The organism is Terasakiispira papahanaumokuakeensis (assembly GCF_001709345.1).
Classification (GTDB): Bacteria; Pseudomonadota; Gammaproteobacteria; order Pseudomonadales; family Halomonadaceae; genus Terasakiispira; species Terasakiispira papahanaumokuakeensis.
Genome location: NZ_MDTQ01000001.1, coordinates 1,567,955 through 1,798,640 on the forward strand (window position 1 = coordinate 1,567,955; position 230,686 = coordinate 1,798,640).

Annotated in this window: 198 protein-coding genes, 8 tRNA genes, 2 pseudogenes and 1 riboswitch (2 of these 209 cut by a window edge); of the genes and pseudogenes, 107 read left to right on the forward strand and 101 right to left on the reverse strand. The window is 49.1% G+C overall.

What is annotated here, in order from left to right; all coding sequences use genetic code 11:
- From leuB to BFW38_RS06900, 12 genes and pseudogenes are all read left to right on the forward strand, one after another.
- On the forward strand, positions 1-900 hold the 3' portion of the coding sequence (gene leuB / locus BFW38_RS06845; RefSeq protein WP_068997723.1) for a 3-isopropylmalate dehydrogenase. 186 nt of this gene lie to the left of the window's left edge; only the last 900 of its 1,086 coding nucleotides appear in the window; its start codon lies beyond the left edge, outside the window; it ends in the stop codon at positions 898-900.
- A gap of 271 nt (positions 901-1,171) precedes the next feature.
- On the forward strand, positions 1,172-2,278 hold the full coding sequence (gene asd / locus BFW38_RS06850) for an aspartate-semialdehyde dehydrogenase (protein ID WP_068997724.1): 1,107 nt from the start codon (positions 1,172-1,174) through the stop codon (positions 2,276-2,278).
- Positions 2,279-2,646: 368 nt separating this feature from the next.
- A complete protein-coding gene (locus BFW38_RS06855; protein ID WP_084004502.1) occupies positions 2,647-5,859 on the forward strand; it encodes a FimV/HubP family polar landmark protein in 3,213 nt (1,070 codons plus the stop codon).
- On the forward strand, positions 5,856-6,782 hold the full coding sequence (gene truA / locus BFW38_RS06860; protein ID WP_068997726.1) for a tRNA pseudouridine(38-40) synthase TruA: 927 nt from the start codon (positions 5,856-5,858) through the stop codon (positions 6,780-6,782). The genes BFW38_RS06855 and truA overlap by 4 nt, the downstream gene beginning before the upstream one ends.
- Position 6,783: 1 nt before the next feature.
- Positions 6,784-7,458, forward strand: coding sequence for a phosphoribosylanthranilate isomerase (locus BFW38_RS06865; RefSeq protein WP_245686091.1), 675 nt, complete (start codon positions 6,784-6,786; stop codon positions 7,456-7,458).
- A gap of 224 nt (positions 7,459-7,682) precedes the next feature.
- Positions 7,683-8,537 (forward strand): annotated as a pseudogene (gene accD, locus BFW38_RS06870) (acetyl-CoA carboxylase, carboxyltransferase subunit beta); the annotation flags it as partial.
- 14 nt (positions 8,538-8,551) lie between these two features.
- Positions 8,552-9,850, forward strand: coding sequence for a bifunctional tetrahydrofolate synthase/dihydrofolate synthase (gene folC / locus BFW38_RS06875; protein ID WP_068997727.1), 1,299 nt, complete (start codon positions 8,552-8,554; stop codon positions 9,848-9,850).
- Positions 9,847-10,374 (forward strand): SPOR domain-containing protein, encoded by a 528-nt coding sequence (locus BFW38_RS06880; RefSeq protein ID WP_068997728.1) that lies wholly within the window; start codon positions 9,847-9,849, stop codon positions 10,372-10,374. The genes folC and BFW38_RS06880 overlap by 4 nt, the downstream gene beginning before the upstream one ends.
- Positions 10,375-10,472: 98 nt before the next feature.
- On the forward strand, positions 10,473-10,964 hold the full coding sequence (locus tag BFW38_RS06885) for a CvpA family protein (protein ID WP_175400947.1): 492 nt from the start codon (positions 10,473-10,475) through the stop codon (positions 10,962-10,964).
- A 38-nt stretch (positions 10,965-11,002) separates the two neighbouring features.
- A complete protein-coding gene (gene purF, locus BFW38_RS06890; protein ID WP_068997730.1) occupies positions 11,003-12,514 on the forward strand; it encodes an amidophosphoribosyltransferase in 1,512 nt (503 codons plus the stop codon).
- 147 nt (positions 12,515-12,661) lie between these two features.
- Positions 12,662-13,882, forward strand: a complete 1,221-nt coding sequence (locus tag BFW38_RS06895) for an O-succinylhomoserine sulfhydrylase (RefSeq protein WP_068997731.1) — start codon at positions 12,662-12,664, stop codon at positions 13,880-13,882.
- A 74-nt stretch (positions 13,883-13,956) separates the two neighbouring features.
- Entirely contained in the window at positions 13,957-14,820 is an 864-nt protein-coding gene (locus BFW38_RS06900; RefSeq protein ID WP_068997732.1) for a 23S rRNA (adenine(2030)-N(6))-methyltransferase RlmJ, read from the forward strand.
- A gap of 103 nt (positions 14,821-14,923) precedes the next feature.
- Here BFW38_RS06900 and BFW38_RS06905 read toward each other — a convergent pair whose 3' ends face one another.
- The 7 genes from BFW38_RS06905 to BFW38_RS06935 form a co-directional block, all read right to left on the reverse strand.
- Entirely contained in the window at positions 14,924-15,697 is a 774-nt protein-coding gene (locus BFW38_RS06905) for an SIMPL domain-containing protein (RefSeq protein ID WP_068997733.1), read from the reverse strand.
- Positions 15,698-15,889: 192 nt separating this feature from the next.
- Positions 15,890-17,302 (reverse strand): MATE family efflux transporter, encoded by a 1,413-nt coding sequence (locus BFW38_RS06910; protein WP_068997734.1) that lies wholly within the window; start codon positions 17,300-17,302, stop codon positions 15,890-15,892.
- Between the two features lie 125 nt (positions 17,303-17,427).
- Positions 17,428-18,651, reverse strand: a complete 1,224-nt coding sequence (locus tag BFW38_RS06915) for a metal-dependent hydrolase family protein (RefSeq protein ID WP_068997735.1) — start codon at positions 18,649-18,651, stop codon at positions 17,428-17,430.
- A 21-nt stretch (positions 18,652-18,672) separates the two neighbouring features.
- Positions 18,673-19,980: a TRAP transporter large permease gene (locus BFW38_RS06920; protein ID WP_068997736.1), complete on the reverse strand. Its 1,308-nt coding sequence runs from the start codon at positions 19,978-19,980 to the stop codon at positions 18,673-18,675.
- Positions 19,981-20,085: 105 nt separating this feature from the next.
- Positions 20,086-20,601, reverse strand: a complete 516-nt coding sequence (locus tag BFW38_RS06925; protein WP_245686092.1) for a TRAP transporter small permease — start codon at positions 20,599-20,601, stop codon at positions 20,086-20,088.
- Between the two features lie 33 nt (positions 20,602-20,634).
- Positions 20,635-21,234: a TetR/AcrR family transcriptional regulator gene (locus tag BFW38_RS06930; protein ID WP_068997738.1), complete on the reverse strand. Its 600-nt coding sequence runs from the start codon at positions 21,232-21,234 to the stop codon at positions 20,635-20,637.
- A gap of 159 nt (positions 21,235-21,393) precedes the next feature.
- Positions 21,394-22,545: a C4-dicarboxylate TRAP transporter substrate-binding protein gene (locus BFW38_RS06935; RefSeq protein WP_245686093.1), complete on the reverse strand. Its 1,152-nt coding sequence runs from the start codon at positions 22,543-22,545 to the stop codon at positions 21,394-21,396.
- 354 nt (positions 22,546-22,899) lie between these two features.
- On the opposite strand from BFW38_RS06935, the gene BFW38_RS06940 reads away from it, so the two are divergent.
- Positions 22,900-23,547 (forward strand): elongation factor P hydroxylase, encoded by a 648-nt coding sequence (locus BFW38_RS06940; RefSeq protein ID WP_068997740.1) that lies wholly within the window; start codon positions 22,900-22,902, stop codon positions 23,545-23,547.
- Here the strand turns inward: BFW38_RS06940 and BFW38_RS06945 are convergent.
- From BFW38_RS06945 to BFW38_RS06955, 3 genes are all read right to left on the reverse strand, one after another.
- On the reverse strand, positions 23,514-23,918 hold the full coding sequence (locus tag BFW38_RS06945; RefSeq protein WP_245686094.1) for a YbaN family protein: 405 nt from the start codon (positions 23,916-23,918) through the stop codon (positions 23,514-23,516). The genes BFW38_RS06940 and BFW38_RS06945 overlap by 34 nt on opposite strands.
- Positions 23,919-24,071: 153 nt before the next feature.
- Positions 24,072-25,655, reverse strand: a complete 1,584-nt coding sequence (locus BFW38_RS06950; RefSeq protein WP_069000279.1) for a Na+/H+ antiporter NhaC family protein — start codon at positions 25,653-25,655, stop codon at positions 24,072-24,074.
- A 329-nt stretch (positions 25,656-25,984) separates the two neighbouring features.
- The gene (locus BFW38_RS06955; protein ID WP_281180448.1) at positions 25,985-26,332 is read right to left on the reverse strand and encodes a GGDEF domain-containing protein; all 348 of its coding nucleotides are present in this window, start codon (positions 26,330-26,332) and stop codon (positions 25,985-25,987) included.
- A 256-nt stretch (positions 26,333-26,588) separates the two neighbouring features.
- Between BFW38_RS06955 and BFW38_RS06960 the strand changes: the two genes are divergently transcribed.
- Positions 26,589-28,106, forward strand: a complete 1,518-nt coding sequence (locus BFW38_RS06960; protein WP_068997743.1) for a fumarate hydratase — start codon at positions 26,589-26,591, stop codon at positions 28,104-28,106.
- Positions 28,107-28,222: 116 nt separating this feature from the next.
- On the opposite strand, the gene BFW38_RS06965 is transcribed toward BFW38_RS06960, so the two are convergent.
- The 5 genes and pseudogenes from BFW38_RS06965 to hlyD all read right to left on the reverse strand — a co-directional run bounded on the left by BFW38_RS06965 (position 28,223) and on the right by hlyD (position 33,180).
- Complete coding sequence (locus BFW38_RS06965) at positions 28,223-29,338, reverse strand: ABC transporter permease (protein ID WP_068997744.1); 1,116 nt, start codon at positions 29,336-29,338, stop codon at positions 28,223-28,225.
- A 17-nt stretch (positions 29,339-29,355) separates the two neighbouring features.
- A complete protein-coding gene (locus tag BFW38_RS06970; RefSeq protein ID WP_068997745.1) occupies positions 29,356-30,483 on the reverse strand; it encodes an ABC transporter permease in 1,128 nt (375 codons plus the stop codon).
- Complete coding sequence (locus BFW38_RS06975; protein ID WP_245686095.1) at positions 30,483-31,658, reverse strand: ABC transporter ATP-binding protein; 1,176 nt, start codon at positions 31,656-31,658, stop codon at positions 30,483-30,485. Before BFW38_RS06975 ends, BFW38_RS06970 begins: the two co-directional genes overlap by 1 nt.
- 66 nt (positions 31,659-31,724) lie before the next feature.
- Positions 31,725-32,201 (reverse strand): annotated as a pseudogene (locus BFW38_RS18440) (ABC transporter ATP-binding protein); the annotation flags it as partial.
- Positions 32,188-33,180, reverse strand: a complete 993-nt coding sequence (gene hlyD, locus BFW38_RS06980) for a secretion protein HlyD (RefSeq protein WP_068997747.1) — start codon at positions 33,178-33,180, stop codon at positions 32,188-32,190. The gene hlyD and the pseudogene BFW38_RS18440, both read right to left, overlap by 14 nt.
- Before the next feature lie 273 nt (positions 33,181-33,453).
- Here hlyD and BFW38_RS06985 point away from each other — a divergent pair, with 273 nt between their 5' ends.
- On the forward strand, positions 33,454-33,726 hold the full coding sequence (locus BFW38_RS06985) for an Rdx family protein (RefSeq protein ID WP_068997748.1): 273 nt from the start codon (positions 33,454-33,456) through the stop codon (positions 33,724-33,726).
- A gap of 697 nt (positions 33,727-34,423) precedes the next feature.
- Here the strand turns inward: BFW38_RS06985 and BFW38_RS06995 are convergent.
- From BFW38_RS06995 to BFW38_RS07010, 4 genes are all read right to left on the reverse strand, one after another.
- Positions 34,424-34,756 carry an AzlD domain-containing protein gene (locus tag BFW38_RS06995; RefSeq protein WP_068997750.1) on the reverse strand — a complete coding sequence of 111 codons (333 nt, stop codon included), beginning with the start codon at positions 34,754-34,756 and terminating at the stop codon, positions 34,424-34,426.
- A complete protein-coding gene (locus tag BFW38_RS07000; RefSeq protein ID WP_218186377.1) occupies positions 34,753-35,514 on the reverse strand; it encodes an AzlC family ABC transporter permease in 762 nt (253 codons plus the stop codon). Before BFW38_RS07000 ends, BFW38_RS06995 begins: the two co-directional genes overlap by 4 nt.
- Positions 35,515-35,695: 181 nt before the next feature.
- Positions 35,696-36,613: a helix-turn-helix transcriptional regulator gene (locus tag BFW38_RS07005; RefSeq protein ID WP_245686096.1), complete on the reverse strand. Its 918-nt coding sequence runs from the start codon at positions 36,611-36,613 to the stop codon at positions 35,696-35,698.
- 251 nt (positions 36,614-36,864) lie between these two features.
- A complete protein-coding gene (locus BFW38_RS07010) occupies positions 36,865-37,179 on the reverse strand; it encodes an SCP2 sterol-binding domain-containing protein (RefSeq protein WP_068997751.1) in 315 nt (104 codons plus the stop codon).
- A 160-nt stretch (positions 37,180-37,339) separates the two neighbouring features.
- On the opposite strand from BFW38_RS07010, the gene sohB reads away from it, so the two are divergent.
- On the forward strand, positions 37,340-38,416 hold the full coding sequence (gene sohB, locus BFW38_RS07015; RefSeq protein WP_084004506.1) for a protease SohB: 1,077 nt from the start codon (positions 37,340-37,342) through the stop codon (positions 38,414-38,416).
- Between the two features lie 62 nt (positions 38,417-38,478).
- On the opposite strand, the gene BFW38_RS07020 is transcribed toward sohB, so the two are convergent.
- The gene (locus tag BFW38_RS07020) at positions 38,479-38,802 is read right to left on the reverse strand and encodes an ArsR/SmtB family transcription factor (protein ID WP_084004507.1); all 324 of its coding nucleotides are present in this window, start codon (positions 38,800-38,802) and stop codon (positions 38,479-38,481) included.
- Between the two features lie 362 nt (positions 38,803-39,164).
- Between BFW38_RS07020 and BFW38_RS07025 the strand changes: the two genes are divergently transcribed.
- From BFW38_RS07025 to BFW38_RS07035, 3 genes are all read left to right on the forward strand, one after another.
- On the forward strand, positions 39,165-39,857 hold the full coding sequence (locus BFW38_RS07025; RefSeq protein ID WP_068997752.1) for a 7-cyano-7-deazaguanine/7-aminomethyl-7-deazaguanine transporter: 693 nt from the start codon (positions 39,165-39,167) through the stop codon (positions 39,855-39,857).
- Between the two features lie 201 nt (positions 39,858-40,058).
- Positions 40,059-40,841 carry an alpha/beta fold hydrolase gene (locus BFW38_RS07030; RefSeq protein ID WP_084004508.1) on the forward strand — a complete coding sequence of 261 codons (783 nt, stop codon included), beginning with the start codon at positions 40,059-40,061 and terminating at the stop codon, positions 40,839-40,841.
- 169 nt (positions 40,842-41,010) lie between these two features.
- Complete coding sequence (locus BFW38_RS07035; protein WP_068997753.1) at positions 41,011-41,922, forward strand: eIF2B alpha/beta/delta subunit family protein; 912 nt, start codon at positions 41,011-41,013, stop codon at positions 41,920-41,922.
- Here BFW38_RS07035 and BFW38_RS07040 read toward each other — a convergent pair.
- The 4 genes from BFW38_RS07040 to BFW38_RS07055 all read right to left on the reverse strand — a co-directional run bounded on the left by BFW38_RS07040 (position 41,906) and on the right by BFW38_RS07055 (position 45,380).
- Complete coding sequence (locus BFW38_RS07040) at positions 41,906-42,553, reverse strand: alpha-ketoglutarate-dependent dioxygenase AlkB family protein (protein ID WP_069000285.1); 648 nt, start codon at positions 42,551-42,553, stop codon at positions 41,906-41,908. The two genes, BFW38_RS07035 and BFW38_RS07040, sit on opposite strands and share 17 nt — an antisense overlap.
- Before the next feature lie 134 nt (positions 42,554-42,687).
- On the reverse strand, positions 42,688-43,092 hold the full coding sequence (locus tag BFW38_RS07045; protein ID WP_218186378.1) for a phosphatase PAP2 family protein: 405 nt from the start codon (positions 43,090-43,092) through the stop codon (positions 42,688-42,690).
- 115 nt (positions 43,093-43,207) lie between these two features.
- Positions 43,208-44,416, reverse strand: coding sequence for a glycosyltransferase family 4 protein (locus BFW38_RS07050; RefSeq protein ID WP_068997755.1), 1,209 nt, complete (start codon positions 44,414-44,416; stop codon positions 43,208-43,210).
- A 226-nt stretch (positions 44,417-44,642) separates the two neighbouring features.
- Positions 44,643-45,380 carry a M23 family metallopeptidase gene (locus tag BFW38_RS07055; RefSeq protein ID WP_068997756.1) on the reverse strand — a complete coding sequence of 246 codons (738 nt, stop codon included), beginning with the start codon at positions 45,378-45,380 and terminating at the stop codon, positions 44,643-44,645.
- A gap of 324 nt (positions 45,381-45,704) precedes the next feature.
- Between BFW38_RS07055 and BFW38_RS07060 the strand changes: the two genes are divergently transcribed.
- The 3 genes from BFW38_RS07060 (at position 45,705) to BFW38_RS07065 (ending at position 47,338) form a co-directional block, all read left to right on the forward strand.
- Positions 45,705-46,187, forward strand: coding sequence for an FKBP-type peptidyl-prolyl cis-trans isomerase (locus BFW38_RS07060; RefSeq protein WP_068997757.1), 483 nt, complete (start codon positions 45,705-45,707; stop codon positions 46,185-46,187).
- A gap of 106 nt (positions 46,188-46,293) precedes the next feature.
- Positions 46,294-46,407 carry a cytochrome c oxidase subunit CcoM gene (gene ccoM / locus BFW38_RS18445; RefSeq protein ID WP_425427892.1) on the forward strand — a complete coding sequence of 38 codons (114 nt, stop codon included), beginning with the start codon at positions 46,294-46,296 and terminating at the stop codon, positions 46,405-46,407.
- 457 nt (positions 46,408-46,864) lie between these two features.
- Positions 46,865-47,338: a hypothetical protein gene (locus BFW38_RS07065; protein WP_068997758.1), complete on the forward strand. Its 474-nt coding sequence runs from the start codon at positions 46,865-46,867 to the stop codon at positions 47,336-47,338.
- Between the two features lie 156 nt (positions 47,339-47,494).
- Here BFW38_RS07065 and argF read toward each other — a convergent pair whose 3' ends face one another.
- Positions 47,495-48,406: an ornithine carbamoyltransferase gene (argF, locus tag BFW38_RS07070; protein ID WP_068997759.1), complete on the reverse strand. Its 912-nt coding sequence runs from the start codon at positions 48,404-48,406 to the stop codon at positions 47,495-47,497.
- Between the two features lie 266 nt (positions 48,407-48,672).
- On the opposite strand from argF, the gene grxD reads away from it, so the two are divergent.
- Complete coding sequence (gene grxD, locus BFW38_RS07075; protein ID WP_068997760.1) at positions 48,673-49,005, forward strand: Grx4 family monothiol glutaredoxin; 333 nt, start codon at positions 48,673-48,675, stop codon at positions 49,003-49,005.
- Positions 49,006-49,104: 99 nt separating this feature from the next.
- Here the strand turns inward: grxD and rnt are convergent, their stop codons facing one another.
- Positions 49,105-49,767 (reverse strand): ribonuclease T, encoded by a 663-nt coding sequence (gene rnt, locus BFW38_RS07080; RefSeq protein ID WP_068997761.1) that lies wholly within the window; start codon positions 49,765-49,767, stop codon positions 49,105-49,107.
- Between the two features lie 286 nt (positions 49,768-50,053).
- Between rnt and BFW38_RS07085 the strand changes: the two genes are divergently transcribed.
- The 3 genes from BFW38_RS07085 to BFW38_RS07095 all read left to right on the forward strand — a co-directional run bounded on the left by BFW38_RS07085 (position 50,054) and on the right by BFW38_RS07095 (position 52,783).
- Entirely contained in the window at positions 50,054-50,947 is an 894-nt protein-coding gene (locus BFW38_RS07085; RefSeq protein ID WP_084004511.1) for a MotY family protein, read from the forward strand.
- Positions 50,948-51,092: 145 nt separating this feature from the next.
- Complete coding sequence (locus BFW38_RS07090; RefSeq protein WP_068997762.1) at positions 51,093-52,313, forward strand: argininosuccinate synthase; 1,221 nt, start codon at positions 51,093-51,095, stop codon at positions 52,311-52,313.
- Positions 52,314-52,486: 173 nt separating this feature from the next.
- Entirely contained in the window at positions 52,487-52,783 is a 297-nt protein-coding gene (locus BFW38_RS07095; RefSeq protein ID WP_068997763.1) for an HlyU family transcriptional regulator, read from the forward strand.
- 73 nt (positions 52,784-52,856) lie between these two features.
- Here BFW38_RS07095 and gloA read toward each other — a convergent pair whose 3' ends face one another.
- Positions 52,857-53,240, reverse strand: a complete 384-nt coding sequence (gene gloA, locus BFW38_RS07100) for a lactoylglutathione lyase (RefSeq protein WP_068997764.1) — start codon at positions 53,238-53,240, stop codon at positions 52,857-52,859.
- A gap of 143 nt (positions 53,241-53,383) precedes the next feature.
- Here gloA and BFW38_RS07105 point away from each other — a divergent pair, with 143 nt between their 5' ends.
- Positions 53,384-54,247 (forward strand): DMT family transporter, encoded by an 864-nt coding sequence (locus tag BFW38_RS07105; RefSeq protein ID WP_068997765.1) that lies wholly within the window; start codon positions 53,384-53,386, stop codon positions 54,245-54,247.
- Between the two features lie 69 nt (positions 54,248-54,316).
- Here BFW38_RS07105 and nth read toward each other — a convergent pair whose 3' ends face one another.
- The 8 genes from nth to metG form a co-directional block, all read right to left on the reverse strand.
- A complete protein-coding gene (nth, locus tag BFW38_RS07110) occupies positions 54,317-54,952 on the reverse strand; it encodes an endonuclease III (protein WP_068997766.1) in 636 nt (211 codons plus the stop codon).
- 78 nt (positions 54,953-55,030) lie between these two features.
- Complete coding sequence (locus BFW38_RS07115) at positions 55,031-55,735, reverse strand: electron transport complex subunit E (protein ID WP_068997767.1); 705 nt, start codon at positions 55,733-55,735, stop codon at positions 55,031-55,033.
- Positions 55,732-56,379 (reverse strand): electron transport complex subunit RsxG, encoded by a 648-nt coding sequence (gene rsxG, locus BFW38_RS07120; protein ID WP_068997768.1) that lies wholly within the window; start codon positions 56,377-56,379, stop codon positions 55,732-55,734. Before rsxG ends, BFW38_RS07115 begins: the two co-directional genes overlap by 4 nt.
- A complete protein-coding gene (locus BFW38_RS07125; protein WP_068997769.1) occupies positions 56,376-57,395 on the reverse strand; it encodes an RnfABCDGE type electron transport complex subunit D in 1,020 nt (339 codons plus the stop codon). The genes rsxG and BFW38_RS07125 overlap by 4 nt, the downstream gene beginning before the upstream one ends.
- Before the next feature lie 2 nt (positions 57,396-57,397).
- Entirely contained in the window at positions 57,398-59,482 is a 2,085-nt protein-coding gene (gene rsxC / locus BFW38_RS07130) for an electron transport complex subunit RsxC (RefSeq protein WP_068997770.1), read from the reverse strand.
- Entirely contained in the window at positions 59,472-60,089 is a 618-nt protein-coding gene (gene rsxB, locus BFW38_RS07135; protein WP_068997771.1) for an electron transport complex subunit RsxB, read from the reverse strand. Before rsxB ends, rsxC begins: the two co-directional genes overlap by 11 nt.
- A 118-nt stretch (positions 60,090-60,207) precedes the next feature.
- Positions 60,208-60,789 carry an electron transport complex subunit RsxA gene (gene rsxA / locus BFW38_RS07140; protein ID WP_068997772.1) on the reverse strand — a complete coding sequence of 194 codons (582 nt, stop codon included), beginning with the start codon at positions 60,787-60,789 and terminating at the stop codon, positions 60,208-60,210.
- A gap of 211 nt (positions 60,790-61,000) precedes the next feature.
- Positions 61,001-63,040: a methionine--tRNA ligase gene (gene metG, locus BFW38_RS07145; protein WP_068997773.1), complete on the reverse strand. Its 2,040-nt coding sequence runs from the start codon at positions 63,038-63,040 to the stop codon at positions 61,001-61,003.
- A gap of 269 nt (positions 63,041-63,309) precedes the next feature.
- Between metG and BFW38_RS07150 the strand changes: the two genes are divergently transcribed.
- Positions 63,310-64,671, forward strand: a complete 1,362-nt coding sequence (locus BFW38_RS07150; RefSeq protein WP_068997774.1) for a DUF2252 domain-containing protein — start codon at positions 63,310-63,312, stop codon at positions 64,669-64,671.
- Positions 64,672-64,739: 68 nt separating this feature from the next.
- Here the strand turns inward: BFW38_RS07150 and BFW38_RS07155 are convergent, their stop codons facing one another.
- Entirely contained in the window at positions 64,740-66,992 is a 2,253-nt protein-coding gene (locus BFW38_RS07155) for a glycosyltransferase (protein ID WP_068997775.1), read from the reverse strand.
- Between the two features lie 310 nt (positions 66,993-67,302).
- Between BFW38_RS07155 and BFW38_RS07160 the strand changes: the two genes are divergently transcribed.
- From BFW38_RS07160 to dcd, 7 genes are all read left to right on the forward strand, one after another.
- Positions 67,303-67,986, forward strand: coding sequence for a thermostable hemolysin (locus BFW38_RS07160; protein WP_068997776.1), 684 nt, complete (start codon positions 67,303-67,305; stop codon positions 67,984-67,986).
- Positions 67,983-69,635: an AMP-binding protein gene (locus tag BFW38_RS07165; protein ID WP_068997777.1), complete on the forward strand. Its 1,653-nt coding sequence runs from the start codon at positions 67,983-67,985 to the stop codon at positions 69,633-69,635. Before BFW38_RS07160 ends, BFW38_RS07165 begins: the two co-directional genes overlap by 4 nt.
- Positions 69,619-70,290, forward strand: a complete 672-nt coding sequence (locus tag BFW38_RS07170; RefSeq protein WP_245686097.1) for an iron-containing redox enzyme family protein — start codon at positions 69,619-69,621, stop codon at positions 70,288-70,290. The genes BFW38_RS07165 and BFW38_RS07170 overlap by 17 nt, the downstream gene beginning before the upstream one ends.
- Before the next feature lie 28 nt (positions 70,291-70,318).
- Positions 70,319-71,113, forward strand: a complete 795-nt coding sequence (locus BFW38_RS07175) for an SDR family oxidoreductase (RefSeq protein WP_245686098.1) — start codon at positions 70,319-70,321, stop codon at positions 71,111-71,113.
- A gap of 87 nt (positions 71,114-71,200) precedes the next feature.
- Positions 71,201-71,893, forward strand: coding sequence for a tetratricopeptide repeat protein (locus BFW38_RS07180; RefSeq protein ID WP_218186379.1), 693 nt, complete (start codon positions 71,201-71,203; stop codon positions 71,891-71,893).
- 231 nt (positions 71,894-72,124) lie between these two features.
- A complete protein-coding gene (gene apbC, locus BFW38_RS07185; RefSeq protein ID WP_175401017.1) occupies positions 72,125-72,934 on the forward strand; it encodes an iron-sulfur cluster carrier protein ApbC in 810 nt (269 codons plus the stop codon).
- Positions 72,935-73,092: 158 nt separating this feature from the next.
- Entirely contained in the window at positions 73,093-73,662 is a 570-nt protein-coding gene (gene dcd / locus BFW38_RS07190; protein ID WP_068997780.1) for a dCTP deaminase, read from the forward strand.
- Between the two features lie 88 nt (positions 73,663-73,750).
- Here the strand turns inward: dcd and BFW38_RS07195 are convergent, their stop codons facing one another.
- A complete protein-coding gene (locus BFW38_RS07195) occupies positions 73,751-75,319 on the reverse strand; it encodes a methyl-accepting chemotaxis protein (RefSeq protein ID WP_068997781.1) in 1,569 nt (522 codons plus the stop codon).
- A 227-nt stretch (positions 75,320-75,546) separates the two neighbouring features.
- Here BFW38_RS07195 and BFW38_RS07200 point away from each other — a divergent pair, with 227 nt between their 5' ends.
- Positions 75,547-76,875 carry an SLC13 family permease gene (locus BFW38_RS07200; protein ID WP_068997782.1) on the forward strand — a complete coding sequence of 443 codons (1,329 nt, stop codon included), beginning with the start codon at positions 75,547-75,549 and terminating at the stop codon, positions 76,873-76,875.
- A 50-nt stretch (positions 76,876-76,925) separates the two neighbouring features.
- Here BFW38_RS07200 and BFW38_RS07205 read toward each other — a convergent pair whose 3' ends face one another.
- Entirely contained in the window at positions 76,926-77,822 is an 897-nt protein-coding gene (locus BFW38_RS07205) for a ribose-phosphate diphosphokinase (RefSeq protein ID WP_068997783.1), read from the reverse strand.
- Between the two features lie 209 nt (positions 77,823-78,031).
- On the opposite strand from BFW38_RS07205, the gene purU reads away from it, so the two are divergent.
- Complete coding sequence (gene purU, locus BFW38_RS07210; RefSeq protein ID WP_068997784.1) at positions 78,032-78,886, forward strand: formyltetrahydrofolate deformylase; 855 nt, start codon at positions 78,032-78,034, stop codon at positions 78,884-78,886.
- A 350-nt stretch (positions 78,887-79,236) separates the two neighbouring features.
- A complete protein-coding gene (locus tag BFW38_RS07215; RefSeq protein ID WP_068997785.1) occupies positions 79,237-80,589 on the forward strand; it encodes an alanine/glycine:cation symporter family protein in 1,353 nt (450 codons plus the stop codon).
- A gap of 152 nt (positions 80,590-80,741) precedes the next feature.
- Here BFW38_RS07215 and BFW38_RS07220 read toward each other — a convergent pair whose 3' ends face one another.
- Positions 80,742-81,443: an HAD-IA family hydrolase gene (locus BFW38_RS07220; RefSeq protein WP_245686099.1), complete on the reverse strand. Its 702-nt coding sequence runs from the start codon at positions 81,441-81,443 to the stop codon at positions 80,742-80,744.
- A gap of 250 nt (positions 81,444-81,693) precedes the next feature.
- Positions 81,694-82,446, reverse strand: a complete 753-nt coding sequence (ubiG, locus tag BFW38_RS07225) for a bifunctional 2-polyprenyl-6-hydroxyphenol methylase/3-demethylubiquinol 3-O-methyltransferase UbiG (RefSeq protein WP_068997787.1) — start codon at positions 82,444-82,446, stop codon at positions 81,694-81,696.
- A 236-nt stretch (positions 82,447-82,682) separates the two neighbouring features.
- Between ubiG and BFW38_RS07230 the strand changes: the two genes are divergently transcribed.
- The 3 genes from BFW38_RS07230 (at position 82,683) to BFW38_RS07240 (ending at position 82,985) form a co-directional block, all read left to right on the forward strand.
- Positions 82,683-82,759 (forward strand) — tRNA-Val (locus tag BFW38_RS07230).
- A 33-nt stretch (positions 82,760-82,792) separates the two neighbouring features.
- Positions 82,793-82,869, forward strand: a tRNA-Val gene (locus BFW38_RS07235).
- 39 nt (positions 82,870-82,908) lie between these two features.
- Positions 82,909-82,985: transfer RNA gene (locus BFW38_RS07240), tRNA-Val, on the forward strand.
- Between the two features lie 201 nt (positions 82,986-83,186).
- On the opposite strand, the gene BFW38_RS07245 is transcribed toward BFW38_RS07240, so the two are convergent.
- Positions 83,187-83,450, reverse strand: a complete 264-nt coding sequence (locus tag BFW38_RS07245) for a GrxA family glutaredoxin (protein WP_068997788.1) — start codon at positions 83,448-83,450, stop codon at positions 83,187-83,189.
- Between the two features lie 639 nt (positions 83,451-84,089).
- Complete coding sequence (gene alr, locus BFW38_RS07250) at positions 84,090-85,172, reverse strand: alanine racemase (protein WP_068997789.1); 1,083 nt, start codon at positions 85,170-85,172, stop codon at positions 84,090-84,092.
- A 148-nt stretch (positions 85,173-85,320) separates the two neighbouring features.
- On the opposite strand from alr, the gene BFW38_RS07255 reads away from it, so the two are divergent.
- Both BFW38_RS07255 and smrA read left to right on the forward strand, forming a co-directional pair.
- Positions 85,321-86,097: a glycerophosphodiester phosphodiesterase family protein gene (locus tag BFW38_RS07255; protein ID WP_068997790.1), complete on the forward strand. Its 777-nt coding sequence runs from the start codon at positions 85,321-85,323 to the stop codon at positions 86,095-86,097.
- 35 nt (positions 86,098-86,132) lie between these two features.
- Positions 86,133-86,741, forward strand: coding sequence for a DNA endonuclease SmrA (gene smrA / locus BFW38_RS07260; RefSeq protein ID WP_068997791.1), 609 nt, complete (start codon positions 86,133-86,135; stop codon positions 86,739-86,741).
- Between the two features lie 48 nt (positions 86,742-86,789).
- Here the strand turns inward: smrA and BFW38_RS07265 are convergent, their stop codons facing one another.
- Positions 86,790-87,584: an inositol monophosphatase family protein gene (locus BFW38_RS07265; RefSeq protein WP_245686100.1), complete on the reverse strand. Its 795-nt coding sequence runs from the start codon at positions 87,582-87,584 to the stop codon at positions 86,790-86,792.
- 389 nt (positions 87,585-87,973) lie between these two features.
- Between BFW38_RS07265 and BFW38_RS07270 the strand changes: the two genes are divergently transcribed.
- The 3 genes from BFW38_RS07270 (at position 87,974) to BFW38_RS07280 (ending at position 90,313) form a co-directional block, all read left to right on the forward strand.
- Positions 87,974-88,345: a hypothetical protein gene (locus tag BFW38_RS07270; RefSeq protein ID WP_068997793.1), complete on the forward strand. Its 372-nt coding sequence runs from the start codon at positions 87,974-87,976 to the stop codon at positions 88,343-88,345.
- Between the two features lie 216 nt (positions 88,346-88,561).
- Positions 88,562-89,755 (forward strand): HD-GYP domain-containing protein, encoded by a 1,194-nt coding sequence (locus tag BFW38_RS07275; protein WP_068997794.1) that lies wholly within the window; start codon positions 88,562-88,564, stop codon positions 89,753-89,755.
- A gap of 18 nt (positions 89,756-89,773) precedes the next feature.
- Entirely contained in the window at positions 89,774-90,313 is a 540-nt protein-coding gene (locus BFW38_RS07280) for a cytochrome c (RefSeq protein ID WP_175400948.1), read from the forward strand.
- Positions 90,314-90,369: 56 nt separating this feature from the next.
- Here BFW38_RS07280 and can read toward each other — a convergent pair whose 3' ends face one another.
- Positions 90,370-91,029 carry a carbonate dehydratase gene (gene can, locus BFW38_RS07285; RefSeq protein ID WP_068997796.1) on the reverse strand — a complete coding sequence of 220 codons (660 nt, stop codon included), beginning with the start codon at positions 91,027-91,029 and terminating at the stop codon, positions 90,370-90,372.
- Between the two features lie 182 nt (positions 91,030-91,211).
- Between can and gorA the strand changes: the two genes are divergently transcribed.
- From gorA to BFW38_RS07305, 4 genes are all read left to right on the forward strand, one after another.
- Positions 91,212-92,573: a glutathione-disulfide reductase gene (gene gorA, locus BFW38_RS07290; RefSeq protein WP_068997797.1), complete on the forward strand. Its 1,362-nt coding sequence runs from the start codon at positions 91,212-91,214 to the stop codon at positions 92,571-92,573.
- A gap of 308 nt (positions 92,574-92,881) precedes the next feature.
- Positions 92,882-93,367: a diaminobutyrate acetyltransferase gene (ectA, locus tag BFW38_RS07295; protein ID WP_245686101.1), complete on the forward strand. Its 486-nt coding sequence runs from the start codon at positions 92,882-92,884 to the stop codon at positions 93,365-93,367.
- Between the two features lie 94 nt (positions 93,368-93,461).
- Positions 93,462-94,760: a diaminobutyrate--2-oxoglutarate transaminase gene (gene ectB, locus BFW38_RS07300; RefSeq protein ID WP_068997799.1), complete on the forward strand. Its 1,299-nt coding sequence runs from the start codon at positions 93,462-93,464 to the stop codon at positions 94,758-94,760.
- A gap of 148 nt (positions 94,761-94,908) precedes the next feature.
- On the forward strand, positions 94,909-95,313 hold the full coding sequence (locus BFW38_RS07305) for an ectoine synthase (protein ID WP_068997800.1): 405 nt from the start codon (positions 94,909-94,911) through the stop codon (positions 95,311-95,313).
- A 110-nt stretch (positions 95,314-95,423) separates the two neighbouring features.
- On the opposite strand, the gene BFW38_RS07310 is transcribed toward BFW38_RS07305, so the two are convergent.
- Positions 95,424-95,981 (reverse strand): DUF3833 domain-containing protein, encoded by a 558-nt coding sequence (locus BFW38_RS07310; protein WP_245686102.1) that lies wholly within the window; start codon positions 95,979-95,981, stop codon positions 95,424-95,426.
- 353 nt (positions 95,982-96,334) lie between these two features.
- On the opposite strand from BFW38_RS07310, the gene BFW38_RS07315 reads away from it, so the two are divergent.
- The 9 genes from BFW38_RS07315 to yidD all read left to right on the forward strand — a co-directional run bounded on the left by BFW38_RS07315 (position 96,335) and on the right by yidD (position 104,260).
- Positions 96,335-97,261 (forward strand): ATP-dependent zinc protease family protein, encoded by a 927-nt coding sequence (locus BFW38_RS07315; protein WP_068997802.1) that lies wholly within the window; start codon positions 96,335-96,337, stop codon positions 97,259-97,261.
- A gap of 14 nt (positions 97,262-97,275) precedes the next feature.
- Positions 97,276-98,826, forward strand: coding sequence for an inactive transglutaminase family protein (locus BFW38_RS07320; RefSeq protein WP_068997803.1), 1,551 nt, complete (start codon positions 97,276-97,278; stop codon positions 98,824-98,826).
- Positions 98,826-99,830 carry an alpha-L-glutamate ligase-like protein gene (locus tag BFW38_RS07325; RefSeq protein WP_068997804.1) on the forward strand — a complete coding sequence of 335 codons (1,005 nt, stop codon included), beginning with the start codon at positions 98,826-98,828 and terminating at the stop codon, positions 99,828-99,830. The genes BFW38_RS07320 and BFW38_RS07325 overlap by 1 nt, the downstream gene beginning before the upstream one ends.
- 51 nt (positions 99,831-99,881) lie before the next feature.
- A complete protein-coding gene (locus BFW38_RS07330; protein ID WP_068997805.1) occupies positions 99,882-100,361 on the forward strand; it encodes a transcriptional repressor in 480 nt (159 codons plus the stop codon).
- Between the two features lie 302 nt (positions 100,362-100,663).
- On the forward strand, positions 100,664-101,656 hold the full coding sequence (locus tag BFW38_RS07335) for a metal ABC transporter solute-binding protein, Zn/Mn family (RefSeq protein WP_084004514.1): 993 nt from the start codon (positions 100,664-100,666) through the stop codon (positions 101,654-101,656).
- Positions 101,657-101,751: 95 nt separating this feature from the next.
- Positions 101,752-102,489: a metal ABC transporter ATP-binding protein gene (locus BFW38_RS07340; protein ID WP_068997806.1), complete on the forward strand. Its 738-nt coding sequence runs from the start codon at positions 101,752-101,754 to the stop codon at positions 102,487-102,489.
- Positions 102,489-103,394, forward strand: coding sequence for a metal ABC transporter permease (locus BFW38_RS07345; RefSeq protein ID WP_068997807.1), 906 nt, complete (start codon positions 102,489-102,491; stop codon positions 103,392-103,394). Before BFW38_RS07340 ends, BFW38_RS07345 begins: the two co-directional genes overlap by 1 nt.
- Positions 103,395-103,478: 84 nt before the next feature.
- Positions 103,479-103,928 (forward strand): phosphoribosyl-AMP cyclohydrolase, encoded by a 450-nt coding sequence (gene hisI, locus BFW38_RS07350; RefSeq protein WP_068997808.1) that lies wholly within the window; start codon positions 103,479-103,481, stop codon positions 103,926-103,928.
- A 71-nt stretch (positions 103,929-103,999) separates the two neighbouring features.
- The gene (yidD, locus tag BFW38_RS17670) at positions 104,000-104,260 is read left to right on the forward strand and encodes a membrane protein insertion efficiency factor YidD (protein WP_425427893.1); all 261 of its coding nucleotides are present in this window, start codon (positions 104,000-104,002) and stop codon (positions 104,258-104,260) included.
- 63 nt (positions 104,261-104,323) lie between these two features.
- Here the strand turns inward: yidD and BFW38_RS07360 are convergent, their stop codons facing one another.
- A complete protein-coding gene (locus BFW38_RS07360; protein WP_068997810.1) occupies positions 104,324-104,737 on the reverse strand; it encodes a SufE family protein in 414 nt (137 codons plus the stop codon).
- Positions 104,738-104,811: 74 nt separating this feature from the next.
- Positions 104,812-106,002 carry a tyrosine-type recombinase/integrase gene (locus BFW38_RS07365; protein WP_068997811.1) on the reverse strand — a complete coding sequence of 397 codons (1,191 nt, stop codon included), beginning with the start codon at positions 106,000-106,002 and terminating at the stop codon, positions 104,812-104,814.
- A 275-nt stretch (positions 106,003-106,277) separates the two neighbouring features.
- On the opposite strand from BFW38_RS07365, the gene BFW38_RS07370 reads away from it, so the two are divergent.
- A complete protein-coding gene (locus BFW38_RS07370) occupies positions 106,278-107,282 on the forward strand; it encodes a DNA-binding protein (protein WP_068997812.1) in 1,005 nt (334 codons plus the stop codon).
- 33 nt (positions 107,283-107,315) lie between these two features.
- Here BFW38_RS07370 and BFW38_RS07375 read toward each other — a convergent pair whose 3' ends face one another.
- The 4 genes from BFW38_RS07375 to nfuA form a co-directional block, all read right to left on the reverse strand.
- Positions 107,316-107,747, reverse strand: coding sequence for a universal stress protein (locus BFW38_RS07375; RefSeq protein ID WP_068997813.1), 432 nt, complete (start codon positions 107,745-107,747; stop codon positions 107,316-107,318).
- Between the two features lie 64 nt (positions 107,748-107,811).
- On the reverse strand, positions 107,812-110,394 hold the full coding sequence (locus BFW38_RS07380) for a TRAP transporter permease (protein WP_068997814.1): 2,583 nt from the start codon (positions 110,392-110,394) through the stop codon (positions 107,812-107,814).
- 146 nt (positions 110,395-110,540) lie between these two features.
- Complete coding sequence (locus BFW38_RS07385; protein ID WP_218186475.1) at positions 110,541-111,521, reverse strand: TAXI family TRAP transporter solute-binding subunit; 981 nt, start codon at positions 111,519-111,521, stop codon at positions 110,541-110,543.
- A gap of 315 nt (positions 111,522-111,836) precedes the next feature.
- The gene (gene nfuA / locus BFW38_RS07390; RefSeq protein WP_069000290.1) at positions 111,837-112,427 is read right to left on the reverse strand and encodes a Fe-S biogenesis protein NfuA; all 591 of its coding nucleotides are present in this window, start codon (positions 112,425-112,427) and stop codon (positions 111,837-111,839) included.
- A 224-nt stretch (positions 112,428-112,651) separates the two neighbouring features.
- On the opposite strand from nfuA, the gene metH reads away from it, so the two are divergent.
- From metH to BFW38_RS07410, 4 genes are all read left to right on the forward strand, one after another.
- Positions 112,652-116,341 (forward strand): methionine synthase, encoded by a 3,690-nt coding sequence (gene metH / locus BFW38_RS07395; protein WP_068997816.1) that lies wholly within the window; start codon positions 112,652-112,654, stop codon positions 116,339-116,341.
- Positions 116,342-116,388: 47 nt separating this feature from the next.
- Entirely contained in the window at positions 116,389-117,726 is a 1,338-nt protein-coding gene (locus tag BFW38_RS07400) for an MATE family efflux transporter (RefSeq protein WP_245686104.1), read from the forward strand.
- Positions 117,727-117,837: 111 nt separating this feature from the next.
- Complete coding sequence (locus BFW38_RS07405) at positions 117,838-119,496, forward strand: nitrite/sulfite reductase (RefSeq protein ID WP_068997817.1); 1,659 nt, start codon at positions 117,838-117,840, stop codon at positions 119,494-119,496.
- Positions 119,477-119,968, forward strand: coding sequence for a DUF934 domain-containing protein (locus BFW38_RS07410; RefSeq protein WP_068997818.1), 492 nt, complete (start codon positions 119,477-119,479; stop codon positions 119,966-119,968). The genes BFW38_RS07405 and BFW38_RS07410 overlap by 20 nt, the downstream gene beginning before the upstream one ends.
- Before the next feature lie 206 nt (positions 119,969-120,174).
- Here the strand turns inward: BFW38_RS07410 and BFW38_RS07415 are convergent, their stop codons facing one another.
- Positions 120,175-120,984 carry a flagellar motor protein MotB gene (locus BFW38_RS07415; RefSeq protein WP_084004517.1) on the reverse strand — a complete coding sequence of 270 codons (810 nt, stop codon included), beginning with the start codon at positions 120,982-120,984 and terminating at the stop codon, positions 120,175-120,177.
- A 16-nt stretch (positions 120,985-121,000) separates the two neighbouring features.
- Positions 121,001-121,777, reverse strand: coding sequence for a motility protein A (locus BFW38_RS07420; protein WP_068997820.1), 777 nt, complete (start codon positions 121,775-121,777; stop codon positions 121,001-121,003).
- Between the two features lie 283 nt (positions 121,778-122,060).
- Here BFW38_RS07420 and BFW38_RS07425 point away from each other — a divergent pair, with 283 nt between their 5' ends.
- Positions 122,061-122,507, forward strand: coding sequence for a c-type cytochrome (locus BFW38_RS07425; protein ID WP_068997821.1), 447 nt, complete (start codon positions 122,061-122,063; stop codon positions 122,505-122,507).
- Positions 122,508-122,664: 157 nt separating this feature from the next.
- Here BFW38_RS07425 and BFW38_RS07430 read toward each other — a convergent pair whose 3' ends face one another.
- Positions 122,665-123,351, reverse strand: coding sequence for a cytochrome b/b6 domain-containing protein (locus BFW38_RS07430; RefSeq protein WP_068997822.1), 687 nt, complete (start codon positions 123,349-123,351; stop codon positions 122,665-122,667).
- A 182-nt stretch (positions 123,352-123,533) separates the two neighbouring features.
- Between BFW38_RS07430 and pdxH the strand changes: the two genes are divergently transcribed.
- On the forward strand, positions 123,534-124,181 hold the full coding sequence (gene pdxH, locus BFW38_RS07435) for a pyridoxamine 5'-phosphate oxidase (RefSeq protein ID WP_068997823.1): 648 nt from the start codon (positions 123,534-123,536) through the stop codon (positions 124,179-124,181).
- 111 nt (positions 124,182-124,292) lie between these two features.
- On the opposite strand, the gene BFW38_RS18015 is transcribed toward pdxH, so the two are convergent.
- The 4 genes from BFW38_RS18015 to BFW38_RS07455 form a co-directional block, all read right to left on the reverse strand.
- The gene (locus BFW38_RS18015) at positions 124,293-125,162 is read right to left on the reverse strand and encodes a glycine betaine ABC transporter substrate-binding protein (protein WP_068997824.1); all 870 of its coding nucleotides are present in this window, start codon (positions 125,160-125,162) and stop codon (positions 124,293-124,295) included.
- A 117-nt stretch (positions 125,163-125,279) separates the two neighbouring features.
- Entirely contained in the window at positions 125,280-126,152 is an 873-nt protein-coding gene (locus tag BFW38_RS18020; protein WP_068997825.1) for an ABC transporter permease, read from the reverse strand.
- Positions 126,149-127,390 carry a quaternary amine ABC transporter ATP-binding protein gene (locus BFW38_RS07450; RefSeq protein ID WP_084004518.1) on the reverse strand — a complete coding sequence of 414 codons (1,242 nt, stop codon included), beginning with the start codon at positions 127,388-127,390 and terminating at the stop codon, positions 126,149-126,151. The genes BFW38_RS18020 and BFW38_RS07450 overlap by 4 nt, the downstream gene beginning before the upstream one ends.
- Positions 127,391-127,666: 276 nt before the next feature.
- Entirely contained in the window at positions 127,667-130,393 is a 2,727-nt protein-coding gene (locus BFW38_RS07455; RefSeq protein WP_068997826.1) for a bifunctional acetate--CoA ligase family protein/GNAT family N-acetyltransferase, read from the reverse strand.
- Between the two features lie 193 nt (positions 130,394-130,586).
- On the opposite strand from BFW38_RS07455, the gene BFW38_RS07460 reads away from it, so the two are divergent.
- The 11 genes from BFW38_RS07460 (at position 130,587) to BFW38_RS07510 (ending at position 140,502) form a co-directional block, all read left to right on the forward strand.
- Positions 130,587-131,510 carry a histone deacetylase family protein gene (locus tag BFW38_RS07460; RefSeq protein ID WP_068997827.1) on the forward strand — a complete coding sequence of 308 codons (924 nt, stop codon included), beginning with the start codon at positions 130,587-130,589 and terminating at the stop codon, positions 131,508-131,510.
- A 67-nt stretch (positions 131,511-131,577) separates the two neighbouring features.
- Complete coding sequence (locus BFW38_RS07465; protein ID WP_068997828.1) at positions 131,578-132,219, forward strand: TetR/AcrR family transcriptional regulator; 642 nt, start codon at positions 131,578-131,580, stop codon at positions 132,217-132,219.
- A 12-nt stretch (positions 132,220-132,231) separates the two neighbouring features.
- Positions 132,232-133,296 (forward strand): ABC transporter substrate-binding protein, encoded by a 1,065-nt coding sequence (locus BFW38_RS07470; protein ID WP_068997829.1) that lies wholly within the window; start codon positions 132,232-132,234, stop codon positions 133,294-133,296.
- Positions 133,297-133,306: 10 nt separating this feature from the next.
- On the forward strand, positions 133,307-135,214 hold the full coding sequence (locus BFW38_RS07475) for a sensor histidine kinase (protein ID WP_175400949.1): 1,908 nt from the start codon (positions 133,307-133,309) through the stop codon (positions 135,212-135,214).
- A gap of 112 nt (positions 135,215-135,326) precedes the next feature.
- The gene (gene uvrY / locus BFW38_RS07480) at positions 135,327-135,977 is read left to right on the forward strand and encodes a UvrY/SirA/GacA family response regulator transcription factor (protein ID WP_068997831.1); all 651 of its coding nucleotides are present in this window, start codon (positions 135,327-135,329) and stop codon (positions 135,975-135,977) included.
- A gap of 92 nt (positions 135,978-136,069) precedes the next feature.
- Positions 136,070-137,902, forward strand: a complete 1,833-nt coding sequence (uvrC, locus tag BFW38_RS07485; protein ID WP_084004520.1) for an excinuclease ABC subunit UvrC — start codon at positions 136,070-136,072, stop codon at positions 137,900-137,902.
- An 85-nt stretch (positions 137,903-137,987) separates the two neighbouring features.
- Positions 137,988-138,557 (forward strand): CDP-diacylglycerol--glycerol-3-phosphate 3-phosphatidyltransferase, encoded by a 570-nt coding sequence (gene pgsA / locus BFW38_RS07490; protein ID WP_068997832.1) that lies wholly within the window; start codon positions 137,988-137,990, stop codon positions 138,555-138,557.
- 69 nt (positions 138,558-138,626) lie between these two features.
- A tRNA-Gly gene (locus BFW38_RS07495) sits at positions 138,627-138,702 on the forward strand.
- A gap of 9 nt (positions 138,703-138,711) precedes the next feature.
- Positions 138,712-138,785 (forward strand) — tRNA-Cys (locus BFW38_RS07500).
- Positions 138,786-138,817: 32 nt separating this feature from the next.
- Positions 138,818-138,905, forward strand: a tRNA-Leu gene (locus tag BFW38_RS07505).
- A 295-nt stretch (positions 138,906-139,200) separates the two neighbouring features.
- The gene (locus BFW38_RS07510; protein WP_068997833.1) at positions 139,201-140,502 is read left to right on the forward strand and encodes an MFS transporter; all 1,302 of its coding nucleotides are present in this window, start codon (positions 139,201-139,203) and stop codon (positions 140,500-140,502) included.
- Positions 140,503-140,570: 68 nt separating this feature from the next.
- Here the strand turns inward: BFW38_RS07510 and rraA are convergent, their stop codons facing one another.
- Positions 140,571-141,062, reverse strand: a complete 492-nt coding sequence (gene rraA, locus BFW38_RS07515) for a ribonuclease E activity regulator RraA (protein WP_068997834.1) — start codon at positions 141,060-141,062, stop codon at positions 140,571-140,573.
- A gap of 176 nt (positions 141,063-141,238) precedes the next feature.
- Positions 141,239-143,614: a phosphoenolpyruvate synthase gene (gene ppsA, locus BFW38_RS07520; protein WP_068997835.1), complete on the reverse strand. Its 2,376-nt coding sequence runs from the start codon at positions 143,612-143,614 to the stop codon at positions 141,239-141,241.
- A gap of 137 nt (positions 143,615-143,751) precedes the next feature.
- Here ppsA and ppsR point away from each other — a divergent pair, with 137 nt between their 5' ends.
- Positions 143,752-144,582, forward strand: coding sequence for a posphoenolpyruvate synthetase regulatory kinase/phosphorylase PpsR (gene ppsR, locus BFW38_RS07525; RefSeq protein WP_068997836.1), 831 nt, complete (start codon positions 143,752-143,754; stop codon positions 144,580-144,582).
- A gap of 182 nt (positions 144,583-144,764) precedes the next feature.
- Positions 144,765-145,340, forward strand: coding sequence for a metallophosphoesterase family protein (locus tag BFW38_RS07530; protein WP_068997837.1), 576 nt, complete (start codon positions 144,765-144,767; stop codon positions 145,338-145,340).
- A gap of 107 nt (positions 145,341-145,447) precedes the next feature.
- Here BFW38_RS07530 and uvrB read toward each other — a convergent pair whose 3' ends face one another.
- The 3 genes from uvrB to galU all read right to left on the reverse strand — a co-directional run bounded on the left by uvrB (position 145,448) and on the right by galU (position 149,734).
- Entirely contained in the window at positions 145,448-147,466 is a 2,019-nt protein-coding gene (gene uvrB / locus BFW38_RS07535; protein WP_068997838.1) for an excinuclease ABC subunit UvrB, read from the reverse strand.
- Between the two features lie 79 nt (positions 147,467-147,545).
- Entirely contained in the window at positions 147,546-148,850 is a 1,305-nt protein-coding gene (locus BFW38_RS07540) for a UDP-glucose dehydrogenase family protein (protein WP_068997839.1), read from the reverse strand.
- The gene (gene galU, locus BFW38_RS07545; protein WP_068997840.1) at positions 148,847-149,734 is read right to left on the reverse strand and encodes a UTP--glucose-1-phosphate uridylyltransferase GalU; all 888 of its coding nucleotides are present in this window, start codon (positions 149,732-149,734) and stop codon (positions 148,847-148,849) included. The genes BFW38_RS07540 and galU overlap by 4 nt, the downstream gene beginning before the upstream one ends.
- 439 nt (positions 149,735-150,173) lie before the next feature.
- Here galU and BFW38_RS07550 point away from each other — a divergent pair, with 439 nt between their 5' ends.
- Positions 150,174-151,118: a chemotaxis protein CheV gene (locus BFW38_RS07550; protein ID WP_068997841.1), complete on the forward strand. Its 945-nt coding sequence runs from the start codon at positions 150,174-150,176 to the stop codon at positions 151,116-151,118.
- 48 nt (positions 151,119-151,166) lie between these two features.
- Here the strand turns inward: BFW38_RS07550 and BFW38_RS07555 are convergent, their stop codons facing one another.
- The 15 genes from BFW38_RS07555 to BFW38_RS07625 all read right to left on the reverse strand — a co-directional run bounded on the left by BFW38_RS07555 (position 151,167) and on the right by BFW38_RS07625 (position 163,810).
- A complete protein-coding gene (locus BFW38_RS07555) occupies positions 151,167-151,928 on the reverse strand; it encodes a YciK family oxidoreductase (RefSeq protein WP_068997842.1) in 762 nt (253 codons plus the stop codon).
- 15 nt (positions 151,929-151,943) lie between these two features.
- Positions 151,944-152,789, reverse strand: coding sequence for a tol-pal system protein YbgF (ybgF, locus tag BFW38_RS07560; RefSeq protein ID WP_068997843.1), 846 nt, complete (start codon positions 152,787-152,789; stop codon positions 151,944-151,946).
- Positions 152,790-152,832: 43 nt separating this feature from the next.
- On the reverse strand, positions 152,833-153,393 hold the full coding sequence (pal, locus tag BFW38_RS07565; protein ID WP_342668848.1) for a peptidoglycan-associated lipoprotein Pal: 561 nt from the start codon (positions 153,391-153,393) through the stop codon (positions 152,833-152,835).
- Between the two features lie 90 nt (positions 153,394-153,483).
- On the reverse strand, positions 153,484-154,815 hold the full coding sequence (gene tolB, locus BFW38_RS07570; RefSeq protein ID WP_245686105.1) for a Tol-Pal system beta propeller repeat protein TolB: 1,332 nt from the start codon (positions 154,813-154,815) through the stop codon (positions 153,484-153,486).
- Positions 154,812-155,774 carry a TonB family protein gene (locus BFW38_RS07575; RefSeq protein ID WP_068997845.1) on the reverse strand — a complete coding sequence of 321 codons (963 nt, stop codon included), beginning with the start codon at positions 155,772-155,774 and terminating at the stop codon, positions 154,812-154,814. Before BFW38_RS07575 ends, tolB begins: the two co-directional genes overlap by 4 nt.
- Before the next feature lie 7 nt (positions 155,775-155,781).
- Positions 155,782-156,228 (reverse strand): protein TolR, encoded by a 447-nt coding sequence (tolR, locus tag BFW38_RS07580; RefSeq protein WP_068997846.1) that lies wholly within the window; start codon positions 156,226-156,228, stop codon positions 155,782-155,784.
- Complete coding sequence (gene tolQ, locus BFW38_RS07585) at positions 156,225-156,908, reverse strand: protein TolQ (RefSeq protein ID WP_068997847.1); 684 nt, start codon at positions 156,906-156,908, stop codon at positions 156,225-156,227. The genes tolR and tolQ overlap by 4 nt, the downstream gene beginning before the upstream one ends.
- A gap of 172 nt (positions 156,909-157,080) precedes the next feature.
- Complete coding sequence (gene ybgC, locus BFW38_RS07590; protein ID WP_068997848.1) at positions 157,081-157,485, reverse strand: tol-pal system-associated acyl-CoA thioesterase; 405 nt, start codon at positions 157,483-157,485, stop codon at positions 157,081-157,083.
- Between the two features lie 20 nt (positions 157,486-157,505).
- Positions 157,506-158,519, reverse strand: a complete 1,014-nt coding sequence (gene ruvB, locus BFW38_RS07595) for a Holliday junction branch migration DNA helicase RuvB (RefSeq protein WP_068997849.1) — start codon at positions 158,517-158,519, stop codon at positions 157,506-157,508.
- A 170-nt stretch (positions 158,520-158,689) separates the two neighbouring features.
- Positions 158,690-159,307, reverse strand: coding sequence for a Holliday junction branch migration protein RuvA (ruvA, locus tag BFW38_RS07600; RefSeq protein WP_068997850.1), 618 nt, complete (start codon positions 159,305-159,307; stop codon positions 158,690-158,692).
- A 143-nt stretch (positions 159,308-159,450) separates the two neighbouring features.
- Positions 159,451-160,110, reverse strand: a complete 660-nt coding sequence (locus BFW38_RS07605; protein WP_218186380.1) for a trimeric intracellular cation channel family protein — start codon at positions 160,108-160,110, stop codon at positions 159,451-159,453.
- A 2-nt stretch (positions 160,111-160,112) separates the two neighbouring features.
- Entirely contained in the window at positions 160,113-160,658 is a 546-nt protein-coding gene (ruvC, locus tag BFW38_RS07610; protein WP_068997852.1) for a crossover junction endodeoxyribonuclease RuvC, read from the reverse strand.
- Between the two features lie 162 nt (positions 160,659-160,820).
- Positions 160,821-161,570 (reverse strand): YebC/PmpR family DNA-binding transcriptional regulator, encoded by a 750-nt coding sequence (locus BFW38_RS07615; protein WP_068997853.1) that lies wholly within the window; start codon positions 161,568-161,570, stop codon positions 160,821-160,823.
- A 67-nt stretch (positions 161,571-161,637) separates the two neighbouring features.
- Positions 161,638-163,410, reverse strand: a complete 1,773-nt coding sequence (gene aspS / locus BFW38_RS07620) for an aspartate--tRNA ligase (protein WP_068997854.1) — start codon at positions 163,408-163,410, stop codon at positions 161,638-161,640.
- 157 nt (positions 163,411-163,567) lie between these two features.
- Complete coding sequence (locus BFW38_RS07625) at positions 163,568-163,810, reverse strand: FmdB family zinc ribbon protein (RefSeq protein WP_068997855.1); 243 nt, start codon at positions 163,808-163,810, stop codon at positions 163,568-163,570.
- Positions 163,811-163,995: 185 nt separating this feature from the next.
- Here BFW38_RS07625 and BFW38_RS07630 point away from each other — a divergent pair, with 185 nt between their 5' ends.
- On the forward strand, positions 163,996-164,982 hold the full coding sequence (locus BFW38_RS07630) for a hydrolase (RefSeq protein WP_068997856.1): 987 nt from the start codon (positions 163,996-163,998) through the stop codon (positions 164,980-164,982).
- 87 nt (positions 164,983-165,069) lie between these two features.
- On the forward strand, positions 165,070-165,483 hold the full coding sequence (locus BFW38_RS07635) for an HIT domain-containing protein (RefSeq protein ID WP_069000294.1): 414 nt from the start codon (positions 165,070-165,072) through the stop codon (positions 165,481-165,483).
- A gap of 101 nt (positions 165,484-165,584) precedes the next feature.
- Here BFW38_RS07635 and rlmD read toward each other — a convergent pair whose 3' ends face one another.
- Complete coding sequence (rlmD, locus tag BFW38_RS07640) at positions 165,585-166,988, reverse strand: 23S rRNA (uracil(1939)-C(5))-methyltransferase RlmD (RefSeq protein ID WP_175400951.1); 1,404 nt, start codon at positions 166,986-166,988, stop codon at positions 165,585-165,587.
- Between the two features lie 276 nt (positions 166,989-167,264).
- A complete protein-coding gene (locus BFW38_RS17945; RefSeq protein ID WP_175400952.1) occupies positions 167,265-169,178 on the reverse strand; it encodes a methyl-accepting chemotaxis protein in 1,914 nt (637 codons plus the stop codon).
- A gap of 235 nt (positions 169,179-169,413) precedes the next feature.
- Between BFW38_RS17945 and BFW38_RS07650 the strand changes: the two genes are divergently transcribed.
- Entirely contained in the window at positions 169,414-170,943 is a 1,530-nt protein-coding gene (locus BFW38_RS07650; RefSeq protein ID WP_068997858.1) for a bifunctional GNAT family N-acetyltransferase/carbon-nitrogen hydrolase family protein, read from the forward strand.
- A gap of 322 nt (positions 170,944-171,265) precedes the next feature.
- On the forward strand, positions 171,266-172,519 hold the full coding sequence (locus tag BFW38_RS07655) for a dicarboxylate/amino acid:cation symporter (RefSeq protein ID WP_068997859.1): 1,254 nt from the start codon (positions 171,266-171,268) through the stop codon (positions 172,517-172,519).
- A gap of 148 nt (positions 172,520-172,667) precedes the next feature.
- Here the strand turns inward: BFW38_RS07655 and BFW38_RS07660 are convergent, their stop codons facing one another.
- From BFW38_RS07660 to BFW38_RS07670, 3 genes are all read right to left on the reverse strand, one after another.
- Positions 172,668-174,908, reverse strand: coding sequence for a DUF3141 domain-containing protein (locus BFW38_RS07660; RefSeq protein ID WP_084004523.1), 2,241 nt, complete (start codon positions 174,906-174,908; stop codon positions 172,668-172,670).
- A 281-nt stretch (positions 174,909-175,189) separates the two neighbouring features.
- Positions 175,190-176,983 (reverse strand): sodium-extruding oxaloacetate decarboxylase subunit alpha, encoded by a 1,794-nt coding sequence (gene oadA / locus BFW38_RS07665; RefSeq protein ID WP_068997860.1) that lies wholly within the window; start codon positions 176,981-176,983, stop codon positions 175,190-175,192.
- Positions 176,984-177,082: 99 nt separating this feature from the next.
- Positions 177,083-178,498, reverse strand: coding sequence for an acetyl-CoA carboxylase biotin carboxylase subunit (locus BFW38_RS07670; protein ID WP_069000297.1), 1,416 nt, complete (start codon positions 178,496-178,498; stop codon positions 177,083-177,085).
- A gap of 216 nt (positions 178,499-178,714) precedes the next feature.
- Here BFW38_RS07670 and BFW38_RS07675 point away from each other — a divergent pair, with 216 nt between their 5' ends.
- Positions 178,715-179,677, forward strand: coding sequence for a LysR family transcriptional regulator (locus BFW38_RS07675; protein ID WP_068997861.1), 963 nt, complete (start codon positions 178,715-178,717; stop codon positions 179,675-179,677).
- A gap of 110 nt (positions 179,678-179,787) precedes the next feature.
- Here the strand turns inward: BFW38_RS07675 and BFW38_RS07680 are convergent, their stop codons facing one another.
- The 3 genes from BFW38_RS07680 to BFW38_RS07690 all read right to left on the reverse strand — a co-directional run bounded on the left by BFW38_RS07680 (position 179,788) and on the right by BFW38_RS07690 (position 182,143).
- On the reverse strand, positions 179,788-180,747 hold the full coding sequence (locus BFW38_RS07680) for a LysR substrate-binding domain-containing protein (protein ID WP_068997862.1): 960 nt from the start codon (positions 180,745-180,747) through the stop codon (positions 179,788-179,790).
- 268 nt (positions 180,748-181,015) lie between these two features.
- Positions 181,016-181,759: an LrgB family protein gene (locus tag BFW38_RS07685; RefSeq protein WP_068997863.1), complete on the reverse strand. Its 744-nt coding sequence runs from the start codon at positions 181,757-181,759 to the stop codon at positions 181,016-181,018.
- Positions 181,760-181,762: 3 nt separating this feature from the next.
- The gene (locus BFW38_RS07690) at positions 181,763-182,143 is read right to left on the reverse strand and encodes a CidA/LrgA family protein (protein WP_068997864.1); all 381 of its coding nucleotides are present in this window, start codon (positions 182,141-182,143) and stop codon (positions 181,763-181,765) included.
- Positions 182,144-182,423: 280 nt separating this feature from the next.
- Here BFW38_RS07690 and BFW38_RS07695 point away from each other — a divergent pair, with 280 nt between their 5' ends.
- The gene (locus BFW38_RS07695; protein ID WP_068997865.1) at positions 182,424-184,148 is read left to right on the forward strand and encodes a proline--tRNA ligase; all 1,725 of its coding nucleotides are present in this window, start codon (positions 182,424-182,426) and stop codon (positions 184,146-184,148) included.
- A 143-nt stretch (positions 184,149-184,291) separates the two neighbouring features.
- Positions 184,292-186,808 (forward strand): EAL domain-containing protein, encoded by a 2,517-nt coding sequence (locus BFW38_RS07700; protein ID WP_068997866.1) that lies wholly within the window; start codon positions 184,292-184,294, stop codon positions 186,806-186,808.
- A 165-nt stretch (positions 186,809-186,973) separates the two neighbouring features.
- Here the strand turns inward: BFW38_RS07700 and BFW38_RS07705 are convergent, their stop codons facing one another.
- Positions 186,974-187,759, reverse strand: coding sequence for an RNA methyltransferase (locus tag BFW38_RS07705; protein ID WP_218186381.1), 786 nt, complete (start codon positions 187,757-187,759; stop codon positions 186,974-186,976).
- A 330-nt stretch (positions 187,760-188,089) separates the two neighbouring features.
- On the opposite strand from BFW38_RS07705, the gene hmuQ reads away from it, so the two are divergent.
- Entirely contained in the window at positions 188,090-188,392 is a 303-nt protein-coding gene (gene hmuQ / locus BFW38_RS07710) for a heme-degrading protein HmuQ (protein WP_068997867.1), read from the forward strand.
- Between the two features lie 259 nt (positions 188,393-188,651).
- On the opposite strand, the gene BFW38_RS07715 is transcribed toward hmuQ, so the two are convergent.
- A complete protein-coding gene (locus BFW38_RS07715; protein ID WP_068997868.1) occupies positions 188,652-189,284 on the reverse strand; it encodes a DUF7822 domain-containing protein in 633 nt (210 codons plus the stop codon).
- Positions 189,285-189,615: 331 nt separating this feature from the next.
- Between BFW38_RS07715 and BFW38_RS07720 the strand changes: the two genes are divergently transcribed.
- Positions 189,616-190,188 (forward strand): DJ-1/PfpI family protein, encoded by a 573-nt coding sequence (locus BFW38_RS07720; protein ID WP_068997869.1) that lies wholly within the window; start codon positions 189,616-189,618, stop codon positions 190,186-190,188.
- 195 nt (positions 190,189-190,383) lie between these two features.
- Complete coding sequence (locus tag BFW38_RS07725) at positions 190,384-190,935, forward strand: histidine phosphatase family protein (protein WP_068997870.1); 552 nt, start codon at positions 190,384-190,386, stop codon at positions 190,933-190,935.
- A gap of 108 nt (positions 190,936-191,043) precedes the next feature.
- On the opposite strand, the gene BFW38_RS07730 is transcribed toward BFW38_RS07725, so the two are convergent.
- Complete coding sequence (locus tag BFW38_RS07730) at positions 191,044-191,826, reverse strand: AraC family transcriptional regulator (RefSeq protein ID WP_068997871.1); 783 nt, start codon at positions 191,824-191,826, stop codon at positions 191,044-191,046.
- 75 nt (positions 191,827-191,901) lie between these two features.
- On the opposite strand from BFW38_RS07730, the gene BFW38_RS07735 reads away from it, so the two are divergent.
- The 3 genes from BFW38_RS07735 (at position 191,902) to BFW38_RS07745 (ending at position 194,855) form a co-directional block, all read left to right on the forward strand.
- Positions 191,902-192,924 (forward strand): bile acid:sodium symporter family protein, encoded by a 1,023-nt coding sequence (locus BFW38_RS07735; RefSeq protein WP_218186382.1) that lies wholly within the window; start codon positions 191,902-191,904, stop codon positions 192,922-192,924.
- A 128-nt stretch (positions 192,925-193,052) separates the two neighbouring features.
- A complete protein-coding gene (locus BFW38_RS17675; protein WP_139116574.1) occupies positions 193,053-193,733 on the forward strand; it encodes a YbjQ family protein in 681 nt (226 codons plus the stop codon).
- Positions 193,734-193,979: 246 nt separating this feature from the next.
- Entirely contained in the window at positions 193,980-194,855 is an 876-nt protein-coding gene (locus tag BFW38_RS07745) for a hypothetical protein (protein WP_068997872.1), read from the forward strand.
- Between the two features lie 140 nt (positions 194,856-194,995).
- On the opposite strand, the gene BFW38_RS07750 is transcribed toward BFW38_RS07745, so the two are convergent.
- The 3 genes from BFW38_RS07750 to BFW38_RS07760 form a co-directional block, all read right to left on the reverse strand.
- A tRNA-Ser gene (locus BFW38_RS07750) sits at positions 194,996-195,086 on the reverse strand.
- Between the two features lie 137 nt (positions 195,087-195,223).
- The gene (locus tag BFW38_RS07755; RefSeq protein WP_068997873.1) at positions 195,224-196,468 is read right to left on the reverse strand and encodes an HDOD domain-containing protein; all 1,245 of its coding nucleotides are present in this window, start codon (positions 196,466-196,468) and stop codon (positions 195,224-195,226) included.
- Between the two features lie 46 nt (positions 196,469-196,514).
- Positions 196,515-198,125, reverse strand: a complete 1,611-nt coding sequence (locus BFW38_RS07760) for a ribonuclease J (RefSeq protein ID WP_068997874.1) — start codon at positions 198,123-198,125, stop codon at positions 196,515-196,517.
- A 329-nt stretch (positions 198,126-198,454) separates the two neighbouring features.
- Between BFW38_RS07760 and BFW38_RS07765 the strand changes: the two genes are divergently transcribed.
- The 9 genes from BFW38_RS07765 (at position 198,455) to pepQ (ending at position 208,720) form a co-directional block, all read left to right on the forward strand.
- Positions 198,455-198,531, forward strand: a tRNA-Pro gene (locus BFW38_RS07765).
- 264 nt (positions 198,532-198,795) lie between these two features.
- Positions 198,796-199,746, forward strand: coding sequence for a class I SAM-dependent methyltransferase (locus BFW38_RS07775; RefSeq protein WP_084004526.1), 951 nt, complete (start codon positions 198,796-198,798; stop codon positions 199,744-199,746).
- 649 nt (positions 199,747-200,395) lie between these two features.
- Positions 200,396-201,952 carry an ABC transporter substrate-binding protein gene (locus BFW38_RS07780; protein ID WP_068997876.1) on the forward strand — a complete coding sequence of 519 codons (1,557 nt, stop codon included), beginning with the start codon at positions 200,396-200,398 and terminating at the stop codon, positions 201,950-201,952.
- Positions 201,953-202,054: 102 nt separating this feature from the next.
- Positions 202,055-203,101, forward strand: a complete 1,047-nt coding sequence (locus BFW38_RS07785; protein ID WP_068997877.1) for an ABC transporter permease — start codon at positions 202,055-202,057, stop codon at positions 203,099-203,101.
- Entirely contained in the window at positions 203,101-204,051 is a 951-nt protein-coding gene (locus tag BFW38_RS07790) for an ABC transporter permease (RefSeq protein WP_068997878.1), read from the forward strand. Before BFW38_RS07785 ends, BFW38_RS07790 begins: the two co-directional genes overlap by 1 nt.
- A 50-nt stretch (positions 204,052-204,101) precedes the next feature.
- Positions 204,102-205,088: an ABC transporter ATP-binding protein gene (locus BFW38_RS07795; protein ID WP_068997879.1), complete on the forward strand. Its 987-nt coding sequence runs from the start codon at positions 204,102-204,104 to the stop codon at positions 205,086-205,088.
- Between the two features lie 37 nt (positions 205,089-205,125).
- Complete coding sequence (locus tag BFW38_RS07800; protein WP_069000302.1) at positions 205,126-206,148, forward strand: ABC transporter ATP-binding protein; 1,023 nt, start codon at positions 205,126-205,128, stop codon at positions 206,146-206,148.
- A gap of 156 nt (positions 206,149-206,304) precedes the next feature.
- On the forward strand, positions 206,305-207,327 hold the full coding sequence (locus BFW38_RS07805; RefSeq protein ID WP_068997880.1) for a LysR family transcriptional regulator: 1,023 nt from the start codon (positions 206,305-206,307) through the stop codon (positions 207,325-207,327).
- Positions 207,328-207,355: 28 nt separating this feature from the next.
- A complete protein-coding gene (gene pepQ, locus BFW38_RS07810; RefSeq protein ID WP_245686106.1) occupies positions 207,356-208,720 on the forward strand; it encodes a Xaa-Pro dipeptidase in 1,365 nt (454 codons plus the stop codon).
- Between the two features lie 69 nt (positions 208,721-208,789).
- On the opposite strand, the gene BFW38_RS07815 is transcribed toward pepQ, so the two are convergent.
- Positions 208,790-209,740, reverse strand: coding sequence for an alpha/beta hydrolase (locus BFW38_RS07815; RefSeq protein ID WP_068997881.1), 951 nt, complete (start codon positions 209,738-209,740; stop codon positions 208,790-208,792).
- A gap of 301 nt (positions 209,741-210,041) precedes the next feature.
- Here BFW38_RS07815 and nhaD point away from each other — a divergent pair, with 301 nt between their 5' ends.
- The 4 genes from nhaD to BFW38_RS07835 all read left to right on the forward strand — a co-directional run bounded on the left by nhaD (position 210,042) and on the right by BFW38_RS07835 (position 218,122).
- Positions 210,042-211,322 carry a sodium:proton antiporter NhaD gene (gene nhaD / locus BFW38_RS07820; protein ID WP_068997882.1) on the forward strand — a complete coding sequence of 427 codons (1,281 nt, stop codon included), beginning with the start codon at positions 210,042-210,044 and terminating at the stop codon, positions 211,320-211,322.
- 196 nt (positions 211,323-211,518) lie between these two features.
- Positions 211,519-213,420 (forward strand): methyl-accepting chemotaxis protein, encoded by a 1,902-nt coding sequence (locus BFW38_RS07825; protein ID WP_068997883.1) that lies wholly within the window; start codon positions 211,519-211,521, stop codon positions 213,418-213,420.
- A gap of 570 nt (positions 213,421-213,990) precedes the next feature.
- Positions 213,991-215,886: a methyl-accepting chemotaxis protein gene (locus BFW38_RS07830; RefSeq protein ID WP_068997884.1), complete on the forward strand. Its 1,896-nt coding sequence runs from the start codon at positions 213,991-213,993 to the stop codon at positions 215,884-215,886.
- A 340-nt stretch (positions 215,887-216,226) separates the two neighbouring features.
- Entirely contained in the window at positions 216,227-218,122 is a 1,896-nt protein-coding gene (locus tag BFW38_RS07835) for a methyl-accepting chemotaxis protein (RefSeq protein WP_068997885.1), read from the forward strand.
- A 181-nt stretch (positions 218,123-218,303) separates the two neighbouring features.
- Here BFW38_RS07835 and BFW38_RS07840 read toward each other — a convergent pair whose 3' ends face one another.
- Positions 218,304-219,716 (reverse strand): aminotransferase-like domain-containing protein, encoded by a 1,413-nt coding sequence (locus BFW38_RS07840; RefSeq protein ID WP_068997886.1) that lies wholly within the window; start codon positions 219,714-219,716, stop codon positions 218,304-218,306.
- Between the two features lie 267 nt (positions 219,717-219,983).
- Here BFW38_RS07840 and BFW38_RS18315 point away from each other — a divergent pair, with 267 nt between their 5' ends.
- Complete coding sequence (locus BFW38_RS18315) at positions 219,984-220,220, forward strand: DUF1127 domain-containing protein (RefSeq protein ID WP_068997887.1); 237 nt, start codon at positions 219,984-219,986, stop codon at positions 220,218-220,220.
- A 141-nt stretch (positions 220,221-220,361) separates the two neighbouring features.
- Here BFW38_RS18315 and BFW38_RS07850 read toward each other — a convergent pair whose 3' ends face one another.
- The 7 genes from BFW38_RS07850 to BFW38_RS07880 form a co-directional block, all read right to left on the reverse strand.
- A complete protein-coding gene (locus BFW38_RS07850; RefSeq protein ID WP_068997888.1) occupies positions 220,362-221,078 on the reverse strand; it encodes an energy-coupling factor ABC transporter permease in 717 nt (238 codons plus the stop codon).
- A 38-nt stretch (positions 221,079-221,116) separates the two neighbouring features.
- A riboswitch (cobalamin riboswitch) is annotated at positions 221,117-221,296 on the reverse strand.
- 322 nt (positions 221,297-221,618) lie between these two features.
- Positions 221,619-224,060, reverse strand: coding sequence for a molybdopterin guanine dinucleotide-containing S/N-oxide reductase (locus BFW38_RS07855; RefSeq protein ID WP_068997889.1), 2,442 nt, complete (start codon positions 224,058-224,060; stop codon positions 221,619-221,621).
- Positions 224,061-224,071: 11 nt separating this feature from the next.
- Positions 224,072-225,199, reverse strand: a complete 1,128-nt coding sequence (locus BFW38_RS07860; RefSeq protein WP_068997890.1) for a NapC/NirT family cytochrome c — start codon at positions 225,197-225,199, stop codon at positions 224,072-224,074.
- Positions 225,200-225,402: 203 nt separating this feature from the next.
- Positions 225,403-226,815: an efflux transporter outer membrane subunit gene (locus BFW38_RS07865; protein ID WP_218186384.1), complete on the reverse strand. Its 1,413-nt coding sequence runs from the start codon at positions 226,813-226,815 to the stop codon at positions 225,403-225,405.
- 80 nt (positions 226,816-226,895) lie between these two features.
- On the reverse strand, positions 226,896-228,842 hold the full coding sequence (locus BFW38_RS07870; RefSeq protein ID WP_068997891.1) for a MacB family efflux pump subunit: 1,947 nt from the start codon (positions 228,840-228,842) through the stop codon (positions 226,896-226,898).
- Between the two features lie 3 nt (positions 228,843-228,845).
- Complete coding sequence (locus BFW38_RS07875; protein WP_084004527.1) at positions 228,846-230,012, reverse strand: efflux RND transporter periplasmic adaptor subunit; 1,167 nt, start codon at positions 230,010-230,012, stop codon at positions 228,846-228,848.
- Positions 230,013-230,444: 432 nt separating this feature from the next.
- Positions 230,445-230,686 carry the end of a PhzF family phenazine biosynthesis protein gene (locus tag BFW38_RS07880; RefSeq protein WP_245686107.1) on the reverse strand. The gene runs 682 nt beyond the window's last position, so only the last 242 of its 924 coding nucleotides appear in the window; the start codon falls outside the window, past its right edge; the stop codon is at positions 230,445-230,447.

Sequence of the window (230,686 nt, forward strand, 5' to 3'; positions counted from 1 at the left end):
GCTCGAGCCGCTGATGCGATTCTTTTGGGCGCCGTTGGTGGACCTCAATGGGACAAATTACCTGATCTATCTAAGCGTCCTGAAAAAGGCTTGCTGGGGTTACGCTCGAATTTAAAACTATTTGGCAATCTCCGTCCGGCTATGCTTTATCCTCAATTGGCCAGTGCATCGACGCTCAAACCTGAAGTTGTTTCAGGGCTGGATATCATGATTGTGCGTGAGCTGACTGGCGGTATTTATTTCGGCCAGCCTAGAGGTATTCGTACTCTGGAGAATGGTGAAAGAGAAGGATTCAATACATACGTTTATACTGAGAGTGAAATTCGACGGATTGCTAAAGTGGCCTTTGAAATGGCGCGCAAACGTGACAAACGTGTGTGCTCAGTGGATAAAGCCAATGTGCTTGAAGTGACCATTTTATGGCGTGAAATCATGGAAGAGGTCGCCAAAGACTACCCGGACGTTGAATTAACTCATATGTATGTTGATAACGCTGCGATGCAGTTGGTACGAGCGCCGAAGCAGTTTGATGTCATGGTCACAGGTAATATGTTCGGTGACATCTTATCTGATGCTGCGGCTATGCTGACCGGCTCAATTGGCATGTTGCCGTCAGCATCACTGGATGAGCAGGGTAAAGGGATGTATGAACCTTGCCATGGCTCTGCTCCAGATATTGCAGGGCTGGGTATGGCGAATCCTTTAGCGACGATTTTGTCTGCTGCCATGATGCTTCGTTATTCTCTTGACCAAGGCGACACCGCTAAGCGCATTGAGCAGGCTGTCAGCGAAGTCTTGGATGAAGGGTTACGGACCGCTGATATCATGTCTGAGGGAATGACCAAAGTCTCGACTTCCCAGATGGGGGATGCGGTCGTCCAAGCGTTGCTTAAGGCCTAGAGCTTCTGTGCGTTGTTGTTGATACGGTTCACATTTGCCGAGATCTGAGCACTGCTGTCGGGGCTCGCTGTGAGCCCTGGCAATAGTTATATTCCTGATTGGAATCGATTTTATGCTTTAAGGTATGTAGAGTTATTGGAAATGCCCGGTTGAGCTTAATGCCCAGCTTGATGATTGATTTGGATCGCTTAACTATTGATGATCAATTTCGTGGTTATTGACTGCGGCTGTATACAATACTAATGCCTTAGAGCAGGGAGTTTTCATTACTATGAGTAAGATGACGGTTGGCCTAGTCGGTTGGCGAGGTATGGTGGGTTCTGTTCTGATGCAACGCATGCAGGAAGAGCAGGATTTTGATCGCTTTGAAGCGGTTTACTTTACAACCTCTCAAGCGGGGCAGGCAGGCCCTGACGGTCAGCCTCTTCAGAGTGCTCATGATATTGAGACACTCAAGAAGCTGGATGCAGTGATCACCTGTCAAGGCGGTGATTATACTCAAGATGTTTATCCCAAACTGCGTCAAGCCGGTTGGCAAGGCTATTGGATTGATGCTGCGTCTACATTACGCATGGAAGATGACAGCATTATTGTGCTTGATCCAGTGAACCGAGCGGTGATCGATAAAGGCTTAAGCAGTGGTGTCAAAACCTTTGTTGGCGGAAACTGTACGGTCAGCTTGATGCTAATGGGGTTAGGTGGCTTGTTTGAGCATAAAATGGTTGAGTGGCTCAGCTCCATGACCTATCAAGCCGCTTCGGGCTCAGGCGCTAAACACATGCGCGAGCTGTTGAATCAAATGGGCGATTTACGCGACTCAGTTGCCAATGAGTTGGCTGATCCGGCCAGTGCTATTCTGGACATTGATCGTCAGGTTGCCGCGCGCATGCGCAGCGCAGAATTTCCAACGGACCAGTTCGGCGTACCTTTGGCAGGCAGTTTGATTCCGTATATTGATAAGCAGCTGGATAATCGCCAGAGCAAAGAAGAATGGAAAGGGTTTGTCGAAACTAACAAGATCTTGGGGCGAGGCGCCAATCCCATTCCGGTTGATGGTTTATGTGTACGCATCGGTTCCATGCGTTGCCATAGTCAAGCCTTCACCATTAAGTTGCGCGAAGATGTGCCTCTGGATGAAATCGAAGGTGCAATTGCCGCTCATAATCAGTGGGTAAGCGTGGTGCCGAATGAGCGTGAAGCTTCCATGACGGAGCTCAGCCCGACAGCGGTAACGGGAACAATGAATGTACCTGTGGGGCGACTGCGCAAAATGAATATGGGGCCTCAGTATCTGTCAGCATTTTCGGTCGGTGATCAGTTGTTGTGGGGAGCTGCCGAACCGTTACGTAGAATGTTGAACGTTTTATTAGAGCGCTAATGAGACCTGGTGTGACAATAAAACCCCAGTCAATTCAATTGGCTGGGGTTTTTTATATCGGCAAGATGGGCTACCGGAAATCATTCGTGCCGCATGGAAGGATTATGGTGCACTAGTCTTACCTTCGGACGTTAAAATAATTGTCTTGAGGCATCAATAACTCCTTGATCAATGACAATTTTTCAAGAACCTGTTAAAACCCTCTTGGATGGGCGTTGACTGCCGATGATAAGTATTAGAATAAACACACGATAGACAGTGGCGTGAAATCATACTGAGTGTTGTAGCCAGGATGGGCCCATAAACATCATATGAGGCTGACAGCCAAGTATAAGCGTGTAGGCGGATACTAAAAGCAGGGGCATAAGATGCGAAGGAATTCCCGGTTTCCAGGTAAGCTGAAAATGGTGGCGCTGTTGGCGGGGTGTAGTTTGACACCGCTGGCACAAGCAGTTGCGGCAACACCGCCTTCTTTGTTTTCTTCTGAAGGCGCGGCCTTCACTGTGGTTGATTCTCCCTGGAAAAGTCAGCAAAGCCTCTGGCTGGCTGCTAATGGCGTGCCTGCTACGACTCAATTCACAACGGTTAAGCAAGTGCGAGTGGGTGAAACGGATACGCTTTGGAGCTTGGCGCGTGACCAGCGTCCCCAAGGGGTGACCATCAAACAGGCGATGTTAGGTATTTTGGAAGCCAATCCTAGCGCTTTTACCCACCACAATATCAATGCTTTGGGTGCTGGCAACTCAATCAAGATTCCTAATGCTGCTTTTATGCAGCAGTACACAGCCGCTGAAGCGTCGCAGGAAGTCAGTCGCCAAAACCAAGTTTGGCCACAAGTCCGTCGAACGCCCCCACGCAAAACTGCCGCAGAATTAGCTCAGAGTCGTGCGGCGCCAGCGCAACCGGCTGTCGCAGAACAGCCCGTTGCGACGCCCCAAAAGCCGCCACTGGCTAAAACTGAGGCCGCCGCTGAAACGCCAGCTAAAAGCTCATCATCTGTTTCTGCGGAGCCTTCATCAGGCGCTCAGCCTGCTGCCGATAGTCGGCTGAATGTTTTACAGTCGGAAGTGGCCTCTTTGCGCCAGGAACGTGATCAGTTGCAGCGTCAGTTGAAAAGCCTACAAGATCAGCTGAAAACTGCTCAACAGTTGATGACAATCAAAGATCAACAGCTCAGTGAGTTAAAAGATCGACAGAACTCTTTGTCATCTCAAGTTCGAGCAAGGCCTGAGACGCCTGGGGCAGAACCGGCCCCTTCTAATGATAATGCGTCAACATCGGAGACACCTCACGCAACGAACGATCCGACCACTGCATTACTGGATAGCATCAAGCAGCAACCTATGCTTTACGGTGGTGGGGGAGCCGCTATTCTTGGTTTACTGGCTTTAGTGATGGGAATGCGACGTGCCCGCAAGCAACCATCGAGTCAGAAGAGCGTGCGTCAAGAGGTCTCAAGGTCTAAAGCCAAGACTGAAGAAGCCTCAGAGCAGGCTGCTAAGAGCCCGTTTCAAGACTTGCCCGCACTAGATGATTTGGATATGAGCAATGATGACTTTGAAGCATTGCTCATGAAAGAAACGGTTTCTTTATCCGAAGACTCCCCGGTAAACCCAGGCGCTGTTCCACCCCCTTTAGGCGAGAGCTCAAAAGATCAACGTGAATCTATCCAAAAAGATGTCGATGCTTTGGTTGCGGATGGTCGCTTGGAGCAAGCTGCAGGTTTATTACAGCGTCATTTGAGTGATCAGCCGGATGATGATAAGGGTCGACTTAGATTGATGGCACTATTGGTGCAGTTAATCGATCGTGACACCTTTGATCACCACTATCATGCCCTGATGGCGCGAATCCCGACGCCAGAGGCACGCTATGAAGCGGATCTTTTGGCGGCAGAGTTCAATAGTGATCTTGGGGGTCAAAGTGATCTTGGTGAGAAGGCCATAGCGCCTAGTGAAACAGAAACACCCTCTCAAGATGAACCGGCCGCGATAGTCGAGCCAGTGGCCTCCATCAATGAGGAGCCCTTCTCGCATGAAAGCAGTGGCTCAAGTGAGGATCTTTCGTTAAATGAGCGTCGCCCATTAACTGAAAGTCACCCATTAGATGAGGAGATCTCCTCGGATGAGGCTGGTTCTCATGTGGAAGGGGAGTATGAGTTACCGGCTCCCACAGCGCTTTCGGATACGATACCGGCACCAGATGATGTCGCATCGATAGATGATTCCGATGACATGGATGAGTTAGATGAGCTTGATTTGAGCGAATTCGACGAAGATCTTTTGTCTGAAGAGGATTCGTCTATGTTAGCCGAGTCTCCGACTATGGCTGATGATGATCTGAGCATTAGCCCTGAACATGATCCTGCTGTGTCAATGGACGATAAGGTATTAGGTGATGAGGCTGACCAGCCTTCGGCGAATATGATGGCGTCGGAAGACAACCAGGCCTATGGACAAGCTCCAGAGGCTGGTGAAGTGGCCTCTTGGCTTGATATGGATACCGATGTTGCACCAGACACCGAATCGTCACCGGCGGTAGTTTTGAATGACCCGCTGGCACACACTCTTGACGCTGACACCGAAACGGCTCCGGATCATGAATCCGCGGAAGAGGCAGCGAGCAGTGCACTGTCAGATGATTTGGCTGAGCTCGATGCTTTAGAAGAACGCGACTTGGGCCTTGATGATCCGTTAGCTGCCGATGAGTTAAATGAGCAAGAAGAGGCCTCTGATCTAGAGCCTCTAGAAACGAATACCGATACTGATGAGTTTATGGCGGCATTGGACGGTCTTTCTCTAGATGAGTCCTTGACTGAAGAGGTCCAGGATGAAGACGCGCCCTTGATGGATGACGCGCTCTCTGAAGATGATCTAGACGATCTGGAAGCGCTTTTCGGACTTAACGACGAGACCGACTCTGGCGGTGCAGCGAATCCCCCTGAGTCGGCAACGTCTCTCTCAAGTGAGGCGACGAATGACGAACCGGTCCAAGAGGATGGCTTATCTGAAGTGGGGGAGGCTATCGATGACCTCAGTGAGCTAGGCGAGCTAGATCTTGATATGGCTGATGTTGAAGAGAACGAGTGGCCTGAGAATGAACGGTCGGGTACATCGACGATGGATGATGCCCAAAAAGAACTGGATGATTTATCTCTAGACGATGCTGATTTTGATGATTTGGCTGATCTTGATTTGCCTGAGTTATCTGGGAGCGCGCAGGCTGAGCCCTCAACTGAAACCGAAGCCTCTTCTCAAGCAATAGAGCCTCTGGCCTCTGAAGGCGATCAATCTTTAGCTGAGGCTCGTGATGATGACTCTGGTGTCGAAGCACGTCAGATGCATTCCTGGGAAGATGAGTTGGCTGAGTTAGAAGGGCTTGAAGACTTGGATTATGATGCTGAGTTTCCTGTCGATGATATTGAAAGTAATATGGCCACTCAGTTGGACTTGGCGAATGCCTATGTCGAAATGGGCGATGCTGCTGGTGCACGAGAGATTCTGAACCATGTATTATCAGGTGGGAATGAAACCCAGCGCAAAGCGGCGCAAGCATTATTGGAACGTTTAAACGCAAAATGATGGTTTATCAAGATCCCTTCGCCCTGCTTGAGGAGCATCATGCCCAAGCAGGGCGTATTATTCTGGGCGTAGAATATAACGGTGCGGTATTTCATGGTTGGCAACGCCAAGAAGCCGGTGTTCCCAGTATCCAGGAGCATCTCGAGCAGGCTTTAAGCCATATTGCACGTGAAGGTATTACGGTGACTTGCTCAGGCCGAACGGATACGGGGGTCCATGCAACGGGGCAAGTGGTGCACTTTGACACGACGGCTGCTCGTCCTGCCAAGGCATGGGTGATGGGCGCTAATACCCATTTGCCGCAAGACATTCGGGTGCGCTGGGCCATGCCGGCACAAAGTGAAGACTTTCATGCACGTTACACGGCTGTGGCCCGTCGCTATCGGTATATTATCTATAATCACCGGATTGCTCCAGCGCTACTGCACGATCAAATGACTCATTGTCGTGAGCCATTGGATGTCGACCGTATGCATCAAGCGGCTCAATGCTTGGTGGGAGAGCACGACTTTTCTGCTTTTCGGGCATCCGGTTGCCAATCCAGTACACCTTGGCGAGAAATCCATTTTGTTCGGGTGGTGCGACAGGGGCTTATGGTCGTCATTGATATCCAAGGCAATGCTTTCTTACACCATATGGTGCGCAATATTGCGGGGAGCTTGATTGCTGTTGGCAATGGCAATCAAACTGAAGCTTGGTTTTCACAGGTGCTGGCATCACGCGATCGTACACAAGCTGGGGTGACCGCCCCAGCCAATGGTTTGCATTTTGTTGCAGCTTTGTATCCAACGCGTTTTGAATTACCTTTACCGCCTCTAGGGCCGCATTATCTTGCTTTAAACGAGGCGTTAGATGCCCCCTATCCCCAATTAGATCCTGGATGGCGGCGTCATACGCTTTCTCCTCAAATGGAGGAAGGATAAAATGAGCCATTTCAATATGATAAGGCCTCGGATTAAAATATGCGGGTTGACTTGCATTGAAGATGCATTAGCGGCTGTCGAGGTCGGTGCCGATGCCATTGGGCTGGTTTTTTATGAACCGAGTTCCCGCTCAGTCTCGCCAGATGAAGCACGCGAGATGATTCAAGCATTACCGCCTTTTGTGACGACAGTCGGCCTATTTGTGAATCCAGAGGCTACAGAAGTCGAGGCATGCTTGAATCAAGTGCCGTTAGATCTATTGCAGTTTCATGGCAATGAATCGAACTCGTTTTGCGAGCAGTTTCAGCGTCCATGGATTAAGGCGGTCCGGATGAAAGATGATGTCCGACTTGATCAACTGAATGATCTGTGGCCCGGCGCGCGCGGTTTTCTGTTGGATGCCTATCGTCCGGGGGTTCCTGGGGGGACTGGGGATACGTTTGATTGGACTCGAATACCTCATCAGCGAGATTACCCTTTGATTTTGGCCGGTGGCTTGACCCCCGATAATGTGGGTGCGGCAGTCTCCCAGACAAATCCTTTTGCGGTGGATGTGTCCGGAGGCGTTGAGTCGTCTCCCGGTCGTAAGTCAACTGTAACGATGCGTGCCTTTATTAAAGCGGTTTACAAGGCCAGTCGTTGTAACGACTGGTCAGGTTATGGCTCGGACAGCTAGAATAAGGCTTTGATTTTGCCGGAACCCGGTTCGGCATACCGAATGAAGTGGCTAGAGGTTGTGGTTTTACCTTTAGTTGATGCCAATTGCTAGGTTGACATCATTGGTCGCGTACAAACAGATCTTGAACCAATGCATTAGGTGCTTGTCGTTTGTACCCACTTAACTCATACACAGTGGTGGCTGTTTTTAGCCCCATGATTTAGACGGATTATACTGACACCATGAGCTGGCTGAATAAGATTGTTCCTTCTATCATTCGCTCCGAGCAGAAAGACCGCAAATCCAGTGTCCCTGAAGGACTCTGGAAGAAATGTCCAAAATGCGAGTCGGTGCTGTATCGTCCTGAGCTGGATAGAAATCATAGTGTCTGCCCGAAATGTGAGCACCACATGCGCATTTCTGCGCGTAAGCGTTTGGGCATTTTCCTTGATGAAGACCATCGTGAAGAGATCGCGGCTGATCTTGAACCTGTTGACAAACTGAAATTTCGTGACTCAAAAAAATATCGTGATCGTTTAGCCTCTGCTCAGAAGCTAACCGGCGAGAAGGATGCGTTAGTGGCCATGAAAGGCCAGGTAGATGGCTTATCGTTAGTCGCTTGTGCATTTGAATTTAACTTCATGGGCGGCTCAATGGGGTCGGTCGTGGGGGAGAAGTTTGTACAAGCCGCAGAGCTGGCTCTTCGTGATCGAGTGCCTTTTATCTGTTTTTCTGCTTCAGGTGGCGCTCGCATGCAAGAAGCACTCTTTTCTCTGATGCAAATGGCGAAAACTTCTGCGGCGCTAGAGCGGTTAAAACGTGCAGGTGTGCCTTTTGTCTCTGTCATTACGGATCCCGTCTATGGGGGAGTCTCGGCCTCTCTTGCGATGCTCGGTGATATCAATGTGTCTGAGCCTTCAGCGCGTTGCGGTTTTGCTGGGCCTTTGGTTATTGAGCAGACCGTCCGTGAAAAGCTCCCTGAAGGTTTTCAGCGGGCTGAGTTTTTACTTGAGCATGGGGCGATTGATATGATCATCCACCGCCATGAACTGCGTGAACGACTTGGCAGTATTTTACGTAAAATGACCCATCAGCCGGCTGCTTAAGCATCATGTCTGAACCTGGCCTTAATACGCCGCTGAATGAGTGGCTTCATCTACTAGAGCAACGCCACCCAAATGCTATTGATTTAGGGTTGGAGCGTTTGGCCCAAGTCGCTGAGCGCTTGAATCTACCTAAGCCTAGCGCTCGTCTTGTCACAGTTGCAGGCACAAATGGTAAAGGCTCAACTGTGGCGATGATTAGCGCTATGGCGCAAGCTGCAGGGATTAAAGTGGGGTGCTACACCTCGCCTCACTTTATTCGTTATAACGAGCGCGTTACCTTGCAGGGTGAAGTGGTTTCTGATGAAGCATTGGTTCGTGCTTTTTCGGCCATTGAAGCCGCGCGTGGTGATATCTCCCTGACTTACTTTGAATTTGGCACTCTCGCTGCCTTTATGATTTTAGAGGCAGCGGATCTAGATCTTTGGGTGCTTGAGGTCGGTCTTGGAGGGCGGCTCGATGCGGTCAACTTATTCGATCCCGATGTTGCGGTGCTGACCACCGTGGCCATGGACCATGAAGCCTATTTGGGGCATTCGTTAGAGGCTATTGGTCGAGAAAAAGCCGGGATTTTTCGTACCGGTCGGCCTGCGGTGTTAGGCAGTCGCGATTTGCCTGCCTCAGTAGTCACTCATGCGGACGGAGTAGGGGCTGAGATTTACCGCCTAGGAAACGCTCATGATTATCACATGGACGATCAGGTTTGGCACTGGCGGGGGTTGAGTCATGGCGGTGACGCGGTGACATTAAGGCATCTGCCTGTTCCCCATCTGCACCACGATAACGCTTCAACTGCGATTCAAGCTTTATTGTTAACGGGTTTACCTGTTTCTCCTGAAGCCATTGCCTCAGGGCTTGAGCAAGTCGCTATCACTGGTCGAATGCAACGTATTGGACGTTGGTGCTTGGATGTTGCCCATAATCCTCATGCGGCTCATCACTTGTTGAATGTCGTCAAGCGCTCGGATCAGCAACATGGTCAGCGGAAACGGGGGCTCGTGATCGGCATGATGGCAGATAAGGATATTGAGCATACGGTCGCGTTTTTATCCGAGGTGGCCCTTTTTGCTTGGGCAATTCCGCTACCGCTGGAACGCGCGATAGATCCTCAGAGTCTATCTGATATCATGTCATCCTATTTACCAGTTCGTCAGTTGACTAATCCGCTTGACGCAGCAGAGGCATTCGGTGCTGCGGCTCAAGCGCTAACCGACGGGGAAATTGATGAGGTCTTGGTGTGCGGCTCTTTCTTTACTGTCGCCGCAGCACTGACATGGCTTGATCAACATCCTGAGGCTTGTCTATGAAGTATGGGTTGCGTGAACGCTTGATTGGGGCTTTGGTGCTCATTTTCTGTGCCATTGTTTTCATGCCTATGGTATTTCAAGGGCCTGCACCCAAGCCGCCTATTTCAGAGAAAGTTGACGCGCCTCCCCAACCGGCCCCCGTCGAGGTCGAAGTTCCTGATACGGTGGAGCCCAAGCTTGATCCCGTCCCCAAACCGGAACCCAGTCGCGCTGAACGTTTGGAACTGGCCGCGCAAGGGGGGGCTGAACTTTGGACGATTCAAGTGGCCAGTTTTAGTCAGCCAAATAATGCAAGACAACTCATGAAGCGCCTGCAGGCCGCCGGTCTACACCCTTATTGGCGTCAGAGCAATGACATGGCAGTGGTGTTTGCCGGCCCCTATTTAGATCAAGATGTGGCACGTCGTGATCAAGATAAATTATTGCAAGATCAAGGACTCAAAACCTTGCTCAGCCAATATGTGAATGAGCGAGATGCTGCTGCTGAGGGGTCTTTGCCGCCGAAAGGTCAACGACAGCCTTAATGGTATCGTTTGATTTAAAATGATGTCGCTTGATTGGGTAGCCCCATAGGTTATATAGCCCTATACCAATATCCCTATACCAGATGAGGAGCGTGTTTGTGGATTTTAATGGACTCGATATTGCCATCTTGGTACTGCTGGGACTGTCACTATTGATGGGGGTCTTAAAAGGTTTTATTTATGAAGCGATGTCTTTACTCACCTGGGGGATTGCGCTGATTGCGGCGCGAGCGCTCGGCCCTCAGGTCGCGCCTATATTTGAAGGCCTGTTAGCCGGGGCCGATGTACGCATGGCGGCCGCTTATGTGGTGATTGTGTTGGTGGTTTGGTTAGCGGGAAAAGTTATTACCCGGGCGTGCTCGACTCTGATAGAGAAGGTGGGGCTGGGCAGTTTAGATAAATTATTAGGTGGCTTATTTGGTGGTTTGAGAGGTGTCTTGGTCGTGGTTTTGCTGGTTGCAGTAGCTAGCTTGACTGACTTGCGCCTGCAAGCTCAATGGCAGAATTCAACGCTGATGCCCTGGTTTGAAGGTATGAGAGACTGGGGTGCTGAGCAGTTGGAGCAATATCGGAGCCGTCCGCAATCGTGACGGCTATTTTTCTCTTGCAGCATCAAGGTGAAGACTGAATGTGCGGAATCGTGGGGGTTCTGGCCCGTGGACAGGTGAATCAAGTCCTGTTCGACTCTTTGACTGTATTGCAACACCGTGGACAGGACGCCGCGGGAATCATGACCTGCCATGAAGGTCGCTTTTTCCTGCGCAAGAGTAATGGATTAGTTCGGGATGTTTTTCGTACTCGCCATATGAAACGGTTGGTCGGTACGATGGGCATTGGCCATGTGCGCTATCCCACTGCGGGCTCTGCCAGTGAAGCGGAATCTCAGCCTTTTTATGTGAACTCGCCTTATGGTATTGCATTAGCCCATAACGGTAATTTAACCAATGCCGATCAACTCGCTGAAGATTTGTTCAAGACCGACTTACGGCATATTAATACCAACTCAGATTCTGAAGTATTGCTGAATATCTTTGCTCATGAGTTAGGTAAGCAAGGGCTATCGCTGACACCTGAAGACGTATTCGATGCCGTTCGTCGCGTTCATCGACGCTGCCGTGGCGGCTATGCCGCTGTTGCGATGATCAGTGGCCATGGGTTAGTCGCTTTTCGTGACCCCAATGGTATCCGGCCTGTGGTTTTTGGCCGTAAAGCTGATGGACAGGGTGGGTATGACTGGATGGTCGCCTCTGAGAGCGTAGCTCTCGATGTGGCTGAATATGAGCGCGTAAGGGACTTAGCGCCCGGTGAAGCGCTCATCATTACACCTGATGGTGAGTTGTTTACCAGCCAATGTGCCGACAATGCTCGGTTGACACCTTGTATCTTTGAGCATGTCTATCTGGCCCGCCCAGATTCGATCATGGATAACATCAATATTTATCATGCTCGGATGAGAATGGGGCAAAAGCTTGCTGAGCGTATTGCTGCATTAAAGTCTGAGCATGATATTGATGTGGTCATGCCAATCCCGGATACCAGCCGCACCTCGGCGCTGGAGTTAGCTCAGCACTTAGGCGTCACTTATCGCGAAGGGTTCATGAAAAACCGCTATATTGGGCGGACATTTATCATGCCGGGCCAAACTCAACGGAAGAAGTCAGTTCGCCAGAAACTTAATGCTATTGAACTTGAGTTCCGCGATAAAGTCGTTTTGTTGGTCGATGACTCAATTGTTCGCGGTACCACCTGTAAACAGATTATTCAAATGGCGCGAGATGCCGGTGCTAAGAAGGTGTATTTTGCTTCAGCGGCTCCAGCGGTGCGTTACCCTAATGTCTATGGCATCGATATGCCAGCGGCTTCAGAGTTAATTGCGCATGATCGAACTGATGAGCAGGTGGCAGAACTGATTGGTGCTGACTGGCTGGTTTATCAAGATCTGGGAGACTTGATACAGGCTTGTCAGGAAGTTAATCCTGAGATTGATGCCTTTGATTGTTCTGTTTTTAATGGTGAATATGTCACGGGTGATATTGATGCCGCTTACTTGGCTGCACTAGAAGCTTCGCGTAACGATGCGGCCAAGTTAGATGATAGCCCCGACGATAACGAAGCTATTGATATGCATAATGATGATTAAAGTTGCCCGTTTGGGGTATGCTTTTAATTAGACTTTATTGATAAAGAATGGATGCGTGCATCCCGAAGTTGCCGGGCCTAGTCATTGTGCAATGACTTGGCCCGGTTGTGTTTGTCTTGCCCGTATCGCTCAGAATGGACACTTGCTATGACTGATTTAGATCCTTTGGCTCAGGCTGCATCTTCTAATGAACATGCTGCTTTTGATACTCGAGCGATTCGCACTGGCCATCGAAGAACGGCCGAGCGTGAACACGGAGAGCCTATTTTTACAACGTCCAGCTTTGTTTTTGAAAGTGCTGCTCATGCCGCTGAGTGCTTCCAGAATGAAAATGGCGAATTTAATATTTATGCGCGTTTTACAAACCCGACAGTGCGTAATTTTGAAGAACGTTTAGCGGCGTTGGAAGACGGTGAGCGCGCTGTGGGGACGAGCTCAGGCATGGCGGCCATCCTCAGTACTTTTCTTGCTTTTTTAGAAGCTGGCGATGAAATCGTTTGTTCTCAGAGTGTTTTTGGTTCAACGGTCGGCTTGCTCAATCGTTATATGAGTAAGTTTGGCGTCAAGACAACCTTTGTCGATCTGCATGATTTAGAGGCATGGGAAAATGCGTGTAATGAAAAAACACGTATTCTCTTCATGGAAACACCCTCCAATCCTATGTGTGATGTGGGCGATATTCCTGCCATCGCTGAGATTGCCCATCGTCATAATGCCCGACTGGTCGTCGATAATTGCTTTTGCACGCCAGCGCTCCAACAGCCACTTAAACTAGGGGCTGATATTGTTGTTCATTCCGCAACGAAGTACTTGGATGGTCAAGGACGTGCCCTAGGAGGGGCGGTTGTTGGTAATGAAGACGATATTAAGCAAGTCTTCGGTGTCGTACGTACCGCAGGGCCTTGTATGAGTCCATTTAATGCCTGGATCTTCCTCAAAGGATTGGAGACTCTAAGATTACGTATGGAGGCTCATTGTGCTAATGCAATGGCGTTGGCGCAATGGTTGAAAGCCCATCCGGCTGTTGAGCGTGTGCATTACTCAGGTTTACCTGAGCACCCTCAGCACCAATTGGCGAGCCAACAAATGCGCCGCTTTGGCGGCATGCTTTCCTTTGAAGTTAAAGGTGGGCGAGAAGGGGCTTGGGCTGTTATTGATCATACCCAGATGATTTCAATCACGGCAAATTTGGGTGATGCCAAAACAATGATTACCCATCCCGCCACGACGACGCACGCCCGTGTCGCACCAGAAGCTCGTGCAGCGGCGGGCATCACCGATGGATTGTTGCGGGTTGCCGTAGGTCTAGAAGACTTTGATGATATCAAAGCTGATTTAGCCCGAGGGCTAGAAACTTTGGCATCATAATCAATACCCTTTGTTTGTCCTGGGGGCTTTTGAGCCCTCTGTTGTTTTTTTTGATATCACTAGGATGTAACTTAATGCTCAGCTATCGTCATGGCTTTCATGCAGGTAATCATGCTGATGTGCTTAAGCACATGTTGCTTATTCGCCTGTTACGCTGCATGACTGCTAAGCCCAAACCGATGGTGTATTTAGATACACATGCCGGTGGTGGGCGTTATGACCTTCAACATGCCTGGGCTGATAAAACAGGTGAAGCTAAAGCGGGCGTGCGACGGTTATTGGAAGAAGCCAAATCTCTACCTTCTCTTTCGCCCATGCTGGATGATTATTACCAGCACTTAATGGCCGATTCCTCGGGGCCAAGAGGGCTTCGCTACTATCCCGGCTCGCCTATGATCGCCAGTCAGCTGCTGCGTGAAGAGGATCGACTTCTGCTGTGTGAGTTGCATAGTGATGAAGTGCAGCGCTTGCGACAAGGCGTCAGTCAGTGGGGTCATGCGAATACAGCAGTCCATTGTCGAGACGCCTGGGAAGCGATGAAGGCATTACTGCCGACTCAACCTAGACGAGCGCTGGTTATGATTGATCCCGCTTATGAAGTGAAGCAGGATTATCAATCAGCGGTCAAGTCGCTGCTGTTGGCTACTGAGCGTTTTGCCGAGGGCGTCTATGCATTATGGTATCCCATGTTGCCTGCGGGGTTACACCGACAGATGCTGCGTCAGCTAGAACGTTTGGATGTTAAAGGTGGGCTATTAGATGTTCGCTTACAGGTGCGTGGAGAAAGTGAAGGCATGCATGGCAGTGGCGTCTTTTTAATTAACCCTCCTTGGCAATTTGAGGCTGGTTTAAAAGAAGCGCTTCAACAGGTCAGTGATTTACTGGCTGAGGATAGTGCTGCCGAAGGGCGTATCCGCTGGGTTAAACCAAGACCTTAAGCGGCTAAAATACTGAGCTATCAATAACAAGGCCGATATGACACGCCAGTGCGCTATATCGGCCTTTGTCTTTTTAACGTATTTGTAAATTTACAGCGCAGCTTTAATCAAGCTCGAAGACCACTTCGATTTGAGCGTTAAGGGTTTGCTGGCCGGGATTCAGCTCTGGGGCTGCTGCACGAGCGCTATCGGCTTTCATCATCATGACGCTTTCATTTCTTGGCGCCCCCATATGAGGTGTGCTGATTTCCTGAATGCTCAGGACATCACCAATGCGCTCATTCAAAGTAGAAGCCATTAATTCTGCACGTTGTTTTGCATCTAATAACGCGGCAGTAATGACCTCATCGCGCTGAGACTTGATATCACTGGCTTGGTAGCTAGGTTGATTGAGTCGCTCTGGATTTGCTGCGACCAGTGTTTTTAGCAATTCCCCTGCGTTGGCTAAAGGTACATGCTCTAATCGAATTGTTCGCTCGGCACGCATACCGATTCTTTCACTTTTACCCTCTTCCCAGTGAATTTCAGGGCGTACCATCACTGAGCCTGCAACGAGTCGAGCTTGCTTGGGAAGGTCACGCTGCAGCTGGCGTTGAAGAGGTGAAAACTTATCTTCCAGTGCCTCAAGCGCTTCATCTGCTGTATCGGCGACTTCACCAAATGTTGCTGATAGTGAGGCTTCATCGGGGGATACCTCGAGCTGTGCTTGCCCCGTGACTCGAACTTCACGAGGTTGACTCCCTGCCTGTGCTTGAGATGTCGTTGCCAGTGCACTGGCCGCAAGTGCTGTTGTCGCAATCAACACCATTAAGCGGCGTGAAAGGTGGGTGTGAAGGCCACGTTTGCTAAGCGTCGAACTGGACTGAAAATATTGCATTACAATCTCCTTATCGGCTTCTTTCAATCTCGTCCTCACGGTACGATTGCACCGCTCATCAAGATCAGTATGAGTATTCTTGATCATTAAAGTTCAGTATCCAACTGTCGCTTATAGCTGATCGCAACATTTGTCATCAGGCCGCTCAAGTGGACGCCAGATAAGTGAGCGCCACACAAGTGAATGAATGATTTAGGCACCGATATCTTCTTGTAACGCCACCTTCTGTGACATCTCCCGGGTTGTCCATCGTAAACGAAATAGCAACGCGATGGCGGCGCAGGTGAGGCCTGCAATTAGGCCGTACCAGTAACCTTGTACCCCTTGAGGAGCAATGCCCAGCCCTCCGGTTGCCAGTATGTGACCAACGCCTAAGCCAATAATCCAATAACAGGGAACTGTCAGCAGCATCACTACGCGCGTGTCTTTGTAACCTCTTAACGCTCCGGCGGCGCTCACCTGGAGAGCGTCGGAGAGTTGATAAATTACCGCGAGATACAAGAGGCTAGAGGCCAGAGTCTGGACTTCTGTATTCAAGGTGTATAACTGGACAACATAAGGTGCGCCGATGCCTATAATCAAAGCGGACAAAGTCGCCACTAACAGGGACAGTTGTACACCATGCCAAGCCACGGCCTGTGCTTCTCGAGGCTGTTTTGCCCCCAGGGGTTGGCCTACTAAAACGGTCAACGCCATGCTTAAACTCAAGGGCAGCATAAACAGAATAGTGGTGAAATTGAGCGCAATTTGGTGTCCGGCAACGACTCGATCTCCCAGGCCTCCGACAAAAAGTGCAATCGTGGTAAATAGCGAGGCCTCAACAAAGATCGCGGCGCCGATGGGCAGGCCTATCCAGGCCAGCTCACCGATTTCATGTAAACGCGGTGTTTGCCAGCGCTGAAAAATACCAAAGGCGTTAAAGCTTTTGGCTCGATGCACATACATGGCTGCCAGTAAAGCCATGCTCCAGAAGCTGAGCGAGGTGGCAAAACCACATCCTTGAGCGCCGAGCTGGGGAAAGCCGAATTGGCCATAAATCAAAACGTAGTTGGCCGGGATATTTACGAGAAGTCCAAACAAACTGATCAGCAAGACTGGACGAGTACGGTTGAGCCCCTCACATAAACAACGAAGAATTTGAAAAAAGGCCAGTGCGGGTAATCCCGGAATTAAGGCCCATAGATAGCTTTGAGCACGCTCAGAGACCAGTTGGCTCACCCCCATCATTTTAAAAACGGGCATCGCATTGGCCATCAAGAATCCACCTAGGATGACCATGACCAATCCTAACCAGCTGGCCTGCTGAACAACGCTTGCCAACGCGTGGTAACGCTTCCCTCCAACATGGTGAGCTACGCTAGGGGTGGTGGCCAACAGAGTGCCGGCAATCAGCAGCATTAATGGTGCAAAGATACTAGTACCGACTGAGACTGCAGCTAGGTCCGTGGCGCTGAGACGACCCGCCATGATGGTGTCTACCACGCCCATTCCGGTTTGTGCTAACTGCGCACCGAGTAACGGCAGTGCTAACCCGAGTAAACGTTGGCTATGTTGGCGAAAATTGCCAACCAGTGCCGGTGGGGTTTGAGAAGACAGCGATGACATATCCATGGCTCATTTGCAGTCAAAAGAGCCGTATTGTACGCGTTTACGTTGTGATCTACAGCCGCTTCTCATTAAATAAAAAGCCGTAGCGAGTGACTACGGCTTTTCTGCATCATACGGATGAATTAAAGCAGATTCTTGTATAGGCGACCGCCTTTCATGATCACCTTAAGTTCATTTTGTGGATCGGTCAGTACATCGATATTGTCCAGTGGGTTGTGATCATAAGCGACTAAATCAGCACGCGCACCGATCATGATTTCACCAAAATCGCCTGTGTATCCATAGGCGTCGGCTGCATTACAGGTGGCGGCTCGGATCAAATCCGCATGACTAATCACTGACTTTCGAATCGTAAATTCGCCGAGTTGATGGACTTGCATACGCCCCAAAAGGTCCGAACCGTAGAGCATCTTAACGCCTGCTTGATAAGCCATTTTAAGTGCTGCATGGCCCGCTTCCAGCACATCATAAACTTTTTGCTGCAGGTGTGGTGCCATGCCGGCTTCCACGCCTTCTCGGGCTAATGACTCATAGGTGACGAGGGTGGGCGTGAGGTAGGTGCCATATTCCACCATCAGTCGGCAGCTTTCTTCATCTAGCAAATTGCCATGCTCAATTGACGTGATCCCGCGGGGGACTAAACGATTGATGGCACGTGCGGTATAAGCGTGAGCCATGGTATGAATATTGGCCGCCGTTGCTTCTTCAACAATGGCATCTAACTCTTCGATTGAGAACTGGGTGCTATCAACACGATCTGTGGGTGATGACACGCCCCCCGATGCCATGATTTTAATCTGAGTCGCGCCCTTACGAATTTCATCCCGGGCTGCACGCCGGACTTCACTGACACCGTCACATACTCGACCTAAACCCGCGCAGCAAAAACAGCCTTCAAAGTTTTGCTGACCTTGAGCGCGCATATCGCCATGTCCACCTGTTTGTGACAAGGCGCGTCCACAATACATGATACGCGGGCCAATAATACTGTCTTCGTCAACGGCTTGAGCTAAACCATAGTCAGCACCTCCGGCATCACGCACCGTGGTGAAGCCGCGCATCAGCATGTCGGTAAGTAGCTCATTGGACTTGGCGCCAACGTAAAAAGGCGACAGGGTTTCTAATAAAGCAAAATTAGGGGTGATCGCCGTGACATGGACATGGGAATCGACGAGCCCAGGCATGAGATAAGCCCCTCGCATATCCAGTGTTTGGACATCTTGAGGGAGTTCGCAATCGCCAATGCGTTGGATTCTGCCATCCTGAATCAATAGGCTCTCAGCATCCATTAATTTGCCCTGACGGACATCGATTAACTTGGCATTCACTAAGTGTATTGACTTCATGTGTAATCCTTTATTTTGTTCTTAAAGCATGCTCTGGGGGAGATATAGCGATAGTTCGGGTATCAATATGATTAAAAGTAATGCAATCAGGTCCATTAAAATGAACCAGGCAACACCTTTAAAAACCTGTTGTAGGGTTACGCTGTTTCCTAACGCCCCTTTGATCACGTAGACATTGAGCCCTATTGGTGGTGTTACTAGACCCACTTCCAGCAATTTAACGACAATAATGCCAAACCAGATGAGGTTAAGGTCTGCCCCTTCAATGAGTGGCAGAATCAACGGTAAGGTCAGCAACAGGAGTCCGATAGAGTCAATAAACATACCCAGCACCAGATAAATCACTGTTGTGGCTAGAAGAATCCACCAGGTATCAGTGCTGACGCTCAAGATCATATTGGAGAAAGCAGAGGGAACGCCGCTGAGCGCAAGGAATCGCGTGAAAAAGAGCGAACCAATCAAGATAATAAAGATACTGCAGGTGCTGATAGCCGTACTGATGACGGCCGATTTTACGGCCTCTTGTGTTAATGTTTTACGCGTAAAAGCAATCAGGGCAGCAATGGATGTGCCGATAGCGCCCGCTTCTGTTGGCGAGAATATGCCCAGGAAAATACCGCCAAGTACAGAGCCGATCAGAAGGGGGAGTGGCCAAATGTGTCGAAAGGCATCCCATTTTTCTTGCCAGCTGGAAGTGACTGCTGTTGGGCCGGCCAAGCTAGGTTTTAACTTGACTCTGATGATGATCATCGCAATATAGAGTAAAGCTGAAGCAATGCCCGGTAAGAAACCTGCCATAAAGAGTTGGCCGACGGACACTTGTGCATAGACACCATATAGCACCAGTAATACGCTGGGCGGAATCAATGAGCCTAACGTTCCCGAGGCAGCCACAGTGCCTGTCGCTAGCCCCCGGTCATAGCCATGCTTGAACATTTCGGGGACGGCAATACGTGACATGGCGGCAGATGTGGCCACACTAGAGCCAGAAGCCGCTGCAAAGAAGGCTGAAGCGACAACGCTCGACACCGCTAGGCCACCGGGCAATCGTGCCAAATATAGCCGCATGGCTTTGAAGAGCCCTTGTGTCATATGCGTCGTTGTACATAAATACCCCATAAACAGAAACATTGGCGCTGCGGTTAGCTCCCAGGTTCCGGCAAAATCAAAAGGTGTCGCCGAAATCATGCCCCAGGCGATATGCATGTTAGTTAACTGGCTGATTCCTATAATGGAAACTAAGCCTAAGGCAACGCCAATCGGGACTCGTATAGCGATCAGTACTAATGCACATACAATCCCCGTTATACCTATCTCAAGGTGCGTCATAGAGGTGTCCTACATAGCCGAATGATTTTGAGTCATTCTATTTATGTTGTTGTGATTTAAGGTGTGGCTCATGGTGATGGTGAATTAGTGCTATAAGAGAAGGCACTAAAGCGCAGACCTTAAACGAATGGCTTTCATTGCATTGGCCAAAATAGCGAGGTCCATGGCAAAAAAACCGACAGGGAGTGCCCAACGGCTAGGCCATAAATAAAATGTAAAGTTGGCCATGGCGGTTTCTTGGCTTTGAGTCGCTTTAATGGCATCCAATAAACTTTGATAGCCCAGCATCGAAAAATATATAACACCGAGTAAGCAGGATGTTAGATATAAAGCTAAGCGTATATTGGGTGGAAAATGATTGACTAATACATCGACGCTAATATGTTCTTGCTTCAATTCAACAAAAGCCAAAGGGAGAAAAACGATACACACCATGTAATAAAATGAGACGACTTCAAGCGTGCCATGCAGTGCAATATTGAAGAAAAAACGCAATACAACATCTATGGTGATGTGCGTGATCATCAATATTAAGAATAAACCTGAGAAGCCCAGTGCTATTTGGCTAAAAAAAGCACTTACATGCTCTAGTTTTGTTATTGTCTTTGAGGGGGGCATCATCTTGTCCTCGTAATGTGAAAAGGGTCTGTTGAGTCAAGCGAAACCGGCATCAATCAACATTTTTTTCCAGAGCAATAGCATATTTCGATAAAGCTCCGGATCATCTCTCCATATACTTTGAGCTGCGATGCCGCGCATCATGCACAAGGTGATGTGTAATGCAGTGCGTTTATCATCTGCGAGCGCGGCTGAGCTTGATATGAGCTGCTCCCATATAGATTCGAGCGACTCATTAAAGCTTTTAGCTAAAGGAATAAGCGCCTCTCGCATATGAGGATCTGTGCGCGCGGCTGTCAGGTACTCGAGCGTGACCATAAAAAGATCACCTTGGAAATGCTCCAAGAGTGTCTGTAATAAAGCATCAAGATCAAGCGTTCCGGTTTTAACGGCTTGAGCCATATTACGGACACTTTCAATTTCTCCTAAGAGTAAGTCTTCAAGTGCCGCTTGCATCAGTATTTCTTTGGAGGGGTAGTGATGCATTAACGCTCCGCGTGAAATGCCCGCTTGGCGTGCAACATCATTGGTTGATGTTGCTTTAATACCCTTGGATAAAATACATTCACGCATTGCCTTCATTATTCTGGCTTGCGTATTGCGTGAGCGCTCCTCCTGAGTCTGACGTTGTAGCATGATGTTATTCCTTATGACATGTGCGCATCCTTGCGCAAATTTCACTCGCTTTAAATTATGATGTCTATTTAAATTGAAGTGAATATTCCATCTCAATATGCCGTCAAAATCATCTGTAGATTAAATAGCCCCTTTGTTATAGGTTGGAGCATATTGGGCTTAATTTAATCCGTAATCTTGAGGCAGCTTGTTGTAGATTTGTTTCATGGCGAGTTCGGCCAGGGCTTCTTCATCGGTTCGATCAACATCTTTAAGCAGATGCTGCCATTTTTCATATGTCATCATGAAGGCATTAACGGTTTGATCTGCATTGTCTAGACCATATTTGTCATGGGCTTTGACCGAAATCATATTGATCGCTTTGTTACGGAAGTCTTCCACTGAAGCCATTAAATCTGCCGATGGTTGATAAACGTGAGTACCTTTGGCTTCAGCTTCTTTGAGCGCATCATGAGCACGCTTCATATACTGAACTTCCATTCTGGTCATGGCTTTGGCAGCAGCTTCTTTGAAGACCTCTCGCTGCTGATTAGTCAGCCCTTGCCAGAAATCGATGTTGAATCCCCACTCTGGGCCTGACCAGTACATACCGGTAGGTAGCAAGGTGGTATAAGGTGCAACTTCCCACAGAGAGCGATCGATCAAATCATTAGTGGCATTCGTTGCACAATCTAAAGAACCGCGGTCCAGCCCACTATACATTTCACTGGATGGGACATTGACGGGGACACCACCTGCACTTTCAACCCAGGCGGAAACCGTAGATCCTGCGGTACGAATTCTTTTGCCCTTGAACTCTTCTAAGTTTCTCACCGGTTCACGGCAAAACATCATGTAGGGGGGGGTAGTGTAAGCGCCGAGGTAGACAATTCCATTGTCTTTCCATTCTTTCAATTGCGTCGGGTTGTTCATACTGAAGTCGGCAACGGCTAAAGCCGCCACTAACGGATCATCGTAATTGAAGCCAAGTTCTTGGAGAGCATTAGCGACAGGAAGGTCTGAGGGGGTATACACGGCAGCATGATGTGCGACTTGGACCACGTTATCCCGAATACCTTGAAGAGAGGCTCTGGGGGCGAGTAGCACCGTACCTGTATAGACTTGAGGATCCAAATCCCCATTTGAAAGTTTTCTGACAGTATCAGCCCACTCAACATAACCGTATTGAGATAGTGGATGCTGCTGATCATAGAAGGAGTTTGCGATAAACGAAGTCTCTGCATGCGCTGTAACGGACAATGCAGGCATGAGGAGAAGGGCTGCGCCCGTCACTAACTTATTTGTTTTATAGGTCATGCTTGTTGTCGCCATGAGGCCCTTTCGGGCTGATTCTTATTGTCAAATCCATCCGGTTGGGTTTGGTGCAATCGTTCATTCCTGATGACACTTTTGCAGTTTAGTGCCTTTTATCAAAAAAACAAGCAAGATTGTTTGTTTTTTTACTCCGGTAAAAAGCAATGAAATGGTGCAAAAAAGTATCGAAATGGTGTGATTTTTCAGTTGACGGGATTTGACAGGTGAGCTGCATAACGCAGTAAGCGGGGTGTGATTTGACATGAGTCGACAATTCCTTTGTCTCGCTATCATATAATGCTGGCTTCTCGTTCCTTGAAGCATCATCTAACACGATATTGACAACTTTATGAAAGCGTTTGAGGTTACCGTATGAGTCAGTCTTTGTCAGTAGATCGAGTGATTTCGACTGCCCCTGCTGACTACACTGTTTTAATCGATGTATTTGGCGCCCTGTTTGCCAAGACAGAAAATACATTATTGGTGGCAGGTAGTGATGAGCCGTTTTATCAGGCCGCTCGCTCATCTGATGATTGTCATCAGGTCATTTTTGCCCATGGCTTCTTCAATAGCGCTTTGCATGAAGTTGCTCATTGGTGCATTGCAGGGCTAAAACGGCGTCAAAAGGATGATTACGGCTACTGGTATGCCCCCGATGGTCGAAACACTGAACAGCAGCGTCAGTTCGAACGGGTAGAAATACGGCCGCAAGCACTAGAGCAGTGTTTTACTTGGGCTTGTGGTCGGTCTTTTATGGTCAGCGCTGATAACTTAAGTGGTGAACCAGGGAGTACGGCGAGCTTCGAGCGGGCAGTGCATGAACTGACATTGCGGATGCTGGATGATGTCACTTTGATGCCTCCAAGGGGGCGCCAATTCTTTGATGCCTTATGTGAGCAATATCACCGGCCTTTGGCCGCTTGGCATGATCAAATTAAGCAAACGATTCGAACCCGGCTTCAGTTCTTGCAACAGGCTTTTCCTGATTATTCAGTTTCAGAAGAAATCGAAGAGCTTTGAGACGTCAGGCGTGGAGCACTCGGGCGTGTCCATATAAACGTCAGTACACAGCACATTGTGATCACAATCATACCTCGCAGCCACCAAGGCATGGGACGAAAAAACAGCGGATAACTCATCATAATCACGATCATCGCTGTTGCCAGCCGTTTGGCTCTTGGGCGAATCACTCCATGATCTTCCCAGGAGGTGAGATGAGGCCCCAAGTATTTTTGCTCTCGAAGCCAATGATGTAAGCGAGGTGAGCTCTTTGAAAAGCAAAAAGCGGCTAAAATCAAAAAAGGCGTAGTGGGCAAAAGGGGTAACACCACGCCCAATATGCCTAATCCCACACAGCCCCATCCGGTAATCAATAGTAACCAACGTAACATATTTACTCCCATGATCAGCCGGACAGCAGTGCTGCCAAAAAGACCTCAAAAATGACTGTCTAAATAGCCCTTATTGGGATTATTCAGGAGCAGCAAAAGCGCGATCTGACTATCTTAGCGGGTGATACGTCAGAGTCTAGTGTGATTGTGGGTCTAATCTGTTGAGTGGTGGGCGTTACCTTTCTGATGAGATCGTCTTATGAGTAATGCAATTGTGCTGATCAGTAGACCAACGCAAATCAATAGCCCGATGATGGCATTGGATGTCATCGCAAAACCTACATAGCCTAATGCAGCCGTCGAGGCCCCAATGAGTGCATAAGGTAATTGGGTATTGACATGATCAATATGGTGGCAACCTGCCCCTGTTGAAGACAAGATAGTCGTATCCGAGATCGGCGAACAATGATCACCAAAAACAGCCCCCGCAAGAACTGCACCGAACATTGGTAATAGCATTGAAGGATCACTCGCTAATGCCATATCTCCTGCAATGGGTAGCATGATACCAAAGGTCCCCCAGCTGGTGCCTGTGGCAAAAGCCATGGCGCCGGCTAAAACAAAAAGTATTAAAGGGAGCCAGTTGAATGCCTCGTTTTGACTGACCCAATCAGCTAGGTAGAGCCCAGTCTGAAGATCTTCAATAAGTGCTGTCAGCATCCAGGCCAATACTAAAATACGGACTGCAGGCATCATGCTCAGCATGCCTTGATACATTGCAAGCACAACGGCTTTATAGCCTCCGTCAAAAGCGGGCTGAGTTGTGCGGTGATGTAAGTTTTTAATGATAATCCATAAAGCAGCCAGTACCCCCGCAATACCGCCGAACATCAGTGAGCGCCCAGGATCAGTGTTCTCCATTGCACCCATGATGCTGAAAGGAGTGTCTCCCAGAGCTTGAGCACCTGTCCAGATAAGAAAGATAACGGTGGCCGCGACCATCGAAAGAATAGGGATCAATAAATCGCGGGCATGACCGCTACTTCTTTGTATATCACCTTCGGGTCTGGGGTTTGATGGTGAGGCTTTCTGTATCTCGTCTTGATAGCGGTTCATTGCCCCTAGATTGATATCCCACGCGGCTGCGGCGATCACCAAAATTAAAGCAGAGATAGCATAATAGTTGAGCGGAATGAGCCATAGAAATGCTTCCATCGGGCCCATCTGTAAGGCTGGGGTCGAGGCAATAATTCCGGCCAATAAACTGATAATATAAGCGCCCCAGCTTGAAATCGGTGTTAATACACACACCGGTGCTGCGGTTGAATCGATGAGGTAAGCCAGCTTGGGACGACTGACCCCGGTTCGGTCTGCGATAGGTCGTGAAATACTGCCAACGGCCAGACTATTGAAGTAATCATCGATAAACACAGCTAAACCCAGCATGACGGTGAGTAGCTGTGATTGTCGACGATTTCGTATTCGTTTTTCCGCCCAATATCCAAAAGCAGCAACGCCACCTGATAGGGTTGCTAAAGAGACCACCATGCCCAGAAGCAGCAAAAAGATTAAAATATTCAGCTTGCCCCAGTTGAAATGCCAATGCTCTGGAGTGGTCTCCAAAAAGACATCCAAAAAGCGATCCAGCAAGTAAGATAAGGCCGAAAGCGGGGCAAAGTCTGTGAGTTGTAATGCTCCGACAAGTAGACCGATGCCAAGAGAGAGCAAAACTTGGCGGGTCACAATGGCTAAGCCAATGGCTAGAATCGGCACTAATAGTGCCTGAGTTGCAGTCATCGTGTCTTGGAGTGGCATGAGAACTTTGGCAAACCTGTAAATTAAGTTTACTGCTCAAGGCCAATAGGCTAACTATTCTAGGTTAGCTGGAGGCACTAAGAGTCGTTATTAGGGGCTGACATGACAATAAAACGGCATGGGCTGAATGTCTCACCGCGATAATATAACGTCAGATAGACCTCATATGGGTCCTTGCGCCCAACGGGCGAGATGGGCCTTAATCAGTGACGCCACCCTATCGAGTGACACGACTAAGACCTCAATTTGGCGTGGATTTTTTCAGAAAGTCGATGTTTTGGAAAGTCTTTTCTAGCCTGGCCGGATTTAGCTTAAGTCAACGGCCACATACAAACCTGATTACGACCACTGTGCTTAGCCTGATAGAGAGCCTCGTCGGCCCTTTTAAAGGTTACTTCCAGTGGCTCATTGGCCTGATAGCTTGTTAAGCCGGCGGAGAACGTCATGCGAAGATCTTGATCGAGCGCTGGACAAGGATGAGCTTCGAAAGCGATACGCAACCGTTCCAGCTTTTCATATGCGTGAGTCAGCGCTTCTTGTTCTAAGGTTTTTTGTTCTAAAAACTTGTAGGGGAATAAGATGACAAATTCTTTAGCACCGTAACGCTCGATCATATCGTCTGATGCCCAACAAGCTCTTTTTGCGCCATTTTTATCGATTTTGACACTTTATCCAAAACCTATAGAGCCATTTAGGCCATTTGGACGAATTTTAGCATTGTTGTATTTATGAACGCCTCTTTTGGAACGTCTGCTCAGAGAAAGCCAAGTCCATAGGTTATCCCCGCACTCAATCTCTCCATGATGGTATACTAGAACCACCTGACAGCTCATAACCATTGACCCACTGGATGACACTCTTGTGAGCCAGTGGTTTTGAACAATTAAAATGACTTGATGAAAGAGGAGTCGCCAGATGACGGTGATTCGACAAGAAGACCTGATCCAAAGTGTTGCTGATGCGCTTCAATTCATTTCTTATTATCACCCTAAAGACTTCATCAGTGCTTTAAATGAGGCCTACGAGAAAGAAGCTTCTCCTGCGGCTAAAGATGCCATGGCACAGATACTGATTAACTCTCGTATGTGCGCGCAGGGACATCGTCCGATTTGTCAGGATACTGGCATTGTGACCGTTTTTGTCGAAGTGGGTATGAACGTCCGTTGGGATGATGCGACCATGGGCGTTGAAGACATGGTGAATGAAGGGGTGCGCCGAGCTTACACTCATCCCGATAACGTGTTACGTGCTTCTGTTCTTACTGATCCTGATGGTAAGCGTCAAAATACGAAAGACAATACGCCTGCGGTTATCCACTTTAAGTTGGTACCAGGCGACAAAGTCGATGTTCACGTTGCAGCGAAAGGCGGGGGATCTGAAGCAAAATCTAAATTTGCGATGTTGAACCCTTCTGATGATGTGGTGACTTGGGTGCTTGAGCAAATCCCCAAAATGGGGGCTGGATGGTGTCCCCCCGGGATGCTAGGTATTGGGATTGGAGGAACAGCAGAGAAAGCCATGCAGCTGGCAAAAGAATCTCTCCTTGATCCTATTGATATCCACGATCTGCAGCAACGTGGTGCTGAAAGTCGGGCTGAAGAACTTCGCCTTGAGTTATTTGACAAAGTCAATCAACTCGGTGTTGGAGCCCAGGGGCTGGGTGGTTTAACAACGGTGCTGGATGTCAAAGTGAAGGATTATCCGACGCACGCGGCTAATAAACCGATCGCCATTATTCCAAATTGTGCGGCAACGCGTCACACACACTTTGTCCTTGATGGAACAGGTCCTGCTCAGTTAGAAGCCCCAAAACTTGAAGACTGGCCAGAGATCACTCAAGAAGTGGGGGATAGCGTTAAACGGGTGAACCTGAATAACGTTACCGAAGAAGAAACGCATAGTTGGCAACCCGGTGACGTATTACTGTTATCTGGCAAAATGCTTACTGGGCGTGATGCCGCTCATAAACGCATTGTCGATATGCTGAATAAAGGCGAAGAGCTGCCGGTAGATCTTAAAGGGCGTTTTATTTATTACGTTGGCCCAGTGGATCCTGTTCGCGATGAAGTTGTTGGACCTGCGGGCCCGACCACGTCAACACGTATGGATAAATTTACTCGGCAGGTACTTGAGCAGACAGGCCTGAGGGGCATGATCGGTAAAGCTGAGCGAGGTCCAGTAGCGATTGAAGCGATCCGTGATAATGGAGCTGTTTATTTAATGGCCGTTGGCGGTGCAGCTTATCTCGTTTCTCAAGCTATTCGTGACGCTAAAGTTGTTGCGTTTGATGACTTAGGTATGGAAGCCATCTACGAGTTTGACGTTGAAGATATGCCAGTCACTGTCGCAGTTGATAGTAAGGGCGAGTCTGTTCACCAGACAGGTCCAGCTAAGTGGAAAGAGATTATTGCCAAGGATTACACGCCGGCCTAGAACGGTAGAAGATAAGCAACATCAGTTAAAAGCCACGCTAATGCGTGGCTTTTTCATATCGCACATTAGCCATTTACGGCGGTTGATGGCTAACATAAGTTTATACCGTTATCTTTTTAAGTGTCACGCAATGAAATGAAGAAGCACCTACTAAACATTATGTAGGCCAGGATTGTCGTTATGCATGCAATTAAAGCCATTGCGATTAACTGCGGCATAATGGTATCGATACCTGCACCCTTTAAATAGATGATTTTAGTGATTTCAGTAAAGTGTCGAACAGGGTTAATCCAGGTGAGGGTTTGCAGCCAGTTCGGCATATTGTCAATTGGTGCTACATAGCCTGATAGCAGTATCGCAGGCATCATAAAAACAAAAACACCAATAAATGCTTGCTGTTGAGTATTACACAACGCTGAAATTAGCAAACCAAAGCCAATTAATGAGATGCCATAAAGTGTCATGCTCCCATAAAAGAGGAGCAAGGAGCCTGCAAAAGGAATTTGATAGCCCCAAAGTGCTGCGAGCAATACAATCGTCGCTTGCCCTGTTGCAATAATAATGGCGGGGACGGCTTTGCCTAGAAAAATCTCAAAAGTGGATAGAGGGGAGACCAGCAGTTGCTCTAAAGTCCCTTGCTCTCTTTCTCTCGCAACTGATAACGCAGTCACAATAAGGACGCCAATCGTCGTGATTAATGCAATCAATGATGGCACCACAAACCATTGATAGTTTAGGTTAGGGTTATACCAGTGTCGCGTAATGAGCTGACTTTTGGGTGGGTGCTTTTGCTCTGATAGCGCAAATTTTTGTATCAACTTCTCGATGTTTTGTGCTGCAATCTGTGCACTGTTAGAGTTTCTCCCATCTAATAAAAGCTGAACATGTGCGGTATCACCCTTAGCTAAATGTCGAGAAAATGATGGCTCAAAGCGAACAATAACCAGAGCAGACTGGCGGTCAAGCGCTTCTATCATTGAGGGCTCATCATGTAATAATATTACTTTGTTGAAAGTGCTTGCTTGAGCAATACGCTGTGTCAACTCAATACTGGCATGGCCATTATCTTGATTCAAGATCGCAACCGTTGCCCTTGTCACATCCAGTGTTGCAGCAAAAGGGAAAACCAACACTTGAATGATGACCGGAACAATTAAAATAATCCGAGTCTGACGCTCGCGAAGCAAGGATTGGAGCTCTTTGATGATTAGAGTCAAAAGACGATGAATCATAATGAAAAGCTCCCAGCTTATGCTAATTGACGCGATGTTTTAAAAGCGGTTAAGCCAATAAAAATAAAAGCCGTAATTAACAAATAAAGGCTATTGATCAAAATGATAGGGGTAAGATTTCCAGCTAAAAAAAGCGTTTTCAAAATACTGACAAAATAACGTGCAGGTACCAATTGGCTGACCCATTGCACCAGGTGAGGCATACTACCAATCTCGAATACGAAGCCCGATAACATGACCGCAGGTAAGAAAGCCGCATTGAGTGCCATCATAGCCGCATTAAATTGATTACGGGTGATCGTTGAAATTAATAGCCCCATCCCCATAGAGCTGGTTAAAAATAGCAGGCTTACGACGATCAGAAGCAGAAAGCTTCCTCTTAGTGGTACGCCCATAATGCCAGTACTCAATGCGACGCATAGCAGCATGGCAAACATACCCAGAACATAGTACGGCAACAGCTTGGACAGTAATAACTCCGTTCGAGTCACACGTGTGGCCAAAATGGCTTCCATCGTGCCTCTTTCCCATTCTCGAGCGATGACAAGTGAGGTTAAAATCGCACCAATCACAGTCATAATGATGCTGATCGCTCCTGGGATAATAAAGTACTGGCTGATCGCAGCAGGGTTATACCAAACTCGCATTTCTACTTCGATAGGGCGAGCCTCTTTGACTCCCAAACGATATTGTTTTTGAGTGAGCCAAACTTCCCATGCGCCTTGCACATATTGCTGTAAGAATTGAGCAGTATTCGGTTCACTACCATCAGTGATCACCTGTAATGGGGCGATTTCGTCTCGATTTAATCGATCCGAAAAATCAGTTGGAATAATCACTAATCCTCGAATCTGGTTCGCTTCTAGCTGCTGAACTAAAGGGGCTCGGTGGTCAGCAACAATAGGCTCAATATAAGGAGAGTCATCAAAAGCCTGGATCAACGCATGTGTATCAGCATTGTGTGATTCAGCCACAATGCCAAGACGAATCACCCCTGAATCGAGGTTGATGCCATAACCAAAAATAAAAAGTAATAATAATGGAATCACAACCGCAATCATGGCGCTGCTGGGGTCACGCAGAATCTGATAAGACTCTTTTCGACACATGGCAATAAGGCGTCGCCAAGCAATAGGGGATTGCATTATGAATGCACCTCATCATATTTCGCGATGAGGCGGATAAAAGCTTCTTCCATGGTTAAATTTGATTCAGATGCTTTGGTGACTTGCTGTTTCAATTGATCCGGTGTATCTAAAGCAATTAATTTGCCGTGATAAACTAAGCCTATCCGATCACAAAACTCTGCTTCATCCATGAAGTGCGTAGTCACCATCACCGTGACCCCTTTTTCAACCATACCATTAATGTGGACCCAAAACTCACGCCGGGTCAGAGGGTCAACACCTGACGTCGGCTCATCCAAGAATAAAATCTCAGGCTGATGCATGAGCGCACATGCCAATGCAAGGCGTTGTTTAAAGCCAAGAGGTAGCGATTCAGGCGTTTGGGCAAGAAGAGGTTCGAGTTGAAAGGCATGGATCATTTCTTCAATTCGCTGCCGTCGCTCTTTTCCTTTCAGACCATATGTGCCAGAAAAAAAGCGTAAGTTCTGAAGAACGCTCAAATGGCCATAAAGGGAGAATTTTTGCGCCATGTAACCTAATCGACGACGCACTTTACCTGAACGAGCTTTCAGGTTGATGCCCAACACATTGGCTTGACCTGACGAGACGGGGAGAAGGCCACACATCATCCTAAATGTCGTCGATTTCCCCGCACCATTAGGGCCAAGAAGCCCAAAAATTTCACCACGTTTTACTTTAAAATTGACGTGATCCGTTGCGGTAAAATCACCAAAAGTGCGCGTAAGTTCGATGGCTTCAATCGCTGGGGTTGACTCATGATTTGAACGTTGCGGTAAAATTTCCGCCAACGCCGAATGACGAACACTCGCACCACCTAAGCGATCAATAAAAGCATCCTCAAAACGAGGCTCGACTGATTTTTCATTGCCATTTAGAGATAGTGCTTTGCTTAAATTTTCAATATCACTTGCATCATGCAAAATCGCTCGAACTTGACGTCCTTGTAGAACAGCATCCGATACGCTTGGGTGCTGTAATATTTGTGTTAAGTAATGGCGCGGGTGGGCCCCTCCAGGCAGTAGCCAGCAGCGCCCTTCCATGTGAGCAGTCATCATGTCTGGCACGCCTTGATAAAGCACTTCACCCTCATTCATCAGAACCAGTTGATCACATTGCTCAGCTTCATCAAGGTAAGACGTACTCCACAAGATCAGCATACCGTCATTGGCCAATTCATGGACCATACGCCATAGCTCTCGGCGTGAGATAGGATCAACACCAACGCCAGGCTCATCCAACAAAAGAACTTTAGGGCTTCCTACCAATGTGCAGGCTAATCCCAACTTTTGCTTCATTCCACCCGATAGCTTTCCTGCGGGACGGTGTGTGAAGGCATGCAAATCAGTAAAGGTCAATAATTGGTGGTAGGTCTCTGGCCATAGAGAGGGCTCAACACCTCTCAAATCGGCGTAGAGATTGAGGTTTTCTCGAACAGTAAGGTCTTCATATAGGCCAAACTTTTGTGGCATATAGCCTAATTGAGCATGCAGTTGATCTAGTGATTGATCGGGGACCAACCCCGCAACTTCTAACGTACCTGACGTGGGGGAAAGTAGGCCGGCCATCATCCGTAGCAAAGTGGTTTTGCCAGCACCATCTGGCCCGACCAGCCCGGTTACTTTTCCAGCCTCTATGGTCAGTGACATTGGAGCCACAGCGGGCTTATCCTGCCCCTCAAAGGACTTGGATACGGCTGTCAGCTCAATTCGATTCATGATGGTCTTTAAAACGAAGCGTGACCGGCATACCCTGTCTAAGCAATGTGGCTTCTTCGTCTAAGATGATGCGTAATCGATAAACTAAGCTGGTTCGAAGTTCCTCTGTTTGCACAGTTTTCGGGGTGAATTCAGCCGTAGGTGATACAAAGCCGATGTGACCTTGGTAAGTCTTATTCGGTGCACTATCACTCGAAATCAACATACGACGCCCTGGACGTGCTTCGCCTAATTGAGGCTCATCAATATAAGCCTTGATCCACATGGGTTTGGCAAGTGCAAGTGTTAGGACTGTGGCGCCTTGGTTCAACATCGCCCCTGGCTCTCTTGCACGGACTAAAATAGTGCCATCTGTAGGTGCGAACAAATGCGTATCTTCAGCATCCAATTGGGCCGCAGCCAGTGCCGATTGGGCTTGGCTTACCTGTGCCCGCCCTTGAGCAATTTGCTCTGGTCGATTGCCTTTTAAATATTGATCAAGCTGCTGTTGGGCTGAGGCTAGATCTGCTCTCGCTTGATCTCTCCGATCTTGTGCCGCATCGACCGCATCTTGAGCAATCGCATTCTGTTGGCGTAAACGGATTAAGCGGTCATAGTTGCGTTTAGCGTATAGGAAAGCCGATTCAGCCTGAGACATGCGCTCCCGAGCCTGAGCAATCACCTGTTCTCGATAACCCGCTTCTAAAAGGTCTAAGCTGGCTTGGGCGGCTTGGAGATTAGCTTGCGCTTGTTGAATACGCACTTGGTAAGGCGCATCGTCTAATTCACCTAATTGCATTCCTTTGGCCACTTGATCGCCTTCATCGACATTGAGTTTGGCTAGCCTACCACCAACTCGAAAGGCTAAATCGACTGTGCGAATGTCCACATTGCCATAAAGGGTTAGAGGCTTAGTTTCCTCAGTGTTGAGCTGTAAGTAGCCATAAAAAGCAGTAGCAATGATAATCATCAATACCAGTACACTGATGGTCCGTCTCATGGTTATCCCTGGCCTTATCTCAGACAGCTACTGTTTTAGATAATACTGATATTGCACTATAACGAATTTAAGTTTGAATTTGAATTTAAGGGTGTTAAAAGTCATCGAACATCGCTTGAATCGTGCAGCAGTAAACGATTTTTTGTGGATTTTTGTGTGAGTGGCTTGGGGGGCAATATCTGAAATGGGTCGCTTGAAAAAAGTATCATCGCGGTAATGTTAAGTGAAAAGAAGCACGCCACGTCTAAGCTTTCAATTAAAACGGAGACCCCAATGACATCTGTCAAAATTCGCTATTGTCCAAAATGCAGGTGGTTGTTACGTGCAGGTTGGACTGCCCAAGAGCTGCTAACCACTTTTGAGGATGAATTGACTGAGGTTTCAATCGGTCCAGGGGAGGGGGGACAGTTTGATATTTGGCTGGATGAAGAGTTAATTTGGTGTCGTCGAGACGAAGGCGGATTTCCAGAACTCAAAATACTCAAGCAGCGCTTGAGAGACAAGCTCGACCCAGAGCGAGATTTAGGTCATAGCGATCGAAAATAATATAACTTTTTATTCTACCGAATGGGGTTGAGGTTAGGAGCAAGCTCAGGCTTACTGACTAAGCAGCCAAATCAACATATTGATATACCTGCATTAAAACTTCCAATGCTTACGAACAAAGCGCCAAAGGCGAACTTGAGGTTGATTGATGGTTGAGCGCTATGGGGAGTAAGCAAGGAAGTCGTTATGATTTCAATCTAACCTTAAGTGACGCTCCCATGACACTGCAGACAGTCTGGACAAACATTCATCTTGAGAACCTTAACCGAGGTTCTCGAGTGATTGTTTGTCCGCGTGTATGGGATTGAAACTTCCCTGGCCGCGGATCTTGCCGCGGCCTTGCTCCTGAATTGACTTCACTGCCCGACAAGATCCCGGTCTCTTTTGGAGACTCGATCATGTCAATTTTAAACATATCAATTTTAAAGTGGATCAAAGTTTTTTGTCGAGCAGGCGATAACACCACAACACATCATTTCGACTATCAGACACTGGCTCATTTAGATAACCATTTGCTACGCGATATTGGGCTTTATATCGAGCATGGTGAAGTTCGTCCTCTAACCGGGCAGCCTAGCCATGGCATTGAGCGAGTTGCACATGAGTACTGTTGTTATTGTGGGAGACCCATGACATAGGCTATCCCGGCCACGATCTTGCGATGGTGGCCGGGATACGTATGAGTAACATCATGGGATTAAAGTGTTTGAGATGACAAAGTCAATGCCCACTTAAAACCGATAAAACAAATGAAGCCTAGTGTCGTCGTTAAAAGGATGCGTTTTGTCAGCATAATTAAGATCACGGTGCAAAGACCTGCCCATAAGTAAGGGTTTTGTACACTGAGGTTCACTCCATGAGTGTGTACAAAAATAATCGGGCCAATGACAGCCGCTAATAAGGCTGGAGCCGCGTAACTTAATAGACGCTGCATATAAGGGCTTAAGTTGACGGGCAATTTAGGTTCTAAAAAAAGATAGCGACTTAAAAAAACCAAAACTGCCATCAGAATGATGGTAAGTACATTCATTGATTAGACTCCCGCCAGCGATCAAGGGCATAACCTAGCACCATGCCTGATATGGTCGCGATCATAAGCCCCAATTTCATTTCATTGGCCGCACAATAGACGGCAATGATCATAGAAAGTAAAACACAAAACCCAGTTCCCCAGGTTTGAATATTGGGAAATAAAATCGCAATAAAGATCGCGGCAACGGTGAAGTCTAGCCCCCAATGAGCCAGGTCGGGTAGCCAGTGACCAGCCACAATCCCGATGGCTGTTGATATATTCCACACCAAATAGAAGCTTAATCCGGCCCCTAACATATACCAACGGTCAGCCTGTGTTCCTGCGCGGCTGTCTTGAGCCTTGGTGCAATGAACAAAAAACTCATCTGTCAGTAAAAAGCCCAACCCATATCGCCACGGCCAAGGGAGTGGAGCAATTCGTTCACGCAATGCCATGCTATAAAGTAAGTGACGCGAGGTAATCAGTGCCGTTGTCATGAGTATACTGATAAGACCTAAACCGCTGGCCATCATGCCAATCACGACGAGCTGGGCCGTGCCAGCAAAGACAATCAATGACAGCAACTGTGTATTAAAAGCCCCGAGTCCAGAAGCCACGCCATAAGCACCGACCATAACGCCCCAAGGAACGACAGCAACCGATAATGGCATCATGTCGATCGCCGCGCGTCTCACTGTATCCTTATAATTTTCTTCGTCTTTGATTTCTTGTCCCTCGATCAAAGGGGCTTTACTCACCGATGAATTTTGATTCATAGCAGTACCCAATGCATCTTAATAATGAGCTGGAGCGGTGCACTATACGTTATCGCTTCACACGGATCTTGTATGGTTTTGCTTTAATGCAGAGCGGTGTGGGGCTTATAGGGTTAGATATGAGGAAAGCCTCTACATTAAGAGGCTTTTATTCGCATGATACTTTATTGGTTATAGAGCCCTATTGGTTATAGAGCCCTTTTCTGAATTGCCCAGGGGTTACACCGAACACGCGTTTAAAGTAGCGGTGCATATGACTTTGGTCGTGGAAACCTGCCGCAAGTGCTGCATCCAAGAGTGGAACGCCTTGACGGAGGTACTGTTTAGCCAAGCGTAGTCGTTGTTGAATCTGATAGGCGTGGGGCGGGAGCCCAACATAGTGGCTAAATTGTTTGACTAAGTGCCATGCACTCATTTCTGCCATTTCAGAGAGCGCTTCCAGTGAAATACTTTGTTGAGAGTAATCGGTGAGAAATGCGCGGATACGTTCAACCTTTTGCTTAGCTTCTGGGGCCTCTTTAGGCGATGGAAGGGGTTGTGCGTGACGCTGAATGAGTAAGAGCAGGGCATTATATAATAGCGTCTCTTTCAACAAGCGATTATCGCTACGATACAACTGTATAAAAGTATGGCGTAAAACGCCGGCTAATTCGGGGTCATACACAACAGGATCGGGAAAATAGATTGATCCATGCCAAGCATATCCGGCTTGGCCTAAGACCTGTTGGAGCTGTTCAAGCGTGGGATAACACGCATCATAAGACCAATGACTGGCGGTTGCGGAATGGCCATCATGGACTTGGTCATGATTAACAAGAATGATGCTGTCGCTTGGTGCGATATACTTATCGTGGCCTCGTAGAAAGCGTTGAGCCCCTTCATGAATAACGCCAATCGTGTAGCCTTCATGTGTGTGTCGAGAGAAATGTTGGCGGAAATAAGTGGCTTTAAGGCACTCAAGCCCACCCAGTTCATGAAGGGTACGGTATTCTGCTTTGTCGGTTGGCGTTTTCATATGGCGAGTATAAAACAAAGGCCACCAGTTTGTTTTGTACAAAATTGTGCAGATCGTTGCTCGATAGCGGGTAGGGTACGGCATCCCCTGTCAGCAATTTTGCTATCCATACCAAAAAGAGCGATGGGTGAATTTGCCCCACTAATGAAGACCCCCCTTTGAGCATTATTCTGGGTCAGCATGATGCCACCCGTATCGATACCTCAAGATGATTCTAAAATCACTCTGTAAAATACAAAGACCGTAGCAAACTCAGCTAAAACAGGGGGTTGCTACGGTCATATGTTCGCTCAATATGAAGCGGAATTAGCTCAGAGGAAATACTAGGGCGCCCATCAAACAGGGAAGAGAGCCGAGAGCTTCGTTGCCAACATCATATCGCCTTCAGCACGCAGCTTACCGGCCATAAAAGCTTGCATGCCATCTGTTTCACCTGACATCACATCTTTCAGCGTTTGTGAAGACATGATCAAAGTGACAGAAGGGTCATCATGTTCGCCTTGTTCGATAGTACAGGTTCCATCTGATACCTGAATGTAGTAATGATCTCCATCTTCGATATCAAACTGAAAGACTTCATTCATACCAGCCGCAGCATCGGAGTTGAATTTATTTTTCATCTGCTCAATGACTGCATTCACATCTGCCATGGTTAGACCCTCTATAAAAATGCTGTTCGGATATTCTCTGAATGGTGGTCCGAGTGGAGTCACGTTAATTCAAACAATCGTTTTAATCAAGTGATCATTTAGGCGTGTCAGTGTTGATATAAGAGGTTGGTAGATGTGCCTAAGTCTAAGGACTGGCATAATGTTTCAAAGCGTTGATGAGTCAATCGCGTATATCACCAATGAAAGGGAGGCCCATGTGGAGCACTTTTTGACCGAGTATCTAAGCTTCGTGCTTAAAACAGTCACAATATTAGCGGCATTGATTGTTATGCTGGCAGTTTTAGCTAGTCTGAAGCGTCAGCAGAAGCCGCACGATGAGCATTTATCCATTGAACACCTTAATGGACAACTTGATGAGCATAAAGAACAGCTCACAGAGCAGTGGCTTGAGGGAGCGGAGCTCAAGCAATGGCGCAAGCAACGTAAGCAAGACAAAAAAGCACAGCAGAAAGAAAGAAGTGAGCGCCCCCGAATATTTGTCTTGGATTTTGACGGTGATTTAGCTGCTTCAGACGCTGACCGTTTTGGTCGAGAAATCAACGTATTACAAACAGTGTTAAGAAGTAATGACGAAGTTGTGGTGAGGCTCGAAAGCGCAGGGGGGTACGTTCACGCATACGGCTATGCTGCAGCACAGATGTTACGTTTAAGGGAGTCTATTGCCGCGCTGACCGTTTGTGTCGATAAAGTAGCGGCCTCTGGTGGCTATATGATGGCTTGCACAGGACACCGTATTCTTGCTGCGCCTTTTGCCGTCATCGGCTCTATTGGGGTGGTGGCTGAACTGCCAAACTTCAATAAATTACTTAAGAAGCATGATATTGATTATGAAGTCCTCACTGCGGGTGAATATAAAAGGACATTGACACTTTTTGGTGAGAATACAGACCAAGGCCGACAAAAATTTCTTTCTGAACTCGAACAGACTCATGGGCTATTTAAGCAATTTGTAATAGAAAATCGACCCGCAGTCGATATCGAGCAAGTAGCCAAAGGGGAAGTCTGGTATGGTCGAAAAGCAGTTGAACAACAATTGGTTGATGAACTCTCAACCAGTGATGCTTACCTATTAAAGCGGTCTTCAGAGGCCGAAATATATGAGGTCAGTTTAGAGCAGCGTCAGTCCTTGGTCGATCGTGTCTCTCAGCGCGTTACAACACAACTTGAACGTCGCGTACTTCATTGGCTACCGCGCTTGCGGCGCCCTATGAGTTAACCTTATAAAGCTCTATGGCGGCTGAACTTGGCCGCCACATGGCACCAATAGATGACTCAAGATTAGGAATAGAGACGATGCAAAGTCGAAATCAAGTGCATCGCCTTTTCACCATGCAAGGAATAGTAGATTGTTTGGGACTCTCGTCGCGTTTGAACAAGACGGTCTCGGCGCAACACAGCAAGATGTTGAGAAAGCGCCGACTGGCTTAAATCAAGCCGCTCGTTCAATTCTGACACGGACATTTCTTGCCCGATGAGATGACAAAGAATCATCAACCTATTTTCATTGGCAATAGCCTTAAGCAATGAAGTCACCGCCTTTGACTTTTCCCGCAGCTGGGCCACATTAATAGAAGGAATACGATGTTGGCTATCTTTAGACATAGGGCGCTAATCTGAAAATGGATGAAAACGAGCTGGGTTGAATATTTCAGGTGAAACGAAACGAGAAAGATTATACGAGGTTAAAGTGAATTAAAAAACTACTCCGCTATATAAATTTCACCCTTACATTTTAGTAAGTATTTAAATTAAGGCGAGAGTTACTTTATCTTCATTTTATCTAATTTAGTACGAATTGATAATAAGGCAAGATTTAACAAGGAAGCACATTGATTGTCTAATCTCTCGAAATCGCTTAGCTCTTGATATTGTTGACAATCGAGACTTGAAGTTTTCATCTCCAGGGCTGAAAATATACGACTTTCAGGGTTCCCTCACCCCTGCCACTAAAAAGGTGCATACCCATGAGTGTCGAGCTTTATCGCCAGCATCGCATAGCGCTATTAGCCCTTTCCCTGTTGCACGTTGTCATCATTGCGGCCAGTAATTATCTAGTACAGTTTCCCTTCACGTTACTTGGAATACATACGACTTGGGGCGCATTCAGCTTCCCCTTCATTTTTCTTGCGACCGACTTGACGGTACGTGTCTTTGGTAAGCAATTGGCTAGACAGATTATTCTGCGCGTTATGCTGCCCGCATTATTAATTTCTTATGTCATATCCGTTATATTCGCGGAGGGCCGGTACATAGGGGCTGAAGGCATGGTGACCTTTAATCTTGCGGTCGCTCGCATTGCTCTAGCCAGCTTTATTGCTTATTTGATTGGTCAATTACTCGATATTCAAGTATTTGATCGCTTACGACAGTATGCGGCGTGGTGGATTGCTCCTGTGATATCCACAATCCTAGGCAATTTAGCGGACACCCTGGCTTTTTTTAGTGTCGCGTTCTACCAAGGGCCCAATGAATTTATGGCTCAACATTGGTTTGAAATAGCGCTTGTTGACTATGGTTTCAAACTTTTTATTAGTCTGGCTTTTTTTATTCCAGCTTATGGTGCCTTGCTTTCGCTGTTACAAGAACGGTTAATCGCCCAAAAGCAGACGTCTCTCCTCGGGAACGAGCAGCAGCCATCAATTCAGCATGACGCTTAAGATTCCACTGATGATCAGCTCTGGTACCCTAACCTTATGTGAGCTGAGATGCAGGCCAATGTAACTGCGCATGATTCATCGCTTATGATGAGCATCATTTCTGATGAGATAGAGGTGCCTGAGTTCACAACCCTGAGTTCACAACCCTGAGTTCACAACCCTGAGTTTAAAACCCTGACTTTAAAACCAAAGGAGGCTAGCGTGTCTGTACTGCACCATCAGTGTATTGGCGAAGGCGAGGACTTAGTGGTCGTTCACGGCCTCTTTGGCAGTGGTGACAATTGGCGAGGGCTTGCAAAGCGTTGGTCTCAACATTATCGGGTATGGAGTCTTGACTTAAGAAACCATGGACGCAGTTTTCATGCACCGGGAATGAGTTATATCGAACTTGCTGATGACCTCCACCAGTGGATGATTAATCTCGGTCTGCAGAAGGCTCATTGGCTCGGTCACTCAATGGGGGGGAAAGCTGTCATGGAACTGGCCTTGAGTCATCCTCAATGTGTCGATCACTTATTCATCGCCGATATCGCACCGACAGCCTATGCACACGAACATGATGCGATTATTGCAGGTTTACAGCTACTGGAAAGGCAAGGCCCTTGGTCTTCACGCCAAGAAGCTGACCAAGTCTTATCTGCTAAGGTTAATAATGTATCAATACGCCAGTTTTTATTAACCAACCTCACTCGGTCAAGTGAAGGGTTAGTGCTGAGATTAGGCCTTCAGTACATTATTGACGGTTACGACGATATTGTCGCAGCGCCACCTGCCCTCAGCCGTCAACCCGCATTTGAAGGGCCTACCTTAGTCCTCAGAGGGGAAAATTCCGACTATATCCAGCCTCAGCACTATACGCTGTTTGAGACCCACTTCCCGCAATGTCAATGGGTCACACTAAAAGCAGGCCATTGGCTTCATGCCGAACAGCCGGATGCGTTTGCTCAAGCCGTAGAACATGCTTTATCGGAAAATGCTGCGTGAACCATCATTGGTGGAAAGTAGGACGTAAACCCTATGTCGTCAACAAAGCACGTTCACTCTTTAAATAAAATATGGTCACAGTTTGCAACAAGTGTGGCCGCTTTTAACGACAGATGACAGGTATAATGATGCCTATTAAGTTCGCCGCATATCCCGATAGGAGAGTTGCATGAGCGATTCTGTCGCTGAACGAAGTAATGAAGCGTTCAAAGAACGTCGTATCAGAGCCGTAAAGAATGACCTTGATAGTGGCGCTAGCCTATTAGCCCGTAAGGCGCTTGCTGACTTAATTGACTATGCGGAAGAATGCCAAACTGACACAGCGCAGGGGCTTTATCATGAGCTCATGAATCTCAGTGAGTCCCTACGCTTGGCACGTCCGAGTATGGCTGCTTTAGAGAGCGCGATGCTCAGATGGCAGGAGAAGATGCCTGAAGATGTATCTCATTGGTCGCTCGGTGCTACTCGTGAGACTGCAGTGGAAGTGTCTGAACAGCTTGAAAGGGCCATGGAAGATGCACAACGCAATGCCGTACAAGCATTGGTTGATGTACTCAAGCCAGGCGTGACGCTGATGACCCACAGCTGTAGCTCTTCGGTTATGGCGTTATTTAAGCGTTTACACGATGAAGGAAAGGCATTCCGCGCGATTATCACAGAGTCACAACCGGGAATGGAGGGCCGAAAACTTGCTCGACATCTGGACAAACTAGGCGTTGAAACCCTCTATATCACTGATGCTCAAATGGGTAACTTTGTGATGCAGGCAGATCGCGTTATTGTCGGTGCAGACTCCTTGCTGCGCGATGGGACCCTCGTGAACAAAGCGGGCACAAAGTTACTGGCATTAACTGCTCAAGATGCAGGGGTGCCTTTCGTTGTATTGGCTGATAGCTTCAAGCATTCAGCCTCCTTACCGGAAGATGTCATTTTAGAAGCAATGCCGGAAGATGAGCTCGACTTGCCGGGCTTGCATCATGTCGAAGCCCATAATATCTACTTTGATTTAACCCCTGGTCGGCTAATTGATGTCTGGGTGGACGAATACGGCCCATCAACTCAGTTCAAGTCACGCCGTTAAATCGATCATTCGATGTGTTGCTCTCTACAATACGACGGAAAGTGAGATTTATCCGGGGGAGGGCAACACGTCGACGCTGGGGAAGAGAATGCTCCCAATGATGCTGAAGATCGCCTGCCATTAATAGCAAACTCCCTGCCGGCAAGGCCATGGTGATAGGCGCTCCATGGGCTGAGTTTTTAGGCCGAAATCGAAAGTCTCGTTGAGCTCCCAAGCTAATTGAAGCGATAACAGGGTTTCGTCCTAGTTCAGGTTCATTATCGCTGTGCCATCCCATCTGCTCGTGGCCATGGGCATAGTGGTTCAAGAGTACGGCATTAAACGGGGTGCCGAACATATAAAACAGATGAGTGCTCAACTGTCTCAACTCTGTCGTCCAGGGTTGAGCCTTTAGTCTCTGGCCTGAGTATTGATATTGAATATTGGGATCAGCAATCCAAGCTTCGCGCCGAGAAGGAGAGACCTTGCGCCCGAACACATGCAAGAGAGGTTGATGCCAATCAATGTGTGTTCCCGTTAAGTGACGCCATAAGTCGTGCTGTTCGGTAGGGGATAGCCATTGATCGTAACGTCGAATCTCACCTGACGGCGGAAGTCGCCATATTTCAGTCGGTTCTATCAATGGTGCCATTTCCATAGCAGACCTTATAAACACAGCGTCATGAGAAGGGCAATGTAACACCTGTTACCGTGTTATAGTCCGATAACTTTTACCCCATCAGCCTTCTATCAATAACCATCCCTCTTCCGCCTATAAGATAGAGACTATTTAAAGACGGGCAACGCTATAAATAACCATAAACTGGCAGAGCCGAGCCCAACACCAATAGCTGCCCCAGCAATTACATCTGAAGGGTAATGCAACCCTAAAATCATTCTAGATAAAGCAACTAGCACGGTGAAAGGCAAAATAGCCCAACCCCATAGAGGGGCCCATTCGAACAAAAGAACCGTAAAAGCACAAGCATGCAGTGTATGCCCCGAGGGAAAGCTAAAATAATCCAAAGGCGGCATGCGGCATTGAATATCTGAATGGCGAGTAAAAGGTCGCCCTCTGAGGGTCCGGTGTTTCAATGATTTATAAATCAAAGTGCATATGGCGCCAGTCAACACCATATGTAGTCCCGCCACAAAACCTTTCTGGCCGTACGCCAAAGGCAAAGCAATCATCACCAAATACCACAGTAGACCATCACCAAGACGACTGATCAGTCGAAAACTCCAGATCCCTAAAGGCCGATATCCACAACGGTAAATAATACGACAAAGTGCTAGATCTATAGATTCAGCTTTTTGTCGCCACAAAATCCGAGCGTTGACGTCCATGGCGTTTTACCTCATGAATGGCTTGAACAAGATGGCGTCGAAAACTGGCATTCACTGTGGGCCAACCTAAATGATGAATACTTTTAGCTGATGCAGTTCGCCAACGTTGGGGCGATTGCTGATAATCATGAGCCAAATGAATCAGTCTAGCGGTATAGTCCTCCGCTTCATTAACACCAATACAGTCACCATTTTTGCCCGGCTGTAACAACTCATGGGCGGCGGCACAATCGAATGCGATGACGGGGGTCCCTGATGCCAAAGCTTCAGGGACAACATTGCCATAAGTCTCAGTCATACTCGGGAAGCTAAAAATATCCATAGCACTATAAGCTATGGCTAGAGCCTCTCCAGTCAGCTCGCCCAACCACAGCGCGTCAGGTAATGCACTCAGCACATGATCTCGCCAAGGACCATCCCCGACAATCAGGGCTTTAACAGGCGAGGGGTGCTGGGATTTTAATATTTGGTAACTTTCGATCCACTGGGAAAGGTTTTTTTCAGCTGCGAGTCGGCCGGTATAGCCCAGGAGCAACGTATCATCCGAAATACCGTGCTGTTGTCGCCAAAGTGAACGTTCTTGAGTTGTTCTTGGGTAAAACTGACTTAGATCGACACCACGCCCAACACGGTGGATGCGATGATACTTTTGCCTTAACAACTGGTTTTTTTTAGCCTGAGTTGGCGTCAGGGTACGCGTACAGGCATTGTGAAAACGCCTTAAATACGCTCGCATAAGAGGCGTCAACCACTGTAGATGGTAATGGTGCAGATAATATTGAAAGTTCGTATGGAACCCCCCTACGACGGGAATACCATTTTGGCGTCCATAACGTAGCGCATCTAATCCCAACAATCCTTCTGTTGCAATGTAGAGCACATCAGGCGGTGATTTGCGCCATAGTCGCTTGGCGGCCTTGGGGAGCATCAGTCCAAGCTTGACCCCTCGATATCCCGGTAATGGCACCCTAGAGGCTGATATATGCCTGAAAGGCTTCGCGTCTTGCCAAGGTATCCCCTCAAGCCCTACGGTATCCGCGTGAGCATGAGGTGTAATTAAGTCAAGCTGGTCTCCTGCATCCAGAAGTCCTTGGGACCATTGTGCTAGCGTCATACTAACGCCATTAATATCCGGCCAAAACGTTTCGCTGATTAACCCAATATGCATAACTTGCGCCCCTAGCTGGGATTGAACGCATACGCTCTCATTGAGCGCTAGGTTTAGCCTCCAGCATAGAGATGACGGTCATGCAACGACTGAGTGTCACTTTGTTGACAACGTATTCTTCAAGACGGCGCTCTCACCAGAGCAATAAGCTTTAAGAGGCACCATAGAATGCTCAAGCACGCCCAATACTTACTTGAGCATTCTATGGTTGAATACATAAAGCTCACTAAGGGAGTGCAGGCAAATAATTCAGAGGAGGGATCGGGGAGCCTTTTTCTCGAAGTTCAAAATAGATACCGTTGGTGTCGATACGCCTTTGATGGCCGGCACTGCAAATAGGGGCCCTTGTAGAGACGTTATTATCACGTGCCACAAACAGCGTTTCGCAGTAGGCATAAATAGACTGTCGTCCATCACGATGATCAATGATCACTACGTGACCGAGACCGCGCATTTCGCCAGCAAAAAGCACTTTACCAGGGGCTATCGCGGTGATTTTAGTATGTGCAGCAGTTTTCAATGCAAGTCCCTGATGAACCCCCCAACGTTGCTCAGAATAACTCAACACCACATTGGGCTTTTGTACAGGCCATTGATAACCATTCAATCCACGATCTCCCACAGGGATGGTCACGATTTGTCCCACCCATAACCGTTTGGGATTCAAGTCTGCATTGGCCTGCTTTAAGCTGAGTAAAGAAATATTAAAATGAGCCGCCAGCTTACTCAGCGTATCTCCACGACGAATATGGTACAGATAAGGGCCCTTAGCAGGCACATCAGTAGACTTTTTAGGGATAAGCAGCCAGTCACCAGGTTCAAGAGCACGGGGACGGACTCTAGGGTTGAAACGCATCAAAGCCCCAACCTGGAGACGATATCGGGCAGCGATCTGGCTCATGGTATCCCCTGACTGTACTTGGTAGCGCCCAGCTCGACGAGTCGAGCTTTGGGCTGCAGCCATGCGGTGCTTTCCCTCGGCAGAGGCGACGTGGGAGCTTATAGGCGCACTGCTGCAGGCAACCAGAAGCGCACTCAGCACCAATATCATTGGACTTAAAAGCAGGCGTTGTTTTTTGGGCATGACACCAATTATTCGTGGAATCGATTGTAAAGTTATGTTGATCATGGTGTGCTGACAAGAACAGTGCAAGCGTCGCTTTCTGCATTCGGGCCTAAAATCACCATCCAAACATGATCTAGAAAGCTTTAGTATGCGAAACATGTTTGAGTGTGATCCTTATAACTGCCACAATTATGGTTCAACTCATCAAGACAGGATTTTCTCATGCAAGTTGCCGCTAACAAGGTCGTCGCGATCAATTACACTTTGACCAACAACGACGGCCAGGTGCTGGACTCGTCACAAGGTCGCGAGCCGCTCCTGTATCTGCATGGGCATAGCAACATCATTCCCGGCCTGGAAAAAGCACTGGAAGAGCGTGCCGTAGGTGATCAAGTAGAGGTCACTGTGCAGCCGGAAGAGGCTTACGGTGAGCGTGATGATGCCATGATTCAGCAAGTAAGTCGCGAAGCATTCCAAGGCGTTGATGATATTCAGCCTGGCATGCAGTTCCAAACTCAAGGTCCTGGCGGTGCATTGCTGGTGACGGTTATCGAAGCGGGTGATGAAGAAGTCACGATTGATGCGAACCACCCGCTGGCAGGGCAAACACTGAATTTTTCGGTCACGATCGAATCCGTTCGTGAAGCCTCTGAAGACGAAGTTCAACATGGGCATCCTCACGAAGGTGAGCATGCTCACGATTGATCTAAGCCAGTATTCCTGACGTCTATTTTTGACAGGGGTCAGGAAAGAAACCTGTGGCAACTGCTACCTTAAATACATCTCAAGAGACTTGGACCGGGAGCTTGTTATGTACCTAGATGATGCAGTAGTCGCAGGTATACTCGTTGTGGTAGGGGCCTGTGTTTTTTTTGGTGGGTTTATTTATTACGCAGTAAAAGATGCCCACAAAAAGAAAAAGTAGTGATGTTCGATCCTGTCAGGTGTCCGCTAGGACACAAGCAGCATCGAGAAACCCGCTACCCAAAAACAGAGTGCAGCTAGAGGGTTAAGCTACGCTGCACTCTGTAATACATATTCATGCCTGAATGTGTAATTTGTTATTTGATGACTTAAGATTGGTTTATGGCTCAATTCAATAAAGATGTATGAGTTGATGCATAGGGATACACTGAATAAGTTCACACCAAGAGAGTCTTTCACGAACCTAGCACCAATCATTGCAGTTTTGCTCAAACCCGACTAATTTTAGTGCAAACCTCAACTTATTGTACTTCTTGCCGACTTAATCCATAAGGGCCTCTGGCACAGTCTGTTTTGATCATTAAGTTGTTGATCATTACATTAAGGCAACGTATTAAATGGAACTTCATGCATAGCAGGCCGTCCAAGTTTTATCATCACGATTGCAGGAGGGGATCATGTTGGAGTCATCCGTTAATCAGGTTGCGCTAGCTCAGCGCCAGTCTCAAGGTGCAGACAATCAGGCTCGTCAGCAAGAAGCCCGGCGCGCAGAATCGACTGTTGAAGAACAGGCCAGTGCAGCTCCTGTCGCAGCAAGTGGCGTCTCATCACGTGATGTCCAGGAAACTTCCGTAGCTTCCCAGCCTGCTGATGTTGTGACTCGACTCGGTGAGACGCAGGAAAATGTGTCCCTTTATGAGCCGACAAAGCAAACCGGCGCTGTTATCCGCCCCAATATTTCTGTTGAGGATACTGCCACCTACACTCAGCAGCGACAAACTGAAGCTGTAGAAGAGAATAAAGGCGAGGATAGGGCAGCGGCATTGCGTGATCAGGATCAAGTGCAAATTGAAGAAGAAACCAATCAAGCCGCGGCCACATCTTCAGCGCCTCAGCGTGATTGGACCAATGATATTGATCAGCTGGTTTAGCTCTGATAACGCGTTTCTAGCTTAGAAACACAACCAGCAGTTACTTCACTTGAATAAAAAGGCTTCACGCCATTGAGCGTGAAGCCTTTTTTATAATATTGCTCATTGTGTCATGAATGATGCTAAAAGAGGTCCGCTAGACAGCCCCTATAGATCCTACCGATGGCCAATGATCAAGAATTCCAACAATGCTTTTTGGGCATGTAAACGATTGCCCGCTTCTTCCCAGACAACGGCTCGCTCATCCTCCAGCATATCTTCACTGATTTCTTCGCCTCGATGTGCCGGAAGGCAGTGCAGGAAGAGGGCATCGCGGTCAGCAATATTCATCAGGGCAGGAGAGACCTGGTAATCAGCAAAATCCTTTTCACGTTTAGCCTGTTCTTCTTCTTGACCCATTGAAGCCCAAACATCAGTCACAACCATGTGGGCTCCTTCAACTGCAGCCTTGGGGTCGCGAATAATATTGACTCGGTCTCGATTATTCTCCAGTAACGCATGGTCTGGCTCATAACCTTCTGGGCACGCAATATTCAGCTGAAAGTCAAACTGGCGAGCAGCATTAATATAGGAGTTACACATGTTGTTGCCATCACCGACCCAAGTCACGCGCTTTCCTTGCAAGCTCCCACGCGCCTCAACATAGGTCTGAACATCAGCAAGCAGCTGGCAAGGGTGATTATAATCGGTTAATGCATTAATCACCGGCACCGTTGAATGAGCGGCAAACGTTTCAACCGCGTCATGAGAAAAAGTTCTAATCATGACGGCATCCACCATTTGAGAGAGCACTCGGGCAGTATCCGGAATCGGTTCACCACGGCCGAGTTGTGTATCACGAGGGGATAAGAACATCGCCGCCCCGCCAAGCTGGGCCATACCCGCCTCAAAGGATACTCGTGTTCTTGTAGAGGACTTTTCAAAAATCATCGACAAGACTTTTCCCTTTAGCGGCTCATCAATCAAACCTGCTTTATGGCGTCGCTTTAACTCAATGGCACGCTGAATCAGCCGCTCGAGCTCTTGAGGTGAAAGATCAAGAAGGGAAAGAAAATGTCGAACGCTCATGAATCAAATCTCCTGCATTGACAGCGCTCAGGCCAGTGTTGAAACTAGCTAATACCTTGTTCTGCGAGCGTTATCAGTCGGTTGAAAACCAAAAGAGTAATGTTAAGCACTCATATGCCTTGTGGCAATGTCAAAGTCAGATTCTCTACAAGAATAGGGCAAAGTTAGTGCTGTTCAAGGCGTTGCCATAACGATAAAATTGACTATTAAGGTAGGAAATTTCGTAGTAGCCATGTCTCATCATGGCTCAACAAAGGTGCAAACTCATGTCTGATACTCTCACGAACATTAAAGAACAAATTGCCAGCAACCCGATTCTGATTTATATGAAAGGTACGCCACAACTTCCCCAGTGCGGCTTTTCTGCTCAATCGGTTCAGGCATTAATGGCCTGCGGCGAAAAGTTTGCTTATGTGAATATTTTAGAGCATCCAGATATTCGTGCTGAGCTTCCCGTATATGCCGAGTGGCCCACCTTTCCTCAATTATGGGTCAATGGCGAGCTGATTGGCGGTAACGACATTATCACTGACCTTTATCAGCAAGGTGAGCTTCAAAAAATCATTCAGGAAGCTGCCCAGGGCACCGCTCAAGCCTAAAACGATTTAGCTGTCCTGTTATTTAAAAAGAGGCCCGGGCGTTAGCCCGGGCTTCTTTTGTATCAAGGTTGGTTTTGATTTAGGGCCATGAGACAAGACTTAGTCATCTTCTAAGGCTTGCTCGGTCAGGGCCCATCCACCCAGCTCTTTCCACCGGTTTATAATGGAGCAAAAGAGCTCTGCTGTTCGCTCAGTATCATAGCGTGCAGAGTGCGCTTGATCATTATCGAAAGGAATGCCCGCCAGCTTACATGCTCGAGCCAAAACCGTTTGACCAAATGCCATACCGCCTAATGTCGCGGTATCAAAGCTTGAGAACGGATGGAACGGGTTACGCTTAATGCCACAACGACTGACGGCAGCATTTAAAAAGCCCTGATCAAAACTCGAATTGTGCCCAACTAAAATGGCACGAGTACAATCATGAGATTTCACCGACTTACGCACCGATTTGAAAACTTGGCTCAAGGCTTCGTTTTCCGGTACTGACATACTTTTTCGAAGGGGGTTATCCAGGTCGATACGGGTAAACTCTAGTGCAGATTGCTCGATATTGGCACCTTCAAATGGCTCGACATGGCAAGCCACGGTATGCTCAGGAATCAACATACCACTTTCATCCATCGTAATTGTGGTTGCAGCAATTTCAAGCAAAGCATCTGTCTGAGCATTAAATCCTGCGGTTTCCACGTCGACCACCACGGGCAAGTATCCACGGAATCGTCCTGACATGGGGTGTTTGACGTGTGATGTGGAGGCCATCGAGTCCTCTCCAGCTGCAATTTGACAATATAAACAGTGCGCAAGCTTAACATAGTCCATCGTCTCAAGGTGATGTCGTCACAAGGAGAATTACGATAAACCTGAATGCAATGAAGCCGATACGATTCCCATCATCATGATTTCAGTTAACAAAATTAAGACCAATGGCTAAAGCTATAGGGATCACTGCCGTTATACTAGGTAATAATGTTATTGGCAGTACAGCGTCTTTATTGTCAAATACAAGTGTTGTCGATTGCCGTCAAAGCTTAGGAGCAGTGCCCCAATGCAACGATTCATTGTCCGACGAGGTGTCCCTTTAATCTTGGCATTGTGCGCTGTTGGTGGGGCAGCACAAGCAGCGGTTTACCAAGCTGATTATGATGAGGGACAGTGGCAAGCGACAACCCCATCGCCACTACAGTGCGAACTCACACACTATATTCCGCGCTTCGGCCAAGCTCGTTTTATTCATCGTGCAGGTGAAGACACCAAGTTTCAAATTAGGCCTTTTCGGAGCGCATTAAAGCAGGGGAGTGTTCAACTGGTGGCAATGGCCCCAGGATGGCGCCCAGGTTCAGGGACTCATCAAATTGGGCGAGTTCAATTCAAAACCAATGACGAGTGGATTAAAGTGGGCCCTGGACAAACCGCTTTAATGATTGAATCCCTTCGTCAAGGGCTGATGCCCTCCATGCTTCAGGAAGATCGCGATCATCGTATTGAAGCACGCGTTGCCAGTATTTCACCGCTCAGGTTCGATGAAGCCTATGGCCGTTTTCAACTCTGTGAAGCTCAGCTGCTGCCTGTCAACTATGACCAAATCAGCAATACGGTACTGAACTATGCGAGCGGCGCCGACACGCTGACGGTTCAAGATAAAGCCATGCTAGACCTGATTGTTCGCTACATTAAAGCGGATCCCGATGTCTCTTATGTCTTTATCGACTCCCATACAGACTCTCGTGGGACTCGGCGTAACAACCGACAATTATCTAAAAACCGAGCGGATATGGTACTTAACTACCTGATTGCACGTGGTTTGGACCAGGAAATGATCACATCACGTTATCACGGTGAGCGTTATCCGGTGGCCAGTAATGCGACAGCCAGTGGACGCGCCAAGAACCGACGAGTGACCGTTCGCCTAGAAAAAGAGAATGAAGTAAACCCCCTCTGACGTATACCTTTTCATCAGGTATACTTCCTAACTACTTGTTTCTTAACCGGCTGCCTTTTGGCAGCCGGTTGTGCTGTATTCACTAATACAGAGACTCAACGACTGGAACAGTGCGTATTGAAGCGCCATTTATTGGGAGTGCATCATGTCAGACATTAAAAAGGTCGTCCTAGCCTATTCTGGCGGGCTGGATACCTCGATCATATTGCGTTGGTTACAAGAAACCTATCAATGTGAAGTTGTTACTTTCACCGCTGACCTAGGCCAGGGCGAAGAATTAGAGCCTGCACGCGCCAAGGCACAGCAGATGGGTATCAAAGAGATTTACATTGAAGACCTGCGCGAAGAGTTTGTCCGTGATTATGTCTTCCCCATGTTCCGCGCCAATACCGTTTATGAAGGCGAATATCTGCTGGGCACGTCTATTGCCCGCCCATTGATTGCCAAACGATTAGTTGAAATCGCCAACGAAACTGGGGCCGATGCTATTTCTCATGGTGCGACTGGCAAGGGTAATGACCAGGTTCGCTTTGAGCTTGGCGCTTATGCCCTTAAGCCGGGTATCCAAGTGATCGCCCCTTGGCGTGAGTGGGATCTGTTGTCACGCGAAAAGTTGATGACTTATGCCAAAAATAATGACATCCCGGTCGACTTTGCTAAGCAAGGGACCAAGTCGCCTTATTCAATGGATGCCAACCTGCTTCATATTTCCTATGAGGGCGGGATTCTGGAAAATCCATGGACAGAAGCTGAAGAAGAAATGTGGCGCTGGAGTGTCAGCCCTGAGCAAGCGCCAGAGCAGCCCACTTACATTGAGCTGACTTATGAGAAAGGGGATATCGTTGCCATTGATGGTGAACGTCTCAAGCCTCATGAAGTGTTGAGCAAGCTGAATAAATTGGGCGGGGAGAACGGTATCGGCCGCCTGGATTTAGTTGAAAACCGTTATGTCGGCATGAAATCACGGGGATGCTACGAAACCCCCGGAGGTACCATCATGCTGAAAGCACACCGTGCGATCGAATCTATTACGCTGGACCGTGAAGTAGCCCACTTGAAAGATGAACTCATGCCTAAATATGCTGAGATCATCTATAACGGCTACTGGTGGAGCCCTGAGCGTCAAATGATGCAGCAAATGATTGATGAATCACAAAAGGTCGTCAATGGTGTTGTAAGGCTCAAACTCTATAAAGGGAATGTGATTGTGGCTGGTCGCCAATCACCTGACTCTCTGTTTGATGAATCTATTGCAACGTTCGAAGACGATGCCGGTGCCTACGATCAGAAAGATGCTGCAGGCTTTATCAAACTGAATGCCTTGCGTTTACGGATCGCTGCCAACAAAGGCCGCGGCCAACTTTAAGCGTATGTAAAACCCCGGGGTTGCTTGGCGTAACCCCGGGCCTAGAATACTTTGTCAATGAACATGATAAAGTACGACGCTAAATTGAATGATTTTGATGTTGTTATACCGTTAAGTTTGATTGTGGAATAATGGCGACACGTTAACTCTATTGCGAGCTCGGATTACTTCTTATGGGATTTTTTGATTGGCTCACGGGAAAACACAAAGACCGTAATGCACCGGAAACAGTCGTTGAAGGCATTGCATATAACGGCTATATGATCTATCCGATCCCGGCACAGCAAGGGAATAGCTACCGTGTATCGGGGCGTATTTGTCAGGAAGTTGAAGGGGAGGAGCCCCGTACTTATCACTTTGAACGCTCAGACCTCCTTCCCAGCAAGGCTCAGGCCCATGAGTTAATGCTAATGAAGGCAAAGCGCTTTATTGATGAGCGCGGCGATCAAATGTTTAATGACCCGTCATAACATCCGTCGTTGTTGAGTCACCGATACGGAGTAGAAACGCTTCTGTAGCGATCTACTCACGTATATCATCGCATCAATCTCTTTCGATTAACTCGATCTTATAGCCATCAGGGTCGGTGACGAAAGCAATCATCGTGGTCCCACCTTTGACTGGACCAGGTTCACGAGTCACTTGACCACCGGCATCACGGATACGCTCACAGGCACTTTTGACATCGTCAACAGCGAGGGCGATATGACCAAAAGCATTACCCATATCGTAACTTGATTGCCCCCAGTTGTAGGTCAACTCAAGCACTGCCGTATCACTTTCTTCTCCGTAACCGACAAAGGCCAACGTATATTCATAAGCCTTGTTTTCTTCCTGGCGCAATAGTTTCATACCCAAAACGCGAGTATAGAAATCAATCGCGCGATTGAGGTCACCGACACGTAGCATAGTGTGCAATATTCTCATGATGGGATTGTCCTCATCCGGTCGTCAGGTGTATACATCAAAACGTAGACTAGCAAGCGATTTGTTTCATGACATGATATGCATAATACAAGACACTCCAGCTCAGCCTAAAGTTCAATAAAATCATAACACTAGGAGTTAGTGTGCCGTTAAAAGATACGCTCTTGGCCTTGTTGGTCATAGGAATTTGGGGGCTGAATGTGATCGCCATCAAATTTGCAGTGGCTGAAATGCCTCCCTTATTACTCATGACGCTCAGGTTTATACTGGTGGCACTTATCCTAGTTCCATTTTATCGAGTACCACGCCAGCAGTGGCCTTTCTTGATAGTGCTATCCATGACATTCGGTAGCCTGCATTTTGCATTACTTTTCATTGGACTGCAGCAAGCTGAAGCGGGTACTGGTGCATTGCTTGTCCAAATGGGAACGCCCTTTGCGACTTTACTTGCGGTCATTTTTCTCAAGGAAAAGCTGAATACTCGCAAGCTTCTCGGCCTAATCGCCGCCTTCTTAGGCGTCATCGTCCTTGCAGGCGGGCCCAATCTGCCTCACTTAATGCCGATGATAATATTGCTTTTCAGTGCCCTGGGGTGGGCGATATCTCAGCTGTTAATCAAGCAAGGTCCACCCATCAAGCCTTTAGCGCTAGCCGGTTGGGTGGCCCTGTTTTCAATACCTCAACTTGCCTTGGCCAGTGCGCTTTTTGAATCAGGGCAGTGGCAGGCAATGAAAGAAGCCAGCTTCATCAGTTGGGGCGGGCTACTCTATACGGTGTTTTTATCATCAATTGTGGCGTATGGGCTTTGGTACGGACTGTTGAGGCGTCACCCGGTCAACCTGGTTGTTCCCTTTACATTACTCATGCCAGTGATAGCGGTCTTATTGGGTATTTGGCTCATGGGAGATGTGATGAATCTTTACAAAGGGATAGGGGGATTATTGGTGATTGCAGGCCTCGGTTTTATCGTCATGCCCTGGCCTTTAACTCGGCGCTTAATCTCTTAGCTCGATCCGACGATGCGCCCGACGGGCGCATCGTCACTAGGCTCCTCGACTACACCGAGACGCTTAAGATCAAAGTTCAACCTTATCCCTGTACTCGCACAGATCTTCAATCACACAGCTCCCACAGCGGGGCTTACGCGCGATACAGGTATAACGACCGTGTAAGATCAACCAATGATGAGCATCTTGCTTAAACTCTGACGGTACATAACGAAGCAGTTTCTTTTCGACTTCTAACACGTCTTTTCCTGGTGCCAAACCGGTCCGATTAGATACACGAAAGATATGCGTATCCACAGCAATGGTTGGCTGCCCAAAAGCAGTATTTAAAATCACATTCGCCGTTTTTCTGCCAACACCCGGCAATGCTTCCAAGGCTGCCCGGGTTTTAGGCACCTCACTTTGATGTTTCTCTACCAGCAAGTGGCAGGTTTTCATGAGGTTTTCAGCTTTGGTGTTATAGAGCCCTATTGTCTTGATATACGTTTTTAAACCCTCAAGCCCTAGGTCGATAATCGCCTGGGGCGTATTCGCCACAGGAAAGAGTTTGGCCGTCGCTTTATTGACGCCCACATCGGTTGCTTGGGCTGAAAGTAAAACAGCGGTTAACAACTCAAATGGCGTTGCCCAGTTTAATTCCGTCGTCGGTTCTGGAATATGGACTTTTAGTCGCTCAAAAATTTCTCTACGCTTGGCCGCGTTCATGCAGTCACGGTCTCCTCATATTCAAATCAAATCACGCTTGAATCAATTCGCGCTTCGATTTAATGGCACTCAAACGACCTAATCAGTCACTCGTACGCGTCTTGAAGGTTGAGCATGCACAGTGTTCGATACGGCCGCTTGGCGCTTTTTCAGTTGTTGGTCGATGATATTTTTTAGCGCAATCAATACGCTCATGGTAAAGAAGGCGCCAGGCGGTAAAATCATAATTAACAAGTGCCAATCGGCGAACACATTGATCTGCCAATGCTTGGCATATTCACCAAATAAAAGTGCCATGCCAGAAAATAAAGTACCTTGTCCCAGAACCTCTCGAATAGCCCCCAACACCAATAACACAGCCAAAAAACCGAGCCCCATCATGATACCGTCTACAGCCGCTGCGCTAACGGGTTGTCGTGAAGCGAAAGCATCGGCACGTCCCAAAATCGCGCAGTTCGTGACAATCAAGGGAATAAAAATGCCCAGTATCTGATAAAGCGAATAAGTGTAGGCTTGCATCAATAATTCAGCGCAGGTCACAAAAGAAGCAATAATCATGACAAAAGCGGGGAGACGGACACTCGTTGGGACATGGTGACGAATCAGAGAGACCGCCACATTAGCACCGACCAGCACACTTAACGTCGCCAACCCGAGCCCGAGAGCATTGACAACACTGCCCGTCACGGCCAAGAGTGGGCATAACCCAAGCAGTTGAACCAGTGCCGGATTATTATGCCAGAGGCCGTTGATCGCCAGTTCACGGACACTTGTTTGACTCACAAAGACCTCCTAACGGCTTGAATATCGTCCATCCATAAGGTGTCGTGGTGTTCCTGAACCCAATGAAGTGCCTGGTAGACGGCCCCCACGACGGCACGCGGCGTAATCGTGGCTCCCGTTAACTGATCAAAATGCCCGCCATCTTTTTTGACTCGCCATTGTGAGTCAGGTAATTGCTGTAATGATTGGCCGGTAAACTGCTCCAACCAGTTTGATTTACGCTGCTCAATACGATCCCCCAGTCCAGGGGTTTCCTGATGCATCAAAACTCGAATGCCTTGTACTTGCCCTTTAATATCAACCGCCACGAGGAGTTTAATATCACCGCTGTAGCCTTGATGACTGATGACGGGCAGCAATAAGAGCCCAAGCTCATCATGAGTGGTGCGGGCACGATAGATTTTAAACTCAGCAGTCTGACCTAGCGCGGGTACCGGCCCGAGCCTGATGACTTCTTGCTTGAGGTCCAATTGATAATCCGGCTCAGGGGCTAATGATCGTAAAGCCTGTGATGCCGCATAGGCCCGGTTGTCTTGGATATCAGACCAAGTCAGCGCATGCGTGATACTTACCACCCCACCGGTGACTAAGGCAAACAAAGCCAGCCCTATTGCACCTTTTAACCAAGGAGACTGGATTGTCATGGTGCAGAATCCTTTTGTTTCAGCCCGCGTTGAGCTTTGCGATGTCCGTGCACACGTGGCCGTGTGTAGTAATCGATGGTGGGCGCGGCAAAATTCATCAATAAAACAGCAAAAGCGACGGCATCGGGATAGTTACCCCAAGTGCGAATGACATAGACAAGAATCCCGACCCCAATACCAAAGAAGCACTGTCCTAAACGACTGGTGGCACCGCTGACGGGATCCGTCACAATAAAAAAAGCACTTAAGAGTGTTGCACCTGAAACCCAATGAAACCAGGGTGATGCATAGTGGCTGGGGTCAACCCCATAGAAAAAAGCAGCCAATAGACTTAATGCACTGAGCATGCCAACCGGTGCCTGCCAATGAATCACACGCTGCCAAAGCAACCAAACGCCTCCCAGCGCCCACCCCAGTGCCACCCATTCCCAGGCAAGCACCATATCAGGAGAGAGCAGTTGAGGTTGTTGCCAGAATTCTTCGGCGGTTAACATGCCCTTGTGGCGGAAAGCATCGAGAGGGGTGGCACCGGTCACAGCATCAGCCGTTTCATACCAAGAGAAGCCGGCTATATGCCATTCAAAAGGTTGTGGCCATAAGCTCATTTCTAATGGAAAGCTGATCAATAAAAACGCATAGGCGGCCATTGCCGGATTAAACGGATTTTGCCCCAAGCCGCCAAAAAGTTGTTTCGTCACGGCAACGGCAAAAAACGTCCCCAGCACAGGAATCCACCAAGGGGCAATAGCAGGCAATGCCACGGCCAGTAGCATCCCAGTAACCACTGCACTGCCGTCAGTTAATGTCTTGCCCACAGGTCGATGACGTAAGCGTAATATCCAAGCCTCGGTCAATAAAGCTGTCACCATTGAGAGCAACAGATTGACCAAAATGCCAGGCCCAAAAGCAATAGTGAGTCCAATGATGCCAGGCAGCATGGCGAACATGACCTGACGCATCACTTGCGGCATTCGCCTTGGTACATGGCTATGGGGTGCAGCAAACAAAGAAAGCATGACTAGGAATTTGACTCCTGCGTAGGTTCGGTGGCCAACTGTGCTTTCTGCAATGCCTTTTCCGCAGCCTCGAACTGTTCTTGAGCCCCTGCTAGACGCGCCTTTTGCGCATCCAGCTGCTCAGCAGTCGCATCGGTGGCTCGTTGCAAATTTAACAATCCTTTTTCGGCTTTTTTAACCGCAGACAAAGCGGCTGCCCGTGTGATTTTCAGTTGTTTGAGCGAGGCAGACACTGCCGGAGTGGAGGAACCGCTGGCTTTAGCCGTCACAGGTGTCGCTGGAGTTACGGAAGCGCTCACTGTGTCACTGAGCGTATCAGAAACATTCTGCAGGGCTTTTAACTTCTCTCTAGCCTGTTCGACCTTGGCCTCTAGAGCCGTCACATCTTCTTCCCGGCGCGCCTTAGCCGCCGCCAATTGCTTATCAGCACGCTTTAGTGCCACTTGAGCGGCGGCTAATGCAATTTTATGCTGCTGACTGGAGCGTAAAGAGGGAGAAATGGAAGAAGTGGAAGCCGACTCAGAGAGGGGAGGCGTTGCATTCGAAGAGAGAGAATCGTCTGACGTTGCCTTTGGCTGTGATGCTGCTGTGGCTTTACTGGCGGATTGAATTTGTTGAGCTTTGGCCGCTCGGGCAGCACGTTTAGCCGCTTTTTCTTCTGCTTGGCGGGTCAATCGCGCCTGACGGGCTTCGAAACGCTGTCGAGCCTGCTCCGCTTTTTGGGCTTCATCGGTCAAGACTCTCAGCTCATCTTTGGCATGCCGATAATATTGTACCAGGGGAATATCACTGGGGCAGACATAGGCACAAGCCCCACATTCGATACAATCCCACAAATCGAAAGAGGCCGCTTTTTGATATTGCTGGTGAGCACTGAACCAATACAGTTGTTGAGGTAATAATTGTGCCGGGCATACCGCTTCACATTCGCCACACCGAATACAGGGCATTTCCTCACCGGGCGCCCCTAAGGCTTCGTTTGATCCTGCCAGTAGGCAATTGGTGGTTTTAACCACGGGTAATGATAGATCGGTCAGGGCAAACCCCATCATCGGCCCGCCCATGATTAAACGTTGCAATTGCTGAGGCCGTAAGCCCGCCTGAGTTAATACATGTTCAATCGAGGTGCCTAATCGCACATAAAAATTGCGCGGCTGTGCCAATGCATCTCCCGTCACCGTCACAACACGTTCAATCAGAGGCTGATGCCGAATAACGGCATCGGCAACCGCGACGACAGTGCCGACGTTCTGACAGACAACACCAATGTCTATCGGTCTTTTTCCTGACGGAACCTCCAGACCACTGACTAGCTGAATCAACTGCTTCTCACCACCCGAAGGATAGCGAGTGGGCACCACGACTAACTGAATACAGGAATCGTCATCAATAGCGGCTCGAAGACAAGCAATGGCTTCAGATTTATTATCTTCAATTCCGATCACAACATGTTCAGGTTCAAGTAAATGAACTAAGACCTGAATCCCCTCGATCAACGCCGCGCTGCGTTGGCGTAATAGCATGTCATCCGCAGTAATATAAGGCTCGCACTCGGCCGCATTGATCAGCAACAGCCGTGTATCTTGAGCAAAGCCCCCCGCCAGTTTGGTATGAGTAGGAAAACCGGCGCCACCCAAACCAACAATGCCAGCAGCCCCAATAGTGGCCAGCAATTGCTCAGCTTCAAGGTCTTGCCAATCGTCTTGGCGCTGAACATGATCAGGCACAGGTAAATCCAATCCGTCACTTTCAATGACAATACAAGGCGACTGTAATCCTCCAGGGTGCGGCACCGGTAATGTCGCAAGCTCAGAGACATGGCCTGAAATGCTGGCATGAACGGCAGCTCCTAATGCACTAGATTGACCCTCCAGGGTTTTCACTTGCGCAATGCACTGGCCGCGATAGACATAATCACCCACCGAAACAACCGCTTGGGCCATCAAGCCTGAAGATTGTTGCAGCGGCAATACCACTCGATCTGGCAATGCCGCAGCCTGTAGTGGCATCGTGGTAGATATCTGCTTGTGCTCAGGCGGTTGAATACCGCCATGAAACCGATGGACACGGGAAAAATCAGGCGTCATGGGCACCCACCTGTGATGATAGTCCGCTACGATCCGTGGCAATCAAGGGTAAATGTCCAGGCCCTGAAGGCTGAGGCCAATGCCAGTGAGCTTCTGGCCGTGGATGCATTTCGATACAGTCGACAGGGCAAGGCGCTACACATAAATCGCAGCCCGTGCACTCATCCACAATGACGGTATGCATCAGCTTAGCTGCCCCCACAATGGCATCGACCGGGCAAGCCTGGATGCACTTGGTGCAGCCAATACACTCCGCTTCCCGAATAAAGGCAACGCGTTTCTCACTATTGGCGTTAGCATCCGCATCAAGAGGGAGAGGGTCACGCCCGAGCAAATTGGCCAATGCTTCTATCGTACTTTCACCACCAGGAGGACAGCGATTAATCGCTTCACCTTGAGCGATCGCATCTGCATAGGGTCGGCAACCTGGATGACCACATTGACCACATTGCGTTTGTGGCAGCAAAGCATCGATTTGATCGACAATCGGGTCTTCATCGACTTTAAAACGTGTCTCAGCAAACCCCAGCAAGGCACCAAAACACAAAGCCAAACCGGTTAATGCTAAAACCGCAGCCACTACAGAGGCATCCATGAGGGCACTCATGTCAAACTCCGATTAATCATTAGCCGCCATAAAACACAATATGAAACGCAATATTGTGCGCTTAAGCGGTGTGTCATCACCTGTACCATTAGCAGTCGTACTATTCGATACAATGGCATTAGAAACGGACCAGTCCGGAAAATCCCATAAACGCCAATGACATCAGCCCCGCAGCCATCATCGCAATAGAGGCTCCTTTAAAGGGAGCAGGAACATCGGCGAGCGTAATCCGTTCACGCATTGCCGCAAAGAGCACCAGCACGAGAGAAAATCCTAAGCCTGCGCCCAAGCCATAGAGTGTTGCTTGGGTAAAACTTTGTTGTTTATTCAATGACAGCAGCGCCACCCCCAGAACAGCGCAATTGGTGGTGATCAGTGGTAGGAAGATACCTAATACTTGATAGAGCAGGGGACTGGTTTTTCGTACCACCATCTCAGTGAATTGAACAACAACCGCGATCACCACAATAAAGCTGATGGTCTTTAAGTAGGCCAATCCCAAAGGGGCCAGCAGCGCATGGTAAACCCAATAACTCGTGGCCGAGGAAAGCGTTAGCACAAACGTCGTTGCTAACGACATCCCCATGGCAGACTCTAATTTATTAGAGACCCCCATAAAGGGACACAGCCCCAAAAACTGAACCAACACAAAATTGTTGACCAGAATGGTGCTGACCAGAAGTAGTAGATAATCCGTCATAAATGATGAGTCATAGCGTATCGAAAATCATGGTGTATATAAAATCATGCTGCCCCCAAAGGCAGGGATCTCAAAAACGGGCTATTTTATCCCCGACCTTGACATGAAAACCGTTTGATCAAATACAGGCATTGCCTGCTGGCATTATAAACCTCAAACGACACCGGGGCCCCTGAGAGCCCCGGTGTACGATGTTAAGCATTGACTTGGCTCAGGTGACGCGTTGCCCAGGTTTGGCGCCGGAGTGAGGTTCGAGCAGATAAATGCCTTCATCATCACCAGCCGCAAGCACCATGCCTTCTGATAAGCCAAACTTCATCTTGCGCGGGGCTAAGTTTGCGACCATGACGGTTAAGCGACCTTCAAGATCTTCTGGCTGGTAAGCACTTTTAATACCAGAGAAAACAGTCCGTGTTTCACCCCCTAGATCCAGGGTGAGTTTGAGCAATTTTTTAGCTTTTTCTACGTGCTCAGCCTTGGCAATACGGGCAATACGCAAATCAACTTTCATAAAATCATCAAAATTGATTTCATCCGCAATAGGATCTTCAACTAGCGGTCCCGTCGGCTGAGATGCCCCTTCTTTCAAAGCTTGTTCGGCTGCCGCATCATCACGACTATCGGCTAACATGGCATCGATCCGGTCACTTTCAACGCGGGTCATCAGCGGTTTGAATTTTTCAATGGTATGACCATGCATACGCTGCGTACGACTATCCCAATCCAAATTGTCCAGTTTTAAGAACTGGCGTGCTTGTTCAGCCATATCCGGTACGACCGGTGCCAGATAGACCATGAGTACGCGGAATAAGTGAATGCCCGTGGTGCAAATGGCTTGAACCTGCGCTTCTTGGCCCGCCTCTTTGGCTAACACCCAAGGTGCCGCATCATTAATCCAAGTATTAGCCTCATCAGCCAATTCCATCACCTTGCGCATCGCCCGACCAAACTCCCGGGCTTCAAAGTCTTCAGCGATGGCTTCACCGGCCGCTTCAAAATGAGCCAACAGGTCTTCGTTCGCTTGCGTCGAACCCAGTTGGCCACCGGCTTTTTTGATAAAACCTGCACAGCGGCTGGCAATATTCACGACTTTGCCCACCAGGTCAGAATTTACCCGTTGCACGAAGTCTTCCAGGTTAAGGTCCAAGTCATCCACTCGCGATGTTAGCTTGGCCGCGAAGTAATAACGCAGGTATTCGGGGTTCAAGTGTTTAAGATAAGTCGCGGCCTTGATAAAAGTGCCGCGAGACTTAGACATCTTTTCCCCATTGACGGTCACGAACCCATGGCAGTTCACTGCGGTCGGGGTGCGCATTCCAGCCCCAGACAACATGGCAGGCCAGAAGAGGGCGTGAAAGTAAACAATATCTTTACCGATAAAGTGGTACACCTCAGCCTCAGAATCCACTTTCCAATAAGTATCAAAATCTAGCTCGGCGGTACGATCACAGAGGTTCTTAAAGCTCGCTAAATAGCCAATCGGGGCATCCAGCCAAACATAGAAATATTTACCCGGCGCATCCGGAATTTCAAAGCCAAAATAAGGCGCATCACGGGAGATGTCCCATTCCTGCAAGCCGGTTTCAAACCATTCTTTGAGTTTGTTGGCAATTTGTGGCTGTAAACGGCCATCCTGCGTCCATTTGGACAACATGTCGGCAAAATCAGGCAGCTTGAAGAAGAAGTGTTGCGAAGTGCGCATTTCAGGCGTGGCACCGGAAATCGCTGAACGAGGATTGATCAGTTCTGCCGGCGTATAAGTGGCTGAGCACTTCTCACAGTTATCGCCATACTGGTCTTCCGCGCCACACTTAGGGCAGGTGCCTTTGATAAAACGGTCAGCAAGGAAAAGTCCCTTCTCCGGATCATACATTTGCTGAATTTCGCGCGTGGCGATATGGCCGGCATCTCTTAAGCGGGTATAAATCAGTTCAGACAGCTCACGGTTTTCTGTCGAGTGTGTCGAGTAAAAGTTATCAAAATGGACGTTAAACCCTTTAAAGTCACTGTGATGCTCTTCTCGAACCCGATCAATCAGCTGTTGAGCCGTCACGCCTTCCTGCTCTGCACGTAACATAATCGCCGTGCCATGAGCATCATCTGCACAGACATAAGTGCATTGATGACCACGGCTGTTCTGGAAGCGGACCCAAATATCGGTCTGGATGTACTCAAGCAAATGGCCGAGATGAATAGGCCCATTGGCATAGGGAAGTGCGCTAGTAACGAGAATCTGACGTGTGCTGGACATGTTGGCTCTTCATCATAATGGCGATGCCTGCCCAAGGTGGCGTCACGGTATGCGACAAGATCGACAGTTTTACACTGATCGACTGCGAAATAGCGTCACTGATGAGATCGCTTGTAGATCTCAGCGATTGGGCAGACACTGGAATTAAATAATCGCCCGACAATATAGCGATTTTATGCTTGCACTGCATCCCATACGCAGTGCTTGATGTGATCTAAACTGTTTATTTCTCTGCCTATGACGCCCATTGATGTTATTCAGGAGCGACAATGTTGGATAAAACCGTGTTGAACAAAACCGTGTCGGACGGAGTTAATCGGTTGAATACTGCTCATGACCGCGCTCAGCAGGTCCTTGATGAATTACGTCGTCAAAACGGCGCTCTCAGTGCCGATGACCGACGGATGAAGTATCAAAAAATGGCGGCGTCTCCTTTTGCCTTCTATCGCGGCAGTAACCCCTTGTATTGGCATGACATGTTCAGAGATTGGCATTTCTCTCTCTATGGTGGCCAGCTCACGACCCAAACGTGGTTACAGGGTGATGCACATCTGCATAATTTTGGCGCTTATGGAAGCCATGATCACAAAATACGTTTCGGCCTCGATGATTTCGATGACGCGATTATTGGTGATTATCAGTATGACCTATGGCGCTTAGCCATCTCCATCGTGTTGGATATGCGCCAAAATAGCCAAGTGAATGATGACGATATTGACAGCGCATTAACCTCACTGGCGACACACTATCTAGAGACATTAGAAAAAAGTCAGGGCGAAAACGCGGACTGGGTGGCCATGTGCGGTACAACCAAGGGGCCTCTGAAGCAGTTTCTTGATCGTATCGCTGAGAAGAAAGATCGCCAGCAGATGTTAGATAAGTGGACCCACCTGAATGACCAGGGCGAACGTTGTTTTATGCCCAACCACCCGAAGATGGCAGCCCCCAGTATTCGCGTGCGTAAAGCGTTCACAAAAGCGCTGGAGGATTACCAACATACCTTGGCGGATCAAGTGCCAGGACATAGCCAGCAGCATTTCAAGGTCAAAGATGTTGCCCTTCGTATCGGGGCCGGTACCGGTTCGCTAGGCACGCAACGTTATTATGCGTTGATTGAAGGCATGGGGGAGGGGGATCATGATGATGTCATCTTGGACATCAAGGCCCAGCAAAAACCTGCCGCATGGCAAGCGATGTCGCGAGATGAGCGCCAGCGTTACCGTCAGGCATTTACCCATGAAGGCGGGCGCCATGCCATTGCATTTCAAGCCATGGCACAACACCCCGATGTGTACCTAGGCTGGATGAGTTTACAAGGAGAGATCTATTCAGTCCGGGAAAGATCGCCCTTTAAGGCCGACTTCCCGACTCATAAACTCAAAAAAGGTAAGCAGTTTACCAAAATGGCACGCGACTGGGGCTGCATTCTCGCTTACTCACACTTGCGAGGTGCTCGATCGCTTACGCCTGAGCGACCCGATCAATTTGCTGAATCAGTACTCGCCCGTGCAGGCCAGGATCGTCAAGCCTTTACTCAACTATTGATACTACAGGCACGTGCCTATGCCGATTGTGTTCACCATGATCACCAAGTGCTACTACATGGTCTCGCTTCGGGTGGGCTGAAGTAAGGGGATGGCTCCAAGCATGAAAGGGCCCGATAGGGCCCTTTCATATGACATGACGATGGCATCATTCTTTATTCTTTGGCCTCATGCTCATCCAGCGCCTGCAGCGCTAGCTTATGCCGCTCGGCTAAAACTTGCGCATAAAAGTCACGAACATGGCTGGCAAAAGGCGCAATATCATATTGCTCGGCAAAGGCTTGAGCCTGCTGTGATAATCGTTGTCGTGTTTGGTCATCATCCAATAAGGTGGCGACTCTTTGTGTCCACTCATGGGCCTTTTCGCGTGTTTTATAACCATTTTGATCATCATTAACGACATCATCGATGCCGCTTGAGCGTACAGCAACAACCGGGCAAGCCGCTGCCATCGCTTCTAGAATCACCATGCCCTGAGTTTCCGATTTAGAGGTGAACACGAATAAGTCGGCCAACTGGTAATAGCGCGCCATATCTTCAGGCGGCACCGCACCGACAAACTGGCAACAGTCTTCGATATCCAAGGTACGACGGGTTTCTTCAAGCGCCTCTCGCTGAGGCCCATCGCCCACGATCAATAAACAAAAATGGGCGCCATGCTGATGCTTCAAACGTGCAATGCATTCCAGCATGAAGTTCAAATTCTTTTCCAAGCTCAAACGAGCCGCTGTGACCAACACCTTACGATCGGCTAATTGATGCTGTTCAGCTAATGCCTTTAATGCCGCCTCATCGCGATCCGAAAATCGCTGATATTCAATGCCTGTCGGCTGTACACACGTTGGCACTTTCACCCCAACTAGCCGCAAATACTCTTCTGCTGACCAGGTCGGCACAATCACGCCATCACACTTATTGGCGAATCGTCGAATCAACCAATGGGAAATTAAATGGCGGAATAAGCGCCCAGGAATCGGTACAAAATGGGCATAGTGCTCTAAACGGGTGTGATAGGTGTAGATCGCCGGGATATTTAAACGCCGTGCCATCCATAAGCCAATGCTGCCAAGCCAGAAAGGATGGTGTAGGTGAATAATATCGGGCTTAAATGCGGCAAGATGGCGTCGAATACGTGGGGTAAAAATATTGGCAATACGAAAATCGCCTGATTTATCGAGTGCCAATAATGTGGGCACTCTCAAGATTGAGAGCTGGTGATCTTGGCCGCGCTCGCTGCCATGACGATAACGCGGCGCCACTAACGTGACCGCATCACCTAGCTTCTCTAAACCGCGACGTAACCGCTCAATCGCTATCGGCACACCGCCAATAAAGGGGAGGTAGTTGTTGGTAAACATCGCCACGCGTAATTGACGTTGACGCCAAGGCTCAATATCCAAGTCATAATCGGGATAATACTCGGCACTGTCCAAAATTTTTCGGTACAAATGAAGCGCCAGTAGCAATAGCGCACCAATCACCAAAAGAAAGTTGGTGTAGCCAACATAGAACAGCGAGTGTACAAACAACCAGAAGCTCTCTAACCAGCGCGCCACCCCACGCTGGCCAATGTCGACGCCTTTGAGTGAGACCTGTAGCTTACCCTGCTCATCAATATCCACTAAGGCATAGTGGTAGGTACCCACTTTCTTGCTTAACACAAAACCACCGGCACTCCCGGTATTGACGAAACGCGTACCCTGCCAATCGCGAATCGACGGTTGGGTCATGCCGGCACTAAATACCGCATCAACGGGATGCGCTTTAAGGATGGTTAATAATTGGCGACGCCATTGATGATCCATGGGTCCATCAGTCACCGTCTCATCGGGATCACCGGTCAAAAATAAACTCTGTTGCAGAAAGATAAAGCGATGCTGGGCCTTTTCCTGCAGTTGGCGCTGCAGCCACATCATTTGCCAACCCCAATTGGTCCGCCCAGTACTATCCAGCACAATGAACTGATAACCATGGCTTTCAACACTGTAATGGAAAGGCCCAAAGTGTTGTTGGAAGCGTAAGCTACCAAAACCACCATCTTCCTGTTCGCCGTAAGTCAACAGCCAAGGCATCTTGAGATGGGCCAGGGAGCGCTTCAAGGCGCGGTATTTATCTTCACCACCATCGCTCACCGCATTGCCAGCAGAGACCAATAGATTCGGTGCGGCCTGGTTAATTTTCGGCACCATGCGCTCTTCAAAAACACCAATAGAGTTATTGATATTCCCGACTACCGCCATTCTGAAGTGGGAATGATCGGTCAGTTGTTGATCGAGCCGGTCAACTTGGTGAGGCAGTTCTGCAGTCAGGTCTTCATCGACAAACTCAAGGTAAAGTCGGTAGCCCACCAGTCCAAGACTGAGCCATAACACCGCATGAAATAACAATCTGACTTGATAGGCTTTCACGAAAAGCGCATTCCTGTAATCAATCACATGGATAAAGGAGCCCTATAAAGAGCTGAAAAAGGGTTGTAACAGAAAATATGTCTAAAACGAAACTGTTCTATTGTGTGCGTGCACTGCACAGTTACATTTTAATACGCCGTTTGATTTGTCAATCAATGCGTTAGGTATGATTGACCCGCCCTTCCACGCTATTTGTTAGGCCTTTACCTCTCGTTCATCCGATGGTTTAACCCGAGAAATCTTAAGCCTCTTAAGATTCCGTTAATTTTGATCGCCGATGCTGCTCGCTATACACCAGGAGGGCAGCTTGATGCGATCACGTTCCTTACCCCACCAGATCACCTGCGACAAAAACGACTTTTCAGCTCGGGCCATCAGTTCTGTTCAGACAATCAATGATGAGCATCCATCATATTGCTGGACGCTGATGCAAAGCCCAGTGCAACGATGTGCTGCAGAACAGTTCATACAGCACATGTATGCCGATCAACATCATGCCCGGATCCAATCCTTTATGCCGCAATTGTTCGGATTGATGGACGAGCACAGTATTCAAGCCGTTGTCGGTATCCGGCATGCCCAAGCTCAAACGCTCTTTTTAGAACGCTATCTCGATAGTCCCGCAGAGCAGTGCTTGAGCCAGGCATTAGGGGAAGAGGTCAATCGCCACAGCCTCGTTGAAATTGGCCAGCTTTCAACCAATCGGCCCGGCATCATGGCGTTATTACTGCCTCGTCTTTTCCATCAACTTCACCAGCAAGGGGCACGCTGGTTGGTATTCACGGCAACACAAAGGGTACGTAATAGCTTCCGACGTTTAGGTCTAGACGCTGAGGTGTTAGGGGAAGCATCGATCGGTGTATTAAGTGCCCAAGAGCAAGCCGCTTGGGGCCATTACTATCAGCATCAACCTTTAGTCATGGGCGGGCGTTTGCCTCAGGTCACCCCACTAAAGCGTACACCTAGCTTATCGTTACAGGAGGCGATTGCATGAGTCCCTTATTGCAGACGCTAGATCTCAAAACCTGCTTGGACCATTGGCAACAGCAATGTCCCGAAGCGATTGCCCTTGCAGACCCTTTACAGTGTATCAGCTACGCTGAACTTCCCAGAGCAATCGAGCAACGTATTCAATATTTAAGCCAACATCAGAGCCAAAGAGTCGCATTGGCATTAGATAACAGTGTCGAGTGGGTGCTCTGGGATTTGGCATTACTGTTCTCGCAACGCGTCAATATCCCTGTGCCGCCGTTCTTTACGCCGACACAGTGCCAACACCTGATTCATACCGCGGGTATTGACACCTGGATAGGCGCCCATGGCGAAGCGTTTGGCTTTCAGGCTCAGCCGCTTGAGACAGGAGCCACGCCGCTATTCACTGCTGAGCCTGAGTCACGTCCGATGTTACCAAGCGGCACCGTTAAAGTGACGTTCACATCGGGCTCCAGCGGTACGCCAAAGGGGGTTTGTTTAAACCTACAATCGATGCTGAAAGTCGCCAGAAGCCTGGCTGACATCGTGCATCCTACCGGCGTCAAACGTCATCTCTGTGGGCTACCGCTCGCCACCTTGTTGGAAAATATTGCTGGGGTCTACACCCCCTTATTGATGGGCGTACAAGTCGACTTACCTGGGCTGGAAGCGTTTGGCTGGCAGGGCGCCAGTGGGTTCAATGTCCAGGTCGCTGCACAATGTCTCTCTCAGTATCAGCCCGACAGCTTGATTTTAGTGCCCCAATTACTGGCTCAGATGCTGCATACGCCAGAGTTTCCAGGTCTACATGAGACACGCTTTGTGGCCGTTGGCGGTGCCAAAGTATCGCCGTCTTTATTAACCAAAGCTTGGGATAAAGGCTGGCCTGTTCATGAAGGGTATGGGCTCTCAGAGGCGGCTTCAGTGGTCGCCCTGAATCGACCAGGCGCCGACTGTGCCGGCAGTGTCGGACAGTTGCTGCCTCATGTGGAAGCCCGGATCAACGAAAGTGGCGAGCTTGAAGTAAACGGTAGCCTGATGCTCGGTTATCTCGGTGCGGATTCAGATACCGACCTAAGCGAAAGTTTAAGTCACAAAAGCAGTACAGCGACCCCTATGCCTGAATACTGGCCAACTGGAGATCGAGCCCACTTCGAAGGAGATCACCTCATCATTGACGGCCGGCAAGGCGATATTTTCATCACGGCTTATGGCCGTAATGTTGACCCAGGATGGGTGGAATCAGAACTGACCGCCGAACCCGAAATTGCGCAAGCTTGGGTCTATGGGGAAGCCTGTTCTAGTAATACAGCGATTGTTGTACCCAATATAACTGTACCCAATATGACGGCACCCAATGTCCACCCGTCGCCAGACCAAGCCGCCATATCGGCTCAATCTTCAACCCTCGGTCCACTCAAAGAGGATATCGCGTCTGCGATCAAGCGAGTGAACCTTAGATTGCCTGATTACGCACACATCCATGATTGGCGTATTGCACCGCCATTCACACCAGAAAATGGGCTATTAACTGCCAATGGGCGGCTTCGACGCCAACCTTTAACGCGCCATTTTGCCGACTGGCTGAAGGCGCATGATCAAACGATTTGTGATCAAGCAACCTGTGATCAAACCGATTTCGATCAGGAGTCTCATGATGACACCCTTTGAATACTTAAAAGAGGCCACCGCTGCCAGCCAGCAACGCTTTCTGTCAACGCCCATTTTGCAGCGGGCGCTGCAAGGTCATGTTGATCGTGCAGAATACATTGCCTTTTTGGGGCAGGCTTATCATCACGTCAAGCATACCGTCCCTTTATTGATGGCTTGCGGGGCCCGCTTACCCAGCGATAAAGAGTGGCTGCGAGAAGCAATGGCGGAATATATCGAAGAAGAGATCGGCCACCAGCGCTGGATTCTGGATGATATCCGCGCGTTGGGAGGTGATACTGCGGCGGTTATCGCAGCCCCTCCCATGGCGCCGACAGACCTGATGGTCCGTTATGTCCGCGACGTCATCACTTATGATAATCCGGTCGGCTTTTTAGGCATGGTGCATGTATTAGAAGGTACGAGCACGGCGATGGCGACACACGCCGCTCAAGCCATCCGGGAAACACAAGGACTCCCTAAAGGCGCCTTCCGCTACCTAGAGTCACACGGCAGCCTTGACCTAGAGCATGTCGCCTTTTTTGAGACCCTAGTTAACCGATTAGAAGCCCCCGAGGATATGTCTTGGATGATACAAGTGGCCGATCGTGTCTACGACTTGTACGGGCAAATGTTTAATGCGGTTGAAGCCTGCGTGGGCTCAACCCAGGCCTAAATGATCAATGACACGAGGAGTCAGAATAATGCGCCAGTCTGCAATCCAGTGGTCAGAAAGAGTCATTCTATTAACCGGAGCAACCGGGGGAATTGGTCGCGCGTTGGTGGATGCACTCTTACCGTTAAAGGCACAGCTGCTGGTCGTGGGCCGTAATGGAGAGCAACTCCAGCGGCTAAGCCAGTTATGCCCCAAATACATCATGCCAGTTCAGCTCGATCTGAGTGATTCTGACAGTTATACCACGCTGGCTGAAATCGCCGAACATCATCAGGTGGATATGCTGATCAATGCGGCAGGGCTCAATTCACTGGTTGATTTTGAGCAACAATCCGCCGATGACATCCAGCAAATGCTCCAGACCAATGTGCTGGCCCCCATGCTGCTGACTCAACAGCTATTACCCACACTGAAGCGGCAATCCCGGGCCTGGGTGATCAACCTAGGCTCAACATTAGGGGCGATAGGCCACCCAGGTTATGTCAGTTACTGCAGTACAAAATTTGCGCTACGAGGGTTTTCACAATCATTACGACGTGAACTGGCGGATACTTCGGTCCGGGTGCTCTACATTGCGCCGCGTGCCGTTCAAACTCGTATGAACAGTGGTGCCGCAAAAGACATGAATCAGCGACTGGGCAACACGATGGATACCCCCGAGCAAGTCGCTCAGCACATCATCAAAGCCATCGCCAGCGAACAAGATGACACCGTTATAGGTTGGCCCGAACGCTTATTTGTTCGGCTCAATGGTTTATTTCCGGCGCTTGTCGATAAAGCTTTACGTCGCCAACTTCCGGTCATACGACAGTTTGTTCGATAACGACACCTCTAGTTCGATAACGACACTTCTTTTGTCCTCTTTAACCTGGTCTGCTGTAACCGGTTCACTGTCACAAGGGTGATTAAAATGATGAGATTGAAATCTTTAGATGCATGGGCGCTCGCTTTACCATTACGTCGCTCAATACTCCGCGGGGCTGTCTGCCTACTAGGGTTATCGGTTTTCCCAGTTTACGCACAGGTTGACCCAGACCAGCTACTCAAGGTTCAGCAACAGTGGGCACATGCCCATTATCAAATTAAAGATGAAGATCAACAAATTGCTGCGCTCAATCAGCTCCACCAGCGCATAAAAACCTATGAAGAAGCACAGCCCGAAGCGCCAGAATGGGCCATATGGTCAGCCATTACGCTCAGTACCGAGGCAGGCATTAAAGGCGGGCTAGGGGCCTTGTCACTGGTTAAAGATGCACGGGCAGCGTTAGAAAAAGCGATCCAATTAGATGGTCATGCTTTACAGGGATCGGCTTACACCTCATTGGGGGCCCTTTACTACCAAGTCCCTGGTTGGCCCATAGGGTTTGGCGATGACGATCAAGCTAAAACGTTATTACAGAAGGGCCTTGCACTTAATCCCAATGGGATTGATGCACTCTACTTTTGGGGGGACTACCTCTATGATCAAGGTGAGAACGAACAAGCCAAACAAGTCTTTCAGCATGCATTAGAAGCCCCCGAGAGACCTAACCGCCCGATCGCTGATGCGGGTAGACGCCGTGAAATTCAACAAAAGCTTGCGGATATCGAAGACGATTCCTGAATGAACTCATAAAGGCACTCAGTTAAAAATAGTGACGCATAAGAGACGCATAAGAATAGACACAATCTCAATCCATCTTGCATTTGCCCTCTTGCACCTGATCAAAGTTGACTATAACACTTGGTCTTTTCATCTAATGAGTCGTTATAATAGGGAAATTAAAAGCAGTCATAGGGCTGCTTTTCCTGCTGAAATCTAAGGTCTTGCTAAAACCTAAGGAGTTCCACTGTGATTGACGGGGTCAAGTATTTAGTGGCAGTCGCTTCAGGCAAAGGCGGCGTCGGCAAGTCAACCGTCACCGCAAATCTGGCATTAGCCCTGGCAGCTCAAGGGCACCGGGTTGGTATACTGGATGCGGACATTTACGGCCCCAGCCAGGCCCAGATGTTTGGCTTTGAGGCCGACGTTAAACCTCAGACTCAAGATGGCAAAAGCTTTGATCCTCTTGAGCAATATGGCATCCAATTAATGTCGATGGCATTTCTAACCACAGATAAAACCCCAATGGTATGGCGTGGCCCAATGGCCTCAGGGGCGTTCCAGCAACTGCTGACACAAACGCGCTGGCAAGGGCTCGATATTCTGCTCATTGATATGCCTCCCGGAACGGGCGACATCCAGCTTACCCTGGCACAAAAGAGCCAGGTCGATGGTGCCGTTATCGTGACCACACCACAAAATATTGCATTACTGGATGCCCAAAGAGGCATCGAAATGTTCCGCAAAGTCAATGTCCCTGTACTGGGCGTGGTCGAAAATATGAGCCTGCATGAATGTTCGGCTTGTGGCCACCATGAGCCTATTTTTGGTGAGGGTGGAGGAGCGCGTATTGCGCAAAGTTATGACACTCAGTTGTTAGGTCAACTCCCATTAGCCAGCCATATTCGCGCTGAAGGTGATGAGGGTCGTCCCAGCGTGCTCGCCTCACCCGAGAGCACAACAGCCAATGTGATGCGGCAGATTGCGGCCAATGTTTGGCAACAGCTTATTGAAGGGGCAGGGGAGCAGGATTCAGGGCCCGTCGTCACCTTTAGTCCTTGAGGTCTTGAGTTTACTGAGATCCTCGTTTGACAACGCCATTAACCTTTAATTGCCTGTTGCAATCAAGAACCCTTTGGTTCGGGCCTCAGACACGATAAGATAGCGCTTAATTTGAGGCCCGGTACCCACCGGGCAAAGGTGATTGACCTGAGGGCACTATGAGTATCAAGTCAGATAATTGGATTCGCCGGATGGCGATGGAAAAAGGCATGATTGAGCCGTTCGAAGCTGATCAAGTCCGGGCCGATGCCGAAGGGCATAAGTTGATTTCTTACGGCACATCCAGCTATGGCTATGATGTTCGATGCGCAGACGAGTTTAAGGTTTTCACCAATATTAATACCTCGATTGTTGACCCTAAGAACTTCGATGCCGGTAGCTTCGTCGAAGTGAAGGGGGATCGCTGCATTATTCCACCCAACTCCTTTGCCTTAGCCCGCACCATTGAATACTTCCGTATTCCTAGAGATGTTTTGGTCATTTGTCTAGGGAAGAGCACTTATGCGCGTTGCGGGATTATTGTCAATGTCACCCCCCTTGAACCCGAGTGGGAAGGCCATGTCACGCTAGAATTCTCGAATACAACCCCGTTGCCTGCCGTCATTCATGCGAATGAGGGCGTGGCTCAAATGTTATTTATCGGCGGTGATGAGATTTGCGATGTCTCTTACGCCGATCGGGGTGGTAAATATCAGGGGCAAAGAGGGGTGACATTGCCCAGAACTTAAGACTAAAACGTCAGATAACACATTAATGAGCGGGTCTCTCAGTGAGAGACCCGCTTTTGATCCGGCATGAGATAGCGGGTGACATGGCTTACTTATCAATCAGAAAACGGGCGACCAGTCGCTCCTGATCTTGCACAGCTTTCCGAAGCGCTTGACTGATATGCTGACTACTATCTGCCGCTTGACTCGCATGATCGGCACTGCTTGCCAAACCGTTAATCCGCTGCGAGATCTCATCACTGACTTGAGTTTGCTCTTCAGCGGCACTGGCCACTTGCTGTGTCATGGCGGTGATGTCATTGACCGCTGAGGCAATCCCTTCAAGGGCATTCTGGGCTTCATGCACACTGCTCATGGAGCTTTCCAATCGCTCATTACTGGCATCTATGACATTAACCGTCTCTGTGGCCGCTTCCTGAAGGCTATCGATTAATGTATGGATACGTTGAGTCGATTCCTGTGAACGTGTCGCTAAATTGCGCACTTCGTCTGCCACCACCGAAAATCCTCGACCATGCTCACCCGCACGAGCCGCTTCTATGGCTGCATTAAGTGCCAATAAGTTGGTTTGTTCTGCAATCTCGCTGATCATATCCAGAACAGTGCCAATTTCGTCAATATGGCCTGTCAGCTTGGTCACTGTTGCTTTCACTTGCACCATGGCTTGACCAAAGGCTTCCATCTCCTGCTGTGCTTTCGTCGAGAGTGTCCGACCATGACGCGATAAGTTATCCGCTTCTTCAGTCGCCTCAGCGGCTTGCTGAATATTCTGTGCGATTTCATGAGTGGCTTGAGTGAGCTGATGCGTAGAGGCGCTCAACTGCTGAGTTTCTTCGTACTGTTCATTGGCCAATGCTCGATTGCTTTCAGCGACTTGATCAGATTCTTCAGATTGCTGTTGTAAATTCGCCGTACCGTCATGGACACGATTCATGGCTGTTCGAATACGTGCCTCCAAGCTAATTTGAGCCATTTCAATGCGACTATGAATTCCCCTTGAGTCGGTATACATCGCTGCAATTACAGGGTTGCTGATAGCGCGTTTAGCCCGTTTCATTGCCGGGCCCATTTTATGATAGTGCCACAGGCTACCGGCTAAACCCGCAAGCAGAGTAAAAACAATCGTTGCCGCAATCCCTATAGGCCCATCCCAAATACCGTGAAGTATGGCACCAATAAAAGCGGGAACACTGATCACCGCAACATCAATCGCTTTATGCACCCACTCCGGCGCTAATCCCGCACTTTTGCGTTTCCAGAAATTTTGATAAACCCGAGTCGCGCGCTTCACCTCATCAGCCGTCGGCACGGTACGAACAGATTCATAGCCCACCAGCTGTTCATGCTCAAAAATGGGGCTCACGTAAGCATTAACCCAGTAGAAATCTCCATTTTTACAACGATTTTTAACGATCCCCATCCACGGCTCACCCTTTTTCAAGCAAGACCACATATGCTCATAAACTTGGGGCGGGACATCGGGATGGCGCACAATATTATGCTGCTGTCCGATCAACTCTTCGCGTGTGAAGCCGCTAATATCGACAAAGTCATTATTGCAATAGGTGATATGGCCAGCCGTATCCGTGGCTGAAATCAATCGCTGTTGTGCTTGAAAGGTACGTTCCTTGTCTGTGATTGGCATGTTTTTACGCATGGAGAATTAATCCTGTCCAGAGCATTAAACGGTAATCAACAAGGTGTTATCGATAGGAGAATCAGACTACTCAGTTTTTTGAGCATAGCTGAGTGCAATCAAAGTGTGACTAATTTATTTGTAACACTTAATTACAAATAATCACATTAAGAGATGCGAAGATGGCGGCCACACAATGGATAGGGGCAAGTAAGGCCCCAGAAAAGTGGCTAAATCAGGACGTTATAATGCGGAAGCTACATCTTCTTATCGCCCTAGTGTTATTTATCGTTGGATACCTCTGGCTCATTCCTACACTCGGTGAAGCCGGTGCAGGTTTAACGCTGCTCATCACCATTGCCTGGTTGTGGCTCACTGAGGCATTACACGTCAGCATTACCGCGCTTTTGGTGCCATTACTCGGCACTGGGCTAGGGGTTTTTACTGATTACGAAGAAGCGCTAGTTCACTTTGCTGATCCCATTATCTTTCTATTTCTTGGTGGATTTGCGCTGGCGGCAGGGTTGCATGCGCAAGGGCTGGATGAGCAAATGGCTTCTTGGGTGATTCGACGCGCGGGCGGTCGGTTATCGCGGGCTTCCCGTTGGCTCTTCTGGTTAACGGCCATTCTTTCAATGTGGATCAGCAATACCGCGACGGCAGCCATGATGCTACCACTGGCCATGGGGCTTTTGGCCCCGATTGACATCAAAGCTCATCGCTCTACTTGGGTGTATGTTCTTTTAGGGGTGGCCTTTTCCGCCAATATTGGGGGTATCGGTACCTTAGTTGGAAGCCCGCCTAACGCTATCGCAGCATCCAATGCGAATTTAAGCTTCTCTGATTGGATGCTCTGGGGCCTGCCTATTGTGCTTATTTTGATGCCATTGATGGAGCTGGCCTTACGCTTTGCTCTAAAGCCTACGCTGGATATCGAGGTGACCTTACCTGAAGGCCAAGCGCAGTGGGGAAAAGGGCAAGTCGGTGTCGCATTAGTCTTTTGCCTGACGGTGGTACTCTGGATTTTTGGTCACCCCATTGCCAAAGCCATTGGCTTTAGTCACGATGCTGATGCCGCAATTGCCATTCTCGCATTGCTGTTGCTGCAGATTTTTGGGTTAACCCGGTGGCAAGATTTGAATGAAAGCACTGATTGGGGGGTTCTCTTATTATTCGGTGGCGGTATTACGTTGAGTGCCGCGCTATCAAGCAGTGGCGCAGGGGAGTGGTTGGCTCAATCGATGGGCAATCAACTCATGGCCTTGTCGCCGGTTATATTTCTTGGGCTGATGATTCTGTTTGCCATGTTATTAACCGAAGTCGCCAGTAACACCGCCACAGCGGCCTTATTAATTCCACTATTTATGGGGATGGCGCCTCACATTGAAAGCACCCCAATGGCCGTATTGGTGGCCATCGCAACCTCTTGTGCCTTCTTACTGCCAGTAGCGACGCCACCTAATGCCATAATTTTTGGTAGTGGCCAGGTGCCTCAGAAATCCATGATCAAAGCCGGCAGCATCCTCACGTTATTGAGCCTCCCGGCATTATGGCTCATTACTTGGATCGTACTTTAATTCTTAAATCCTTGGGCGGCCCTGACATTGTCAGACTGATGCAGGGCCATTCATACTTCTCGCCACTGTCGCAAAGCCGTGGCGATTGAAGGAATGAGGTCGATCGCGTTGGAAGGATGCAGCACACTATTACTGGTGACCACTGAGTGCGTATGGGCTTGCTTGAGCTTAGGCCAAGCCTCAGCACTGAAAAGGCCATGAACCCCAATACAAATGGCTGGAGGAAGGCCTGCATTGGCTAAATGCCCGAGCGTCTCTAACATGGTTTGGCCGCTTGAGATGATGTCATCAATTAGCACTGGAGTGTGATGACGGTAGGTCTCAACATCCGGTATCGAGATGCTGACATCAAAATCACCATGTCGCGTTTTCTCCAAAATCTGATAGGGTACGCCCATATCCACCGCCACCTGCTGAACCCATTGCTCACTCTCGCTATCAGGCCCTACGAGTACGGGATTAACGTCTTGTGTATTCAGCCAGTTGGCAATAGCACTCGCAGCCGAGAGGGTGTGGCTCGGTATGCCATAAAGCTCATCGAGATGTTGATATCGATGAAGGTGCGGATCAACCGTCACGAGATAATCAAAACTGCGCGAGAGCAAGCTGGCGAAATGACGTGATGTCACACACTCACCACTGACAAAACGCTTATCCTGTCGCATATAGGCGAGATATGGCGCAACCAGTACCACCCGGTGCGCTCCCATTTCGCGGAGCACTTCCGCCAGAAAAATTAATGGTAAAAGTTTAGGGTCAGGATCATTCAATGTGCAGTAGACTAAACAGTCATATCCCTGAACATTCTCCTTCAGACGTAAATAAGTTTCCCCATCTGGAAAAGCCCGTTGCTCATGATGGCTCAAAGGAATATTCAAAGCCTGGGCCAAAGCATTGGCCTGTGCGTGATGTTCCGGTAATACATTGAATAAGCAGGCTGGGCGCATGAAGATTCCTGATCACAGCAGAGAAATAGGCCACATGGTACGGCGCTGCCCGAAACTCGGCAAGCGTCGCTATTCAGATTAAGATAAGCCGTCAAAGTGGACTGCAATGAATAATGCCTCTGTGCGCTAATACCGCTCTTCGTTATAATGCGGCTTTTATGGTCATCAGCGGCTGAGTGCCACGTATTCGGTAACAGCTAGGGTTAACAATGGAACACACATATACACTGGTTATTTCTTGCCCTGATCGCGTGGGCATTGTCGCTAAAGTCAGTAATTTTTTGGCGATGTACGGCGGCTGGATCACTGAAGCCAGCCATCATTCGGATTTAGACGCTAACCAATTTTTTATGCGTCACGAAATTCGTGCTGACTCATTACCTTTCGGCTTAGAGGAGTTTCGTACTGCTTTTGGCCCGATTGCTCGTGAATTTGAGATGAACTGGCGCATTACAGATTCGAATACGCGCAAGCGTGTTGTCCTGATGTGCTCCAAGGATTCTCATTGCATGGTTGACCTGCTTTATCGCTGGCAGAGCGGTGAGCTCAATTGTGATATTCCTTGCGTTATCTCTAACCACGATGACATGCGATCGCTAGTGGAGTGGCATGGAATTCCTTATCATCACGTACCGGTGATGAAAGATAATAAGGAAGCCGCTTATGCCGAGGTCGAGCGTCTAATTGAAGAAGCTCAAGCGGACACTTTGGTTTTAGCTCGCTATATGCAGATCATTCCGCCAGCACTATGTGATAAATATCGCCATCAAATCATCAACATCCACCATAGCTTCTTGCCTTCTTTTGTCGGCGCTAAGCCCTATCACCAGGCTTGGGAGCGCGGGGTTAAGTTGATTGGTGCCACTTGCCACTATGTCACTGAAGAGCTCGATGCAGGCCCGATCATTGATCAGGATATTGTGCGCGTGAATCACCGTCATGCGGCTCAGGATATGGTCCGATTAGGCCGCGATGTTGAAAAAAGCGTGCTGGCTCGAGGGTTAGCGTGGCACATTCAAGATCGAGTGCTGGTTCATGGTAATAAAACCGTTGTTTTCTCCTAAAATCAATGTCTTGAAACCCCTAGCCATATCCTGAATTTATAGGGATTTACAGACACCATACCGTGCCACCCGTGATTCATACCATAAGCCCACACCTTGTGTGGGCTCTTTGCGTTTGGACCTGCAATTAGGTTCGACCGACGACATACCGCTTAAGTCGTTCTTGCCAAAATGATCACTTAGGCGTAGTTTTTTTTGTTTCAAATCAACCAGGTTGCAGCTCTTTTCGTTCTTATTATGAGACATAAACTTACTTTGTACTCAAAATGGCGGCTCTCCTAGCAGAAAACCTAGGTTGATTTTTGAAGCGTATAACTCTGATAACAAGCTGATATGAGGCATATTTTAAGATGGATGTTTTAACCACTTGGGTAAAGGCAATTAACTCGGTCGTGTGGGGCCCCCTCATGCTGATGCTGATCTTAGGGGTTGGCTTATACCTGATGCTAGGGCTCAAAGGGATGCCAATCCGCAAGCTAGGAGCAGGCTTCGCGCTCATGTGGCGCGGGCGATCTTCCAGCCAGGAAGATGAAAAAGAAGGTGAACTCTCTCCTTTTAATGCGCTTATGACGGCACTCTCAGCGACGGTGGGCACAGGTAATATCGCAGGGGTTGCCACGGCTGTCGCTCTCGGTGGCCCAGGTGCCATTTTCTGGATGTGGTGTACGGCATTGGTCGGCATGGCGACTAAATATGCTGAAGCCGTCCTTGCGGTTCGTTTTCGTGAGGTTGATGAAAACGGCCAGCATGTAGGTGGCCCTATGTACTATATCCGCAATGGCTTGGGCCAACGCTGGGCCTGGATGGGGATTTTGTTTGCCATCTTTGGTGCCTGTGCAGGCTTTGGCATTGGCAACACGGTGCAATCCAATTCAGTGGCCGATGTACTGCAAACCAACTTTGCGATCCCTCATTGGGCAACAGGTGTTGTTCTGATGGTGCTGGTAGGGCTCGTATTGTTGGGAGGCGTTCGGCGCATTGGCCAAGTGGCCGGCGCATTAGTCCCGTTTATGGCCGTATTCTATATCCTTGCAGGCCTGCTGGTCATGGTGCTTAACGCTTCACAGCTGCCTAGTGCTTTTACTTTGATCATTACACACGCCTTTACTCCAATTGCAGCAGGCGGCGGGTTTGCCGGTGCAGCTGTCGCCAGTGCCATTCGCTTTGGCGTCGCGCGTGGTGTTTTCTCTAATGAAGCCGGGTTGGGGAGTGCACCAATTGCTCACGCAACCGCACAAACGCGTAACCCTGTTCGTCAGGGCCTTGTTGCCATGCTAGGTACCTTCATCGATACCATTATTGTGTGCTCCATTACCGGCTTGGTTATCGTGTCATCAGGGGCTTGGCAGTCCGGCGAGTCTGGTGCTGCGTTGACGTCGATGGCGTTTGATCAAGTACTTCCCGGTTTTGGTGGGTATGTAGTGGCTTTCGCATTGGCCATTTTCGGTTTTACAACGATTCTAGGCTGGAGTCTTTACGGCGAGCGCTGTGTTGAGTTTCTTTTCGGAATTAAAGCCATTACGCCCTATCGAGTGCTTTGGATCATCGCGTTACCAGTGGGCTCAACGCTGAGCCTAGACTTTATCTGGCTCGTTGCAGATACCCTGAATGCATTGATGGCCATCCCCAACCTCGTGGCCTTATTACTGCTCAGCCCGGTTGTGTTTAGCTTAACCAAAGAACGCCTAAAAGATGCGATCTAGTGCCTTCTAACGCACTTTTAGCAAGAAAAGCGTATAGTACTGACTTAACTGATTTTTAGATATGAAAAAGCCCGATACCGCCAACAACGGTATCGGGCTTTTCAATTTCAGCGTTAAACGGACAACATTAGGGGTGACGGAAACGGATCATATCAAGCAGGCAAAGTGCCTGCTTCAGTTTGAAGTTGTCGGCAAAGCCACTCAGTTAAAGCCTGAGGTGTTGAAATGACATGATTGGGCTTCCAGTGTTCCGGGTCGTCACGCGGGCCAAGATAGCCATAGCTAACGGCAATAGTCTGCATGCCTGCACGCCGACCCGCTTGAATATCGCGCTCATGATCACCGATATAAATACATTGCTCAGGAGGGATCGCCATTTGCCGAGCGGCATAGAGTAGGGGAGCAGGATCGGGTTTTTTAACTTGCAAGTCTTCAGGGCAGACGATGACATCACAGTGAAGGCCGAGGCTACTGACTAATGCCTCAGTAAAAGGCCTTGGTTTATTGGTCACGATCCCCCAAGAAACAGCGGCACGGTCTAAGTAGTCTAGAAGATCCTCAAGCCCTTGGAATAGGTGGCTATATTCCGCAACAGACTCACCGTAAAGCGCTAGAAGACGCGTAAGCAATTGTTCATGCAACGCAGTATTGTTTGCCGTATCAAAGCCCAAACGAACCAAAGCGCTACCGCCGTTAGAGACTTCATTGCGAATTTTTTCGTACGGTAAGGGCTCCAGCCCATGCTCTTGACAAAGACGGTTCAATGCATGAGCCAAGTCTGGCGCAGTATCGACTAATGTACCATCAAGATCGAAAAGTACCGCTTGTAGCGGCGGTGGTTCGTCCAAAGTCACGAGATAACTATCCTTCATAAAAAGCAATGAGATGATAAGACTGACCTCAACGAATGAGAATTGAGTTCGAGAGGCCAATCGATATCAAGCACGGCGTCCAATAGCCATGTATTCAACTAGTAGCACATCCTGAACCAAATTGAGAAGTCTTAAATATGACCTCATATGCTTTTACTAGGTTCACGGACGCAATATGACCCGGTGACCCGTGAACCTAGGCGCAAGTCTTAAGCGACGGAGTCTCCCCCTTTCAGGATTCGGGCTTCAGGCAACGCATCATATAATTGACCTGCACATCTTTAGGCGTTAAACGGTAGTGCTTTGTCAACGGGTTATAAGTCAAACCAATCAATTCCCGCACTTCAAGCCCCGCATGACGCGCCCATTCCCCTAATTCAGAGGGCTTAATAAATTTGCTGTACTCATGAGTCCCTCGTGGCAGCATTTTAAGTACATATTCTGCCCCCACAACCGCAAACAAATAAGCTTTTGGGTTCCGGTTAATTGTCGAAAAGAACGCCTGGCCGCCAGGCTTTAGTAAGCGTTGGCAGGCATCAATCACAGAAGCCGGATCAGGTACATGTTCAAGCATTTCGAGACACGTCACGACATCAAATTGCTCAGGCATCTCTTCGGCCAGCGCCTCTGCAGGAATCTGCCGATAATTGACCGAAACACCCGATTCCAATTGATGTAGACGCGCGACAGCCAGAGGCGCCTCACCCATATCGATACCGGTCACTTGGGCGCCTCGATGAGCCATAGCTTCACTTAAAATACCACCACCACACCCCACATCAAGCAACACCTTGCCTGCAACGTTAGCATGCTGATCAATCCAGTTCGCACGCAGGGGGTTGATCTCATGTAGCGGGCGGAAGTCACTTTCGGGATCCCACCAGCGTGAAGCCAATGCCTCAAACTTGGCAATTTCACCATGATCAACATTGGCACCCTCATAAGGTGATGAGTATTGAGCAGTCGACGCGGCTTCTTCTGGCATTGTGATCTCTCTCTATGAAGTTCATTCACATATGCATTCATTCAGGCTTATGGGCCAATATGGCTCCTAGTTCAATCAAGCCCGACTTATGATGTGGCTTGACATCATATCATATTGAATCATCAGGGGATGATGGCTGACTCATATCAGGATCATAAGACAGCATAGCTGGACCATCAAAAAAGGCTTGCGTTTCAGACTGCTATCTCTATAATGCCCTCCCGTAACGACATGATAGGACTATAGCTCAGTTGGTTAGAGCGCTACCTTGACATGGTAGAGGTCTCCGGTTCGAGTCCGGATAGTCCTACCACAATCGTGTCAGTATTGAAGTGGCTGAATATGCAGGACTATAGCTCAGTTGGTTAGAGCGCTACCTTGACATGGTAGAGGTCTCCGGTTCGAGTCCGGATAGTCCTACCAAGCCCTTCAAGCTTCATCAAGATGGCTCCCGCCTCAAATAGGACTATAGCTCAGTTGGTTAGAGCGCTACCTTGACATGGTAGAGGTCTCCGGTTCGAGTCCGGATAGTCCTACCAATGCTGAAATACAATTCAGCATTTCTCAGTAATCCTCCAGTTTAAGCGCCTATTCCATTAATAGAATACTCATTAATAGACAGTGTCATTTTATATCATGGCCTGTTGTGGCCCAGGCTTTATGGGCACCAATACGCAAAAACCGGCGATATTCGCCGGTTTTTGCTTAGAAACACCCAGTTTTGGGAATATCAAAGAAGATTAAGCACCAATCCAACCTTCATTTTTGGCATGCTGCTCAAATTCAGTGAAGCCACCAATATGCGTTTGGTCGACAAAAATCTGAGGCACTGTCTCAACTGGCTTACCAATGGTCTTTTCCATGTCGGCTTTAGTAATACCTTCTTCATGGATGTCGATATAGCGAAAACTAAAGTCATCACGCTCTTCAGATAAGCGCTCTGCGAGTTCTTTGGCACGAGTACAAAAAGGGCAGCCTGCACGACCAAAAATAACAGTAAACATAATAATAATTCCTCTCTTCTTAAGTCGGTTGGAATTGAAGAAGCCTCATCACTTCATCAAAAAATATACGATCGAGCATCAGCAGCGAGCTGACCCACTCCCAACAAATGACGGACAATGAACCTTTCCTTCTCAAGCCACTCAACTCGTCGAAGGCTGAGCCGATGAGTTTGTCTCTATCGATGGGACTAGTGTCTTGCAAAATAAGGTGGGGGTCTAATTGCAATTCTTCAAGATCATAATTAAGAAATGCTATTAAAAAACAAGCATGATTAACTTTTGATGATCAATATATCGGGATTTTGCGAATATCATAGCCGAAAAACAGGACACCACTCAAAAGCTTCAGTCACGAGAACTAGAGGTATGGGGAGGAGGGGCAGGAGGCTTGCAGAAAGACCATAAAATAAAACGGCCCACGAGGGGCCGTTTTGATATTTGCTTGAACGAGCGCCTAGAAGTTCCTTTCCTAACGCTGAATATAGAATAAAGAAAACTCCTTCAGCTCCCTAGAGGTCAATGTCATGGAAGAGTGTACGCATTTGCATACACCGCAGGTGAATCGATACCTGACGAGACAACCCAGCACACCGCAATGATCTCCTTTGATGAGCAAGGGTGCCCCAAATACACTCAGGGTTAGCGGTATCGTCGCGGCACTCGTGGCAGTAGACCTGTCATCAGCGTATAGCTAATCGTGTCACAAGCAGCCGCCACTTCATTAATATCAAGCCCTTCTCCCCATAACACGACGTCATCACCAGGCTGGGCATTAGGTTGATCACTTAAATCAACGGTTAACATATCCATTGATACGCGACCCGCTAAAGGCACTCGCTGACCATTAACTAATACCGGCGTACCATCAACGGCATGCCTAGGGTAGCCATCCCCATAACCTGCTGCAACGACGCCAATACGCGTGGGGGTTTGAGGCGTAACAAATCGCCCGCCGTAACCTATGGGCTCACCTGCGGGTAACTCACGCACACTAATTAACTTTGAACGCAGTGTCATCACGGTCTGCAATTGATCACCCACTGGGTGACCTGTCGGCAGGGGAGAAGCGCCATAAAGCATAATCCCAGGGCGGACCCAGTCGCCTTGAGCCTCAGGAAACTGCATCGTCGCTGGAGAATTGGCAATGCAAAGCGGTAATTGATACTGAGCCGCGAGCGCTTTCATCAACTCTATCTGCCGCGAGGTGTAAGGGTTATCTGCCTCATCGGCACGCGCAAAATGTGTCATTAAACCGAGCTGGCCTACTGCCTTTAACCCCTTAAGGCGCTCAATCACTTGAGCTAAAGCATCGTCAGGACAGAACCCGAGTCGGTGCATACCTGAATCGACTTTTAGCCATAGCGTTAGATTGCCCTCCTGATCACAGGCTTCCAACATCTGTAACTGCCATTCACTATGTAGGCTACACCACAGCTGATGCTCATGGAGTAATTCAATTTCCGATGACTCGAAAAAACCTTCCAGAAGTAGAATAGGGGTCTGGATAGAAGCCTCTCTGAGTGTCAATGCCTCTTCGATCGTCGCGACCCCGAATGCGGGCGCATCATTGACTAAAGCCTGAGCAACCTGAACGGCGCCATGACCATAAGCATCAGCTTTCACAATCGCAATGGCCTTGGCATTAGGCGCGCATTGCTGCGCCAAGTGATAATTATGCTGCAATGCCTGTAAATTAATATCGGCGTAGAGAGGTCGACTCATGACAGAATCCAAAACAGAAATAAAAACAAGGAATAAGGCAGTTACTTTACTCTTATTCAGGCTTGTTTTTTGGTAAATTTCAAGCTGATCCCAGTGCTAAGCTCTGATTTAAACTCTCAAAGCAGTTTCTTTTTCTAAGGTAAGCATCATGCTGATGTCAGGTTTGATTGGCCACAGAGGCGCGCGACAACTGGCGCCAGAAAATACCCTCTCCGGGATGAGTGCTGCTATTGATCACCAGATCGAATGGATAGAAGCCGATGTCATGCTGACATCAGATCATGTACCGATTATCTTTCATGACGATCACCTTCAACGCGTGACACGCCATAAGGGCACCACAGACCAACAGACATGGGCTCAGCTACAGGCGATACAAGTACAACCGCCTTATGGCAGTCATTGGCCAGCGGATACCATTCCTTCATTGGTCCAATGGTTAAGCACTGCACGAACTCTTGGTGTCGGGCTCAACCTCGAAATCAAGCCAAGCCAGCCTAAGCTTGCCAAGCTTACCGCTCGCTTGATGCTAGAAGTGCTTAAGGACTTTCCCGATCTTCCCATTGTGATCTCTAGTTTTAATGGCGCAGCGTTAGACACTTGTCTCAATATAGCCCCAACCTACCCCAGAGCACGTTTATGGGACCAGCTGCCCACTCACTGGGCGGACGATGCTAGACGCCTAGGCGTCAGCGCGATTAATCTCAATAACTTCAAACTACGCCGCCACCAGGTTGAGCAACTCAAATCACAAGGGCTTGAGTGCTATGTCTATACTGTCAACCGCCCGGCAAGGGCGCAAAAACTTTATCACTGGGGAGTAAGTGGAATTTTCACCGACCGCCCGGATCTAATGCGGGAAACGGCGTTTAGCCGTAGCAGCCATATTCGGCAGGCATTGGATGTGAACGACTCAATCGAATGACCTCCGTACATATTGACCAGTGAGGGGAGAGTTCCATGACAACATTTGAAGAACAGTCTTTGTTTCATGAAGCCATGGCCGACGTTCAACCTATAACCTATAAAGGCCATCGGCACCTCGACCAATCAATAAACCGACAGCCCGATGAGAAAACATTAGAAGCGAGACGTCAGGCCGCTGCGCTTGAGGATGAGCAGCAATTATTGCGCTGGTTAAGCACTGAAAATATTGAGTTAATTGACCCGCTAACACCGCTCAACTTCCACCTAGAAGGCATTCAACAGGGCGTCATGCAAAAGCTTCGTCAAGGCCGTTACCCGCCTGATGCTCAACTTGTTCTTCTGCGCAAAAGGCTGGACCAAGTCCGCCGTGAATTAAGCCAGTTTATGCAGGATTCAGTTCAGGCAGGACTGCGTAATTTATTGATCATCCATGGCAAGAGCAAAGAAAAAGACGTTGCAGGCCATACCAATGTTGTGCGCAGCATGGTGGCCACCTGGCTTCAAGAATACCCAGAAGTACTGGCTTATCACCAAGCATCGGAACGGCACGGGGGGCGAGGCGCGCTCTATATACTGCTCAGAAAAAGCCCTGAGGCACGCTTGGCCAATCGAGAATATTTTGCCAAGCGCCGCAATCGTTAAGTGTTTCTTATCAATAACACGGTTAGCCTCGTCACCTAACCTTCAACATCATACTGCGACTGACGTCACGATATCATTCAACGCCTGATGAATCTCAGGCGTTGAAACTAACCAGTGATCACCGGTGAGATAGCGTGTCTCAGTGACGGGTTGAAAATGGCTGGCTTCTGCACCTGCCTCTTCTGCGATCAGGATGCCAGCAGCGAAGTCCCACAAACTGACCGTTTCGTAATAGCCATCCAGGCGGCCACATGCAACATGACACAAGTCCAAAGCCGCTGAGCCACAACGCCGAATATCCTGACAGTGAGTCAACACCTGGGTTAGCGTTGGGATGAGCGCATGCCGTTGTGCCCGCTCATAGGGGAAGCCAGTACCAATCAGAGCCGTTTTCAAGGCCTTGTGATGACTGACTTGAATGGCTTGATTATTCAAAGTTGCTCCCTTCCCGAGTTGGGCAGCAAACATTTCATCGAGAAAAGGGGCATATACCACACCAAGATAAGGGCGCCCTTGGTGATACCACGCAATAGAAACCGCAACGTGGGGCAGGCCATGCGCAAAGTTCACCGTACCGTCGATAGGGTCAATCACCCACATATCATGAGATAAAGCTGTATTAGAACGGTGAGGGAAGCTTTCCTCACTCACAATCTGATCTTCAGGAAAAGTCGCACGAATCGCATCACACAGCATTTGGTCAATGTGCCGATCAACATTCGTAACGAGTTCTTGCTGCTCACCTTTGTATGTCCATTGAATCGCCTTATCTTTATGATCAGCAAAACGGGCCTGCTTCATGATCTCGCCCGCCTCACGCGCCCATTTTTGGGCCCATTCCATTCTCTTTGCAACTTCGACCTGAGATGACATTTCTGACGCTCCGCAATTCAATATCGAGTTTAAATGGCCCTGAGCACGCACCGCAGCATTCTGGCAGTCATTACCGTGACATCTCGACCTCACCGTATCATTCCAGGGGTAATCCCATGAGTTGATCTACATTATCAATCATACTAAAGCGCTTTCATATCATCGTCGTAGTGATGCTATCTAATGATAAAATTTTAACTTCACTCTAATGATTCCAATCTCGATACAGTACACATAGTGTGTGTAGTGTGTGACATCGAGTGGTGGCATGTGATAGACCGCTTGAACCGAAAGGGCAGCGCAAAGTGTGTCCCATTCTTTCAGACTGAAACTTAGATTCAGAGGTTACGTACACAGGTATGATCAAGTTCATTAGCTGGCTCATGACCAGCGTATTGTTACTGGCAGGCTTATGGTTCAGTCAGTTCTATCTACTCTCAGGTTTAATGTTGATCCTGGTCGGCCTGATTTGGTGGCCACCGACACGGCATTATGCGCTGCATCGTTGGCAACTGCCGCATATGCCATTGCTACATGTTGGGGTCAGCTTATGTTTATTGGTTGTGGCCCTGTTCGCATTCATTGGGCAGTATCAACAAACGTTACTCACACAAGCCCAGCAAGCCGGATTCTCGACTGTTGAGCAATGGCGCCAGGCACAAGAAGAGGCCGAATCAGCAGCGTCAATGACATCAAAAACAGAGCACTCAACAAAGCAACCTAGTGAGTGATATCGATATGCCTCAACGCCTTGGCGCATCCTTATATTACCTAGCTGTAAGTCTTTGTAATACTCGACTTTTCCATCATGCATTCGAAGAGAGGGTCGGTTAGGATGTGCATGGTTTACACTGACTAAAGCCTCAAACGCGGTGCTATCGGATCTGATTAGAACCTATCAGCCTATGTGGGCTAGCCCATAACGCTGATAACACACAGGACTGTCCATGTTGATCGACGATAATCAGGGACTTTACCCCCTTGAAGATGATGAAATTGCCCTTGGGGATACTTTGCCGTGGACGGTTTTTAGTGCGGATGGCAAGCTACTTATGCGAGAAGGTGCGCAAGTCGATAGCCAACGAAAACTCGACATGCTACTCGGCAGTGGCCACCGAGAAAGAGCCAAGCCGCAAACCCCTGAAGAAGAGCAAGCGGAAGAAGATGCTCATCTGCCTCAACCCGTGCGTTATGCTCATGACACTAACCCTTTTACGGAACTCGACGAGTTCTGTTATGCCCTCGCCGATATATTTGTCACACTGGATCACGAAGAGCAGCCCAAGCCCGGCAGTATCGAGCGACGCTGTTACGAACTGGTTTCGCAAATTCAAGGACTTTGTAAGCTCAATGGCGATGCATTACTAGGCGCAGTGCATTTAAACAGTCGGCAGCCTTATATTGTTCAGCATCCGCTACATGTGGCGATTATCTCAGCCCTCATTGCGAAAAAGCTGAATATCCCACAACGCTATCAATTGCCCATGTTGGCTGCAGCACTCACACAAAACGTGGGTATGAATGCTTATCAGCTGCAATTGAACCGTCAGCGCAAGCCTTTAACGCCTAAACAGCGCGAACTGGTTAATAGACACCCGATCCAAAGTGTCAAACTCCTGGAAAAAGCAGGCGTAACCGATCCATTATGGTTAGAAGTTGTTCTTCAGCACCATGAAAAAATTGATGGCAGTGGTTATCCGAAGGGATTAAAAGGACGTCAGATACGCGCAGAAGCGAGGGTCATTGCGCTGGGTGATGTATACTCGGCCCTGGTCTCTAGTCGTCCCTATCGGCCTGGGTTGAGTGCACAGCAAAGTCTCCGTGCTTTATTCAAACAGCGCGGAGCCCAATTTGACCCCAAGTTGACCATGATTTTTTTAAATGAACTCGGGATCTATCCACCCGGGGCTTGTGTCAAACTGAAAAGTAAAGAGACAGCAGTCGTGACTCAACGTACCCAGGACACTCGTGCTCCGGTTGTTGTCAGTGTCAAAGACCCCAAGGGGGAGCTTTATATGCGACCTCGTGAACGGGATACCAGCCTTGAACGTTACGCTGTTGTAGAATCTTTACCACGAGACGCCATTCCTCATTTGAACCCCACTATTTTATGGGATATCAAGCTAAAACGAGTCAACTAACACATGGCAAACATCTGCATGGCAAGCATTAATGCTATTTCGAAGGTACTGCGCTCATCAATGCAACCACTATGCCAAACACTCAAGTCAAGCCTTGTGGCCTTACTGCTCATGGCCGCTGTATTCCTGTTGGCGGGGCCTGTACAAGCCCAAACATTGGCAGAATTAAGTCCCAGTGAAATTGTTGCCAAGCGGCAGCAGGTGTTTGAAGCCATCGAAAAAACGTTTAAGCAATTGCGCTTTAACGTCGTCAATCAGCGCACCACTGATCTTCAACAAGCCCAATCAGATGCTCAACGCTTAGTCCAGCTCTCCAACTTCCTTCCTGTCTTATTCACGCAGCCGGCAACCGCTGCTGGGCGCGTTCAAGAAAGCCATGCAGCTCCTGAAGTATGGACCGAATCAACACACTTCAAACGTGAGCTCAATGAATTCTTGGATCGAATGGGGCGTATTGATGAGGAACTGCGCTTCGGAAGTTTGAATCAAGCTGCTGATATGATCGATGTCACGGCGAAAAGTTGCCGTCAATGTCACCGGCTATTTAAAACCCGCTAAAGGCCGTAGACCAGTAGCGGGCTCGATACAGCATCATTCTAATCCTATGGCAGCACTTAATCCTCAGTGGGGGAGGCCTGGCTAAGTACCGGATCAAAACGATAAACAGCGGGCACTTCTTCTACGCTGGAAACGGATACATCCAGATTTTTCAACAGCCCATCTTTTAGGCCATAGCAAAACCCGTGAATGCTCAACTTCTGATCTCTTGCCCAAGCACGTTGAACAATCTTGTTACGGCAAACATTCGCCACTTGAGCCATCACGTTCAACTCACACATTCGGTCGACCTGATCATCAAAGTCCATCTTTTCCAATGACTTCTGATGAAGAAGATAGAGGTCGCGGATGGAATTTATCCAATAATCGACTAAACCATACTGACTGTTAGATAAAGCCGAACGGACACCTCCGCAATCGTAATGGCCTACAATCATGACATGCTCGACCTTCAATACATCGACGGCAAACTGTAAAGATGACAGCACATTCATATCATTATGGTGAACGATATTCGCCACATTACGATGAACAAATACCTCGCCGGGTTCTAGGCCAGTAATCTGGTTCGCGGGAACACGGCTATCAGAGCAACCGATCCAGAAGAAATCTGGATTTTGCTGTTGAGAGAGGCGATGAAAGAAGTCCGGATCCTGGGCTGAGATCTGCGCGGCCCACTCCCGGTTTTGTTTAAATAGCTGGTCAATATCGCACATGGGTCGTCATTAAAATCCTGAAGCAGTCAAAGACATCATGATGTTTTTAGTGGCATCATGAACACTAGTGTAGCGTTTGCGCGCAATGACATACAGACACATTTTGCAGGATCGCTGAATAGACACTGTCCTGCCAATCAATAGCTTGAGATATACGATATTTTTAATCCGAAGGAGTTCCGATGCAAACTTATGATTACGACTTACTGGTCGTCGGCGCAGGCTCAGGGGGCGTTAGAGCGGCACGAATGGCGGCTTCACATGAAGGGGTACGCGTCGGGATTATTGAAGATCGTTACTGGGGCGGCACTTGCGTCAATGTTGGCTGCGTGCCCAAAAAACTCTACGCCTATGGTGCACACTTTGCTGAAGACCTGCATGATGCGGCAGGTTATGGCTGGAAAATCGGCGATGTCAGCTTTCATTGGCCCACATTGCGAGACAATCGTGCAGCAGAAATTAAGCGGCTCAATGGCATCTACAACAACTTGCTGACTAACAGCGGGGTTGAGCGTATAGAGGGACGGGGTCGCTTAACCGGCCCCAATCAAGTGACCGTTGGCGATCACACCTACACGGCAGAACGTATTTTAATCGCCACAGGGGGCTGGCCTTTCATTCCTGAGTTTGAAGGTGCAGAACATTGCCTAACCTCGAACGAAGTCTTTGATCTCGAGACTTTTCCAAAGCGCTTCCTTGTCTATGGCGGTGGCTATATCGCCGTCGAGTTTGCTTCCATTTTTGCCGGTCTTGGCGCCGAAAGTCACCTAGTGTATCGAGGCGACCTTTTCCTGAGGGGGTTTGATCAAGAAGTTCGTGAATTTGTCCATGAACAACTTGATCAAAAAGGGATGAAACTCCATTTTAACGACACTATTGAGCGCATTACCCCCAAAGGGGAAAGTTACCAAGTCACGCTATCCAGCGGTCATACACTGGAAGTCGATGCGGTGCTATGCGCAACAGGTCGACGACCTAACACACAGAACCTGGGGCTGGAAGAGGTCGGCGTTGAGTACGATGCGGAAGGCAATATTCGGGTCGACGCTACTTTCTGCACCAACATTCCCAGTATTTATGCCTTAGGGGATGTCACAGGCGGTCCTCAGCTGACCCCTGTGGCCCTTGAAGAGGCCATGGTGCTCACTCACAATCTCTTTAGCGGCGAAACGCTTAAGGTCATGGATTATGACAACATTGCCACAGCCGTGTTCTGCCAGCCAAATATTGCCACTGTCGGTCTTTCTGAAGAAGAGGCCCGAGCCCGCTACGATAATATTCGTGTTTATGTCAGTCGTTTCCGCCCCATGCGCAACACTCTGGCCAATAACCCAGAGAAAAGCTTGATGAAACTCATCGTTGATGAGGCGTCAGACCAAGTCATTGGCGCTCATATGGTAGGCCCTGATGCTGGAGAAATCATTCAGGGCTTAGCCATCGCGGTAAAAGCCAAGCTAACCAAAGCAGACTTTGATGCCACAGTAGGCATCCATCCAACTGCGGCGGAAGAATTTGTGACTTTGCGTTCACTGACTCGACGCTAGTCTGAAAACTTCACTTTGAAACCTTAAAGACCGGCGTAAAACGCCGGTTTTTTTACGCCCCCATACTCCCCTGAAAGCTACATATTCACGAAACATTCACGAAAAAGCTTACCTTAATGATATTTTTCAATGCATTTTCCCAGACGTTATGAAAACGTCATAACCCTTTCATTTTCTCGTCAACTTATACACATAATAAAAAATTATGCTTTTAATGTTGATGAATAATTTGGGGTTTGCAGAATCATAATTTTAAGTTATCATTATTTGCGAATTCGATAACGAAGAAAGAGTTTATGGAAACCAAGATGCCAGTTTTGCGTCACCCGACAGTCGATGACGGTGCTCAAATTCACCAACTCATCGAACAGTGTCCACCACTGGACTTGAACTCGACCTATCTTTATTTGCTGCAATGCACACATTTCGCAGACACCTGCCTCGTTGCAGAAATCGACGGCGAAGTTGCAGGTTTTGTCTCGGGTTACATTAAGCCGGGAGCGTCGGACACTTATTTCTTGTGGCAGGTTGCAGTAGGTCAGGCACTGAGAGGTCAGGGAATGGCTCGAAAAATGATTGATGCCGTACTGGATCGTCGTGCATGCCAAGGTATCAAGCACTTAGAGACGACGATCACCCCAGATAACGAAGCGTCTTGGGCATTATTTAAAGCCTTTGCTCGGGATCGCAAAGCAGGATTAGAAGGGGAAACGTTCTTTACAACAGACCAACTAGGTGGCGAGCACTCCCCGGAACAATTAGTCCGCATTGGTCCTTTTGAAGCCTTTGCCTAGTTAAGAGTCTTTAATCGACTCCTTTTTGTTCCTTTAACTTTTGTTTGAGCTGATACGTCAACTCTTTACTTATTAAGCAGCCGAGGTGAAATCAATGAACACCCATACGCTGGAACGTCTTGAATCAGAAGTTCGCACATATTCTCGCTCCTTTCCTGTTGTCTTTAACCGAGCCAAAGGCGCCAAGCTCTATACCGAATCAGGCACTGAGTACATTGACTTTCTGGCCGGTGCTGGCACGCTCAACTATGGTCACAACAATCCTCGTCTGAAAAAGGCCCTCGTCGACTATATTATGGATGACGGGATCACCCATGGTTTGGATTTCTTCACTAAGGCTAAGCGTGAATTTTTAGAGACGTTTGAAAGCATTATTCTGCAGCCACGTGGCCTTGAATACAAAGTTCAGTTCCCTGGGCCAACAGGCACAAATGCTGTCGAAGCCGCTCTACGTCTTGCGCGTAAGGCAACCGGACGAACCAATATCATTACCTTCACGAATGGTTTCCATGGCGTCACCATGGGGGCACTGGCCACAACAGGGAATAGTAAGTTCCGCGAAGCTGCTGGCCTGCCGACTCAGGGGTCAAGCTTCCTGCCTTATGATGGGTATATGGGAGAAGACGTCGATACCCTGGACTACATGGAAAAGGTCCTCAACGATGCTTCAAGCGGTATTGATTTTCCGGCAGCCGTCATTGTTGAAACGGTGCAAGGAGAAGGGGGGATTACTGCTTCTTCCATTAAATGGTTACAACGCCTTGAGAAGATTTGCCGCGCCCATGAAATCTTATTAATTGTCGATGATATCCAAGCAGGCTGTGGTCGTACCGGTAAGTTTTTCAGCTTCGAACATGCGGGGATCAAACCTGATATCGTCACTTGTTCCAAGTCGCTATCAGGATATGGTTTACCGTTTGCCATGGTATTGATGCGTCCTGAGCTGGACCAGTGGAAGCCCGGCCAATATAACGGTACTTTCCGTGGCCACAACTTGGCCTTTGTCACAGCGGCTGCGGCTATTCGTGAATACTGGCAGGATGATGCCCTAGCCAATGAGATTACGCGTAAAGGAATGCTGGTTGAGCAACGGTTTAAGAAACTGTCTCATCTGCTGGCGGAGGTTGGTATCAAAACCTCAACACGGGGACGTGGTTTGATGCGCGGTCTTGCCTTCCCTAATGGTGAGATGGCCGACAGCATTACCTCAGAGTGCTTTGAAAATGGTCTAGTGATTGAAACCTCTGGCCCAGAGGGCGAGGTCGTGAAGTGCTTGTGCCCATTGACGATTACTGAAGAAGAACTGACCCAAGGCCTGGACATTGTTTCTCGGGCAGTTGAAAAGCTGATTGCACAGCATTCAACAGAACACAAAATGGCGGCAAATGCCTGATATTTTACTAAGTTGTAGAATGTAAAGTATGTTGTGTTGTAGGGCATGAAGCATAAAGGCTGTAAGGTGTGAGGCATCAGGGTGATCCACTCATGATCACCCTGATACAAATGAATAGAAGGCTATTGATTAGCATAAGGAGTAGCCTGTGTTTGTTCGAAACCTGGAAGAGTGTCGTAAAACAGATCGTTTGGTCACGGCCGAAAATGGCAACTGGGATAGCACACGCCTGGTACTTGCTGAAGACGGAATGAATCACTCATTCCATATCACACGCATCTTTGCCGGCACTGAAACGCCCATTCATTACAAACACCACTTAGAAACGGTGTACTGTATTGAAGGAGAAGGCGAGGTCGAGACTGTTGCAGATGGCAAAGTCTGGCCGATCAAACCAGGCGATGTTTATGTCTTGGATAAGCACGACCAACATTTATTACGTGCCAGTAAAGACAAGACAATGACTGTGGCTTGTGTTTTCTATCCAGCCTTAACGGGTAAAGAAATTCACCGAGAAGATGGCTCTTATGCTCCTGCTGATGAGCAGTCATAACGCCAAGGCGAATAGGGCCTAAGCCAATAAGCAGGCCGGGATAGATTATGGATGCAACCCAAATGGTCTAAGGACGATTTGGGTTGCATTTGGTTATAGGCAGCATTGCGTTATTCGCTGCCAGCGGTGCGAGGTGCCTGCTTGCTAAAACTAATCGTAATAGAGCCGACTGAAAATCCCCACTTGCGCATAGTCGACCGGTTCAAGACAGTGCCATCAGGCTGCAAGTACAACCAATCTTCGATCGCAAAAGTCCAATAATCACCCTTGTCTAGCTCCACACTCAAGTCATAATTCATATGAACCGCATGACCGTACTGGCAAGCATAGGCGGTGCCGATCACATCGGCAGCAGACCCTTCAAAGCAATGCTCATCGACAGGTTTAAAAGTCCATACTCGTTGGCTCGTTTCACCATTGGCATATTGAAAATGCTCATCCATGATGAAGTGGCCCTTGGCATCTGTATGCCCTTCAATAGAGACAGTAAAGCGCCGAGTCACTTCTCCAGAAAAATCCTGTACCATCCCTGATGCCCAGGTTTGACCTGCAAAATAGGATTGAATATCAAACTGGGGAGTGGTGTTCTCATAATCACGAACCTCAGGACTGGAGCACCCCACAAGGCCAACGAATAAGAGCCCACACGCGATATGCCAACTTTTCACTTTTAATATCCCCATCGGTTGTCTATCTAATGACACACCAGATGAACTTATACACCACAACGACATATCACAAGCGCTATATCAAAAATCACGCTGACACTGTTAACCCCCCATAAGCTACCCCAAAAGACCGATAATTCATATTATGTTAAATGCAGACTCAGTAGAACATCCTGTATAATTGTTTTATTGTTCTTGCACCTCTTTTCCCTCCTTCCTTTCAGTGCCTTTAGAGCCCTCGCTTTTCAGCGGTTTTTAAGATGTATTAAATTGTCTTTTTCAAGAGACACTCTCATAAATACACTGATGCCGTTAGAATACACCGCATCCATGTCTAACGGAGGTTCTTGTCTATGCGATCGGTCCAACGCAACGCTTTGCGCTGGTGCTTAATGGCCACTCTGGCTCCAGCATTACTGAGTGGCTGCCTGAATCAAACGCGCCCATCCGTATCAGCTGAAGAACTGTCTCAACAGCTCGATCAACGTGACAAGCACCTTGTCTCCAAATTGAGTGAAGAGCTGAAATCAAGGCAGATGACAAAAGATGCCGAAGAACGCTTGACTCAAATTGAACATCAACTCGAGAACCTACCTGAAGCGCTGGATGAGCGTATCAGACGCCAGCTCAATATGGCGATGCGCTCATTAAAAACACAGCAGCAACTCGCCGCGGCAGGAGAAGACCCATCAGCGACGAGCCAACTCGTCCAAAGTGCAACCGATGATATGCCCCAAGGCAAATTACTGTTAGGCCGCGCGGAGTGGATTGCGTTACCACAGCAAAGCGTTGTGCTCCGTGCACGCATTGACTCTGGTGCCAATACCGCATCATTACATGCCATCGACATTACAACGTTTGAGCGTGATGGCGATACCTGGATACAGTTTGATCTGCCCTTACCTAATGATGCTGACGAAGAAGCGGTTGCGCGTGGCGATGAAGCCACCTCAGATGACGCTGAAGACGATGATAAATCTCCTCGGCAGACAGTGAAAATTGAAGCACCTCTGGATCACTATATTCGTATTCGACAAGCCAGCGGTGTTGAAAAACGTCCGGTCGTCAAATTACCGATACAGCTGGGGACGTTAAGTCAAAATGTAGCGTTTACGCTGACAGACCGTGGCGATATGACCTATCCAGTATTATTAGGACGCCGTTTTATGCTGGATCTTGCCTTAATCGATGTCTCTCAAGAATACATACAGCCACGCCCTCAGATTGACACCGCTCAAGCGGCCAAGAAAAACGCTTCTGAGACTCAAAATAATGACTAATCGGGGAACTCGGCATGAAGCCTGAACAAATCCATGCCAAGCGACCCAAGTCGCTCTTAAAATGGATTATCGTATTTCTATTGGTTGCGGGTACGGCGTACACCCTATATCGACACTATATTCACGGCATTGCTTGGTGGCCGGATACCCGTCAGGAGCTTTGGGATGTCGAAGCTCGTGTCGAGTTTGACGCTACCGGTGGGCCTGTTCATGTCAAGCTGGCACTCCCCGCCTCTCAACCTGGATTCATTCTGCAGTCGGAACATACGGCATCGCCAGGGTATGGTCTTGGATTTGATGAAGGACGCCAACGCTATGCCGACTGGACATTGCGTAATGGCCAAGGGAGTCAACTGCTCTATTATCGGGCCCAGTTTCGTGTCGACCCCCAGCGGCGTATTCCTCAGCTAGGTGAGCCGCCAGAGATTCGACCTGTGGTCTGGAGCACACCGCTCAAAACAGCCGCCGCTCAACTATTGGCTTCTGCTTATCAGGTTTCATCTGACCCCTTCAGTTTCGCAAGAGCATTGGCTCAGCGATTACAGAATCCAGACAATCAGAATGCCCGTCTATTACTGAGCGAGCTCTCGCCTGTCGAAGCCATGCTTCGCTTACTGAATCAGGCCGACTTCCACGCCCGCGAAGTTCATGGCCTGCGCTTAGAAGATGGCCGTCGACGTCAACCAGTACAGTCTCTGGTGCAAGTATTTTCCGGCAATGAGTGGCGCTTATTTGATCCATCGAGCTCTCAGCCCTCTGCAACGACATCAGGTAGTGATGCCAAAGTACCTTTGTTGCTTTGGGAACAGCTAGGTGGCCCTGTTTTAGAAGTGGTCGGAGGCAAGAATTCTTCAGTCACCTTCTCAATGCTGAAAACTAGCGAGCCTGCGACGGCCAGTAGCAATACGCGCATGGCGTCTGATGCATTGCTAAGCCTCTCGATTCACAGCTTACCCATCGCAGAGCAATCAGTGTTTAAGACACTATTATTGCTTCCCCTAGGAGCCTTGATTGTTGTCGCCTTAAGGGTGCTCGTTGGCCTCAAAACATCGGGCACTTTCATGCCGGTGTTGATTGCCCTCGCCTTCTTACAAATGAGCATTTTGACGGGCCTTATCACTTTTCTGCTGGTGGTTGGCGCGGGCTTGCTGTTGCGTCAGACGCTCGCCAACTTGAATTTGCTGCTTGTCGCACGCGTCTCTGCTGTCATCGTCTGCGTGGTGGGGCTGGTGTCGCTCTTCTCGGTACTGAGCTTTCATCTCGACATCGAAAGCGGTCTGAAAATGACCTTTTTCCCCATGATCATCCTCGCCTGGACGATTGAGCGTATGTCCATTTTGTGGGAAGAAGAAGGGCCTCATGAAGTGTTGGTACAAGGGTTTGGCAGTCTGATGACCGCCACCTTGGCCTGGGCCGCAATGGATTTGTCAGTGATGCGTTACTGGATGTTTAACTTCCTGGGATTACAGCTGATTGTCCTCGCTTTAATCTTAATGCTAGGCAGTTACACCGGTTACCGTTTAAGTGAACTCCGCCGTTTCGCGCCCTTAAGGAACAATGATTGATGAAATTCGTTGATATCCTGCAACAATGGAGTCGCCCTCTGCGTGACAAAGGCGTCATGGGGCTTAATGAGCGCAATATTAGTTATATCAATCGATATAACTCGCGCCACTTATATCCCCGTGTTGATGACAAACTCAAAACTAAGCTTTTAGCTGAACGCTATCGGATCAATACGCCCGAGCTTTTGGGCGTCATCCGAAGCCACGGTGAAATCAAACGATTAGCTGAAGTGCAACCCGCCCAAGGCGGGTTTGCCATCAAACCGTCCAAAGGCAGCGGTGGCAAAGGGATCTTAGTGATTCAGCAGCATGATGGTGAACGCTATCAAAAAGCGAGCGGCGAATGGATTGACCGCTCACGCGTTGAACGTCACCTTTCGAATCTGATCTCAGGGCTTTACAGTCTTGGCGGCAGTCCTGACGTCGCCATCATAGAGCGCTTGATTAACTTTGATCCCGCTTATAGCGATTTCACCTTTGAGGGAGTGCCTGACATTCGCGTGATTGTCTTCAAAGGTTACCCTGTCATGGCCATGATGCGTCTTTCGACAAAATCATCCGACGGTAAAGCCAACTTGCATCAGGGCGCTATTGGGGTGGGCCTGGATCTTGCGAGCGGCAAGGCAACGCGGGCCGTACAGCACGACCGCCCGGTGATGGAACACCCAGACACAGGTCAGGCATTAAGCGAACTGATCATTCCTGACTGGCAACATCTGCTGACCTTGGCCGCTAGCTGTTACGACATGGCGGGCCTAGGCTATCTGGGCGCTGATTTAGTGCTTGATAAAGATTATGGCCCACAACTGTTAGAACTCAATGCTCGACCCGGCCTTGCCATTCAACTGGCTAACGGGTGTGGTTTAAAACCACGGCTGGCCTTGGTTGAATCATTGGACGAAGAAACACCTGATCGTCCCGATGCGGCGGATCGAGTAGCTTGGGCTCAAAAACAATTCAGCACGCCAGAGGTGGCTTTTGAGCTTCCTGTCGCGACAGTATAAGATGGCGCCATATGAGAGATTGCCTCTATCTTACAGCGGGACATAAGCTGAATGACTGACCACGTGACAACGTTGATTCAACAAGCCGAGCAACTCTGCCAGACTTCCGGCCTCAGACTCACCCCTACACGCAAACGCGTGTTGGAGCTTATTGCGGATATGCCTGGTGGCGCGAAAGCTTATGACATACTGGATCTTCTAACACGGGAGAACCCTTCAGCACGCCCACCCACCATTTATCGTGCGCTTGATTTTTTGATGGCACATGGATTGATTCATCGAATTGAATCACTTAATGCATATGTGAGCTGTAGCTGCCCTCATCACGTTCAAGCTTTCCAGTTATTGATCTGTGATGAGTGCGGCGATGTTCAAGAGGTTCATGACCACTCAATCAACATCCACCTTGATCGTGTGGCTGAAGATTTTGGTTTTGCCACACGCAGAAAAACGATCGAGCTTCATGGCTTGTGTCATGTTTGTCAGCAGTCAGAGCAAGAGCAGCAAGAGCAGCCAGAACAAGATCACTGATCAGAAGTACTGACAGTATATATCCGCTACCAGCCCCCGCTTTCATCGCCGAGTCATCATCGCTCGGCGATCATGACGAATGACCTTTCAGCAGTTCAAATCTTTCACCGATACAAACAGTGATATAAAACACAACGGTATAAAACGCCCAATCGCTTGCACCGGATTAAGCATGCGCAATAACGAGACGATTCGCAGATGCAGCTCAGGCTTGGCACACCAAGTGTTACGTTATAACATATGAGTTCAAAATTACGTTTTCGTTTTACTATTGATCGCTTTATCACGGTGAGGAAGCCCTAATGCAAAAACAAGCAACACACTGGATCGAAAGACTTAAAACGGGAGCAATGCACATTGCGATCGCCAGTACTTTGACGCTGGGCCTTCCGCAACTTAGCTGGGCTCACGACCCTCTTGAGGTTTTTGTCAGTATTGCCCCTCACCAATATATGGCCGAACAGATCGCTGGCGATCTCGCTCATGTCACCGCGCTGGTGCCCCCCGGACAAGACCCTCACCTATTCGAACCGACACCCCGTCAAATGGCCTCATTAGAGAAGGCGAATGTCTACTTTCGCGCAGGTATGGAGTTTGAAGATGGCTGGCTAAGCCGTATCAAAGCCATTAACGAAGACATGCAAATAGATGATTTGCGCAAAGGCATTCAAGTCCGCAACATTGAGGGTGCCGTTGCGGATTGGGATGAAGATAGCGACCACGACCACGACCACGACCACGACCACGACCACGACCACGACCACGACCACGACCACGATCATCATCACCACCATCATGCGGGATTACCAGACCCTCATATCTGGATGAACCCACGTTTTGCTATTCAGCAAGCCATCGATATCCACGATGGATTGGTACAGCTAGACCCCGCACACCGCGAGGCGTATGATCGCGGACTAGCTCAATTAAAACAGCAATTTGAGCACGCGGATCAAATGCTTACTCAGCAATTGACCCCGTTGGCAGGGAGTCCCGTGTTAGTATTCCACCCTTCCTGGGGTTACCTCACTGACCGCTACAATCTGAAGCAATGGCCTATTGAGCTGGGTGGGCACGAGCCGACACCTCGACAACTTGCAGAATTAACCGATAAAGCAAAACAAGCCAAAGTGAAACTCATTTTAGTGCAACCCCAGATGAGCAAAGCGACAGCTCAACGCGTGGCGGAACAGCTGAACGCCAAGATTATTCAGGTTGACCCCCTCGCCTATGATCTCCCCAAAACCTGGGCACAGATTGGCGAAGTATTGAGTCATGAGTCACAGGGTCAGTAATATAAAACGCAACTGGCGATTGATTCAGTTCATCATAGTGAATAAGCCCGACTAGGCCTCAGTGATAAAGCGACAGAGTGATAAAAAGAGACTGTATGCAAACCCCGGTGATTAATATTCAGAACCTTGACTTTGATTATCAAGGTCAAACGGTTCTCCATGACGTCAATTTGAACGTTCACCAGGGTGAGTTTCTGGGTATGGTGGGGCCAAATGGCGGAGGCAAGACAACCTTATTCCGCCTTATTTTGGGCCTCATCCAACCCCGACGAGGAAAAATCACTGTACTGAATCAATCGCCCCATCAAGCCAGGCGTGCTATTGGTTATGTCCCCCAGGCTTTAAAGTTTCCAGTCGACTTTCCCATGACGGTCGAAGAAGCCGTTTTAATGGGCCGCCTCGGCCCAGGCAATCGGCTTGGGTTCTGGAAAAAAAACGATCGCACCGCAATCGAACCTATTCTTGAAGAGACAGGGTTAATCCCGCTTCGCAAACGTCGGCTTGAAGACTTATCAGGTGGACAGCGGCAGCGTGTTTTTATCGCTCGCGCTCTGGCAGGCAATCCTCAACTATTACTGCTTGATGAACCTACTGCCAACATTGATGTACAGATGGAAGAAGATCTGTTTCAGCTTTTCAGGCAATTAAACCAGAGAATGACAATTGTCGTCGTTTCACATGACTTAGGCTTTGTCAGTCATTATGTTTCCCGAATCGCTTGTGTTAACCGAAGCCTGCATTGCCATAACAGTACTCAAATCACCCCCGAACTCATTGAACATATGTACGGCCACCCGGTTCGAGTGAGCCGCTTTGCTCAAGAGACAGCCTGATGCCGGAGTTTATGAGTAGCTTTATCACGGCCTTAGGCCAACACAGTTTTTTACAAATGGCCTTGGCCGCTGGATTATTAGCCAGTGTCGCTTGCGGTTTAGTTGGCAGCCTTGTTGTCGTCAAGCGAATAGCTTACCTCGCTGGCGGATTAGCTCACATGGTGCTGGGTGGAATGGGGGTTGCCGTCTACTTCCATTCAGATCCCATGGTCGGTGCAGTTATCTCAGCACTCGTTTGCGCCTTGTTGATTGCTTGGGTTAGCTTACACTGGCAATCACGTCAGGATACGGTCATCTCAGCCATGTGGGCCATTGGCATGGCCACAGGGATTCTTTGCATTAGCCAAACGCAAGGCTATCAAGTCAACTTAATGAGCTACTTGTTTGGCAATATCCTATTAGTCGGAAGCACTCAGCTTTGGTTAATGGCGCTGATCGACGGCATTTTAATTGCCGCGGTACTGGCGTTTTACAAGAGCCTGGAGGCGGTTGCCTTTGACGAAGAGTATGCGCGCTTACGCGGTATCCCCGTCACACTCTTCTATATCTTATTATTATGCATGGTCGCTTTAACCGTCGTGCTACTGCTTCAAGTTGTCGGATTGATTATGGTGATCGCCCTTTTAACCTTGCCTGCGGCTATCGCCAGCCATTTTTGCAGCAGCTTAATTAAGATGATGGGGTTGGCGACGCTGTTGGGTGCCGGCTTTACAACAGGCGGACTGATGCTCTCGTGGGAACCCGACCTGCCCGCTGGAGCCAGTATTGTGGTCTTAGCGGGTGCCGGTTACTTATTCGCTTTGATGATCCGCTGGCTATGGCAAAAGAGGCAGCATCTACGTTTACACCAAAACACTCGCCAAGACGCTCATCAAAACACTCACCATCAAGACCGTGAGTTGTAATGATATTCAGCTTGAATGCTCAGAAGCTTAGCATCGATACCTTGAAACTTGGTTCATAACGCACTTGATCAAACGGGAGAAATAATGGGCAGCTCCACGCCATTTTGGCAGGCACTCGAAAGCGCTGAGACAGGTACCCAGCGACCACTCGAAGAAGCGCTTGATGCTCTCGCATTTAATGAAGCCGGTCTTATCCCTGCGATTGCACAGCAGCATGATACCGGTGAGGTCTTGATGATGGCCTGGATGAACCGAGAAGCACTTGAAACGAGCATTCAAGAGCGCCGCGCTTGTTATTGGTCACGTTCTCGCAACCGACTCTGGCGCAAGGGCGAGAGCTCAGGCCAAGTTCAGCAACTATACTCAATTCACACCGATTGTGATGGCGATACTTTATTACTCAAAGTCGATCAACAAGGTGCCGCTTGTCACACGGGGCGACGAGACTGTTTCTATGTCGCACTCACTGAAACCCATGCAGAAGTCGATCAATCACCTTTAGTTGATCCAAACACCTTGTATGGCAACCCGTGATGAAACGCGTCAATCCAGCGCAAAAAATGACACTTTGGCTGATCCGCCAATATCAAAAATGGATCAGCCCAATGCTTGCACCCAGGTGCCGCTTCCACCCCAGCTGCTCTCAATATGCGGTTGAGGCCATTCGTTATAAAGGTTTCTGGCGTGGCACTGGGCTTGCAATTTGGCGTTTGCTGCGTTGCCATCCTTGGCATCCTGGAGGCTATGATCCGGTCCCTGGAACCGATGCATCAGGACGTCCTCTAAACACTTCAACGCCACCCGTTCATCAGGTCTCGGACAGGGCTCACGCAAAAAAGGCCCACGCAAACAAAACTCAGCCATAACAAGTTCGCCTGAATACTCACGACAGAGTAAAGCCAGAGTAAAAGGTCAGAGTACGCTTAAGCCTACTGCTCAAGCTGAGCAATGGTGAAAATTCGCTTAATCATGGCATGCAACCCATTACTGCGAGTCGGGCTTAAGTGCTTATCCAAACCCAGCGCCTGCATAAAGCTATCCGGAGGCGTCTCTAGAATATCTTGCGGCGTGCGATCATTGTAAATTTTCATCAGAATGGCAATTAATCCTGAGACAATCGCGGCATCACTAATGGCATCAAAGTGTAAATAGTCGCCTTGTCGCTGCGGCCGAATCCAAACCTGGCTTTGACAACCTTCAATTTTAAACGCCTCTGTCTTCCACTCATCCGGATACTCTGGAAGCTGTTTTCCAAGGTCAATAATGTATTGATAACGATCCATCCAGTTATCAAAAAACTCAAATTCATCAAGCAGTTCTTGCTGTGCGTCTTGCGCGCTCATGCCCGCTCCCGTGGTTTAATTGATCGGTAGTTTAATTGATCAACAGTCATTCGGTTTATCTTGTGGGTATTCTATCACTCTCCAGCCTCATCATGCTGCCATGGCATCTGCCAGATCATACGATCCTGCTGATCCGCCCAATCCTGATCATCTTCATGCAAATAAAGGCGTGTCGTCGCCAAACTGGCATGACGAGCCTGCCGAGCTAAAAAGCGTAACTCCATCCCGGCATCAGCATAATGGGTAATCGAAGTATGCCGAAACCAATGAGAAGAGGCTCGCGATAGCCGCTTAGCAACATCGGGCTGCTCATCCTCGATCGCAACTGAAGCCTCATCTGTCAGCCGCTTCAAAGACCGATAAATCATATTAGGTGTTACCCCAGAAATACCGCTCAGTCGGCGAATCATTGGGGAACGATCATCAGCATCAGGAAAGTCCGACAACCCCAGATAACGCCGATAGGCGACTAAAGCCGTTAGCACGGCATTGGGCACCGGAACTTCTGCATATTTCTGCCCTTTACCCAATACACGCCACCACCAACGCCCTCGCCATTCAAAAAGATCATTCATCTTGGCCGCGGCTACTTCATGCACTCGGGGCGCTAAACCGTACCAAAAAGCAAGCATAAATCGCCAACGCTGGATCTCAGCTTCGCGCCGACGCCCCTCCCCCACATTCAGCCCACTCAGAAAGGCAATCAACGCTTGCCAGCTTTGTTGATCTAAATGTCGTTCACGTAGGGCATGAGGCTCGGTTGACTGGCGCTTAGACTTGACCAAAGCAAATGGGTTACCTGAGAGATAAGCCGCATCCTGCAAGTACTGGAATAGGCTTTTCAATATTCGACACGCTTGTTGAATACTGCGATCACTCAAGGGGCCTTGAAAAGGGCGCCACTGCCCACTCCGTTTCGACGCTCGCGGTCCACACCACTGTGCATACGGCTGAGGATTCGCCATAAACGCCATATATTGACGTATATCGTCACGATTCAGACTGGAAAGTGCTTTACCACACGACAACCAGCACCAAAGCAAGAGCCTCTCAGCTTCCTTACGGTAAGCCCGCCAAGTCTGTGGACGGGATTCATATTCAGACAACCAAGACTCGACCGCCTCGACATCATCTCGCGCAGGAATCTGGCAAGGCCCATCCCAAAAACGATTAATCCCCCGCCGCCCACTCAAGGGCTCAGGCAGCTGTCGAGCCAGCTCCTCAAGAGGCGCTATCCCCGTTTTTAGTGTGACGTTGTTGGCCATAAGGATCTCGTCATTTAAGTATCCGATGGATTCTAACAGCTGTAATGAAAGAATTCATGATAATAAAAGTTATCATGAATAAAGTACAAATATCGTAATGTATTTTACGTAATACACTTATTACACTATGATATCTCTACATCACCACCGAGATAGGTCGTAACCGCACGGTGCAGCATGATTCACCGGCTCATACGTCACTTAATCAACACTGACACTTAACCCGTAGCGGCGCCGACCAATACAGACACCCCAGCGATAACAGGAGCATCACGATGGCAAGACGAGGCATCCAATATGAAGACGTCACCAACAGCATCGAAGCATTACGTGCCCGCGGCCTCGCTCCCACCGTGCAGAACATCCGCGATCAACTGGGCACAGGCAGCTTCTCGACAATCAATGAGCACTTGAAACAATGGCGAGCCCTATCGCAGCCGTCATCAGGTCACGCTGAACAGGATTTACCGGCAGGGTTGGCACAGCTCACAGGCCAACTATGGAAAGCAGCTCAAGAAGAAGCTTACGCAGCACTGGAGAGTCAACGAGAGGCAGCAAATGCAGAGATCGAAGCCGCGCAGATAGAAAAGCAAGAAGCCCAAGCACAAGCGCTGCATATGGAAGAACGCAACATCATGCTGGACCAGAAAAACAATGAGCTCCTGGCAGAACTCAAAACACTCACTGACCAACGCGCAACGTTGCGAACAGAGCGTGATCAAGCGTTAAAAGAGACCAACGTAAAGCAGCAACGAATAACCACACTGGAAAACTTGCTCGATGAGCAAAAAACGCAGGTTGAACAACTCAAAATAGCGCACCAAGCGGCATTAGAGGCCGTTCAACAGCGCATGGATGAAGCTCTGGAGCAAGAGCGTCAACGCCAAGCTGAGCAAGAGGCCTACTGGCTCAAAGAGATCGACCAAGCACGACAGCAGCTTGCGCATCTGGAGACTGAGCACAAGCAGACAATGGCCACATATGCTGATGAAAAGGCGCAATGGCAAGCCTCAAGGCAGCAGTGGCAACAGCAACAACAACATTGGGAAGAGTCACACCAGTATCTAGAACAGACGCTGGTACAATTGAAACAGCAGAACGAGGAGTTGAAACAAACAGAAGCCGCCTGGTGGTCGCGCTGGGAGGGACAAGAAAAACGCCTGCACGACTTACAAGCCGAACAGGCGCAATTGATCAAAGAGAAAGAGTCATTGCGTAGCGCTCTGGAGCAATCTATCAGTCATCGGCATATGGGCACTTTCCCCCCATTTATTGGATAACAGATATTAGATGACAGCTCATCGTTTAATCTATTAAGGGCGAATCACCATCACTGAAACATGGGCCCTTTCTACGACACGGGCAGCTACGGACCCAAGGAAGAAGCGCTCAACGGCCTTTTGATCATGACTTGGCATCACAATCAGATCGGCATGAACGCGTTCAGCCTCAATCAAAATCTCTTTGTGTGGCGTGCCATCAACAACTCGGGTACGGGTTTTAATACCTTCAGGCACACTCGCTTTCGCAAACTGCTCAAGCTCACGATAGATCTCGTTCAATAATGCTTGCACATCATGCTTAGGGAAATGCCCCGCCACCATCGGCGAGCCAAACCCCGGAATCACTGAGAACAAATGCAACTCAGCCTGATGCCGCTGCGCTAGATCAACGGCGGCTTCCAGCGCCTTGCCTGCATTTTGTGTGTCCGTAATATCAACAGGTAACAAAATATGCTTAAACATCGTCTTCATCCTGATAACTTTTAATCCCATTCGGAGCCGCTAAGAGCGGCCCCGAGAATAAGGATCAAGCAGCGGTGGGCTCAGCAGACTCGTTTCGACGGGCACGTTGCAACCATCCGATCAATACGAGCAATAGCAATGCAGGAATCATCATCCATTCTTTAGCCGGCCGATCGGCTTCTTGTTCAATACCGAGGACTTTCCAGCCAAAATCAATACCTAATTCCTGAGCAGGAGAGCCAAAATCAACATAATCGACCTCAACATCATTCCCTTCAATGATCAAGTTCAATCCCGCTGACTTCAACCTCGCCATACCCTCGCCTGGCTGACCCAAAGGCAGCATCACAATTTTACGTTCCAGATCACCATCAATGTTTTCGCCTTCTACGCTCAACCGTAATGTGGCATCTTTCGGCGCTTCTTCTGCTAACTGAACGATCTGACCCGCTTCAACTTCCTGTAAAGGCGGATAGAGTTCATCCCACCAGAAGCCAGGTCGGAACAAAGTGAAGGCGATCAATAATAAAGCCGCCGTCTCCCAGAGCCGATTTTTCGTTAGCCACCAGCCTTGCGTTGCCGCTGCAAAAATCAACATGGCGGCCACAGCCCCAAAAATCACCGTAATCAGATGAAAGACACTATCAATATCAATCAGCAATAGATTGGTATTGAAGATAAACATAAAAGGCAGTACCGCGGTACGAATATCATAGGTGAAACCTTGAACCCCTGTTTTAATGGGGTCAGATCGGGAAATCGCAGCCGCTGCATAGGCCGCAAGCCCCACCGGAGGTGTATCGTCTGCCAAAATGCCGAAATAAAACACAAAAAGGTGAACGGCAATTAAAGGTACAATCAACCCCTGAGCGGCCCCGAGATTCACAATTACGGGGGCCATCAGCGTCGACACCACAATATAGTTGGCCGTGGTCGGCAGCCCCATACCCAGCACCAAGCTGATGACGGCAGTAAAAAACAACATCAGCAACAAATTACCGCCAGAGATGAACTCCACAAACTCGGTCATCACCAGGCCGATCCCCGTTAGGGTCACGGTACCGACAACAATACCCGCCGCCGCTGTCGCGACCCCGATCCCGATCATGTTCCGCGCACCGGACACCAAGCCATCAGCGAGATCAAGAACAGACTCCCGAATACCTGACTGCCAACGGCCTTCTCGACGGAACATACGAATCAGAGGACGCTGGGTCACTACAATAAAGATCATGAACATGGTGGCATAAAAAGCCGCCAGTCCAGGCGACATGCGGTCAACCGTCAAACACCAAACCAGTACGACAACAGGCAGCAGAAAATACAGGCCCGACTTAACGGTTTGCCCCACAGGGGGGAGTTCGAGGATTTCTTGCTCAGGATCATCCATACCCAAAGGAGGGAACTGGCAGCCATACCAAAGCAAGCCTAAATAAGCGACCACCAGCATCAGGAAAATCACCGGTGTAGCCATCACACCTAAGGGTTCACGTATCCAGCCCAGGCCGTAATACACCGCTAATGATAGTACGGCCAAACTGATGAAGGCTGTCATCATCACTAACAGCTTCTGTAGTAATGTCGCCCCTTCTTCGCGGCGCGGTAATCCTTTCATCCCCAGCTTACAGGCTTCGAGGTGCACGATATAAATCAAGGCCACATAAGAAATCAAGGCCGGCAGAATGGCATGCTTAATGACTTCCAAATAGGAAATCCCAACATATTCCACCATTAAGAAAGCAGCCGCCCCCATAATCGGCGGTGTCAACTGCCCGTTAGTCGACGCCGCCACTTCAACGGCACCGGCCTTCGTACCAGGAAAGCCCACTCGCTTCATCAATGGAATGGTGAAGGTTCCCGTCGTCACCACATTGGCAATGGAAGAACCTGAAATCAATCCAGAAAGCCCCGAGGCAACAACAGCGGCCTTAGCGGGCCCGCCGCGCATATGGCCCAAGAGTGAAAACGCCACTTGAATAAAATAATTTCCTGCACCGGCTTTTTCGAGCAGAGAACCGAACAAAACAAATAGGAAGACAAAGCTTGCCGAAACTCCGATGGCAACCCCAAACACCCCTTCAGAGGTTAGCCACTGGTGAGTCAATAGTTTCTGAACACTGGCCCCCTGATGGGCAATGACATCGGGGAAATAAGGGCCGAATAAGGTATAAGTCAAAAAGACTAAGGCCACCACCATCAAAGGCGGGCCTAAAGCACGACGGGTGGCTTCAAGCAACAGGATCATGCCGATCCCGCCCATAATCAAATCCTGTAGAATCGGATTACCAGGCCGTGAAGCCAAATCATCGTAAAAGACAACCAAATAAAGCGCCGCACAAGCGCCCGCTACCGCAAACACCCAATCCAGTAGTGGGATATACCGTTGTGGAGAGCGTTTAAGCGCAGGATAAGCTAAGAACGCCAGAAAAATCGCAAATGCTAGGTGGATCGGGCGGGCCGTGCTGGAAGCCATCAGAGAGAAAGGAGAAGCATACCACAGCTGAAATAATGACCACGCAAGCGGCACCGCCCATAACACCCAGGCTGAGACCCCTGTAGGGGTTCGCGCACCACTGTCCGACTGCAGCATTTGCTGAAGCTGGTCATCAGTCGCGATATCTTTTTTATCGGTATCGGTATCGGTCATCAATCTTGCCGTCCATATTCTTGATTAGTCTGAAAAAGTACAAACTAATTCGACACGGTTATGATTTTATTGGGGCCAAAAAAAAGGGCTTACGCCCTTTGAGAGCCAAAGAAGGAGCACTGAGGCTCCTTCTTTGGACAAAGTGATCAGTCCTCCAAGAGGCCTGCCTCACGATAGTAACGCTTAGCTCCGTCATGTAGCGGAGCACTCAAACCAGCACTGACCATTTCTTCTTTTTTCAGTACAGCAAATGCCGGGTGTAGTTTTTTGAAGGTATCAAATTCATCAAAAACGGATTTAACCACTTCATAAACAACACGGTCGGAAGTCCCTGTGGAGCTTACAATCGTTGCCGCCACACCGAAAGTTTTGACATCATCGGGATTACCGGCGTACATGCCCCCAGGAATAGTGGATGTCCGATAATAAGGCAACTCAGAGACCAACTTTTGAACCGCATCATTATCAACATTCACTAAGGTGCTGTCACAAGTCGTTGTCGCTTCTTTAATTGCACCGGATGGGTGGCCGACCACATACACAAAAGCATCGATTTTATTGTCACACAGCGCACTGGCCATCTCTGAAGCTTTCAGCTCAGAAGCCAGTGAGAACATAGACTTGTCTTTACCCATCGCTTCCAATAAGGCATCCATGGTATTACGCTGACCAGAGCCAGGGTTACCAATATTCATGCGCTTACCGGCCAGGTCTTCAAAGTTGGTGACGTTGGCATCTTTGCGGGCCACAACTGTGAAAGATTCTGGATGCATAGAGAAAACGGAACGCAGATCAGTATAAGGACCTTGATCAGCAAACTCGCCTTCCCCTTTGTAAGCTCGATACTGGACATCTGACTGAGCAACACCCAGATCCAGCTCACCTGCACGAATCGTATTGATGTTATAGGCGGACCCACCCGTTGACTCAACTGAACAACGAATGCCGTGTTCTTTTCGCCCCTTATTCACCAGGCGACAAATAGCCCCCCCAGTCGGGTAATAAACACCGGTCACACCACCTGTACCAATTGTGATGAATTCCTGCGCACTGGCCGCTGGCGTTAACGTCATTGCCGCTAAACCAACGCTTGCAGCTGCAACAGCAGAAGCCAATGATTTTTTCATCATGGACATGGGTAGTCTCCATCCCGTGAATGTATTGTTATTCGGATGTATTAACGCTCATAGCGCGTTATCACGACTTTCCTAGTATCGTGATGAGCAAGAATAACACATCCCTTTTAAGGGTCACGCTTTAACATTATGAGTAATCAACAAGATAGTTAACAAAACGTCAAACCACCAGCATCAAGATGGGTATTTCATCCTGATAAAAGCTGCTCGTTCTCGATATTTCATCTAAAAATGCCACAAAAAAAGCCCAACCATTAAGGTCGGGCTTTTTATCGCTGTGATACTGCGCTAAACCATGGGGCTCAATTACTGATAATAGGCATTCTCAGTAATGGTATGGTCGGTGACGTCCCGAATGCCTTTGAGTTCGGGTAAACGCTCTAATAGTGTCTTTTCGACGCCATCCTTTAAGGTCAGATCAACGGCCGAACACCCTTGGCAGCCACCGCCAAATTGTAATACCGCGACATTGTCTTCAGTCAGTTCGATCAACTTGATCTCCCCGCCGTGAGCGGCAAGCCCCGGATTAATATCACTGTAGAGGATATAATTAATTTGATCCGAGAGCGGGCTATCTTTATTGACTTTAGGCATCTTGGCATTGGGCGCCTTGATGGTCAGCTGTCCGCCCATACGGTCTGGATTAAAATCCACGACAGCTTCCTCTAAGAAGGGCAAACTGTTGTGATCCAAGTAAGCAGGAAAGTACTCAAGGTCTAAACGCTCATCGCCACCTTCTTCCTCACCTGGACGACAATAAGCCAAGCAAGTTTCAGCATAAGGCGTACCTGGCTGGGTGACAAAAACCCGAACACCAATCCCGTCAGCGTCTTGCTTACTGAGCAGCTCATGCAGGTAGACCTGGGCGCTCTCAGTAAATTCAATCATATTGCTCATGGCAACAACCATCTCCAGCAAGCTAAGTCATTTGCGCCTTATATTAAGGAATGGTGTGCCAAAGAACAATACCCAAGTATTTTAGTCGGAATTTAATTGCCGTTTTCAACTGAAGATTTCTGTTAAACTTTCGTCCCCGATGATCACGTATCCCAACGATGGATAGCGCGACGTTTAGTTTTAATAACATCTGATTATAAAGCCTGACGCTGGAGACTTATTGCATGACACCCACCGCCACCTTCCAAACGATTGAAGCGATTCTGGCTCAACGTATCATGATCCTCGATGGTGGGATGGGCACGATGATCCAGCGACAGAAACTAAGCGAACAAGATTTTCGCGGTGAGCGTTTTGCTGACTGGGCCAGTGACTTGCAAGGTAACAACGATCTTCTGGTCTTAACACAGCCCGAAATCATCAAACAACTCCACTGTGATTATCTTGCGGCTGGGGCGGATATCATTGAATCCAATACGTTTAACGCAACCCAGCTGTCACAATCCGATTATGGCATGGAAGCGCTCGTCAGTGAGATTAATGAGACAGCCGCTCGCCTCGCTCGAGAAGCCGCTGATGCCTATAGCACACCAGACAAGCCCCGTTATGTTGCTGGCGTACTCGGGCCAACGAGTCGAACAGCATCTATATCGCCTGATGTCAACGATCCCAGTGCGCGAAATGTCACGTTTGACGCCTTAGTTGAGAACTATATCGAAGCCACTGAAGCCCTGATTCGGGGTGGTGCCGATATCATCATGATCGAAACAATCTTCGATACCTTAAATGCTAAAGCCGCCATTTTTGCGGTCGAAACCGTATTTGAACAACGGGACGAACGACTCCCGGTAATGATCTCCGGCACAATTACAGATGCCTCAGGCAGAACGCTATCAGGCCAAACGACAGAAGCCTTCTGGAACTCAATACGTCACGCTCAGCCTATTTCTGTGGGTCTCAACTGTGCTTTAGGTGCGGACGAATTGCGCCCTTATCTAGAAGAGCTATCCCACAAGGCCGATACGTTTGTTTCCGTACACCCCAATGCCGGGTTACCGAACGCATTTGGTGAGTACGATCAAACGCCTGATGAAATGGCGGCCATCGTCGAAGAATTCGCTGAATCAGGTTTCATCAATATTCTGGGGGGCTGCTGCGGCACAACGCCTGAACATATCGCAGCATTGGCTCAAGCTGTCGCCCCAATCACACCTCGCCAAGTGCCCGACATTACACCTCAATGCCGTCTATCCGGTCTGGAACCCTTCAACATCGGGATGGACTCGCTGTTTGTTAATGTCGGTGAACGCACCAATGTGACGGGATCAGCTCGATTTAAGCGTCTAATTAAAGAAGAAGATTATACCACCGCCCTTGAGGTCGCTTTAGATCAGGTAGAAAACGGCGCACAAATCATTGATATCAATATGGATGAGGGCATGCTGGACTCCCAGTATGCGATGGTTCGCTTTTTAAACCTGATCGCAGGTGAACCAGATATTGCCCGCGTCCCGATCATGATTGACTCATCCAAATGGGACATTCTCGAGGCTGGCCTGAAATGCGTGCAGGGCAAACCCATTGTCAACTCTATTTCCATGAAGGAAGGAGAAGACTTATTCCGACAGCAGGCACACCTTTGTCGACGTTATGGTGCCGCCATTATCGTCATGGCCTTTGATGAAAAAGGGCAAGCCGATACATTTGAGCGACGCCAACAAATCTGTGGTCGTGCGTACGACATTCTCGTCAACGAAATCGGTTATCCGGCTGAAGATATTATTTTTGACCCCAACATCTTTGCTATCGCAACCGGTATCGAAGAGCATAATAACTATGCCGTTGATTTCATCCAATCCTGCCGCTGGATTCGTGACAACCTGCCTCATGCTCAAATTTCCGGGGGCGTCTCGAACGTTTCTTTCTCATTCAGGGGAAATAACCCGGTACGCGAGGCGATTCACTCCGTCTTTCTTTACCATGCGATCAAAGCAGGCCTCACCATGGGGATCGTTAATGCAGGGCAATTGGCCGTCTATGACGACCTGCCCGAAGCATTACGTGAACGTGTCGAGGATGTGGTGCTCAATCGTCGCGACGATGCCACAGAGCGTTTGCTCGAAATTGCCGATCAATATCGCGGCGATGGCAGCAGCCAAGCCCAGAAAGAAGATGATGCCTGGCGCAGTTTGCCGGTTTCAGAACGGATTAGTCATGCGCTCGTAAAAGGGATTACCGCCCATATCGAAGCCGATGTTGAAGAAGCTCGACATACCTTTGAACGACCCATACAGGTCATAGAAGGGCCACTCATGGACGGCATGAATGTGGTTGGCGACCTGTTCGGGGCAGGAAAAATGTTCCTTCCCCAGGTGGTCAAATCAGCGCGAGTCATGAAACAAGCCGTGGCTTATCTGATTCCCTATATTGAAGCCGAGAAAGATTCGGCCTCTCAGAGTAAGGGACGCATCATCATGGCGACCGTCAAAGGTGATGTTCACGACATTGGTAAAAATATTGTCGGCGTTGTCCTCCAGTGTAATAACTATGAAGTGATTGACCTCGGCGTCATGGTGCCTTGTGAAAAAATTCTCCAAGCGGCCCGAGACCATAATGCGGACATTATTGGTTTGTCTGGATTGATAACGCCATCACTAGATGAAATGGTTCATGTCGGTAAGGAAATGCAACGCCAAGGGTTTAACCTCCCCCTATTGATTGGCGGCGCGACCACCTCGAAAGCCCATACGGCGGTCAAGATTGACCCCACTTACGAACATCCTGTTGTTTATATTCCTGATGCTTCCAGAACCGTAGGTGTTGTCTCTCACCTCCTCTCTGACGCACAACGCCCAGCTTTTCTGTCACAACTCAAAGATGAGTATGACACCGTGCGTGAACGCCATGCCAAGCGCAGGACGAAAGCAGCGGAAATGAACTACGCTCAAGCTCGGGCCCATAAACCGAGTTTTGATTGGAACAATTATCAGCCCCCAGAGCCCAGCATTAAAGGTGTTCAAGCCTTTGATGACTTTCCGCTCGAAAAGCTGATCGACAGAATCGATTGGACCCCTTTCTTTATTAGCTGGGATCTGGCAGGCAAGTACCCCAGAATCCTCGAAGATGAAATCGTGGGTGAGGTTGCCCAACAATTATTTGCCGATGCTCAGACTATGCTGCGCCAAATTGTGGATGAGCAATGGCTTAAGGCTCGCGCAGTGATTGGCTTCTGGCCTGCCAATAGTGTCGATGACGACGTCATTGAGGTTTATCACGATGAGTCTCGAGAGACGATAAAGGCCCAGCTTCATCACATCAGGCAACAAACCCCCAAAGGAAATACACAGACGTGCTTCTCGCTGGCAGATTTCATAGCCCCTAAAGGAAGCCAGCCAGATTGGGTTGGAGGCTTCGCAGTGACGGCCGGTATCGGTTGCGAAGAGAAAGCGAAGGCATTTGAAGCCGCTGGTGATGACTACCAAGCCATTATGATCAAAGCTCTGGCTGACCGCCTTGCAGAAGCCTTTGCTGAGCTGATGCATGAATATGTGCGTAAAAGCTACTGGGGCTATGCTCCAGATGAAGCACTGAACAATGACGAGCTCATCAGAGAACGTTATCGCGGTATTCGACCGGCACCGGGATACCCTGCCTGTCCGGATCATACCGAAAAAAGTGTGCTATTTGATCTGCTGGATGCAACCACACACACCTCGCTCGAATTAACTGATAGTTACGCCATGTATCCTACCGCCGCGGTGTCAGGTTGGTATTTTTCACATCCAGAATCCAAGTATTTCAGCACGGGCAAAATCACCCGAGATCAAGTCGAGGCCATTTCATTACGTAAAGGCATGGACATGACGACGATGGAACGCTGGTTAGCGCCAATTCTCGGATATGACCCGGATTAATCGATGTTCGATGCTCAACAACTCATGGCCAGACCAGTGATGGCATAATGAAATATGGGTTACTTCCCCGGCGCGTTCGCACGCGCCGGATTCTTAAACTGGCCCTGCCCATTATGGGCGGTATGCTCAGCCAAAGCCTGCTCAACCTCGTCGATGCGGCGCTGGTCGGGACTCTAGGTGAAATTGCACTGGCCGGTGTAGGCGTTGGCGGCTATGCCATGTTTATGGCAACCGCACTCGTCATGGGGTTGTCATCAGGCGTCCAATCTCAAGTTGCACGACGTTATGGGGCTCGCCATTTCAGAACAGTGCTCGCGCCACTCACTGCCGGTCTAATAATCGCGGTTATCATTGCCTTACCGTTGATGTTCATTGGCCACCAACAGGCCATGCTCATCACCGGCTGGATTAGCCAAAATCCTGCGGTACAACAGGTCTCAGCGGACTATTTTGCTATTCGCATTCTCACCTTGTTGCCCATTGCACTGAACTTATGCTTTAGAGGCTATTGGAACGGAATTCATCAGTCCGGTACTTATTTCAAGATCATCCTGATGATGCACGCCCTAAACATTCCATTATCCATCTGGCTCATTTATGGCGGGGCGGGTATGCCAGCTCTAGGGACAGAGGGAGCGGCTTTAGGAACAACCCTCTCGGTATGGATCGGAGCTCTCTCCTGGAGCATCACCACATGGCGGCATGCACGACAAGTAGACGCCATTCAATGGGTTCCTGAAAAACGATTGCTCTGGCGCGTCATCAGCCTAGCGACCCCTAATTCGTTCCAGCAGCTGATGTTTGCCATGGGTTATGCCGTTCTGTTTTGGATTCTGGGTCATATCAACGCCGCCAGTGTGGCAGTCGGCCATGTCTTGGTTAATTTATCACTTTTACTGATATTGCCTGGTGTTGGGCTAGGTATGGCGGCAACAACCTTGGTGGGGCATGCACTCGGCGCACAACAGCTGAACGAAGCACACCGATGGGGTTGGGATGTCGTGCGTGTAGCATTTTTCACCCTAACATTACTCGCACTGCCCATGCTGCTAGCACCGGACATAATGCTCAGCCTATTCCTACATCAACAACCCCTGATTGATCTTGGACGCCTTCCGTTACAGCTCACCGGCGCCATGATTGCACTTGATGCTGCCGCTATCGTACTCAATCAGGCATTGCTTGGCGCGGGTGCTCACCGAAGCGTCATGCAATTACAACTGATCACACAGTGGTTATGCTTTCTGCCCGCAGCTTGGTGGGTCGGTTTACACTTGGGCTATGGGCTCGAGGGGGTATGGTGGACACAACTCGGCTACCGGCTGTTAAATTCAGCATTATTTGCCTTGATTTGGCAGCAAAAACGCTGGCTAAGACCTGCATAAGCCGCCATCACACCACTTATTCCTAAAGATTATTAAAATGATTTTTTTATTTCTTTTTAAGTTGGTGCATCAGGCGTTAGAGTGTGCCGATAAGAGGAGGACCCTGACCCCATGTACCAATATGATGATTATGACCAGCGCCTAGTCGAAGAACGTGTCGCTCAATTTCGAGATCAGACAAATCGCTATCTGGCGGGTCGCTTGAGTGAAGAAGAGTTTCGCCCATTACGTCTACAGAATGGTCTTTATATCCAGCGCCATGCACCGATGCTACGGGTAGCAATCCCTTATGGAATGCTCTCTTCAACACAATTGCGTGCACTGGCCAGCATTGGGCGCGACTATGATCGTGATTATGGTCATTTCACAACACGTCAGAATATTCAGTTCAACTGGCCAGCTCTGGAAAAAATTCCAGACATTCTCGCTGAACTGGCTCAAGTACAGATGCACGCGATCCAAACCAGTGGCAACTGCATTCGTAACACCACCACAGATCACTTTGCCGGCATTGCCGCTGATGAAGTTGCTGATCCCCGCCCCTGGTGCGAGCTGATCCGCCAATGGTCAACACTGCATCCTGAATTCGCATTTCTACCGCGCAAATTCAAAATCGCAGTCAGTGGAGGTCCCCATGACCGTGCAGCGATCCGTGTCCATGATATTGGCCTTGAATTACGCCGTAATGAGGCAAATGAACTAGGGTTTCGCGTCTTTGTCGGTGGTGGCTTAGGGCGCACACCGATGATCGGTGAAATGATCAAAGACTTCCTCCCCTGGCCACACCTCATCACCTATCTTGAGTCAATACTGCGCGTCTATAACCAATATGGACGTCGAGACAACAAGTTCAAAGCAAGAATCAAAATTCTGGTCAAGGCACTGGGTATAGATGAGTTCCGCGAGCGCACAGAAAAGGAATGGGCGCACTTACGCAATGGCGAAAGCACGTTAACGGAAGAAGCGCTACAACAAGCGCATCGCTTTTTCAAAGAACCGGAACGCATAACAGACATTGATACGACAGATTACGAGTATCAACGTCAGCATGACAAAGCATTTGCTCGCTTCATCACCAACAACGTCATGGCTCACAAAGCACCGGGCTACTGCGCGGTCACCCTGTCGTTGAAACATCCAAGCCGCGCGCCCGGCGATATTACATCCGATCAAATGGATCAGGTTGCGAATTTAGCTGACCAGTATAGCCTGGGTGAGCTGCGTGTGTCTCATGAACAAAACCTGGTGCTGTCCGATGTGCGACAGGACCAGCTTTATCAACTCTGGCAAAAACTGGACGAACTCAAGCTGGCATCGCCCACGATTGGGACCTTGCAGGATATTATCTGCTGCCCTGGCGGCGACTTTTGCAGCCTCGCTAACGCCAAGTCAATTCCAATTGCTCAAGCTATTCAGGCCAAAATTGATGACCTGGACTACCTCTATGATCTGGGCGCCATTGATCTTAATATTTCCGGCTGCATGAATGCCTGTGGTCATCACCATGTCGGTCACATCGGTGTTCTGGGCGTCGATAAAAAAGGCCAGGAGTTTTATCAGGTCTCACTGGGTGGCAGCGCCACTGAAAATGCCAGTCTGGGCAAAATTCTTGGCCCCTCTTTCGCTCAAGATGATATGCCTCGTGTGATCAGTGACTTACTCGAGGTCTATGTCGAACAACGTCATGAAGATGAGCAGTTTATCGATACTTATCAACGTATCGGCCAGAAACCCTTTAAGGAGCGTGTTTATGCCCAAAATCATTCGTGATCGGCAACTGGTCGACGATAACTGGCAAATTCAACGAGATGCCGAAGCCGAGCCACTGACACCGAGTGAAACACAACCGGTATTGATTCAAGTCGATGAGTGGCAAGGAGCGCCTTATACTGCCCCTTGGCTGGCCAGTCATACCGAGCTGAATGAACAGCTGGCCGACCGTTTAAAATCCGCGACCTTGATTGCGATCGACTTCCCGGATTTTAATGACGGCCGGGGTTATACCCTCTGCCGACAGCTTAGGGAGCGCTATCAGTTCAAAGGAGAAATTCGAGCAATCGGCGACGTATTGCAGGATCAGCTCTATTATATGAGCCGTGTGGGTTTTACCAGCTTTGCGATCCGTGAAGATAAAGACCCAGAAGAAGCACTACAAGGATTGAACACCTTCTCTGTGCGTTACCAAGCCGCTCAAGATGAAGCGACACCACTCTTTCGTAAACGATGGGAAGCGAGCACTTAAGAGACAAGGCTTCATGAAGCGCTCTATTTTGATCTTATTAGGGCGCTCTTTGCATAAAGAATTGAAGATACCTTGCACATAGGTCCTCTGGGAAAACAAAAAAGAGCCGCACTAGACGGCTCTTTTTTGTGGAGGCTGCATGGAATCACGAATAACCGCTTCTTAGTCGTCACCTCATTCCATACAGCACAGTTTTAATCAGCAAACTACTGATAAGTGGGGATCTGCTGAATCCCTTGGAAGACCTGTCGTTTGCTACTGGTGTCACGTTCCATCAAAATAATTTCAACACGGCGGTTTTTAGAGCGCCCTTCAGGCGTCGCATTGGTCGCAATAGGACGTGCATCGCCATTGCCCACCACATAGAGATACTTCTCATTCAAATCTGACATCCATGTCAACTCATGCGCGACTGAAACTGCGCGAGCGGCTGACAAATCCCAGTTGGAACGAAAACGCTCAGTGTTAATAGGCTGGTTATCCGTACTGCCCCCCACAATGGTATACATATCATAATCTGATACGATATCAGCCACTTTTTGGATAATCGGTACCATTTGCGGCTCCAGCCAATCACTCCCCGACTTAAAGGCAGCATCATCAGGAAAACGAATGATAATGTGATCCTCATCTCGCTCGATGATGACCAAACCTTTCTCAACTTCGTCTACAAAGTTGGTTTCCAAACGGTTCCCTAATGTCTCTAACTGCTTGTTCTCTTGCTCCTCACCTTCTTCGGTATTGGGTTTGGGCTTAATCGGATCAACGAGATTATCCGTACGAGGCGGATTATCAGAAGGAATAATGTTAAGCGGATTCATCGCCTGCAGACCAAAAGAGCTTTGCAGTGCTTGTGCAATACTTTTATAGCGCTCAACATCCATCGTTGAAAAGGATAAGATCAACACAAAGAAAGTTAACAAGAGCGTCATGATATCGGCAAAAGTGGTCATCCACTCAGGCGCGCCATTTGCTCCTAACTTTTTCTTCTTGCGTCTACGTTCGCTCTGAGCCATACGGCTTCAACCTTCTTCAGTCGATTTCTTCTGTCATGGTAATCCCGCCTCGCTGATATTCAGGCAGGTAGGTTTCCAACAGCTCATCCAGAACCTGAGGGTTCATGCCGTTATATATACCCATTACAGAATCGATAATTAACGACATATTGTTTTCAAGTTCTTCAGTTTTCATTGCCAATTTCTCAGCCATTGGCAAGAAAAATAACTGAGCCATCAAAGCACCATAGAAGGTTGTCAGCAACGCAATCGCCATCCCGGGGCCTAACTTGCTTGGATCATCCAAGTTATTCAACATGGCAACCAAACCGACCAAAGTACCGATCATCCCGAAGGCTGGTGCGCTATCCCCCATGGCCCGGAAGACCTTCTCACCCACTTGTTTGCGATAAATAGACAGATACATTTCTTTCGTCAGCACTTCCTGGATAAATTCTGGAGCGCTGCCATCAACACACATCTGAACCCCTTTAGCAAAAAAAGGATTCGGAATAGGCTCATCTTCCAAGCCCAGCAAACCGTTACGTCTTGCAATACGAGACAAGCGGTTGGCTAATCCAATGATTTCGCGAGGGTTGTCATTTCGATCAAAGAATGCTGTGGCAAAACCTTCTTTAAGTCCGACAAAAAAACTTTGAATTCGAAACTTGATTAAGGCCGATGCGCCAGTCCCCCCGACGACCAGCAACAAACCGGGTAGATTAAGGTAGATATCAACGTTGGAACTGGTCACGATCGATAACGCAATGAGAACGGTACCAATCACCAGTCCAAGAAGTGTGGCAAGATCCATAGGTGGGTCCTTGTGGCTTGAACAGCATCAGGTCATGTGAGAAACACGATCATTATAGAAACATGATATCAGCCCCATCTATTTTGCCTAGTGGCATACCGCAGGGAATTGTGTTTGACCTTTGATGAAGCTTGCAGATATTTACATTTAGTCACGGGCAGATCACGTTTCGCTTTTGAGTATACCCTCACCTTAGCAAAGGGTATAAATTCCATAATTACGGTATAGTGTAAAAACCTAACAAAGCACTACCGTGACTTTAGATGACTCAGGAGGAGATATCATGTGGAAAAAAGCGGCTTTAATCGCTGCAGCTTGTATAACGACAAGTGGCACAGTATTTGCTGAAATGAAACCTGATGATGCGATCGAATATCGTCAATCAGTGTTTGAGGTCGGTCGTTTTCAGTTTGGTGGCATGGCCGCCATGCTCCGAGGGGAGCAAGACTGGAATACCCCAGCGTTTACAGAGCATGCCAAGGTGTTAGCCACAATTGCCCCTTTGCTTCGTACAGGCTTTTCAGTCGAAAGCCATGAGGGTGATACTGATGCATTACCTAAAATTTGGCGTGAAAAAGCTGAGTTTGATGAACTGTTAAATAGCTACATCAGTGATGCAGAAAAGCTTTATCAAATCGCTCAACAGGGCGATGAAAATGCCATGAAACAACAGTTCAAAGCCACGGCACGGCACTGTAAGGCCTGTCACGACGACTACAGGGCTGACTAACCCTCCCTCAACGCGTTGCCAATGCCGCATTGCCATCGGTATAAAGCCTCATTAAAACTGTGGCTCACCACCGCCAGCTTTGCGGCTTTTAAGTCATTAACATCGTTCATCATCAATATCGGCAACGATCAGGCAATGAATTGTGCCAGCCATTCCCTCATAACTGATTCAAAATAATCCAGGGTGATGCCGCCAAGCAGAGTGTGATCAAAAAACGGAGATAGAACGAAACAATACTCCCACCAGGGCTCTTAACCCGCGCTTCATCAGCAATCTTCTGATCGGCAGAAAAACGCTTCCGCCCAGTGATCATGGCAGGCACCAACGATTCTCCCTTGAACCTATGCCATATAATGGCCAGCACGTGCAAACCAATAAGGCCCAACAGCCAGTAAAATCCCTGCCGGTGAATTGAAGTTAGCTCAGAAGCCAAATCGCGATTAATCAGTGAATAAAGCGGCCCTTCGATAAAGATATCATCGGTGCTAAAAAGCCCTAAAACGGCTTGCCCTAGCATGGCTAATAGCAATACAGGCACCATTAAGCCACCTAAAGGGTTATGTCCAATGTAATGCTCGCCTTTCCCAGAGAGCTGACGCTTGGCATAATTAAAGATAACTCTCGGGCTATAAATAAAACGTGAAAACCGTGCCGAAGCACTCCCCCAAAAGCCCCAAAATAATCGAAAAATAACTAGGCATAGTAAAAGCTGGCCCAAGAGCACATGCTGATCCATATCGCCTTGATCATAGGTCCACCATAAGAGCCCTATCAGTACAACAAATGCCCAGTGCAGAACACGGACAGGCCAATCCCAGACTCGATAGGTTTGCTGCTCAGTCATGTTTTATTCGCCTCTTTCACGTTAATTTTCAGCCGTTAGAGGAAGTGTGCCGCATTTTGTCTAAGGATTCATTGCGCTATACGAGCTTTCACTGACTTGTGTCGTTTCCCATGACATGCCAAATCATTGTGATCGCAGTAAACTAAAGAGCATTGCTTTCATCCAAACCAAGGAGTTCTTCAATGAACCGGGATCTTGCCTCTATTCGACGCAACTATGAACATGACCCGCTACTGGAGCAGGATGTCCCCGACAATCCGAATGAACTGTTTCGAGAGTGGATCAACAATGCGATTGAGACGGGAGGGCTTGACCCGAATGCAATGACACTGGCCACAGTTGATCAGCGTCATAAGCCTCATGCACGTATCGTATTACTAAAGGGGCATGATGACAGCGGGTTTGTTTTTTTCACCAATTATCAAAGTGCCAAAGGTCAAGAGCTTGCATGTAATACTCAGGCCGCACTCGTTTTCTGGTGGGAAACAGTTGAGCGCCAAGTCAGAGTTGAAGGCCATATAGAACAACTTTCTGCTGAGGAATCAACCGATTATTACCAGAGCCGTCCGCGTGGCAGCCAACTGGGTGCATGGATATCGAAACAAAGCCAAGTCATTCCGGACCGAGAATGGCTATCAATGCGTTCAGAACAATTGGCACAAGACTTTGACGGACAAACGATCCTACCTAGGCCCGAGCACTGGGGAGGGTATCGTGTTGTTCCTGAGCTGATTGAGTTCTGGCAAGGACAACCTAGCCGTTTGCATGATCGCTTACGCTATCGGTTAAACGATGATCAATCTTGGACCCTAGAAAGGCTCTCTCCTTAAGCGAGTATTTGTACTGACTGTTTTTACTTTCTTTATAAACAACTCCATTAAAAAAGGCGCCAAGTGGGCGCCTTTTTATAGTCATTTTTTTATAGCCATCAAGAAAGTGGTTTACTCTGCCAGCCACTCTTTAACACGTTCAGGATGATCCGCCAGCCACTTTTGGGCATTTTCATAAGGGTCTGAACCATCGACCTGATTCATGACCATTACTTCAGCCATCTCCTCAGGTGTCCAGTAGAAATTATCTAAGATGCGATAAGCTTCAGGCATATCATCTTTTAACCCTTTACGGACAATCGTATGAATCTCTTCAGCATCGCCGTAGACATTTTTAGGGTCGTCCAGGTATTTCAGATCCCAACGTGCAAACATCCAGTGCGGCGTCCACCCAGTGACGACAATCGGCTCGTGCGCCTTGATTGCACTAGCCAAAGCAGCGGTCATCGTCGCCCCCGATCCTTCAATCAAACGCATACGACGCAGACCATATTCATCAACCGCTTTTTCGGTCAAACGCATCAAGCCTGCCCCCGGATCAATCCCGGTAATGCGTCGATTGAACTCACCGGCCACATCGCTATCTTTTAAATCCTCAATAGAATCAACATCAACATAGTCGGGCACAACTAAGCCCAATTTGGTGCCTTCCAGATTAGCCCCTAGATCAACGATATCATCCTTTGTTTTAGCGAGATAATCTTCGTGCGTCGAAGGCAACCACGCGGCGGTAAACCCATCGTAATCAGCGACAGCCACCGATTGCCACATGGCCGCAGCGCTGACAGGCGTAATCGTGACATCATACCCTTGCTCTTCGAGCAGCGCTTTGACTACGTTAGTGCTGGCAACCTCACTGGACCATTCAACATAGGCCAGTTTGATATCACCTTTATCATGATCTGCCGCCATAGCTGGGCCGGTCCCCGCGAGGACAGCGGTTGCACAGACAGCACTGAGTAGTTGCTTTGCGATTTTCATGAGCCTTATCTCCTTCTTATATTGGCTTGGTCGTCTTGGCTTTTGTTATCTTTACTTGTGATATATCAATGGCGTTCTATCAATAGACTTGTCTCAATAGATATATCAATGGATCTGTCACTTAGACTGCCGTTTAGCCTGGCCGAGCTTCTGAGTCATTCGATCTAGCACCATCGCCAAAATCACGACAGCGAGACCGGCCTCAAAACCTTTACCTGGCTGTAAACGTTGAATCGCTTTCCATACATCGCCCCCTAATCCGTCGGCACCGATCATGGCGGCAATGACCACCATGGATAACGCCAACATAATGGTTTGGTTAATCCCGGCCATCATCGTTGGCACCGCCATGGGTAATTGAAGCTTCAGCAACTTCTGTGCTTTTGTTGAACCAAACGCATCAGCCGCTTCAATTAATTGCGTTGGCACCTGTCGAATGCCCAACGTTGTAAAACGAATGGCCGGGGGCATAGAGAAAATAACGGTGGCAAAAATAGCCGCAACGGGGCCAATCCCGAAAAACGGAATCGCGGGAATCAAATAAACAAATGCGGGCATTGTCTGCATGAAGTCGAGTACGGGCATGATAATCCGGTACATCCCTTCATAAAGTGCAGCCAAAATCCCCAGCGGTACAGCTAGCGCTACCGCAACCACCGTCGCAAACAACACCAAGGTGAAGGATTCAAGCATTGAATCCCATAATCCTAAATTATAAATCAGTGCAAACCCGACTGCGGTGAACACACCCAGTCGCCAGTTACCGGCGAAAAGCCCTTTACGCCAATAACCCACTTTCCAGGCCAGTAAGGCAAATACGACAATCAATAACTCGGGGCGAATATCAAACAGCAGATCATTCAGGCCAAAAATCGCGTTTTCGGTCACATCACTGATAGTCCGAGTAACACTGGAATATTCCTCTGTCAAAAAATCTAGACCACTCTCAACCCAGTGCCCTAAAGGGATTTTATTATCTAAAAAGCTCATACGATGTGCTCCCCTTCAGGTTGTGCCTGCTTGTTATCTTTCTGACCGCTCTCAACGGTTGCAGCCTGAGCCAGTTCAGCAAGCAGTGAACCTCTAACAACCACCCCTTTTAAACGATCCTGCTCATCGACAACCGCAATGGGATAGCTACGCTCATCAAACAGAGGGAAAAGATTATTAAGCGGTTCATCTTCAGACACCTTATGTAAATCGGTGATCAACAAGTCTTGAATGCGCCGATCTCCACGTTTTACCGCTTCATTCAACACATCCGCTTCCACCAGACCACACAACTTACGCTCACGAGTGGTGATCAGCATCCGGTCCATGCCATTTTCTCGCATGCGATGCAGCACTGTTCGCGGACCATCGTTTAAATAACCAATCGCTCTGGCCGGTGTCATGGCCGCATTCGCGGTTAAGATCCGCGTCATGTCCACGCCTTCAATAAAGCGTTCAACATAGCGATTAGCAGGATGAGTCAAGATTTCTTCAGGCGACCCTTCTTGAACAATTTCGCCATCTTTCAACAGAATGATTCGATCCCCTAAATTCAACGCCTCATCTAAATCGTGAGTGATGAAAATGACGGTCTTTTTCATTCGAGTCTGTAAATCCAGCAACTCTTGCTGCATATCTCGACGAATTAACGGATCGAGCGCACTAAAAGCTTCATCCATCAATAAGATGTCAGGGTCGGCCGCTAGCGCTCGAGACAAACCTACACGCTGCTGCATCCCACCCGATAACTGATCCGGATAAGCATCAGCCCATTCCTCTAAACCGACGAGTTGTAATGCTTCCAAACCTTTTTTAGCACGTGATCCTTTGTCAACTCCCTGGATTTCCAAACCGTACTCAGTATTTTCCAGAACAGTGCGATGTGGAAATAAGGCGAAGTGCTGGAACACCATGCCGAAAGTTTCTCGTCGGAAACGCAATAGCCCTTTGTTATCTAACTTGACGATATCTTGCCCATTGATCTCAACACTCCCTTCGGTAGGCTCGATCAGTCGATTGAGGCAACGTATCAAGGTGGATTTTCCGCTTCCAGATAACCCCATGATCACTAACAACTCGCCTTCATTGACGTCAAACTCAATCTTCGAAAGCCCCAGAGTCATACCCGTTTTTTCCAGTATCTCTGGGCGTTTAAGTCCTTTGTCACGCAACTTGAGGGCCGGCGTAGGATTGTTGCCGAACACCTTGCTCAAACTGCGTACCCTTATCTTGGGCATCGATGTCTCCTGTCTGTGAAAAAGCTCAATACCATCTCCGACAGTGCTACAAACATGACATGCCAGAAGAATCCAGTGTTTTCATCGTACAACAATTACAAAATTTTATCTAATGATCAATCAATCAAAATAATTTGTGATGGAAACGCCTCCCCAAAATAACGACATCGGTTGCTCGCGGCTAACCGACAACAAAAAAGCCGGCTCACAAGAAGCCGGCTTTTTGATGGAGAAGATCACTTTAAGCAAATTTTAGCGACATTTTACATCCTAATTTTAGTCCAGAGCACTTGATAGGCGGTGTCGTTGCCATTCACTACTGGGTTCATTCAGTGGCAGTGTGGCGTCAATGACCTGCTCCTCCATGTTATACCGGCAGTTGAACCCTAAGTACTTCATCAAACCTCGCATGGGATGGTTCTCCACCATAATCTTGCCCATCATTTCTAAAGTACCTACGCTCTGGCAATAGCGTATTAGCTTTTGCATCAGCAGACGGCCTAACCCTAGCCCCTGCAGGTCATCACGAATCAGAATAGAAAACTCGGTGCGAATGTTATCGGGATCAGTCCACACACGAGACACCCCTAAAATATCTCGCTCACCAGTCGGTAATAGCGCTTCTGCGACAAAGGCCATTTGCCTGTCATAATTAATCTGTGTCAGCAGCGATAAATCGCGCTTAGACAAATCAGCTTTGTTGTGAAAATAACGAAAACGAATGCTATCTTCAGACAAACGGCTATGAAATTTCAGTAATGCCGGTGCATCTTCACCACGAATAGGGCGAAGTTCGACAGCCCGCCCATCTTTTAATGTCACTGTTTCTCGTAGATCTTCAGGATAAGGCATGATGGCATGATAGGCTGCCTCACCTAAATTACACTGTACATCTACCGCCATAATCCCATCACGATTAAGCAATAGTGGGTTAATTTCTAGCCCTTTGATCTTCGGCATGTCCGAACATAATTGAGATAATCGGACGAGAATTTCACACAGTTGATCAATATCTTGAGTTTCTTGCTGGCTATGCTCCTGAATCCATTGCCCCGCTTGGCTGCGCATAATGAGTTCACGCGCCAATGGCATATTCAATGGCGGCATTGCCACTTGTCGATCTTGCAGAATGTTGACTTTATAACCCCCAATCCCAAACAAAATCACAGGACCAAAGACAGGGTCGCGACTGATACCTAAATTGACTTGCATGGAATGTTTACCCCGTTGCATAGGTTGTAATACAAACCCATGAATTTGGCTTTCAGGGAATTTTTCCAGCACTTTATCTCGTAGTTTAATAGCACCTGCTGAGATCGATTCCGGAGAGTCTAAATCTTGCAGTAAACCTGCAGAAAGTTTATGCGGATGCTTGCGATAGTTAAAAGGCTGACAGTTCACGCTGTGGTTAATTTTAAGTGCTTTAAGCCCTTTCCAAGTCTTGGACATTTCTGCAGCTTCTTGCGGGCTAGTGGGGTATAAAGTCGGCGCAACCGTAATGCCATAAGCCGTAAGCACCTGGTGAGTTTCATGATGAGTGAGATACTGCCGCCCTTGAGCATCAACCTCATCAACCAACGCCATCGCGGCTTGTCGCTTTTCATGCTCTGTTTCAAAAATCAAACTAGGCGGCGTTTCCTGAAGCAACGCCTGATTGCGCTGATAATTAACCATATGCATAAAGGCTTGAACCGCCTTTTCAGGGGACAAATAGGTTGGAATAGCCGCCATGTTACACTCATGACGTGCGGATAAAGCCTGATCCAACCCCATCCAGCTGGTTAAAACGTTACGTCGAAACTGGCGCTTATTGGCAATTAGCGCTAGTGCCGTTGATTTACTGGGAGCCAAGCGAGTCGGTGCATGCACCACTAGAACAGCATCCACTTGAGGATCCTGCGAAACAGCCGTTACCACATCAACAAAACGTTGCGGTGTCGCATCTCCCCCAATATCAACTGGATTATTGCGTCGCCAAGCCGCTGGCAACAAATCATCCAACACCTCTAACGTTTCTTCCTCAAGCGTCGCCAATTGACCTCGTTGATAAATCAAACGGTCAACAGCCAGCATACTTGGCCCGAGCCCGTTACTCACAATGGCGAGCCGATCCCCTCTAACCGGCCTCATTCGGTTGAGTGTTTCCAGCGCATCGAACAACTCTTCACTATTATCAACCCGCACCATACCCGCACGAGAAAAAGCCATATCATAAACAGGGTCACGACTCATCAAACCAGGAGTGGCCTGAGGGGTAAGTTGTGCTTGCGGCGTTCGGCCAGACTTAATCGCCAAAACCAATTTATTACGTGAGGCTTCCCTGACCGCCGTCATAAAGTGGCGCGAGTCAGGGATATGTTCCAAGTGCAATAAGATCGATTGAGCACTCGAATAACGGTTAATGTAGTCCACCACATCGGCCAGCTGAACATCGACACTATCGCCCAATGTAACTAAGTGCGAGAACCCGATGCCACGGCCATTCGCCCAATCAATAATGGCATTACCTAACATGCCCGATTGGCCAATATAAGCGACCTTGCCAACCTTCACATTCTGAGAAGTATAACTGGCATTGAGTTTATGGCCTGGGACCAGTATGCCCATACCTTCGGGGCCCATCACACGTATAGAAGATTGTTGTGCAGCCTTCAAAATACGATCATGGTAGGCTTGGCGGGCCTGCCCCTGCCCGGCCGTCATCACCATGCAAGCACGAACCCCCATCCCCCCTAGCCGCTCGACGGCATCCGGAGTTGCCCGGGCAGGCGCACAAACAATCGCCAAATCAGGCACAAATTCAAGCTCCTCAATACGACGGCAACAAGGGACACCATAAACCTGGGCATATCCTTTAGGATTGACAGTGGCAATATCCCCGGCGAAGCCCCCTTCCAGTAAATTATTAACAACTTGGCCGCCCAGGCTCATCTCCCGCTCTGAGGCACCAACAACCACAATACTTTGGGGCTCAAAAAAATAGCGCAAAAAACGAGTGCTCACGCTCAACCTCCATCGCAATCCAGGGATAGGCTCTACCTTACGACACCTTAGTCATTAATGTCTGGTCATACATCAAGCCAGCACAGATTTATCTACTTTATCTACTATAGAGACCATACTTAATCTCGACTAAGGAAGACTATCTCGATATCAAGGTGCTGATTAAACTGCTTAAAAGTCTCAGGAGTTCAGCATGATCACATCATTTATTACACACCCCGATTGCGCACTTCATGATATGGGGCCCTGGCATCCTGAGAATCCGCATCGATTAACGGCCATTATTGATCGACTCAAGCTTACCGGTCTCATGCAAGAGCTCATGCAGTATAAGGCTCGCCCCATTACTGATGAGCAGTTATTTAGGGTTCATCCCAAAGCCCATATCCGCTCATTACAGCTCAGCCAACCGGAACAAGGCTTTACACCACTTGAAGACGAAACACTATTGGGGCCGCAAAGTCTTGATGCCGCAAGCGTTGCTGCAGGCGCTGCCATCAGAGCAATCGACCAAGTCATGAAAAACCAAACGGATAATGTCTTTTGCGCCGTCAGGCCACCAGGACATCATGCTGAACGCGTCGAAAGTATGGGGTTTTGCTTTTATAACAATGCAGCCATTGCCGCAGTACACGCGATTGAGACTTTCGGGCTGGAACGGGTTGCGATTCTAGATTTCGATGTTCACCAAGGAAACGGCACCATTGATATTTTCCGCAATGATCCCCGAGTCCTTGTATGCTCAACATTTCAACACCCGTTCTACCCTTGGCGCTATGCTGAAAGTCAGTGGGACAATATCATCAACTGCCCACTGGTCGCAGGAGATGGCAGTCAACAGTTTAGGGCGCTCGTTGAACAACGTTGGCTGACAGCTCTTGACAGTTTTAAGCCACAATTGATCATCGCGTCGGCGGGGTTTGATGCCCATAGAGAAGACCCCATGGGAGAACTTAATCTTGAAGACGATGATTATTACTGGGTGACTCAACTACTAATGGATGTCGCCAGAAGGCACTGTAATGGGCATTTAGTGTCAATATTGGAGGGCGGATACGAGTTGTCATCTTTGTCGCGATCAGTGCATCGTCATATTGAAGCCTTGGTTGGTTTGTAGTCACCATCTCTTATTCCACACTAAGTTTGTTACAATCCTAACTTGGGTCACTCGATTGGAATAATGAATGACAGTTTCAGCAACGCAAGCGCTAAACAAGTGCCAAGATCGCCGGGAGCAAGTCATCCAGGCTGCGGCACAAGTATTTCTGAAAAATGGTTATCAACATGCCAGTATGGAAGCTATTTCATGCGAGGCCGGAGTTGCGAAACAAACGCTCTATAATTACTTTGGCAATAAAGAAGCCTTATTTGCTGCCACGGTGACGCAGCTATGTCAACATAAGCAACAACAAATGTTGATTGCCAGTCAACGTGACGATATAGAGCATACATTGAGAGTTTATGCAGAGCGTTTGCTTGATGACTTGCGATGCCCAAAAACTCGGGCTTTATTTAAAATGATGGTCAGTGAAGCCATACACTTTCCTAGACTAGGGCGCCTGTTCTTCGAAGTCGGAATACAACGCGACATCGACATATTGAGAGAATTCATTGAACGTCAATGTCAGGCAGGCCGAATTACCGCATCGCACCCCGAGAGGGCTGCACTTTTTTTTCATGGTGCTTTAAACGCATACTTCAGGCCTAAAAGCATGATGCTAGGTGAGGCGCTGGATTCAGAGAATTTGAATCCGTATATCGACTACTGCATTGAACAGTTTATGCAGCTTCACGCCACTCAGTCAGGCGCCGCAAATACGAAGTAGTCATGAGGAAACATGATCATCAAGAACGTCTGGCGTGACCTTCGGTTGAAAATGTGCCCCACTTCATCACCTTGGTGGTGGCGCGCTTGTATCCTCACGGGCAGCGTGCTTCTGGGTCTGTTAGCCTATGAGCATCGTCAAAACACCCATTCAGCATCATCAAACGAACCTCAAACTGAGCTCAAGATAGCCACCATGTGGGTGGCCAACCCACAATTTTCAGGTTACTTGCAGGCCATCCATAACCAATTATATAGGCAGCAAGGATTGGACGTTTCACTGCTGCCTTATCAAGATGATATGGATGTTCGTCAGCAAGTTCTTGAGGGCAAGGCTCAATTTGGCGTCGAGACAGGCGAGCAGATTATGCTGGCGCAAAGTCAGGGAGATCCGTTAGTTGCCATTGCCGCCATTTTCCGGTTAAACCCCGTCGCGTTAGCCGTTAAAAAATCCAAAAATGTACACCATCCAGAAGCACTCAAAGGACTGAAGATTGGCACGCTTCCAGATGGCACAACCACGATGCTCAAAACACTATTGGCTCATTACGGAATGACCGAAGCCGATGTCTCGTTGGTTCCCGCCGGTGCCAATATGCTGCAACGCTTTATTAGAGGTGAATTAGACGCCATCCCAGTATATATATTCGATGAACCATGGTTGCTGGACCAAAAATCAGTTCCTTATAATCTTTTATTATATCAAGATTATGGTATTGATACTTATGGCGACACACTATTCACAACTCAGTCCATGATTCAACAACACCCAGACGTCGTGAAGCACTTCGTACAAGCCTCGATTGAAGGCTGGCGTCAAATCATTGCCAACCCGGCGGAGCTGCTACCCCAACTAACGCCTCAAATGTCGCCACAATATCAAAATCCCCAACAAAACATATATATGCTTCGCCAAGCGATCCCTCTTATTTATACCGGTGTAGGGCCAATGGGCTGGATGGAACGGCGACGATGGCAGGATATTTATGAAATCCTCCAAAGCCAGCACATTATCGAGCACTCCATAGACCCAAGAAATGGGTTCACTAATCGTTTTCTTATTTCAACAACGCCATGAACGCTCTGTCATGGAAAGATCCATTATGAAGGCCTTGTTACGTCTGCTCAGTACATTGAACCCTAGATACCACTTCCGGGTCAGGATGATCATTTGGATTGTATCTGCAGCACTGTTACCCACACTGCTGGTGATCGGGCTCGTACAACTCTATGGCCGTGAAGCTCTGATAACGCCTCAGCTAGAGCAATTACAGGCTTTAAGTCGCCATAAAGCTCAGTTGCTGGAACAATGGAATGAGCAGATGGAGGCCGACCTATTCAAAATCTCGATCACCCCAGAGTTACAACGATCATTTACTTTATCCCCGCCCTTGAACAAAGAGATAAAAAAGCAGCTTAGGCAGCAACTCACACCTTTTATTGCCCCCTATGGGGCTTTTCTTGAAGTCTTTGTCATGGACCTGAAGGGCGAAATTCAACTCTCTTCAGACCCAACACAGGAACGCAAGATTAAGCGCTCACGCCCCTATTTCCGATTTGGACAATATGGGCCCTTTCTACAAAGCAGCTACTACTCTCTCAGCCTAGGCCAAGCGGCATTAACACTAAGCCGTCCGTTACTGAGCCCAGATGGTCAAAGAAAGATTGGCGTCATCGCCGCACGAGCAAACCTAGCGCGCCTTAACGAACTCGTCCAAGGCCCTATCAGTAGCCACCAAAGTGTTATTAAAACTTATTTAATTAACCCGTATGGCTTTTTTATCCCACCGAACAATACATATGACATCAACAAACCACTCAGGCGTATACAAGCTGATTCACCTGTTTATGCATGTTTGTCCGGCCATATGGGCAATAGTCACTATTTGAACCCTCATGGCGAAGGCGTTTTAGGGAGTTACATTTGGCTAAATCGCTTATCTATGTGTGTATTGGTCGAAATGATGGAAAGCAGCACCCCTTCACCCGATGACATTTTTAAACACTATTTCCTGCCAACCTTTGCCTTGCTTATCCCACTATTGATATTACTGGGCTGGCATGCTTCTCGACGCTTAACCGCCTCAATCCACCAATTAGCGGCAACAGCTAAAGAACTTGGAGAAGGTCATCTTGAGGCACGCACGCCCCAAATGGGGCATGACGAAATTGGTATGCTCGGTCGCACGTTAAATAGCATGGCGGAACAGCTTCAGGTCAGTCATCGGCAACAGGCTTACCATCTGATCGCTTTAGAAAATGCTAAAAAAGAAGCCGAAGCAGCCAACATGGCCAAAGGTGAGTTTCTCGCCACAATGGGGCATGAAATACGCACACCTCTTAATGGCGTCATTGGTATGTTAGGCCTTCTACAAGAAGGTCAACTCAGTGAAGAGCAGCGCCAACAAGCAGAGGTGGCCGAAGAATCCGCCCAAGCATTGCTTAAACTATTAAACCAGTTATTAGAAATTTCTCGTTTAGATCGAGGGCATATCGAGCTAAATCAAAGCCCGACGGACTTGCACCGACTATTAAGTGGTGTCTTGGAAAGCTTTCGTCCCAGCGCTAGAGCCAAAGAACTCACACTCCAATCATCTTTTGCTTTAAATAGCTGTGGACACCAGCAGCCTTTACTCGATGCAACCCGGCTACGCCAAGTCTTAAGTAACTTATTGGACAATGCGTTAAAATTCACTGATCAAGGTAAGATCTCCTTGAATGCAAGTATTCAACCGCTATCAAATAACCGAGCTCGCTTACATATCAAGGTTCATGATACGGGGCCCGGTATATCCCCGACTCAACGCCACCATATTTTTAAGCCTTTCCATCAGGCCGATAACTCTTCCACTCGAAGGCACGCAGGTTTAGGCTTAGGGCTCGCGATTAGCCGACGTATCATGGAAGCGATGGGCGGCACGCTCGATGTTTCCTCCACATTCGGGCATGGCTCGACGTTTATTGTCGCACTCGATGTACCACTGACCCTTGAATGACTATCGTTCATTGCCCTTGACCGCTTAAAGATCCTCTCAGATCATGAGATCTGTTATGATGCTTTTAATCAATAGGAAAATAACGATATGACTGAAGGGGGTCCGGAATACCGTGATCAAGGTCCTGATTGTGGATGACCATCACCTCATTCGGACGGGGATTCAGCGTATGCTGGCCGACGTCGATGGATTGAGTGTTGTCGGGGAAGCTGAAGATGGAGAGCACAGCATCGCAAAAGTGCGAGAGCTGTCGCCTGACGTCGTGCTCATGGATGTCAAGATGCCAGGTATTGGAGGCATTGAGGCCACGCGTAAAATAACGCGCGCCTATCCCGACACCCGTGTCATTGGCCTCACGGCTTATGGCGAAGATACTTATGCCCAGCGCCTGCTACAAGCGGGAGCCAATGGCTATCTCACCAAAGGTGCCAGCTTGGACGAGATGGTTCGAGCCATTCGAGTCGTCAATAGTGGTCAGTCTTATATCGATCCGACCATTGCCAGTACACTTGTCACCAAACAACTGCAAGGGCAAGGACAAAACCCCTTTGATGTTCTCTCCGAACGAGAAATGCAAGTCGCGTTAATGATCGTCAACTGCCAGCGAGTGCAAGAGATTGCAGATCGCTTATTCGTCAGCCCTCGGACGATTAACACTTATCGCTATCGTATTTTTGAGAAGCTTGATATCCGCAACGATGTTGAGCTCACACATTTAGCCATGCGGCACGGTTTGATTGAAATCGATATGCCCAATACCTGACTCAGGCCCAACTCATGGCATTGCATACTAGATGCCAGTGCATACTAATTTGATTATCTAGTGACGTAGGCACAAGAGGTTGCTAATTTTCCATGCCAGATCTCACATTTGACGCTAAAGCCTTTCTCAAAACAGTAACCCGGGCCCCAGGCGTTTATCAAATGTATGATGCCGACAAACAGTTACTTTATGTCGGTAAAGCAAAACAACTTAAAAACCGGTTATCTAGTTACTTTAGGGACTCAGGCCTATCACCTAAAACAGCAGCACTCGTTGCCCGTATTGCGGATATCGAAGTGACTGTCACACGCAGTGAAACGGAAGCTTTACTACTAGAACAAAACCTGATCAAGCAATCACGTCCTCCCTTTAATATTTTGCTCAGGGACGATAAATCTTACCCTTATATACACTTCACAGCCCATACTTACCCAAAGATTGGCATGCGAAGAGTGCGCCATAAACGCGGCCCTGGGCGCTGGTTTGGCCCTTACCCAAACTCGGGTGCCGTGCGCGAAACCCTGAGCATGCTCTATCGAATTTTTCGGTTACGACAGTGTGATGATGCCGTTTTTAGCCATCGCAGTCGCCCCTGCTTGCAATATCAGATTAAACGCTGCTCTGCTCCTTGTGTTGGCTACATTACGCCAGAACATTACGCACAGGATATCGAGGATGCCGCGTTAGTTTTATCAGGGAAGAGTGAAACCGTTAGCGACATGATGGCTGACCGCATGGAGGCCGCCTCAGAGCAGCTTGATTTCGAACAAGCGGCCCTCTATCGAGATCGTATTATTCAGCTACGAGAGCTTCAAGTTCAGCAAGATGTCGATACCGGCTCCGGTGATGTTGATGTTTTTGCCATAAGTTCACAGCAAGGAGCTTACTGCATCAGCATGCTACAGATACGCCAAGGGCGGTTATTAGGGAGCCGTCATTTCCATCCAGATAACCGATTGGCACTCAGTGAAGAAGACACATTAACTGCAGCCATTGCACAGTATTATTTTACAGCAGAGGATCAAGATATCCCGAGCGAACTCCTAATCAATCACTCACTCAGTGAGCAGCCGTTAATTGAGCAAGCATTTCACACCCAGTTTGGACAGACCCCCCGAATCGCTCATAACGTCAGAAGTCAGCGAGCACGATGGGTTGAGCTGGCCACCACTAATGCGGAACAGCAACTCCAAACCCGTTTAGCACGTGACAACCAGATGCAAGTGCGATTTGAATCTTTAAAAGAAGCCTTGTCTCTTGACTCAGTCCCTGAACGGTTGGAGTGTTTCGATATCAGTCATAGTCATGGAGAGGCCACAGTCGCTTCGTGTGTTGTATTTGATCAAAATGGCCCTCGTAAATCAGACTATCGACGTTTTAACATCGAAGGCATCGAAGCTGGCGATGATTATGGCGCCATGCAGCAAGCATTAGAGCGACGTTACAGTCGGCTGCAAGGTGATGATGCCCCGATGCCGGATATATTAGTGATTGACGGTGGTAAGGGGCAGTTGAATATGGCGCGGAAAGTGTTAACTGATTTAGGTATCGTGAACGTTATTCTTTTGGGGGTCGCCAAGGGCACAACACGTAAGCCAGGGCTAGAAACACTCTTTCTTGAAACCGTCGACAATGCCATAACACTTCCGCCTCACTCCCCTGGCCTGCACCTCATTCAACATATTCGAGATGAGTCACATCGTTTTGCGATCACCGGGCACCGGCAACGGCGTGATAAAGCGAGAAGAAGCTCCGCACTGCAGGATATCCCCGGTGTAGGGCCTAAACGGCGACAGGCACTGTTACGCCATTTTGGCAGCCTGCAAGGCGTTGCGCAGGCCAGCATGGAAGCCTTACAAAAAGTCCCGGGTATTAATCGCCATCTCGCCGAAGATATCATTGCAGCATTACGCCCTAAAGACTAACGCCCATAAGATATACGCTGTCAAGCCGTTACAAGCTGCGCTGTCTGCGTTACATTAGCCGATGTAATTACAAGGCTGAAGGCTCATGAATTTTCCAACTTTTTTGACGTTACTCCGGATCGTCGTCATTCCACTTCTGGTTGTCATTTATTATTTACCCTTTGAGGGTCGACAATCAGTTGCCGCAATCTTGTTTGCGGGCGCCGCGTTTACCGATTGGCTCGATGGGTATCTTGCCAGGCGCTGGAACCAAACCACGCCCTTTGGCGCTTTTCTAGACCCAGTGGCAGACAAGTTGATTGTTGCCGTAGCACTTGGGGTCTTGATTGAAGTTCACAGCAGCTGGTTACTGACATTTCCTGCTTTGATTATTATTGGGCGCGAAATCGTTATCTCTGCACTACGTGAATGGATGGCAGAACTGGGACAAAGAGCCAATGTCGCCGTGTCTTATATTGGAAAACTCAAAACATCTGCCCAGATGCTCGCGATCGTTGTTCTTTTAGCTAACCCTCCGGGTAGCCTATACGCCGACATTGGTTTGGCACTACTTTATCTCTCAGCAGTGCTGACACTGTGGTCTATGATGCTCTATTTGCGAGCAGCATGGCCTTATATGATGCCGACCAAGCATTCAGACCAAAGTGAAAGCTAACGATATGAAAAAAATGAAAAAAATGGTTTGACATCAAATCACTTATCCCTATAATACGCCCTGTCTTCAGCGGGAATAGCTCAGTTGGTAGAGCACAACCTTGCCAAGGTTGGGGTCGCGAGTTCGAGTCTCGTTTCCCGCTCCAGAAAGACGAGGCTGGGTGGCAGAGTGGTCATGCAGCGGACTGCAACTCCGTGTACGCCGGTTCGATTCCGACCCCAGCCTCCATTAATTTAAGCATTATCTTCAGTTGTTATCTCGCCCGGGTGGTGAAATTGGTAGACACAGGAGACTTAAAATCTCCCGATCCTGAGGATCGTGCCGGTTCGAGTCCGGCCCCGGGCACCAAATACGAAGATAACGCTTAAACTAAATTCTGATAAATCCTCCCCTTTGGCTATTTTGACGCCATCCAGTAGTTTAAGTCTTCCCTAATATTAAAGATCGAATTAATCATCACATACACCCAATATAAAGCGGTGTTTTTATCATTGAGCAGTCACCCCCTGCCTTAAGATGCCTGCACTCAGATTTTGCACCTATCCCTTAAGAAGACGCTATTTCTTTGAGGCCTAGCACCTTGATATACGTAAAAATCTCCCCATTTCTTTAGGATATTATTTCTAGCTCAAAAGGATATCTGATGGGGGCTGCAAAAAAGTTCTATCATCTCGTTGCCAATGAAGAGGATGCCCGCACCTGCCAAGATATTCCGGATAGCGATTGTCACAAGATCCCCGGCAATTTCTTGCGTATCACGCTCAGTTTAATGCTGACAAAACTGGCCGATGAAATTTCAAGTGCAAAAACTGTATTACCCTGGCTGATGAGTTTAGTCGGTGCTCCTCATGCTCTTGTGGCTTGTCTTGTGCCCATCCGAGAGTCAGGCTCTTTATTACCTCAGCTTGCGATCGGCAGCTGGGTAAGAGAACACCCTATACGTAAATACTTTTGGTCTTTGGGAAGCGGAGCGCAGGGGTTATGCGTCATCGCAATGATCATCGTAGCGCTTGTTTTAAAAGGCGCCTTAGCTGGCTTCTTAATATTGGGACTGCTGATCATACTCAGCCTAGCTCGAGGCTTATGCTCTGTTTCGATAAAAGATGTTCAAGGCAAAACGATACCTAAAAATCGACGCGGACGACTGACAGGTTTAGCGACAACATGCTCAGGAATACTGGCCATCATTCTCTCTATTGGCCTCTTGGGCGGATCCCACCAACTCGATACTCTCTCTGGAATGTGGTTACTCGGCATCGCCGGTTGCTGTTGGTGTGTCGCAGCCCTAATCTTCAGCCGCGTCAATGAACAACCCGGCGCGACCGAAGGTGGCAATCACGGTTTAAAAACAGCCTTTTCACGCCTAAAATTGATTAAAGAAGCACCTGACTTTAGAGGCTTTGTCATCAGCCGAAGTCTATTACTGGCCTCTGCCTTAGCCGCCCCCTACTTAATGCTGCTCTCACAGCAAGATGGTCACTCAATCAGTCAGCTAGGTGGCTTTTTACTTGCCTCAAGCTTAGCCAGTGCGTTAAGTGCCAGCATTTGGGGCTGGCTTGCAGACAGGTCAAGCCGTCAGGTGATGCTCGTAGCCGGCATGTTAGCTGCAGTGTTATGCATAGGCATCGCCATCATCGCTATGATCGCTGACGGTTGGAGCAGCGGACTAACATCACTGATTTATCCCACGGCGTTTTTTATTCTATCGGTTGCACATGCGGGAATACGTATTGGCCGGAAGACCTATCTCACCAATATGGCAGAAGGTAATCGTCGGACAGATTATGTTGCCGTCAGCAATACACTCATCGGAGTTGTCTTGCTGCTGATGGGAGGGGTAACCGCCGCATTATCAAGCATCTCCATTGCCTTAACACTGATAGTGCTAGGGGCAATGGCCCTGACCGGCTGTATAATGACTTATCACTTGGCAGAAGTTGAGTAACTGAAAGCCAAACCAAAGCCCCGGCAGCCACTATCCTATGGGCTGCCGGGGCCAGCATGACTCAATTATTAGTCTTCAGGCATTTCAAGTGGCTCTGGTGACACAATAACGCCGTTATTATCAGCATAGATATAATCTCCAGGCGCAAAAACAACGCCACCAAAAGTCACCGGAATCTGGTATTCACCGATGCCTTTTTTAACCGATTTCATCGGATGACTCCCTAATGCCTGCACGCCAAGATCTAATTGAGCAATCACATCGACATCGCGGATACAGCCATACATCAAAATACCTTCCCAGCCATTTTTTTGCGCTTTTTCGGCCAGCATATCCCCTAGCATCGCACAGCGATGCGATCCTCCTGCATCCACGACCAGTACTTTACCTTGACCAGGTTTATCAACCTCCTCGCGAACCAAAGAATTATCTTCGAAGCATTTGATGGTCACAATCTCACCACCGAAAGATTCTTTCCCACCAAAGTTAACAAACATAGGTTCAACAACATCAATTAGGTCGGGATAAGCATCGCACAAGTCCGGCGTCACATAATTCATGGTGTATGCTCCTTTTCAGTCAAAATAAATTGATCTCAAGCTTACTATATTCAAAACGCATCGTGCTCAAAACGCACTATACCCAAAACGCGCTATTCCCAAATCAACTAATAAAAAGCCCCGCTTTCGCAGGGCTTTGGGTATACAGTCACGAGCGAGAGTATCTCATCTGCGGCTTAGGCGTCTGACTCGGACTGAGCCAGAGAGAACCAAGTCTCCATCACCGCATCAGGATTCAAGGACACTGAATCAATCCCTTGCTCCATCAACCAATGTGCCAGATCAGGATGGTCTGAAGGGCCTTGTCCGCAAATGCCGACATATTTACCGGATTGCTTACAGGCCTGTATCGCCATCGACAGCAAACGCTTAACCGCCGGATTCCGCTCATCAAACAAGTGGGCCACAATGCCCGAATCGCGGTCCAGGCCCAAGGTCAGCTGAGTGAGATCGTTAGAGCCAATCGAGAAGCCATCAAAGTACTCAAGGAACTCATCTGCAAGCAAGGCATTAGCAGGAAGCTCGCACATCATGATCAGTTTCAGATCATTATCGCCTCGTTTAAGGCCATTCGCCTCCAGCAGCTCAGACACACCTTTAGCTTCACCCACCGTGCGCACAAAGGGCACCATGATTTCGACATTCGTTAACCCCATTTCATCACGCACCTTCTTCAAAGCTCGACACTCAAGCTCAAAGCAATCACGGAATGATTCTGAGATATAGCGAGAGGCTCCACGGAAGCCCAGCATGGGGTTTTCTTCACCAGGCTCATATAATTTACCGCCAATCAGATTCTCATATTCATTGGATTTGAAATCTGAAAGTCGCACAATTACGCGCTTGGGCCAAAAAGCAGCGGCCAGAGTACTAATACCTTCAACTAACTTTTCAACATAGAAGTTGACGGGATCATCATAGCCCGCAATGCGCGTTTGAATACTCTTTTGAAGATCAGAGGGCAGAGTGTCAAACTCTAATAATGCCTTCGGGTGAACCCCAATCATACGATTGATAATAAACTCTAAACGGGCTAACCCGACGCCTTCATTAGGCAAGGTGGCAAAGCCAAAAGCACGATCAGGATTACCAATATTCATCATGATTTTGAAGGGTAAAGGAGGCATCGCGTCGACACTATTACTGTGCATCTCAAACTCAAGCCGACCTTTGTAAATATGCCCAGTATCCCCTTCTGCACAAGATACCGTGACGGTTTCACCATTTTGGAGTACATCTGTGGCATCGCCACATCCGACAACCGCCGGAATACCCAGCTCTCGCGCAATGATCGCGGCGTGACAGGTACGCCCACCCCGGTTGGTCACGATTGCTGAAGCACGCTTCATCACCGGCTCCCAATCAGGATCGGTCATGTCTGTGACCAACACATCACCGGCTTGTACTTGATCCATTTCCTCGGGCCCAGTCACAACCCGAACATCACCAGCCCCAATGCGCTGCCCAATGGCACGCCCCTGAGTCAGAATCTGGCCCGCTTCTTTGAGTAAGAAACGCTCCATAACATTTCCCGCATCACGGCTTTTGACTGTTTCAGGGCGCGCTTGAACAATGAATAACTTTTGTGAGTCACCATCCTTCGCCCACTCAATGTCCATCGGGCGTCCGTAGTGCTCTTCAATAATTAACGCCTGACGAGCAAGGGCTTGAACTTCTTCATCAGTAATGGAAAAGCGGTGGCGATCAATTTGTGCAACATCCACGGTACGCACTGACTTGCCTGCAGAGGCTTCTTCACCGTACACCATCTTGATTAATTTGCTACCAAGGTTACGACGCAAAACAGCATGACGACCTGATTTCAAAGTAGGCTTATGGACATAGAATTCATCAGGGTTAACCGCACCTTGTACAACCGTTTCACCTAAACCATAGGCACTGGTCACAAAGACAGCATCTCGAAAGCCTGACTCAGTATCCAAAGTGAACATCACACCGGAGGCGCCGGTCTCAGATCGGACCATTTTCTGCACACCTGCAGAAAGTGCAACCAGTGCATGATCAAACCCCTGATGGACGCGATATGAGATCGCCCGATCGTTAAACAAAGAAGCAAATACTTCGTGAACGGCTTGCTTGACGGCATCAAACCCTTCGATATTCAGGAAAGTTTCTTGCTGACCCGCAAATGAGGCATCTGGCAAATCTTCTGCTGTCGCGGATGACCTGACCGCCACTTTAAGGCTTGGTTCTTGAGCCAACATTTGCTCATAAGCATCACGTAAGGCCGCTTCAAGCGCAGGAGGAAACGGGGTTTCAATAACCCAGCGCCGAACTTGTTCACCCGTTCTCGCTAATGCCGCGACATCATCAACATCTAGTGAAGACAACGCCTGATTGATGCGCTCATTGAGGCCTTCATGCTGCAAAAACTCACGGTAAGCATCCGCGGTTGTCGCAAAACCATTGGGAACAGAAACCCCAGCTGCCGCCAAATTACTGATCATTTCCCCTAAAGAGGCATTCTTGCCGCCTACTTTCTCAACGTCATTCATGCCCAGCTGATCAAACCAGATCACATACTTGTTCAAAACGCGTCTCCCCTAAAGCAGCGTTGCAATCACGCACGGCATTGCGACAATAGTTAAGTTGTCAATAAAGCGTCACTAAACCTTCGCACTTGCCTAGGCCTAAGTCGCTCAATCATATCACGATTAATGGGGGCTACATGAAGCGCACCGCTTTTTTCATTTCAGATGGCACAGGCATTACCGCCGAAGCGCTAGGGCGAAGCTTGCTAGCCCAATTTGAGACCTCTCGCCTATACATGGTCACTAAGCCATATATCGACACACTCGACAAGGCGCATCAATTGCTTGATGTCATTAAAAAGACAGGCGAAGAAGATGGTCATCGGCCGATTGTAATCGACACCATTATTGACCAGAACATACGAGATATAATAAAAAGCGCTGATGCTTTAAATATTGATGTTTTTTCAACTTTTCTTGAGCCCATTGAAAATGAGCTAGGTGTCAAATCATCTTATACCGTTGGCAAAACCCATGCCCTAACAAAAGCTAAAGAAGATATCTATAAATCTAGAATAGACTCAGTACACTATGCACTCGATAATGATGATGGGGCACGTACTCACCATTACGACAAAGCCGATCTTATTTTAGTGGGTGTATCTCGCTGTGGTAAAACCCCGACCTGTATATATTTGGCCCTACAATTTGGCATTCGAGCCGCCAACTACCCCATTACTGAAGACGACATGTTAGATACTGAGCTACCGAAATCGCTTCGCCCATACCGGCATAAACTCTTTGGCCTTACAATAGACCCCGAACGCTTGTCCACTATACGCCATGAACGTCGCCCTAACAGTCACTATGCTGACTTACATCAGTGTCAACGGGAGGTCAGCGATGTCGAAGCACTCTATCAACGTCATCACATCAGCTATCTAGATTCAACGTATTATTCGATCGAAGAAATTGCTGCTCGAATTCTGGCTGCAGCAGGAATAGAAAGAAGAATGTCGCCTATTTAATAACTTAACATGCATGCTAGATGACTATTTAATGCATCAAATGCGCCGATTGATATGACAATCTTGATATGACAATCGATGACTCAGTAATAAGTCATCTATAAAGCCTAATACTGTCATCTCGATGTCACCGTTACAGACCAAACTCTCCAGGTATGTTCATTAGCATGCCTGGAGTCACTGTGTTCAGACTAAAATCATCATTAATCGCCGCCAGACATGAAGAAAATTTATGTGGTTTAGATATTCCAGAAGGTCACTGGCAATTTATTACCACCTCTCCCGAGAGTACGGGAATCGAATTGCCTTATTATCGAGTCACTCCGCATACACGCAATCAAAACAGATCAGATAGACAAACTTACGGATGTGATGGGCAGGTTAGCTGGATTGTACTGGACACCTGTAGCCATGATGGCAGCGGGGGCAGTTTTTGCGACGATCGGCGCCATTGGCTATCAAAAGCCTTAACACAAAGTCATAGTCCGATTATCTTATTTATGGCTTATCCTCCTTTTAGTATCGATTTAAATGAATATTATATTCAAGGTTTCGATGATGAAGGAGTATTTAGCACCTTATTGATGCGTAGCCGAGACCGTATCAGAGGCCTCATCTGGCACTATGGGGACCGGCCTGTTTCGGGAGTCTGGCAAGGGATCCCTCATTACAACTTACCCTATTTAGTTAAGCGCAGCATTTCTGTTAATGGCTTACCACCAAAAGATAACGGTATAAAACTAACCGCTATCTCATAAATAAAGGATCCGTTAGCAGACCAAAGAAGACATTGTCACATGTTGCTTTCAATACGCTAAGTGACAATCATTCATCACACCTTCCCAAAGCTATTAGCGCAAGGGGTTCACAAAGCCAAACGCATGTTCTCCAGCTGCTGCAAACGATCGCGTAGACGAGCCGCTTCCTCAAACTCTAGATTTTTAGCCGCTTCATACATTTTTTTCTGTAACGCTGAAATCTCTTTTTCCAGTACTTCAGGAGATTCAGGTAAGCCCGAAAGATCGTATTCCGCCGCGGCTTCGGCAACTTTTTTCTGATGCTTACGGCTTCTTGAGCCTGGGGCTTGGGCTCCTTCCAAAATATCAGCAACCGATTTATGAATTGTAACAGGTGAAATATTATGTTCAGCATTAAATCCCAGCTGCTTGTCACGACGACGCTGAGTCTCATCCATAGCTCTTTGCATCGATCCTGTCACTTTATCAGCATACAAAATTGCGCGACCTTCGGCGTTACGCGCTGCCCGTCCAATCGTTTGAATCAAAGAGCGTTCTGAACGGAGAAACCCCTCTTTATCCGCATCCAAAATAGCAACAAGAGAAACTTCTGGCATATCCAGCCCTTCACGCAGCAAATTGATCCCAACGAGGACATCAAAAACACCCAAACGTAAGTCCCTAATAATTTCGACACGCTCTACCGTATCAATATCAGAATGCAGATAGCGGACCTGAACACCGTGTTCAGCTAAATAATCTGTCAGATCTTCAGCCATGCGCTTGGTCAACGTTGTCACCAGCACGCGCTCTTCTCTGGCTGCAACCTGGTGGATCTCCCCTAATAAATCATCGACTTGATGTGTTGCTGGGCGAATCTCAATCAAAGGATCAACAAGGCCTGTAGGACGAACAACTTGCTCGACAACCTGGCCAGCATGCTCATCCTCATAAGCACCCGGGGTTGCAGAGACGAAGATCATTTGGGGCGCTAATTGCTCCCACTCCTCAAACTTTAATGGCCGATTATCTAGCGCAGAAGGAAGGCGGAAACCATACTCCACAAGCGTTTCTTTCCGAGATCGGTCTCCCCGGTACATGGCCCCAATTTGAGGAACAGTGACATGAGACTCATCGATAAATAGCAATGCATTATCAGGTAGATAATCAAAAAATGTCGGCGGGGCTTCCCCAGGAGAACGTCCAGATAGGTAACGAGAGTAGTTCTCTACGCCGTTACAATAACCTAACTCTAGCATCATCTCGATGTCATAGAGTGTGCGTTGCTCCAAGCGTTGAGCCTCTACTAAGCGATCATGCTTGCGTAACCATTCAAGCCGCTCTCGAAGCTCTTCTTTAATATGCTCGACGGCATTCAGCAAAGTATCACGTGGCGTTACATAGTGACTTTTCGGATAAACGGTATAACGAGGTACTTTGTTTAACACCTCGCCCGTCAATGGATCAAACAGAGAAAGCTGTTCAATCTCATCATCGAACATTTCAATACGCAGTGCTTCTTGCTCGGACTCTGCTGGGAAGATATCCACGACATCCCCTCGCACCCGAAAAGTCGCTCGCCGAAAGTCCATATCATTGCGGGTATATTGCAGCTCAGCTAGGCGGCGCAGCAATTGGCGTTGATCAATATGATCACCACGGTCGAGATGCAGCACCATTTTCAAATAAGAAGCAGGATCCCCAAGGCCATAAATAGATGAAACCGTCGCAACGATAATGGCATCATTACGCTCTAATAATGCTTTCGTTGCGGAAAGCCGCATTTGCTCAATGTGATCATTGATTGAGGCATCTTTCTCAATGAAAGTATCACTCGAAGGCACATAAGCTTCCGGCTGATAATAATCATAATATGAAACAAAATACTCAACCGCATTGGCCGGGAAGAACTGCTTGAATTCACCGTACAATTGCGCAGCCAGCGTTTTATTGTGTGCCAATACAAGCGTTGGCCGCTGTTGCGACTGAATCACATTGGCCATGGTGAACGTCTTACCTGACCCGGTCACACCCAACAACGTCTGATGCGCTAATCCACTCTGTAATCCATCCACCAACTGATTAATCGCTTTGGGCTGATCCCCAGCGGGGGAATAGGAAGAGCTCAGTTGGAAAGCATCAGTCATTATATTCTTCAACCTCGCATCATGCTGAACGAATCAAATAAGGCACCACCATACCCCACTCCGACATAACTGTATATAATCACAGCTCACGAACCTGTCGACCAACACCACAGTAAACAAACCCTTGATCGGCAACGAATGCGGGGTCGTAGATATTACGACCATCAAAAATAACGGCCTGTCGCATCGCCGTTTTAAGACGGGTAAAGTCTGGACTCCAATAAGCCTTCCATTCAGTCACAATCAATAAGGCATCAGCATCAATAGCAGCATTGTAGGGATCCTCATGGTAAGTCAGACCTTCCTGCACCCCGAACTCATCCTGCAATGCGGGCAAAGCTTCAGGATCATGAACCTGAACGTGGCAGCCTTGCGCAATTAAGGCCTCAATCAGCCGAATTGAAGGCGCATTATCAATGCGAGAACTCCCCGGTTTAAATGCTGCCCCCCACAAGGCGACGGTCCGTCCTTTGAGGTCCGCATTGTAAAACTGCCACAGCTTGCGAAAGAGTACTTCTTTCTGCTGTTCGTTGATATCAAGGACTTGGGCTAAAAGTGTCGACCCAACGCCTTTATCTTCAAGGGTTGATACCAGATTCATGACATCGCGAGAGAAATTACGTCCGCCAAAGCCGCAACCAGGATAGAGGTATTCATGACCAATACGCCGATCGCCCCCCATCCCTTGACGCACACTTTCGATATCGACATTGAGGCTATCAGCTAAATTGGCCATATCATTCATAAAGCTCAAACGCGTCGCCAACATGCCGGTGATGGCCAACTTAGTAAACTCAGCCTCGCGCGTCCCCATCACCCGAATACGGTCTTCACGCCGGTTAAAAGGACGGAGTAATTCTCGAATCAGTCGCTCAGCCCAAGGTGACTCGGCGCCTAATAAGACTTGATTCGGCCGAGTGAATCCTTTTAAAGCAGCCCCTTCTTGCAACAAATCAGGCAATGCCACCACTTCTCGCGGCCAATCATTGGAAGGATGCTGAATTAAGCCATGTAGCTGAGCAGTGGTACCCACAGGAAAAGTGCTCTGATTCACGACCAATAAAGCACCCACTGTTTGCTCTGCAATAGCCTGAACCAATGTCATCGCATCGTTTTGCTGGTCTGGCGGCAATGCCACGAAAATCACACGAGGAGAATGAGTATTCGCTGAAACAGACTCACCAGGCAAAACGAGTCGTCCCGAGCGCCGCTGCTCTTGGATCAGCAACGCCAAACCTGGTTCTCGATCGATGGCTTCTCCATCGTTCAAAGCGCGCTCTAACGCTTGGGAATTCAAGTGCAACGTGACATTGTGCCCGGTGGATGCCATACAAGCTGCGGTGACTAGCGCACATAAGCCTTGGCCATAAATATCCAGGTTCATGACAGAGCCTCAACCTGTTGACGCAGGAGCGCTTCGAACGCCTTCCCCATCATCGGATGCTTAACCGCATAGTTCAAAGTGGCCTGCAAATATCCCAACTTGTTACCGCAGTCATAAGTAACGCCCTGCATACGATACGCTTCCAACGTGTGGGTCCGTAAAAGCGCATCAAGTGCATCGGTTAATTGAATTTCGTTACCCGCACCGGGCTTGGTTTGAGCCAATAACTCAAAGATCTCAGGAGGTAAAATATAGCGTCCGACTACGGATAAATTTGAGGGGGCTTGATCCGGGGAGGGCTTTTCAACCAAACCAACCATTGGACAGCTCTGCCCTGGCTCGGGTGAATCTTTTAAATCCGCAATACCATACTGATCAACATTTTGATCCGGTACGGCTTCAACCATAATCTGTGCATGGCCTGTTGACTCATAACGCTCAAGCATACAACGTAAATCTTGAGCCGTATCGGCCGCTTGATCCACCAAAACATCAGGTAAAAGCACTGCGAAAGGACTCTCTCCAATGACCTCTCGAGCACATAAAACCGCATGCCCAAGCCCCAACGCTTGACCCTGTCGAACAGCAATCACACGCACATCATCAGGAATAATCTGGCGTACAGTATTCAATAGTTCTATTTTGCCGCGACGCTCGAGCTCACTCTCAAGCTCATAATTGACATCAAAATGATCTTCAATTGCGCGCTTCGCATTATGCGTAACCAACACAATCTCACGAATACCGGCCGCAACCGCTTCCTCAACAACGTACTGAATCACAGGCTTATCGACGACCGTCAACATCTCTTTTGGGATCGCCTTGCTGGCAGGTAAAAAACGGGTTCCAAGACCAGCAACAGGCAAAACGGCTTTCGTCAGCATGATTTCTCCATCAGATGTCATCAGGATATTGATGCAAAGCGCACCTTAATAGTTAAATTCAATTATGCGGGAGCGCAGTATGCCATGTTCCCAGCCCCTCAACACTACTCAATCAAACATTCAGCCAAACATTCAATTACAATGCTCAATTACAACACTCAATCACGACACAGCTCACCAGCATGAAGGACAGTATCTTACGGAAGACTGAATCGGATCACACGTTCAGGCGTTGAGAAAGCCCACTACACTCGAGATTAAAAGCAAAGATTGCATCTCGTTACGCCTTTATGCATTGGCGCAATTGATTTCAGTGCTCACTCAATGCTTAGAATAGCGTTTATGTAGCACTCACTCGCATGGCGCCATACTGCGACAATGCGTACACTAAGCTTTGACCCCTAACCCTTTTCGCTATCCACTCAGGGCGGAGCGGCAGATGAGTAAGTTACTGGAATCGATTAATCAGCACACCCAAATGGCGGGCGAAAACCGGCTTGAACTCTTGCTGTTCCGGCTGAATAGTCCTCAGCTCTATGGGATTAATGTCTTTAAGGTCAAGCGAATCATTCCGACACCCGCGATGGTTCAATTACCAGACCATCATCCTTGTATCGTCGGCATCGCCGACACCATGGATGGTACACTACCGATTATCAACCTTAATACCGCATTACGTCGCCCAGAGGCCCAGGCACACTTTAATACGGTGATTGTCACTGAGTTTAACCACCATTTACAGGGCTTTATGGTGGAAACAGTAGAGCACATCATTAATCTGGATTGGCCAGCGATTCAACGCCCGCCTCATAGTACTGGACGTCACCATTACTTAACGGCGATTACAGAGTATGAAAATAAGATCGTTGAAATCATCGACGTTGAAAAGATCATGGATGAGATTTCGCCTAAAACGTCTTCTGCGATCATTGAAGCATCGTTACCCGATAATGCTCAACACCCACAAAAGATTCTAGTCGTTGATGATTCACAGGTTGCCCGCCAACAAATCAAAAGAAGTCTCACAGCCATTGGCTTTGAAGCGGTCATGATGGAAGACGGTAAAGAAGCGCTTCAACACCTTAGAAAGCTTGTCGATGAAGGCCATTCACCTATAGAAGAATACCTTATGGTCATTTCAGATATTGAAATGCCACAAATGGATGGCTATGCCCTAACGCGGGCGATTAAAGAAACACCAGCACTTGCAGAGCTACATGTTTTACTACATACATCGCTAAGCGGTATTTTCAACAAGCCAATGGTACAAGCCGTTGGTGCCGATGATTTTATCGCAAAATTTGACCCGACAAGCCTAGCCCAAGCAATTCTTGAGCAGGCGGGACACTCTCCGCCCTATGTTGAAGCCGGTGCTGCCTCTTAAGAGGCAGCATCAAGCCGTTAGTTCAAGCTCATTGACACACGATAGCGATTACAGCTTAGGCGGCTGTGCGTTAAAAGCCTGACCTGTCACCCCTCGACTATCCGGCCCCATTAAATATAAATAAGTAGGCATAATCTCATCTGGGGTACGTAAACTATTAGGATCTTCTGCCGGAAACGCAGCCTTACGCATGGCTGTTCGCGTCGCCCCGGGGTTGAGCGTATTCACTCGAATTGTCGTGGTATTTTCCAGCTCGTCAGCCAATATCTGCATCAGGCCTTCGGTCGCAAATTTAGATGTTGCATAAGCGCCCCAAAAAGCACGCCCCTTCCTACCAACAGATGAAGAAGTAAAGATAATCGATGCATCGTCAGAGGCGCTCATCAACCCCAGCAAGGCTTGAGTCATCATCAAAGGCCCCTGAAAGTTGATTTTCATGACCTGCTCCCACAATTGTGGGTTATAGCCTTGCACTGGCGTAATGCGCCCTAAAATACCGGCATTATGCAAAAGCCCATCAAGTCGCCCAAACGTCTCTCTAAGACGATCCGCCATGGTCTCATAATCGGACCATGTCGCCCCTTCCAAGTCTAATGGGTAAATTGCAGGCTGGGGGCCACCAGATTGCTCAATTTCGTCGTAAACAGCTTCAAGCTTACTGATTGTCCGACCCAGTAGTATGACCGTGGCACCATGGGCCGCATAACTTAAAGCGGCCGCACGTCCAATACCGTCACCAGCGCCAGTTACGACCACAACACGGCCGCTAAGCAGGTCATCAGCCGCTTGATACTCCAATTGACAACTCATCGTACAATAATCCATTTATTCAGACTTGGATGATGCTGACGACTTACTTTCTAGCCAAGCTTTGGCTAATTTTGCAGCATTACTCTGTGCATATTGATCCACAATCGATTGCATGTTGGCCTCAGCCTTAGATTGATTACCAAAGCGGGCCTGGATCAACGCTAATTTATACATGGAGTCAGGCACTTTATAACTATCGGGATGCTCACTAATGACCGCTTCAAACATCTTTTGTGCTTCAGATGATCGATTCTGCGCCATATAAATTTCGCCAATCCAATAGTAGGCATTACCTAATAGGCGAGTATCGGGATGTTCGCGGATGAATGTCTGAAAGGCTTCTATCGCAGCATCAAACTGCTTCTTCTGAACTAAAGCATAAGCCGCGGTATAGTCAGCCTGGGCAGAGCCACTGTTATGAGTCGTGCTTGAAGCACTATCACTCTCTGTAGGGGCTGGCACTGATTGCGTATCAGCGGGTTCAGAGGCGTCAATATCCGCACGCGCCTCAGCGGAGGTAGCACCGCCTTCGGCCCCAGCTTTCAAGCTCGGCAAAAGTTCCTCAAAACGATCAACCTTCTGGCGAAGCGTCTGTAGACGTTGGTCTGTATCCACATAACGGTTACGCTGGTTGTCTTCTAAACGTTGGATCACTCGTTGTTGGCGCTCAACCATATCCCGCAAAGACTGAGTTTCAACTTTCAACTGCTCCAGCTGCATCATCAACTCTGCACTGGCAATCGCCTGGCTACGTGCAGGAGGATTACTGGATTCACTGGCCGCTTGCACGGGTAGAGCCATAAACATACTGGGGGCACTCAGTGCCCCCAGTAAGCTCAGCCCGACAGCCCACTTGCGCATGTCGTTCACGCTGATCATCTCCTACTTGTTATTCGGCACTCAATTAGTAGCGAATAACGACACGACGGTTTTTGGCGTAAGCGTCAAGAGAATGGCCCATTACAGCCGGACGCTCTTCACCATAACTCACAACTTCCATCTGGCTAGTTTCAACACCTTGCAGTGTCAGATAACGTTTCACTGCATCAGCACGACGCTCGCCCAGTGCCATGTTGTATTCACGGCTACCACGCTCATCAGTATGCCCTTCCAAGACGACATTAGCGTCTTTATTGGCCAGCAGATAGCGTGCATGTGCATTCAATGTCTGATAAGCATCCTGACGGATGGTTGATTTATCAAAGTCAAAATAAATACGGTTTTCATCAGGCATCATGACATTCGGCGTTTGTTTTTCGCCAGTCATATCATTAGCAGAAGCATTGCTGTCTTGATCAACGGCAGAGGCTTCGGCCCCCTCATCGCTGGTCTGAACCGGTGCAACTTCTTCTTGCATAGGCTCAGAAGTTTGATCCTGAGTACCGCCGGAGCTACCACAACCCGCGAGAAGCGCCATAGAAGTAGCCAGGGCCAGCGGTTTAGCATATTTCATCAAATCCATCATCTTTCTCCTGTCGGATGCTTCAATCGTGAGTCTACATACACCACTTTAAGTGGTTCATCTTTTCTTGCTTTTTTAGGGTTCTGGTCAATTTCAGTTAAGATAAGGCGACCAAGCAGGCTCTCGAACATCTCCTTCTATCGCCGGCAACTGATACTGCACTCGCCCATCAGTTGACACAACTCCGAGAACACCTTTTCCTCCCTTTTGCATGGCGTAAATTACCATACTTCCATTCGGTGCAACACTGGGCGACTCATCCAAAGGCATACTGGTTAATGAGCGTAATCGGCCAGAATCCAAATTCATGGCTGCGATATGAAAGTTAAGAAAACCTTCCTCGCGATGCACTATAAAAATTTCATCTCCTTTGGGTGAATAACTCGCCCGAGCATTGTAATTTCCATCATAAGTTAAACGACGGACATCACCTGAATTGACTTCCACTTCATAGATCTGAGGCCCGCCACTACGGCTTGAGGTAAATAAAAGCCGTTGACCATCAGGGGACCAAGACGGCTCAGTATCAATTGCGTAATGACGTGTCACTCTTCTTAAGCGGTTTTGATTCATATCATAAATATAAATTTCTGGATTACCATCTTTAGATAAAGTCATCGCAATTTTTTGTCCATCTGGCGACCAAGAAGGTGCACCATTTAAACCACGAAAATCAGTTAATTGATATCGTTTGCCTGTAGCGACATTTTGAACAAATATGGCGGCACGTCCGGTTTCAAATGACACATAAGCCAAGCGACGTCCATCAGGTGCCCAGTTCGGCGAAAGAATCGGGTGCCGAGAACTTAAAATCGCTTTGGCACGACGCCCATCCGCATCCGCCACATTCAATTGGAAATCATAGGCACCAGGGCCCCGCCGCTGAGCAGTCACATAAGCGATACGGGTCGAGAAAATACCCCGCTCGCCGGTTACCGCTTGATAGACGCGGTCACTAATAAAGTGGGCCCTTGAGCGTAATTCTTGAACCTTACCCCGAACCTGTTCTGCCAGCATCCGTTCCTGTTTCAACACATCATAGAGCTCATATTGAATCAAAAGCTCATTGTTTTCCTGCGCCTTCACACGACCGATTAAGACATAGTTCGCTTTCACCATGCGCCAGTCACGATAAATGACATCCTCCTGACGACTGGGCAAACTAATCAAGTTTTCCCTTGGCATAGGATCAAAATAAGGGGTTCTGGCAAGATCATTCCCAACCACTTTGGCGATATCCTCAGGCAACATACCGCTGCCTTGCCAATCAAATGGCACCACAGCAATCGGAGCTGCACGGTCATTGCCTTGGGTAATCTCTAGTCTGAGGTCCGCAAAGGCAGGCGTCGCCCATGCGATATAAATCAGACATAGGAGCACCCAGTATGGCCACTTCAGGGCTTGTAAATACATGCGATCAATCACTGCGCCAAGTCCTCTGCCTTAAATGAGATAGTGATATGCCTTGCTTCGTTACGTACCGCAACAGAATAGTCGAGAAACTCATTGAACGGTGCTGCCGCAAAGGCCGCTTGTACAGCAGAGCGATCAAAGGCAGCATTACCACTGGACTGCGAAATTTTGGCATCCAACAACTCCCCTGAAGGGAGCAGCGTCAGTGCCACTTCGACTTCCATCTGCGGCGTTGTCCCAGGGGGTCTTGACCACTGATCCGCAATGACCGCTTTGAGCCTATCCCCCAATGCAGATTTACCCGCCTGAATCCGCGCCCTCTCGGCCGCTTCTTCCGCCCGTCGACGAGCCTCAGCCGCTTTTAAACGTGCCTCTCGCTCAGCGGCTTCACGGGCTTTACGTGCCTGTTCAGCTTCAGCCTGTTTACGCGCGGCTTCTTCACGTTGACGCTGGGCCCGAGCTTCTGCCTCTTGACGTTCACGTTCCGCTTTGGCTTGGGCCTCACGGCGCGCCTGCTCCTGCCGGGCACGTTCTTCTGCTTCCTGCTTACGCTTAAGTGCTAGTTCTCGCTCACGCGCCGCTTTTTCAGCTTGGCGCTTCTCTTCTGCGGCCTTAGCCTCGGCCTCTCGGCGCGCTTGAGCCTCCCTTTCAGCAGCAGCTTTAGCCTCAGCCTCACGCTTGGCCTTAGCTTGCGCTTCAGCACGTTGACGTGCTTCTTCCTCGGCGGCTTCTTTTCTGCGCGCTTGCGCCTCACGCTCAGCCTCTAAACGTTGGCGAGCAGCCTCTCGTGCCTTTTCTGCACGCACTTTTGCCGGATCTTCACTGACTAAAGAGGCTTGCACAATAACAGGGGCAGATTGTCGACTTTGCTTTGGCCATGATTCCCATTGCCAAATCAATGGAACCGCAACAGCCACGTGCACTAAGATGGCTAAACATGTGGAGAGGCTCCACTGGCCTGATTTACGCATAAGCGACTCAACGCTCCGGCGGTTCAGAGATCAAACCGACGTTACCTACATTGGCGGCCTGAAGGTGGCTCATTAATTGAATCACATCACCATAGGGCACCGCAGTATCACCTCGAACCAGCACTTTAATGCCAGGATTACTTCTCACCAGAGCCGCAACTTTATCCGCCACCGTATCTAAACTGACAGACTGTTTGGGATCAGACCCCATTTCTAAGTAATAATGACCTTTAGCATCTAAAGTAACCACAATCGGCTCATTATCTTCAGGGCTTTCAATGGGCTTAGAAGCCACCTTAGGAAGATCCACTTCAACGCCTTGGGTCAGAATCGGAGCGGTGACCATAAAGATCACCAGCAAGACCAGCATGACATCGATATAGGGCACAACATTCATTTCAGCAATCGGCTTACGCCCATTACGACGCTTGAGCCCACCGGACCTTAAACTCATGCCTGCTCCTGTTGCCGATTCAACAGATTACGCTGGAGTATACCGGCGAACTCTTCAGCAAAATTCTCATATTGCCCAGCAAGACCTTCACTAGCCGCCACAAAACGGTTGTAGGCAATAAAGGCTGGAATCGCGGCAAACAGTCCCATTGCGGTGGCGATCAAGGCTTCAGCAATCCCAGGGGCCACAACGGCCAATGTCGCCTGTTGCACATTGGCTAAACCTCGGAAAGATTCCATAATGCCCCAAACCGTCCCGAACAAGCCGACATAGGGGCTGGTCGAACCGATGGTTGCCAGTAGCGGGAGGCCAAACTGTAGGCGCTCTTCTTCTTCCGCTAGCGCCACCCGCATAGAGCGCTCAACGCACTCCATCAAAGGCGCCGGCTGTTGGGAGAGTTGACGTACTTTGTTAAAGGTTTTATAGCCGGAAAAGATGACACGTTCAGCGCCTTCAGTTTGTTCTGACTGGGTATCACGAAAAAGCTCAGCCAAATCAATACCCGACCAGAATTTTTTGCGAAAAGCGGCCAGTGTTTTTCGTGCCTTGGTCATCAACATCCAGCGTTGAAATAGCGTTACCCAGGAGATCACTGAAGCCACTAATAAAGCCAGCATCACCAGCTGCACCAACACGCTGGCATTAGCGACTAACGACCAAAAAGAAAGAGGTTCGGACACTTTAACTCCTCATCTGCCCATCAGGTATTCAATAACCTGGTCATTACAACTTGATTGATACACAACTGCCAGTCGCAGCTCAAATAAAGCGCAATCACACCAGACTGCCATGTTACGCTCAAATTGTCTCTATATGACTACGGGATCAACAAAATATTCAACTTATAGATTGCTATGATAATTGCATCAAAGCGTCTGCAATAGGTGCAGGTAACGCACAGGGATGCATCGCTCGAGCATCGATACACGCCACTTGAACCTGAGCCTCACATAAAAGTTCCGTATCCCTGAGCACCTGTTGAACAAAGGTCAAACTGGCCCGGCCACATTGTTGAACTCGAGTCATGACCGTTAAGGCATCATCCAAGTGTGCAGGTTTGCGATAACGGGCCTGAACATCCCGAACAACAAAGAGCACAGGCAGAGCCTTCTGCTCAAACCCTAAGCTTCGTAACCACTCAGTTCGACCACGCTCCATAAATTTCAGGTAGTTCACGTAATACACGATGCCTCCGGCATCTGTGTCCTCGTAATAAACGCGAACAGGGAACTGATGTTGTTGCTCAAACGATGCCATAATTCATCTCTTCAACCTTGTCAGGACTCAGTGCTCGGTAGAGGTAATCCAAAGTGATGCCAAGCTTGATCGGTCACCATTCGGCCTCTCGCGGTACGCATCATGAACCCTTGCTGTATCAAATAAGGCTCCAGGACCTCTTCAATCGTATCGCTTGCCTCAGAAATAGCCGCAGCTAAGCTTTCAACGCCTACCGGCCCGCCAGAAAACTTCTCCAGCATCGTCATCAGCAACCGCCGATCCATATGGTCCAATCCATGAGTATCCACATTCAACATGTTGAGCGCCCGGTCAGCCATTGTCGCACAAATGCGACCATCACCTTTCACCTGAGCATAATCGCGTACACGCCGCAGTAGACGATTCGCGATTCGCGGTGTGCCCCGAGAGCGCCTTGCAATTTCGGTAGCCCCTTCAGTCTCAATCGATAGGCCCAATAAATGAGCTGAACGAGCCACAATATGAGCCAGATCTTCAACAGAATAGAACTCAAGACGCTGAACAATTCCAAAGCGATCACGTAACGGACCTGTCAACAAACCTGCTCTTGTCGTCGCCCCCACCAGTGTAAAGGGAGGCAAATCAAGCTTTATCGAGCGTGCAGCGGGACCTTCACCGATCATGATATCGAGTTGAAAATCCTCCATTGCCGGATATAACACCTCCTCAACCGCAGGATTCAGCCGATGGATCTCATCGATAAACAGCACATCACCTTCTTCAAGGTTGGTCAGCATGGCGGCCAAATCCCCCGCCTTCTCTAATACGGGCCCTGAAGTGCTCCGCATATTGACCGACATCTCTTCAGCAATAATATTGGCCAAAGTCGTCTTACCCAGACCAGGAGGACCAAAGACCAGCGTATGATCTAATGCCTCACGACGACTCCTGGCGGCCTCAATGAAAATCTCCATTTGTTCGCAAACACGCGGCTGCCCCACATAATCGGCCAACCTCTTAGGACGAATAGCATGATCAGGGGCATCATCTAGCGGTTTTTCTGTCGCTGAAACTAAGCGATCTGTCTCAATCATGATTTATCCCCATGCTTATCGTTGTAGCCTACACTCATCATACTAATGCTGAGTAAACAGCCCTCATCTACGGCTAATAGCGCTTTAATTAACGCTGGACATACAAATAGGTTGCCGGTCGAACCTGGAGACCAAGTCCCCGTCATCAAGCCAGCACATGAACAATCCTGTTACCGTGTTGCCATTTGTTTTAGCGCAGCTCGAATTAAGGCCTGTGTATCCATGCCAGATTCTTCCACTTGACTAATGGCACGACTGGCTTCAGTCGGCTTATAGCCTAACGCAATCAGCGCCGCTTCAGCCTCGCCATGAGGGTCATGAGCAGGGAGCAGCTCTGTCGACTGCCCCGGCTCGGCCGCCAATTGGGCCACCTGTTGAGGTTGCCAATCCGCCAACCGGTCACGCAATTCGACTAACAAGCGCTCAGCAGTTTTCTTACCCACCCCCGGAATGCGCGTTAGAGACTTCACATCTCCATCTTGCAAAACCTGCAACAGTTGTGACGACACCATCCCGGATAAAATAGCCAATGCCATTTTTGGCCCAACGCCACTCACTCGAATCAATTCGCGAAATAAGCGACGATCCGAGAGTTTAAAAAAGCCATATAAAAGCTGAGCATCCTCACGAACAACGTGATGGGTCCAGAGCGTCAAGGGCTCTCCAGTACTCGGCAGGGATGCGAACACAGAAAGTGGCAACTCAACTTCATAGCCTACGCCATGAACATCGAGGATCACCCAAGCGGGTTGCTTTTCAACTAATATCCCATCTAAACGGCCAATCATTTGGCGCTCCTTACTTGGTTCTGTCGACACATTCTGTGATATGAAAACATTGGTGACATGCAAACATTCTGTGATGTAAACATATTTTGCGATATCAGCTGATGATTGAACTCAGGCGGATCACCCCTGCCCGATCACAGCATTCATTGAGGTCCGTTATGATCACGATATTGCTCAATCGTCAGAAAGACAGGTAAATGCAAGTGCCAGCGAATCGCCGACAACCTCATGGCCAAAACGACTAGCATGGCCGTCACATTGTTAAATGTTGTCCAACTACCGGGTAGGAACCAGCTCAGATTGACAAAAACGACAGCACCTAACATGGCCGCCGTCGCGTATATCTCTTTTTGGAAGATCAAAGGCTTCTCAGCCGTCAGCACATCTCTCACGATACCGCCGAATACGCCCGTCATGACACCAGTCACCACCGAAATGATGGGGGGATGCCCTAAATTCATGGCCACCTGGGCGCCAATCACGGTAAAAACAGCCAACCCCAACGCATCGGCAATCAACAATATTCGATGCGGCAAGCGTGACCACCTGGCATAGACAAAAGTCAAGACGGACGCCCCAATAGTAAGCCAAATATATAGCGTGTCATGTACCCAAAAGACAGGGGTTCGTCCTAAGATTAAGTCTCGTATCGTGCCGCCACCAATGGCCGTAACAGTCCCGACCACAATGACACCAAACAGGTCCAAACGCCGCTCGGCGGCAGCGAGTACACCCGTAATGGCAAACACCACGGTGCCGAATAGATCGAGATAGAAAATCACTTGAGGTAAATCAAATAACACGCTCAATATCCTTCTGGCTTAAAGTCCCGCCAGCGACTGCCACGCTTACGGGCTAATTGACCTGACATCGCAACCAATCCCCCATGGGTATGGGCATGGCACAGCGCAATAGCCAATGCATCTGCGGCATCCGCTTGCGGACGCCCAGAAAGGCTTAGCAGCGCCGTTACCATATGCTGAACCTGCGTCTTATCGGCGCTGCCTTTACCGACGACGGCTTGCTTGACCTCTGTCGCGGCATACTCTGCCACGGCAAGCCCGTGATTCACGACACAGACCATCGCGGCCCCCCGAGCCTGACCTAGCTTCAATGCCGAATCAGCATTACGCGCCATAAAGACTTGTTCAATCGCCACTTCATCGGGCTGGTGCACCGCGATCAAATCCGTCAATCCGGCATAAAGCTGTGCGAGCTTTTGTCCAAGAGTGTCAGCCTCCAAGCGAATACAACCACTGGCGACATAACATGGCTTACGCGCCTGGACTAGCTCAACTACGCCCCAACCTGTAATACGAGACCCAGGGTCGATCCCCAGAATCTTTGTCATCAGATCAACACCTTATGTAGGAAACCTGTCTATAATAACAGTCTTCATCATGATCGGTCGTCATTTAATGCGCTCCCCCTCGCGCACCAAAGGCGATAAAAAAGCAGGCTTGCAGCCTGCTTTTCACGCGAAGACGGATGAGGGGGCATTGAAGCTGTGAATTTATTCGATTTCAGCTAAAACCTCATCTGAAAAATCAGCATTTGAATAAACTTCCTGCACATCATCCAAATCTTCTAACGCGTCAATTAAACGCCAGACTTTTTGGGCTGTCTCAACGTCAGTGATCTCTGAATAACTTTCAGGTAACTGTGTCACCTCAGCACGTTCAATCAACATCCCAGCCTGATCCAGCGCATCTTTGACATCACCCAGCTCTTGAGGGCTTGTCAGCACTTCTACACGACCATCCGGATGCACCTGCAAATCATCAGCCCCGGCATCCAAAGCCACATCCATCACATCCTCTTCTGTCACACCCTCAGCTAACGAAACCACACCGCGCGGATTAAATAAGTAGGCAACAGAACCTGAAGTTCCCAGATTCCCACCGCTACGAGAAAAGGCATGACGGACATCTGAAACGGTACGGTTACGATTATCAGACAAGCATTTGACCAAAACAGCCACACCTGCAGGGCCATAGCCTTCATAGACAATCTCTTCAACATTATCGCCATCAGCATCACCCACGCCGCGAGCAATAGCACGCTCAACCGTGTCTTTGGTCATGTTATTTGATAACGCTTTGTCGATAGCCGCTCGCAGCCGTGGATTATCTGACGGCTCAGGGCCACCAGCCCGAGCCGCTACGGTAAGCTCACGAATCAGCTTAGTGAAGATTTTTCCACGCTTAGCATCTTGGGCGGCTTTACGGTGCTTGATATTCGCCCATTTGCTATGGCCAGCCATAATATTCGCCTCCTTAAACTAAACGAGGCGCTCCTAAGAGCGCCTCGCAATCACTTCATAATGCGACTTAGCTTTCTGCTTGCGGTTTCTGACGCAAGCGAATGTGTAAGTCTTTAAGCTGTTGTGTACTGACTTCTCCAGGCGCATCAGTCAGCACGCAGCTTGCGCTTTGTGTTTTCGGGAACGCAATCACATCACGAATCGACTTAGCTCCCGTCATTAACATGATCAAGCGGTCCAAACCAAAGGCTAAACCACCATGGGGCGGCGCACCAAATTTGAGCGCATCCAGCAGGAAGCCAAACTTCTCTTGCTGCTCCTCAGCCTCAATGCCCAATACGCGGAAAACAGCCTGCTGCATCTCCTGGTGATGAATACGGATGGAACCACCCCCTAGCTCAGTGCCATTAAGCACCATGTCATAAGCACGTGAAAGCTGAGGTGCCGGATCAGCTTCTAACGCTTCGGCTGAACAGGAAGGCGCAGTGAAGGGGTGGTGCAGCGCACTCAAACGCCCTTCGCCATCTTCTTCGAACATCGGGAAGTCAACCACCCACAAAGGCGCCCACTCTTGGGTATACAGATTCAGGTCTTCACCCAATTTACAGCGCAGCGCGCCCAACGCTTCGTTGACGACTTTGGCCTGATCAGCACCGAAGAAGATGATATCGCCATTTTGGGCATCGACGCGATCCAATACTTGCTCAATCACGTTTTCCATAAACTTGACAATAGGCGACTGCAGCCCTTCAAGACCTGCGGAACGGTCATTGACTTTAATCCACGCCAGACCTTTCGCGCCATAAATGCCAACGAATTTCGTGTACTCATCAATCTGTTTACGCGAAATTTCAGCACCACCAGGTACTTTAAGTGCAGCCACCCGCCCTTTAGGATCGGCTGCCGGACCAGAGAACACTTTGAAGTCGACCTGACTCATCAGATCGCCCATATCGACTAATTCTAGCGGAATACGCAGATCAGGCTTATCAGAGCCAAAGCGATCCATTGCTTCGCTGAACTGCATCCGCGGGAAGGTCCCCAGATCAACATCCTTCACTTCTTTGAAGATGCGACGAATCATGCCTTCAGCCACACCCATGATGTCTTCTTCATCAACGAAAGAGGCTTCAAGGTCAATCTGAGTAAATTCGGGCTGACGATCTGCTCGCAGATCTTCATCACGGAAACATTTGGCAATCTGATAATAACGATCAAAGCCAGACACCATCAGCAGTTGTTTGAACAGCTGAGGAGACTGAGGTAACGCAAAGAAATGACCATCATGAACGCGGCTGGGCACCAGATAATCGCGTGCACCTTCAGGTGTGGCACGAGTCAGAATAGGGGTCTCAATATCAAGAAAGCCCTGCTCTTCGAGATAATTACGCAGCTGATGAGTAATGCGCGAACGCAGACGCAAGCGATCAGCCATTTCCGGGCGACGCAGATCGACATAGCGATACTTGAGACGAACCTCTTCACCGACCCGGCCATATTCATCTAATTGAAACGGGGGTGTTTCCGCAGTATTCAGAACTTCAACATCTTTGGCTAAAACTTCAATCGCACCCGTCGGCATATTATCATTCACCGTCCCTTCCGGGCGACGACGAACCAGCCCTTGAATACGTAGAACATATTCATTACGAGCACGATCTGCCGTGGCAAAAGCAGCCTCAGTATCGGGGTCGACCACGACTTGCGCAATGCCGTTGCGATCACGCAAATCCAGGAAAATAACACCGCCGTGGTCGCGTCGGCGATGTACCCAGCCACATAGCGTGACTTCCTGATCCAGATGGCGCTCATTCAAATCGCCGCAATAATGGCTGCGCATATTCAAAATATCCTGTTGCTGTCTAATGGGGGCATCGCACACTGCATGCCCTTAATCTCTAAATGTAAATTAATCAGTACAAATGAATCAGTACGGGTTGGCAAGTGTCGGTGAAGGGGCTTCCCCCTTCACCTCAAGATTCAGCACAAGCAGACAATTAATCCGCTTTCGCTGAGCCTGAACCACCCTCACTTCCGCCAGAAAGATTCCGCTTATTGCCGGTTTTAAAGTCGGTTTCATACCAACCATCACCCGATAAACGAAAACCTGCGGCAGAAATCAAACGCTGCAAACTGGCCGCATGACAGGCAGGACAATCAGTTAAGGCCGGATCACTCATCTTTTGCATCGCTTCAAGATGATGGCCACAGGATTGACATTCATATTCATAGATCGGCATGACGTGTGCCTCATGATTCCATTAATATCAATACATGCCGGACTCGACCGGCTGCAATAACATAAGGTCGGCCGAGACAGAATCAAGCCCTAGTGGACCTATCAGGGGCCGGCACAGACCCGCAAAGGGGCAATATTATAGCGCATGCCCGCGTGCATGGAACCGTATTAATAAGAATCTCTGTGATGAATGCCCAAATTCCAACATCAACGGCCCCTGGCTTGCATCAGGCGGACTTTATTCCAGCCCCAGGTTGCCAATCCCCTCATTTACAAACCCTACTCCCCCGTATCATGTCGCGACCAAAACTCAAGACGACACTGGAATGGTTAGCCACCCCAGATCATGATTGGGTCGAACTTAACTGGTACGGCTTACCGATGCCCTACAGCCCCATCCTTGTGCTCTTTCATGGCCTTGAAGGCAACCAGAGATCGCCTTACATCATCAGCATGATGCAAGCAGCAAGGCAACAGGGCATCAGTTGCGTCATCATGCATTTCAGGGGATGTGGTCAGTACGATAATACTCAAGCACAGAGCTACCATAGCGGTGCAACGGCCGATGCTCGACACTGCCTTAACATACTGTCAGCACGATATCCCACAAGCCCATTATGGGCTTGTGGCTACTCACTAGGCGCTAACATGTTGCTTAAACTGGCTGGCGAAGGGCCTCATCCGCTTATGCGCCTAGCCGCTGTATGCCCACCCTTTGAGTTAGGCGCATGCGCTGACCGCTTGAACCAGGGCCTCTCCAAAGGTTATCAACGCTACTTGCTAAGCCCATTGAAACAGAAAACACTGCACAAATACCGCCAGGGCTTATTACCTGAAACAATCACACCCGACATCATCCATCAGAGTCAGCACTTTAGGGCCTTTGACGGCCAGATCACAGGCCCGTTACACGGCTTTCAAGATGCTAACGACTACTACAGTCACGCCAGCTGTCGCGCTTTTCTGCCCGACATCACAACGCCAACGTTGATTCTGTTTGCAGAAGATGATCCCTTTATGGATCCCGCTTGCATTCCAAGCGCTGAAGAGCTCAGTGTGACCACACGCCTAGAAGTGAGCCGTCATGGCGGTCATGTGGGGTTCATTCACTACGCCCAAGGTTTGAGACATTGGCTACCTAAACGAATTCTATCTTTCCTGGCAGCCACGTAAGTGACCAGCGTCACCACAAACTATTTTCAAACACGTTTTCAGCCACGGCTTTTTCAACCACAACTTCTCAACCAAGAGCGCATCAGCATGACATTTACATTACACCCTCGCCTCGCTGCAGACAGCCATTGGGTTGGCGAACTGAGCCTATGCCAAGTTCGTCTCATCAATGATCAACGCTTCCCCTGGCTGCTCCTCATTCCACAACGAGCGCACATGACTGAATTGCACCAACTCGATTCAGATGACTACATTCAGCTCTTTACAGAAATCCGTCAGCTGGCCGCCCCCTTTCAGCAACTCACTCAGGCCGACAAGCTGAATATTGCCACACTGGGCAATATGGTACCGCAGCTCCATTTACACCTCGTGGCCCGGCACCCACAAGACGCAGCCTGGCCTGGCCCGGTATGGGGGCATGGCCAGGCAGAGCCCTATTCAGACGAAGATCTAACCGCGCAAATCAACCTCATTCGCCGCCAGCTCCCAGGGCTGTCATAACGCAGTGCTTCACTGGTCCATTCAGGTTAAATCGCCAACCTCGGACGGTCGATCACGCTGAAACCAGTTCAAACTGAAAACAGTTCAACACTAAAGCTCTTTCAACGTTGAAAGAGCGCCATGGTTTCAACATGTGCCGTTCGGGGAAACATATCCATAATGCCCCAGCGAACCAGTGAGTACCCTTGCGCAGCCAAAAGCCCAGCATCACGGGCTAAGGTCGCTGCATCACAGGAAATATATAAAATTTGACGAGGATTAAGCTGGGTCACCTGCTGCACTTGAACCTCAGCGCCAGCACGAGGGGGGTCCAGTAACACGCAATCAACGCCGTCTTCCAGACCCAACTTACCCCAATTAACCGGTTGATTAAGGTCAGCCGCCATAAAGGTCACTTCCCCTTTCAAAGTCGTCAGGTTGGCGGCATTGGCCCGAGCTCTCTCGACTTGCACGACAATACCTTCCACCCCAATGACACGCCCGGCAACATGAGCCAGGGGCAAGGTGAAGTTCCCAAAGCCACAGAACAAATCCAACACAGTGTCGTCAGCCGATAAACTTAACCAGTCAAGCGCCTGACGAATCATGCGCTGATTAATCCCGGCGTTCACTTGCAGAAAATCTTCTGGACCAAAAGATAATGACACCACCTGCGACTCATCTTGATGCGCCGCATCTACCGTATGGCTTGAAATCGTGACATCGTATTGAAGTGACTGATCTTCAGAGGAAGATAACGGTATAAATCCCTGGTCATCTTGAAGCCAAACCGCGACATTGTGATCCTCCCCCCAAGCGATCCAACGCTGCTGATCACGAGCAGGGAGCCGCTTACGGTCTCTCAGCCAACGCATTGACAAGGCGACAGAGTGATCTCCTGCGATCAGTTCCAAGTGCCCGATATGACGACTTTCAAGCGTTTCTAAGAGACGCCGTAAAGACGGAAGCAACACATTCAAGCGCGATTCCATAATGGGGCATTGCTCAATATCAACCAATTGAGCACTTTGCGCAGCACGAAACCCCAAAATCAAACGCCCATCACGCCGCCACTTAACCCCTAAACGTACTTTACGGCGGTAGCCTTCAGGCGCTTCACAAAGCGCAGCATCAGGCTCAGGTAAATGCGACAAGTGCCCAATATGATGCAGTTGCTCCTGAACCCGAGACTGCTTAAAAAGCACTTCGGCGTGATGATCTAAATGCTGTAAGCGGCACCCGCCACAACGGCCAAAATGCTCGCACACCGGGGCCACTCGATCTTGGGAAGCCGAAACCACCTCTGTGACAGAAGCCTCGTTATAACGCTTACGTGTCTTTTGCGTGGTGGCGATCACCCATTCACCGCTTAAAGCGCCTTCGATAAAGCACGTTTTGCCTTGTTCGTCACGAGCCACACCACGGCCTTCATGACTCAAGCGCTCAATATAAAGTGCGCCAGGAACAGGCGGTAAGGCTTCATTCGCGTGCGCCGTTTTCGAACCTGTCGAAGACGTACTCTTCAAAGAAGTGCTCTCCGAAGAAGTACCCTCTGATAGAGCACCATTGTCAGGAGTATCACTGGAGCGGCGGCGCGGGGTCTTACGCGGTTTCTTTAACAACAAAGACATAACGTTTGGATCTGCCTGAGAGAGTCACGAAAAGTAGAGCCACAAGAAATATAGCCACAAGTTATAGAGCTAAGAGAAATAGAGCCAGAAAAAAGGGGCGCTATTATAACGCCCCCTTTATGAACAGCCAGACTAATGCCGATAAAACATGTCAACAAAATACGTCAGGTTTTAACAGGTAAATTCATTAACATGCTGACGCAACTGCCTCACTTGCTGGCCGAGGTGACGCGTTCCCGAACTGGCCTGATCCACCATCGCGGCAGCATTACCGCCTTGGTCCGATAAATGCTGAAGGCCTTGATGCACATCGCTGATAGACGCTTGCTGCTCGTGAGTACTTTCTGCGATCAGGGCATTCATATCAAACATATTGCTCAGGGACTGACTCATTTCATGGAGCTGATCCCGCGTCATTTTTAAACTCAAAAGCCCTTGATGGGTACTTTCAGTACTGGACTGCATCTGGGCGGCAACACGCTGACTCGAATTGCGTAGGCTATCGATCATAGTCCGGATCTCAGACGTTGAATCCGAAGTACGCTGAGCCAACTGACGTACTTCATCGGCAACAACAGCAAACCCGCGTCCATGGTCACCTGCCCTAGCCGCTTCTATTGCGGCATTTAGAGCCAACAAGTTCGTTTGATCAGAAACCCCTCGAATCACATCCAGCACATGCATAATGTCATCACTATGCTTCTGTAATAGATTCATTTCATTGCAGTTTTCATTCATTTCATCCTGAAGTTGAGAAATCGTATCGAAACTCTGATCCAAGCGTTCAATAGAGTCGGCTAAAGTCTGGCGCCCCTGATCAGACTGATCGCCCACACTTTGTGCCGATTGCGCAATAGTGGAGACTTGTTCAGTAATCCCATTCATGGTCTGTGTGATATTTTCCAAAGCCAGTTGCTGTTGATGGAAAGAAGCAGTGGCATGCTGAGAGCTAGACTCGACCTGCGCAGAAAGGGTTTCAGTCTCATCAGTCACTTGATGAACCTCAATGAGCGTTTGCCGAAGACGCTGCATGAGGCTGTTCATCTGCGCACATAGATCGCCAATCTCAGCCTGATCATGGGTTTCAAAAGCTAACGTTAGATTGAGTGTTTCAGCGACATGTCTGACTTGTTGGCGCAGACCGACAACAGGCTTGATTAGGGCCCCTGTGACGGGAAATAGCACAACCACACCAATCACTAATACCACACTGGCAACGCCCAATGTCACCCACTGATTGTTTTGAATCTGAGCATCAATCGCTTTAGTGGGGACAACGGCGACCAAAAAGCGCTTTAGACCAGGCATCCACATGGTTGCAATAAAGGCATCTTCATTTTTCCAAGACGTTTTCAAAATATGTGGAGTCTGCTCACGCTTTTCGAATAATCTGGCCATGTCAGGGTCAGTGGAGAAATCAGGAATACCCTCAGAGAGATGCTTAGGCGCAATATCGACGCGACCATCGGCTTGCACCAACATGACCACCCCATTAGCCCCGATGCGGTAAGATTGCACCAAATCAACAATACTCTGAATGCTCAACACACCGCCTGCGACAACAAACGGGACACCAGAACGATTCTCTGCTTGACTGCTATAGTTAATAAACATGCGCGGCTCATCACCGCTAAAAGAATTACTATCGAGATTCAATTCATATTGAGGGCGGCGCGACAGGTATTCAAAATACCATCGATCATCCTGACCATTTTCAATAATAGGACGCCGATGCAACTCGCCATCCTGATAATGGAAGTAAAATTTCTGCTGGCCATTATTCCCTGCCAGAAAGACGCCCACGGCACCCATCGCATCTTGAGTCTGCAAAATGGTTTGCTTGACTAGAGGAAAGTCATCATTGGACATTCCTGAACGTACCCAATGAATGATCATTGGATTATTAGCCAAGGCCTGAGATCCCGCGATGACAGTATTCAAATGTGCTTGAATTCCGTGACCAACGCCCTCAATTAATAAAGGAAGTTCTTCTGATTCAAGACGATCCAGACGATCACGACTCGAAAGCACTGACTGTACCGTCACCACTGCCACAATTAAAACCGCTAGAATTAGTGCTGCCACGATAAAAAATCGTGATCGAAGTGAAATTCGGTACCAATGCACCATGTGTTATCTCCCTTTCGTCGCCTGGACCTTCACCATCCCAAATGAGCAATAAAAACTCAGGTATAAAAGCATCATATCGTGAGAAAGAGTGGCCGACTACTCGAACAAAAAAATTAGAATTTACTAATTATTAGACTTTCAATAACCGATCTCCCTGACGATTCAAAACCCCATTGATTTCGGAGCCAATATGTCAACTGCAGATTTACATCTGAATTTACGCAACCTGCAAATAGAGGATTATCCTCAGCTCAAGACGCTAATGGACCGCGTTTATAACGATATCGGGGGGGCATGGCCCGAGCACACGATTCAAAAACTCGTGCAAGAATTCCCTGAAGGTCAGATTGTGATCGAAGATGACCAAACGATCATCGGTGTCGCCTTAAGTGTACAAGTTGATTACGACACCTTTTCCAACCCACATCAATATGATGACTTGATTGGCGCACGTGAAGTCATCCTCAACGATGACCAAGGGGATGCCATCTATGGACTGGATGTTTTAATTGACCCGGAATATCGAGGCCACCGACTAGGACGCCGCCTTTACGAAGCACGCAAAGAACTCTGTCGTTCGCTGAATCTGCGCGCCATCCTTGCAGGGGGTCGAATTCCGTATTATCACCAACATGCCGATGTGCTCAAACCGGCAGAATATATTGATCTAGTGTCAAGAAAAGAGCTTTACGATCCCATTTTATCTTTTCAGCTCGCGAATGACTTTCAGGTCAAACGCTTAATGAGCAAATATTTGCCTGAAGATGAAAAATCCCAAGGCTACGCCACATTATTAGAATGGAATAATATCCTTTATGAACCCGCTGAGTGCATTCTAGAAACGGCGAAAACTCAAGCTCGGGTAGGCGCAGTACAATGGCAAATGCGTGAATTTGACTCTGTTGAGTCAGTGCTTCAACAAGTCGAATATTTTGTTGACGCATTATCCGACTATCAAAGTGATTTTGCTGTCTTTCCAGAACTATTCAATGCTCCTTTAATGGGGCTTACAGACCAATCGGATCAAGTTGAGGCGATTAAATTCCTCGGCACCTTCACTGAACGCTTCATCTCGGAATTGACTAGAATGGCAGTCAATTACAACATTAATATTATTGCAGGCTCACTCATCGAAGAAGGCGAGGATGGCCGTCTTTACAATGTGGCTTATCTCTGCCGACGAGATGGCACCTTGGAACGCCAACCCAAATTGCATATTACACCTCAGGAAAAACGCGACTGGGTCATTGAAGGCGGTGATGAACTCGCCGTGTTTGAAACTGATGCCGGTCGCGTGGGAATGCTGATTTGTTATGATGTTGAATTTCCAGAATTGGCCCGACTCCTTTCTGACGAAGAGGTGGATATTTTATTTGTACCTTTTTGGACGGATACCAAAAATGGTTATTTGAGAGTACGTCATTGTGCCCAAGCAAGAGCAATCGAAAATGAATGTTATGTTGTGATCTGTGGCAGCGTGGGGAACTTACCCTCCATTGAGAATCTGGACATTCAATATGCCCAATCTGCTGTCTTTTCCCCTTCTGATTTCGCATTTCCTCATGATGCAGTACTCAACGAAACCACACCTAACACCGAAATGATCTTCTTCTCCGATCTAGACTTGAATCGTTTGAAGATCGTCCGTAATGAAGGTTCAGTCACCAACTTGAAAGATCGAAGAACTGACCTTTTCAACCTGAAGTGGCATAAACGCTAAACATCTAGCCAGTCAGCTAAGTGGCTTTTTATGCTCAGCAACACCTGACGGGTTATTCAATAATCCCTGAGCCACGGCCGTGGCTCAGGACCTCCCCCATACCTGACAGGCATTCGAGTTGTTAAGAGCGCATCCGTCAAAAGCGCTAAAAAAGTGCATCAGCAATCATTATCGGGCATGCTCTCGACTCAACGGCTTGTCTAGGCGACAAGAAAGTGATTGAGAGCAAGGCGATTTAAAACGCCAGCATTAACTATAAAAATATCAAACAACATAATCAGAACAATTCGTAAGATCACAACAACTCAAGAGAACACACGCAATGACATCGACTAAAACACCTCTTGGTTTATGGCGCCGCCTACCTTTGTGGCAAAGAATTATCTTAGGCTTAACCCTCGGCGTCCTCACTGGCGCTTTATTTGGAGAAGACGCAAGCATCTTCAAACCATTAGGCGACATTTTCATTAATGCCATTCGCATGCTGATTGTACCTCTGGTATTCACCACCCTCATTGTGGGGATTACCGCGATGCGAGACCCACAAAAAATGGGCCGTATCGGAGGTAAAACCATTTTGCTCTATTTATTGACGACGGCTTTTGCGATTGCCATTGGGCTATTAGCTTCAACGATTTTTCAGCCTGGTGCCGGTGTTCACGTCGACTTGGAAGGCGATATGGTCAGCCAAGATGCGCCCTCATTGGTGCAAATCTTGGTGAACCTTGTACCACGCAATCCCATTGATGCACTCGCCAATGGGAATATCATGCAAATTATTGTATTTGCCGTCGGGATTGGTATCGCACTGATCATGATTGGCGAAAAAGGCAAGCCTGTCATGGCCTTGTTCGATAGTTTTGCTGAGGTCATGTACAAACTGACTGAGTTTGTCATGGCTTTTGCGCCATTTGGTGTCTTTGGGCTTATGGCTCATGTCGCAGGTCACTATGGGCTGGATGTGCTTATTCCCCTCGCCAAAGTGATTCTGGTCGCCTATATCGCCAGTATTGCCCATGTACTGATTATTTATTCCGGACTCTTAACGCTACTCGCACGCCTGAACCCGATACGCTATCTCACTGGGATTGTCGACGCCTTGGTGGTCGCATTCTCTTCCGCTTCAAGCTCAGGCACATTACCGGTATCTATGCGTTGCGCCCAACGTAACCTTGGCGTCTCCCCAGCCGTATCAGGCTTTGTACTCCCCGTAGGGGCGACGATCAATATGGATGGCACCGCAATTTATCAAGGGGTTGTCGCACTCTTTATTGCACAAATGGTCGGCGTCGATTTGAGCCTGATGGATTATGGCATGATCATTGTCACCGGCACCTTGGCCTCAATAGGCACAGCAGGGGTCCCTGGAGCGGGCTTAATTATGCTGTCAATTGTGTTGAGTCAAGTGGGCCTACCGCTGGAAGCCGTCGCAGTTATCGGAGGGATTGACCGTATCCTGGATATGGCCCGAACCAGTGTCAACGTGGCAGGTGACCTGATGGTGACAGTGCTGGTCGGACGCTCAGAAGGTGAGCTAGACCAAGCGGTCTACGACGAAAAACAGACCCGTGCTTAAACTTCACGCGCTTCGCTAAGCCACTTGAGACCATTTGCTCAATAGACAGGCGCCCACGATAACCTCATGGGCGCCCTTGTCTCAGTCAGTCCTAACACTCAGCATTAACAAGGGCTAAATTTCTTGAGTGATTAGACGACTTGAACCATTAAGCTTGTTGATCGCCGCTCGGCGTTTCTCGTGTCTGCTGACCTTTGGGCAAAAAAGCCTGACGAACTTCAATTAAGCGCTCTTCTCGTGCCGAATCTAGTGTCGAGCTAGCCTCCACCACATGTTCAATACGCGCCAACCATTGCTGACGACTTTTAGTGTTCGCCCCCTTCAGCAATTGAGGAAGCGCCGCCATGGCACTTTCGTGATCCGTTCTTAAAATCAAAAACTGTTCTCGGACATGCGCTTTGTATTCACTTAAAGATAACCCCGGCTCCAACTCGGTATGCACCATTTCCAAACGTTCAAAATTACGTTCATCAGTTGAAGTGCCACCACCCAAAATATGAATAATCGCCCGCATGACCGCGGCTTTGACGCCGCCTTGATCCACTCGCTCACGTAACTGCTTTTGACGCTGTGCGACAAACCGACGATGCTCCGGCTCAACACCTGGACGAAAACGTACCTGACGATCCTGAGCACCGAGACCGGCCAAAAGCTGCAGACCTTCTCGCCCATAAACGGTCATAAAGGTTTGCTCAACCCACTCATCCCGGAGATCACGCACCTTATCCAAGGTGTTTTCAATCATCTCGGAGCCCATCTTTTCCAGCTGGCGCCATCGATTATGATCATTCACTGGGTGACGTTCAGCCGTCACCGCAGCAGCCATTTCAGCCACACCCGACATTACGGGGTTATCGTCAGAAAACAGCCGATAGCGCAACCGTAAAGGGTGAAATCGGCGACTCAGACGAGCCGTTTCGGGAGTCACAACTGCTCTAATCAATGGTTGCAGCCAAGTGCGGTAAATCCCTAAGTTTACTCGTGATAAATGCTCAACAGCAGCAAACCGGCGGTCATCGGCTTCAATCGGGTTCACCACCTCATCCAACGATTCGATATCCTGCCGTGTGAATGTGAGCAGATAGTTATCATCCGACGGACCGGCCTGATCTAAAGATTCAATATCATTCACATCGGTGCGATATAAGCCCGGCGGAAGGACATCGATATAATCCATATTATCGGTAAACTCGGTATGCTCTTTGCGAGAAACACTGCTGGACACAAAGATGCCGAGGTGGCCGGTCGTATCATGAATGCAATAGACAATCGTCTGATCGTTCGCGACCAAGTCGTCTTCATTAGCATATAAGTCTCGCACCCAGCCAAGTGCTTGAGGCGGCGGCGTGATGTCATCCCCTTTTGAGCAAAAGACCACAATGGGCGAACGTACATTGCGCAAGTCAATACGGCGCCCATCGCGAGTAATCAACTGAGCCGAACTGAGCCGATTTCCGATAAATAACTGATCAACGATATATTGAATTTCATCGGCCGCCAGGACAACATGCCCACCCCACCAGCGTTCAAAATCAAGATAGCGTTTGGCTTCAGTATCGATTTGGCTGAATAACCGGTATTGCTTGCTCCAGAGCGTATTGGCCGGGTTCATATTCTCAAAGTTTTGAACCAACCAAGCACCATCAAACAACCCATCCCCAAGATCACTCGCAAAAGCCGTGGACCAGCTCCCCCCGACCATGCCACCGGTATAACGCATAGGGGCTTTACCACGCTCACCGGCCCAATAAGACAGCGGCGCTCCAGCAATCAGAATGGGACCAAAACAATCAGGCTCTAAAGCCGCTGCCATCATGATTTGCCAACCCGCCTGACAATTCCCCACCACCATGGGTTTTTCACTGATGTCTGGATGACGCTCAATCACCGCCTTCAGAAATTCAATTTCAGCTTCAACAACATCTTCAACCTGCTGACCACGCACGGGGTGAGGTAAAAAACCCACAAAGTAGCAAGGATGTCCCGCTTTGAGCGCGACACCAATTTCACTGTCGGGTTTAAAACCGCCAATCCCCGGCCCATGCCCGGCCCGGGGATCGACCACGACAAAGGGTCGCTTACCCGGTTGAACATCAACGCCATCAGGCGGAATCACACGCATCAACTCGTAATTCACTGGATGAGGGAGATCGCGTCCATCCATGATCAATTCAGTTTCAAAGCCCAATACATGAGGCCTTGTTTTAGCAATATGCTCTAAATACTGATTCCCTCGACGGCGCATGACATCTAAATACAGCCACTGCCGCTCAGCAGTATCACGCCAATAGTCGCACCACTCTCGGCCAAGCCCGGTCGGATCGACCAAGGGCCACCAGGGTGCGCTTGGCGTCATAAATGCCAAGGGATTACGCCATGCTGCAGTCATGCCTCACCTCCTGCCTACTCATCATTGTGCTCTCAAGGCCACCTTATCCCTTTGCAGCCTAGCTTGTCAGGTATAATTTTGCAGCGCATCAAAACATAAAACTGATCTTATGACGCCCTCAGCAGCTCACAAAGATAAAAAAGCCGGCCCTTTTCAGGGCCGGCAAGTCCGCATGATTCAATGCACTCACACGGAACAGCGACTGGAGAGTGCCGCAGTCATCGACACGGTTTGTCTTATTCAATCAGCAACTTGCTGAAGAAGAATGTTGATAAGCTAGCTTAAGCCGTAATTTCGAGTAGAACTTCTCCTGGGGTCACGCGATCGCCCTTCTGGACATAAACAGCGGTCACCCGTCCGCCCACAGAGGCCTGGACTTCAGTCTCCATTTTCATGGCTTCAGTGATCAAAACCGCTTGCCCCGCCTGGATTTCATCCCCTTCGGCCACCAAAACGTCCACAATATTGCCTGGCATGCTGGTGGTGACATGACCCGGTTCAGAAGCCTGAGGACGACCACTCGGGCCCCCAACAAAACTATTTTGCGACTGTAAAACCACCTCTTCGGGCATACCATCCAAAGTCAGATAAATCTGGCGGCGACCATCTGATTTACCGCCCACACCGGTAATCGCGACCTGATAAGACTCGCCATGCACATCAATCGTAAACTCGGTTGGCGCGCCTTCCATCACCGGTTTACCGGCATCTTGTGGGGGCAGCAGCGGCTCTGGCTCAAGGGTATTGTCTCGACACCCCTGCAAGAAATCTCGACCAATATCGGGGAACATCGCAAAAGTCAGCACATCTTCAGGCGATTCGGCTAAATCGCCGATCTCAGCGGTCAAGCGTGACATTTCAGCACCAAGCTGATCGGCCGGACGCCCTTCCAATACCGGCTCATTGCCTATCGCTTGGCGTCGAAGCACTTCATCGACATCAGCCGGTGGCTGACCATAGCCCCCTTGGAGATAGCGCTTCACTTCATTGGTAATGGTTTTATAGCGCTCACCGGTCAGAATATTCAGTACTGCTTGAGTCCCGACGATCTGAGAGGTCGGCGTCACCAACGGGGGGTAACCAAGATCACGCCTAACGCGAGGAATCTCATCAAACACTTCACGAATCCGGTCGAGGGCATTTTGCTCTTTCAGCTGATTCGCCAAATTCGACATCATGCCGCCGGGCACTTGGTTGATCTGAACAGAAACATCCTCACGGGTAAATTCACTTTCGAATTGATGATACTTTTTACGGACTTCACGGAAGTAATCAGCCACATGTTGCAGCTTTTCAAGATCTAACCCCGTGTCGTAAGGCGTGTCTTTTAAAGCCGCAACCAGCGTCTCTGTCGCAGGATGGCTGGTCCCACTAGCAAAACTGGAGATGGCGGTATCAATGTGATCACAACCCGCTTCAATGGCCTTCAATTGACACAGTGGCGCCAACCCAGACGTCGCATGAGAGTGTAAAAACAGAGGTAAATCTACCGCAGCCTTAAGCGCGGTCACCAGCTCATGCGTGGCCGATGGCGTCAACAGGCCCGCCATGTCTTTAATCGCAATGGAGTCGCACCCCATCGCCACTAAGTCTTTCGCCTGCTGCACATAAAGATCCGGCGTATGAACAGGGCTGGTGGTATAGCAAATCGTCCCTTGAGCGTGACGTCCGACTTTCTTGACGGCCCGAATGGCTGTTTCAAGGTTTCTCAGATCATTCAATGCATCAAAAACACGGAAAACATCAATACCATTCTCCGCTGCTTTCGCGACAAACGCTTCCACGACATCATCGGCATAATGCCGGTAACCTAAGAGGTTTTGCCCCCTCAGCAACATTTGTAGCGGCGTATTCGGCAACGCCTCTCGCAGTTGTCGTAAGCGCGCCCAGGGGTCTTCTTTCAAGAATCGGACACACGCATCAAAGGTCGCGCCACCCCAGACCTCCAATGACCAGTAGCCAATTTGATCCAACTCAGCACAAATCGGCAGCATATCCTCAGTGCGCATACGCGTGGCAATCAACGACTGATGGGCATCACGCAAGATGACATCAGTGACATGAACCTGACTCATGAGCTTTTCTCCTGTTATTCGGTCATCAGTGCATTGGCGTGTCGGCATCACAACACAGGTCAATCAGCCGTACTGCTCAGCCATACTGCTGAGCCGGACTTAATAACCTGCGTGGGCGGCCAATGCAGCCGATACCGCCAGGGCCACCTCACTGGGATGGCGTTTCACGGAATAATGCAGTAACTCTGGATGGTTAGGTACAAAACTGGTATCAAAACGACCCGAACGAAACTCAGGGCAATTTAAGATTTCTAGATAATAAGGCGACGTCGTCGTCACACCTTGTAAGCGCATATCATTCAATGCCCGAGTGCCTCGATCTAAAACTTCTTCCCAAGTTAGCGCCCACACAATCAGCTTCAGACACATCGAATCATAATAAGGCGGGATGGTATAACCGGTATAAATAGCGGTATCTGTTCTGACACCAGGCCCACCCGGTGCGTAATAGCGCGTGATGCGTCCGAAACTGGGCAAGAAGTTATTCTTAGGGTCTTCCGCATTAATCCGGAACTGCATGGCATAACCACGAAAGTGAATATCTTCTTGCCGGTAAGCCAGCTTCAAACCTGCAGCGATCCGAATCTGTTCTCGAACGATATCAACCCCGGTGATTTGCTCAGTGATCGTGTGCTCGACCTGCACACGCGTATTCATTTCCATGAACCACACTTCATGACCCACAACGAGAAATTCAACCGTACCTGCATTTTCATAGCCCACGGCTTTCGCAGCACGAACCGCTAACTCTCCGACATAATCGCGTTGCTCAGGTGTCAACTGGGGGCTTGGCGCAATTTCAATCAACTTCTGATTACGACGCTGAATAGAACAGTCACGCTCAAACAAGTGCACCACATTGCCGTGAGCATCCGCCAACACCTGAACTTCAATATGTCGCGGATCAATGATGCACTTTTCAAGAAACACCTCGGCACTGCCAAAGGCCTTAGTCGCTTCAGAAACAACTCGGGGATATTGCTGACGTAACTCATCAGCAGAATCACATCGGCGAATGCCACGCCCACCGCCGCCCGATGTCGCTTTGAGCATCACGGGATAGCCAATCTCATCGGCCAACGCCAAGCCTTCATCAAGGCTAGTTAAATTACCCTCAGAACCTGGCGTCACCGGTACGCCCGCCGCAATCATGCTTTGCCGCGCCTGGGTCTTATCTCCCATACGATGAATGACATCTGCAGCCGGGCCTATAAAAGTGACTCCACGCTCAGCGCAGATGCGTGCGAACTCCGCATTTTCTGACAAAAAGCCATAACCGGGATGAATGGCATCGCAACCGCTCTCAACGGCCAGGTTCACCAGGCGCCGCGGATCTAGATATCCGGCCAGAGGGTCATCACCGACAAAGTGAGCCTCATCAGCCCGTTTAACATGTAACGCAAAACGATCGGCTTCAGTAAATACCGCCACAGAGCGGATGCCCATTTCGGCGCAAGCCCTTACAATACGCACAGCAATTTCGCCGCGGTTCGCGATCAGAATTTTCTTAAACAAAGGTTGGTGGGACATGAGACTCGGCTCCGTTAGTTCGGTCACGCAATCAATGCATCCCAAGACGTTGCTCAGCCTATATCGACTTCACTGACAATAAAAACTAATATTTTTTTGATCAGCTATAACCAATAGCTTATGATTAAGCCAAAAGAATAATAGACAACTTCATTTTATACTGCAGAGCAGCATTTTATTTTCTCAGCCCGGACATCCCTTATGGCACAAAAAACCACCAACCTTCTAAACCGGCTCACCTTTAGGCAGCTCCAGGTTTTTGAAGCCGTACACCGCATGCGCAGCTACAGCCGGGCTGCCGAATTTCTAGGTCTCACCCAACCCGCCGTTAGCGCTCAGATCAGACAGCTCGAACAAGCCCTTGACCAACCCCTCTTTGAGTATGCCGGTAAGACGCTACACATCACCCAAGCCGGACAAAGCTTGGCGGCCTCAGTCAAAGCCGTGTTTGGTGAAATCAATAGACTCCAAATGTCACTTTCAGAAATGAGTGGCAGCTTAAAAGGCGAACTCAAACTCAGCTCGGTCACCAGCGCCCAATACATCATGCCCTGGCTAATCAGGCGATTCAGCGACCTTCACCCTGAGATCCATATTCAGTTATGTGTCGCGAACCGCGCACAAGCCCTACAGCGTTTGGAACAACAGCGTGATGACTTAACCATTTTAGGCATGGCACCGCGGCATAAGCACATGGAGTTTCTCCCCTTTTTGGAAAACCACCTGATCCCCGTACTGCCATCCGCGCACCCGCTGGCCAGCAGAAAGCGGCTGACACCCGAAGAGTTTTTAAGCAATCCATTACTGGTGAGAGAAAGCGGCTCAGGTACACGCGATATTGTGGACGAATACTGCACACACATCCGAGTGACACCCGAGCAGACAATAGAACTAGGGAGCATTGAAGCGATCAAGGCAGGCCTAGCCCAAGAAATGGGGGTTGCGATCTTGCCTTGGGTCTCCGTGCGCAGGGCACTCAAACAAGGTGATTTAGTCCGCCCGTCCGTCAGAGGGCTGCCTTTAAGACGCTCATGGTCACTGGTTCACAGCCAGCAACGCCCCCTCAGCCCGGCCGCCCAGGCATTTCATGAGTTTGTGTCATCACAACTGGCCGCTATGGAGCAAGCCTTTCAGCCACCAGGGCCAGATAATCGATTGGTCTGATGACGGGTATGAGCCATACAAAATAATCTCATTAAAACAACAAAAGGGGGCCGAGGCCCCCTTTTGTTTCTGTTCAGACCTGGCTGAACAGACTTGCCTGAACAATCGATTTATATCCGCACTGCATCAACACCTAACTGATGATTAATACGCTGCTGACGTTCCAGATCCCGTGCAAGGCGCTTCCACAAGCGCTCGACCGGCGGCTTATGCACAAGCGTGCAACGATACAACCGAATTTCTAACGGAATGCTCCATTGATCGCTACCACACTGGACCAGCGTCCCCTCCCTCAACTCGCGATCAATGCACAACTCAGGAATCCAGGCCACCCCCTGACCGTGCAACGCCATGCCTTTGAGCCCCTCAGCCATGGCCGTTTCATACACCGTTTTCAAACGTAAGCTTAGCGGCTTTTGCCGCAGCAATAAGCGCAAAGCACGTCCGAGATACGCCCCCGAGGTATACGCCAATAACGGTAACTCAGTCTCTCCAGAAGCATCCAGATCATATAAGGGCGCCCCTTTTGCATTAGGCGCACAAACCGGCACCATACGCGTACTTTCTAAGTGCAAAGAAGGAAACAAATCGGCATCAAGTTGCAGCGTCCCCAACGGATCGTGATAAGACAGCATCAAATCGCACTTGCCTTCCCTCAAGGCGTGCATGGCCTCACCGACATTCATCGCCACTAAACGGGAAGACTGCTTACCCATCAGTGGCTCCAATGCATGCAACCATTGCGGAAAGAACGTAAACGCCAGCGAATGGGCAACCGCAAACTCCAGAACCTGCCCGGCTGAAGGATCCAACCCCCTTAAGTGTCTCAAGGCTTCAGAAAGCTGCTCAACCACATTCCGCGCCGTCACTAAAAACAACTGGCCATCCGCAGTCAACTCAACAGGTGTTTTACCTCGATCCACCAACTTGGCTCCTACTGAGCGCTCTAACGCTTGAATACGCCGACTAAAGGCAGGCTGAGTGACAAATCGGCGCTGTGCGGCCTGAGAGAAACTCTGAGTGGTTGCTAATGCGACGAAATCTTCGAGCCATTTGACTTCTAGGTTCACGCCAATGTCCTGTTATTTTTTATCCTGTAGGCGCAGCCATTCCCTGAGGTGATCAACTTGCGCCAGCTTGGTCGTTCAGTTTACCGAAAGGTTAGGGCTATGCCTATCCATCCAGAGGCCAAAAATATGCCCAAAAACATCTCACCCAAGCCCGCTAAGTACTGAAAATCACATTACTTTCTCAGCAACCGTTCTTGTGGCGCGCCCTTAACGATATCGCCAACATCGAACACGTAAGATAACGGTATAACCCAAATACCCATTTGAATTAAATGAGGCTGACCACAATCGGTAATAAAATGGCCGTCACCCCCCCCGTAAGCCCCATCGCTAATGATGAAAATGCGCCCGCCACCGGGCTGATTTCGAACGCTCTCGCCGTTCCAATACCATGGCCATTAAGCCCCATCGCAAACCCGATCACGCGATCGTCTCGAATTCTCATCATACGCGCCACATCGGCGCCGATTAAACTGGAAAAAACCCCCGTAATCATCACGACGCCAACGGTCAAGGATACCAGCCCACCCAGCCCTTCAGTGATTCCCATCGCGATAGGCGCGGTGACTGATTTAGGCGCCAAAGACAACAACACTTGCCATTTCACGCCCAGCAAGTAGGCAATCCCGACGGTATAAACCACCGCTAAAGAAGCCCCGACAAGCAAAGTAGTCACAATCGGCACCAGCAAAGCCCGAATATGAGGAAACTGCTGATAAAGAGGCACTCCCAGCGCGACAGTCGCCGGTCCCAGCAAGAACGAAACCCAGAAAGCCCCATCGGCATACTGGGCATAACTGATCGGCAAGATGGCAATCATCGGCACCAGAAAAATCACCATTGCCATAATTGGCGGGCACCAAGTGGGGCGTTTCAGGCGCTCCAGAAGCATATTGCCTAACACAAACGCCAGTAGCGTCATGGCGATGGCCAGCAGCGGAGACTCCAGCAAATGCTCAGGCAATGCCAGCAATCGCTCCACTGGCGTACTTTGGCTCAAGGGGGTGGACATATCTCAGGACTCCTGCTGCAATTCAGGGGGTTGAGGTTCAGACGGTCGTCGCACAAGCCGTTGCATCAGCCACAAAGTGCTGATAAAACTCAGCAGAGTGCCGACTAACACCGACACCAGTACGCCCACCCACTGCCCATCCATCACATCGCCAAGAAAAAAGAGCCCTGCGCCGCCAGGCAATAACAATAAGGACAGTAAACTGATCAACTTATCACTGGCCAATCTCAGCCCTTCTCCCACCTGCTGACGCAACAACAGAAAAAGGCATAACAGCAGCATACCGATCACATTACCGGTCACAGGCAAAGCAAACACAAAACTGATACCTTCACCTAAAATTAAAAACAGTAAAATCTGCAAAAACCCTTTAATCAGAGACATAATGAATATCGAACTCCTTTGCCCGAAAAAATATTCAACCCACTGATCATACAGAATTTTTCGCCGTAAACTGCGGCAAAAAACAAGAGGCATTCTCAACAACTGCAATGATCGGTGCTAGTGTCATGCTGACGACATTTAAATTAATCGCGAAGACATAATAGGTGTAGCGTCAAACCTCACCTCTCCATAGAATATCAAGTCATTGAGAGAGTCTGACTAAGACTTTAAGACGATAACGATTTTATAGACATTCATTCATACGGATACGAGAGCATTCATGCGTGCCACACAATTGCTGATCGCCACCTTGAAAGAGACCCCTAACGACGCCCAAGTTGTCAGCCACCAATTGATGCTGCGAGCGGGGCTGATTCGCAGCTTAGGATCTGGGCTTTATACCTGGCTCCCCTTGGGCCTTAAGGTATTGCGTAAGGTCGAGCGAATTGTTCGTGAAGAAATGGATAAGGCGGGCGCGCAAGAAGTGCTTATGCCGGGTGTTCAGCCGGGTGAGCTGTGGCAAGAATCTGGACGCTGGGATCAATACGGCCGGGAGTTACTACGCCTTAAAGATCGCCATGATCGTGATTTCTGCCTCGGTCCCACGCATGAAGAGGTAATCACAGACCTGGTTCGCCGTGAGCTGAAATCCTACAAGCAACTCCCGGCGAATTTCTATCAAGTTCAGACCAAGTTCCGTGATGAAATCCGTCCGCGCTTCGGTATTATGCGAGCCCGCGAATTCATTATGAAAGATGCCTACTCCTTCCACTTGGACCAGGCCTCATTACAAAGCACGTATGACATCATGTATCAGGCCTACAGCAATATCTTTACTCGCCTAGGCCTGGAGTTCCGAGCAGTGGTTGCCGACAACGGCTCCATCGGCGGTACTGGATCACATGAATTTCATGTCCTGGCGCAATCTGGTGAAGATGATATTGTCTTTTCCAATGAATCAAGCTATGCGGCCAACATCGAAAAAGCCGAAGCAATGGCGCCTGAAGGCCATTATGCGGCCCCCCAAGAAGCACTACGCCAAGTTGACACTCCCAATGCGAAAACCATTGCAGCACTGGTTGAGCAGTTCGATCTCCCCATTGAGAAAACCATCAAGACACTGATTGTCAAAGGTGAAGCGAACGAACAAGGCCAACAATCTTTGATTGCGCTGTTGGTGCGCGGCGATCACGAACTCAATGAAATTAAAGCCACCCATATTGAGGGCATCGCTGATCCGCTGGAAATGGCCGAAGATGAAGAAATTCGTGCCGCGATCGGTGCTGGACCGGGCTCCCTCGGCCCAGTTAACCTCAACTTGAGAATCATTGCCGACCGCTCCGTCGCCATGATGAGCGACTTTGCCGCAGGCGCCAACATTGAGGGGCAGCATTACTTCGGCATCAACTGGGAGCGGGATCTACCCATGCCAGAAGTGGCCGATCTGCGCAATGTCGTTGAAGGCGATCCCAGTCCGGACGGTCAGGGCACGCTGCATATCAAGCGCGGGATTGAAGTGGGCCACATCTTCCAGCTGGGCACCAAATACTCCAACGCCATGAATGCCACGGTACTGGATGAAGACGGTAAAGCCACCCCGCTGATCATGGGCTGTTACGGCATTGGCGTCAGCCGCATTGTCGCTGCCGCTATTGAGCAGAACCACGATGAGAACGGAATTACCTGGCCGCAACATTTAGCCCCTTATCAAGTCGCGATAGTGCCCATGAACGCGCATAAATCAGAAGCCGTCAGGGACGCCTCAGAACAGCTGTATCAGGCGCTCCAACAGGCGGGTATTGATGTCCTGTTCGACGACCGCGATGAGCGTCCAGGTTCGAAGTTTGCTGATCTTGAACTGATTGGTATTCCGCACCGTATTGTGGTCGGGGATCGCGGTCTGAAGAATCAGGAGCTTGAATATAAAGGTCGACAAGATACCGAAGCTCAGATGATCCCTCAGCAAGACATCGTCAGCTTTATCTGTGATCGTTTGCACCATTAACCTGCAACCTTTTTCACGCATCATTGGCAGGATACATTCATAGGCCAGCATATCGTCTTCAAGACGATCACGGTTTGGCCCAAAGAAATATCACCTGAATCGGGCAGTCCGCTGCCCGAATTTCAGCCGTAATGGATGTTGCAATGAAAAAACCCAGTTTAAAGCTCGCCATAACCCTGCCCTATGTGCTGAGCCTGCTCATTATTCTGGGGTCTTTTGCCTTGCTGTGGCGGCTCGACCAAGATGACATGATTGAACGCCAGAGCAATAAATTGCTCAATGCAATGCAAGCCACATTGCATGAACGCCTTAATAACGTTTTAGATGCACCGATGCAGCTTGCGCGCTTCCAAGCCTCGGAAATTATCAGTAATAAACTCTACCAGTTCGACACCCTCAGCCAACTCGAGATTTTTAACCGCCGGCTGTACCAAGCGACAGCTCCCGGCATACCTCAAGTCTCAGCATTGGCTTATGCCGACCTTGAGCGCCGAATCGTCGGGCAAAGACGTAATGGTCAAGATGAAGCCGCCAGCCTCATCCTCCAAGATCAAAGAACGAATAATCAATTGACGATCTATGCCGGCCCAACGCAACAGAACCCCATTATCAAGCGCTCAAAAGACTATGATGTTCGCCAACGCCCTTTTCTTAAGCCGCTTATAGACAATCCAGTCCCTCAGTGGACCCAGCTGTATGTCAATGAAGATGAAAAACACGCCGCCACCGTGTCGGCCATCTATCCGATCAGCGTCAACGACCGTTTAATCGGCACGAGCATTGTTGATGTCGGTCTAAAAGGGATTAGTGACTTCTTACAGCAAGAAAGTGCTCAAACGGGCGGTATTTTCATTATTCTTGACTCAATGGGTCAGCTGATCGCGTCGGTATCCCCAGAGGATGTCATACTCTCCACACCCGCGATTGAACGCATAATTAAGGCTGCTGAAGCCAACACAGAAAAGACCAATTTCAAGCTAAAGAATATTGAGACCACCCCCGCCCAATGGCGAGGACACGTCACCCATTATCATCACGCCTATAACCTGGATTGGACCTTAATCACCGCATTACCCGAAAAGCTATTGCGGGGTGATTCACGACGCAATCAGAATTTATCACTCATTGCCCTAGTGGGCATCGGCCTTGCCACACTGCTGATCGGTTTGTTTTTTATCCGTCGCCTGATTCAACCGATTATGGAAACAGCCAACGCGGCACGACAGATCTCAAGTCGCAACTGGGAACACCACGTTCACTCATCACGAGGGCTCACTCAAGAAACCACGACGCTCGTCGAAGCATTCAGCGAAATGTCAGGTCAGTTGCGTACCGCTTTTGATGACATGCGCTACACCTTGCAGTATGACCAACTGACAGGGCTGTTGAGTATGCAAGGGTTGAAAGAAGAAGCGCTAGAACATGCCGAGCATGACCCCGGCACTTGGAGTCTTGCCTTACTCTCCCTAGAGCATTTCCGCATTATTAATGACAGTATGGGGCGTGGCATAGGCGACCGTCTGCTCTGCGCCGTCGCCGAACGGCTCCAACAGCATGCGGGCATTGACTGCCTGGTCGCTCGCTTAGATGGCGCAGATTTTGCCATACTGTATCCACCCTCACTGTCGGGCCAGATGGATGAACATGTCGAAACATTGATGCATTTAGTCGCGGGCACACCTTACGACATCCAGCAAGAAGAAGTGATACTCAAGGCCAACCTGGGCTGGACGCAACGCGATCTCCCTCGCTGCAATCTCGATGACTTACTCCGCTTTGCCAGTATCGCCCTCAATCGTACCAAGGCAATTCCCGACTTACATATCATGCGTTTTCGCTCGGAAATGGTCGAAAGCCTAGTAGAAGAAACCCGTTTAGCTGCCGAGCTCAGCCGTGCTGCGGCCGATGACGAACTACTGACCTGGTATCAACCCATTGTCGATCTGCATACATTTAAAATGGTCGGCGCAGAGGCCCTGATGCGCTGGCATAGTCAAGTTCGTGGCATGGTCTCCCCCGCTCAGTTCATCCCGGTCGCAGAACAAAGCAGCCTCATCCTGACACTGGGTGAATGGATATTGAACGATGCTTGCCAAAAGCTGACACAGACACCATTGACCCATCAGCAGGACTTCAGGTTACACGTCAATTTATCTGCACGTCAGGTACTCCAATCAGACCTTGTCGATACGATTGAGGACACCATCGCCCGAACAGGCCTATCACCGACCAAGCTCACACTTGAGGTCACCGAATCAGTCTTACTGGATCAGAACCGAGAGACACTCAGAAAGCTTGAAACACTGCGCCGACAAGGCATGCACATTTCACTGGATGATTTTGGCACAGGCTACTCTTCCTTGGCTTATCTCCACCGATTACCGGTCGACAGCCTGAAAATCGATCAAAGCTTCATTCGAGAAATGCGCGACAGCGCCAGCAGTCAAGCGATCGTCCGAGCCATTATTGCCATGGCAGAAGGCGTCGGCGTCGAAGTCGTCGCAGAAGGCGTCGAAACGCTGGAGCAAGCAGAGTGGTTGCGTAAGATGGGCTGCCAAATGGCTCAAGGCTTCTTCTTCGCCAAGCCGGGAGATATTCAGCAATTAAAGCAAATGGCAAATACCCCGCTACCGCTCAAGACACACGCGATCAAGCCATAAGTTTCAAAAGGCATGAGCTTCAAAAGGCATGAACCCCCGGAATACAAGCGCGTGACGCGCTTGTGGGGCGTCATCTCATACCCTCGATTATTCATACCCCGATATAAATTGCACTGATATCCATTGCACCGAAGCAATGACACCACAACAATGACACCAAAACAATTACTTCGCCGAACAAGATAAACGGCGCAAGTTGTCACACAGAATGCCCGTGGCCATCGCCACGTTTAAAGACTCAGCCCCACCACCATAACTCGGTATTGTGACAGGCCGATCAATCAAGGCGGCAACAGCCGAGCTGATACCATGAGATTCATTCCCCATCACCAGCACGCCGCCCTGCAAAACAGGTAAATCATGCACCGACTCACCATCCAACACCGCCCCCAAAATCGGCAACTGGCCTTGCCACTGGGACAATAGCTCGGGCAAATCCCGCACATGGGGCATCACGCGCAACAGAGATCCTTTCGCCGCTGCGACAACTTTTGGGTTAAACACATCAACCGTGTTGGCCGAGCACACCACTTGTTCAATACCAAACCAGTCCGCCACTCGTAAAATCGTGCCCAGATTGCCGGGATCATTAATACAATCAAGCACCAGCGTCCAATTATCCGGCTGACAAATCAGAGGGTCAGGCTTTGGCATAGCCACAACAGCCAAAGCACCGCGATTACTTTGCAACTGCCCCATTTGAGCCAATTGTTCTGCCGTCGCCAGCCATACCGATTCACAACGCGACCAAAGGTTTTCATGGGCTTGCGCAAAATCTTCAGTCATGACCAGTTTAAGGCATTGGACGCCCCGCCCACCATGTAATGACAAAAGCTCCAGGACAAGCTTTTCTCCCTCAACCACAAAGCAACCCTGTTCATACCGGTGCTTTTTTTGCTGTAAAGCCCGTATCGATTTAATTTGAGCCTTACTGATCACTGAAAGCGGCATGGCAACATCCTGAACAAACGCTACACGAGTCAACACTCGCTGAATTAAACAATACCCAACTGAGCGGCCCATGATACTGATTTGATTGGCATTGCTCGACCATAAAATACCCGCTCATTCGCCACAAAGCCCAATCGCCAAGCCATTGAGCTGAAGTCAGTCTAAACCCAACACGATGCCAACTAGAATCTAGTTCACCAACTAAAACCTATTTCAATAGTCTAAACCCTTAAATTCACATCATCATGATGACACGCATCTGGTATCTCACCACCAGGCAGTGTATAAAAACACAATGATCAAGAATCATTCTCAAACTAAGGAGTGCATATGTATATCGCGATGAATCGGTTCAAAATCGCACTGGGTCGTGAAGAGGATTTTATTCAGATTTGGCGTGAGCGGGACAGCCACCTACACGAAGTACCGGGATTCAAGAGCTTTAACCTGCTTCAAGGCGCCACCCATGAAGATCACACCCTGTTCACTTCGCACAGCACCTGGGACTCAGAAGCCGACTTTATCGCCTGGACGAAATCTGAAGCCTTTAGAAAAGCGCATGCCAGCGCCTCACCTGATCGCACGATTTACCTAGGCCCGCCCCAATTCGAAGGATTCAAAGCTGTACTGTAAAACCGTGTTTGTAAAGCGGCCTTTTATAAAGCAACTTTTATAAAGCAGTGCTGGTAGAGCCCGCTTGCAAAACATGCTGAACAATCCCAAGGGGCCTTTCACTGAGGCCCCTCTCACCATCAGCCTCATCAGCCGAGAGTCGCCCCCTCATGACGCCGCAACTCATCAGACATCAAGTAACCCCCGGATGAGATGCTGAATGTAATAAACGCCTGAACACATTTAGCATGCTACGGAGTGGCGCTCATCATCCATAGCGTTAAGCCAAATGAGTATTATACCAAGGGCGTCGGGGCTCAACGGTCGACACCACACCGCGTAAATCATGCGACAAAATATTGGACCATCGACCCAACCCTAAACCTCGAATTACCTCAAGCGGGGATTGCTGCGGTGGTGGCGGTGTTTTCTTGAATAAACGCGCCCAAAAGCCCGGCCTTTGACCCAATGCCGCATGAACAGCGGCCAACACCTCAGGTACCTGATCCGGTGCTTTTTGCAAAGACTCAAGCAAACACTGAGTTTGAACGTCCAATGAGTCCCCTTCCCGGTCAAAAAGCTCCGCCGCCTCAAGAATGAAATACGGCTTACTTTTGATCGAAATACCTAGAAAATCGATCGCCTCTCTCACAAGAGGCTGGGCTGTAGGCCCGGTTAACTGCATTAAAAAAGACTTAAGCGCCTGCATCCCCAGTGTCACATCCGCAGCAATCGCAACCTTGCCTGCCTCAGGCCAAATGGAAGAAGTACAGATGACAGGATTGCCAGACATCATGAGTTTAAAAGTAAAGGGCACCTGTTCTTGCCACTCACACAAACCAATCATTGATGAACGTTCTGCATTGGGCATGGGCATTCGGTGAGCTGCATATAGATAACTACGATTAGCCACATTACATCCTTACGTTAACTTATAAAGTCATACGGTGATGGGGCTATCACAACAAACCTTTTGAAGATTCACAATCGTCTAAAAATCACAACATCAATTTGTCGCCGAAAAATTAACCAACGCGGAAAGTATTAACAGTGGAAAGCCCTGAATGAAAAGCCCTGAATGAAAAGCTCTGAATGAAAAACCCGAGTGGCAAGCAACAAAGCCGCTATCACCAACGTCGGCTAGTCAAATCAATCAATAAAGTGATAGCGTGTTGATCGCAGCATCTCTCGGTTTTTTTATTTACACTCGCGTATTTTTGCCCATCAACATAGGAGATCGCAAAATGGCGAAACTATTATTGTTGGCCGGCGATTTTGTTGAAGATTATGAAATCATGGTGCCCTTTCAGGCACTTCAAGCCATGGGGCATACGGTTGATGCCATCTGTCCAGAAAAAGCCAAAGGCGAAACGATCAAGACCGCAATCCATGATTTTGAAGGTGATCAAACCTATAGCGAAAAACCGGGCCACTTATTCACACTGAATGCCAGTTTTAATGACATCAAACCTGAAGATTACGACGGCTTAGTGATTCCCGGAGGGCGGGCACCCGAATACCTGAGAATGAATGACAGCGTGTTAACCCTAGTGAGACACTTTATCGAAAGCGACAAACCCGTAGCCGCCATCTGTCATGGGGCGCAGCTCTTGGCCGCCGCAGTCTCATTATCAGGCCGCCAGGTCTCCGCTTACCCAGCCTGTGCCGCCGAAGTCCGGCTTGCAGGGGGTGATTACGCCGATATTCCCGTTGAGCAAGCCATTACCTGCGGCCACTTGGTCACCGCGCCTGCCTGGCCAGCTCACCCCGAATGGTTGAAACAGTTCCAGACATTGCTTTCAAGCCTTGAGAGCTGATTGTATGGCCTCATGACCAATCCATAACAACCCAGGGGTGGAACATGGCTCGCAGCCCACCCCTGCATGACGCTTGTTGATTGAAGACCCCACCTTCACTTTTCATCCCCATTTTTATCCTTATTTTTATCACTACACATAAACAAATCCTGATACAGTCAATTCGTGCGCTCTCACAACAAGGCGATATTGACGATGGACACGCTTACACGGAAACCCTTTGTATTTCTACGACATGGCCAGAGCACCCACAACCAGTTACAGCGGATAGCCGGCCATTTGGATGTTCAGCTAACCGACCAGGGGCGGCAAGAAGCCTATCATGCCTCACAGCTTCTCAATCAAAAGGTGTGGCCCCTCGTGATCAGCAGTCCGCTCATTCGCGCGCTAGAAACCGCCCAAATTGCGTCGGGGCGAGATCCCGACCACCAAGATGCACGGCTGGCTGAACGCCACTGGGGTGAGCTAGAAGACAACCCCGTGCCTAGGGCCATGCATTACAGAATGACACCCCCTGGGGGCGAACCCTGGGAAGATTTTGTCACACGCACCATTGCTGGCTTGAATGACGCCTTAACCCATGATCAGATCCCACTTATTGTCGGTCACTCAGGGCTCATCCGCGTCATCCGTCATCTCTCAAATGGCGAACCTTCTGGCCCCCGAACGCCCAATGCGCGCCCCTTATTGATCCAACCGGTGAATCAGCATCAGTGGGATATCAGCCTCTGGCACCCCAACACCTAAAAGCACTTGAAGGGCTTTATCAGCGCACACTGGTCGCCTCTCACGCCCTCATAAGCCAGCAAAGCAAGCTAAAAAACAACCTAGACAAAACAAACGAGAGAAAACACGCTAGATAAAAAACTGGCTGGGGGAGCGGCCCAACTGGGCTTTAAAAGCCTCACCAAAGGCAGAAATTGAATCATAGCCGCAGGCTAGAGCCACATCCGTCACTGGGTGGTGCTGCTGCAAGAGTGCCAGCGCATGAATAATTCTCAAACGTTGGCGCCATTGCTGAAAGGTCATACCAGTTTGAAGTCTAAACAAGCGACTGACACTACGACCACTTAGCCCCACCGCTGCGCCCAACTGATCAATCCCCCAACGACACCCCGGCTGATCCTGTAAATGCTGGCAAACCATTGATAACCGCTTATCAGAAGGCATCGGCAACTCTAGCTCCACCAACGTCTGCTGTTGCAGTTCATCTAAAAGCACTTGGGCCAAGCGGCCATGAGCGGAGTCTTCATCATAATCCAACGGCAGCTGACAAAACCGAATCAGCAGCTCACGACAAAGCGGTGAAATCTCACACACCAAAGGGCGCTGCCAACTCGGGAGATCCAGCAAAGCCGCTTGAACATAGAGGCCCCGCATTTTGGCCGCCCCATCTGACACTACTTGATGCCGAACCCCGACAGGAATCCAGATGCCATAATGAGGAGGCGCCACAAACTCAACCTCCGGCGTTTTAACCTTAAGAATGCCCTCAGCCGCGTATGAAAACTGCCCCCAGGCATGTTGATGCCAAGCCGTAATACTGCCCTCGTCGCCCCAACTCTCAGGACGCGCCCAAATGGGACGCGGTAACGTCTCTAACGGCGGAACCGCCCTTGCTTGTCTGGTAAGCGACATATTTTGTCCTGATAACGATTGCAGGAAAAACTGTACCCCTTAATCTGAGCATCCAGTCCAATCAAAGCAAGCTCAATGTTTATGCTCAATTTATTGAATATCATTAAAAAAGAGTGGTTTCTGGTCGGCATGTTAGGAGCCATTGTTGTTGCCATACTCGCCCCAGCCTTAGGACAGAACCAAGGTGCCCTACACCTTGAAACCGTCACCCATATTGGCATTGCCATTATCTTCTTTTTACACGGCATTGGGTTATCACCAGAAAAAATTCGCTCGGGTCTGAGTAACTGGCGCCTGCACCTTGCCATTCAAATCACGACCTTTGGGATTTACCCCCTGATTTGGATCATCAGCCATCAAGGTTTTTACGCCCTATTCCCCACCTCACTGGCCATTGGCTTTTGCTACCTGCTCGTATTGCCCAGCACCATTTCATCATCCGTTGCGATGACAGCCATTGGCAAAGGGAACGTACCCGGCGCAATTTTTAACGCCTCACTCTCCAGTGTCTTAGGCGTGATACTGACCCCATTATTGATGGGGCTGCTCACCACTCAATCCCACATCAGCGGTGCTCAGGAACTCTCAAACACCATCACCACCGTAGCCCAAACACTGCTTCTCCCCATGCTCATTGGCCAACTCTGTCGCCCCTTTCTCGCCGCGCCACTCCAACGCTATCGGGCCATTACCGGCAAAATCGATAAATGGGTCATTATTTTGATCGTACTGAATGCATTCAGTAACTCAGTCGCTGACCATATTTGGCAAGATTTCTCCTTAAGCTCACTGATCAGCTCAATCCTGATTTGCTGTGTCATTTTAATCATCATCTGCACACTGCTACAGCATGGCTCGCGATGGTTAAAGTTCAATCATGAAGATGAAGTCGCCACTGTCTTTTGCGGCACAAAGAAAACCCTTGCCGCGGGCATTCCCATGGCCCAAGTGATTTTTGGTGGCTCCCCCGACCTCGGCATGATCCTACTCCCCATCATGCTTTACCACCCGATACAGCTGTTCTACTGCGCCTTCCTCGCCAACCGTTACGCGGCACAAGCCCCCGACACCCCCCTTGAAAGCAACACAACCCCCTGACCGCCAAACGGCAGACGCTCCCAACGTCTGCCCATTAGCATTTCCCTCAAGGCTAGAACCGTATATGTTGGTGTTATGGCAACGTTTCGGCATTAAATAATGAAGAATAATCACGGATGGAGAAATAAATGAAAGGCCTACGTGTTCAAGACACACTTAATTTCAACGGCAATGGCCATAAAGCAGGCATTATCGTAGACGATGTATTAATTGGTTTAGACCAACATAAGCTCGACTCAGTAGATGGGCTTATCAAACTCATGCAGATGCTCGACGGCGCTGAATGCATAATCACATTAGTACGAAAAGGCGAGCTAAAAAAAGTAACGGTTACGTCTGGGTCTTTGGGGCTATCACTCGTACCCGTCGACATCGAAAATACTTTCTATAACGTTAACCCAGATGATGAAGCCTTTAAGAATCACTTTGACACAGTAGATGATCAATTCAACCTGCAAAAAAATCTTGAAAAGATCATCGTCACAACCACACCAGAGGTAGACGGCCACAAGGTCGTCAAAAATTTAGGTGTCATCGGTGCGGAGTGTGCTTTTGGCATGAACATCCTCAAAGATCTTTTTGCTTCAGTCAGAGATGTGACTGGTGGGCGCAGTGGCGCCATTCAAAGCACTCTGCGTGATGCTCGTGAAGCCAGCCTTGCAGACCTCAAAAAAGAAGCCAACCAAAAAGGCGCGAATGCCGTGATCGGCGTCAACCTTGATTACAGTGAGTTCTCAGGCGGCGGGAAATCAATGCTGTTCGTTGCAGTAACAGGTACAGCCGTATTGATTGAACCGACTGAATCATAAGACGGCCCCAGACGAATCAACACCCGGCCTATCGCCTCATGGAGGGCATGTCTCTCATGGTGATGGCCGGTTGCTATATGCTTTGAGGCCTGAATACTGAGGTGTAATGATCGATCATGCGCTGAAAGATCCTAGTGACGCTGAGTTTTGCTGGAAGTGCTTGACGGCGTTTAGACAATGGCCTGAACTGGATGCCGAAGGAAGGCGCAAGGGAAAACCCAAGTAGGGATAGGAAGAGGACATAGAGTGGCAGAACAAGATCAGCAGCAGGAGCATCATGCTGGAAGTTGCGAACAACCGGAAAATAAAAAAATTCCATCGATGACTTGGTGGTTGGCTAGCCCTGGCCTTTTGCTGACCATCGCGGGTGTCATCGGTTCAGCATCTCACATTGGGGATAACGCCTATTGCGCAGGAGCCATATTATTAGGAGGCCTAATGCTTACCGTTGCATTATGTCTTCATAAGAAAGCTTCCTGGTCCATTGATGCTGAACTCAAATCGAGTGCGACTTTTATCCTTATCATAGGTAGTGTCTTATCCTTAGCCCTATTTATGGCTGCTATAGTCTTATTCCCGCTACCATTTGTAATCACTCAACAGGGTATTGAGACATTCTTTAATAATGGTACATCTATCGCTAAAGTCCTTGCTGGTGGCGCTGCATTAGCTGCCTTTTACGCGACAATGCATCGGTCGAGCCAAACACAAAAACAACTTGATCATCATCGAGTCATAGAACTAAAAGCGCTAGAAGATGAGATAGAGAATTCAAAACACATATTGATATACTTACATCGGCATTTAGAATCAATACTTCACAAAACCACCAGTATAAACTTTGAAGACATCAATATAATAGAGAGCTTCATCAATAAATACAATAAAATAACTGATTTTGAAAAAAAAGCCCCCAGCTTATCAGTCAAAATTTTCAATATCGAAGCATCAATACAACGGGCAAAAAAACACCAAAAAGACAACAACACACAAAAATTAAACCTAGAACTACAAGGAATAGAAAATACATTAACGGCAATGAAATCAGAAATTATTATATCTTATAATAACTGGGCAAAAGTCACTTCATTAACTTTCCAAAAAAAATCAATATATAGATAGAAAGCCCCTACAAAAAATAAACTCAAAGCTATCTGCCTACTTCTGAGGCTAAAATACCTTAGAGAATCTACCGCGACCAAAGTCAACGATCACAACGAAAAAAGGGGCATCAGTTTTACTGATGCCCCTTTTAGGAATATTGGCGGAGGGACAGGGATTCGAACCCTGGAAGGGCTATTAACCCTTGCCGGTTTTCAAGACCGGTGCATTCAACCGCTCTGCCATCCCTCCGACGGATGTGAATATTACTGATATGCCCTTTTGGGGTCAACCCTTTTTTTGAGATTTTTTTAAAATTCTTTCAGTAGTATCAGCAAGTTGCGATTACGGGCTTGTCAAGCCCCTAGTTATCAGTAGGTCAATCTGGCTCATGACTCTTCCGCTGAGGTGTCGCGTTTAATCCCCAGCAGCTGTTCGACGGCAGCCAGTTGGGCTCGTGAGGTATCAGAGAGTTTGAGGCGGGCTCGGTTGGTCAGTCCACCTGGGGCAAGTTTTTCAAACGCAGGGACTTGATCCATCCGAGGGAGGTCAACCTGGCGGTCAGTACCGATGGCGGCATGCAGTTGCGCCACAATCAGGATGTCCTGGTAAAGCGGTTTGTGGCCGGGGGTACGAATAAACCAGTCATGGCAATGTTTGACGGTTTGTACGATGCCTTCATCAAAACGCCAGTACTGCAGCAGAATGACCGATAAGGGCAGCCCGAGTAAAGTTAACCAGCGCTGTACTTGCACTTCGTTAGCTGGGTCGCGGGTTTCCAAGAAGCTGAGCAGCATGAGTTCACCAATATTGTGCACCAGCCCGGTCAGTAAGGCACGCTCAGGATCAAGCTCGGTACAACTCTGCGCCAACAGTTGCGATAAGCTGCCCACGGCAATGGCACGCCGCCAAGCGGCTTCGATATCTCGTTTCACCCAGCGCTTGTGACCATGGAAGAGTTGCTGCAATGCAAAGCTCAAGACCAGTTCTCGGGTGACATTGATCCCCAGACGGGTGACCGCTTCAATACAGCTACGGGTGCGCGTTTTACCTCGGTATAAGGGGGAGTTAGCCGCAGAGATCAAGCGACTGACAATGAAAGGGTCAGCCTCGATCACTGGGGCCAAGTCTTCCGGCGCCAAATCAGGCTCGCGATCCGCCATTTGGCGCACTTTATGTGCAACCTCCGGCATGATGGGCACTTGGAACTGACCAGAGCTCAATGCCTTGCGAATATCAATGAGTAATTGCTGGGCTTCAGCATCTTGTAACTGGAAATCATTGGCTTGAGCCGCGGCTTTCTCAACCAGTGAAGCCAACAAATCAGGATGCACCACCAATAAACGGCAAGGCCCTTCAGCCAAGACTTCGTAACGTGTAGGGCGTAACCGCGCCAGGCTCAAGCGTGCTCTTTCGGAGCCTGCTTCAATGATTTCAACATGATCCTGGTCGTCATGCAGCGCCACTTTGCCTTTCATTAGAAAGAATTCTTGGGGGGTAAAAGAGCCTAACGGCAGAATCAGCTCACCTTTTTCATGGCATTCGTAAACCCGAAGATGCGGCTTTACCAGAATCAGCTGCTCATCAGTCAAGCGGCGAAACTGTTCGAAGTGACGCAGATCGGCAAGCTTCATGAAAACTCCTGTCTAAAAGGCTCTAGCGTAAACAATGCTAGATAAGTTATTCATTGGGGATCAGGTCAACCAGGATCAAGGGACGCTTGCCCCATTGCTGCCAACACCAACGTTCCAGTTGGACTTTTAGCCGAGACGGATTGGCTGGTGTACCAGATTGTAATTGGGTCTGCAGCCACTGGTGTAATGTCGCTAGATCCAGACTGAGCCCAGGTGCTTGGATCTTGACCGTGTCCCCAGGGCCAATACGCACTTGCAATAGACCTTGCTCTGCCAGCTGTCGACGCTGGTCAAGCAGGGCACTATCCGGCGCTAGCAGGCGATGCCCATCCACAAGCCAGCGCCCGTGCGGTACCTCGCCCAGCCGCTGTAAAGTCGGCGCGAGTTGCATCAGCTCGCCATCGCTCACAATTTGGCACTCAATCCCTTTTCGCATGGCCAGTTGCGCATGGGCCTGCTGATGCCGAAACTCGCCATGAACGGGTACCAGGCGTTTCGGTTTGAGCCAGTCATACAGTAACGCAAGCTCTTCTTGGCAAGGATGACCAGACGCATGGATAAGCGCATTTCTCGACGTGATCAAATCCACTTTGAGGCGCAGTAGCGCGTTGATCAACCGTTCGACAGCCAACTCGTTACCAGGAATGGTTTTGGCCGAAAGCAACACATGATCACCCGCTTCCAGCTCAAGGCTCGGGTGCAGGCCTGTCGCCAAACGCGATAAGGCGGCTTCAGGCTCCCCCTGACTACCAGTGCAGATCCAGAGCTGTTCGTGCCGAGGCAAAAAGCCTGCATCACGAGGGCTGATGGGATTAGGGAAGTCATTCAAGTAGCCGCAGGCTTTACCCGCATGATAGAGGCGCCACATGCTGCGCCCTAACAAGGTGACAAAACGTTGGGATTGTTGAGCAACTTTGCCCAACGCAGCCAGGCGCGCAATATTACTGGCAAAACAACTGACAACCACCCGGTGTTCCAGCGGTTGAATAGTCTTAGCTAATCCCTGAGCGACTTGTTGTTCCGAAACGCTGTGACCCGCAACCGGTGCATTAGTGGAATCCCCCACCACCACATCGACCCCTTCTCGCCCCAATGCTTGCAAACGAGATGTGGCCAACCCGTGACCCACCCCAGGTGATGGGTCAATTTTCCAGTCACCCGTATGGTAGATCAGTCGATCTCCAGCCTTAATGGCTAAGCCAAAAGCTTCAGGAATCGAATGGGTGACAGGGATCCACTCAACCTCAAACATACCGATCCGATAAGATTGACCGGCGACCACTTGATGCATCGCAGGCCAAGTCTGGCGGTTGTCCAGCCGATCACGAATCAGATGCTGAGCGAAAGGGGTGGCGTACAGCGGGCAATTCAGGCGTGACCACAAATGAGGCAGCGCCCCAATGTGGTCTTCATGGGCATGGGTGATCACCAAAGCATCCAGCTGAATACCTAAATCGATCAAGGCATCAAGACTGGGTACGGTCGTACCTGTCCCCCCAGGGGCATCATTTAAGAAACCTTGACCACAATCGACCGCGATCCAACTGCCCTGATAAGTGTATAGATAAAAATTGGCTCCAATTTCACCTGCACCACCTAAAGGCAGCAGACAAGGTTCTTTGGCATGGTGTAGCCACTCATCGGGTGGTTGTTTCACATTGATCCCCTTTCCTGTTCTTTTGGATCATATCGTATGCCAGCTGTTCAGCTCAGTCACGCCGCAACCCATCAACATGAACACAACACTCGATGAACACAACAATCGATGAACACAGCACTCGAAAAAGCCTCTACCAAAAGTGAAGCGGATCTTGCCGGTAAAAATTTCCTAAAATTTTGTTCAAAAAGGGGTTTTCAAATCCAAACAGTCTCCATATAATACGCCTCGCTCTCACAGGAAAGGTGTTCAAAACACCATTCACTATGATGATAAATCCCCAATGATCATAGGCCTAATTAGCAGTATAGGATGTGAAGCATCGATGACGGAGCGTGGCGCAGTTTGGTAGCGCACTTGCATGGGGTGCAAGGGGTCGCAGGTTCGAATCCTGTCGCTCCGACCATTAAAAAAAGCCAGCCTACGGGTTGGCTTTTTTTTGTCTGCTTTTCAAGATCACTGGCGCACCTGAGTCTAATTCTCCCCGACCAAAAAGCACTTGCATACCAAGAATCTTTAACAGAATCTCTTCATATCGCCTCTTAACATCACTTTTAGACAATCGCTTCTGGGCGTGTTTGCACTGAACTCTGTCATTAAAACTGATCGCATGATCACCTATGATCAATGTAGCGTTCATCAACACCAGACTCAGCAGAAGGCCATTGCTATGCCGACCCCCTCTCAGATGTCGCAAGACCCCGCATCATCACAAGCACAATCAACACAAACACGATCATCACAAACACGATCATCACAAACACAATCGTCATCAGCACTGTCATCACCATATCAAGCATCACTACAGCAACACTATGCCCCCGCACAACTCATTGAGCATTTGCGAGAAACGCTGATCGCGGAAGGCCTGAATCCGGAGCAACTCACGCCTGATGACACTGCCGCAATTGACCAGCTTCACCTCGGTGGTCGGCATGCAAGTCGCCAGTTGGCACAGTGGGGTGATATTCAACAAGAACAGCAAGTACTGGATATTGGGTGTGGCCCTGGCGGTGCCAGTCGACTGCTCGCTGCGGAGCTGGGTTGCCAAGTCATCGGCGTCGATTTAACGCCCCGCTTTATTGAAATGGCGCAATGGCTCAATAAAGCCACAGGGTTAGATGACAAAGTGAGCTGTTTAACCGCCGATGCCTGCCAGCTTCCCCTTGCAGATCAAAGTGTTGATGTGATTTGGAGTCAACATACCTTAATGAATATTGAGAATCAGCCCCGGCTGATGCATGAGATCCGTCGTGTCTGCAAACCCCAAGGCCGTTTATTGCTACATGAAATTGTTCAAGGTGATAACCCTGAGCCCTTACTCTTGCCCGTTCCTTGGGCAAGAGAACCCGCCCATAGCCATTTGATGACACTGGATACATTGAGCACTCAACTTGAGGCCCATCACTGGCAAATTAACGCCATTGAAGATATTTCCGAAAACGCCCTGCAATGGCGGCAAAAACACTTAGAACGCGAATCACGTGGGCAACCGACAATCCTCACGCCACAGCTGATCTTTGGCCCCGACTTCACAAGCATGACCCATAACTTGATTCACAACTTGCAAAGCGATCGTATTCGTATCATTGCACTGCATGCGCAGCTCGGCGAAGCATAACCTTTCGGGCCATGTGTATCATGCGGCCACTTTCATCTAGGCATTAAGTCTAACCCCCACGATCAATAACCCCATCGCCTCAGACGGACGTTTTCTCCGCTGAGGCGATAGAGGATATTCGAAGATCGCGCTTGCTGGCCTGTTAAAGCGGCCTTTTGTCATCAGTGCGCCAACAAAGCGCAATCATCGGTCATTTAGCATCATAAAGAGTCATTCATGATCTGAATTAAGACCAGTTGTAAATTCGATTGCCTAATCACACACCATGTCGGTAGCGTGTCAACTGTTGCGTAAAAGTCGACAGTGATGGATGACAAGGTCATTCATTTAACGAGACCGCATGATGAGCAGTCGATCGTGATGTGCAAATATAGCAAGGATCACGCTGAAGGATTGAGACTCACCTCCACTGCGCGATTCGAAATTCAAACATTCGGCTGTTTTAAACGGACAACAGGCGAGACACAAGGCGTCTATAGAACAACAACAAACCACAAACCCGAATAGGGACCCAAATCACGCATGGCTTAGATCTCATGCTGCGACCGAGCACATCAGCATCCAAGCCTTAATCACACTTTAAAAACTGATAACAATCTAAAGCTAACAATAACCAAAACACTTGACGACTTAATAGACGGATCGACCCATGAAAAAAACTTTAACCGCTCTAGCCGCCGGTGCGGCCCTGACCTTGGGAAGCTTAACGGCACAGGCCACAACGCTTCGAATGGCTTATGATTCAGACCCCGTCACACTGGACATTCAAGAGCAGTTATCCGGTGCGACACTGCAACTCTCCCATATGACGTTTGATCCATTGGTACGCTGGACGAAGGATCTCCAGTTTGAGCCCCGTTTGGCTGAATCCTGGGAGCGCATTGATGAAAACACCATGCGTTTTAAACTGCGCCAAGGGGTTCACTTCCACAGCGGCAATACCTTGACGGCGACAGATGTGGCCTGGACGTTTGAGCGCTTGAAAAACAGCCCGGATTTTAAGGCCATTTTTGCGCCCTTCTCCGGCATCAAAGTAATTGATGATTACACCTTTGAATTGATCACGGCTGAGCCTTATCCACTGGTGCTTAACGCGGCGACTTATCTATTCCCGATGGATCACGCTTTTTACAGCGGTAAAGATGAGAGCGGGCACCCGAAAAGCGAAATCGTGAAGCATGGTAACTCTTACGCTTCAACACACTTATCCGGAACAGGTCCTTACACCGTCACTGAACGCCAGCAAGGCGTACGTGTTGAGTTCCAGCGCTTTGATGATTACTGGGACAAAAGCTCGCCTGGCAATGTCGATAAAATCATCCTCACGCCGATTAAAGAAAATGCCACTCGCGTTTCAGCCTTGTTGTCTGGCGGCGTCGATTATATTGCCCCGGTGCCGCCGACTGACCTAGAGCGTATCCGTCGCGATGATAATTCCGAGCTGGTGACCATGAGTGGCACTCGCATCATTATGATGCAGATGAATCAACAACGCGTTGAGGCCTTTAAAGATCGCCGCGTGCGTCAGGCCATCGCTTATGCGGTCAATCAGGAAGGGATTGCCGCCAAGATCATGAAGGGGTTTGCAACACCCGCAGCGCAGCTCTCACCTGAAGGCTACCTGGGCCATAACCCCGATCTCAAACCACGCTATGATCTAGAGAAAGCTAAAGCCCTGATGGCAGAGGCCGGTTACGCCGATGGTTTCACTATTACCATGATGGCGCCCAATAACCGTTATGTGAATGATGCCAAAATTGCCCAGGCTGTTGCAGCCATGCTGGCGCGGATTAACATCAAAGTCGATCTCAAAACCCTGCCTAAAGCCCAATATTGGCCAGAATTTGACAACCGCTCGGCAGATATCATGATGATTGGTTGGCACTCCGATACTGAGGATTCCACCAACTTCTACGAGTTCCTGACCATGTGCCCAGATACAGCCACCGGCAGCGGCCAGTACAACTCCGGCCAATACTGTAACCCTGACATTGATCGTGAAGTTCGTGCAACCAACACCGAGACCGATGTCGACAAGCGGGCAGCGATGCTGAAAGACATTGAGCAAAAACTTTACGATGATGCCGCCTTTATCCCACTCCATTGGCAAGATCTGGCTTGGGCATCTCGAAAAGGTGTTGAGATTGAGCCCGTCATCAATGTCATGAACTTCCCCTACCTCGGCGACTTGGTGATCAAGGAATAACCAAGCCATCAAGGAATCAACCAAGTCCATTCCTTAGCCGCATCTCAGTGCCACCTATAGCGGTGGTACTGAGATCCCAAGTTTCATTCAGGGTTATTTTACATGATTGCATTTCTGGTCCAGCGTATCTCCCATGCGCTGCTGGTGATGTTCGTGATCAGTTTGATCAGCTTCGCCATCCAAGACAGCCTGGGCGACCCGTTACGTGAGATGGTCGGTCAATCCGTCTCGCAAGAAGAACGAGACGCCTTACGTGAAGAACTGGGCTTGAATGATCCCTTTCTGGTGCAGTATTGGCGCTTTGCCACCCATGCTTTGCAAGGTGATCTAGGCGACTCTTATTTCTACAAAGAGCCTGCGCTGAGTGTGATCTCGCAACACCTACCAGCCACCTTAGAACTGGTCATTTGCGCCGCGTTGATCATCATTCTGCTGTCGATTCCTATCGGAGTTTATGCGGCAATCAAACCCCGAAGTCCGCTCTCCAAAGCCTTTATGGGGGTGTCCATTGTCGGTATTTCAATCCCGGTGTTCTTAACGGCGATTGTATTGATTCAATTGTTTTCTATCGGCGTCACTGTCCATTGGTTTCCGCAGGAAACTGGCTGGGGGGCTTGGTTGAATGACTTTTTTTCAACGGATGGCGGCATGCCTTCTTATGGGCGTGGCGAGAGTCTAGTCCACTTATTCGGCAGCTGGGATACGAATTTTCTGACCCTTAATGGTCTCAACCACTTGATTCTCCCCGCCATTTCACTGGCTTCGATCATGCTACCGCTGTTTATTCGGCTGATTCGGGCTGAAATGCTAGAAGTGCTGCAAAGCGACTATATCCGATTTGCTCGTGCCAAAGGCTTGCCCATGGGCCGCGTTTATTTCTTACATGCGTTGAAAAATACCATGCTCCCGGTGATTACGGTGGGCGGTGTTCAAATTGGCACCATGGTGGCCTACACCATTTTGACTGAAACCGTTTTCCAGTGGCCCGGTATGGGGTTGATGTTTTTAGAAGCGATTACCCGCAGTGATATCCCCCTGATTGTGGCTTACCTGATGGTCGTTGGGGTGATTTTTGTGGTGACGAATACGCTGGTTGATCTGATCTATGGTCTGGTCAATCCCACGGTTAAACTGACAGGTAAGAAGTGATGACGCCTTCAACAACGACAACTCAAGTGGTGCCTACGCGTTGGCAACGCTTTCGAGCCTCCTATTTATTTTATAGCTTTAAGCGCGACCGGGTGGCGCAGATCAGCTTACTGATCTTTGTGGCGTTAGTGCTGGCCGCCTTCAGTGCCCCACTGATTGCCCCAACCGACCCTTACGATCTGGCCCAGATTGATATCTTGAACTCTGAACTGCCGCCGGTCTGGATGGAAGGCAGTGATCCCGCCTTTTTACTCGGCACTGATGCCCAAGGGCGTGACTTGTTGTCCACCATTCTTTATGGCGCGCGTGTCTCGCTATTGATTGGCTTTGGTGCCGTCATGCTACAAGGCCTGCTGGGTATCCTATTTGGCCTTTTAGCGGGTTATTACGGGGGACGCATTGATGCCGTGTTAATGCGAATAGCCGATATTCAGCTGTCGTTTTCAACCCTGATGGTGGCCATCGTCGTGGGTGCGATCTTCAAAGCCACCTTCGGTAATTTAATGTTCGGCGAGGTGGCCGTACTGATCTTGATACTGATTATCGGGATCGCTGAATGGCCTCAGATCGCACGCACGGTACGCGCTTCGGTGTTGGCCGAGAAGAGCAAAGAATATGTCGATGCCTCACGAGTGATGGGCTTCGGTTCGGCTCGCATCATGTTCCGCCATATTTTGCCCAACACCCTCTCCCCGATTTTTGTCATCGCGACGGTGCAAATTGCTAACGCCATTATTTCCGAAGCGGCACTCTCCTTTCTGGGCCTAGGGATGCCGGAGACGCAACCCTCTCTGGGCTCATTGATTAAATCAGGTTTTGATTATATTCAAAGTGGCTCCTGGTGGATCACCCTCGTACCGGGTCTGGTGCTGGTCGTGCTCGTATTGGTCGTCAACTTATTAGGTGACTGGTTACGAGATGTGATGAATCCGCGGCTGTACAAAGGTTAATTCAGCCCAGGCGAACCGAACTAGGCCCAATGAAACAAAGGGGATCATAAATGGCGCTTTTAGAAGTCAATCATTTGGATGTGCGCTTCGCCCTGCGTGGCGGTGATATCCAAGCACTGCGCGATGTCAGCTTTAGCTTGGATCGTGGTGAACGGCTGGGCATTGTCGGCGAATCCGGCGCGGGTAAATCAGTGGCGGCCTTTTCAATACTGAATCTGATCGCCCAACCTGGCTATATTGCCGGGGGTGATATTCATTTTGATGGCCAGACCCTATCCGCCATGAGCGAGCATCAATTACGTCAGATCAGGGGCCATCGGATCTCAATGATTTTTCAAGATCCGATGATGACACTCAATCCGGTACTCTCGATTGGTGAGCAGATGGTGGAATGCTTACGCGCTCACCGACGCATCAGCCATCGTGAAGCTCGAGAGATTGCGCTAGACCGGCTCAAGCAAGTCCAGATTCCATCACCGCAAAAACGGTTGGATCAATACCCGCATGAACTGTCAGGGGGGATGCGCCAGCGTATTATCATTGCGATTGCGCTGCTGTTAGACCCCGACATTATCATTGCTGATGAGCCCACCACCGCGCTGGACGTCACTATTCAAGCCGAAATCATGGCCTTGCTACTGGAGCTGTGTGAACAACATAACGTCGCGCTAATGCTCATTACCCACGATCTTGGGGTGGTCTCACAAGTCACCCAGCGCACGCTGGTGATGTATGCCGGTCGTATCATTGAACAGGGCCCCACCAAAGAAATTATTAATGATGCCCAACACCCTTATACCCAAGGGTTGATCAATGCCCTGCCCCAGATGGCAGACCCAGGCCAACGCTTAAATCAGATTCGTGGCGCGATGCCTTCACTGAACGCGATTCCTAGCGGCTGTGCGTTTAATCCTCGCTGCGATTTTGCCACGGAACATTGCCGTCACGTCATGCCTGAATTTGTCACCTCAGGGGGCTGTCAGGTGGCGTGCCATATGGTGAGAGAAATGATTGAGGAGGCACAGCACCATGCCTGATGTCACGACCCACAAGACGACAAACGCTGAGGCCTCAATGCAACCATCGACTGAGACCCAAACGCTGGTGCGCATACAGGATCTGGAAAAACGTTTCGACCTTTCCGGCAGCTGGCTCGAACAGTTGCAATTCAAAGAGGGTAAGCTGCAACGCCACCAAGAGTTTGTCCACGCGATCAATGGCGTCACCCTTGAGGTACAAAAAGGAGAAGCCTTGTGCGTGGTGGGCGAATCCGGCTGTGGTAAATCCACCGTAGCGCGCACGGTGATGGGCTTGATCAGCCCCTCAGGTGGAGAAATTCACTATGATGGCCAGCGTATTGATCATTTACCCGCCAAAGCCATGCTGCCCTACCGTCGGCGTATGCAAATGATCTTCCAGAATCCTTATGCCTCACTCAACCCGAGGATGACGATTCAACAAACCCTAGAAGAGCCCTTGAGGTTTCATCAGCCAGGTCTTAATCCCAGTGAAGTCGGTGATAAAGTCCACGAAGTGATGCATGCGGTCGGGATTAATCCGGATTGGGGAAAGCGTTACGCCCATGAATTTTCTGGCGGGCAGCGTCAGCGTATATCCATTGCTCGCGCACTGGCGGTAGATCCAGAGTTTATCGTCGCAGATGAGCCCATTTCAGCGTTAGATGTCTCCATTCAAGCGCAAGTACTCAATCTCATGATGGATGCTCAGGAAGCTCGCGGCCTGACCTACTTATTCATCACTCACGACCTCTCAGTAGTCGAACACTTTGGCACACGTGTCGCGGTCATGTATTTAGGCACTGTCTGTGAGCTGGCTACCACCCGTGAACTGTTTGCCAACCCTCGCCACCCTTATACGCAAGCCTTATTATCAGCCATTCCTAGGCTCGAAGATGATCGCCCCACCCACATTCGGTTGCAAGGCGAAGTCCCCACCCCAGTCAATCTACCTAGCGGCTGTGTTTTTCATGGTCGCTGCCCTTACGCCGACCAACGTTGCCGTACTGAAAAGCCACAACTTATTCCGACGGCAGGCGGTCAAGTCGCCTGCCATGCCGTACAGGAAGGCAGGCTATAACAATCCGGAATAGATTATATTAAGATTTAATGATTGACCCTTGGGTGAACTCAAGGGTCGACATTGAAGTAATCGATATTCAAGCAATCGACATGACAACAATACGGTCACCAGGCCAATGCGCTATTGCGATTGACCAATACTACTGGGGCAAGCATGGAAATACGCTGGCTTGAGGATTTCATGGCGTTGGCTGAGACTCGTCATTTCTCACGAGCAGCCGAACAACAGTATGTCAGCCAGCCGACATTTAGTCGGCGTATAAAGCTACTTGAAGAAGCGATGGGCACCACGCTGATCAATCGTCAGACGCTGCCTTTATCGCTCACTCGAGAGGGTGAGCTGTTTCTGGGGATGTGCGAAAGAGTCAGCACTGAAGTCAGGGAAACACGAGAGCGAATTGCCACACTGCAAGCCGAGGCAGAATCTAAAATTCCGTTTGCAGCGACACAAAGCCTATTTTCTCATTTCTTTCAGGAGTGGGCGCACCAACATCAACTTAAAGACCGTCTCGCCCTCAACCTGAAAGCCACCAGCTGGATTGGAGAAGACTACCTGGATGCACTGGACCAAGGGGAATGCGAACTCATTCTGATTTATTGGCATGCTGATCTGCCTTGGGCACAACGGCTTGCCAGCCCGCGCTTTCGTTCACTGACGCTGGATCATGAGACACTCGTCCCTTATAGCATCGTTCAAAATAAATCGACTCAAAATGATTCGGGACGCAATCATCCAGAAAACAATGATCCAGAACAGCATGTTCCAGTGCATCACGCTGGCGATGGAAGCCCTCGCTTTCAGCTGCCAGGCACCAGTGAGCGACCAACGCCTTTTATTGGCTACCATCCACGAAGCTTTATGGCTCCCGCCATTGCGGCACATTTGGCGCGGACAGCCACTCAAACTCATCTGCTTCCTTTAAACGACAATATACAGTCAGCTAATGTCAAATCACTGATTAAACAAGGCTATGGCATGGGTTGGTTGCCCACCCGAATCGCCGGGCCGAGTGCACAATATGGCCCACTGACCCGAGCCGGTCAGCAAGATTTTGATATCCCCTTGGAAGTTCGTTTAGTGAGCTTGACGCATCCACGCCACCCTGGCGTCGAAAGCCTTTGGGACTACCTCACATCGCCATCAAGCTGCACCATGGATACTGAGATAAGTGGTTGACGCCATACTGAATAATATCGAGAGATTAATGATGACATCGTGGCAAAATCAGGATTTGCAACAGTTACAAATCACCCATCTAGAACAGCTGTTGACTCGAACGCGCACATTGCTTGCGGAGCAGGGCTGGAACCGATTGGTTATTTACAGTGGCCATGCTCACCCGCATTTTGCCGATGATCAAAGCGCCCCTCACCCTGGATACGGCCATTTTCTGCATTGGACAGGGTTAACAGGGCTTTCGGATAGCTGGTTGGAGATCACCCAGGATCATCCCCCACGGCTATTTTGCTATGCGCCGGAGGACTATTGGCATGCCACGCCCACTCTACCAGAGGGGGCACTGGCCCAGATCATGCGCATTGAGCCCATCAAAGCCCGAGGCTGGCCATTGGAACAAGTGGCCGAAGTGGGTTCAACCGTCGTTGTGGGTGATATCGAGTCTTTATCGATTCCAGTTGAAAAGTCACATTGCAATCCGCGTTCGTTCGTCAGCGCACTGAATGCACTGCGTATCCACAAAACAGCTTATGAAGCCCGCTGTACATTGGAAGCCTCACGCCTTGCCCTCATGGGCCATCGAGCAGCCCGAGATGCCTTTTATCAAGGCGGCAGTGAATTTGATATTCATCTGGCTTGGCAAAAAGGTACGCAACAAAGTGAAAGTGATGCGCCTTATCACAGTATTATTGGCCTGAATGAACATGCCGGGGTTTTACATTATCAACACTATCAGAATCAGACGCCGCAAACGCTCAACAGCCTGTTAATTGATGCTGGCGTTCGTTATCGCGGTTATTGCTCCGACATTACCCGAACCTGGGCCGCGCTGGATCAGCCGCGTTTTGCGGCGCTGATTAATGGGCTCGATCAACTCCAACAAAAACTAACCCAAGAGGTCAAACCAGGCGTTGATTTTGTCGAACTTCATGACAAAACTCACCAAGGGGTTGCCCTGCTGTTACAGGCTTCCGGCTTAATCAAAGGCCAAATCACCACTGAAGCCATCGTCGAAACGGGCATGACGCGAGCGTTCTTCCCCCACGGACTAGGCCATTTCCTAGGCACTCAAGTACACGATGTGGGGGGGCTTGAGACGGCTAGCGGACAACCGGTACCGCCGCCCCAGGCACACCCTGCACTTCGGCTGACGCATACATTAGAAGCGGGCATGCTGTTGACCATCGAGCCCGGGCTCTACTTTATCGATAGCCTATTAGCCAGCCTGCGCAACGGCCCAATGAGCCAACATTTGGATTGGTCTTTGATTGAAGCCCTGGCGCCTTGCGGTGGCATCCGCATCGAAGACAACCTTTGGGTAACCGCTGACGGCGCTGAAAATCTGACCCGAGCCTCAGACCACGGACTCGGTGTCGGTCAGCCCGAAGTTTAATTCAACCGGTTAGGCTTGATCGTCTTAATCTAGATCGTCTTAATCTAGATCGTCTTAATCTTGGTCGCCTTAATAATGAGCCTGCGCCGGATCCAAAAAAGTCGCGATTTGTTCATAGGTATGCCGACAAGCATTAGGCACCAGATTTTCAAGATTCAAATAAGCATGAATCAAGTCCCCGAAGTGGTGATGCTCAACAGATACGCCTGCTGCCTTGAGACGTTGATAGTAGGCCTGCCCTTCACCACTGAGGGGGCAAAAACCAGCCGTAATCAGCAGAGTCACCGGCAACTCAGGCGACACCGGCATAAATAAAGGAGAAGCCTCATAACGTAGCGACGCATCGGATCCCATATACTGCTCAAAATACCAAGCAATACGATCACGCTCTAATAGATACCCCTTCCCCAGTGCTTCAATAGCGGGCTGCTGTAAGGTGTAATCCAAACTGGGGTAAATCAGCACCTGGCGATCAACTTGCAACGACTCATCGGCTTGAGATTCGGCGGCTAAAGTAGCCACCAGTGCACCACCACCGGAATCGCCAATTAAATGGCGCTTGTCGCTGAACAGATAACCTTTGCGCTTAAGGTGGTCGGCTAAATAACGCACAACATGACGCGCATCATCCAATCCAGCCGGGTACATAAACTCAGGGCTCAGCCGATACTCGACAGAAGCCACAATCTGTTTAAGGTTTTTTGCCAAGCGTCTAGCAATAGGGTCATAAACCTCCACACTGCCGGCCATATGACCGCCACCATGAAAGAAAATGTTCAAAGGCGCTACCCGCTCCGGGCAAGGATTATAAATACGCACTTGGATCTCGTGCCCCTCGGGTGCACGCAGGGACATCTCTTCGACAGAGGCAATAGTAACGGTTTGAGTCACATAATTGGCCGTCATCGCCGCCAAGGCTTGGCGCACCTCAGCCACATTAAATGAGCGCGTATCGGCATTTTTATTCAACTCATTCACTTTCTCTAACCAACGGAACAGTGTCGGATCAAGCTGGGGCATCAGTACACTCCTTATATTCGGCGCCTTAATATCAATGCCTCAAGTTCAATTCTTTAGCGACTAGGCTTTAAGTACCCGCAGGCTTGAAGTACGAGGCTTTAACACTGCAACGATTATTCTGCATCACAGATGATGATGGGATATCCAATCGTTTATACCACGCAGACCAAGCCCTATATGAAGCCTTAGTTGAATTGACCTCGTCAGGCCCACGGGCAACACTTTACGCCAACATTTATTGCACCGCACAAAAAAAACACCACAAATTTAGTGCATCCAATTCAAGGAGAGAGGCAAAACGATGGCGTTAACAAGTGGGTTACCGGCAACAGGATTGCTGACTTATGGCCTCATAGGATTAGCCATTCTCGCATTTATTTTGATTGTGCTTGAGGATGTGATTCACCTCAACAAAGCCAAGAGTACGCTATTTCTAGGGACGCTCAGCTGGCTACTCCTGTTTATGTTTGGGGATCAGCTGCACTTGCATAACATACCGGAGCGGCTGAACGAGAATATCCTTGAAATTGCCACTTTATGGCTCTTCCTGATGGCTGCAATGACGTTTGTTGCTTATCTCAATAGTAAGGGGCTTATCCGTGTGGTGATCTATCGCGTACTGCCACGAAAAATAAGTGAACGGAAGCTCTTGTTGCTCACTGGCGGCTTTGCTTTTATCTTTTCGTCCCTCGCCGATAACATTACTGCCACATTAGTATCAATCGCGCTACTCATGTCGTTGGATTTACCGCCCAAAAAACTCGTCCGCATGGCCGTACTCGTGGTCTTCTCGGTAAACTCTGGGGGCGTATCTTTGATCACCGGCGATGTCACAACGCTGATGATTTTCATGGCCGACAAAGTTGAGATTCAGCATCTGCTGTTGCTGGTTGTACCCGCCATGCTCTCCGTATTGGGGTTGGCCTTACTACTCTCCATTGGCATGAATGGTACACTCGAAATCACAACAGACCCCACGCGAGTAAGGCCTCTTGACACATTAATTGCAGGGTTATTTCTGCTGACGATCCTGGGCACTATTTTAGGTAATATTTTATTCAGCATCCCCCCTTTGCTGACCTTCTTGTTTGGACTCTCCATTCTATTTTTAATCGGCCACTGGGGCACTCAATCAGAGTCTCAAGAGCGTTATATTCTCGATTATATCCGCATCATCGAGTATGACACCTTGCTATTCTTTCTCGGTATTCTGCTGATCGTCGGAATGCTCAAAGAAATTGGGGCGCTCTCAGCATTACCGCTTCTTTACGCAGAGGTGCCTATACTGGCCGCCAACTATCTCACCGGGCTTTTTTCAGCCCTGATTGACAATGTGCCATTAACCGCTGCGGTCTTAAAAGCGGATATTAATATGGCCCCAGGCGAATGGCTGGCGTTTACCTATGCTGCGGGAGTAGGAGGCTCACTACTGGTCATCGGTTCTGCAGCGGGTATCATTGCACTCAGTAAAGTCGCCGCTCTTAATTTCATAAGCTACCTAAAATATGCACCGCTACTCTTATTGGCCTACAGCGGTGGTTATTTGATGGCCTATCAGATGGGACACTGGTTTTTACATTAGAGTTTGGCGCCTTAATCGCCTTAAAAAAGGAAAAGCTAATTAAGATCAAAAAATGGACCTCGATCACACCCTCAAGAGTGATTGAAAATAGTTTAAACTGATGATCTGCTAAGCTGTAACATTCCAACAAAACATGACACTGGTCACTGACTGGCTGGACATTGAGAGACCGATTCAAATAAATGGAGCACGAATAATGGCCATATCTCTTAGGACTCGCATACTCAGTGTCAGTGTCCTCGCTATTGCACTGACGACAGGTTATCTCGTCATTGAGAATAGTCTGTCTATGACAAAGCAAATGCGCACAGCATTACTGAATAATGCACGCAATTTCGCCGGAGCTTACGGTGAGGATGTTGGACACTGGCTCAAAGTCAGACAAACGATCATGTCATCATTAGCCCGTTTTATTGAGGAGAATCCGGATACTTCCGCCTATCCCGCGATCCTTCAAGCACATCGCAGCGGCAGCTTCGGATTAACCTATTACGGTAATGAGCAAGGTGAAATGTTCCGCCAGGATCCATCACTGGATATCAACCGTGACGACAATTATGACCCGCGTGTCAGAGGCTGGTACAAACTGGCAAAAGCGGAGCAACAGCCTGCCATCACGCCGGCCTATGTCAGTGCTACATTACAAGAGCTGGTCGTCACCCTGGTGGACCCAGTAAAACGTAATGGAAAATTTGCCGGTTCCGTCGGTGCCAACCTGACATTAGGACAACTCTCTAAGCAAATTTCAGCCTTGACGGTGCCGGGTTCAGGACGCGCCATGATTATCGATAATGATAATAATGTGATTGCTTATGCCGATCAGGACTGGATCATGAAAAAAGCATCCGAGTTATCCTCGGACCTGGAACCTCAAGTACTCCATCGTTTGATTAGGGAAAATCGGCTTGATGAGTACAGCATTGATGAGAACACCTACTTTGCCTATGCCCAAGCCATACCCGACACCCCTGACTGGTCGCTTGTATTTCTGATGGATCGTGATGAATTAATGTCACCGGTTTACAAAACCATTACTCGGCAATTGATTGTCGCGGTCGTGATCCTACTCGTATTCACGGCATTACTGTATACACTGTTCCGGGTGATGTTCCGTGATCTGGAGCGCGTTGCCCATGCTTTGGATGGCATTTCGCGCGGTGAAGGCGACCTTACCTCCCGCATCGACATTAAGCATCACGATGAAATTGGTTTACTCGCCGATGGTTTTAATCGCTTTGTCGAGCATATGCATGGCGTTGTCACGCGTTTGAAAAGGACCTCAGAGCAATTAGCCCATGAAGCTCAGAACATGTCCTCATCTTCAGAGCAAAGGGCGCAAAGGGTGATAAAGCAACAAGACGAGATTGATATGGTCGCCTCAGCCGTCACCGAAATGGCAGCCGCGACCCAAGAGATCGCGGGGAATGCCGAATCAACAGCCACTGCAGCCGAGCACTCAGTCGATTTAGGACACAATGGTCGCCGTCAGGTTGAACAAAGTCGCGATTCAACGCGATCACTGGCCAACGAAGTGGGCAGTGCCGGTGAGAACATCTCAGCACTAGATGAGCATGCGCAGAAAATCAGCGGCATTCTCTCAACCATCAGCGATATTGCAGAGCAGACTAATCTATTGGCCCTAAACGCCGCCATCGAAGCCGCCCGCGCCGGAGAGCATGGCCGTGGATTTGCCGTCGTCGCCGATGAAGTCCGTAGCCTCTCTCAACGCACACACACTGCGACTGGAGAAATCCAGGACATGATCGAAGCCCTTCAAAAACGGACGGCTGAAGCCGTTGAAGTGATGCAGCGCAGTCAAACCATGGCAGATACCAGTGTGCATGATGCTAATGAAGCGACGGAAAGCCTAGTCCAAATCGCGGATGCCATTAATAGTATCTCTAGCATGGCGACACAAATTGCCGCAGCGGCCGAAGAGCAAACCTCTGTCACACAGGACATCAACAGCAATACAGAAACAATCCGACTAGTCTCGAGTGAATTGGCCGAAGAAATTCAAGAGGGCGTTCAACAAGCAGAACGATTAAACAACCTTGCCCGAAGCGTTGATGAAGAGGTTGGACGCTTTAAAACCTGACCTTCTCCTCCGATCCAAGCCTACGGTTTGACCCTCACATGCCCCCGTTTCACATGGGGGCATTGTTGATGCCCTCAAAGCAATTGAGTTCATAAGCAGGATTGAACGAGTGCAGATGAATTAACCGCATTGTATCCACCAATGGCCAATAACACTGATTAAGCCTGTCATGACATGCTCTCAACTGACCCAACCACTCTACCACCCAACGAGGGCCTTACCTACGTGCTGTTACGGGGGGTTAACAGCACGACGCATCTCCCATTAATCAAGAACGAAACTCTCATAGATTCAATCTTCGATTCCACTGAGAATACATAATAAGCCACTAATTTAACCCTACCCCATAAAGGTTCGCTCAAAGATAAAAAGTCTATATGCAGCACAATAATAAGAAGACTGATGATGACCAGTGTCGCTGGATCATAGGGACTCTGGCCGCACGTAAGAAAGGGCCGCCGGAGCGAGGAAGAGCCACCTCACAGTGATTAACATAACAATAAAAGTAAGGATCTGACCGAGAAACGCCCTGAAGCGGTCAATCACAATAAGCATGATGGAGTATGTTCAATGACAGTGTCCTTAAGAACCCGGATTCTCAGCGTCAGCCTGCTGGCTGTTGCTTTGACAACGGGCTACCTCATGACAGAAAACAGTTTATCAATGACGCAGCAAATGCGGACATCACTGTTCCAAAATGCGAGTAACTTTGCCAGTGCTTATGGTCAGGATGTGGGGCATTGGTTAAGTGCCCGGCAGTCGGTGTCGTCCGCTTTAGCCCGCGCTATCGAACGGCGTCCTGAAGCGTCCCCCTACCCCATGGTGAGACAGGCCCTTGAAAGCGGCGGTTTTGGTGTCGCTTTCTTTGGTAATGAGTCAGGGCAAATGTTTCGACAAGACCCCTCACTGGATACTGATAAAAGTTACGACCCAAGAATCCGGCCTTGGTATAAACTGGCGAAACAGCACAATGGCCCCAGCATCACCACGCCTTACACCAGTGCAACACTGAACTCCCTAGTCGTCACCTTAGTTGATGCAGTTAAAAAGAATGGCAATTTCATCGGCGCTGTTGGCACCACACTGACCTTAGGCCAACTCTCAGAACAAGTCCGTTCGTTGGACGTACCCGGCGACGGGCGAGCCATGATCATTAATGGCGACAACCTCATTATTGCGCATCCCGATAAAGATCGAGTCATGAAAAAAGCCGCCGAGATCTCACCTCAGTTGGCCCCGCAGGCATTAAACAACTTGATCCGTAATGACCGCTTGGATGAATACAATATTGACGACCATAACTATTTTGCTTACGCACAAGCGATCCCCAACACTCCGAATTGGTCGTTAGTGTTTCTGATGGATCGAGATTTACTCATGGCACCGGTCTACAAGACGCTGACCCGGCAAGTCATCGTTGCGTTGGTCATGCTGATCATCTTTGCAGCACTGTTATATGGCCTGTTCCGCGTCATGTTCCGTGACCTTGAACGTGTCGTGCTGGCACTGAGAGACATTGCACGCGGGGAAGGTGATTTGACGGCACGAATTGAAATCAAACGCCAAGATGAAATTGGTCAATTGGCCGATGGCTTTAACCGTTTCGTCGCCCACATGCATGGCGTTGTCTCACGCTTGAAAACCACCTCCGAACAGCTCGCCTCAGAAGCCCAGGGAATGTCGGCGTCATCCGAACAACGTGCTCGTCGAATCACACAACAACAGGATGAAATTGACATGGTGGCCTCAGCCGTCACCGAGATGGCTGCCGCCACACAGGAAATTGCAGGCAACGCCGAGTCCACGGCAGCAGCATCAGAGCACTCAGTTGAGCTGGGACGTAATGGCAGCCAACAGGTTGAACAAAGTCAAACTTCAACGCGTTCGCTGGCCGATGAAGTCAATAACGCGCGCCAGAATATTGCTTCACTTGATGAACAAGTCCAGCAAATCAGTGGGATTCTGTCCACTATCAGTGATATTGCCGAGCAGACTAATTTACTGGCATTGAATGCTGCAATCGAAGCAGCCCGTGCAGGAGAACATGGTCGCGGTTTTGCCGTCGTCGCCGATGAAGTCCGCACCCTGTCTCAACGCACCCATACCGCCACGGCGGAAATCCAGCAAATGATTGAAATACTGCAGAAACGAACGGCTGAAACGGTCGAAGTGATGCAGCGCAGTGGTGATATGGCAGAAAAGAGTGTGGCAGATGCGAATCAAGCGACGATAAGCCTGGAACAAATTGCAGACGCTATTCGTAATATTTCCGGTATGGCCACTCAAATTGCAACCGCTGCTGAAGAACAAACATCCGTCACGCAAGATATCAATAGCAATACCGAGGCTATCCGCCAAGTCTCGGGTGAACTGGCAGAAGAGATTCAAAACGGTGTACAGCAAGCTGAACGCCTGAATAATCTTGCGCATCAAGTCGACGAAGAAGTCGCCCGTTTTAAAGTTTAAGACAGTCTAAGAGATTGGACCGGTTGACAACCTGAGCCCTGCCTATGGCAGGGCTCATCACACCGACCATACCGGCTGTTAATCACTTATCGGCTGAGTCCATCATTTGCTATAAGCGCCTCGATTCGCAGAGACCTCGACTGCGATAGATCCCGTGTTTTACATAAATCGAACAAATTGAACACCAAAGATTCATGTAGTTGATTATATAATGAGATATATACATCATATAATGCGTATTCAGCCAATGGGCATCTCGTTAAGGGCTCGCTCATCCGCTCAGTCACACCATCCCCATTCGGCCTTCGGGCATTGCTTAGGCAAAAGGAGCTGATTTCATATGGCAATATCACTCAGAACACGCATCCTGAGTGTCAGTGTCGCTGCGATTACACTGGTCACCGGCTACCTTGTGTATGAAAGTACCAGCGCACTAACCCAACAGATGCAGAATTCACTGTTGCACAATGCCCGAAACTTCGCTGGCGCTTATGGTGAAGAAGTGGGCCATTGGCTCAGTAGCCGACAGCGCGTTGTGAGTGCTCTGGCCCGACACATGGAAAAGTATCCAAATGCTGCGCCCTACCCTGCCGTACAGCAAGCCTACGCCAGTGGCGGCTTCGCTTTAACTTATTTCGGTAATGCTGATGGCCAAATGTTTCGACAAGACCCCGCTATCGATCGAAGTCGGCCTAACTATGACCCTAGAACGCGCGGCTGGTATAAGAATGCGATCAGTGCAGGAGGCCCAAGCGTCTCGCTTCCATACATGAGCTCGACCTTGAAACAGCTGGGCGTGATTGTCACCGATGTGGTCTATCGTCACGGCAGCCCCTATGGTGCTATTGGCGCTAACCTGACCCTGGATCAGCTATCAAAGCAGGTAGCGACGCTTGATATTCCAGGCTCAGGGCTAGCGATGATTGTTGATAAAAACAATGACATCATTGCCCACCCAGATGCTGACATGGTGATGAAGAAAGCCTCGGAGATTGCACCGAGCTTGGATAACCAGCGGCTCACCATGCTGGCCGCCGATAACCGTCTATTGGAAGAACAGATCCAGGGTAAAACTGATTTTGCCTATGCCCAGGCAATTCCCGATACCCAGTGGACCCTGGTCTTCTTGATGGATAAAGCCGAATTGATGGCCCCGGTATACAAAGTGCTTACCCGGCAACTGATCATTGCCGCCTTAATGCTCATCGGCTTTATTGGCTTGCTCTATGCCTTATTTAAAGTGCTGTTTAAAGATCTCGACAGTGTCTCCAAGGCATTGAATGAAATTGCCGAAGGTGAAGGCGATCTCCGCACGCGCATTGAAGTCAAACGACAAGATGAAATTGGGCTTTTGGCGCAAGGTTTTAACAAATTCGTCGATCATATGCATGGCGTCGTCACCCGGCTGGTACAAACTTCCAAGGATTTAGCCGAAGAAGCACAGAATATGTCGGCCGCCTCATCACAAAGAGCGGAACGTGTCACCACGCAACAAAATGAAATCGACATGGTGGCTTCAGCGGTTACAGAGATGGCTTCAGCCACACAGGAAATCGCAGGCAATGCAGAGTCCACCGCCGCCGCCGCAAGTGAATCTGTCACCTTAGGCAATACAGGCCGCCAACAAGTTGAGCAAAGTCGAGATTCCACACGAGCCTTGGCAAATGAGGTCAACAAAGCCGGTGAAGGTATTGCCGCCTTAGATGATCATGCACAAAAAATCAGCACGATTTTATCGACTATCAGTGATATCGCTGAGCAAACCAATCTATTGGCCTTGAATGCCGCAATTGAAGCCGCACGAGCCGGTGATCAAGGTCGTGGCTTTGCCGTTGTCGCCGATGAAGTGCGGATGCTTTCACAGCGCACCCACAAGGCGACGGGCGAAATCCAGCATATGATTGAAGCCCTTCAAAAACGGACGTCTGAGACAGTGGAATCGATGCAGTCCAGCTATCAACGCGCTGATACCAGTGTGAAGGATGCGGATAAAGCGACTGAAAACCTTACTCAGATCGCAGAATCTATTCGCAGTATCTCGGAAATGGCGACACAGATTGCCACCGCAGCGGAAGAGCAGACGAGCGTGACACAGGATATCAGTAGCAATACAGAAAATATTCGCGTAGTTGCCAGTGAGTTAGCCGACGAAATTAATGCGGGCGTTGAACAAGCAGGTCGTTTGAGCCAGTTGGCTCATGACGTCAAGAATGAAGTCAGCCGGTTCAAAATTTAAAGCGACGGACTTCAGTCATTCAATAATCCAAGTCGACCGAGTCGAAACGCTTGAGCCCCATCATGGGGCTCTTTTTTTATGCGGTCTTATGAACACAACCGTCGATCACGTCAACAACCCCACATAATCCTATTGATGGCTGCCCTATTGATGATTGCCCTATTGATCATGACACCATTGATCATGACATCATCTCTTGAATCGCTTGACCAATACGTGCCAGCGCTTTCTGTTCTGCTTTACCCCAACGGGCATAACTGATCCTCAAGCAATGACGATATTTACCTGTAGGTGAAAACATGCTCCCTGGCGCAAAACGAACACCTTCTTGAGCGAGCTGCTGGCTTAAGCGAACGCAGTCAATTTCAGGAGCACACTCAAACCAAAGCAAAAATCCCCCTTGCGGATCGGACACATGGATCGACGCTGGAAAATCTCTTTGCACCTGATCGAGCACCCGATCGCGTTGCTGCTGATACAGGCTTCTCATCCGCCGTAAATGCGTCATATAGTGGCCATCATCGATAAACCGTGCGACCGCCAGTTGGCTATGTTGAGCCGTCGACCCCGTGCTCACATACTTCATATGTAACGCTCGTTCAAAATAGCGCCCAGGCGCAATCCAACCTAGCCTTAATCCCGGGGCAAGCACTTTAGAAAAACCACTGCATAGCAGGACACGCCCCTCTTCATCAAACGACTTGATTGTGGGTTCTCGCATCGCCGCATAGTGAAGGTCACCATAGGTATCATCTTCAATAATGGCGATATCAAAGCGTTGTGCTAGGCGATAAAGTGCTTGCTTATTCGCTGCTGAAACACTGTACCCCAGCGGATTATTACAAGTGGGCGTCACCTGGATCGCGCGAATCGGCCACTGCTCAAGCGCCAGCTCCAAAGCCTCCAGACTAATCCCATGCTCAGGATGCGTTGGAATTTCCATCGCTTTCATACCGAAAGCTCGAATCGATTGCAAAGCGCCATAAAAACCGGGCGACTCCACCGCAATAATGCCCCCCGGCTCACAGACGGCCCGCATCGCAATGGCAATCGCTTCATGACACCCCGTCGTCATTAGGATTTCATCAGGATGCAGCTGTGCACCATGGTGTAGCGACATACGCGCCACTTGCGTTCTTAACAACGCATTTCCCTGAAGTGCATCATAATCCAGCATCGCGATCCCACCCGGCTGACGGCTACTCTGCGATAAAGCCTTCAACAAGGGCTTAAGCGTGGGTGTCTCCATATTAGGCGTACCACTGACGAGGCTCACCTCTTGTTCAAGCGGGCCTGGCGTTAACGCTTCAAGCACCTGATCCCATTGAGAGACCTCCACAGGTCGCTGTGTGGTTCTCCCTATAGGTGGCAAGCTAGGCCGTCTGCGTAATGCACAGACAAAATATCCAGACTTGGGGCGTGCCTCAATCAAGAACTCGTCTTCCAACTGATGATAGGCCTGCTGAACGGTTGATAGGCTCACTTGATACTCATTGGCCAAAACCCGCACCGAGGGCAAACGATCCTCAGGCCGATAAAAACCGGTTTCGATACGTGTTCTCAGTTGATCAGCCAACTGCTGGTATAAATACATTCATCTCCCCTCAAGGCTCACCCGACCTCAAGCTCAATCAAATCAAGTATTTCATTATGCGCTAAATAAAAGGCATCCAGCCCGATACAGATCTCCTTAAAAATCACCATACACTTTCTCATCACTGTCATCTGTATGGCTTAAAAAACAGAATCCTGACTCTGTATGACCCCGCCCCAAGTTTTTATGCTGGGTTCACTGAAGAATGTCCGGGAGACCGGTCTCTAATCCAGCCAAATTCCACCTAGAGATGCCAGGAGCAACAGCATGATATTAACAGCACAAGGGATCACTGCTTTTTTCGAGCGATGTCGACGTAGGCTCACACTCAAGAAGGCCGCCGATACAAGATCGGGGAAAACGACGCAAAAGAGGCCGCTTACCGCATTAGAACGACACCATTCTCGCCAAATGCTTAGACATTTGGATGCACGCTTACTGCGCGATATTGGACTCACCGAAGCCGATGCACAAAGAGAGGTAAGCAAACCCATATGGAAATAAGACACTTTGAATACACACGTATGGCCATGAAACGAATGCCACCCGCTTTAAAAAAACAGGGCATGGGTGCTGAGAGAACTGGTCGGTTCAGTCTTAACTTACTGATATCTTCAACGCCCATGTGTGTTTAATCCACGCCTATCAAGATGGCATGATATGACTGCTATCCACTGGGTGATGATCTACCTGATGAAGACGCCTATTAAATAAGGAACCACGCGTTACGCCAGCAAAGGTCTTAGCCAGCGCCAGCACGCCAAGGTCGATCAAGGGCTCAAGGATAACAACACTCATATAAGCGATGCCGAAACTCGCAACCGATGCCAAGTTCTCAGCATTCACCCCCTGGCCATACAGCGCCCAGAAGGCCACCCAAACCACGATCCCGCCCTGATAGGCTGTTGACAGCGCCAAAGCCTGACGATAAGTCACACGAACATAAAGGGTATCAGGTGCAATAAGCCGTCGAGCCAAGTGGCTCAACAACCAAAGTGGTACCAGCAAAGTGGTGACATTCATGCCATATTGGGGCAAATCGAAGGGGGCGAAGAAGAGGCCTTGCATCAATAAGCCTAACGCCAACCCCACCGCTGTGGGGCCTGCACCAAACATCAAAAACAGCGTAGACCCCAGAATCAAATGCACTTCTGAGACCCCCACCGCATGATGAGGTAGCACTTCAAAAAAGCTGAACACCAACACTGTTGTGATCACACTGCGTGATATCAGGGCATACCCGCCCCCGTCTTGACGTAGAGTCTCCCAAGCCATCCCTGCCGTAAGAGTTAAAGCACTGGTGGCAGTCAAATAGCTCAGCGCCAGCTTGGCGCCAGTGACAATTCCCGGTTCAATATGCATATTCGCTCCTGATAACACCCACCGTATTATCATGAATGAGATGAATGGCAGTTTGGGCAGGTTTCCTGGCTCGGCATCATCGCTTATCCACCTTCCCGGCGACTCACGCCAGTGGTCATTGGACTTGCTCAGCACTTACAGTTGCGGGGGCAGCTATGGCTTTGCACCATATTCCCTTCATCGCATCATGTTCGAATATCGAGGAGACAATGCGATTCCCAATCTGATGACGGGCTTACACGACTCCCGAGAGCATATCGCTCAGTCATCGCCTAGCCGACTTATCGTACTTAACTCAATGGCCAATATGGCATTCAGCACCCCATCACCCATGAGCAAGCACTTGCCTTATAGCATAAAGAGGCTGATATGAGCCAAAACATATGAATAGGATTATCGTCTAGGTCATGTCGCTTAGAAAATAAGCCACAAAAAAACCGTGAACGCTTAGCGCCCACGGTTGAATGATTTCAAATCTGGGTTATTTCAAATTTAGATTATTTCAAACCTGAGTTATTGCAAATGTTTGAATCACTCCACCTAGCCATTGGCTGGCGGATCAAAGGCCGTCAAAGGCAAGTCAGGTCCTGTATATTTCTCAATACTCACCAAGGCTGAGTTACCTGCACACCCATTGGCCAGTCGAGAAGAAGGAATATCCAACGTCAGGACATTCGCCCCACCGTTTTTACAAATACCGGTTTTTTTATCCAGATCCGGCCATGCCCCTTCATGAATACACACCGAACCTTGCTTGATGCGATCGGTGACGAATGCTCCCACCAGAACTTGTCCGCGCGAGTTAAAGGCTCTGACTTGATCACCTGTTTGAATGCCTCGCTGTTGCGCATCCTCAGTGTTGATCCAAATCGGCTCTCGATTGGCAATGGCATATTCATCGCGCAAGTGCGAATAGTTAAACTGACTATGCAACCGATGGGCCGCATGGGCCGTCATTAACTGCAACTCGCCGGGTTTAGCAGACCCCGTATACTCAGTCGGTGCCAACCAAGCAGGATGGGGAGGACAATCCTCAAGCCCAAAGCCTTCGATAGTGCGCGAATAGATTTCGATCCGCCCGCTAGGTGTTCCCAAGGGGTTTAACACAGGGTCTTCACGGAAGCTGGCGTAACGAACAAATTTCTCGGCCTTTTCATTTTCATTCATTTCGATCAACTGGTTATTCACCCAGAAGGTATCGAAATTAGGCATCGGCACACGCGCCGCACGTCCACTTTGCTGAGCGGTTTTATAAAACTCATAAAGCCACTCCATTTCCGTTTTTCCTTCGGTGTAAACATCATGCCCCCCCGCCTTAAGGCGCTCAGCCATATCAGCAAACACATCAAAGTCATGGCGTGCTTCCCATTGCGGCGGCACTACTTGTTTCATCGGGACCAGATGCTGATTACTGTAATCACCGGTCATGGTCATATCATTACGTTCAAATGATGTCGTAATCGGCAAGACAATGTCAGCATGCTTGGCTGCAGCGGTCCAATAGGGCTCCGAAATGACCACCAGTTCAGGTTTCTGCCACGCCCGAATCAAGCGATTGGTATCCTGATGGTGAGTAAAGTTACCCCCACCCGCCCACCAGATCATGCGAATATCCGGGAATGTCCGTGTTTCGCCGTTATGGTGATACTCGCCGCCAGGGTTCTCAAGAGCCTCAACAATACGCGCAACAGGGAAACTCTGAACCGCCCCTGAAACCGCCCAATCGTTCCCCGCCGAAGAGCCGCCATTAATGGACGCAGAAATGGCGGGCAACACACCGGCATCACGAGTGGGATTACCGCCGTTGGAATAATGGTAAGACAGGCCAAAACCACCGCCTGGCAAACCGATTTGTCCCAGCATGGCCGCAAGCGTCACCAGCATCCAGTGACGTTGCTCACCATATTGCTGGCGTTGCATTCCCCAACCGGCCATCAGCATAGTGCGCTGTGCAGCAAACACTTCGGCCAGTGTTTCCAATTGTGCCGCAGGCACACCGCAAATCTTTTCAGCCCACTGCGGCGTTTTGGGAATACCATCGTCCTTGCCGAGCAAGTAATCCTCAAAACGGTCGTAACCTGTGGTATAGCGCGCTAGAAAAGCCTGGTCATGAAGATTTTTATCAACCAATGCATGCGCAATGCCCAGCATCATCGCCACATCCGTCATCGGGTGAGGCGCAACCCACTCAACTCGATCGCCAAAAAATTCCACAGTTTCTGAACGAATGGGATCAATCGCAATCACCCGTTTGCCAGATTTCTTCAAATCATGGAAAAACTCAAGCCCTGCACAATCGGTTGAGGTCCAAGCAATTTTCAGGGTATTAATGGGGTTCAACCCCCACAGCACCACAACATCGCTATGCGCCAACACAACAGGGTAAGTGGTCTGTTGCTCATACACTTCCACCGAGCCGACGACGTGCGGCATGATGACCTGCGCCGCCCCCGTTGAGTAATCACCTAAGTGGCCGGAGTAGCCCCCCGCCATGCTCATATAGCGCTGCAATAATGTCTGCGCCTTGTGCAAAATGCCACTGGAGCGCCAGCCATATGAACCTGCAAAAATCGATGCGGGGCCATACGTCTTACGAATCCGCATATGCTGCCGATGGATCAGGTTGTAGGCCTCATCCCAAGAGATACGGACAAACTCATCATCCCCACGCGTCCCTTCGGGGTTTTCCGGATTTGCCAGAAACCCTTTACGCACCATGGGATATTTAACCCGCGCCTGGGTATAGACCTGATCCGGCCCAGTGGTTTGCAAACTATTCGGGACGGTCTGCTTTAACGCATTGGTTGTCGCCACCAGCTTGCCATTGCGAAGCTCACATAGCATCGGCCCCATACGACCGGCAGTCAGTACGGCACGACCATCGGCCACAGGGTTGGCCCATGACACAGGTGCGAACGTGGAAAAAGCGAGTGCAGCGCCTGCCCCCTTGAGGAACCCGCGACGTGAAAGTTCAGTCTTCATCTTTGCTGTCCTTATTCCTGCTCGTGGGCCACATCTTTGGCGTGATGCTGGAAGTATTGAGTAAGAATCTCTAAATTCGCTTTAGAGATATCAGTACGAGCCCCCATGCTCTTAGCCACAGGTCCCCAAGCATTAACGGTGTAATGATCGGCCGGGATCTTGGCATGACAGGTTGAGCAATAGACGTTATCGAGTGTTTCGGCATAATCCCATACCGGCGCCAAAGTACTCAGAACAGGCTGATCAATCTTCGCTTTAAGCACAACAGAGCGCCACTCATTACCATACACATCCGCCTCATAAGCACTGGCTTCCAATGCTTTTTGTCCAGCATCGGTCAACATACCGATGACCGCACGCTGGCCCAGAGCACGATACAACACCTGCTCAGCGCCCTTCATTTGGTAGCCAGTCAAACGCACAGTGCGTTGTTGTTCGCCATCAGACTCGATCACCTGCAAAGCCGTGGTCGGCTGTACAGTCCCCAGTGATTGATCAGCATCCAATGCTGTTAACGCCATCGGCTGAACGGGATAAACCTGCGCCGCATCACGCGGTGTATGTTGAGCTTGAGCGACTAACTCATCAAAAGCGCTGGAATCCAGCTCAACCTCAGGCGCAAAGTGAGCAACGCCTTTATGGCAGTTAATACAGGTTTCACCATTTTCCTGCGCGTAACGGTGCATCTGAGCGGCATCACGAGATTGCGCGTACTGCTCCATCGCCTCATAAGTATGGCAACTACGACAAGTCGCGGAATCATTTTCACGAAAACGCGCCCAAACCGTCTCAGCCATCTCTTGGCGATGTGCTTCGTATTTCTCAGGGGTATCAATCCGCCCGGTCACGAATTCATGATAAACATCTTTGGAGGCGCCTATTTTACGCATGACATAATCCACCGGCGTGGGCGGAATATGGCAATCAGAACACTCGGCACGAATCCCTTTGGCATTACTGAAGTGAACAGAGCCTTGATACTCTTGATAGGGTTGTTCCATGGTGTGGCAGGAGACGCAAAACTCCGTGCTGGAAGTGTAGTGGAGTGCTGCAACCGTCCCCCCAAGCACAGCCCAGCCCAATACTGCTCCCAGCGCAAGCGTCACGATCAGCGCAAGATACCTTTTTTTTATCGACATAATTACAGCTAACTCTCAACAAGTTATAGAGACGAACACCGTTCGTCCTTCCAAGCTAAAGAGTTATAGCAGAATCACATTGATATATATCAATCGGCCATGAATCACCGCCTGACCTTTTTGTAACTTTTATAAGCAGTACAATTCATCACCACAGGATGCAACAGCTATATCTTTAAATCATTGAGTTTAAAGTGAATTCTTCACTGCACATGAGAATCATCCACACTCATCACATCTCCGCCACCTAACGCTTGATAAAGCGTGGCCTGAGCTTGCAAACGTTGAAAGTGATTTTCCAACAGCGACATCTGCGCTGACCGTCTTTGCTGCTGCGCATCCAACCAATTTTGCATACTGACAGCCCCTGCTTGATAACGGCTTTCATAGATCTTTTCTGCTGCCAATGCACTCTGATACTGCGCTTGAATAAAGCCATGCTGCTGCGCCAGCTGGCGGCGTGCCGATAACGCATTTTCAACATCGGCAAAGGCTTGGTAGAGCGTTTGCCGATAGCTCACCACCGCTTGCTGGTAACGATTCGCCGCCAGCTGTTTATTCAAATCCATCTGATGCCAATTCAAAAACGGCAGTACTAACCCTGCCCCTAAAGTGCCTACGGGGTTACGCAGCAGATTTTCCAACTGAGATGATGAGGTACCCACAGAACCGGTTAAGGTCAAAGTCGGCAGATACTGACTGGCGACGGCATCCTGCTCGGCTAATGCCGCACGCAACAGGCTCAGATGAGCGCGAACATCGGGCCGCCTAAGCAGCACCTCAGCAGGCAGCCCTGATTGGACTTGAGGAATAGGCTGATCGGGCAAACGCTGAATCTGTGCATTCAAGCGCTTGGATGGCGCCCCAAACAAAACAGCAAACGCATTCTGCGCTTCGACCAACTGCTGTTCTAATTGCCGTTGCGTGGCCTCTTGTGATGCTAAGCTACGGCGCGCCTCTAAGACATCCAGTTGCGAAACCGCCCCTGCCCGATACTGATCCTGAGCCAACTTGAGCGTTTGCTCAGCATATTGAATGCTGGATTGAGCCAACTGCAATCGTTGTTGTAAATAACCGATTTGCCAATAGAGCGTCGCCGTTGTTGCGACCAAACTTTGCGCTGTACTTTCGCGATCTTCCCAGCGCGCCTGGGCGGTCCAGTCGGCACTGTCTTTCAATGCGCCTAGACGATCCCATAAGTCGACTTCATAACTGATGGATGTGGTTGTGCCATACCGTCGAGTCGTCGAACCGCCGGATGTCAGCGGGCGTTGGCTGGAAGCATTGAGCGAGGCCGATAAATCCGGGTATTGATCGCGGTCCGCGATTCCGGCCTGAAGACGCGCCTGTGCTAAAGTCAGTGTCGCCAGGGCCAGATCATTATTAGTCGCCAGCACCTGTGTCACGATTTGATCTAATTGGGGGTCAGCAAATCGCTGCCACCAATGATCCATTTGCGGTGTTTGAGAGACGGTTGAGTCCGACCCGGCCTGAGCCCATTGCGCGGGCACTTCCACCGCAGGTGACGAAAACTCACTACGGGTCCAATGGCTGCATCCGGTCAAGGGCCCAACGCAGAGCCCAATCGCAAGACACAGTACCGTTTTTTTCATCATCGACTTAGATTCCCCTGCATCCTTAGACCCATGCCAGGCCTATGCCGTCTACTCCCCAGAGCGCACATCATTCCGGTCATTCACTCCCTGGCCAGCGCATCAACAGGATCAAGCCGCGCTGCATTGCGGGCAGGCAAGAACCCAAACAAGACGCCAATCAACGTCGAGCAGACAAATGCCGCCACAATCGAGGTTGTGGAATACACCATCATGATCGGGCCATCACTAGATCCAAACGGCAAGCCGATCAAAAAGGCTAAACCAATGCCCAAGATCCCCCCACCCAGACACACCAGCACCGCCTCAATCAAAAACTGACGCAAAATATCCGACTGTCGCGCCCCAACGGCCATGCGCACCCCGATTTCACGGGTCCGTTCAGTCACAGAGACCAGCATAATATTCATCACCCCAATCCCGCCTACGATGAGTGAAATCACCGCAATCATCGACACTAGCAAGGTCATGGTCAGTGTGGTTTTTTCCACCGTTTGACGAATCGTATCGGTATTAATAATGAAAAAGTCCTGAGTGCCATGACGCATCTTCAACAGGGCCACCACACTTTGCTCAGCCGCCTGAGTCGACACACCATCACGCACACGCACAGTAATCCCATTCAAATGATGCTGCCCGGTCATACGGCCTGCAACCGTGCTATAAGGCACCCAGACCTGCAACGCATCGTTATTCCCAAAAGCAGAATGATAAGGTGCCGTCACCCCGATAATGCGTACCGGTAACTGGCCTAGAAAAATGACCTGACCAATGGGCGAGCGGTCAGGAAAAAGCGATTGGCGCGTGTTGTCGTCAATCACGGCTTCCTGTGCCAGTTGAGTCACACCGTCTTGATCGAAAAACTGGCCTTGGGCGATCTGATAACCTCGAACCCGAAAGAACTCAGGTCCAACCCCTTGAATCGATGCGGAAACGGCTTGATTGCTATAACGAATCGTCGCACTGCCACTGATTGAAGGTGTCACACTGTCGGCATAGGCCAGCTGCCCCAGAGCCTTAGCATCATCCGCAGTGAGGGTACGAATTCGGCCTGCGCGGCGATCACCAAACCCTTTCCCCGGGCGAATATCCAGCGTATTAGTCCCGATCGAACTGATATTATTGAGGATTTGCTGACGCGAGCCAGTGCCCAAAGCCACCACAGAGACCACCGACGCAATCCCGATAATAATGCCCAACATGGTCAGAAAAGTGCGTAGGCGATGGGCCGACATCGCCAATAGTGCCATTTTGAAAGCTTCCGCCACCCGATCCCACTGAGCCAGCCAAGCATTGCGAGTTGGCTTGGCTGGAGATTCTGGCGGTAACCGCGGCGGCGTATCCGACTGTCGTCGGTCGTCAATGATTTCACCATCACGAATTTCAATGATTCGGTCGGCAAATTCCGCAACCTGCATATCATGCGTCACGATCACAATGGTGTGGCCAACCTCATGCAGCTCTCGCAGCAACCGCATCATCTCATCGCCACTGCGGCTATCTAGCGCCCCGGTGGGCTCATCGGCCAGAATCACATCACCGCCATTCATCAAGGCACGCGCGACACTGACCCGCTGCTGTTGACCACCACTGAGCTGACTGGGGCGATGATCCAAGCGGCTCTCTAACCCTAGGCGACTTAATAATTGCTTGGCGCGTTCACGCCGACTGGCGCGTCCCTCGCCTGCATAGACAGCGGGGACTTCCACATTGCCCACTGCATCCAGATCACCGAGCAGGTGATAACGTTGGAAGATGAATCCGAAATGCTCACGACGTAACTGGGCCAATTGATCGGCACTGAAGGTGGACACCTCACGCCCACCAATCCGGTAAGTGCCAGCACTGGGGCGATCCAGACAGCCGAGAATATTCATCAAGGTTGATTTGCCCGAACCGGACGAGCCGACGATGGCCACCATTTCGCCGCGTTCGATATCAAGATGAATATTCTTCAAAACCGCCAGCGACTGATCCCCGGCCGCAAAACGACGCTCAATACCGCGCAAAGATAACAGAGGTTCACTCATGGCTCAGAATCTTCCCCGACGACCTGAGCCTGACCCGGGTTGATCAAGTGCTTGCCCTACAATCACTTGATCGTCCGCTTCCAAGCCAGATAAAATTTGTGCATTCACCCGATTATCAATGCCAACCTCAACAGGCTTCATCTCTTTTTGCCCCTGCCCATTCAAGACAGGAACTTGAGTCCCCTCAGGCGAGCGTTGCAACACTTGAGAAGGCACTATCAACGCATCATCAGCTTGATCCAACACAATCGAGACTTGAGCCGTCATGCCAATGCGCAAGGTATGATCCGGGTTATCAACATCGAACAATCCATTGTAATAGACCGCCTCACTGTCACTGGTCGACATATCCGCATCATCGCCATTCATCGAGGTTGGTCCGGGTTCGACCGCACGTAACGTCGCCGGGTAACGATGTTCAGGCTGGCCCAAAATGGTGAAATACACCGGCAACCCGGCTTTCACCTTAACGACATCCGCTTCAGAGATCTTGGCCTTGACCGTCATCTTATCGAGCTGAGCCAGCTCGATAATGGTCGGCGTGGTCTGGTTGGCATTCACCGTCTGACCGGACTCCACCGCGGTATACACCACAGTGCCATCCATCGGGGCTCTAATCGTGGTATAGCCCAGATCCACCTTGGCATTATCCACGTTGATCTGGGCCTGCTCGCGTTGCGCAGCCAGCTCTTCCAGCTGGGCCTGATCAACCGCTAACTGAGCTTCAGCCGTTTCATAATCGGCGCGAGAGCTGGCGTTATCGGCCAACATTCGTTGCTGACGCTGAAATGCCAGTTGGGATTGATGAATTTGAGCTTGTTTCGCGGCATATTGCGCATCAACGCTTTTCAGACTGGCCTGAGCTTCCCGCAAACGGTTCTTTTGAGTACTGCTATCAATCTGAGCGACCAGATCGCCTTCATGCAACTCATCTCCCAAAGCCACCGGCAGCGATAAAATCTGCCCGGAAGCTTGAGCCCCGACATTCACCAACTTCACCGCCTGCAATACCCCATTGGCCAGAACGGTTGACTCAATCTGACCTCGCTTAACCGGCTGTGTCACATAACTGGGCGGCGTCGGCTCAGACCACTGCCAATAACCATAGCCTGACACCGCAATCAAACCACACAACACCAGCAGTCCAACCGCTAACCTACGTTTTTTCATGAATTTCAGTTCCGTCGCCTGCTTATATTACTTTTTTGAGTGCCTGCTTTTTTGACTTCAACACCATCCGGACACCTCTGACCACTCATCCGCCAAAATGTTTACGATGCCAAAAGACTGAACAGCCAACACTAAGATTCAATACACACCAAGACTCAATACACACCAAGACTCAAGACACACCAAGACTCAAGACACACCAAGGCCCAATACACACTACCGCACGAGAAGACGCTGCGCGGCAGTGTAATGGCGACGGGGTTAAAAAAGAGTTAAACACGCGAAAAAAAGAGTTAAAGATGGGGTTAAAGACAGTATTCAGAAAGGCTCAAAAACAAGTGACTCAAAAACAAGTAAGACACCTGAACCAAACCTCAACAAAAGGCCTCAGGACAAGAGGCCTCAGGACAAAAGACCTCAGGACAAAAGACCTCAAGTAATCGCATAATACCCGATCAAGTAAGTCACCGCCTGACCCGTAAGGTACACCCGATCCCCCACCCATTCAGTATCAAGATGGCCAATACGGTCAGAACATTGCACCGCATGGAGTTGATTGCGGCCCAGTCGCTCAGCCCAATAAGGCACCAATGAGCAATGCGCTGATCCCGTCACAGGGTCTTCAAAAATATGCGACTGGGGGGTGAAATAACGTGAAACAAAATCGACACGTC

What these genes read in the sequence shown, in the direction of transcription:
- asd (WP_068997724.1), top strand. Translation starts at nt 1,172, where the DNA reads ATGAGTAAGATGACGGTTGGCCTAGTCGGTTGGCGAGGTATGGTGGGT.
- BFW38_RS06855 (WP_084004502.1), top strand. Translation starts at nt 2,647, where the DNA reads ATGCGAAGGAATTCCCGGTTTCCAGGTAAGCTGAAAATGGTGGCGCTG.
- truA (WP_068997726.1), top strand. Translation starts at nt 5,856, where the DNA reads ATGATGGTTTATCAAGATCCCTTCGCCCTGCTTGAGGAGCATCATGCC.
- BFW38_RS06865 (WP_245686091.1), top strand. Translation starts at nt 6,784, where the DNA reads ATGAGCCATTTCAATATGATAAGGCCTCGGATTAAAATATGCGGGTTG.
- folC (WP_068997727.1), top strand. Translation starts at nt 8,552, where the DNA reads ATGTCTGAACCTGGCCTTAATACGCCGCTGAATGAGTGGCTTCATCTA.
- BFW38_RS06880 (WP_068997728.1), top strand. Translation starts at nt 9,847, where the DNA reads ATGAAGTATGGGTTGCGTGAACGCTTGATTGGGGCTTTGGTGCTCATT.
- purF (WP_068997730.1), top strand. Translation starts at nt 11,003, where the DNA reads ATGTGCGGAATCGTGGGGGTTCTGGCCCGTGGACAGGTGAATCAAGTC.
- BFW38_RS06895 (WP_068997731.1), top strand. Translation starts at nt 12,662, where the DNA reads ATGACTGATTTAGATCCTTTGGCTCAGGCTGCATCTTCTAATGAACAT.
- BFW38_RS06900 (WP_068997732.1), top strand. Translation starts at nt 13,957, where the DNA reads ATGCTCAGCTATCGTCATGGCTTTCATGCAGGTAATCATGCTGATGTG.
- BFW38_RS06905 (WP_068997733.1), bottom strand. Translation starts at nt 15,697, where the DNA reads ATGCAATATTTTCAGTCCAGTTCGACGCTTAGCAAACGTGGCCTTCAC.
- BFW38_RS06910 (WP_068997734.1), bottom strand. Translation starts at nt 17,302, where the DNA reads ATGTCATCGCTGTCTTCTCAAACCCCACCGGCACTGGTTGGCAATTTT.
- BFW38_RS06915 (WP_068997735.1), bottom strand. Translation starts at nt 18,651, where the DNA reads ATGAAGTCAATACACTTAGTGAATGCCAAGTTAATCGATGTCCGTCAG.
- BFW38_RS06920 (WP_068997736.1), bottom strand. Translation starts at nt 19,980, where the DNA reads ATGACGCACCTTGAGATAGGTATAACGGGGATTGTATGTGCATTAGTA.
- BFW38_RS06925 (WP_245686092.1), bottom strand. Translation starts at nt 20,601, where the DNA reads ATGATGCCCCCCTCAAAGACAATAACAAAACTAGAGCATGTAAGTGCT.
- BFW38_RS06930 (WP_068997738.1), bottom strand. Translation starts at nt 21,234, where the DNA reads ATGCTACAACGTCAGACTCAGGAGGAGCGCTCACGCAATACGCAAGCC.
- BFW38_RS06935 (WP_245686093.1), bottom strand. Translation starts at nt 22,545, where the DNA reads ATGGCGACAACAAGCATGACCTATAAAACAAATAAGTTAGTGACGGGC.
- BFW38_RS06940 (WP_068997740.1), top strand. Translation starts at nt 22,900, where the DNA reads ATGAGTCAGTCTTTGTCAGTAGATCGAGTGATTTCGACTGCCCCTGCT.
- BFW38_RS06945 (WP_245686094.1), bottom strand. Translation starts at nt 23,918, where the DNA reads ATGTTACGTTGGTTACTATTGATTACCGGATGGGGCTGTGTGGGATTA.
- BFW38_RS06950 (WP_069000279.1), bottom strand. Translation starts at nt 25,655, where the DNA reads ATGACTGCAACTCAGGCACTATTAGTGCCGATTCTAGCCATTGGCTTA.
- BFW38_RS06960 (WP_068997743.1), top strand. Translation starts at nt 26,589, where the DNA reads ATGACGGTGATTCGACAAGAAGACCTGATCCAAAGTGTTGCTGATGCG.
- BFW38_RS06965 (WP_068997744.1), bottom strand. Translation starts at nt 29,338, where the DNA reads ATGATTCATCGTCTTTTGACTCTAATCATCAAAGAGCTCCAATCCTTG.
- BFW38_RS06970 (WP_068997745.1), bottom strand. Translation starts at nt 30,483, where the DNA reads ATGCAATCCCCTATTGCTTGGCGACGCCTTATTGCCATGTGTCGAAAA.
- hlyD (WP_068997747.1), bottom strand. Translation starts at nt 33,180, where the DNA reads ATGAGACGGACCATCAGTGTACTGGTATTGATGATTATCATTGCTACT.
- BFW38_RS06985 (WP_068997748.1), top strand. Translation starts at nt 33,454, where the DNA reads ATGACATCTGTCAAAATTCGCTATTGTCCAAAATGCAGGTGGTTGTTA.
- BFW38_RS06995 (WP_068997750.1), bottom strand. Translation starts at nt 34,756, where the DNA reads ATGAATGTACTTACCATCATTCTGATGGCAGTTTTGGTTTTTTTAAGT.
- BFW38_RS07000 (WP_218186377.1), bottom strand. Translation starts at nt 35,514, where the DNA reads ATGAATCAAAATTCATCGGTGAGTAAAGCCCCTTTGATCGAGGGACAA.
- BFW38_RS07005 (WP_245686096.1), bottom strand. Translation starts at nt 36,613, where the DNA reads ATGCCGTACCCTACCCGCTATCGAGCAACGATCTGCACAATTTTGTAC.
- BFW38_RS07010 (WP_068997751.1), bottom strand. Translation starts at nt 37,179, where the DNA reads ATGGCAGATGTGAATGCAGTCATTGAGCAGATGAAAAATAAATTCAAC.
- sohB (WP_084004506.1), top strand. Translation starts at nt 37,340, where the DNA reads ATGTTTCAAAGCGTTGATGAGTCAATCGCGTATATCACCAATGAAAGG.
- BFW38_RS07020 (WP_084004507.1), bottom strand. Translation starts at nt 38,802, where the DNA reads ATGTCTAAAGATAGCCAACATCGTATTCCTTCTATTAATGTGGCCCAG.
- BFW38_RS07025 (WP_068997752.1), top strand. Translation starts at nt 39,165, where the DNA reads ATGAGTGTCGAGCTTTATCGCCAGCATCGCATAGCGCTATTAGCCCTT.
- BFW38_RS07035 (WP_068997753.1), top strand. Translation starts at nt 41,011, where the DNA reads ATGAGCGATTCTGTCGCTGAACGAAGTAATGAAGCGTTCAAAGAACGT.
- BFW38_RS07040 (WP_069000285.1), bottom strand. Translation starts at nt 42,553, where the DNA reads ATGGCACCATTGATAGAACCGACTGAAATATGGCGACTTCCGCCGTCA.
- BFW38_RS07045 (WP_218186378.1), bottom strand. Translation starts at nt 43,092, where the DNA reads ATGATTGCTTTGCCTTTGGCGTACGGCCAGAAAGGTTTTGTGGCGGGA.
- BFW38_RS07050 (WP_068997755.1), bottom strand. Translation starts at nt 44,416, where the DNA reads ATGCATATTGGGTTAATCAGCGAAACGTTTTGGCCGGATATTAATGGC.
- BFW38_RS07055 (WP_068997756.1), bottom strand. Translation starts at nt 45,380, where the DNA reads ATGGCTGCAGCCCAAAGCTCGACTCGTCGAGCTGGGCGCTACCAAGTA.
- BFW38_RS07060 (WP_068997757.1), top strand. Translation starts at nt 45,705, where the DNA reads ATGCAAGTTGCCGCTAACAAGGTCGTCGCGATCAATTACACTTTGACC.
- ccoM (WP_425427892.1), top strand. Translation starts at nt 46,294, where the DNA reads ATGTACCTAGATGATGCAGTAGTCGCAGGTATACTCGTTGTGGTAGGG.
- BFW38_RS07065 (WP_068997758.1), top strand. Translation starts at nt 46,865, where the DNA reads ATGTTGGAGTCATCCGTTAATCAGGTTGCGCTAGCTCAGCGCCAGTCT.
- argF (WP_068997759.1), bottom strand. Translation starts at nt 48,406, where the DNA reads ATGAGCGTTCGACATTTTCTTTCCCTTCTTGATCTTTCACCTCAAGAG.
- grxD (WP_068997760.1), top strand. Translation starts at nt 48,673, where the DNA reads ATGTCTGATACTCTCACGAACATTAAAGAACAAATTGCCAGCAACCCG.
- rnt (WP_068997761.1), bottom strand. Translation starts at nt 49,767, where the DNA reads ATGGCCTCCACATCACACGTCAAACACCCCATGTCAGGACGATTCCGT.
- BFW38_RS07085 (WP_084004511.1), top strand. Translation starts at nt 50,054, where the DNA reads ATGCAACGATTCATTGTCCGACGAGGTGTCCCTTTAATCTTGGCATTG.
- BFW38_RS07090 (WP_068997762.1), top strand. Translation starts at nt 51,093, where the DNA reads ATGTCAGACATTAAAAAGGTCGTCCTAGCCTATTCTGGCGGGCTGGAT.
- BFW38_RS07095 (WP_068997763.1), top strand. Translation starts at nt 52,487, where the DNA reads ATGGGATTTTTTGATTGGCTCACGGGAAAACACAAAGACCGTAATGCA.
- gloA (WP_068997764.1), bottom strand. Translation starts at nt 53,240, where the DNA reads ATGAGAATATTGCACACTATGCTACGTGTCGGTGACCTCAATCGCGCG.
- nth (WP_068997766.1), bottom strand. Translation starts at nt 54,952, where the DNA reads ATGAACGCGGCCAAGCGTAGAGAAATTTTTGAGCGACTAAAAGTCCAT.
- rsxG (WP_068997768.1), bottom strand. Translation starts at nt 56,379, where the DNA reads ATGACAATCCAGTCTCCTTGGTTAAAAGGTGCAATAGGGCTGGCTTTG.
- BFW38_RS07125 (WP_068997769.1), bottom strand. Translation starts at nt 57,395, where the DNA reads ATGCTTTCTTTGTTTGCTGCACCCCATAGCCATGTACCAAGGCGAATG.
- rsxC (WP_068997770.1), bottom strand. Translation starts at nt 59,482, where the DNA reads ATGACGCCTGATTTTTCCCGTGTCCATCGGTTTCATGGCGGTATTCAA.
- rsxB (WP_068997771.1), bottom strand. Translation starts at nt 60,089, where the DNA reads ATGAGTGCCCTCATGGATGCCTCTGTAGTGGCTGCGGTTTTAGCATTA.
- rsxA (WP_068997772.1), bottom strand. Translation starts at nt 60,789, where the DNA reads ATGACGGATTATCTACTACTTCTGGTCAGCACCATTCTGGTCAACAAT.
- metG (WP_068997773.1), bottom strand. Translation starts at nt 63,040, where the DNA reads ATGTCCAGCACACGTCAGATTCTCGTTACTAGCGCACTTCCCTATGCC.
- BFW38_RS07150 (WP_068997774.1), top strand. Translation starts at nt 63,310, where the DNA reads ATGTTGGATAAAACCGTGTTGAACAAAACCGTGTCGGACGGAGTTAAT.
- BFW38_RS07160 (WP_068997776.1), top strand. Translation starts at nt 67,303, where the DNA reads ATGCGATCACGTTCCTTACCCCACCAGATCACCTGCGACAAAAACGAC.
- BFW38_RS07165 (WP_068997777.1), top strand. Translation starts at nt 67,983, where the DNA reads ATGAGTCCCTTATTGCAGACGCTAGATCTCAAAACCTGCTTGGACCAT.
- BFW38_RS07170 (WP_245686097.1), top strand. Translation starts at nt 69,619, where the DNA reads ATGATGACACCCTTTGAATACTTAAAAGAGGCCACCGCTGCCAGCCAG.
- BFW38_RS07175 (WP_245686098.1), top strand. Translation starts at nt 70,319, where the DNA reads ATGCGCCAGTCTGCAATCCAGTGGTCAGAAAGAGTCATTCTATTAACC.
- BFW38_RS07180 (WP_218186379.1), top strand. Translation starts at nt 71,201, where the DNA reads ATGATGAGATTGAAATCTTTAGATGCATGGGCGCTCGCTTTACCATTA.
- dcd (WP_068997780.1), top strand. Translation starts at nt 73,093, where the DNA reads ATGAGTATCAAGTCAGATAATTGGATTCGCCGGATGGCGATGGAAAAA.
- BFW38_RS07195 (WP_068997781.1), bottom strand. Translation starts at nt 75,319, where the DNA reads ATGCGTAAAAACATGCCAATCACAGACAAGGAACGTACCTTTCAAGCA.
- BFW38_RS07200 (WP_068997782.1), top strand. Translation starts at nt 75,547, where the DNA reads ATGCGGAAGCTACATCTTCTTATCGCCCTAGTGTTATTTATCGTTGGA.
- BFW38_RS07205 (WP_068997783.1), bottom strand. Translation starts at nt 77,822, where the DNA reads ATGCGCCCAGCCTGCTTATTCAATGTATTACCGGAACATCACGCACAG.
- purU (WP_068997784.1), top strand. Translation starts at nt 78,032, where the DNA reads ATGGAACACACATATACACTGGTTATTTCTTGCCCTGATCGCGTGGGC.
- BFW38_RS07215 (WP_068997785.1), top strand. Translation starts at nt 79,237, where the DNA reads ATGGATGTTTTAACCACTTGGGTAAAGGCAATTAACTCGGTCGTGTGG.
- ubiG (WP_068997787.1), bottom strand. Translation starts at nt 82,446, where the DNA reads ATGCCAGAAGAAGCCGCGTCGACTGCTCAATACTCATCACCTTATGAG.
- BFW38_RS07245 (WP_068997788.1), bottom strand. Translation starts at nt 83,450, where the DNA reads ATGTTTACTGTTATTTTTGGTCGTGCAGGCTGCCCTTTTTGTACTCGT.
- alr (WP_068997789.1), bottom strand. Translation starts at nt 85,172, where the DNA reads ATGAGTCGACCTCTCTACGCCGATATTAATTTACAGGCATTGCAGCAT.
- BFW38_RS07255 (WP_068997790.1), top strand. Translation starts at nt 85,321, where the DNA reads ATGCTGATGTCAGGTTTGATTGGCCACAGAGGCGCGCGACAACTGGCG.
- smrA (WP_068997791.1), top strand. Translation starts at nt 86,133, where the DNA reads ATGACAACATTTGAAGAACAGTCTTTGTTTCATGAAGCCATGGCCGAC.
- BFW38_RS07265 (WP_245686100.1), bottom strand. Translation starts at nt 87,584, where the DNA reads ATGGAATGGGCCCAAAAATGGGCGCGTGAGGCGGGCGAGATCATGAAG.
- BFW38_RS07270 (WP_068997793.1), top strand. Translation starts at nt 87,974, where the DNA reads ATGATCAAGTTCATTAGCTGGCTCATGACCAGCGTATTGTTACTGGCA.
- BFW38_RS07275 (WP_068997794.1), top strand. Translation starts at nt 88,562, where the DNA reads ATGTTGATCGACGATAATCAGGGACTTTACCCCCTTGAAGATGATGAA.
- BFW38_RS07280 (WP_175400948.1), top strand. Translation starts at nt 89,774, where the DNA reads ATGGCAAGCATTAATGCTATTTCGAAGGTACTGCGCTCATCAATGCAA.
- can (WP_068997796.1), bottom strand. Translation starts at nt 91,029, where the DNA reads ATGTGCGATATTGACCAGCTATTTAAACAAAACCGGGAGTGGGCCGCG.
- gorA (WP_068997797.1), top strand. Translation starts at nt 91,212, where the DNA reads ATGCAAACTTATGATTACGACTTACTGGTCGTCGGCGCAGGCTCAGGG.
- ectA (WP_245686101.1), top strand. Translation starts at nt 92,882, where the DNA reads ATGCCAGTTTTGCGTCACCCGACAGTCGATGACGGTGCTCAAATTCAC.
- ectB (WP_068997799.1), top strand. Translation starts at nt 93,462, where the DNA reads ATGAACACCCATACGCTGGAACGTCTTGAATCAGAAGTTCGCACATAT.
- BFW38_RS07315 (WP_068997802.1), top strand. Translation starts at nt 96,335, where the DNA reads ATGCGATCGGTCCAACGCAACGCTTTGCGCTGGTGCTTAATGGCCACT.
- BFW38_RS07320 (WP_068997803.1), top strand. Translation starts at nt 97,276, where the DNA reads ATGAAGCCTGAACAAATCCATGCCAAGCGACCCAAGTCGCTCTTAAAA.
- BFW38_RS07325 (WP_068997804.1), top strand. Translation starts at nt 98,826, where the DNA reads ATGAAATTCGTTGATATCCTGCAACAATGGAGTCGCCCTCTGCGTGAC.
- BFW38_RS07330 (WP_068997805.1), top strand. Translation starts at nt 99,882, where the DNA reads ATGACTGACCACGTGACAACGTTGATTCAACAAGCCGAGCAACTCTGC.
- BFW38_RS07335 (WP_084004514.1), top strand. Translation starts at nt 100,664, where the DNA reads ATGCAAAAACAAGCAACACACTGGATCGAAAGACTTAAAACGGGAGCA.
- BFW38_RS07340 (WP_068997806.1), top strand. Translation starts at nt 101,752, where the DNA reads ATGCAAACCCCGGTGATTAATATTCAGAACCTTGACTTTGATTATCAA.
- BFW38_RS07345 (WP_068997807.1), top strand. Translation starts at nt 102,489, where the DNA reads ATGCCGGAGTTTATGAGTAGCTTTATCACGGCCTTAGGCCAACACAGT.
- hisI (WP_068997808.1), top strand. Translation starts at nt 103,479, where the DNA reads ATGGGCAGCTCCACGCCATTTTGGCAGGCACTCGAAAGCGCTGAGACA.
- yidD (WP_425427893.1), top strand. Translation starts at nt 104,000, where the DNA reads ATGCTTGCACCCAGGTGCCGCTTCCACCCCAGCTGCTCTCAATATGCG.
- BFW38_RS07360 (WP_068997810.1), bottom strand. Translation starts at nt 104,737, where the DNA reads ATGAGCGCGCAAGACGCACAGCAAGAACTGCTTGATGAATTTGAGTTT.
- BFW38_RS07365 (WP_068997811.1), bottom strand. Translation starts at nt 106,002, where the DNA reads ATGGCCAACAACGTCACACTAAAAACGGGGATAGCGCCTCTTGAGGAG.
- BFW38_RS07370 (WP_068997812.1), top strand. Translation starts at nt 106,278, where the DNA reads ATGGCAAGACGAGGCATCCAATATGAAGACGTCACCAACAGCATCGAA.
- BFW38_RS07375 (WP_068997813.1), bottom strand. Translation starts at nt 107,747, where the DNA reads ATGTTTAAGCATATTTTGTTACCTGTTGATATTACGGACACACAAAAT.
- BFW38_RS07380 (WP_068997814.1), bottom strand. Translation starts at nt 110,394, where the DNA reads ATGACCGATACCGATACCGATAAAAAAGATATCGCGACTGATGACCAG.
- BFW38_RS07385 (WP_218186475.1), bottom strand. Translation starts at nt 111,521, where the DNA reads ATGAAAAAATCATTGGCTTCTGCTGTTGCAGCTGCAAGCGTTGGTTTA.
- nfuA (WP_069000290.1), bottom strand. Translation starts at nt 112,427, where the DNA reads ATGAGCAATATGATTGAATTTACTGAGAGCGCCCAGGTCTACCTGCAT.
- metH (WP_068997816.1), top strand. Translation starts at nt 112,652, where the DNA reads ATGACACCCACCGCCACCTTCCAAACGATTGAAGCGATTCTGGCTCAA.
- BFW38_RS07400 (WP_245686104.1), top strand. Translation starts at nt 116,389, where the DNA reads ATGAAATATGGGTTACTTCCCCGGCGCGTTCGCACGCGCCGGATTCTT.
- BFW38_RS07405 (WP_068997817.1), top strand. Translation starts at nt 117,838, where the DNA reads ATGTACCAATATGATGATTATGACCAGCGCCTAGTCGAAGAACGTGTC.
- BFW38_RS07410 (WP_068997818.1), top strand. Translation starts at nt 119,477, where the DNA reads ATGCCCAAAATCATTCGTGATCGGCAACTGGTCGACGATAACTGGCAA.
- BFW38_RS07415 (WP_084004517.1), bottom strand. Translation starts at nt 120,984, where the DNA reads ATGGCTCAGAGCGAACGTAGACGCAAGAAGAAAAAGTTAGGAGCAAAT.
- BFW38_RS07420 (WP_068997820.1), bottom strand. Translation starts at nt 121,777, where the DNA reads ATGGATCTTGCCACACTTCTTGGACTGGTGATTGGTACCGTTCTCATT.
- BFW38_RS07425 (WP_068997821.1), top strand. Translation starts at nt 122,061, where the DNA reads ATGTGGAAAAAAGCGGCTTTAATCGCTGCAGCTTGTATAACGACAAGT.
- BFW38_RS07430 (WP_068997822.1), bottom strand. Translation starts at nt 123,351, where the DNA reads ATGACTGAGCAGCAAACCTATCGAGTCTGGGATTGGCCTGTCCGTGTT.
- pdxH (WP_068997823.1), top strand. Translation starts at nt 123,534, where the DNA reads ATGAACCGGGATCTTGCCTCTATTCGACGCAACTATGAACATGACCCG.
- BFW38_RS18015 (WP_068997824.1), bottom strand. Translation starts at nt 125,162, where the DNA reads ATGAAAATCGCAAAGCAACTACTCAGTGCTGTCTGTGCAACCGCTGTC.
- BFW38_RS18020 (WP_068997825.1), bottom strand. Translation starts at nt 126,152, where the DNA reads ATGAGCTTTTTAGATAATAAAATCCCTTTAGGGCACTGGGTTGAGAGT.
- BFW38_RS07450 (WP_084004518.1), bottom strand. Translation starts at nt 127,390, where the DNA reads ATGCCCAAGATAAGGGTACGCAGTTTGAGCAAGGTGTTCGGCAACAAT.
- BFW38_RS07460 (WP_068997827.1), top strand. Translation starts at nt 130,587, where the DNA reads ATGATCACATCATTTATTACACACCCCGATTGCGCACTTCATGATATG.
- BFW38_RS07465 (WP_068997828.1), top strand. Translation starts at nt 131,578, where the DNA reads ATGACAGTTTCAGCAACGCAAGCGCTAAACAAGTGCCAAGATCGCCGG.
- BFW38_RS07470 (WP_068997829.1), top strand. Translation starts at nt 132,232, where the DNA reads ATGATCATCAAGAACGTCTGGCGTGACCTTCGGTTGAAAATGTGCCCC.
- BFW38_RS07475 (WP_175400949.1), top strand. Translation starts at nt 133,307, where the DNA reads ATGGAAAGATCCATTATGAAGGCCTTGTTACGTCTGCTCAGTACATTG.
- uvrC (WP_084004520.1), top strand. Translation starts at nt 136,070, where the DNA reads ATGCCAGATCTCACATTTGACGCTAAAGCCTTTCTCAAAACAGTAACC.
- pgsA (WP_068997832.1), top strand. Translation starts at nt 137,988, where the DNA reads ATGAATTTTCCAACTTTTTTGACGTTACTCCGGATCGTCGTCATTCCA.
- BFW38_RS07510 (WP_068997833.1), top strand. Translation starts at nt 139,201, where the DNA reads ATGGGGGCTGCAAAAAAGTTCTATCATCTCGTTGCCAATGAAGAGGAT.
- rraA (WP_068997834.1), bottom strand. Translation starts at nt 141,062, where the DNA reads ATGAATTATGTGACGCCGGACTTGTGCGATGCTTATCCCGACCTAATT.
- ppsR (WP_068997836.1), top strand. Translation starts at nt 143,752, where the DNA reads ATGAAGCGCACCGCTTTTTTCATTTCAGATGGCACAGGCATTACCGCC.
- uvrB (WP_068997838.1), bottom strand. Translation starts at nt 147,466, where the DNA reads ATGACTGATGCTTTCCAACTGAGCTCTTCCTATTCCCCCGCTGGGGAT.
- BFW38_RS07540 (WP_068997839.1), bottom strand. Translation starts at nt 148,850, where the DNA reads ATGAACCTGGATATTTATGGCCAAGGCTTATGTGCGCTAGTCACCGCA.
- galU (WP_068997840.1), bottom strand. Translation starts at nt 149,734, where the DNA reads ATGCTGACGAAAGCCGTTTTGCCTGTTGCTGGTCTTGGAACCCGTTTT.
- BFW38_RS07550 (WP_068997841.1), top strand. Translation starts at nt 150,174, where the DNA reads ATGAGTAAGTTACTGGAATCGATTAATCAGCACACCCAAATGGCGGGC.
- BFW38_RS07555 (WP_068997842.1), bottom strand. Translation starts at nt 151,928, where the DNA reads ATGAGTTGTCAATTGGAGTATCAAGCGGCTGATGACCTGCTTAGCGGC.
- ybgF (WP_068997843.1), bottom strand. Translation starts at nt 152,789, where the DNA reads ATGCGCAAGTGGGCTGTCGGGCTGAGCTTACTGGGGGCACTGAGTGCC.
- pal (WP_342668848.1), bottom strand. Translation starts at nt 153,393, where the DNA reads ATGATGGATTTGATGAAATATGCTAAACCGCTGGCCCTGGCTACTTCT.
- BFW38_RS07575 (WP_068997845.1), bottom strand. Translation starts at nt 155,774, where the DNA reads ATGCGTAAATCAGGCCAGTGGAGCCTCTCCACATGTTTAGCCATCTTA.
- tolR (WP_068997846.1), bottom strand. Translation starts at nt 156,228, where the DNA reads ATGAGTTTAAGGTCCGGTGGGCTCAAGCGTCGTAATGGGCGTAAGCCG.
- ybgC (WP_068997848.1), bottom strand. Translation starts at nt 157,485, where the DNA reads ATGGCATCGTTTGAGCAACAACATCAGTTCCCTGTTCGCGTTTATTAC.
- ruvB (WP_068997849.1), bottom strand. Translation starts at nt 158,519, where the DNA reads ATGATTGAGACAGATCGCTTAGTTTCAGCGACAGAAAAACCGCTAGAT.
- ruvA (WP_068997850.1), bottom strand. Translation starts at nt 159,307, where the DNA reads ATGATTGGCCGTTTAGATGGGATATTAGTTGAAAAGCAACCCGCTTGG.
- ruvC (WP_068997852.1), bottom strand. Translation starts at nt 160,658, where the DNA reads ATGACAAAGATTCTGGGGATCGACCCTGGGTCTCGTATTACAGGTTGG.
- BFW38_RS07615 (WP_068997853.1), bottom strand. Translation starts at nt 161,570, where the DNA reads ATGGCTGGCCATAGCAAATGGGCGAATATCAAGCACCGTAAAGCCGCC.
- aspS (WP_068997854.1), bottom strand. Translation starts at nt 163,410, where the DNA reads ATGCGCAGCCATTATTGCGGCGATTTGAATGAGCGCCATCTGGATCAG.
- BFW38_RS07625 (WP_068997855.1), bottom strand. Translation starts at nt 163,810, where the DNA reads ATGCCGATCTATGAATATGAATGTCAATCCTGTGGCCATCATCTTGAA.
- BFW38_RS07630 (WP_068997856.1), top strand. Translation starts at nt 163,996, where the DNA reads ATGAATGCCCAAATTCCAACATCAACGGCCCCTGGCTTGCATCAGGCG.
- BFW38_RS07635 (WP_069000294.1), top strand. Translation starts at nt 165,070, where the DNA reads ATGACATTTACATTACACCCTCGCCTCGCTGCAGACAGCCATTGGGTT.
- BFW38_RS07650 (WP_068997858.1), top strand. Translation starts at nt 169,414, where the DNA reads ATGTCAACTGCAGATTTACATCTGAATTTACGCAACCTGCAAATAGAG.
- BFW38_RS07655 (WP_068997859.1), top strand. Translation starts at nt 171,266, where the DNA reads ATGACATCGACTAAAACACCTCTTGGTTTATGGCGCCGCCTACCTTTG.
- BFW38_RS07660 (WP_084004523.1), bottom strand. Translation starts at nt 174,908, where the DNA reads ATGACTGCAGCATGGCGTAATCCCTTGGCATTTATGACGCCAAGCGCA.
- oadA (WP_068997860.1), bottom strand. Translation starts at nt 176,983, where the DNA reads ATGAGTCAGGTTCATGTCACTGATGTCATCTTGCGTGATGCCCATCAG.
- BFW38_RS07675 (WP_068997861.1), top strand. Translation starts at nt 178,715, where the DNA reads ATGGCACAAAAAACCACCAACCTTCTAAACCGGCTCACCTTTAGGCAG.
- BFW38_RS07685 (WP_068997863.1), bottom strand. Translation starts at nt 181,759, where the DNA reads ATGTCCACCCCCTTGAGCCAAAGTACGCCAGTGGAGCGATTGCTGGCA.
- BFW38_RS07690 (WP_068997864.1), bottom strand. Translation starts at nt 182,143, where the DNA reads ATGTCTCTGATTAAAGGGTTTTTGCAGATTTTACTGTTTTTAATTTTA.
- BFW38_RS07695 (WP_068997865.1), top strand. Translation starts at nt 182,424, where the DNA reads ATGCGTGCCACACAATTGCTGATCGCCACCTTGAAAGAGACCCCTAAC.
- BFW38_RS07700 (WP_068997866.1), top strand. Translation starts at nt 184,292, where the DNA reads ATGAAAAAACCCAGTTTAAAGCTCGCCATAACCCTGCCCTATGTGCTG.
- BFW38_RS07705 (WP_218186381.1), bottom strand. Translation starts at nt 187,759, where the DNA reads ATGCCGCTTTCAGTGATCAGTAAGGCTCAAATTAAATCGATACGGGCT.
- hmuQ (WP_068997867.1), top strand. Translation starts at nt 188,090, where the DNA reads ATGTATATCGCGATGAATCGGTTCAAAATCGCACTGGGTCGTGAAGAG.
- BFW38_RS07720 (WP_068997869.1), top strand. Translation starts at nt 189,616, where the DNA reads ATGGCGAAACTATTATTGTTGGCCGGCGATTTTGTTGAAGATTATGAA.
- BFW38_RS07725 (WP_068997870.1), top strand. Translation starts at nt 190,384, where the DNA reads ATGGACACGCTTACACGGAAACCCTTTGTATTTCTACGACATGGCCAG.
- BFW38_RS07730 (WP_068997871.1), bottom strand. Translation starts at nt 191,826, where the DNA reads ATGTCGCTTACCAGACAAGCAAGGGCGGTTCCGCCGTTAGAGACGTTA.
- BFW38_RS07735 (WP_218186382.1), top strand. Translation starts at nt 191,902, where the DNA reads ATGTTTATGCTCAATTTATTGAATATCATTAAAAAAGAGTGGTTTCTG.
- BFW38_RS17675 (WP_139116574.1), top strand. Translation starts at nt 193,053, where the DNA reads ATGAAAGGCCTACGTGTTCAAGACACACTTAATTTCAACGGCAATGGC.
- BFW38_RS07755 (WP_068997873.1), bottom strand. Translation starts at nt 196,468, where the DNA reads ATGAAGCTTGCCGATCTGCGTCACTTCGAACAGTTTCGCCGCTTGACT.
- BFW38_RS07775 (WP_084004526.1), top strand. Translation starts at nt 198,796, where the DNA reads ATGCCGACCCCCTCTCAGATGTCGCAAGACCCCGCATCATCACAAGCA.
- BFW38_RS07780 (WP_068997876.1), top strand. Translation starts at nt 200,396, where the DNA reads ATGAAAAAAACTTTAACCGCTCTAGCCGCCGGTGCGGCCCTGACCTTG.
- BFW38_RS07785 (WP_068997877.1), top strand. Translation starts at nt 202,055, where the DNA reads ATGATTGCATTTCTGGTCCAGCGTATCTCCCATGCGCTGCTGGTGATG.
- BFW38_RS07790 (WP_068997878.1), top strand. Translation starts at nt 203,101, where the DNA reads ATGACGCCTTCAACAACGACAACTCAAGTGGTGCCTACGCGTTGGCAA.
- BFW38_RS07795 (WP_068997879.1), top strand. Translation starts at nt 204,102, where the DNA reads ATGGCGCTTTTAGAAGTCAATCATTTGGATGTGCGCTTCGCCCTGCGT.
- BFW38_RS07800 (WP_069000302.1), top strand. Translation starts at nt 205,126, where the DNA reads ATGCAACCATCGACTGAGACCCAAACGCTGGTGCGCATACAGGATCTG.
- BFW38_RS07805 (WP_068997880.1), top strand. Translation starts at nt 206,305, where the DNA reads ATGGAAATACGCTGGCTTGAGGATTTCATGGCGTTGGCTGAGACTCGT.
- pepQ (WP_245686106.1), top strand. Translation starts at nt 207,356, where the DNA reads ATGATGACATCGTGGCAAAATCAGGATTTGCAACAGTTACAAATCACC.
- BFW38_RS07815 (WP_068997881.1), bottom strand. Translation starts at nt 209,740, where the DNA reads ATGCCCCAGCTTGATCCGACACTGTTCCGTTGGTTAGAGAAAGTGAAT.
- nhaD (WP_068997882.1), top strand. Translation starts at nt 210,042, where the DNA reads ATGGCGTTAACAAGTGGGTTACCGGCAACAGGATTGCTGACTTATGGC.
- BFW38_RS07825 (WP_068997883.1), top strand. Translation starts at nt 211,519, where the DNA reads ATGGCCATATCTCTTAGGACTCGCATACTCAGTGTCAGTGTCCTCGCT.
- BFW38_RS07830 (WP_068997884.1), top strand. Translation starts at nt 213,991, where the DNA reads ATGACAGTGTCCTTAAGAACCCGGATTCTCAGCGTCAGCCTGCTGGCT.
- BFW38_RS07835 (WP_068997885.1), top strand. Translation starts at nt 216,227, where the DNA reads ATGGCAATATCACTCAGAACACGCATCCTGAGTGTCAGTGTCGCTGCG.
- BFW38_RS07840 (WP_068997886.1), bottom strand. Translation starts at nt 219,716, where the DNA reads ATGTATTTATACCAGCAGTTGGCTGATCAACTGAGAACACGTATCGAA.
- BFW38_RS18315 (WP_068997887.1), top strand. Translation starts at nt 219,984, where the DNA reads ATGATATTAACAGCACAAGGGATCACTGCTTTTTTCGAGCGATGTCGA.
- BFW38_RS07850 (WP_068997888.1), bottom strand. Translation starts at nt 221,078, where the DNA reads ATGCATATTGAACCGGGAATTGTCACTGGCGCCAAGCTGGCGCTGAGC.
- BFW38_RS07855 (WP_068997889.1), bottom strand. Translation starts at nt 224,060, where the DNA reads ATGAAGACTGAACTTTCACGTCGCGGGTTCCTCAAGGGGGCAGGCGCT.
- BFW38_RS07860 (WP_068997890.1), bottom strand. Translation starts at nt 225,199, where the DNA reads ATGTCGATAAAAAAAAGGTATCTTGCGCTGATCGTGACGCTTGCGCTG.
- BFW38_RS07865 (WP_218186384.1), bottom strand. Translation starts at nt 226,815, where the DNA reads ATGATGAAAAAAACGGTACTGTGTCTTGCGATTGGGCTCTGCGTTGGG.
- BFW38_RS07870 (WP_068997891.1), bottom strand. Translation starts at nt 228,842, where the DNA reads ATGAGTGAACCTCTGTTATCTTTGCGCGGTATTGAGCGTCGTTTTGCG.
- BFW38_RS07875 (WP_084004527.1), bottom strand. Translation starts at nt 230,012, where the DNA reads ATGAAAAAACGTAGGTTAGCGGTTGGACTGCTGGTGTTGTGTGGTTTG.